Origin of the sequence: Brevibacillus sp. M2.1A, assembly GCF_013284355.2 — a bacterium.
In the GTDB taxonomy this organism is placed as follows: Bacteria; Bacillota; Bacilli; order Brevibacillales; family Brevibacillaceae; genus Brevibacillus.
This window is the reverse complement of record NZ_JABSUY020000001.1, coordinates 4,572,643-4,803,328: the sequence shown is the minus strand read 5'-3', so window position 1 is coordinate 4,803,328 and position 230,686 is coordinate 4,572,643. Positions and strand designations below refer to the sequence as shown.

The window sequence follows — 230,686 nt, the reverse complement described above, 5'->3', positions numbered from 1 at the left end:
GGGTATGGCGAATGGTGAAGCTGGATTCGTTTTTTTGGTTGTTGTTGTAGAGTATCTCCCAATTGGCAAAAATTAATAGTTGCCATAGGAGCTCTGATTTGTGAATGCGCCTTTCTTTTGGCATAATGGAAGAGGGCAGCTTGCTGGAAAAGTGGTGACATTCGTGGAAGGTGTAATGGGAACCTTTGGTGACTATATTTCGCAATATGGGTATGGCGCCTTGTTTGGATTGTTCTTTCTAGGAATTTTGGGAATGCCCTTGCCTGAAGAAACGCTGCTCGTTTTTTCCGGATTTCTTGTCTCAACGGGAAAATTGGATTATTGGCCTACTTTTTTCGTCTGCTTTCTCGGTTCTGTCACGGCGATGACGGTGGCATACTGGATCGGCAGAACATTAGGTTACGCTTTTCTCGAACGATATGGAAAACGATTGGGGATGGGCTATACCGTTTACAAAAAAACGGAAGAATGGTTTAATCGCGTCGGTAAATGGGCGCTTCCGTTAGGCTATTTCATCCCTGGTGTTCGCCAGTTTACGGCCTATTTTGCCGGGATCACGCGATTGCCATTTCCGACTTTCATCCTCTATACCTATTTGGGTGGGCTATTTTGGAGCTTGCTTTTCGTGACGCTGGGCTGGCAATTAGGAGAACGCTGGGATGAGCTGTTTGATTTGATTGCCCGTAACCTTGCGATCTTCTTTATCGCTTTGCTGGCATTGATCGCAGCCTGGTCGTATTTCAGGCACAAGGCAAATGTAAAAAAGCAATTACGGAGGGATCAGAATGAGTGAAGAAAACCGCAACGAAAATCTACTGCCTGTGGTTCACAAGCCAACCGAACTGGTTCCTGTAGTATTACCGGAAAAACATCAGCGATTTTATGATAAATTGCGTGAAAAAATCGAAGCGTTCATTAAAGACAAGGGAGTCAATGATTCTGTAGCCAACTTTATTTTGCTTGCACCAGATTTGTTTGTTCTCTTGGCCCGCCTTCTGCTGGACAAGCGCGTAGGTGTTCAATCAAAAGCGTTAGCGGGTGTAGCGGTTGCCTACTTCATTACGCCGATTGATTTTATTCCAGAGGTATTAGTCGGCGGATTCGGACTTCTGGACGACGTCATTCTGGCTGTTTATGCTTTGCGCAAGATTTTGGTGGATATCGATGAGTCGATTGTACGCGAGCATTGGAATGGCGAAGAAGACCTCTTGGCCGTCATTACGAAGGTGATTCGATCAGCGGATGATTTGGTCGGCAAAAAAATAGTGAAAAAGCTGGAAGAAACCCTGTTCCGAAAAAAATAAGCTAGGATGGGCAAATAGATGAAATATTTATTGGATTATCAAGAGGGAGAGCGTGTTGTCGCCTTTTGCCTGATCAAAAACAAGGAAGCGGGCGTAGCGAGTAATCAGAGTGAATACTTAAATCTGGAGCTGGGAGACCGCTCCGGTACGATCATGGCAAAGCTGTGGGATGTCAATGCAGAAATGAAGGAATGGATTAACGTCAAGTCTGTCGTGAAGATCGACGCTGCCGTCCAAATGTACCGTGGGAAAAAGCAACTAGTGATTCAACGGATCAGACCGGCTGCCGCTTCAGACGAAGTTCAGATGGAGTCGCTTATTCCGATCTCGCCCGTTCCAGTAGATGAACTGTGGACAAAGCTTACCCATGCAGTCGAAAGCCTGCGGAGTGCCACGCTCAAGGCCATTATTCAAGAAGCGTTGGCAACAGAGGAGATTCAGGATCGCCTTCGCCATTATCCGGCTGGCGTTCGTATGCACCACAACTATTATCACGGTTTGCTCGAGCATATCGTCTCTCTGTTGACAGCGGCACAGAGCCTCTTGCCACTGTATCCCCAAGTAGACAGGGATGTACTGATTGCGACTTGCATCTTGCACGATATTGGAAAACTGTACGAGCTATCTGATCCCATCGCTCCGGATTACACCACGCCAGGTCAGCTAATTGGTCACTTGGTCATGGGAGTCGAGATGGTAAGCGGCATTTGCCGCAAGCTCGATATTTCTTTAGGGGACGCGGAGGTTCTGCATTTGAAGCATTGCATTTTGAGTCATCATGGAGAGGTAGAGAACGGCTGGGGAAGTGCTGTATCCGGAAAAACGCCTACAGCTGTCATGTTCCATTACCTGGACCAGATCGACAGCAAAATGAACGCTTTGAGCCAAACACTAGCGGACATGCCGGAAGAAGAGGAATGGGCGTATGCTGGCGTGCTTAGACGAAAAGTCTGGCGCGGGTATTAATCCATGGAACAAAAAGCCAACTGCCAAGCAAAACGAAGCAGTTGGCTTTTTTTAGATAAATCAGAAACGTTTTTGCAGGAAGCTCGTCTTAACAGTAATGTCTTGTAATGAGGAGGTATTCCTATGAAAAAGCGAAACAGAGCTGCCATGCTTGTCTTGGCAGTCAGCATGGTCACGACACCAGTGGCACTTCTGCATCCGTTGTCTTCCTATGCGTATGATGGCAAATCGAGTCTGGAACCGATTGAGTTGCCAGAAGACATCGTCCACTTGTTAACAGAATTGAAAGAGGACTATGTGCCTCTCATGAAAGACCTTCATGTGGACTCATACGGAGGGACAAGCAACTCGGGGTATGTCATTAATCTTTCGGACCGAAGGAGTGTCATTACCACGAATACAACGCTCACTATCTCCACAAATGCAAAAGGAGATTTGACCAGTTTTGTCCTGTATGATGTGAATCGGGACAAAACAACCAAAATCAATCAAAAGGAAGCCTATCAAAAGGCTGTGGACTTTATCCGGAATTACATAACAGTTGATCATGTTATTTCCCCGCAAGCGATGCTTTCTTTCGATCGCGCATCTGAGCTGGATCATCTGGCCGTTGTCAGTGTCTACCCACAGTTGAACAATACATGGGTGGATAAAGAGACAGCGCGGGTCATGGTTGACGCAAAGGGTCAGGTTGTCCATTTTCAGCAAGAAAAGCTAAAGCTTCCAACTGCAGGAGAAGTAGCGGACCCAAGCAAGGCTGTACCGCTAGAGAAGGCAATGAAGGAGTGGCAAGACAAGGTATCCTTGGAATTGGTCTACGATGAGTCAGCGGGCAAGCTCGTTTACGTCCCTGACCAATTGCCAACAATAGATGCTCTGTCTGGTGAAGAAGTTCCATCTGTTTATAAAACAGCGAATAAGACGATGAAAATCAAAGGAACAGCAGACATGGGAGTCTGGCGAGATACGAAAAAAATGGAGCAGATGCTCGAAAAGGATTTTGGCCTGAAGCTGAATCAACGCACGTACAAAAATGTAAAAGCGGACAAAAAGTATAAAAACAGTGATATCGATCGCCATGAATGGAATGCGAATTCGTATCAAAGCGCGTGGATTACGCTCGACCGTAAAACAAAATCACCTATTGAATTCAAACTGGACGGTCCCGTAGAAAAGGAGCTTGAGAAGCCGCTCACGCATGATGAGGCAAAAAACATCGCCGTACAATTTGTGGAGAAATACTTATCGTCCAAAGAACAATCCTTCTTTGTAAAGGAGACGAGTCTTGTAGAAAATCTGCCAGGTTGGGCAGATCAAAATCTGGTGCGGCCGATCAGTAGCTTTGCTTTTCACCCTGAGATTGACGGTATCCCTACCAAGAGACCACTGTTCTACCTGGAAGTGGACGCAAAGAAGGGCAATGTAGTCCTTGCTCAAGTAAATGACCTGCCGTCCATGCCTGCTACCTTCAGTAAAGACGGTATTGTGAAGGGTGAGAAAGCAAAGGATGCGTATGTCAAAGAAGCAAATCTGCGCTTGGCTTACTGGTATCCGAAGGTAGGGACGCATTCTGCGAAACTGCCGCAGCTGGCCTATTTACCGACAGCCGATGCCAAGTCTCTGCAGATTGATGCTGCAACGGGTGCGGTGGAGGAAACCTGGCTGGAATGGAAAGCTACCCAATAACCAATACCCGATATGGTGTAGAAGCCACGTCGGGTTTTCCTTTTCATCATTATCGGAATTCATAAACACTTCAAGGCAGGTAGGATTTTTTTTCTTTTTGTAGAATAACTTCTTGATTCCCATTTGATTTGGCAAACAATGCCGATCACGAGAAGGAGAAAGTGCAATGAAACGGCCAACTTATACCCTACCAAGTATTGTAAAAAAGGTATTCCGGCCCGGTGAGCGCTCCCTTCCACGTACGGAGATCTGCTCCCGGATGGAAGCGAATGAGCTGAATGCTTTTTTGGATCTGGACTGCAAGACAATACTGGATAAAGTGTTGAACATGGAGCAGTCTCCAGTGCGAGTTGGAAGCTCAGAGGCGATCGTAGAGGTCACTCACCAGCCGCATCAAGTGTACGACTTGGCTCATCGCTATTTGCGCGATAGCCAAACACCAAAAAAGCTTGAGCAAATTGTCGCAGAGCTGCGTCGTCAAACGCAGTTTGGTTGGAATCAGATTCTTCGTATGCTGCAATTGGAACGCGATCCTCGCTTTGTGCAATATCAAGGCGACAGCAGATGGTTTTTGGCAGAGTGGACTTTGGGCAATGACCAAGTGTATGAGTTTTGCCGCGACAATGGCATTACGCAGGTTTCTGCTCGCACATTAGTCCATTTTCTGGAGCAGGAAGTAGGCATTGCTGCAGATGCTGCTTTTCTCCCAGCGCAAGATGACCGCTTCCGCATTGACGGTGATACCATGTACATCATTGCTCGTAGCGAAGATTCCAAGGAAGAGCAGGCGGCCCTCGAGGTTGCTGTTGCTGCCCCTTCTGTATCGATAGGAAACAGCGAGTCCGTCTCAGAAGAAATTGCATCGGAAGAACCAGCGAATCCCTTACACCAGGTGGAAGAACAACAAGAACGATTATTTACTAAGGAGGAAGCTACTATGTCTACCATTACCAACCAGCAAGTTCTCGAGGAAGTACAAAAACTGATGCAAGAAGCTATCAGTCGCTTGGAGACAAGAAACCAAGAAATGTCCCAAGAAGTTGTCGCTCATTTTCAACAAAGCAATATGCAAGCTATAGAAGTGCTCATGAAAGAGAAACATAAGCATGAGCAGATCGTACTTGGCATTCAACAGGTGCTAGCGACCAGTGAGCAACAATGAGTCAACTTGAGGCTACGATCCGGTTAGAGCAGAGATTTGCCATCCTGCGCGAGGTTATCGCGGGCTATCGGATTCGCCTTCAAGAAATGGAGAAGGAAGTGGTCGAGCTTTTTGCCACGAACCAACTCTCTGCTATTTCAGCATGCATGGGCGAGAAGCAGCGCATCGTCAGGTTGATGAATCGTCTGGAACAATTTATTGTCCAATGGGAAAGCAACAACACGGATGTGGGTATCGCACATGAACCAAAGCGAGAACACTTGAACACATGACGAGTAATGCGGTAAAATAGGGGGATTGTGCATGATTCCCCGCGCATGCCGCGTGGGATGGAAAGGAGATCCAAACCCTCTATGTCGGTAGGAAGAAACGAACTGTGCCCTTGTGGGAGCGGAAAAAAATACAAAAAATGCTGTGGGGTTGTTACTCCTATTACGGAGCTGCGTAGCCGCCACGAGCAAAAGCTGCAAAAAGAATACGCTGGCTGGGTCGAAAGACTGAATCATTTTGTCGGCGCAAACGTAACCAGTGAGACGATTCAAGAAGCACGCAATCGTTTTGCCGAAGAAGTAGGCTTGACCCAAGAGAGCGTCGCACGTCCTGAATGGGCTGCCCATTTCTTCAACTGGTGTGTATTGGACGTCAAAACAGGTGGAAGCACGCTGCTTGAGAACTATATCAAACAGCATGGACGTCGGATGGAGCCTGATCTTCGCCGTGCGTTTGCTGGATTGCACCTGAATGTTTATGAAATCGTGGAAGTGGAGCGTGATGTCATCACGGTTCAACACCCGATTTCGGAAGAAAAACACTATCTGCTTCGTGCCAATACGTTGAATGTTGTCCCTGGACAATTGATCGTAGGGCGCCTGCTGAATCTGGGTCTGCGTGATATGCTCTTCTCTGGCAGCATCATCTTGCAGCCACATGTCAAGGAAAGCCTGCTCGAGTGGTTACAACAGCATCCAGAAGTAGAAGCTGCGAAGACAGATACGGGCAAGAGAAGCTATACGACAGAGCTGTATCATTTCATCGTTCAATTTGGTGAAGCGGCAAGTGAGTCGGAAGCGCCGAAGCAAGAATCGCTTCTGCGTCGTACCTATGCTATGCCAAACCGTAAACAGCTATTGAAAGTAATCGAGTCGAATCCTTCATTTGAGCTGAAAAAACGGGATGGTGCTCGTGAGACATGGGTATATGCGACACGCAAGGAAGAGCATTTGTTCCCGAATTTAAAGGATGCCTTGCTGGAGCTATACGAAGTACAAGCAGAAGTGATTTTGCAGGATGACAGCCTGATTCTGGAAGGGTATGCACCGCAGTTGGACGAAGTCGCAGAGCTTTTGCTGCTGCTTGCATTTGAGAACGAAGAGGAGATCCGCGTTCTTACTTCAACGGGCTCTCGTTTATCCAAAGGAACTCTGTTTATCACGAGTCAGCCTACCTTGCCACCAAAAGTGTTGCAGTGGGCAGTCCAAACTTATTTTGCTGAAAAATGGCTGGTTACTTCCCATGAACAGCTCGATGATTTGGCTCCTCTCTTGGTTGCGGCTACTGAAAACGAGGAGCTGCATGAAAAACTCCACAAACTGATGGAGCAAATGGAACAGGATCATAAAGTTGGACAAGGATTGGCTCGCTTTATCCGAATGGACATGCTTCGTCCTCGTCTCTCGTTGTCAAATGACAGCCTGCATGTGCATAACCTGCTGCGCCGTCCGTTGATCGAGGGATTGCCGGAGAGTGTGTACACTGTACATCCTGACAGACTTGCGGACATCAATCGCTTCGTGCAAGAGATGACCGATGGCAAGTCGGAAGCAACCGTCAAAAAGTACGATGAGGTCATGAACAACTTCCGTTCATTCGTCAGAGGAGCGTTTGGCCCATCTTTCACATGGGAGCAGTTGCGCAGAGAGGACTTGGTATACTTCCTCGTCCACGACATTTTCACGCGCACGGACGTAACGACCAAAACGTTGGCAACTAATCTGATATCTGTTTTGACGGCGTTCTTCAAGTGGCTGGATAAGCAAGGACCATACACGCTTTATCCTGTCATGCAGCCACTGTTCGCCGAGTTGAAGGAAACATTGCCGGAATCCTATCGCTTGCGTGGTGTGCTGGAAAAAGAAGCGACTCAAAATCTTTACAGCAACACGGTGGCGCTCAAAAATATCACGGAAGAATCCTTGCTCGTGCAAGAGATCACTGCATCTGGTTGTACGGCAAAACGTGCGAATGGCGAGACAATCAAGCTGTCTATTGGCGTTGATTGGGGTACTATGCTGTCAGCAGATTGGATGATCCATGGCTTGTTCGGTCAAGGTGAGGATGGTACTTGGAGACTGTATGGTACGCCTGAAGTGTATCCGCCAGTCATTGCCCAAGTGCTGGGCGCACCAACAGGTGTATTGGTCTAGCTTCCCTAACATGAAGTAAACCCGAGGATGTGTGTCCTCGGGTTTTTGTTTTGACTTTTTATTGGTATAGATTAGTGAGCCCATTCGCGGAGTGTTTTGTCTTTCGGCAAGAAAAAGCCCATAAACCCGATCAACGGGAGGAACGAACATAACAGAATGACAAAGCTCAGACTGTAGAGATCGGCGAGATAGCCGAATACGAGAGCGCCCATGCCTCCCATTCCGAAGGCAAGTCCGATAATCAGCCCGGATACGGTACCGATTTTGCCAGGCAATAGCTCTTGGGCATATACGACCGTGACGGAGAAGCTGGAAAGCATGATAAAGCCGCTGATCACCAGTAATGGAAAGGCCCAAAAGCCGGAGACGTAAGGGGTCAGCAATGTCAGCGGCAGTGAACCGAGTGTGGAGAAGATGAGCAAATTCCTTTTTCCGAACCGGTCCGACAGCGGTCCACCAAAAAATGTCCCAATCGCTCCTGCGAAAAGAAAACCAAAAATGACAAGCTGTGCGTTGGCATAATCCATATCTTTCACATACATCAAATAAAACTGGTAAAAGCTTTGATAGCCAGCATTCATCCAGGAACGCACACTGACGATGACAATCAGGAGGCCGAGAGCAATCAGCCGCTTGTTTCGATTGGTATACGTGAGAGGTGCGGCAGTGGCCTTTTTCAAACGCTGTTGTCCACGATACCAGAGCGCAACATAGAGCAAGATGCCGCTAGCTAATAGCCCGGGCAGCAGAAACCAGGCAGCTCCTGTCTGTCCCAGGTTCGCAAAGACCAAGATCGTCATCAAGGGAGCGAGTGCTTGACCAGCATTTCCCCCAACTTGAAAAATAGATTGACCCAGCCCTCTGCGAGGACCAGATGCCAAGTGGGCGAAGCGTGAGGCTTCTGGGTGGAAGATGGCTGAACCAATTCCAACACAGGCGACTGCTGCGAGTACGAAATAGTAATTGCCAGAGAAAGCGAGTGCAAGCATCCCCAATCCCGATACGATCAACGCCAGAGGTGGCAATAAAGGGATCGATTTGCGATCGGAGAAGTAACCGACGAATGGTTGCAAAACAGATGAAGTAAGATTCATGACAAGCAAAATCATTCCGACTTGTGTAAACGTTAATGCTAGATTCTTCTCTACAATAGGAAGCAATGCAGGGATGACTGCTTGCAAGCTGTCGTTTAACAGATGCGCAATGCTAATGGCAAAGAGCATGCGATAGACAGTCGGTGCCGCAGTCCCTGCAGGTGTAGATTGAATGGGTGTCGATGAGGCACTCATGTCAGTTCATCCCAACCTTTCTTTCGTAACTTACTTTTTCATTTTTTTCAATGTAGCACGGATTCTACAGGACGTCATCCATGAATGCTGGGAATATGATGGTTGGATATAAAGGATTTGATCTGTCAGGAAGTTTTTAAAAAGGTAGGTAAAAAGGAAGACGCTGTCGAAAAAAGAGAGAAGCACAATGGACTAGACCATGAGCAGAAGGCTAGGGGGAATGCTGGAATGCTGGAAGGTATAACAGAATACTGGCTATGCGTGGGTGGAGCCAATGTTGACGTGCAGGGAGTCACTTCTGCCAGACTGTTGCCCGGAACAAGTAATCCGGGTGAAGTGCATCAAGCGGCAGGCGGCGTAGCTCGAAACGTGGCGGAAAATCTGGGATGGCTAGGAGAAGAAGTGCAGCTGTTTGCTTTGGTTGGAGAAGATGCAGATGGCGAGTGGTTAAGACAGGTCACAGCAAGTAGTGGAGTGGCTACCCATGGCATGTTGCGAATCGCAGGGAAATCGACTGGGCGCTACTTGGCTATTCGTGATCGTGATGGTGAATTGTACACGGCTGTTGCTGATATGGAACTAAATGAAGAGTGGCCAGCAGAGATTGTCCAGCAAGGTCTTAAGTGCTTGCCTCAGGCTGCAGGCTTGTTTCTTGATGCCAATCTTCCCGTCGAGGTTATGCGGGCATTTTTGGCGGAAGCGAGGAGACTCGACAAAAAGGTCATCGTAGACCCTGTTTCTGTGAAAAAAGCAGAAAAATGGAAAGGGTTACTTGAAGGCGTTCATATACTCGTCGCGAGCATTGATGAACTGGAAGTGTTAGGTGGCCAAACCCTTCATTCCTATAATGATGTAGAAGTATGCGCGAAAAAATTGGTGGCTGAAGGTATTCATCAGGTCATGGTCATTTGTGGGGAGGCAGGGCTGTGGCTGTGCACTGAACGGGAGAAAAAATGGCTTGCTGCCCCGGCTATGCCGATTCGAGAGTCTGCGGGAGATGCGTTTGCTGCCGGGATCATTTATGCGCAAAACAAAACGTTGTCCCTTGCAGAACAAGCAGCCTTCGGCGTTGCTCTGGCCGAAATGCGAACAAAAGGAAATGGACGATACGATATCGATGTCCTTTTGGCACGAAAAGATTACTATGCCGCTAAAGAAAGACAGTTCCTCGACAGGGAATGAAAATACATAGCTTGACGTACACTACCCGTTAGTTGGTACAGAGGAGGAGTGTATATCATGGAAAAGAAATCGAATGATGTGAACGGGAAACAAGAGAGCCATGTTCGACAGGGCGGAGATTCACACCGCTCCAAAAACAAACGTCCTGAAGGTCCTGTGCAGGGATTTAGTCAGGCACCACGCGGCTTGCAATAAGCCAAAAGTGATATGTGAAACTAAAGTCCCCCTTATCGACAAAAAGATGGGGGACTTTTCGTTTAAAGGAACATTTTTCTACAAATGCAGACAACGTTATGGTACAATACCTGAATCAGAGTATTGCCAACTGAAGAAAAAAGTGGTGCATATTGTCGAGTGGCACAATTCAAAATCGTGCCTCCCTTTACTTTGTCAAAAAGCGTGCGCGAACAAGGAGACTGATTCATATGCCAGATACTGTTGTGAAAACACGCGCTTCAGCTTCTCGAAAGAAACAGCCGAGCCGTAGTCGAAAAATACGTAAACTCGTGATATCCTTCACATTGATCACCTTGCTGCTGGTTGGTGGTGTGGCTGGAGCAATTTATTGGAAAATTGAAGACACTCTGACGGAAGTAACGAGCCCTACAAACAGTGGATTTACTTCGCCAGTATCCCAAAATGTCGATCCTGTTTACCACTCGGATAAGCCAATGTCGTTTGTATTGCTTGGTTCTGATTCCCGTCCTGAAACAGGTTCCATGAATACAGACGTAATGATCGTGGCAGTTGCTAACCCGAAGACGAAGAAAGTTACCATGGTATCGATTCCGCGGGACACACGCGTCAAGATCCCAGGCTATCGCGACTACCATAAGATCAATTCTGTCTATGCCAATGGCGAAGCAGAACGCAGGCAAGCAGAGCGCAATAACCAGACGGTTACCGAAGATGGTATTTCTTTAACAAAGAAAACGTTGAATGAAATACTGGGTATCCCAATTGAGCACTTTGTAGCCATTGATTTTGATGGTTTCAAAGCGGTCATTGATGAATTGGGTGGAGTAGAAGTCAATGTGGATCGCAGACTGGTATACGATGATCCAACTGACGATACACACATCAATCTCCAGCCAGGACTTCAAAAATTGAATGGCGAGCAAGCCCTTGGTTATGTACGACATCGTCATGACAACCGTGGAACGAAGTACTATTCCAGTGACTTCGACCGTAACCGCCGCCAACAAGAGGTCATCAAGGCTGTCGTGGACAAAGCGGCTTCTCTTGAAGGCTTGACGAAGATATTTAACGTTATGGACGTAGGTGCCAAGAATATACATACCGATCTTTCCAAAGATCAGATCAAAGGATTGGCCTACGATTTCAAAGGATTTAATTCCTCTACGGTCACTGCATTGGATAATGGGGCATATTGGCAGGGAGGATATACGTATCTCGAAAAAGAAAAGCTTGAGTCTGTTCGCGATTCCTTGCAGTCTGAGATGGGAGTGACCGGGAGTGCAGTAGCGTTTAACAATTCCCCGATACTCGGTTCTGGTGAAGCGGTTGCGACAAGCAACAAGAAGAGCGTTAAGAAGAAAACGACAGAATCAGCTGCGTCAACGTCAGCAAAACATAAAACGGAGGCTCCGAAAGAACAAGAGCCGACAAATTCAACAGGCAATCAAGATGGTACAGCAGATGAAGGCGCAATGCCGCCACCTGATGTCGTAAACCCAGAAGGGCAAGGTCAGTCGACAAATCAAGGTCAGGGAGCACAGACGCCTGCGACTGATCCAACACAAACTGTACCAGCAGGTAATAACGGCAACAACTCTACTCCACCGCCGGACATCCCGCCGTCCAATCAGGATGCTGGTCCTTCAACTACAGATGCTCCGAGCACGAATTCCTAACAAGTACGAAAGCACCCGTTCATCACGAGCGGGTGTTTTTTATTTGTCGATTCATATAAATTTTTAAAAATTCGTTTATGGAAAAGGTTTAGAAAACACCAATTTCGTGGTACAATAATAATATGCTGATAAGACAGATTAATCAGATAATTATTACTGACTGGAGGGATTTCTATGACGATTTTCTTGGTGAACCTGTTCTTGGTGATTGCTTTTGTATACCTGATCAGCCGCCAACAAAATGAAGAGTTTGTGTACGATGAAGATTTTTTCCTCCAGAATCCTTCAGCTTTGGAAGAATATCAGCAGATGCCGATTGATTTCCAGCACGCCTTTTTCCGCAAGCATAAAGAGTGGATTAAGGAAAAATATATGCGCGGAGAAAGCTACATTTTAGGCTACTGTCCAAACAAAGAAGTACGTCGTGCGTGGCTGTCAGAATTCATGAATCAAAAAAATATGAACAATACACCGACCCCTTCCTCGTGAAGGGGTTTTTCGCATCTGTAGAAGTCGTGCTATACTGCTACGAGAGGATATCGTGAAACAGGAGGAAAGAAGTACGTGCTACAATTTATGGTGGAAAAACTAAATCAACAGTTACATCTGCATGGAATGATCTCAGATATCGTTTTGCGCTCTGATCATTCTTTGTTGGAAGAATCGGAAGGGCAAGAGGTTCTGATCACATTTTCCGAGGCGGAGAACGAGAAGCAACCAACGGCTACCATTCATTTGTTTCCGCTTGCGGAAGAGGACAGCTGTGAAATTGAGGTGGAAATTGTCTATCCTTATAGCTTGCAAGATGAGGAGATTCAAAAATTATGGACGCAAGCAAAAAGCTTGGTAGCTGAGTGCTCACTGACAGAAAAGCGCCGCTTTGTGGAGTCTGGCATGCAGGCAGAAGCGAATGTCGTGCTGGATTATCACTTTATCGTGCAGATGCCGCAAACAGAAGCGGAGGATATGGCATTTACAGAAACCATCGCCAGGTTTTCCGGGGATTTGGGGATGCTCGTCAAACTCGGCACATAAGAAAATAGGTTGTACATAAGGAAAGCTCAGGCGTAATGTCCTGAGCTTTTTGCATGAAAGGCGAGTAAGGAGGAATATGAGGAGGAGAGAGAGAATCGTATAGATAATGAAAATGAATGAGCATTCACTCGTTGGGAGGCGTTTAACGTGGAACTTTCAAAAGTATGGGAACCGATTCAGATTGGTTCGATGACGTTGCCAAATCGGATTATGATGGGGTCCATGCACGTTGGATTTGAAAAGCTGCAGAATGGTGTAGCGCGGCTTGCTGCCTTTTACGCAGAGCGTGCAAATGGAGAGGCAGGTCTGATCGTGACTGGAGGGGCTGCCGTACATCCAGAAGGCGGCATGGGCGACGAGTATTGCAATGTATACCAAGACGAGGATATCGAGAAATTGCGCCTGATCACGAAAGAGGTTCATCAAGCCAATGGAAGAATTGCGTTGCAGCTGTTCCATGCCGGGCGTTATGCGTACAAGGAAGCGACAGGATTAGACCCGGTAGCCCCATCGCCATTGCAGGCGCCGATTAACCGTTGGAAGCCGAGAGAGTTACGCGCAGAGGAGATCGAATCTACGATCCAATGTTTTGCTGATGGTGCCGTCCGCGCCAAAAAAGCTGGTTTTGATGCCGTAGAAATCATGGGTTCGGAAGGATACTTGATCAATCAATTTTTGTCCCCTGTGACCAATAAGCGAGAAGATGAGTGGGGTGGGGACTTTTTACGCAGAGCACGTTTTGGCATTGAGGTGGCTAAGCGTGTCCGCCAAGCAGTGGGACCGGATTATCCGATCATCTACCGTATGTCGGGATTGGACTTGATGCCAGATAGTACGACGATGGAAGAGACATTGCAATTTGCCAAAATGCTGGAGGAGGCAGGTGTTGATGCTCTCAATATCGGAATTGGCTGGCATGAATCACAAGTACCGACGATTGGCATGATGGTGCCGCGTGGAGCATATGTATGGGTAGCCCAGCAAGTCAAGCAGGTCGTGAACATCCCGGTTATCGCCAGCAATCGAATCAGCGACGTACGTCAGGCTGAAAAGATTTTGTATGAAGAATGCAGTGATATGGTTTCGATGGCCCGTCCATTTTTAGCGGACCCGTATATCGTTCAGAAAAGCAAAGAAGGACGCTTTGATGAGGTAAATACATGTATTGCTTGCAATCAAGCTTGTCTCGACCATATTTTTGATGGGAAGGTAGCCTCCTGTCTGGTCAATCCTCTCGTCGGCAGAGAAGCAGAGTGGCAGTTGGTTCCGGCGGAAAACTGCAAGAAGGTAGCTGTAATCGGCGCGGGTCCTGCCGGCTTGGAGGCAGCTCGTGTGCTGGCTGAACGAGGGCACCAGGTGGTCATCATGGAGGCCAAAAAACAGATCGGTGGACAATTAAACTACGCCAAACAGGTGCCTGGTAAAGAGGAATTTAATGAAACGCTTCGCTATTATCAGACAGAGCTTGCGCGTCTTGGTGTCGAAATCAGGCTGGGAACACTGGCAGAGGCAGAAGCCTTGATCGAAGAGGGCTTTGCAGAAGTTGTGGTGGCAACGGGAGTCATTCCACGGCGTCCAGAGATTCCAGGTATGGAGCTCGGACATGTGAAGGGATATGATGCGGTATTTGAAAAGCGCGCCAAGGTAGGTAGACAAGTGGTCATCGTCGGTGCGGGAGGAATCGCGTGTGATTTGTCCCATTTGCTGATGCACGACGAAACGATCTCACCGAAGGCAGCGGAATACTTGCAGGAGTATCGAATACTGGATGGAAAAGCTGTACAGCAACTACAACAGCGAAAACGAAAAATCAGCATGCTGCGGCGTGGGAAGCATGTCGGATCGGGCTTGGGCAAGACGACGCGCTGGGCAGTTCTCGCCAACCTGAAGAAACGTGGCGTGGAGATGCTGACACAAATTGAATATAGCCGGATTGCAGAAGAAGGGGTATATTTTATTCAGAACGGCGAGGAACGCATGATACCCGCTGATACGGTCATTGTAGCGGCTGGAGCGACCTCCAACAATGCTCTATACCACGCATTGCTTGATCGGCTGCCTGTGCACCTCATAGGCGGGGCGAAAGAAGCGGGAGAGCTCGATGCCAAGCGAGCTATTTTGGAGGGTGCGACCGTCGGAAGAGCGATTTAAGGTGCTGAAAAGATTTTCTATTTCGAAAACAAGGCGAATCGGATATGATTAAGAAAAGTATGTCGTCTTTTTAGAAGTTTTGTCGAATCGCTTTTCAACCACCGCTAATTTTTGCAAAATGAAGTTATACTGTTCAAATTCATTTGATTGGGGGCTCTCGCCTTGATGAACCATAATGGCATTCTCTTAGGGAAACGTTACTTCCTGTACTCGTTAGCACCGTTAGTAGAGGTGGAGGGATGGACGTTTACGATAGCCCCGGGGTTTAAGTTGATCGCGGGCGGGAGTGCCAATCCATTACAGACATTAATCAGCGTTTACCGAGAGACTGAAAAGGTAGCGCAACTCGTGCTTCATCATAGACGAAGTGATTCAGATGTCACAGTGCAGGCTGTATCGAGTGATCTCCTGTTAGAAATCGCCCCGGCGACTAGAACTGTAAGTGTAGCAGAAAAGCTGTAGGCACCCTGAACGGGGTGCTTTTCGCTTTCGAACTTCAATCATCATTCCGAGCAATCGAGGAGGCGTCAGGATCATGGTAGGGAACGAGTGGCAGGTAGGTCAGTTTCAATTGTCTTGGCTGAGAGGGGGGCTCACGAAGCTGGATGGAGGCGCCATGTTTGGAGTGGTGCCCAAGCCGCTATGGAGCAAAAGATACCCATCGAATGATCTCAATCAAATCCCTTTGCGTGCCGACCCGATCCTGGTACAGGCTCATGGCAAGCGTATTTTGATTGAATCAGGTATAGGGAATGATCGGCTAACGGAAAAACAGAAGCGCAATTTTGGCTTGGAAGAAGAGTCTCGAGTGGTGGAATCCCTTGCCGCGAAAGGGTTGACTCCTGCCGATATTGATATTGTCATCATGACACATATGCACTACGATCATGCCAACGGACTTGTCTCTATTCGTGAAGGACAACTTGTCTCTACATTTCAAAAAGCCGTCATCTACGTACAGGAGCAGGAATGGGCGGAGATGAGAGAGCCGAATGTTCGCTCGAAAAATACATATTGGGAAGAAAACTGGCGTCCGATTGAGAATCAGGTGAAGACGTACGGAGCTTCGCACGAAGTTGTGCCAGGAATCACGCTTCATCATACAGGTGGTCACAGCCAGGGACATGCTATCGTCCGGATGGAGACAGAGGGGCAGGTGCTTTTGCATCTGGCGGACATCATGCCTACACACGCTCACCAAAATCCATTATGGGTGATGGCCTACGACGATTACCCGATGACCTCCATCTATGCAAAAGAAGAATGGATCATCAACGGGATCAAGCAAGGCGCTTGGTTCACGTTTTACCATGATAGCGTTTACCGTGCGGTGAAATGGAACGAACAGGGAGAAATAGTTGATCGTATCGAAGTTGTTTTATAAAAGGAGAGGCAAAGACCGTCAGCGCTTTCTGGCGGTCTTTTGCGTTGTCCAGGGTTAGCGTGTCCAACCTTATCGAATTTTTGATTACTCTCATAGAAAAGTTTCATAATCAAAAAATTTTGAATGCTCATTGACGAACGACCATTGCCTCTCTACAATGGGAACATCACAGAGCATCTGTTCTGGCAGAGGTGGGAGTACATAACAGTCGTGGGGAGAGAGAGAAAATGAGCTGGATCAAGATGCGTTTACAGGAGTTTCACCCGATCGTCTGGTCATTAGTCGTCGGGACCGTGTTCGTCCGGGCTGCCAGCTCGATGAGCATGCCGTTTTTGTTTTTATACTTGTCCAATCAAACAGATATGAGCTTGGCAATGATCGGATTGACGATTGGAGCAGGACCGCTCGCGGGTACAATCGGGGGGTTTATTGCGGGAGCATGGTCGGACAGAATCGGGCGCAGACGAGTCATGCTAGGTGCGTTGTACGTGTGGACGCTCGTGTTCGTCGGATTTGCGCTTAGTAAAGACCCGTGGATTCTGCTTTTGCTCAATATAGCAGGGGGACTCTGTCGATCCTTCTACGAACCGGTCTCACAGGCGCTGATGGCAGATGTAACGCCACAAGAGAAGAGGCTTCGTGTATTCGGTATCCGCTACATGGCGATTAATGTTGGGGTAGCGGTAGGGCCTATCGCAGGGGTAGTGCTTGCGAAAAGCTCTGTCGCTCTACCTTTCCTGGTGACTGCACTGATATATCTCATTTATGTGATTAGCTTGCAAGGATTATTGAACAAGTTCGGCATTAAGCAAATTGAAGGCCAAAAGAAAGAAGTTGTTACATTCGGCCGAGCATTCAGTGTGGTGGTGCAAGATAAAGCGTTTCGTTTGTACATGCTCGCCGGTGTTTTAGGAGCGATTGGCTACTCGCAAATGTCTTCTACGCTGGCCAAATTCGCAGAAATGACGGTCGTGAATGGAACAGAGCTGTTTGCCATCCTGATGACAGTCAATGCGATTGTCGTCGTTGTGATGCAGCTTCCGTTGACGACCTGGGCAGAAAAAAAGACGCCTCTCACCGCCATTTTGGTGGGAAACGCCATGTATGCAGTTGGTGACGTTGGGTATGCCTTTGCCAATTCGTGGCTGATATTCATTGTGGCAATGGTGTTTTTTACGATTGGCGAAATCCTTACATTTACCGCAGGAGACGTCCTGATCGACCGAATGGCCCCGGAGAATATGCGGGGCAGCTATTACGGTGCGAAAAGCTTCAGCAACCTCGGCCAGTTCATCGGTCCGTGGATGGGCGGATTGCTGTTGGCACATTACGGAGGTACGACCTTGTTCCTGGTGGTAGCAGCGACTTCGATGATGAGTAGTGCCTTCCAATGGGCGGGTGCTCGTGCTTTTGAGGCAACCCGGGGCAAATCCTTGAATGAAGCGAGGGTTGAATCACTCTAGGGCTTGCAAGATGCGATCAGCCATCCGTTTATAGCCTTCGGCATTTGGGTGGAAGTGGTCTGTATACAGGTAGTTTTGTTCCTTACGCAAGAATAAGTCGTAGGTCGGCACCACGAATACTTGCGGGTATCGTGAGGCGATTTGGGACGCCTGATTGTTCCAATCGAGCACGGGCCCGATGGTGTCGACGGATGCTTCCGTATTGCCAAAAGGGTTGTACAGGGAAGTGTAAACGATCGTCGCGGTCTTGTTAACGCTGCGAATTTGTTTGAGAATCTCTTCATAGTTGACTGCGAGCTTATTAAGAGCCGTGGTCACTTTTTCTTTTTCAATGGTATACAGCCCGCCTGTCTGCCTGAACAAGTCATTGCCGCCGATGGTAAAAAGAATCAGATCGGCTTCAGCGAGGAGCTTCTTCACTTGCTCCTGGGACATTTGCTTGAGCAGCTCAGATGATTCCTGTCCATTTATCGCGAGGTTTGTGAACGTAATCGACTGTCCCGATTTTTTCTCCAATGCTTGGCGAACGAGTCCGACATAGCCTTGGCCGTTTGCGTCTCCGGCACCGCGCGTGAGGGAATCCCCTAGAGCGACTACTTTGTGGACACCCTTTTCTGGCAAAGGAGAGGGTGGCTGCTCTTTTTGCGCAGGTGGGTTAGCTGTGGATGGGGCCAGCTGCTGCGGATTCATCGCCAGGACAAAACCTGTCGCAAATAAGAGAAAGGAGAGTAAAGACAAGAGACCTGCCGTGCGCCAAAGAAATTGGCCGGATGTGCGCATCGGGTATCCTCCTATTCGTTGTAAAGTGTATGGTCATGGTATAATGTGGATGGACATCTTATGACAGTGTACCATAAACAGAACGCCATCGTCAGTTGACGAGGGGAGACTCAGATAGGAGGGCGCACATTGGCCGAAACGGTCCTCTCAGTAAAAGGATTGCAAAAAGCGATTGGCAAAAAGCCGATCATTCATGATATTACGTTTGACGTTTTCGCCGGAGAGGTATTTGGATTTCTCGGACCGAATGGCGCAGGCAAAACGACCACGATCCGCATGCTCGTTGGATTGGCAAAAGCGGATGGGGGAGATATTCGCATCGGAGGCATCTCCCTTCAGGAACAGTTTCCGCAAGCGATTGCCCAGGTTGGTTGTATCGTCGAAAACCCGGAGCTGTACAAGTTTTTGACGGGCAGAGAAAATCTGGAGCAGTTTGCGAGAATGAGCGGTGGTATTACGCCTGAGCGTATTGAGGAAATTGTTCGCTTTGTTGATTTGGAACGGGCGATTGATGATAAGGTAAAAACGTACTCACTCGGAATGAGACAGCGCCTTGGGATAGCGCAGGCACTTTTGCACCGGCCGAAAATATTGATCCTGGACGAACCGACGAACGGTTTGGACCCGGCAGGAATTCGTGAGTTGCGTCAGTTTATTCGCAAGCTTGCCGAGGAGGAAGGGCTCGCTGTCTTTATTTCGAGCCATCTTCTCAGTGAAATCGAGATGATGTGCGACCGGGTGGCGATTATCAGCCAAGGAAAAGTCATCTCGGTTGGATTAGTCAAAGAACTGATGGAGCAGTTTGCTGATCAGGTCGATTGGACAATCCCGTCTTCTTATATACAAAAGGCCGAGCAGCTCTTGCGAAACCTACCAGCAGTGACAGAAGTGTGGGTGGTCAGTGAAGAGCGTCTGAAATCCCGCATGGATATTGAAAAAGTAAGCGAGGCTAACCAAGCGTTGGTCAATGGCGGCATACCTGTGATGGGAATTGCGACGAAGACGGTTACACTGGAAGACCTGTTCCTTACATTGACGGGAGGAGGGGGAAGTCATGGAGCAGAGCATGGTGGGGCTCGTACAGAATGAAACCATAAAATTGCTGCGCAGGCGCCGTTTTCTCGTTGTTGTGCTCATCTTGGCGATTCTGATTCCGATTTTTACATACGCACAGTACCGCTCGGTTGTCACTGCACAAGAACGAATGGGGACGACCGACTGGCGCCCGCTCTTAACCCAACAAATCGTCGATATGCAAAACAGGCTGGCATCAAGCCGTCTTCCAGAAGAGTGGAGAGATTTTATCAAGGTCCGGATCGCACAGCAGCAATATTATTTGGATCACGACATTAACCCGATGGCGCCAGGTGGACCTACTTTTGCCCGTGGCTTTATGGACCAAGCCATTTCGATGTTTTTGCCGATGATTATCGTTGTACTCGCAGTTGACCTCGTATCTTCTGAGTTTAGCGAGGGGACAGTCAAGCTGCTATTGACGCGGCCTGTACGGCGTTGGAAGGTGCTGACCAGCAAATACATCACCCTGTTGCTATTTACCTCTCTAACGGTTCTCACGACACTAATTCTCGCTTATTTGCTCTCTGGGGTCGTGTTTGGCTATTCGGGTTGGGACCTTCCTATTTTGACTGGCTTTGAAGTATCGGGAGGAGAACTGGAGACATCTGGGGCTTTCATGCTGCCACAATGGCAATTTTTGCTGATGCAGTATGGTCTAGGCTGGTTCGTCTGCGTCGTGGTTGCAACGGTAACACTTATGGTCTCTGTTTTGGTTCGGAGTGCGGCTGCGGGGATGGGAATTATGATGGCCGCGTTAATTAGCGGAACGATCCTGACGCAGATGGCATCCTCCTGGGAATCGTCCAAATACTTGTTCGTGGTTAATTTGCAGTTGACGGATTATCTCAATGGAACACTGCCTCCGATTAAGGGGATGACGTTGCCCTTCTCGTTGACCGTGTTGAGTGTATGGGCGATCGCAGCGCTGATCATTGCGTACGCAACCTTTATCCGAAGGGATGTCACATCCTAATTTGACCTTTTTCGTTACTTTATCGCAAGGCGGCTCGTCTTTATCATGACGAATGAAATAGACAGCGAGAGGAGAAAGGCGAAATAGAATGGATGTATTATGGAAAGCAGGCTCGGTGACACTATCTGGCATGTTTGAACTGTGGGCAGCGATCCCTGTAGGTTTTATGTTGCAGCTACCACCGATTCTGATCGGAATATTTAGTGCGGTGGGTGCGATTATCAGCGCAGGTGCTGTTATTTTTGTGGGAGGTTCGTTGCGCAACTGGCTTTTAAAGCGTGTAGAGAAACGGAGCAATCGTCAGGGGCGCATGTGGCAGATATGGGATAAATACGGAGTGGTTGGCCTTGGTCTCGCTTCGCCGCTCTTAACAGGAGCCCCGCTGGGTGCTGCTATCGGTATCTCGCTAGGAGCCCCTACGAAAAAGCTCATGCTGTGGATGTCGGTGGGCATTATTATCTGGAGTGCACTATTGACGGCAGGAGTGGCATTTGGTCTTTTGCAATTCATGGTACCAGAAACGAAATAGCTATACGCATGAAAACCGCCAATTTCTGGCGGTTTTTGTTCATGCAGTTCATAATGTGAGTCTGTAGACAATCTCTCCATCGTATACGTCGCCCGTTTCTTCAAAACCGGTTTGACTGTATAAATGTCTAGCACCTGCATTGTCCGGGCATACGGTCAGGTTGATAAATCTGCTCTGTGGGAAACGGTTCCGAACCGTATCCAGGATCGCTACGAGAGCCGCTCTGCCATATCCATTACCTTGGTACCGGTGATCGATCAAAAAACCGTTGAACCAGTAACACCAATCTGTTGAGGCGTCATAGGTAATCATGACAAACCCAACCATTTTATCAGCATCATACAAGCAAAATGGTTCATATTCGCAGTTGTCACCATCAGGTCGGATATGGACCTTCGCCAGTGAAACGGCAACAGACGGAACAAAGCGCTGCTGCTCATCTTGTACCTGCAAGCGTAATGCATCTTGCCAGTTATCTCTGGTTGTTGGCACCAGTCGAATACGAATGCTATTGATAAGTCTTCACCTCGATCCTCTGATAGCTTAAGCGTAACCGATTCCACCTGAAAAATCTTCCTTTTCCGCGTGGGTGTTTTTTCGTAAAATAAACCAAGGATACAAATAGAAAAGTTCCCGAAAGTGAGGTAACTGACATGGACGAGAAAAAAGAAGCGTTGGTCCCTGAATTGGAGGATCTAGTTCATAAATTTACAGAGCTGTTGACAGGAGAAGCGACCCCTGAGCGCGTAGAGATGGTGAAAATATGGTGCCTGTACACGACAATGGCAAAAGCAATGCCACCGCTGATTCAGCATTGGGGAAGCGAGCCTGAGCATATGGAAGCACGCAATCAAATTCGGGAAATCATCGAGCAGATCAAGCAGTGGAATCAGGAGAAAAATCAAAAGCATTAAAAGTAGGAAAAAACGCTGTCACTTTGCGAAAGAGGACAGCGTTTTTTTACTTCAATCGAATCTCTAACCAGCGTAGAGGTGGTCCAACTGAAAAATCATCCTCGATACAGATGATGCTTTCCGTTTGTAGTAGATTCTGTTTGCGGAAGACGGATCGAAGTGTACCGTAGGCAGATAGGCCGAAGCAGATGTGAAATTTGTCCATTTGTTAGCTCCTCAGAATTATCTTCCTTCAATATATCGTAAATTGGATTTGATCAAAAGACTGAACAGAAAAAAGACACGATCCTGAAAATCAAGTCGTGTCTTTTCTAATCATAGGGATCTTTTTACGGATTCCATGTGATATGTTTGGCAGCATCCATTAATTCATTTAAGGTGACACCATGTGCCGTCATGACTACATACAACGATTGGTTGTCGGATTGAGCGTTAAAATGAGCCGAGTGCTGGGCTGTTGATGCTTTTGAATCCGTTTGATCAAAAGAAACAGCAATAGCTTGCTCTCCGTTGACCGCGAACAACTGAGTAGCCGAGAAAGTACCTGGGATAGAGAGGCTGCGCTTGCCTTCAGTATTTCGCACAACATCTATGCGAATCCAGTCGTTGTTTCGCTTGTAATCTGAAGTTAAGCGAGTCACCTTCTGGCTGGTTTCGGATTCATATTGGACCGATACCGTACTCATCGAGAACCCATTCGGTGATTGCGACAGGGCTGGAACGGGCATATCTGATGCTTGTACAGCGGTGTTCAAATCTGTGAAGGAAGAGAGCGTAATGGGCTGCTTCGCTGCCGTTGGCAACGTTGGACCGACCAATGCGTTCTCAGTCGAACCGCCATCAGCTGTGTCTGGTTCCAATTGGGAAGCGATCCCAAATGTCGTAGGATTCTCAGCAGCAGCGCCATTGGCTTCCTTAGCGGCTATATGGTTACCCGTATTAGCTGACTCCGCTGGAACTTCTGATTTCGCTTTTGCCGCTTGATCAGCTGAGTTCCCCTGTAATCCGCGAGATGCCACGCTGTTCTGCCCGTCTTTATTGATCGTACGTGGCTCTGGTGTGGTTGCTTTTTCCTCAGGTTTCACCATTGCAATCGCATTGTTCGATTGGGCAGGTGAGGCAGGAGGTGTATCTTTTGCAGGCGCAGTCGGAGCGACTTGCGATTGTGTAGCCGCAGACTCTGGATTGCTTTCTGCTTTTTTCATCGCCGGACTATCAGCGGCTGCTGGTAGGGAAGCGATAGCAGGTGCTGGAGCTTGCGGTTCCGATTTTGATTCCGTTTCGTCGTATGCAATCGTGTTCCTGGTGTCTTTCATTCCGTTTTCTTGTATGGCAGCCATTTGAATATTACTTGGTGTCAGTTGTTGGTAACCGACGAAACCGACTGCGAGCAAGACTGCCGCTGCGCTAACCCAGGCGTATGAAGGGAAGCCTTTGGTCCAACGCTTGTTTGGCTTTGAAATCACTGTACTCGTTTGTTGTTCTGAAGATGCAGTAGCGGCGTGAGGGGGTACACCTTTTCCGGCGGTCTGGTAGATTGCTTGCATGATTCTGTCTTCCAGGTTCGCTTGAGGCAGTGGAACCTCCTTCAAGAACTGCACCTCCTCTTCTGTTGTCATTTGCGTTTCTATCCAAGCGATGCATTCGTCACAGGTTTCAATATGTGAGTATGAATCGCTATCTGTGTCATCTAGCCATGCTTTTCTAAATGCCTGGCAGTTCATGTACGAGCCCCCCTTCCTTGCGGGATAACAATTTTGCGAGTTCCTGACGAGCACGCAAGTAACGGACGCGAGCTGTAGATTCGGCGATGCCGAGGAGTGTAGCTATTTTTTCAAACGGATATTCGTGCGTACAGCGAAGGACGATCACTTCACGATAAGAATCTGACAGTAGAGCAAAGGCTTCCTGAATTTCTCGACGTTGCTCTTTTGTCATGAGCGATTCCTGAGGGGATTCGTCCCGTGTATTAGATGGCACATAGGCCAATTGTTCATCCGAGTCATGATACTTTCGGCGACGCAAGAAGTCGATGCTCTTATTTCGGGCAAGCGTATGTAACCAAGAAGAAAACTGGCTGTCCCCACGGAATGTGGACAATTTTTCATACGCTTTAACAAATACTTCTTGAGTGAGATCCTCTGCATCAGAGCGATTGTTTACCATTTTGTAAATGAAAACGTATATCATATGCTGATATCGCTGGATGAGGTCGCGATACGCTTCGATGTCGCCTTGAAGAATCCGCTGAATGATTTCGGCGTCGGATTGCATTGAATCTTTGGCCTCCCTTCCCTCTATGAGACGCTGGTTATTAGTAAACGTTTCAGACCAGCGTTTCGATTTCTATAATATCGTATGGATAGCCCTGTTCGACCAGAAAAAGCTGGCGATGGAGCGAAAACTCCTGTTCTCTCGTGTCTCGCGTTACCAATGTATAAAAATGGGCGGTGTTGTCGTCTGTTTTGGGCCTTAAGATACGTCCCAGGCGCTGTGCCTCTTCTTGTCTGGAACCATACGTCCCGGAAATTTGGATCGCGACGTTGGCGTCAGGCAAATCAACCGCAAAGTTGGCTACCTTGGATACGATCAGGCGTGTAATTTCCCCTTTTTTAAACTGCGTGTACAAAAGCTCGCGTTCTTTGTCCGGTACTTTTCCTGTAATGAGTGGCAGTTGAAGGGCCGTTGCCATTTGTTCAAGCTGATCGATATATTGCCCGATGATCAAAACGCGATCATGGGCGTGCCTCTCCAATAGCTCGCGGACGACCTCCAGTTTTTTTGGATTTTCCGCTGCAATGCGAAACTTTTGACGAGTGGATGCATGTGCATAGGCCTCTCGCCACTTCGGCTCAAAGGGGAGTCGAATTTCTCGGCAATGCGCCTCTGCGATCCAGCCTTGCTCTTCCATGACTTTCCACGGAACCTCGTACTTTTTTGGACCGATTAGCGTGAAAACATCTTCTTCCCGCCCGTCTTCCCGAACGAGAGTAGCAGTCAGCCCAAGTCTGCGAGTGGCTTGAATCCCAGAAGTTACACGAAAGATGGGTGCGGGCAACAAATGCACCTCATCGTAAATAATAAGCCCCCAGTCGCGCTCTGAAAAGAGTTTCAGATGAGGAAAATCATCTTCGGCGGTGGGGCGGTATGTAAGAATTTGATAAGTTGCCACAGTTATTGGCTTGACTTCTTTGTTGTCACCAGTGTATTCCCCGACCATATTTGGATCAAGTCCTGTTTTGTCCAAGAGCTCAGCGATCCACTGGCGAACCGATGTCGTATTCGTGGTCAAAATGAGGGTGGCTGTTTGCAATTGGCAAATGGCACCAAGTCCAATGACTGTTTTTCCTGCACCACAGGGCAGGACGAGAACGCCGCTTCCCCCGGTCACAGCGCCTCCGGAATAGAAGGCATCGACAGCTTCTTTTTGATAAGAACGCAAAGAGAATGCTTTGCCTCGAGATGTCGTTTCCCGCAAGCTGACTGCACAGGATTCGCCTTCTGTATAGCCCGCCAAATCTTGTATAGGAAACCCGAGCTTGATCAGCTCTTGTTTGATCAACCCGCGCGCATAGCTTTTGATGACAAATTCACTCTCAAAAAGAGCAGCGATTGATTGATAACTAGTCACCTCTGCTAAAAGAAGCGGGTCTTCACTCATTAATACGAGTTGATCACCAATGCGTTCCAAACGAAACAAGCCGTATTTTCGCATCGTATCTTCAATTTCTTTGACAATGGTTGGCGGGACACCGTATTTGCTGTAGTTGCCAAGCACGTCTGTTACCTCTTGTGATGTGAGACCGGATGCAGCCGCATTCCAAAGCGATAAAGGGGTAATCCGATAGGTATGGATGTATTCTGGGTTCTTGATTAGCTCAGTAAAACCGCTGATAGCTTGTCTGGCCTCGGAAAATAAAGGATGTTGCGTTTCCAACAATATCGTCCGATCGCTTTGAACGATCAAGGGCAGGTCTGGACGGTAGGACAATAGACTCACCTCGTTACAAAAGGCATAGGAATCAGCACTATGGTATCACAATCTCAAAAAGAAAGAAAAACGAACAGGTAACATTTTGGCTACGATGGGAAACAATATCCCAAAGCATGGATGGAAAGGATGGAGGGGAGCATGGCAATTTGGGGAAGCTTGTTTAATTTGATCTTGGTCATGATCCTCGTACTCCTGAACGGGTTCTTTGTTGCGACTGAATTCGCGATCGTAAAAGTAAGGGAGTCGCGCATTGCACAGCTCGCAGCGGAAGGAAACAAGCGCGCTGTCGACGTCGAGAGGGTCCTGCACAATTTGGATGCCTACCTCTCTGCGTGCCAACTTGGCATTACGCTTGCTTCATTAGGACTCGGTTGGCTAGGAGAGCCTGCTGTTGCGCATCTTCTGCATCCCGTTTTTCGATACTTCCATTTAAATGAAACGGTTGTTACCAGTATTTCCTTTATTATTGCTTTTTCGGTGATTACGTTTTTGCATATTGTACTGGGGGAACTGGCTCCGAAGACATTGGCTATTCAATACTCCGAAAAGGTGGTACTGGCAGTAGCGAAGCCGATCCAACTCTTTTACAAAATCATGTATCCCTTTATTCAAATGCTGAACTGGTCCGCGAGCCATTTTCTTGGGCTTTTTCATATATCTTTGGAGCCGCATCAGGAAGCACATACAGAAGAAGAGATACGCATTCTTGTCAATGAAAGTCATAAAAGCGGCTTGATTGATCAAACCGAGCTGATGCTGGTTGACAATATTTTTGATTTCTCGGAGACGATGGCAAGAGAAATCATGGTTCCGCGTACGGATATGGTTGTCCTGAACCTGCGCGATCCTTTTGACGAGAACGTGAAGCATGTCCAAAACGGACGTTTTACCCGTTATCCAGTAGTGGATGGTGACAAAGATCATGTTGTGGGGAGTTTGCACATCAAGGATATGCTGACAGGGCTTCTGGAAGGAGAGAGTCATGATCTTCAGACCTTCATGCGTCCGATTTTGACGGTACCGGAGACGATTTCGATCAGCCGATTGTTAACCATGCTGCAAAAACAACGAGGTCAAATGGCAATTATCATTGACGAGTATGGGGGCACTGCGGGCCTGGTGACCCTGGAAGATATAATGGAAGAAATTGTTGGTGACATTCAGGACGAGTTTGACGATGAACGCCCAGAGGTAGAACGAAGCGACGGCATGCTGTCATTGGACGGGCGTATGTTATTGGAAGAAGTGGGCGATTATCTGGACATCGAATTGGAGTCGAGCGATGTGGATACACTTGCTGGCTGGATTTACATGCAGATCGACCATCCGCCGCGCGTGGGAGATCGGGTAAAAGAGGGAAAGTACGAATTTGTCGTGGGAGAGGTCAACCATTACAGAATCACCAGGGTATATGTAAAGAAAGTCGGCAAAGCAGAGGAAGAAATCGGTTCCACGTAAGTGAGGAAAGGGGGCTTCTCAATGCGTAATATAATTGCTATAATGGGACACAAGTTGCATAGATGGCAATGAGCCTAATTACTTAGGGTGATTAGGAGCAGCAAAAGAGCAGAGACTAGAGGAGGAAGTACAGATGAGACGAGCAGTCAGTATGGTACTGACCGCATTGCTGGCGTTTTCTTTGGCAGCATGTGGTAACGAAACAGGTGGGAAAACAGAGACAGCGGCAACGACAGGCCAAGGGCAAACAGTGAAGCTGGGGCTGACGCAATTCGTGGAGCACCCTGCGCTGGATGCTATTCATAAAGGAATTTTGGATGGTCTGAAGGACGCTGGCTACGAAGAGGGCAAGAACTTGGAGGTAGACTCCCAGAACGCCCATGGTGACATGAACAATACAGTCTCGATCGCACAGAAGTATGCCGGAGATAAGAAGGATATTGTCGTAGCGATTGCGACGCCATCCGCACAGGCTGCAGCCAAGGCGATTGCTGACAAACCTGTTATTTTCAGTTCCGTAACAGACCCGATCTCGGCTCAACTGGTTGGCAGTCTGGAAAAACCAGACAAAAACGTGACCGGGACGTCCGATAAAGTATCGATGGAACAACAATTGAAGCTGGTGAAAACCTTCCTGCCTGAGCTGAAAAAGCTGGGCGTGATCTATACGACTTCCGAAATTAACTCAGAGGTACAGGTCAAAGAATTGGAAGACGCAGCGCAAAAAGAAGGCGTAGAAATCATCAAGGCAGGCATTTCGCAGTTATCCGAAGTGCAGCTTGCAGCTCAAAGTCTTGCTAGTAAAGCAGATGCCATTATTATCCCAATTGACAACACCGTCGTATCTTCTTTTGAAGCGGTACTGGGAGCAGCAGAGGAAAACAAAATTCCTGTATTTGCTTCTGATACCGATACAGTGAAACGTGGAGCGGTTGCTACTTACGGGATTGATTACTACCAAATCGGTAAACAAACAGGCGATATGGCTGCCCGTATCTTAAAAGGGCAGACGGTTGCTGATACTCCTGTAGAGATTTCGAAACAAGCTGATTTGTATATTAATGAAACAGCTGCTGCAAAGTTTGGGCTCACTATTTCTGAGGCACTCAAACAACAGGCGAAAGAAATCATCAAGTAAAAAGAGAGCGTCATGCTCTCTTTTTATTCTTTTAAAACCGTTTTATCCATGTTAAACTGTAAAAAAAAATTCACGAGGGGGAATTCACTAAATGTTCAAACAAAAGAAGAGTATTAAAATTTTTCAGAGTTTTTTATTTCCTTTATTGCTTTTGTCTGTTACCGCTTGTGGACAGCAAAGCACTACCCCTGCAAACAATTCTACACCCGCTCCTGCTACCACGACGGCGCCTGCTCCGTCTACTGAAACCAAGCAGTTGACAATTGGGATTGCCCAATTCGTTGAACACCCTGCTTTGGATGCAGCGAGAGAGGGCTTTATCAGCCAACTGGCTAAAAATGGTTACGAAAAAGACAAGCAAGTAAAAATCGATGTGCAATCCGCTCAAGCGAGCATGGATACAGCCATTCAGATTGCCCAAAAATTCGAGGCTGACAAAGTAGATTTGGTGTTGGCCATTGCGACTCCAACGGCACAGGCTGCTGCACAAACCAGCAAAGAGATTCCGATCCTGTTTACTGCGGTAACAGACCCGGTAGAAGCTGGTCTGGTAGCAGCGATGGACAAGCCGGGAGCAAACGTAACTGGTACATCGGATATGAATCCAGTTGAAGAGCAATTGAAGCTGATCAAAGAAATGAAAGCTGATGCGAAATCTGTTGGAATCATTTATAGTTCTGGCGAAGTCAACTCCAAAGTACAGGTAGATGCGGCAAAAGCAGTAGCCGGCAAGCTTGGTTTAGAGATTAAAGAAGCGGCGATTACGAGCGCGACAGAAGTGAAGCAAGCAGCTGAGTCCATGGTCGGCAAAGTAGATGCTTTCTACGTACCGACTGACAACATGGTCGTCTCTTCGATTGCAGCTGTTATCGGTGTCGCTGAAGCACAAAAAATTCCGGTCATCGCTGGTGAAGAAAACTCTGTGAAGAGCGGAGCGATTGCCACTTACGGGATCGACTACACAAAGCTGGGCGAGCAAACAGCTGATATGGCAACAAAAATCCTGAAGGGTGAAGCGAAGCCGGCTGATATGGCTGTTGAAGTGCAAGCAGACATGAAGCTCGTATTGAACAAGAAAGCGGCGGAAAAAATGGGTGTGACGATTCCGCAAGCCATGCTCGACCGTGCTGGACAAGTGATCGAGTAATAAATGCAGTAATTGGAGGATTTCTTCTATGAATCAACTGGCAATAATGGGAGCCATTGAGCAAGGTTTATTATTTGGTATCTTGGCTCTCGGTGTATATCTGACCTTCCGAGTCCTAAACGTTCCTGACTTGACCGTAGATGGTAGTTTTGCCTTGGGAGGCGCAATCGCAGCCAAATTCATTATCGATGGTACCAATCCGTTTTTGGCCACCCTGCTGGCTTTCATCGTAGGTGGTTTGGCAGGAGCTTTTACGGGCGTCTTGCATACCAAAGGAAAGATTAACGCACTTTTGGCGGGGATCTTGACGATGATTGCCTTGTACTCGATCAATTTGCGTGTCATGGGAAAAGCGAATTTGCCTCTTTTGCGGGAAGATACCTTGTTCACTTATGTGAAGGATATGGGCATTCCGAACCTGGCCGTAGGTGGAGTTACCTTGCTGACAGGTGTAGCAATCGTCTTTATCGTAGGTGTTCTGGTGTTGAAGCTCATCATTGACTGGTTCCTTCATACGGATATGGGTCTGGATTTGCGTGCGACAGGTGACAATTCGAAGATGATCCGCAGCTTTGGGGTAAACACGGATTCGACAACGATTATCGGTTTGGCTCTCTCCAATGGCTTGGTAGCGTTAGCTGGTGCGTGGGTAGCCCAATACCAAGGCTTTGCGGATGTAGGAATGGGGATCGGGATGATCGTTATCGGTCTCGCTTCCGTTATTGTCGGGGAAGTTTTGTTTGGCAGCTCTTCGATTTTCCGAGTGACGCTTGCTGTCATTCTCGGCTCGATTGTGTACCGCTTGGTCATTGCCCTTGCTCTGGATGCAGGACTCAATCCTTCTGACATGAAGCTGATTACTGCCCTGATTGTTATCATCGCCCTGACAGTACCTACTGTGGCAAAAGGCATCTGGAAAAAGCAAGCGGTACGCTCGGCAAGGGGAGGAAGCAGCGATGCTTAAAATTACAAACGTCAACAAAGTATTCAACGCAGGAACTGTGAATGAAAAGATCGCGCTTCGAAACGTCAATCTGCACGTTAAGAAGGGAGAGTTCATCACCGTTATTGGTAGTAATGGTGCCGGTAAATCGACGATGATGAACATGATCTCTGGTGGACTGACGCCAGATAACGGAAGCATTACGATTGACGGCAAAGATGTCACCCGCTTGGCAGAGCACCAACGCGCAGGTCTGATCGGCCGTGTGTTTCAGGACCCGATGGCAGGTACAGCGCCGAACATGACGATTGAGGAAAATTTGGCAATCGCATTGGGGCGGGGAAAACGTCGTACACTTGGATTTGGGGTGAATAACCAGAAGCGAGAGCTGTTCCGTGAGCAGCTCAAGCAGCTGGATCAGGGGCTGGAGAACCGTTTGAAGACCAAAGTTGGTTTTCTCTCAGGGGGACAGCGCCAAGCACTGAGCCTGTTGATGGCTACCTTCACGGAGCCAAAGATTTTGCTTCTCGATGAGCATACAGCAGCGCTTGACCCGAAACGGGCGCAGTTGATTGTAGATTTAACGGAAAAAATCGTGGAACGCCATAAACTGACGACAATTATGGTCACGCATAATATGGAACAAGCGTTGAACATGGGGAATCGCCTGTTGATGCTCCACGATGGGGGAATCATCCTCGACATTCCGGATGAGAAAAAACGGACGATGAAACCGCAGGATCTGCTTCGCGCATTCGAAACAGCCCGCGGTGGAGAAAGCTTCAGTGAAGATCGCTTCTTATTAACCTAATCGGATCGAATCAGCCTTCCTGTTCAAACGGGGAGGCTTTTTCGTTTGTGGAAAGATACACGTACATGAATCCAGCACCGATCAAGAGAATGCCTGCGACAATGGTGAAAAGGATCGTGCCGCCATAATGCAGCAAGACAAGGCTACCCAAGTACGGTCCGCACGTACGGGAAATGTCCCAGTGCGTTCCCGTAATCGCAAAGTACCGCCCGCGCATCGTAACAGGTGATATCCGGGTGACGAAGGCCATTAACTGAGTCAGACCAATACTTTCTCCGATGACGAGCAACACTTGCAAGGCGAGAAGGACAGGCACGTTGTCGATGAAGGCATAGCCCAAGGATACGATGAGAAAACAAATGTACGAGCCGCTAATCAACAGGCGAGCCGGCAAGTGCTGGGTCCATTTGACGAGCAAGTACTCGAACAGGAGCAGCAGGCCCCCTTTTACCGCAATGAGCAAAGCGAGAGTTTGCAAATAGTCTGGCAGCGTGTATTTGAGATGAAGCTGGAGATTTGTCTCGGTTTGGGCGTAAAACAAACTGATCGGCAAAGACAGCAGCATGATGGCAAGGGCTGGTCGATAAGCATGCCAGGAGCTGCGTGAACGTACGTCTGCTGCTTCTTCGACGTGAGCTTCTGGCAGCGGAGTTTGCGGGATTTTCCACCAGACGGCAAGAGCATAGATTAATAGTGAGATCGCAGTAAACAAAAATGCCATAGCAGGATCGTACTTATAAATGATGACTCCGACTAAAGGTCCCAATGCGGCCCCGATGCTGCTGGAAGTATTAAGAAGGGCAAAGGCACCGGCCATTTGTGCAGAGGAAATCGTATCAGCGAGATGTGCACGGCTGACAGGGATAAACAGGGAGCGGCCAGCGCCGTTGATGATGTACAGGATCGCAAAGCCCAGCATAGAGTCTGCCCAAGTCATTCCCAACATGGCGAAGCCTTGCAGGAAAAGGGCGAGTAGCATGATTGATTTTCGGCGATAGCGGTCCGTGATGCCACCAGCAAATAGCGTCAGCAAAATCTCGGAGAAGGGCTGCAAACCAATGACGAGCATGGTCATGGTGACAGAGCCGCCGATGTTCTCGCTCAAGTACAATACGAGAAACGGGGCGATCATGGCGCTGGATAGTGAGGTGAGCGTTTCGCCGAATAGACGGACCCAGAGGAGTATCGGATACGCAGCAAAGAATCGACTGAGAGCATGCGGAACGTGTGGCATAAGAAAATCCTTTCTTTCGGCTTTTTCCGGTTAGTTGGTGTTTTTAGAATTGTAAGGTGGCAAAGACTGGAGAAAAAGCGTACGATTAGGCGAATAGCTTTTTCATGTTTTATGGGCGAATTGGTGGTGGCAAGATGCAACTCGTTGAACAATACATCCGTTTATGTGCGGGGCGGCCTGATGAAACGATAAGGCGCCCGCATGACATATCGTTAGCTGAAGTTGCTTCGCTTTTATTTTGTACGTTGCGGAATGCGACACTGACTTTGAAAAAAATGCAAAGCCAGGGATGGGTAATCTGGCAACCGGGGAGAGGGCGAGGAAACCGATCTGTTTTGACATGCTTGCTCGCGCCCGAAGACCTGATCATGAGCGTAGCCAAAGAACTCGTGCAAAAAGGAGAGATTCGTGCTGCACGGGAGATGATCGACGAATATGGGGTAAATTTGCAAGCTTTGGGTGAAAATTTTTCACGATGGATGAATAGTCAGTTTGGACATCGTGTGAAGCGGGAAAAGGGAAGTAAGGGCAGAGTCGATACCTTGCGTTTGTTTTACAGTCGACCATTCGCAGGGCTTGATCCGATTCATATTCTCCTGCGCTCCGAGTCACATATGGTCAAGCAGCTGTTTGATTCTCTGGTCCAGTTTGATCCAGTCACGAGACGGATTGAACCCGCTATCGCTTTTTATTGGGAGGCTAGTGAGGAAGGAAAGCAGTGGACTTTTTACTTGCGAAAAGGTGTCTTATTCCATCATGGCCGACCACTTGTTGCCGATGATGTGCGCTTTTCGTTACTTCGTTTGATGGAGCATTCCTATAAACATCGTTGGCTAGCCGCTTCCATCGAATCGATTACCGTCAAAGATGACTACGTATTGACGATTTTTTTGCATATGCCAGATGAATTGTTTTTACAGGCACTGAGCAAGGAATATATGGCAATAGTCCCCTGTGATTACGTTCAGGAGATGGGGGAGCAATTTGCGCAAATGCCAGTAGGAACGGGGCCGTTTCGTGTAGTCCGCAACGATGATTCCATGCTCGTGCTAGAAGCGTTCACGCCTTATTTTGGGGGAAGGCCGTTCTTGGACCGAATCGAAATCTGGTGCGTACCTGGAATGGCAGTAGAAGCGCATGCAGATGAAAGCACGCTATCCGTAACGGCTTTGGATGAACATTGCGATAGGAGCTTTCTGGCATGGAGTGACGTTGGGAGATTGGAAGATTGTTTTCAATACGTCAGCTTGAACGGAGCAAAAAATGGTCCGCTGTCACATCGCGAATTTCGGAGTCTCATGGTCGCTATCATTTGTGGACAAGCTTTAAGACAAGAGCTACAGGGAACGAGGGAGCATGCAGTCATCTGGGGTAAAACCGATTCGTTCCAAGAAAAAAGAGAAGTGCCGGATTCACAGGAGTTGGCTCGTATTTTCAAAGAGAGCGGGTATCAGGGAGAGGCGCTGTCACTTTATACGTATCCAGACTCCGATCATATAGAAGATGCCCGGTGGATTCAGAAAACGTGCAAGGAATACGGAATTGCCATAGAGATCAGGTATGCATCCCCGGAGGAGCTTGCCTCGCCTTCGTTATTGCAAGAGGCCGATTTAGTTGTGGATAGTGCGAATGTAGATGAAAGGGCGGAGCTGTCGTTACGAGAATTTCTACACGCTGGTGCGTTGAGTATTTCTCATCATTTAGATCCGCGTGGAAAGGAAGAGATTGCGTATTGGATGAGTCGCATGTCGTGCGCCCGAACAGAACAAGACCGACAAGCTTGCGTAGACAGCATCATGCATACGCTTGCGGCTTGCAGTACGTTTGTCCCGCTGTATTCGAATCGGGTAGAAATGCTTGCCCATCCACGGTTATCTGGTGTAAGTCTGGATGCCTATGGCTGGATTGATTTCAGGGGCATTTTTGTTAGGGAATAGCATAAATTTGTCACATAATTATGTGAAACCGCTTTCGTTTTTCATCGTATTATCATATGTAGATATTTATTATGCTCATAAAGTTCTTTGAGGAGGAGCTATGCCGGTGTATACCAAAATCGAAAAGGACAAACACATTTTGTTTGCGTCCATTCGCTTGATGATCTGCGTCGGGCACGCCGACGGTTATATAGGAAATAAAGAAATGGATCGTATTCATGAAATCGTGAATTCGGAGCATTTTACATTGAAAGAACGACAAATTTTGATGGATGATATGGACTATCCGAAGCGTCCGGAGGTCATCGTGGAAGACCTGGTAGCCATGACCCAGGCTGAAAAGCTCGTTATGATGCGCAAGCTCTACCACATGGCATTGATCGATCGGAAGCTATCCCCGTCGGAGACAAAAGAGATTGCCCGCATCGCTTGCCTGATCGGAATCTCGGAGGAAAAGCAGCGTCAAGTAGAAGAGTGGATTCGCGAAGGGATTGTTTGGCGCGAACGATGGAAAGATATTGTAGAAGAATAGCCAGGGCCCCAATATGATTGGGGTCCTTTCGTTTTTGGGGGAAGCGTGGCGCAGCCTCGTTTTCTACAGTACAATAAGAAAAATAACGTCTCAGCAAGTGGCAACGCTATGGTTAAAGGAGGAGACCCTATTTTGCGGATCTTGGTTACGAATGATGATGGCATCGATGCTCTTGGTATCAAGCGGTTAGTAGAAGCTTTGCTCACTTTGGAGGGAGCGGAAGTCTATATAGTAGCACCGGTTGAAGAGAAAAGCGGGGTCGGACACGGAATCACTTATCGGAGTGCACTCTCGCCTCAACAGCGTGATTTTTACGGAATGCCGGTGAAAGCGTGGGCGGTCAATGGTAACCCTGCTGACTGTGTAAAAGCTGCTTACCATCTCTTGTTTGAACATGGGAAAAAGCCGGATATCGTATTCTCGGGGATTAACGTCGGGACCAATCTCGGACGTGATATTTATTACTCCGGTACGTGCAGCGGTGCCAGGGAGGCGGTAATCTTGGGTGTTCCTGGTGTTGCCCTTTCCTATGATAACTGGTTCGATCAAGACAACTACGGCGATGTAGTGGAGATGATTCGTCCGCTCGTAAAAGAATTCAGCGATCTTGCGGTCAAAGGGGAACTGGCGTCAGAGGTATTCTGGAATATCAATATCCCGCATGTGCCGCTGGCTGAGGTGAAAGGAATGGTTCCGGCCACCTTGTCCATGAACCACTATGAAGACAAATATAGCGAAGAAGCAGAAGGCTATTATTTGGCACGCGAGTATCCTCAAGTCATGCCACTGGCGGAGCCGCTGGACTATGATTTGCTCAAGCACGGTTATATTGCGATCACCCCTGTCCACATTGACGCGACAGATCGGACTCTCTTAAAACAAATGGACAATTGGGCATTGCTAAAAGACTGGGGAAAACAGGAGGAATAACGCATGAACGACGATTTTTTTCCTCCGCTAACCCCCGATGACACCCTGTGCTCTCTAGACGAGTCAACGCAGGGAGAGGTACTCGACCCCGTGGTTTATCACGATTTGTACAAGCTGGCAGAAGAAGAGGGTCTTCCTTACTTTGTCCGTCTTAGTGGCACTGGCGTAGTGGAGCTGTATTTGGTGTTCGAATCGGTGGATGCTTTCAGTGAGCAGACGAGAGATGCCGTTTCGCTCGAATTCAAGACGTATCAAAATAAACTGCTCGCGGTCATTTGGACACTTTCGGACCCGCTGAATCCGCTTGGTTTTCCCTTGACGTTCGACATAGCGCGTGCTGATGAGCGAAGCATGGCCTTGAGAATGATCGAGCAGCCGTATACTTCTTTACACTACTTGGCTTACGCGGATCGTAAACTTACCCATATCTATTCCGAGTCGGTTTCTTTTTCCCCAGCGGAAGTGGCTCGGACACGTGAGATGATTCAGGCGCTCTATGAGGGGACTCCCGATACACTCCCGGAAGAGGTGCAGGTGCGTGAGGAAGAGACTGAAAGCATCTCGGCGATGAGCTTGCCTGCATCCGTTTTTACGGAATCGGGGATGGCCTTCATATTGCGTTACAAGCACATGAGAGATGTCCATGGTGAAGAAGGGGCCCAGCATTTATTGATGAGTACTGTGCAGCAAGCAATATGGGTCATGCGCAGGCACGCCCGCAGCGAAGTCCGGGATACGTCCTTTACCGTATGGGCTGCGGAAGAGGGCGATTACGCAATGATCGTGCTGACGCCTAGTCTCTCGCATTTATTCGAGGTTGTTCACATGTCAGAGGATGAAGCGAATCCGTTCTCGCGCTTTTTGATGACCTTGCCGGAGTACGTGCAGACACAGGACGCTTCTCCCTTGCAGGTGGGCGCCTATCCACTGCTGCGTTATGAGAGCGGTCGCCTCTATCATTTGGAGCTGGATGAAGAGGTACAGGAGCATCTCGCGCAGGTGTTTTCGAAAGCGTTTCCAGGGATGCCTGTCCCTTACCTGTAATTGTTGTGAGATTGTGAAAAAAGACTCTCCCTGGAATTTTTTCGTCTTCGATGAAATATGGGTAAATAAGTCATTTTTCAACAAAGGATACGACAAGCGGGAATTCGAATTAGGTAAGACAGACATTCCATTGGGGAGAGGTGACGACGATGTACGCTGTTGAACCCAATTTGTTCCAGGCTGTTTCTGAATGCGCCCACCGTTTTCAAGGGGAGGTTGAGCAACTGGCACAACGTCATGCACTTACGATCGAAGGAGGGCTTCCTGCCTTGGAGCTGCAAGTACATCCGCAGTTTCAGGCTTTGCTCGAGTACAATCTGTGGGGAGAAGCCGGTTTAGTTGTTATCCATGGGAAATTACATAAGCGTGATCACGTTTGGACAGATTCGTTTTCTGTCATGATGAAGTTTTCCTTGACGTATGATCCGAGTATCGATATCGAAGGAAAGAAGCAGCGCATTGAAGAGTTTTTATACGGGGAAGGAGAGTACTTCTGGAATATCCCTCCCGCTGGCCATGTCGGTCATAGTGAACTGACCCTGCGCTTTACTTACCAGCCTGGAACGAACCGTCTTGCGGAATATGTCAGGAGTGTTTTGGGAATCGTAACCGGAAAGATGATGGCTGCCTAAAGCGGCATGAAAGACAAATGGCTCTCCGTCACAGGAGGGCTATTTTTTTCGAAGGAGGACAGAAATGCGTTTATTCATAGCATTGGATATTCCCGCTGAGGCTGCCGCTTATATTGCCGATGTTCAAAAACGGTTGAAGCAAGATGTGTCTGCGGACAGGTGGCAGTCCCTCGCTAATTTGCATCTGACTCTACATTTTCTTGGTGAAGTAGATGAGTTACTCGTCCCCGCTATCTGTGAGGATATGGATATCGTCAGCGCGATCATCCAGCCATTTACCCTGGGTGTTGGCAGCTTTGGGGTTTTTCCGAATGCCCTGCATCCACGTGTGCTTTGGCTGGGACTGCGCGGCCAACTTTCTCCTCTCAAACAGCTGCATTTATTGTTGGGCAGACGGTTTGAGTTGCACGAAGGCTTGTCCTACGATCGGAAGCGGTATCGGCCACATATTACGCTGGCACGTGGTCCGCATCGCAGTGGGGATGAGCTTGCCCTCCTGGATTGGAATGAACGCTATTTAGCGCAGGAGCCGCCACAATGGAAGGCAAGGCATTTCCATTTGTATCGTTCCGAGCTGTTGCGGGAGGGCGCGGTACATACGATTATCCACACGAGCACGTTTGATAAAGATCACAGCAAAAAACAAGCGTTGCCTGAATAGACTAAGAAGAAAGGATCAGGGAAGCCTTCCAGAAAGCGGTGGAAAACGGATGGGTGAGTTCACGACCGGCATTCTTTATCCACGCAAATACGAACCGAAAGTACTGATTGCCTTATCCAAGACAGAGCAGCCATATTTCCACAGAAACGTCAACAGCGACTGGAATGCATTTTTCCTGCAGGATGAGTGGCTGGAAACCTCCACGACGCTTGATTTTTTGCTGAGACTGTCCAAGCAATTCGTTCCCCTCCTCTGGTTTCATGACGCTGAGGACAACGGCTGGGGCTTTCGCTTGTTCGATGCAGGCTTCGAGGTTGCGTCAGCGACAATCAGCTACTCGCTCGATGTGGAAATGGCGGAAGCCGAGTTTGGCAGGCTTTATCCAGAAATTGACCTGCAGGAAGGAATTGTAGACAGCGAGGACGTTCGGCAAAAGTATGAAGACATACTGGAGAGGGTAGTGCGTTCGGAGTTGTATCGGCGAGAAGTAGGTAAAGGGATCACACGTATCAAGCCGCAGTCGTTTAGTCGGATCGTGGGTCCGAAGCAGATTCAGCAGTTACGTTCCCTTTTTGATTTGCAGTTGTTGACGAACGTCGATGACGACACAGGGGCTTCACTGTTGTACGACTCGGTTGACCTGTTCAAAGAAATTTTGGGAATCGAAGAGATGGTGTGGGTGAACTTTGCATATTTAGCTAGCGGAGGCAGAGAGTAGGATAGAACGAATAAAAAGAGCAAAAAGCCCAGTGCATCATCTGCGCACTGGGCTTTACACTGCCACTTACTTCTTTTTCCACTGTCCAAAAATTTCATCCACATCAAGCAGCATGATCAGCTTGTCGTTCATTCGGGCAATGCCTTGCAAATACTTGCCCTCTACACCAGCGATAATGGGTGGTGCAGGCTCGATCATGCTCTGCGGAATATTCATGACCTCAGAGACCGCATCCACGATAATTCCAATGTTCAAACCATCCATCTGCAAGTCAACAAAACGAGTATCATCTGTTTCTTCCATAGGTTCCAAATCAAACATTTTCCGCAAGTTGATGATCGGCAAGATCCGCCCACGCAGATCAATGACTCCTTCGACATAAAGTGGAGATTTTGGAAAACGTGTAATGGGCAGCGGCTTGATGATCTCACGTACGAGCGAAATCGACAGTCCGTAATATTCATTCCCCATTTTAAACAAAATCTGTTGTTCAACAGCAGCTTCTGCTTCCCAATCCGAACCGTTGCTTCTTTTCGTCATTTCCATGTGCATAATTCCTCCCCGAACCGCTTTCCATGTCTTTACCCATATTGTACCATGGACAAACCTACTCAGAACGTTTTTTTGTGGTAAGGCAAAGACTTAAAACAGACCGACAAGCATCAGGCTCGTCGGTCTGTCTTCTTGATTATGGTTCACGAAGGTCGTTCAAAGAGATTCCTTGCTCGAGCGCGAAATCAAAATCATCCACATCGTAAAATTGAACGGGCACGATATATTCCAATATCCGATCCTGATAATCAGGCTGGTCTGTGAGAAGCGGGGCCTCGAATTTCATGGCTGTCAACAATAGCTGTGTCTCTACGGGATCAAATATCTCCCCCCACATGGCGTTGTCCTCTACTTTTACGACCGTCAGGGTCACGCCGTTCGGAAAAGAAAAGGGAACCTTGGACCATGGGGCTATCAGTCCTTTTTCCATTCGTTTTCGGTTGAATGGATCGGCAAAAAATTGGCTCATTTCTTTCATAATCCGCCGGACATACTGATCATCAGCAGAGTAGGGCATGATAGGTTCAGGACTCTGGATAAATTCGTCCAATTCATAGATTGTCGACGCGGGTATCAGATATTCTACTGGTTGCGATGGGACCATCAACTCCCCGTAGATAGCCAACATGATCGCTTCTATAACGAATTGTTTCGACATTTCGACAACCCTCCTCGTTACCATCATACAAAAAATCAGGGGCACCGTACAAGGGTGGCGAGTAGGGCTCAAAAAGTTCAGGGAGGGTGCATCCTTTGTTTGAATCTGCTTTTTTTTCGTCGCTGCTACTCATCATTACCATTAACCTCGTATTAAGTGGAGATAATGCCGTGGTCATTGCCATCGCTTGCCGGAAGCTCCCTGTCGAACAACGAAAACAAGCCATTTTGTGGGGAACGTTTCTTGCTATCATCGTACGCGTAATCGCTACGATTCTTGCTGTTTATTTGCTGAAAATCCCGTATTTGTACCTGATTGGCGGAATCATTCTGCTATGGATCAGCTACAACCTGTTGCGCGAGGACGAGCGAGAGGAAGCAATCAACTCGAGTGAAGACTTGATCCAAGCGGTCAAGACGATTGTTGTGGCAGATGTGATGATGGGACTGGACAATGTACTCGCTATTGCAGGGGCAGCGCAAGGCGACGTCGTCCTCATCGTGCTGGGCCTCTTGATCAGTGTGCCTCTCATGGTTTTTGGTAGCCAGCTCATTTTAAAGGCAATGGAGCGCTTTGTATGGCTTGTTTATATTGGTTCAGGTGTCCTGGCAGTGACGGCGGCGAATATGATTCTCATGGAAAATACGATGCGTGAGTGGGTCGCAGGGATGAGTTGGCTCGAATATGTGATCAAAATTGGGTTGGTCGCTCTCGTTTTAGTTGCGGGGTATTTGCAACGTACGAAAACAACCCGTACCCACGCATGAAAAAACTGAGATGAATAATGAATCTCAGCCAGGCTGTCGAGAAAGTCGACAGCCATTTTTATTTCACTTAATTTTAAAGCGACACCGCGTTAATGTGTTATTATTTTTATAATATCATTTAACAGTAGGTGATAATTGTGCTTTCCTCCAATGATAAAAATCCACAAATGCATTACGAATTTGTATGCCTCGATGAATTGGTCCCGGAGGACCATTTATTAAGGGTAATTCAAAAGCATATAGATTTCTCCTTCATCCGAGAAAAAGTACGTCAATATTATTGCGAAGATAACGGTAGACCTTCCATTGATCCTATTGTGTTATTTAAAATGATTTTCATTGGATACCTTTACGGTATCCGCTCAGAGAGGCAGCTCGAAAAAGAAATTCAGACCAACATTGCCTATCGTTGGTTTCTTGGCCTTTCTTTAACAGATCGAGTTCCAGATCATACAACAATCAGTTGGAATCGTCGAACTCGTTTTAGAAATACAAATGTTTTTCAGGAGATTTTTGATGAAATTGTGCGCTTGGCTATTCAGAATCGAATGATCGGTGGACGTGTCTTGATAAGTGATTCCACGCATCTTAAAGCAAATGCGAATAAACGAAAATTTAAGAAGCATGTCATCGAGAAAACGAGTCGTGCCTACCTCAAAGATTTAGAGGCAGCAATTAATGAAGACCGTGAAGTACATGGAAAAAAGGATTAAAGCCTAGAGAGGGTGTGAAGGAAGAAAAGGAAATCAAGGTGAGCACCACTGATCCAGAAAGTGGCTACATGGTTCGAGACGGCAAGCCCGAAGGCTTTTTCTATCTTGATCACCGAACCGTCGATCATAAGTACAATATTATTACCGATGTACATGTGACTGCTGGCAATGTCCATGATTCCGTTCCTTACATAGATAGGCTGAATCTCCAAATCGAGAAGTTTGGTTTTAAGGATTCAATTGAAGCTGTTGCATTAGATGCAGGTTATCTAACTACTCCAATCTGCAAGGCACTTCACGATATAAATGTATTTGCTGTCATCGGTCATCGTGCCTTTACACCTGTTAAAGGTCTTTTTTCTAAATGGCGCTTTAAATATGATCTTGAGCTTGACGTGTACGTATGCCCTCAAAAACATAAGCTTACTTATTCGACTACCGATCGAAACGGATACAGGATATATAAGTCCGATAAAGAAACATGTAAAACTTGTCCGAGGCTTGCTGAGTGTACCCGATCTAAAAATCACCAAAAGGTGATAAGCAGGCACGTTTGGGAAGAGAGTAAGGAATGGGTTCGACAGAACCGTTTAAGTAAATCAGGGAAATATTTGTATAGATTAAGATACCAAACCATAGAGCGAAGCTTTGCAGATGCTAAAGAACTGCATGGGCTTCGCTATTGCAGGTTACGCGGACGAGAAAATGTCCAAGAGCAGGCATTGATGACAGCAACAGTTCAAAACATTAAAAAGATAGCACTACACCTAGCGAAGGCAAGTTAGGTGCAGGCTACCTCTTTTTCAGCACTTCGTGCTGGAACAATACCAAAAAGAAATCCCCCAAAAAGGGGGTTTCTCTTCAGTCTGACTGAGATGAATAATGAATCTCAGCTTTGTCGTGAGCCTATAAGGTTTTGACGATCGTTACGCTCATCCATTCTTTATCGTAGAGATCGATTTCATAGGTGGTGGCTACTTCAGATCCATCTTCATTGGTTAAAATACGGATCGTGGGCCGATTCACTGCCAATGGATTCACTTTGGAAACGACCCCGGTATGCCCTGTACTCAGCAATACAGTAGAGGCAATTGGATAAATCGCGACGTGCTGCAGGAATAGCTTGAGCAAGTCGAGGTCGAAATAGGTGTTTCCTGTAGCGAACAAGTACTCGGTAGCATCACTCGGCGAGTAGCTTTTCCGAAATGGACGCGGGGAAACCAAGGCATCGTAAACATCCGCGATTGCGACGATGCGTGCATACTCGTGAATATTTTTCTCACAGAGCTGACGAGGATATCCTGTTCCATTGTATCTCTCGTGGTGTTGCAGCGCACAGTGTGCGGAGACGACCGAGATATTATGTTGATTCCGCAAAATATGGAAGCCTTCTTCGGTATGGTATTGGACACGTTGGCGTTCTTCGGGGCTTAACTCGGTACGCATGGTCCAGAGCTCCTTAGGAACCTGTGTCATGCCGATGTCGAACAAAAGAGCACCAATGCCCAATTCCATCATCTGCTGCTGGTTGTAACCTTTGGCCATCCCTACCACACCAGACAGAACAGCGACATTGACAGCGTGGTGAAAAAGGTAACCATCCAAAACGTGAAGACTGGACAAGTTGACCAAGATGTCCTTGCGACTGCTCAAGTCTTGAAAGATTTCCCGAAAAACCTTTTGAAAACTGCTCCCGAAATCAGGTGCGGACGTACGGCGCTTGATCTGCGGCTGATCCATGAGGGTGGTCATCGTTTTGTACACGGCATCCACGGCTTCTTTACGCGTCTCATCGCGGATTACATCTTCCGGCATGATATCTTCAGTATGCTTGTCTTGAATGTAAAGGGTATCAATTCCCAATTGAACAAGGCGTTCAATGTAACGGGGAGTTAGTTGTACCCCGATCCCCAGCAGAACGTTCCCATTTTCTTGGAACACGCTCTTGGCAATGACATCGCCCGGCTTTACCGAAGTAATATGCAATTTTCTCACAACGAAAGCCCCAGTCCTTTTTTTGTGGAATGTAAATAGTCCTGATTTTCAGTCAGTTCATATAGTACCATTTTATCACAATAGAACATGGGGAGACTACCGCTGTCGAGGTTCTTCTTCTAATTGTCATTTTTTTCCGTATGAAGAAACACGATTATTGCTCGGCTGCGCGATCTGAACGTGTAAACCAGCGGAATGGATTGAGTGACCAGCGAGGCTCGTAGCGGACATAGCGCTCCTTGCGACGAGTCAGGCGTTGTTGCATAAGATCGAGTTCAAAAGTGACACGGCGCATTTCTAAGCGGAGGGACTCTTGCATTTCTTCAATGTCCGCAATCTTTTGCAGAATGGTCGATTGCATATGATTCATAGCGGAGAGCTGAGTGAGCTCCTGCTGAAATTGGACAAGTGTCTCGTGGACGGTCATTTCCACTTCTCGCATGCCCGTTCCCAGCTTGTTTGAGGCGCTGAGCGTAACGGCAGTTTCTTCCGCACCTGTGAGTTCTTCTTCCATGAGCATTTCCTCGGAGAGGCGTCCTTCTTCTATCAGTTGGCGCTGAATATCTTTTAACGAGCTGTTGCCGTTGTCTTTTCTTTCCTTTACTTCCTTGAGCAGTTCAAAGCCTGCTTCGCTGATCAAATAGTGACCCTGCGGATTTTTCAGACGTTCCTGAGCTGGTACGAACAAGTCCAGCCAGTTACGCAGTGTACGAACATGCACATCAAGGCGATCAGCTACCTCTTTTGAAGCCATCCAAACTTGTACATCCATCCCGAATCACTCCTTTTTTTCCTCTCGGTATTCCCGGTGGACTCATTATAGCACCAAAATTTTCCGGGTAAGAGAGAATCGACAAAGGTTCTAAAAACTAGTGATCTTTCGTCCGATTCGGACAGCTCGTCGTATTTTGTCAAATGTGGTTGCATGCTCATAATGACCGGGACAGGCGCGTAATATGGAAGGAGTAAGCATGTTTTTGCTCGTTGGGTGAGGAGAGGACCGGATGATGCAATCTGTTTTCTGGATTGTCCTTTTGACTGCTGCCTTGGCGAGCAGTATCGGGGGACTGCTGTTGTGCCTGCGTGCCTGGTCATCCGAGGCATTGTTTGCGATGATCAGTGCAGGGGCTGGGCTGCTGCTGGCGATTACGCTGCTAGATTTGATGCCACACGTCTTTTCTGACAAGAGCTTGTGGCTGATGCCATTTGTGCTCGTTGGCTTTGTGACACTTTTTGCCTTGGAATTAATCAGCAAGTCCAGCGGAGAGTTTGGCTCCACGGGAATGATTGGGGTCATGACGGGATTTTTATTACATGCATTTGTCGAAGGCGTCTCATTAGTCGCGAGCTTGCGGATGGATTCAGAAGTTGGTGTATCCGTGTTGGTAGCGATGCTGCTGCACAAAATTCCCGATGGTGTAACCATAGCCTCACTTTTGCTGGCGGCGACCAACTCGAGAAAGAAAGCATTTTGGGGGGCGACATCCCTCGGGATCGCGACGATTGCAGGAGCTCTCAGCTTTGGTTTTGCTGAGCGAATGTTTCCACCGAATTGGTCTGGCATTATGCTGGCCATGACGACGGGTATTTTTTTATATGTATCCGCTAGCCATCTCGTCCCTTATATCGGACAAACCAAAAAGGCACAGTACGGGGTTTATTTTGTTGGCGCGATGGCCGTGTATCTGATTTTGTCAGCTTTTTTACACGCGAATCACTTGCATGCATAAAAGGTCCCATTCCTAGCCAGTCTAGTCTGAAGGAAGGGAGTGTGGACTGACAGTATGAACCATCAAGAGCAAATGCAAACAGAAGATCACTTGCAGTTACTGACTGAATTCCCGGTCATGGGGACATCCTTGAATCCATTGCAGGAATCGTGGGCTTCCTCTGAAGCTCTATCAGCGCTAACTGATCAGGCTGGAAGTACCGATTAAATGTTTTTACACTGCCTCTCTCGTTTATTCACTCGTATCCGTGGACAAGATCGGTTATAATGCAGGGGAATAAGTTGGGAAAGGGGCAGATACATAATGAATACATTGTTGCAAGGAAAGAACATCGTCATCATGGGCGTAGCAAACCACCGCAGCATTGCCTGGGGAATTGCGCAATCCTTACATAACGCTGGAGCAAATCTGATTTTTACGTACCAAGGGGAGCGTCTGCGTGAAAACGTGGCGGCACTTACGGAAAAATTGGGAGTAGAGTCGTTGTTGGTAAACTGCGATGTCACGAAGGATGAGGATGTCGAAGCGGCATTTGCTGTGATCAAAGAAAAAGTGGGCGTAATTCATGGCCTGGCGCATTGCATCGCGTTTGCGAAAACGGAAGAGCTCGAAGGCGAGTATGTTAACACCTCCCGCGAAGGATACGCATTGGCACAAGACATTAGCGCATTCTCCCTCGTAGCAGTTGCTCGTGCTGCTCGTCCGTTGATGACAGAGGGCGGAAGCATCGTGACTTTGACTTACCTTGGCGGTGAGCGCGTGATTCAAAACTACAACGTAATGGGTGTAGCCAAAGCTGCGCTTGATGCATCTGTTCGTTACTTGGCAAACGACCTGGGCAAAGAGAACATTCGTATCAATGCGATCTCCGCTGGTCCTATCCGTACGCTTGCTGCAAAAGGAATCCGCAATTTCAACTCCGTACTGAAAGAAATTGAGGAAAAAGCGCCATTGCGCCGCACGATTGACCAATCGGAAGTAGGCGACACTGCTCTCTTCTTGTTCAGCAATCTCTCCCGAGGAATCACGGGTGAAATTCTGCACGTCGATGCTGGCTACAGCATTATGGGCGGCTAACCAGAAGTCAAATTCCCGAAAAAGAATAGCAGGCCCTGCTTTCTCGCATACTATACCCAAAATGCGTGAAAGGGGGCCTGTTTTTTATGTTTCCATTGATTACGAACATGGAAGAGTTTTTGATTTATATGGGCGGCGGCTTTCAGTACTTACCTGCCCATCTCGGCGATGAAGCGGGAGGTACGGGTCTTTCGTCCGAATCGCTCCCGGGGGATACCGATACACAAGCTGTGACGGGCCCGGGTAATCGCGACGTATAGGAGACGGCGTTCTTCTTCGAGCGCACCCGAGCTGCCTTTACGCAGCTCGTCCAATGTGTACTCATGAGGAAGGGCGCCTTCTACCAGATCGGGCAAGAAAACGTGGTCGTATTCAAGGCCTTTTGCCCGATGGATGCTTAAAACATGAACAGCTTCGTCCGGGAGTGGCCGCATCGTGCGCCACTCTTTTTCTTGTCGCGCCATTTGATCGATATAAGCCAAAAAATCGCTGATCGTCGCATGGCGCTTGGAAGCTGCCAGTATTTGCTGCAGCTCGTCGCTCCAACGTTCCCGGCCATCTTCCCGGTCTTTCGCTCGTTTTTTTAGATAGTCGCGCAGTTTGCCATCCTCATAGATGAGCTCAAGCGCCTGAGCGGGTGGAACATCTTTGCACGCGGTGAGAATCTCGTTGATTTGCTGCATGTGCTTGCGCTGATACGGTTTGAGCTGTGCCAAATGCGGAAGAACGTGCAAAATCGGCTTGTCCTCGATGATGGCTTGGCTGCGCAAGGCATTCCACATTTCGGCTGAGATGTAGAGGGTCGACAATATTTCTTTTAGCGCATCGGTGTCATCCGGGTTTAACGCGAGCCGCAAATAATTCAGCGACCAGCGAACCGTCTGGCGTTGGTAAAAAGAATCTTCCTCTTGTGTGTAATGAAAAGGAATCCCTGCTTCGCTCAGGCGCTCCAAAATGGGGCGTGCCGATTCATTGGTACGGTATAAGATGGCGCATTCACCCAAAATGGCACCCTGCTCGCGACGATGGATAATTTCATCGACGATCCGGGAAGCTTGTTCTTCTTCGTCCTCTGGCTCGAATAAATACGTGTCGCCTTCCTCGCGATGAAAGGACTGGCATTCCTTTGCCCAACGCTCCCGATTGTGACCGATCAGCGAGTAGCCAAGACTGACGATCGAGGAATGGGAACGGTAGTTGACCTCGAGCGTAAATGTCGATGCCTGCGGAAAGTCTTTGGTGAAGCCCAAGATGTACTGCGGATCACTGCCGCGAAACCCGTAAATGGACTGGTCGTCATCCCCGATGACGCACAAATTGTTTTGTGGAGCAGCTAATAGCTTGACCGTCTCATACTGGATGCGATTGATATCCTGAAACTCATCGACCATCACATAGGTAATGCGTTCCTGATAACGGCGCAGGAGACCTGAATCATCGCGCAGCATTTCATAGCAGCCAATGAGCATATCGTCAAAGTCAAACCATTGATGTTTTTTCTTTGTGGCCTCATATAGAGGATATAGCTGGATCGCCCGCTTTTCTGCATCGTTGGTTGCTTCCCGGTACGCGACCTCCTGGGGGAGGATGTATTCGTTTTTCCAACGGCTGATAATGCCGAGTGCTTCGGTGATCTCTGTTTCTTTTAACGTTGCAAGCTCGTCTTGACCGAGCAGTGCGCCTGTCTCGCGCATCAACCGCCATTTTTGCCAATCCTTTTTCAAAAGGCGTTGCTGATCCCAGCGTTCTGGCTGGTGATGCAAGAGCATTCGGTAAAAGATGCTGTGGAACGTACCGGCAATCAGCTCACGTGCTTGTCCAGCGGGTAGCTGCCGGGCAATGCGCTGGCGGATTTCATCGGCGGCTTTGGTTGTAAAGGTCACAACCATGATTTGATTCGGCTTTACGCCCAACTCTGAGATCAAGTGAGTCGTGCGAGCAGTCATGACGCGCGTCTTGCCACTTCCTGCTCCAGCGAGGATGAGAAAAGGCCCCTCGGTAGCGTGCACCGCTTGCTGTTGTCCCGGGTGCAGCGATTGATCACGCATTTGCTCAGCCATGTGAGAGATGGTCTTCTTCGGCATCAAGCGTTTGCGGAATACCGGTGGCTTCGGAGCTGGCGGGGGAGGCGTCGTGCTCGAGCCAATCGTTCTCTTTTTCGGAAGGCGAAAGGAGCCGATGGTTGTTGTATTTGCTTCGTCTTCGTCTATGGATGCCTCGCTGTGCTCCTTGGTTGAGAAAGCGAGTGGTTCTTTCAAGTTATCATCGCTGTGATCCTTTTCGGCCGTAGCAGTCAAGACAGCCTGAAAGGCAGTGGCAGCCGTCTCATTAATCGCTTGCAGCGAATCGAGAGGAGCAGGACCATTTTCCGTCAGAAGCGGGCACTCTGCTCCCTCAGGATGGAAGAAATGCGGCTCAAAGCTGATGCCAGCATGAAGGCGAAGCGCTGATGCACAGGCTGGACAGCGTACCTTGTCCTGCCGGGCAGCCATGCGCCAAAACGGTATGCGGTTGTAGTTCTCAGGTAGCAACAGGATGGGTTTGTTGTCTAGTAAAGCGTAGTTCATCATGACACCTCGGAAACAAGAAGTGCCCCCTGTCGGCAGGGGACACTTGCCATTATGGTTGTTGTATTCGATTAGGAGTGCAGCGACACCATATCCTCAGGAAGAGCGGACGAATCTTCTGCTCCCAAATACGTGATGCTCACCCGTGTAATGCGATGGTTTTCCAGTTCACTAATCGTAAAAAGATAGCCTTGGAATGTGACGGTTTTGCCTTTCGCGACCTCTTCATTTAACTGGCTATAGAGCCATCCGGCAATGGTGTCGACTTCGTCGGAAACGACTTCAATCGATATGTAATCATTCAGTTCTGTCAAGAGAGTTTTGCCGGAAACCGAGAGCGTATTGCTAGAGCTTTCTTCAATTTCAGGGCGCTCATTTTCATCGAACTCATCCTGAATATCACCGACGATTTCCTCCAAAATGTCCTCCATCGTTAACAACCCTGCTGTACCTCCGTATTCGTCAATCACGATGGCAAGCTGGGAACGGCGTTTTTGCATTAAGCGCAAGACGTGGCTAATTTCCATGGACTCGGGCACCGTCAATAATGGGCGGAGAAAATCAGTTAACTCTGCCTTTCCGGTCGTCAGTGCAGAGAGGTAAAAATCAGAGATGTGCACAAAGCCAATCAGCCTGTCCTTATCCTCATGAGCGACGGGAAAGCGCGAATGGCGAGACTCTCTCATAATTTCGAGGTTTTCATCAAAAGTGTTGTCGTCGTAGAGGCAAATCATATCAATGCGTGGGATCATAATTTCCCGGGCAAGACGTTCGGAAAACACGAAGACATTGTCGACGAGAGCCATCTCGGTCTGGTCAATGTGACCACTTTTATGACTCTGGTTCATGAGGAGGCGGATTTCCTCTTCGGTATGAGCAGATTCGTTTTCGGTGGCGGGCTCGATTCCAAGGCGTCTGATCAGTAAATTGGCTGCTCCGTTTAAAAACCAGATGAGCGGATAACTCAGCTTGTAGAAAAACATGAGCGGTGCGGCTGTCCAGAGGGAAGTGGCCTCTGCTTTTTGGATCGCCAAAGATTTAGGAGCAAGCTCTCCGAAGACGATATGTAAAAATGTGATGATAGCAAAAGCGATCGCAAGTGAGGTCGGACCGACCAAATAAGATGGGAAATGAAAAAATGCCATGACGGGCTCGACGTAATGGGCGACGGCAGGTTCACCAACCCAGCCTAAACCTAGCGAAGCCAGCGTAATCCCGAGCTGGCAGGCGGACAGATAGGCATCGAGCTCTTGTGTGACTTTTTGCGCGTAGCGGGCACTTTTGTTATTGCCTTCGCTGACGAGCTGGGTCAGACGAGTTTGGCGAACTTTTACCAACGAGAATTCTGCTGCGACGAAGAAGCCGTTCAGAAGAACCAAAAAAACCACAAGCAGCAGATTCAGCGTAATCTCCCCTATCGGACTCTCCAAGCACACCTCCGCCTCCCGCAGTGCGAAAGGTGGAGCACTCACCTCCGATACGATAATGGTATTGTACATGTACGACCAAAAAGAGATAAATATTCAATCGAAAACCTGCAATGGAATACTATTCATGAGCCGTGCCACAGGTTTTCTTGTTACTCGTAAGTATACCAATAGGTCAACCGAACAGTCAAAACGTTCCGATTTGAACGAGCGCATTCTGAGGCAATGCTTGGACATACCTGCTTCTTTTCGATCATAAACATAAACGAGCACGGTCCGAGGAGGAGAGCGACATGTACTGGCTGCAAAAAAGTGTAGCGATTCTCACAGGAAGCGTGCTTCTAGGCATTGGAGTCAATCTGTTTTTGGTTCCGCATCGCCTAATGGAAGGGGGCATGATCGGGATCGGTTTGTTGGCGACATATTACATGCAGATGCCGACGGGGTTGGTAATGATTTTGATAAGCATCCCTGTGTATGTCATCGTCTTTTTTTATGATCGCCGATTGTTTTTTCACAGCTTTCACGGCATGCTAATTTCTGCCTTCTTTATAGATATTCTCTCGGACATGCGTGGTTGGAATCTATGGTCAACTTCCTTTTCCGCAATTACTGGCGGTGTCTTAATCGGAATGGGTGTCGGCTTGATGCTTGCCTACGAGACGAATACGGGCGGGACAGACCTGCTCGCGCAATTTCTTGCCAGACGATACAAGCTGCGCGTTGCTTTGCTGATTTTTTTCATCGATGGGCTGATCGTACTTTGTTCTACGCAAACGATCGGGATGGAAAGAATGATTTTCTCTTTGCTGACAATCGTCGCAGTTGCGGCAACTACACATATGTTCAGTGGGCTCGGGCGACCTTTGCCACCGTATACCATCATTGGCCCGCTTATTTCGCGCAAAATGGATGATCACTCCTCACGACTCTATGTAATCACTGGCACGACATTTAGGAACAGGGGAGGGGAAGGCGATATTTTGGAGAAAATAAATAGGAAAAGGATGAAATGAGGGACTGTTTTGTCTGGACAAGCATTTCAAATGATAACGGAGCGTGTCGGCTATTTTCCCGGTCATGTTAACATAGGACTTGTCATTGGTGAGCGTGGAGCGATCCTGATTGATTCTGGTCTGGATACCCAAAGCGCCAAAAAAATCAAAAAAGGACTGGACGCTATCGCCCAGCCCTTGTGTGCAATCATTCAAACGCACTCTCATGCCGACCATTTCGGTGGCAACGCCTACTTGCTCGGATGCTGGCCCGAAGCAAGGGTCTATGCGCCACCTCTGGAAGAGGCGATCATTCGGAATCCGATACTTGAGCCCATTTACTTGAACATGGGTGCAGCCCCACTTGCGGATCTCCAAAACAAGTTTTTGCTGGCGCAGCCTTCTCGGGTGGACCACCTCCTTCCACTGGATGAAGGGATCGAGATAGATGGCGTACCTTTCTTTATCCTTTCTCTGCCGGGGCATAGCTGGCAACAGGTTGGCGTCGTCTGTGACGAGATTTGCTTCGCTGCCGACAGTTATTTAGGCGAAGAGGTTTTGGAAAAGCACAAGCTGCCGTTTCTTGTAGATGCGCATGAGACCTTACTCAGTCTTCATAAACTGCTTGCAACCAACTACAAGGGATACTTGCCTGGGCACGGAGCATATATCACCACCTCTCATGATGCCGTGAATAAAAATATTGCTTGGCATGAGCGGATTTTCTCGGTGATCTGCGACATTTTCGTAGAGGAGAGAACACCAGAAGAAGCGTTAGCTCTCCTGTGTGAGCGTTTACACATTTCCATAGAAAATGCTTCGAGTTATGTCCTGTTTCGGACAGCGTTTATGGGTTACTTGGTCGGGCTGCAGAAAACAAAGAGGGTGGTATACCGGTTTGAACAAAATCGGTGGTTGTGGAGAACTGTTCAGGATGGAGCCGAGGGAGCAGAAAGGTAATCGGCGATTTCTGCTAGCTTATGTTCTGCAGCTTCGCGGACGGCCTTGGGAATGAAAAATACTTCTTCGGATGAGGTGTTCATATAGAACTTTGCTTCCAAATACGGATGACCCAGTTTGACATTCAGTTCCCCTTTTCCGGTCGTTGTGCTGGTGTAGTTCGTAGGGATGCGCAAAAAATACGCGCTGCTGCTGGCGGAGTCGTACATGACGACATCGTACGTGGGCATACTGTCCCCGCCTGATCGATGAAAGCCTTGTTGCCGCAGCATTTTGTCAACATAAGAGAGTGGCTGAACGACACCGGTAAGGGTCTTGTTTTTTAACCGCATGGACATCCTCCTCGGTTCAACCATTGGGAATCGAAGCTTAGTCTCATACTATGTACGGCAATGCCGATTCAGACTTGTAGAATAAAGAAAAGAAGGAGTGGACGAGGATGGAACTTAAGGCAGATTTACATACCCATACAAAAGCGTCAGACGGTACCTGCGAGCCTGCGGAAAACGTACGTTTGGCGAAGGAGGCAGGACTTGCTGCACTGGCGATCACGGATCACGACACGGTAGCGGGGATACCAGAAGCAATGGAGGCAGCCCGCGCAATCGGCGTGGAAATCATTCCGGGAGTGGAAGTGAGCTCCGTAGGGAAGGGGCAGGATATTCACGTTCTTGGCTATTTTGTCCCGTATGAAGACCCGGCTTTTGAAGAGCGACTCTTCCGTTTGCGAGAGACAAGACATGAGCGTAACCAACTGCTGATCGCAAGGCTGCAGGAGCTCGGCATCGACATTTCATTGGAAAAGGTATACCGCCGCAAGCAGGGCACGGACAAAAACATCGGGCGACCGCATATTGCAGAAGAACTGATTGAGCTGGGTGTCGTTTCAACGATCGCAGAGGCCTTCGATAAGTACTTGGGCAAAGGGGGAGCGGCTTATGTCAATCCTCCACGTATTACCCCGCAGGAAGCGATCACGCTGATCCAAGAGGCCGGCGGAGTGGCGGTGCTGGCTCATCCAGGTCTGTATGACGATGATGAGCTGGTCGAAGAGTTGATTGTATTCGGATTGGACGGGATTGAAGTCAATCACCCTGACAACGATGAGGTTCAAAAATTGCGCTACAGCAAGTGGGCAGCGCAATACGGACTTGTTGTAACGGGCGGTTCTGATTTCCATGGCTGGCGTGGAGAGGAGCCGTTTCATGCGATGCTCGGCTCTCATACGGCAACGATGGATGCTGTTGAACGGCTACGTGCGATTGCGGCGAAGCGGAAGGTGTAATTCATCCATACGAAACAGAAGCGACCCTCTTCTTTTTTATGGGAAGAGGGTTTTTTGTGAGCTTAAAACAATGCGAGCAAAAAGGATATCCCTAACCACAAGCATAAAGGGGTATACAATGCCGTATCTTGACGGGCAAACTTCGTATTTTTTACTTTTTTAAAAAAGCCAATATAGGTAAAGTCTCCCACAGCGCGTAGGACAAATACAGCGGCACAGGCAATGCATCCCCATTGAATCAAAGAAGGGGCTAATACAGGCGGGAGGTAACCGCTTTGGGCGAGCAAAATGTAAGCGGCACAAGCCAGCAAGCAGGCTACGACGATCGTTCCGCCTTTCCCGGGGGAAAAAGTCCGGCGTGAATGATCGGCTGTTGTGGGAATGACGGAATCAGTCCCCCATTTTCCTCCAAATGCCCAATAGAAATGCAGCAAGGACACGATGACTAAGAAGATAGCAGATGAGATGGTGAAAACATGCGTCATGGGAAGGCCTCCTATGATTCGTAAGGTTTTTTTCGAAAGATACGCATTCGTATGTTTTTGGGTGAAAAAATCCCTGCGCAAGACAATCTGTCAGGCAGGAAGCGGGTATTCAAATCCAATTCATAAAATGATCCAAGGGTACGGACATATCAAAAGGCGCTTCCAGCTCTCGGCGCACGAGCCAACCAATATAGAGGAGATACGCGAGTTGAGCACGTGCCGTTGCATCGGCCGGAGCCAGCCCTTTTTTCTCATACAAGGAGGTAACGAAGCCGATCCTGCGCTGCTCGATTTCCACGAGACGCTTGGATAGGGGCGGATGCTGTTTCGCCCAGTTGTAGATGGCGGCCTCTATTTTTCGCTCGCTGCTAAAAACGCTCGACAACAGCTGTTCCAACGACATGTTGTCTGAGTGTGGCGCTCGAATGATTCGCTCCGTCGCATGCTCCTGCCAATAATCGATCATGGAGTCCAGAAGCGCTTGACGATCTGGAAAGTGATGATAAAAGCTACCCTTGCTGATCTTCAGTTTTCTGGCGAGGGGTTCCACGCGAACAGCGTCAATGCCTGCTTCAGCCAACATATCGAGCCCTGCCCGAATCCAATCTTCACGTACGTATTGCATGGCTCACCTCACAAGATACGGCGTCGTATGTTTCTGAGTTCATGTTATTCCACCTGGTGAGAAGTGTCAAGAATCATTGAATTTTGTATTGACATTCACACTAGTGTAAAGCTTTAGAATCGCAATCAAGAGCAACAGACCTTGTATGCAGCTCTTGATCATCTCGCTTGAGAAAAATAAAAGGAATGGAGTGTCAGATCGATGAAAACAACATCAATTCCCGCGTCTGTAACAGTTATTGGCCTTGGCCATATGGGAGTAGCACTCGCGGATGCTTTTCTAAAAGGCGGTCATCCAACGACTGTCTGGAACCGCTCAGCAGATAGAGCCAAAGGTCTAGTCGAGAAGGGGGCAGTGCTGGCGGGCAGTGTAGATGAGGCAATCTCGGCAAGCAACTTGGTTGTTGTTTGCTTATCGACCTACAAAGTCATGCATGATCTACTAGAGCCCTTGAAAAATGAATTATCAGACCGTGTCATCGTCAACCTCACCACCGGAACCCCGGAGGACGCACGCAAGACAGCCAAGTGGGTAAGCGAACGCGGTGGGCAATATCTCGATGGAGCGATCATGGCTATCCCTCAAATGATTGGACTGCCCGAAACACTCATTTTCTACGGTGGGTCGAAGGCTCTATTTGAAGCATATGAACCGACATTGAAACTGTTGGGAGGTAACGCTGCCTATCTCGGTGAAGACTATGGAGTTCCGTTGATCTATGATTTGTCGCTGCTTACCATGATGTATGGGGCTTGGTATGGCTCTATGCATGCACATGCCCTATTAAGTACGGCAAACATAACAGGAACAGAGTTCCTTCCATACGCAACCAACTGGGTAAATCACTTGATTGCGCCGCTCTTGACAGACCCGGTTGCCGCACGTGCCCGTGATGAAGGAAACTTCACGACCGATGTGTCCAATTTGAATACGAACAAACTAGGACTTGAACACATCATCCATGCCAGCCAGGAACAGGGAATCCCCGTTGATTGGTTGATGCCATTGCTAGAATTGGCCACACAGAAAGTAGCAGAGGGCTACGGTGCTGACTCTTTGGATCGCGTGATTGAGGCCATCCGGAAACCGCTGGTGAAATAATTTTTTTCTCTGGTGCCAATGAAAAACAACCTCGCTTCGCATGATGATCAGCGCGAAAACGAGGTTGTTTTTCCAAATGAGGGAATGGAGCTGCACGCAGTTTCTGTTATTCGCGAATGGATTTGACCATCGCAATATGCTCGATACCTGCATCGTCAAATAAGTCGCCAAAAGGCTCATAGCCGAGCTTTTCATAAAACCGTTGGGCTTGCGTCTGTGCGTTCAGTTTCAGGCTGTCATACCCGTGTTGTTTAGCCAGCGCTTCCATCTCAAGCATGATTTGGCGGCCCAGCCCGGTACCGCGTTCTGTTTTGGCAACCGCCACCCGTTCAATTTTTCCCACGCCTGGTGCGTAGGTGCGGATACGGCTTGCGCCCACTGGCTTTCCATCGCGGTAGGTCACAAAATGAATCGTCTCGCCATCCAGTGTGTCATGCTCATCGATTTCCAACTCTTCCGGTACTTCCTGTTCCTCGATGAAAACGACACGGCGTACAGACAGGGCATCCGCCAATTCTTGTTCAGTGGTGACTCTTTGGATCTGGTAGGTTTGCAGGTTCATCGATATTCGTCCTTTGTTAGAAAATATCCCTCCCTACGATTATTCGCAGGGAGGGTTGGTGGTTAAGGAAAGGGTGTTTATTTTTTGAGAAGGAAAGTCTGGTAAACGCTCCAGATGCCATCCTCGAGCTGATAAATCAAGTGGAAGCGATCAATTTCGCTGTTCAGGTCAATTTTTGCCATACTCAGTTGGCCGGTTACATCCCGCAGCTCATCGTCGGACAGGTCGCGCCCGATGGTCAGATGCGGTACGTATGCGTAGGTTTCTTTTTCATTCACACACTGATTGGCAATCTTTTGATGCAACTCGTTAAATGGTTCCTTGTTTTGCACAGCCAAATAGATCACGTTGGTGGTAGGGTGGAAAGAAGATACCCGATGGAAATGAGCCGAAAAGCTGTCGGTAGAGGAGGCAACCTGCTCCAGATGGCTCACAAGCTCAGGCAGCTTGGCTTCGTCCAGCTCAAAGGCTTCCTTCAAACGAATATATGGAGGAACCAAAGCATAGCCCGGGTCATAACGTTTCCGGTAAGAGTTGGCTACTTCTTGCACCTTGCTAGATGGGAATATTACGATACTGTACATCATCAGAACCACTCCTCCTTACTATCTATCATGCTCTACAAGATCTTATTTTAACAGAAAATTCTTCATTTGTGTAATGTTAAGCGTGGGTCCGTATATTCCTTGCGACAAAGGAAAGACTGTGTAGTGCAAGGAGGTGCCGCACTGCATGCATACGGCTATGATGATCACATTCATTTTTCTCGTCCTGCTTCTATTGTCTGTGCTGACCTTCACGATCTTGACTGCGATACGAAAAGGAGAGTTCGAAGATGCTCTCGTATCGACGATTAAGGATGAAGGTCCGCAAGAAGAACAGCCACGGTAAGTTTACCCGTAAAGCGTCTTTAGCATACGCGGTAGATTGCGCTGCCAGTGGCCCCACGTATGGTCACCCTCAAACGTTTCATAAACGAGGGTGGCTTTTTTCGTGCCCAAAATCTCGCGCAGCTCTTCATTGGCCGCAAGAAGATTCAATGTGCCGCGCCCTGTGCTTACTGCCGTTTCCTCCGTCCCGATCTCCAAATAAATGGTCTGCGGTACGGAAAAGTCAGTGTCAGCTACCAAGCGATTTAGCTTTGCGTCCATGGCAATCGACTGGCAGGCAACTTGTCCAAACGTATGTGGATAGTTGAGCGCCGTGAACAGAGAGACAACTCCGCCCAAAGATTCGCCAAGAAGTGTTCGTGCGTTGCCCAAAGGATGTGTGGAGTAATGCGTATCGACATAGCTCACGACTTCTTCGGCGAGGAAGCGACGGTAGGCCATGTGCTCCTTGCCATCCGGATGATAACGGTCGTTCCGTTTGCTTTTCTCGACAGGGAGAAAGACAGCGATGATATCAGGCAATTCTTTGTCCCCATTCAATTGATCCAGCAAAGAAGCCATTCTGCCCATTGCCAAGTAATCTTCTCCATCTTGTACGAAGAGGACTGGATACGAGTAGAGTGGCGAGTAGCGTTGGGGTGTGTAGACAATCAGCTTTTCCGGCGTCCCCAAATGCCGGCTTTCCAAGATGATTTCCTCAAGGGCCACTGCGGTGTCCTCCTTATTGGGATATTCCTGTTCATTATTATACAGGAGCGAGCGGGCGTGCCCAAGAGTTTGGGTGCAGAGTCAGGCTTTGGGCGAAAGATTGTCGCAATTTGGTCAGCGTGTGATACTATGGTAGGAAACGACTTCACTCGATTTGTGGAAGGGGTTGTCTCTTATATGAAGAAGCAAGTACACAGCATCGAAGTCAGAAACGCTGCTCTCGCACGTTTGGCAGAACGCGGAGTGACGGTGGATGATATCGCAGAAATCGTCTATCTCATGCAATCGCCTTACCATCCAGATCTCACGATGGCGCAGTGCATCGAGAGCGTGAACGCGGTCTTGGAAAAAAGGGAAATGCAGCACGCCATCCTGGTTGGCGTTGAGTTGGATACGTTAGCAGAGAAGGGCCTCTTGTCTGAGCCGCTTCAATCCATTATCGCGTCAGATGAAGGACTGTTCGGATGCGACGAAACATTGGCGCTAGGCTCCGTATTTGGATATGGAAGTATCGCAGTTACCACCTTTGGACATTTGGATAAGCACAAGGTCGGGGTGATTAAAAGACTGGATACCAAGTCGGCAGAGGGACGCGTTCACACATTTTTGGACGACCTCGTGGCGAGTGTGGCAGCCAATGCATCTAGCCGCATGGCGCATCGGATGAGAGATGAGCAGGAGGCGGACTTGGTACGAAGCGAGGCGTTGAAGCAACAGGAAGCCGAGTTGCGTGTCGAGGAGAAAGGGAAAGGTACGGAGCAGGCGGGGTAGGTTAGGTTTGGGATGATGGAGTTTGTTTCAATCGTTACCTAATTATCTTGTTTCTTTTTGTAACCTTTCTTGGATTGCCTTAAGTCTGTCAGGAGCCAATTCTTCACCGGTGGAGCTTAAGTGCCTTGATGCAGTCATGTATGATGCGATGCCATCATGCAAGGAATCCCATGTTTTGGTAGGGGATGTGGGCAGCAGCGGTGGGGAATGGCTTTTTACAGGTAAAAACAAGCCTGATTTCACTGGGTTTCTTAGTGTTCTTTTGGTACGAGTGAAAATTTTTACAAGAAATTATTCATTTCCTCTTGAAATCCATTTTACGATGCTGTATAGTAATAAATGTGATCGACGTCCGATACGATTCGGGCCCTTAGCTCAGTTGGTCAGAGCGGTCGGCTCATAACCGATTGGTCGTAGGTTCGAGTCCTACAGGGCCCACCATTAAACGATCACACATATATCCCATGATCCGGTAGCTCAGTTGGGAGAGCACCATCTTGACAGGGTGGGGGTCGCTGGTTCGAACCCAGTCCGGATCACCATAATATAAACGCTAGAACCCTTGAGAAATCAAGGGTTTTTCTTATGTTTATAACGACCCTACTAGTTCCCTTTTTTACGATCAAGAGCAAATTGGTGCCGAAGTGGTGCCCTTTATTCGACTAAAGATTTTTTGGTGTCATTTGGTGCCGAAAAGAACATTTCCCCGAAAGCATCCGCTGTTTCCTTTTGCATGTGTGGTGTAATGTGCGAGTAGCGATCCAGCATCTTCACACTTGACCATCCCATACGCTCCGCTATGCGTTTATTGTTCTCTCGCATTTTCAAAGCATAACGACATGAGTATGACGTAGATCGTGAAATCGAATTCTTTTCAGTCCTGCTTTTTCAGTAAGGCGATGAATGGTTAGTAATTACTTCTGATTTATGAAAAAGTTTGAAGCATAGATTAGACCGCCTACGGGTGGTCTTTTCTTTGAAAGAGATTTGCATTCTTAGTTAGGTGTGCCATGTGTACAAGTGAATTCAGGTTCTATCAGGTTTCCGTCTTGTCAGCTTTATGCGCAGTTGAAGTGTCTGCCTTTGGCCAGGCAGTTGTAAATTTGGCCTACGTCTGTGGCAATCAGATTGAAATCGCAAAACGACACACAATTACACCGAAGGACGGGTTTGGTGATTGCAGGATCACCTGCGATGTTTATAGATGCTCTGCCGATCCAAAGGCTTGCGTTCCTACGTGTGTCGGGAAATCGTAATGCAGTGGAGGAAACAAAACAGCCTACTCCTTGTTTGATAGGCTGTCTTCGAAATTCATAGTAGTATATAACGTTCTTAAGCTGTCTTGCATTTTATCGTGAGTCCAATCATATGAAAAAAACTCATCATATCAATCTTTTTGGGATATCCACCAAGATGTATCTGCTTGCCATTGAGTATTTGCTATTAATTTCGATAACTTGTACGAAAAGTTAGGCTATCGTTTTATCATGGAACGCTCCAAGTATCTACGTGCAATTATCTTGTCAAAGACTGGTCATTATCAGGAAGCAATACCATTGCTCAGGGAGTGTGTAGGGGAAGCGACAAAGAACAATCTAATCCATAGAGTCAACGACCTAATAGAAGCATTGCTTTACGTTAATGACGTAAACTCCATCGAACAAGTTATCAACACAGAGGAACATAACTTCTCTTTTGATTTTAATAATGCTTACAACTTTTCAGGAATAGGGAATTATTACAAAAACAAAGGAGCCTTCCTTGTTAGTCGCGGTCATTTCAATGAGGGCATGGATGCTTATCTACAAAGTATTGTGTATTACGGAAAAATCAATCGAATCGAAGAAATAATGTCTTGGGCTGTTGAGATCAACATGCATCATTGTGAATTAAAAAAAGATATGGATTTGGAACTTCTGAAAAAATTGAATGAAGTATATAATATGGTTAAATTCGGTAAAAGAAATGAGGGGTAACATATGAGGAAGTTTTTAGCTGTCCTTTCAAGAATTTCACTGGTAATAGCTTGCTTTCTAGTTGTTGTTTCCACTGGTGCAAATAGCATGTCGCTCCCTAAAAAACCTCCTATTATTATGTATAGCGATAACCCACAAGGATAGATACGATAAACACAATAAAGCTCATAACAATTCCTAGCAATCAGCAGGCCTCATGTGTCTGTTTTCTTTTTGTTTACAAAGAAAAAAGACAAATCTTAACGATCTGTCTTCTCCCCTTGTTCTGAGGTATCCCCCCACATGATAACTATCCGGAACGCATTTCTGTAGACCGACTCCGACAGCCTTTTCCAATAGTGTGAATCTCCCAAAACTTTTTTTGCTGGCATACTCCGTTCAACGTTGAATAAAGGAGCGTCAAATTTGACACTCCCCTCAATTTTGAGGGCAGCAGCGAGGGATTCCATTACACAGTCACCTTGTTAAGAAAAGTTAAGGTTCACGTGCGTATTAGCAGTTGTTAGTATTCACGTGTGTATAACCGTGTGGATGCCCAAATAAGTGAGGCGCAATTACTTGGGAGGTTGCGGCTGTGGGTCCTTCTGACAGGGTAGGCCCTATGCGGGTCGAGCGAGCCCCGAAATCTCGCTAGATTTATTTTCGAAAAATTACTTTCGCTTTTGCTTAACCTGATCCCAGAGATGAGATTTTCAAATTTTTGCATCATCAGATGACCTGAAAATCGGATCACTACAATACGAGCTTAAAACGAAAGTGAGGTGAAAAATTTGGCGAAACCAAAGGCGAAAACTGATCAGCTGCAACAAAGGAAATTTCCAAGTCAAAATTGGCTTTAATAGTTGGTAAATCACCGCAATGGATACGCCAATTGACTAGAGATAATCGGTACGTAAAAAAGATGGTAAATGGGAAGGGCGAAACCCACAGGCGAATGCAAAGGCCCTAAAGTCTGGCGGTTATGCATCTGACCCGGACTATCCAGGAAAGTTGGTCAGCCTGAGCGAGAAGTATGAGTTGCGCTAGTATGATATTGATAAGTCTGACAACTCTGTGGATAAAGAACAACCAGAATTAAAGCTGGAGGACTGGAAACGTGAATCAGGATTGAAGGCAATTGACAGTCTTGCTTGCAAAGGTCTACTGAATGATCCAGATAAATGGAAAAAGCGATTGACCGACGATCCAGTAGGAGTCCTAAACGAATTGCCCTGGCTCATGTTTACAATGTTGGACCGAGTAACAGAAAAAGCAACGAAGTAAAAGCGATAGCCCTCCTTCGGATTCAGAGTCCGGGGAGGGCTTTTTTATTTGAACAACATTATGATCTATCGACAGACCTCTTCATAAACCAGCTTGAACGAGGTAGCTCCATTTTGGTTACCATATATCATTTAAAAACATTTTTTGCATATAGCCCTATCGAGTCACGTTTAGAAAAGGAAAGAGACCTGGGTCCATAGGTGGTTCCTACATTAGGCCAGCCCCGTAATCGGGCTACAGACTGATGATAAGTATATATTGGTTTGTTACATTTTATGGGTAAGAAATTTAGCCTGAGGGAGAGTAAGCATGTGAAAACTGTATGGCGAATCAGTATTTATCTCATCGTTTTTGTTGTCTTAGTAGGAGGTGCAGGCACACTCGGGTTCGTCAATACAATGAATGAGGTAATGTCGGTTTACGATAAAGCCGCACCTGCATTGACGAATGTGCAGGTACCGAAATATGACGCAAACAAACCGACAGTGGCAGTGTTACTGGCGAATGAATCAACAGAAGTGTTCGATTTTCTCGTCCCATACGAGATGTTTGCGATGACGGAAGCTTACAATGTATACGGCGTTGCACCCGATCGTGAAATAAAATCACTAACCGGCGGACTCGATGTCGTTCCGCATTATTCGTTTGACGAAATGGATGCGATGCTCGGCAAAAGCCCGGACATTATCGTCATACCGTTTATGCCGATTCTAGATGAGAAAAAATATACGCCTGTCCGCGAATGGATTCAGAAGCACGCAAGCGACAAGACTTTATTGCTTTCCATTTGCAATGGGGCAGAAAACCTGGCTGATACCGGCTTACTTAACGGCAAATCTGCCGCGACGCATTGGGGAGACATCGACCGACTCATTAAACAATATCCGAAAGTCCAGTGGGTGAAAGATCTGCGCTACGTCCCACAAGGCAATATCATATCTTCTGCGGGTCTGACATCGGGAATTGACGCTACACTATATGTCATCTCACAGCAGTTGGGTGAGGAGGCGGCGGAGAAAGTAGCGGTAGAGATGAACTATCCATCTTACGATTACGTGAAAAAACCGCAAATGGAACCGTTCACTGCCGGGCTCAGCGATATAACGTTCATACTTAACAACGCTTATCAATGGAACAAAGTAAAAGCGGGCGTTCTGCTGTATAACGGCGTTGATGAACTAGATTTGTCCGCCGCATTCGATACGTACGCTGCTTCTGGCACGACTTCGACGTTGACTGTTTCCGGTGCAAACGAACCGATCGTAACGAAGCATGGCCTTAACTTAGTCGCGCGCTATCAGATAAAAAACGTGCCGAAACTAGCGAAAATGATTGTCGTCGGTGCCGATGCCGAATCAGCCGCCGCCAAAGACATCAACCAATGGAACGAAAGCGGCAACAGCGCGGAACTACTGTACTTACATCGCGAAGCAATGGATCGGTTTGCAATGGATCCTGCATTCGAGGATTTGGCCAAGCAGGAGGATATTGGGACGGCGAAATTTGCTGCAAAGCGGCTCGAATATCGCGCCACCGATCATCTGAAGCTAGAAGGTAGAACCTTCTCTTTTGAAGCGTTTGGCGTACCAATTTTGCTCGGCATCCTATCCTTGATCGTTGCTTTTTTCATCGATCAGCGCTTCTTCCGCAGGAAAAAAGATATAAGCGCATCAAGGTAGTGACATTCTATCCGACTTGAAGGTGGCCGATCAAGGGTGCTGGCTGAAAGAATAGACTGTTTTCTACGCCCCTCCATCTGTCCGATGAAAAAATGATTGATACTGGTGTTGTTGATCTAGTGATTTCTTAACCATAACTGCTCGTTAGTTGGATAACTTGCCGTCAGATTTTTGCATGGAGCAACAACCATTTCAACTAATGCGGAAGCCCTCCCTTGGACAATAATCCTGGGAGGGCTATTTTATTTTGCAATGGACGTTTGATGGGAATTTGGATCAAGAGGCACAAGCAAAAATACAGGGTAAGCTGCAAGGATTAGTTGGACAGTGATAAAGTAAACCGTTTTTTATATTTTTAGTTATTAAATCATCGGATTTTTAGCTGGATTGTTGAAATGAAAGGCTGCTCTTATGGTAATGAGAGGCCGGAAAGCAGGAGGAGATATTAGGGATTGCAATCACAATAGAACAATGATTTGAAAATTCCGTGAAATTAAAAAATCCTCATCATTATGAGAATTGGCAGGTGTAGTTTCTTTTATTTTTAGTTCTTTAAGATCACAGCAATACCAAGAAAAATTCATCTTGATATTGACTGAAGCTAGTCATGGTGTGGTAAAAATCTGGATGGTACTTTCTTTGGCTTTCGTTGCAATAGAACGGGTTTCACCGCTCTATTTGAACCATTACCGCCAAAGAACTACTGCTAATGCCAGTGCAGTGTTCAAAGTCGATTGTAACGTGCAGCAGACAGCCAACAGAACAATGTGCTTGTTCAGCATGAGTACACCCCCTTTGTCATTGTCGGTGACTCATTTTCCAATCTATAACATTCTGTAAATAATGTCAATTTCACACAACAATAATTGAAAAGAACGGGGGCAAAACGGTGTACAAAACTTTTCATGCTTCGGTAATGTCTCTATTAGGGGTAGCATCATTGCCTCACAAAAGTAAAAAAGAGCCGTAGCTTACACGGCTCCAATAATTATTTTCCTATGGACCACCTACACCTGTATCTGAAGCCCAGACAGGATACCAACCTTGATTCAAGTCCGTTGTGTTATACAGAACTAAATTTCCATCATCTTGCATAATCAGAATGTCGCCTCTAAGGTTTGCAGGTGGTTTACCTTGATAATGGATATTGCTCCATGCAGCGTTATCTGAGTACCAAGCTGGATCACCATTCGCACGGCTCAAAACGAGTTTTCCGCTATAATAATCAATTTTGAGATAGTGGTTCCCCCATTTGTCGTTTGTTTGCTTGGTCCATAAGAGGGTTTCTGGTCTGGGAAATCTCTTCCATAATTCAAGGTTTCCTCTCCATATTTGGATGTAGTAAGTATTGTTACTTGACTGTAGCAAACAACCATTACAAAGTTGTTCACCAACCTTAATACGGTCAGACCCAAAAGCAAATGCTGCAGAAGTGAAATGGAGTTGTAGCATGAAAACCGCAAATAATAGCAAAATAATCTTTTTCATAGATAACCTCCTATTAGATTTATTTTGCAGATTATACTAAATTTTACCATACTTCCAATAAAAAATGGGCAATTTTCAAAAAGTTATCAAATCACTCGATTTGTTAAATGAGAATTAAGAAAAGGGTAGATGGTGTAGGTGAACGATAAGCTGATCGAAAAAGTTTGTGAAAAATGTCCAGCTGCTCAATGGGGTAAAAAACAATCTGTAGTGTCTACAACCTCCACGTTGGTAAGATCGAAGCATGCCCGGAGTGGGACAATTACATTATAGAGAGTCAAGGGTTGCTTGATCGGAGCGGGCAGCTCGGTTTTATCAATCTCGAGCCAGCGCTTGAAGTAGTGCAGAAAGTCGAAGAAGAAATCAAGGATTATCATTGGATGGTCAAAGAGGTAGAACGTCTGAAGAAGGAAATTGATAAGGCGATTGCCTCAAATCCAGCGATTCAACAGAAATTGGTTGCTACTTATGGTGATGCAGCCGGTATGCCGAGCGGGAAAGGCTTACGCCTGTCCACCTTGACTATTCCGGAAGAACGGTATGAAAAGCGAATCGAGCGAATGAAAAGCTTTGAAGAGAAGGTGCGGCAAATAAACGATTTTGCAAATAATCTTGAGGATAACAAGTACAGAACAGTCCTTGAATGTATGATGGACGGGATGCGTATGAACAGCATTGCCCGACATGTAGGAGTTTCCCGACAAAGAATAAATGAGATGAAGCGGGATATCGTTAACCGATTAGCAAAGGAGCTGTACAGTGAGGAATTGTTAGGTTCCTGAAAGGTTGGCGGAATGACGTTTTTAAAGAAGAGCAGATGCATATATACTCAGGTAATCTATGATGAAGAAGCCCTCGGGAATGAACCGAGTGGCTTTTTGTGGTTCTAAAAACCTATGGTTATAATGGTGTGTTTGTTACTTTGTGTCTATTGTTAGTGTGCGTTCCACATCCGATACTTCATTACGTGGGCATTATTTCCTTTTTATATATAGATTGGATATCGGATGTATCGATCAACATGAGAATCTCCCATCTGTATAGAAACCTTTACAGAGAGGAGGAGACTGTTTGCCCAATATTGAAGGTATCAATATCCAGCAGTCAAGTGCTGAACGCAAGAGCTACGTGGTTGTGGGAGCCATTTTATCATGCAGCAGCGGAAGTAAACAGAGTCGGCTGAAAATGCCGTTCAGCCATGGTGTTTTTGTAAAAGGAAAGCCGCAAATGAACATCATGGATTTTGTTCCCAACGTAAATATCATGCCATTCGGAAAGTGCAGCAGCTTACAAAATCCCACAGTCGCTTCTGCCACAGCAGCCAACAATGGTGTACTTAAACCAATGCCGTGCACACCTCTGACAACAATGCCATGGATAGATGGAAAAGCGGACAAAATGGTCGGTGGTCATCCGGCATTGCTTAATAAATCAACAAATATGTGTTTCTATTGTGGGCAGATTAAGATTGAAGATGACGGGCAGGATTTGGGTGGTGTGACGATAGGGAATCAGTCGTCGGCAAATAGCGGGCCGTCAGCTACCGGCTTTGGACAAGGACCAGCTTGCGAAAAGCCGCAGGAAAAGCCTAGCATGTGGGATAATTTCGTCAAAGGAATCTCGATGTTGGGAGACGTTCCTGCTGCGATGCAAAAAGCGGCAAGTGAGTTGCCAGGGGCTTTGGAGAAAGCTGCTAATGATTTGCCAAAAGGTTTGAAAAAGGCAGCGGAGGATTTACCAAAGGGTATTGAAGTGTTTGTAAAGGAAGGCTTTATCGAGCCAATGCAAGAAGATTTGGATACGTTGCGGGATGAGGATATCAATCTCGAAGATGCACTTGCAATCAGCGGGCTTGCCGTACATGCACTGACGTTGGGGAGAAGTAAAAATGTTAAGGATATAGTGAATGCGTTAAAGAAGGGAAAGAAGGGGACGGGCAAAGCCCCTGTTCCTACAAAACCCGGTGGGGGAAGCAATCCCAAAGATTTTGTCAATCCACATTCTGAAAAGCACCTGTATGACCCAAGTAGACCCTCTACCCCTAATAGGTCACAATATGGGAAAGATGTTGATGTAGAGAAATTAAGGCTAGAAACAATGACTAATTCGGATAAGGCATTTTCAAACTGGCCAAATCCAAATAATCCGAATCCAAACCGGATCACCAAGTATTATAAAGAATTTGACGGAAACATCAGTACACCTGATACTCCAACGGGAAGTCACAGAGTTTTTGAACATCTAGATGATCCTACCAGAAGTTCACATTTCCCTTATGTGCCAAGAAATAAAGAGTGAGTGGGTGAGAGAAAGTGAGATTATTGTTGTATCATGCTTATTTACCTGAAAATCACGCACATTTTGTTTCGGAAGAACAAGTCATGCAAGAAGGAATACAATACTTTACAAAGTCTAATAATCGTTATAGTAACGGTGGTAGAGTACAAAATGAAAAGACTGAAAGTTTGAGACCTTTTGGTATCCCGGATTGGGTTAATTTTAAAGAAGCTATAGGTGTTGATATATCTAATCGCTTTTTTAAGTCGTTTTGTTTTCCTATGTTTACGGATAAAATTCTCGTATTTGATAGTGAGATATCTATTTCTATCTATGACCAAGCGTTCTACGATGATTTCAAGGATTTTGATGAAGAAGCCTTGAACTTTGACACGGGAGAAAGCATTGAGCATTGGATTAAGTTGTATTGGGATAGCATGATGACACTTCAAGAATACTTGCTAAAAAGACCTTATCCAAAACCAGAGATATTAGTGTTTGAGTCAATACCTAAAGAGATTATTCGAGTGTGTGAAGAAAAATCGTAAACTGTGCGTATTTGGCTTGGTAGGGCTACCCAGTGCCGAATGAGTCCTTCATCTTACAATCCCTAACATAACCTTTGTTCTTCATGAAGAGCACTTAATTATGATGATTTGAAGGTTGACGCTCTATAAGAAGGCTACACACGATGAATAAGCCGCTCGGGTAAATAACCGGGCGGTTTTTGTTTTGGGTTCACTAATGTTTGAAGGAGTTAGAGCTTTAGGAGCAGGTTTATACGTTCTGTTCAGGTTTCGAGGAGACAATGCTGTCCCTAAGGTCGTAAAAACGCCAATGTTATCATCTTGATAATTTGTACCTCAAGCACTTCTTTACTTCAAAACTCATACTTCTAAGCTCAATGACACTCGAACGCTCTAAAATGTCAAATCTGGTAAATTAAAGAAGGAATCTGTCGTTTCTAGTAGAATATAACCCTCATATAAGTAATTGAGGTGAAAAAGTTCCATGCTGTTTGTCCTATTTTCAACATTGGAATACCTTGCAATATTTGCTCTTATGACTACGCTATTTAGGTTCGGTTTTTTTGTGCATATCAATCGGATTCTCTTTGTGAGTCTGGTATTAATGCTTTTCTCGTTTGGGCTGCGACAATTTACGCCATATGGAGACTATGCAACCATAGCTCAAGTCGTCATAATCTTTGGGGCATTAATCCTGGTATGGAACGTGAATTGGGGACATGCTGCCTTAATGACTATTATAACAGCAGGAATCTACTTGGGGATTCAGATGATGGAAGTGTTCTTCCTGACCGTCATAGGAACCTTAGAGACAATTGAAGCTTTAGAGGATCGAACCATCAACACGGGGTTCATATTCCAGACAATCTCCGCACTTCTTACCTTTGCATTATGCTATGGACTTAGGAAATTTGGACTGCAATTTACATTTGTCAGAGACGGAGCGCCTTTCTTTATTTACCATAGAATCAACATGGTGATTTTGTCACTGATCATTGTAACAGGTGTATTGATAACGGTCTTGTTTAAATTAGCAAGTACATATGGAATTGCTTCCTTAGTGTGGATTTTCTTTGGGATGGCAATCGGAATCACGATACTGGCATGGCTGGCTATAAAAAGGGATGGGGAATATGATTGAAACTCTTGCTGAAAGAATAGCCATACAACTAAAGTCGATCAATCCACATGAAACAAAGTCAGTCCCTACCATGAAATTTGGGCTAATCCTCATCATAAACATGCTGCTCATCATTACGATTAGCCTCATCATTTCACTCGTGGTAGGGACCTTTCAGGGAACATTACTCACATTGGCCGGATTTTTGATACTACGTCAATTTTCAGGAGGATTTCACTATTCATCGTCTGTATACTGCACCATGACAAGTATAGTGGGAGCTGTATTCATCCCTCTTATTCCTCTACCTAATGATTTTGTCACCCCGATTATTATCATCACATTAGTCCTGGTAGCACTTTTTGCTCCGCAAGATATGGAAATGCAATCACGACTATTCAAACAGAATCAGACTGTACTCCTCAAGATCATCTCAATTACCATCGTTAGTTCATTATTTTTCATAGAAAGCGAGACACTGGTTAAAACCTTTTTTGTGCAAGCACTGACGCTAATTCCACTGAAAGGAGGTGGAAAAGATGAGAAATAAAGCGATGATGTTCGTAGCGAAGCATGTTTCAGCAATTGCTTCATTCGTTGCGGTACTGGCAGTAACTACAGCATCCTTTGGATTCGTGGGGAAACCTGAAATTCCAGAAGAATTAAAGAAATAAGGAGCAATGAGCGACACAGACCATTTCCCACTCGACTTCAATCGAACGGGGAAAAATGGTTGCCCCATTTGTAAATTTTAACTTTATAAACGGATCATTCATGTATGATTGTATGGTACTTATAGACTGCTTCTTTCAGAGCGTTACAATTTATCTCACCCCCTTGGTAGACAAGGGGGTTTCTTGTTTTTTGAGCCTATTTCCTTAGCGTCGACAACTTTGTTTTATGAATCAGTAATGAATGTAAGCGGACTGTCTCTTAGTGGAAAAAGCGACTTTTGAGACAGCCCCTTACTATTTTTACATACGCCTAACGCTTAGAAAGTGAGAATTTAGCTGTAAAATTCATTTTCTTCATATAGGAAGAATTCGCTCCAGCTTGAAATTGTACAGAAATATTGCCGTCTTTTTCTACTTGGAAGACGCGTCCGTACGGTGAATTAGCAGGGTATGTACCAATCACTTGATTATCCGCATCAAAGACTGTATAAGAGATCGGGAATCCTGAATTGTTTACAAATATCGTCAGTTCTTCTCCCTTTTTAAGCGAAAAAGATTCTTTTTGCGTCACTTCGTATGAACTCAGAGAATAGTATTTCGTAACCTCTTGCATGTCTAAAGCCGTTGTTGCTGCGCTAGCTTTTGAGACTTCCAATCCTGGCAAATATCCACCAGTAAGTACTGCAATACCTAATGCCCCTGCTAAAATAGCTTTTTTCATAATCGTAATGCCTCCTTTTTTGCTCATTCAAGAGCGAAAGTAAATATTTGGAAATTATAACCATTATAGTCTTGTTGAAAATGATTATCAATAAGTTTTTTAAGAGATTACTCTCCGGCGTGGATAAACAGGGCATAAAAAAAGAGAGTGATTCAATGGAATCAACATCCCCCTAAAAACGGCACACACATCCCTGTATCCGGACAAAAACCCTCATTCTCCACGCACAGCCTCTCCGTAAACCCGGGCTCCTCCTGCGCCAGAAACTTAAAATAACAAACAATTTCATGATTCCTTACTGCTAAACTATTCAACTGAAAATCCAACAAATACTTCCGATCCACATGCTGGTAGTACAATCCTTTTTTCGTAAACGGAGGAGGGTACACCTTGGAAGGCAAAGTCGGAATAATATCATGAACATTCACGATCCGAATACTGTTCGCTACAGTCTCATTAAACCGGGAAGCAAAGACAGGATCTCCGACACGAGGGCTCCCATACGTATACACAAAAGGTCGCGTAAACCTCGTATTCACGGCAATATCCAAGCCAGCAAGTACGGCCAAACCTCCCCCTAAACTGTGCCCCGCAACAAATAGTCTTTTCGATCTAGAGAGCTTGCTCAACTCCCGAATTAATTCATCTCGTGCGGATTGATAAATGCAAGTAAACCCGCGGTGGGTCTTTCCTGCCTTTCTGACAAAACCATAGGGGACTTGATACAAATCTTGATCAGACTCATTGTCGTTAAACGTGCGTGTTCCCCGAAAAGCAACCACGATACTATCTGATGACTCGGCTACAAAACCAAATACCTCTGGCTCCGGCGTCTCAACCCCAGCCAATGCTCGAATCGTCAAGCGCTGAAGGTACCCTTTTGGCAAGACAAGAGAATCTGCTTCAAAAAGCTGATAGGCCTGATGGACCATGGCCGCAAGTAAAATCGCATCTTTGCTGTTATATATACGATCGATCATTCATGTGTCTCCCTTTCTAGGTTTCAAGGTTGTGAAAGCTAGCATTTCCCTTGAAACGGAATACACGTATCGGTATCGGGACAAAACCCCGGATTTTCCACACAGAGCGTTTGGGCGTAATCAGGGTCAAACTGAGTGAGGCTTTGGAAATAGCAGGCGATACTATCGTTGCGAGGTGTATTATTCAGTTGAAACGAGATCGGAAACTTGTTTTTTACATGTTGATAGTAGATGCCTTCCTGGGTAAAAGGAGGCGGATACTTTTGATCGGGGAAGGTAGGGAAAGAGTCGTGAATATTGACAATCCGCAGACTATTTGGAACGACTTTATTGAAGCGAGAAGCGAAGTGGGGGTCACCAATACGCGGACTGCCATAGGTATAAACGATTGGGTGTCTAAACTGCGTGTTTACCGCAATATCTAAAGCTGCCAGTACAGCCAGTGCGCCACCGTAGTTGTGGCCAGTAATAAACAGCTTTTTTGATGCAGAAAACTGATTTATTTTTCTGAGTAACCGATCTCGTGTTGACTGATACAGGCATGTAAATCCACGTGAGGTTTTCCCTGCCTCTGTAACAAAAGGATAGGGAATTTGTAGGATGTCATAGGCTGCCAAAAGGTCTGCCGGATATGCTGCGTACCCTCTGAAGGCAATGATGATTTCATCTTTTGATTCGGCCACAAAACCATACATATGTTCAGTTGGATTCTCTACGTCAGCCGAAGCTCGAATGGTGTAACGGAGTTGAAAACCTTTGGGTAAGATAAGCTCCCCTTCAAAATATAGTAGATAAGTCTGATAGCAGATGGCTGCAAGGAAAATGGCAGCCTGACTAGTAAACATGTTGTCTTCGTCCGAGAAAACCATGTAGACAAATTCCTTTCCAAACAAGAATAAGGAACTAACACTTTTGATGGATCGTACATCGAACGTTTGTCTGCCCCTCCCGATTGAAAGCAGGGCAATCTTATTCGAATGACTCCTACCATGAGCCTATGTTTTTACGATGGAATGCGTGCTTGTATAAGGAAAATATATGACTGCTTGTCGGACAGGAGGGGAGGTTACAATGTCGAACAATAAAGTGATGAGGAAGAAAAAGGAAAAGGAAAAGGGCGCGTACGCGACGCACCCCATTACAAAGGTTTTGAAAGAATTTCAATTCCCACATCAATTGTTTTCTCTACTCCCATGAAGGATAAAAATATTTTAGCCCTGTTTTTGTGCTTGTCCACTTTTTTGATAATGCCTTCCAGTCCTTTGAGGGGGCCAGACTCTACGATCACTTTTGAATTTTCTACATAAACTTTTGAATAATCGACAACCTCACCGTTCCCCATGAGTTGGAGTATCGGGGTGATTTCTTTTTCGTCAATGCTCGAATAATAAGCGCCCTGATCTTGCGAATAGTAACTACCGTTATTGACCAAACGCAAGCTTCTAGGAATTTTTTTGATTTTGTGGAACATTTCGTTAGTCATTTCAGTCTTAATAAGTACATATCCAGGAAAAATATTCTTTAGGACATTATACACAATGCCTGACTTTTTCTCAGGAACCAATCTCTTCGGCACAACGGACTTTAAAGACTGCTCATTAAAATAGAGTTTGAGGTACTTTTGAACGACTTCTTCTTTACCGGATTCTACAAAGATGGCATACCATTTCAAGATGAGCAATCCTTTCATTATGAAGTAGATTCGTAAGTATTTGGAGTGCTTACTGCTTTCTCAAAAATAGGAATGATTGAGTAGATGAATTCTCAAATTTTGTGGTATTATACTAAATATATCCAATTCTTTCGCGTTATGCAATAAATGCGGTTGTTGTAACATTCTGTATAAATAGAAAGAATCAGCTACATAAGCTTCTTTTCGAAAGTAAAATCTCTTAGGGAATTTAATCGATGTTTCGGCACGTTAAAGGAACGAGGGAGGTCATACGGAGAAACGGTAGTGTGTAATTATTTACCCACGAACCGGGGAAGCTCTGCCCTTTGGCATAGTCGTAGAACGAGAGAAGGCGGAGATTGGATTGCATGTGTTCCCACAGATTTTTACGAAAGAATTCGTTATAAAAAGTACAGATAAAGAGTTTCGTGCCAGTTTGTGCATGGGCTACTTTTCTCTTCCCGTAGATTTTTTGAAAATAGTAAAATTCTTGCACCCCAAAGAATTCGAGTACTATTTTCGTCTGGAATTTGAGCGGAGAGTAAAAAGCTACCTGACAGGGAGATATGTCGCCAAAAGAGCCATTTCGTTTTTGACTGGAGAAGACAGCTTAGATCGCATATGTATTGAACAGGGCATTTTTCATCACCCTGTTGCAAGCCTGCCGAATACAACCAATGTCCAAGTGAGTATCACCCACTGTGATGATTTTGCCGCTGCCATTGCTTTTTCGGAGGAACTACCGATGGGGATTGATATGGAGAGAATTAGCGTTGATAGAAATAAAGTTCTGGAGACGCAAATGACTGTGAAAGAGAGCAGCTTGTTGTCATCCTTGCCTTATTCCTATGAAACGACCCTCACTCTTTTTTGGACGGTCAAGGAAGCGTTATCCAAAGTTTTGAAGACTGGCTTAACAACTTCTTTTCATATCTATGAAATAAGCCAAGTAGAGGTAAGGGATGAGGTTGTGTTTAGTCTTTTTGACAACTTTCCACAATACCGTACTGCCTCCTATATTCTTGGTGACTATGTATGTTCGATCACCTATCCGAAAAAAACGGAGTGGAGTGTTGCTGTAGTAAAGGATCTACTTCAGGAGATAGAACAATCCATGACAAATCGCTTATGAATTCCCCATTAGCGGTCAATTGACCAGGCTGTGGGGAGTTTTCTTTATAAAAACCTTTTATAAAAACAAGGGGTGCATCATACATGGAAAAGCCTTTGGTGTTTATGTTTTCTGGACAGGGGTCTCAGTACTACCAAATGGGAAAAGACCTTTTTGATCAAAATCCGGTATTTCGCAAATGGATGCTTCGGTTAGATGAAAAGGTACATACCCTGATCGGGGAGTCTGTCCTTGCCCAGTTATATGATGACACGAAACGACGAGATGACCTATTTGATCGCACCCTTTATACGCATCCCGCCATTTTTATGGTGGAATACGCTCTGGCCCAGGTTCTCATGGAAAGCGGAATAAAGCCCGACTATTGTCTGGGGAGCAGCTTGGGGGAGTTTGCGGCGGCGGCTGTGTGTGGGATCATGCCCGTGGAAGAATTGCTGCAACTCGTGGTTGAACAAGCCACCCTTTACGAAACGTATTGTCAGAAAGGGAGTATGCTTGCGATTCTCCACAATCCCGATTTGTATGACCAAGAGCCGCTCTTGCATCGAAATAGCGAGTTGGTAGCGGTAAATTTTCATTCGCATTTTGTCATTGCCGGAAGCAGTCATCAGCTACAACGCATGGAGGATTATGTCAAAGGCAAAGGGATTATTTGTCAACGACTACCCGTATCTTACGCTTTTCACTCCTCTTACATCGATCCGGCTGAGCCACATTATCGGGAGGTATTGAAACAGAAATCATTTGGAATTCCCCAGCTTCCCTTCGTATCGTGTGTTCATGGTGAAATTATGAAGGAACTACCAGTTGACTACTTTTGGCAAGTGGTGCGAAAGCCAATGCAGCTTCCAAAAGCTGTCCAAGAGCTGGAGAAACAGCAAAGCTACATCTATTTGGATTTGGGGCCAGCAGGAAACTTGAGTAATTTTACAAAGCGAAATCTGCGGCAAGATTCACAGTCAGAATGCTACTCGATTATCACGCCATTTAAAAAGGATAGCGAAAATGTAGAGCGCATCAAGCAGTTATTCTCAAAGAAAAGTTTGAAAACAAATAGAAAGGATGGCAGAAAAATGACCACATATGTTTTCCCAGGGCAGGGCTCCCAAATAAAAGGAATGGGGGGCTCTCTTTTTGATGAGTTCCCAGAAATAACGGCCAAAGCTGATCAGATATTAGGTTATTCCATCAAAGAACTATGTCTGCATGATCGGGACAAACAATTAGGTAAAACGCAATTTACCCAGCCTGCTCTGTACGTGGTAAATGCGCTTAGCTATCTGAAAAAAGTGAAGGAAACCGGGAAAAAACCTGACTATGTGGCGGGGCACAGCTTGGGTGAGTACAACGCGCTTTTTGCATCAGGGGTATTTGATTTTGAGACAGGACTGCATTTGGTGAAAAGAAGAGGCGAGTTGATGAGTCAGGCCGTCGGTGGAGGGATGGCGGCTGTGATCGGGTTTACTTTGGAGCAAGTGGAACGCGTATTACATGAAAATAATCTGACCAGCATCGATATTGCCAATCACAATTCTCCCTCCCAATTTGTGATTGCAGGTCGGAAAGAAGATATCGACCGGGCCAACCCCATTTTTCAGGAAGCGGGCGTAAAAGTATACATACCGCTAAAGGTGAGCGGAGCATTCCATTCCCGTTACATGAGTGATGCGAAGCAGAGCTTCGAGAACTATTTGAATCAGTTCGCGTTTTCCAGTATGACCATTCCTGTGATTTCCAATGTTCATGCAAGACCCTATAAGCAGAACGATGTGAAACGGAATTTGGTTGAACAAATTACACACCCAGTGAAGTGGAATGACACCATTCGATATCTCCTGGCCGTGGGGGAAAACGAAATAGAAGAAGTCGGCCCTGGTACTGTGTTGACCAAGTTGGTTACTACGATCCGAAATGAAGCAGAGCCGCTGATCATAGACGTGGAAGAAGAGCAGGAAAACATGGAACAAGAGGCAAAGCCGGTTGCTATCACTGTACAGGCGGAAGAGATATCGAACAACGTGGAGCAGCCAAAAGGGATTACCGCTTCTTCGCTGGGAAATCAGCAATTTAAACAGGACTACAATCTGAAATATCCCTACCTGGCAGGAGCGATGTACAAGGGAATTTCATCGGAAAAGCTGGTCATAAAAATGGGGAAAGCCGGGATGATGGGCTTCTTCGGAAGCGGTGGCTTGGAGCTGGATAGAATCGAGCGAGCCATCCAACAGATTCAACGTGAACTACAGCAAGGGGAGCCATACGGGATGAATTTGTTGCATCATCCAAGTGATCCATCCATGGAAGAAAGAATCGTTGATCTGTATCTTGCCTATCAAGTGAGGGTGATTGAAGCATCTGCGTTTATGGCGATTACCCCTGCGTTGATCATCTATCGAGCTAAAGGATTAAGACGAGGGATGAACGGGCAAGTGGAGGCGGCAAACAAGATTTTTGCCAAGGTATCTCAGCCTGAGGTAGCGGAAGCCTTTTTAAGTCCTGCACCTGAGTACTTGATAGAAAAATTAGTGCAAGAACTAAAGCTTACAAGGGCAGAAGCGAGTCTGTTACGAGAAGTTCCGATGGCGGATGAGTTAACGGTGGAGGCAGATTCAGGAGGGAATACTGATCACGGCGTAGCTTCTGCTTTGATGCCTGCAATGATCAGGCTCCGAGATAACCTCATGCAAAAGTACGGATACCGTAAGCCGATCAGAATCGGGGCTGCAGGTGGGATTGGAACTCCTGAGGCTGCTGCGGTCGCTTTTATGCTTGGGGCAGATTATATTGTCACAGGTTCGATTAACCAGTGCACAGTAGAGGCGGCGACCAGCGAGTCGGTGAAGGATGCATTGCAGTTGGCCAATGTTCAAGACACTGAGTATGCCCCAGCGGGTGAGATGTTTGAAATGGGAGCCAAAATTCAGGTGTTGAAAAAAGGCTTATTTTTTCCAGCGAGAGCGAACAAATTGCACGACCTTTATCGTCAATACAACTCGCTTGATGAAATCGATGAGAAAACCAAGCAGCAGCTTCAGGAAAAGTATTTTAAACGCAGCTTTGAAGAAGTGTATGAACAAATAAAAACGACTTGCCCGCCTCAGGAACTGAAAAGAGCGGAACGAACGCCTAAATACAAGATGGCGCTACTTTTCAAATGGTATTTTAACCGCTGTTTTGACTGGGCTTTGGATGGGGCCGAAAGCTATAAAGTAGATTATCAGATTTACTGCGGTCCTGCGTTAGGTTCTTTTAATCAATGGGTGAAGGGAACCGCTGTTGAAAGCTGGAGAGCTCGTCATGTTGATCAAATCGGTGAAATGCTGATCAAGGAGACAGCCAACCTTTTGAATCAGCGTATCTACGCCTTAACAGGTTCGAGCAAGTAAAGAAGGAATGACTCTCAAATAAGAAAGGAACGGCGAAAATGAATTTGGAACTAGTAGAATACCATCCTGAGGGCGTTTCTAGCGAAGCGCCTCTTCTTTTTGTGCATGGAGCATGTCATGGAGCATGGTGTTGGGAAAAAAACTTCCTTCCTTATTTTGCGAACAAAGGCTTTTCTTCCTATGCGCTGAGCTTTCGTGGGCACGGTGAAAGTGACGGCTTTGACCATCTTCATACCTACACCCTACAGGATTACACGGATGATGTTCTTGAAGTGATAGGTCGTCTAAAAAACAAGCCAGTCCTAATCGGGCACTCCATGGGCGGAGGAATTGTGCAGAAGATCTTGCACCAGTATCCAGATATAATCTCGGGTACCGTACTCGTTGCCTCGATTCCTCCACATGGCGGGATGCGTGACCTATTCCGATTGATGTTCAAAAATTTTAAAGAAGCTATGCAGTTGTTTACATATAACGAAAAAAGAGATGCCTCGCTGCTTGCCAATGTCTTTTTTTCCAAGGAGCTGCCGATGGAAAAAAAGGACGAGTGGGTGAAGCTCTTGCAGCCAGAATCACTGAAAGCAAGAACTGAGATGAATGGAAAAATTGTTCCAAAAACCATCAGTGCGAAAGCTCCGATGCTGGTTATCGGCTCCAAGCAGGATCGGATGATTTCTGAGAAAACAACGCGCCGAATTGGCAAAGCATACGGAATCGAGCCTGTTCTTTTCCCAAATATCAGTCATGATATGATGCTTGATCCTGAATGGGAAGCTGTTGCGGGCGAGATTTTGGCTTTTTTAAACGAATCGATATCTGAACAGCGGAGGTAGGGAATAACATGGAAGGTTCTTATCAAATCGCAAACATTGCAACGAATGTTGAGGTAGAAATAGAACGCTTGAAATCGCAGGTGGAGCTGTTCTGGGATAAGGAGCTGAAGCATTATATCGAGTTTGGTCTGACAGATGGGATGTCGGTCATAGAGCTGGGCTCGGGCCCGGGATTCGTGATGGAAAAGGTCATGCAGGCGTTTCCGAATGGCAGAGTGACGGGATTGGAGATCGATCCTCTTCTCGTTGATTATTCCCAAAACTATTTGACAAAAACGCAATCGGATCGATTTGAGATTGTCGCGGGATCGATTATGGAAACGGGCTTACCCAGCGATTCCTATGATTTTGCCATTACGCGACTTGTATTGGAGCATTTGCCCGACCCGGTTGGTGCGGTTCGTGAAGTAGCGAGGTTGTTAAAGCCAGGTGGCAAAGCGGTATTCATCGACAATGATTTCGAGATGCATATCATGACCACCCCACATGTACCAGAATTGCGAGAACTATATGATGCCTACTGTGCGGCACGCTATGCGGAAGGTGGCAACCCGAAAATCGGTCGTGAACTGCCAACGGTGCTAAAACAAGGCGGACTCGGAAAAATAGATTTCGAAGTCATTTGCGCTCACAGTGAGCTTCTCGGGTACGAAATGTTTCTAAAGTCGGAGGGTGTAGGCATACCTGTGCAGTTGGTGCGTGACGGTTATTTGTCCAGTAAGGCGCTGGGCAAGCTATCTGTGGCATGGCGAAACATGCTGAATACGGAAGGTCATTCCATTCTCAGACAGCTGTACATGGCTGTTGGTGAGAAAACGGTGTAGAAGAAAGGGGGGAGTCGAGTATGAAGGTACTTTTTCATTCATTACATGATGTGGAAACCATAGTGAAAGAAGTAATGACCGACTTGTTAAAAGATACGACGAATCCCTTGGATTTCGATAAAAGTTTTGTGGAATTGGGTATCAGCTCGGTATTGTCAGTAGAAATGGTAGAGATGATGAATAGGAAGCTAGGCATTGACTTGGGGATTGAGGTCGTTTTTGATCATGAGAATACCAAGCTGCTAGCCGCGCATATTTTCGAAAAATATCAGCCAGCAAGTCGTACCCAGTCCGATAACGGTTCATCAACGATTGCGAGCAAGATAGGTAAAATCATTGCTCACCTATTGGATACACCTGTGGAAGCCTTGAATTTCGATAAAAGCTTCATCGAGCTCGGCATCCATTCTGTATTAGCGGTCGAATTAATAGAAGCAATCAATGCTGACTTGGGGATCAATCTTGGCGTAGAAGCTATTTTTGATTATACAGAGGTGGGTGAGCTGGCGGAATATATCTCTCTGCAATTTGCAACCGAGATGGCAGCAGACGAGAGCCAAATCCTGCCTACTGTTTTCGCAAACGAAATTCGTCACTCCGATATCGCGATTATCGGTATAGCTGGCAGATTTGCTGGCTCGGATTCGGTTGAAGAGTTTTGGGAGCATCTTGCGTCCGGAGACAGTTGTATTGAGGAAATAACGCGCAGTGGCTGGGAAGCAGATCAATATTACGGCGGTCTTCTCAAGGACATTGATCAATTTGATGCATCCTTTTTCAATATTACCCCTGATGAAGCAAAAAGTATGGACCCTCAACAACGGTTGTTCCTGCAAGAGTCCTATAAAGCTTTTGAAGATAGCGGATACTCGGTTGAACAGTTATCGGGGAGAAAAGTAGGTGTGTTTGTCGGGGGACGCCAATCAGACTACAAAGAAAAATCCATGTTGGCCGAAGGTGTCTCTTCACAAACGATGCTAGGCAATGAAATGTCGATGCTAGGGGCAAGACTCTCCTATTTTTTCAATCTCAAAGGCCCCAGTCTTGCTGTTGATACAGCTTGTTCCTCTGCTTTGGTAGCCATTCATTTGGCTTGCGACAGTCTTCGCAGGGGAGAAACCGAAATGGCTCTTGCAGGCGGCGTGGCGATTCACAGCTCCCCTGAATTTTTTGTGATGTCCTCCCAAATGGGGGTGGTCTCACCGGATGGAACATGCAACACCTTTGATAATGCTGCAAATGGCATGGTGTTTGGAGAAGGCGTTGGAGCGGTCGTACTGAAACCAGCTGCGAAATCAGTGGAAGATGGCGACCATATTTATGCAATCATCAAAGGCTCAACGGTGAATCAGACAGGAAAGTCAAACGGGATTACCGCACCCAGCATGCTTGCCCAAAAAGAATTGATTGTGGATGCCTATGAAAATGCAGGGGTTGATCCGGAGACGATCAGTTATATCGAAACGCATGGGACTGGAACGCAGCTGGGTGACCCTATTGAAGTGAAGGCGTTAATTGAAGCATTTCGTTCTTTTACGGATAAAGCACAGTTTTGCGCGATTGGGTCACATAAGCCCAACATCGGTCATGCCACGATGACATCGGGACTGGCGAGTCTGTTTAAAGTCGTCATGGCGATGAAATATAAAAAGATCGCTCCGACGATCAGCGTCAAAGAAGTCAATAAACATATCAAATTGAGCGGAAGTCCCTTTTTCATCAATACCGAGCTCATGGAATGGAATACCAGTGATGCCACTCCGCGAAGAGCAGGTGTGAGCGCTCTAGGATCGAACGGAACCAATTGTCATCTGATTCTGGAAGAAGCGCCGACGGTACAGCCGCAATCAAGCAATCAGCAAGCAGGAGCTTATTACTTGTTCCCGTTTTCAGCGAAGAGCGAGTCAGCTCTCACGCAAAAACTGGATGAAATGTCCCGGTGGTTAGCAAAAGAAGCGGGACGTTTTCACGAACAAGATATTTCCTATACCTTATTCACAGGAAGAAGTCATTTTTCGCACCGTTGCATGTTTATTGCCAAGGACGCAGAGGAATTACGGCAAAAAATCACGGAAGTAAAAGAAACGGGAACAGCTGCTGATTATTTTGTCCAGGATGAAACGGATTCTGTGCGGCTAGATGCGAGCTTGAAAGAGTTCGGAGAAAAGTTAATGGCTGAAGTAGCAGAGAACCGTTCGCTAACCAACCAGTCAAGGAAAGAAATGCTGTCCACGCTTGCCGATTTATTTGTAAAAGGATACAAACTGGATTGGAGTTCCTTCTATAACAACGGCAAATACACCCGAGTGCCTTTGCCCGCCTATCCTTTTAGAGGGGAACGCTATTGGCTGCCCAAAACAGAGCGACCGTATCGCTTGCCCAATACCCATCCCGAATTGTGGAAGGAGATGGACAAGCTTCTCGCCAAGCTGTTATGGGCGCAAATGCAGTCGATCGGGTGGTTTACTGCCAAGAGTGTGAATGTCGCCGACCTCAAGGCAAAAACAGGTTTCCCTCCGCGTTATGAAAAATGGATGGAAGAAAGTATAGCGATGTTAACTCGTCACGGCTATCTCGATGGCTATGATGGAGAGCAATGCCTGGTGGTCGATCCGACTTTGATCGAGGTAGACGCAGTATGGGAAGAATGGGATCGACGTAAGGTGGCATGGCGAGAAGATGCCAATCTGGAAGTGCGGATAAGATTGCTGGAAGCTACGATGAAATCTCTCCCGCACATTGTTACAGGCAAGCGACTTGCTACAGATGTCATGTTTCCGGGTTCGTCAATGGAATTGGTTCAACATATTTATAAAAATAACCCGGTGGCAGATCACTACAATGAAGTGCTCGCGGAAACAGTCGCAACCTATGTGGAAGAACGGGTGAAAAAAGAACCCTCTGCAAAAATTCACATCCTAGAGATTGGTGCGGGGACGGGTGGAACGAGCACCTTTGTTTTTGAAAAGCTGAAGCCTTATCAGGAGTTTATCGAAGAATATTGCTATACGGACATCTCCAAAGCATTTTTGATGTTCGCACAAAAGGAATATGGACCGCATGTTCCGTATCTGACCTATCAAATTTTTAATGTGGAAGCGCCTTTTGCGGAGCAAGGAGTACGAGAGGGCTATTACGATCTGGTGATTGCGGCGAATGTGTTGCATGCCACCAAAGATATTCGCAGAACCTTGCGCCATACCAAAGCGGTTTTACGAGAAAACGGATTGGTTCTTTTAAATGAGATTAGCAGTAATTCCTTGTTCCTTCATCTGACCTTTGGTCTTTTGGAGGGATGGTGGCTGTCTGAAGATACAGATGTACGTATTCCTGGTTCTCCTGCCTTAACCCCGGCATGTTGGCAAACGGTACTGGAAAAGGAAGGATTTCACACGATCTCTTTTCCAGCTCGGGAAGCGCATGATCTGGGACAACAGATCGTCATTGGAAAAAGCGATGGCGTCCTTCACCCTGGTGTTCGTGTCGGAGCGACTGTTTCGCCTATCGCGCGCGAGACTGAACAGCAGGCAAAACCAGAAGGAAAAGTCTCTTCGCAGCCAGCGCCGCAATACATTCCAAGCGAGTCTGTGGTGACCGAGCAGACGGTGACGGATTATGTGAAGGATATGATTATTGAAAAGCTGGTTACCGCATTGGAAGTCGATGTCGATTCGATCGATGTGGACGAGCCTTTCAGAGATTATGGATTGGATTCGATTCTTGGCGTTCGATTGGTGCAAGAGATCAATCAAGCGTTGGTGATTGAAATTGAGACGACGATTCTTTTTGATTACAGTACGGTAAATCAACTTACAGGTTATATTTTGTCAGAGTACAATGAGGTCATTGCTCGAGCGTTAGGGCAGAAGATCAGTCTATCCGAGCAGAGGGAAGAGTCCGTCTCTGCTATTCAGACCGAGCCATTCATTCAAGCAGCTCCAATGCTTTCAGCGGAAACAGGGAGCATGTCAGAAAAAGCTTCGTATCTCACTGAACCCATTGCCATTATTGGGATGAGCGGTACGTTTGCCTCCGCTGGCAACGCTGACGACTTATGGGAGCACTTGGTGAACGGTTCGGATTTACTTACGAAAGTGAGACGCTGGGATTTATCGGCGTACGGCCTGGACGACGCGGAAGGCTATCAATACGGCGGACTTGTTGAAAATATTGATTTGTTTGATCCGCTGTTTTTCAACATATCCGGTCTGGAAGCTGACTATATGGACCCGCAGCAACGCTTCTTTTTGGAGGAATCCTGGAAAGCGTTGGAGGATGCTGGCTATGCGGGTCAAGGGGTGCAAGGAATCCAATGCGGCGTCTACGCAGGATGCGCCAAAGGTGATTACGACCGTCTCGTGGGAGAGAATCCTCCTGCCCAAGCCTTCTGGGGTAATATGGAGTCCATTGTGCCAGCTCGGGTTGCTTATCATCTGGACTTGCAGGGACCTGCCGTCACGATTGATACCGCTTGCTCCAGCTCGTTGGTGGCGATTCATATGGCGTGTCAAGCCTTGCGGACAGGTGAGGTCGACATGGCATTGGCAGGTGGTGTCTTCATTCAATCAACGCCAGGATTCTATTTGTCTGCCAAGCGGGCAGGTATGCTGTCACCGACGGGACGCTGCCATACGTTTGATGAGCGGGCTGATGGTTTTGCAACGGGGGAAGGCGCTGGTGTCGTTGTACTGAAACGTCTGTCGGAAGCGATGGCTTGCGGTGACCATATTTACGGTGTCATTCGAGGCTCGGGTATCAATCAGGATGGGACGACGAATGGGATTACTGCGCCGAGTGCGAAATCTCAGGAGCGCTTGGAACGCAAAGTCTACGATACATTTGACATCAATCCTGAGCAAATTACGATGGTCGAGGCTCATGGAACAGGAACCAAGCTGGGAGATCCGATTGAGTATCAAGCGCTCACTCGCGCTTTTCGGGCCTATACGGATAAAGAAGGATTTTGTGCGATTGGATCGATCAAGACGAATATTGGTCATACACAGATCGCAGCAGGCGTTGCAGGGGTCATCAAAATCCTTTTGTCATTGAAACACAAACAAATCGCACCATCCCTGCATTTTGAAACAGGGAACGCAAACATTACGTTTGATGGCAGCCCGTTTTATGTCAATACAAGCCTGAAGGAATGGTCGGTGGAGCCGCAAGTCAAACGTTGTGCGGCGATCAGTTCCTTTGGAGCCAGCGGTACAAATGCGCATATGGTAATCGAAGAGGCGCCTCAAGTAGAGCGGATTCACGCGAAAAGGCCGGGCTATTTGCTTGTGCTGTCGGCGCGCACTTTTGAGCAGCTACGCCAGCAGGTTGTCCAATTGCTTTCCTTTTGTGAAAAAGCACCGGAGACGGATTGTGGAAATATCAGCTATACGCTGCTAGTAGGAAGAAAGCATTTCCATCACCGCTTTTCTTGCATTGCTCAAAATACCGCTGAGCTAGTCCAGCTTTTGAAAAAGTGGTTGGAAACAGGAAGAGCATCTCAGGTTTTTGTTTCCGAATTAAATGAAAAAGATCATCGTGAACAAACCGCCTTGAAACGTTATGGAAATCAAAGCATCGAGAATCTGCATGTGGCGAGTCAGGCGAGCGAATATTTGGAGCAGCTATCTGTGATCGCGGAATTGTTTGTGCAGGGATATAGATTAGACTATGACAAGCTGTTTGCGAACGATCAGTATTCTCGTATTCCACTTCCTACGTATCCTTTTGCCAAGGAACGGCATTGGGTACTGGAGAGTGAAGCAAAAGCAAATGCAAGGGGAGCGGCAACTATCATCACAGCGTCCGTGATCCATCCCATGCTACATCAGAACACTTCTACTTTCTCCGAGCAACGGTTTAGCTCCACCTTCACGGGAGAAGAGTTTTTCTTGGCAGATCACGTAGTCAAAGGGCAGCGGGTGTTGCCGGGAGTTGCCTATCTGGAGATGGCAAGAAGCGCGATGGAGCACGCAATAGGAGAAAACATCCATGGGGACACGGCGATTAACCTACACAATGTCGTATGGGCTCGTCCAATCGTTGTAGGCGATCAGCCTGTTCGGGTACATACGGGACTCGTACTCGAAGAAGACGGTGAGGTATCCTACCAAATTTATAGCGAGGCAGAGAGCAGTGATGCCGAGATCGTGGTACACAGTCAAGGAAATGCTGTGCTTGCTCCGCGCTCGGAGTTGCCCATGCTTGATTTGCCCATTTTGCAAGAGCAGTGCGGCGAGCAGGTGATTTCATCCGAGGAATTCTATGAGTTCTTCAGAGCGATTCAAATTGATTATGGACGCGGACATAAAGGAATAGACAAGGTATATGTCGGGCGTGGACAAGTCTTGGCAAAGCTGGTATTACCGTTATCGGTCACCGGGTCAGAGGAGCAGTTTGTTTTGCATCCAAGTTTGATGGATTCAGCTTTGCAGGCGTCTGTAGAGTTGACGCTCTCTTCCCGCCACGTGATGTCGTCCGACAGTATGGCAAAACGCAAGCCAGTGATGCCTTTTGCCCTGGAGGAGATTGAAATCATCAGCCCGTGCACAACCGAGATGTGGGCATACGTACGCTACAGTGACGGCAGCCAAGCAGGGGATAAGGTAGAAAAATATGATATAGACCTATGTGACGACAGTGGAGCGATTTGTGTACGGATGAAGGGATTCACATCCCGGGTACTGGAAAGAGAGATCCAAACCGATCTTACAGCAATAAAGGCGCCGGTTGAAACCTCCAGCGAATCGCTGATTGGAACTATGCTGCTCAGTCCTGTTTGGGAAGAGGTTGTAGTGAACCGTGGTTCGGAAACGCCACTTGCAACTGATCGTATTCTGATTGTTTGTGCGGATGACGAGAACCGAAGCCTTGTTCAACAACGCTATCCTCAGGCAGCTGTTATGGAGATTACGCCCGCGGAAAGTATAGATGAATTAGCGATAAAGCTGGAGCAGGTTGGTTCGATTGATCATATCATCTGGATTGCTCCATGGATTGATTTGGAGTACCTGGCAGAAGAGGCCCTGATCATCGAGCAGGAGCGCGGTGTATTTCATGTGTTTCGCTTGCTGAAAGCGCTGCTCAAGCTGGGCTACGATACCAAGGAGCTAGGATGGAGTCTCGTAACCTTCCAGACGCAACCGATTCATCAAAACGATGTGGTCAACCCTATTCATGCCAGTCTTTACGGATTAGTCGGTTCGATGGCAAAAGAATACACCAACTGGCGTATTCGACTTGTTGATCTGGAAGCGGATCGTGCTTGGCCAATGGAGGAGGTTTTCACACTTCCGCCAGATGCCGAGGGGAATGCAACGGTTTATCGCGGAGGGAAATGGTATCGTCAGGAATTGATTCCACTACGTCAACCGCAATGGGAACAGGCCTCTTACAGGCAGGGTGGTGTCTATGTTGTGATTGGAGGTGCTGGCGGTATTGGCGAAGTCTGGAGCGAATACATGATCAGCACGTATCAAGCGCAAATCATCTGGATAGGACGCCGAGAAAAGAATGCAGAGATCCAAGCCAAAGTGGATCGACTTGCCAAGCTCGGACCTGCTCCTGTCTATATTGCGGCGGACGCCACGAATCGCAAGTCCTTGTATTTTGCTTATGAAGAGATCAAAAAGCGATACAAACAAGTGAACGGAGTCATTCACTCCGCAATTGTCCTGCTAGATAAAAGTCTCGCGAATATGGACGAAGAGCGCTTCCGTGCCGGACTTTCGGCCAAGGTAGATGTTAGCGTGCGGATTGCTCAAGTATTTGATCGGGAGCCGTTGGATTTTGTGATGTTCTTCTCATCGATCAATTCATTTACCAAGTCGCCTGGACAAAGCAATTATGCGTCAGGTTGTACGTTTAAAGATATATTCGCGCACCAGCTTTCGTTGCATAGCCTCAGTGCAGTGAAGGTGATGAATTGGGGATACTGGGCGAACGTAGGCATTGTTGCCACCAAAGATTATCAGGAGAGGATGGCACAGGCAGGACTAGGCTCTATTGAACCTCGTGAAGCAATGACGGCTTTGGAAAGCCTGCTTGCTGGACCGATGAATCAAGTCGCGTTGGTGAAAATCACGAAATCACAGGCCATGCTTACGATAAATCCGGATAAATCCATTTACATCTATCCAGAAAAACTGGTATCCCACATCGAACGTGTAAAGAATGATATGCCCAAACTGGAGTTTTCGTCTCAACGCAGACAATCTGAAATGGAGGCTTATAAATGAATACAATGGATAAGCTTCTCAGTGAACTACTCTATGGTCAATTACAGTCAATCGGGCTGTTCACGGTAAAAAACCAGACAATAGCAGAATGCAAAGCCAAATTGCATGACAGGTACGGCAAATGGCTGGAAGAAAGTATAGCCGTTCTCGTGCAACATAAGTATCTTGCGTACGATGGAGAGTCACTCCTCGCAAACGATACCACCCCTATTCATCTCGATTCAGCATGGAAAAAATGGGAACAAGAAAAAACAGCATGGCTCAACGATCCGAATAGTAAAGCTCAGGTGATTCTCGTAGAGGCGACCATGCGCGTACTGCCAGAGATTTTGTTAGGAAAGATTCCAGCTACAGAGATCATGTTCCCGAATTCCTCGATGGAACTGGTGGAAGGGATCTATAAACACAATGAAGTGGCGGACTACTTTAACGAAGTTCTCGCCAATACGATTGTTACCTATGTGAAGCAGCGTTTGGAGCAAGATGCTTCCGCCCGGATTCGAATTTTGGAAATCGGGGCAGGTACAGGTGGAACCAGTGCGATCGTACTGCCAAGGCTAAAACCCTTTCAGAAACATATCGAGGAATATTGTTATACCGATATTTCGCAAGCCTTTTTACTTCACGCCGAAAAAGAATATGGAGCCGAAAATCCATATCTCACATATCGGATTTTTAACGTGGAAAAGCCTGTTGAGGAACAGGGGATCGCTGCGGACTCCTATGATCTGGTGATTGCCACAAACGTATTGCATGCGACGAAAAATATTGGTCAAACCTTGCTACACGCCAAAACAACGTTACAGAAAAATGGCTTGCTGATTCTGAATGAGTTAACGAGCAATACCTTGTTTGCTCACTTGACGTTTGGTTTGCTGGATGGCTGGTGGCGCTATGATGATCCAGAATGGCGTATTCCCGGCTGCCCTCTGTTAACAGTGGAAACATGGCAAAAGGTGTTGAAAAAGGCAGGGTATCGATCTGTTTTCTTGCCAGCAGAAGAGCATCTGGATTTATGCCAGCAGATTATTGTGGCAGAAAGCGATGGGGTGATTCGTCGCAGTAGCCAACCGAGGCAGTCGGCGGGAACAGTTGCGTATTCGCCTGCAAAAAAGCAAGCCTCAAATTTGAAGGCGAAGCCACTCAAAAAACAAGTGCCAGTACGCACAACACCAGCGAAAAAGTCAGGTGGAGTCACGGAGGAATGGCTTCGCGAAAAAAGCACGACTTATATCAAAAAGTTAATTAGCGAAACGCTCAGAATTCCGACCCAACAGATTAAATCATCGGCACCATTAGAGCAATATGGAATTGATTCGATTCTGGTTGTGCAATTGACCAATTCGCTTCGTAAAGATTTTGCGAATATGAGCAGTACGATATTTTTCGAGTATCAGACGATTGATGCCTTGGTAGAGTATCTCATAGAGACGCAAAAGGAAGCGTTGCTCAAGGTAACAGGAGTAGAAGCACAAGAAGCAATTGACGAAGCGTACCCGAACGAGCTAGAGAATGAGGGTATGACCGACTCTGCTTCAACTGCGTACACCAATCTTCCTGTGAGAAAAACGAGACGCTTTTTATCCGTTCACGAACAAGCGAGCAAGGAATCCATTACGCATTCATCTGTAGTGCGGGATGTGGCGATCATCGGACTTTCCGGGCGTTATCCCCAGGCGAAAAATGTGGATGAATTCTGGAATCGTTTAAAAGAGGGGAAAAACTGCATTTCTGAAATTCCTAAGGATCGCTGGGATTGGAAGAGCTATTTTGACGAAGAAAAAGGCAAACAGGATTCGATGTATACAAAATGGGGCGGATTTATCGAGGATATGGATAAATTCGATCCCTTATTTTTTCAAATCTCTCCCAAAGAAGCCGAGGAGATGGACCCGCAAGAACGGTTATTTTTACAAGAAGCCTATGCGAGTATTGAAGACGCTGGATATACGCCTGCAACTCTGTGTGAAAGCAGAAAAGTAGGCGTTTTTGTCGGCGTGATGAATGGCAATTATCCGACGGGAGCCACTTATTGGTCGATCGCGAATCGTCTCTCTTATCTATTAAACTTCCAAGGTCCAAGTGTGGCGGTCGATACCGCTTGCTCCGCTTCTCTTACAGCGATTCATTTCGCCTTGGAAAGCTTGTATAGCGGAACAAGCGAGTGTGCAATCGCAGGGGGAGTCAATCTCATTGTCGATCCTGTCCACTATATGAAATTGTCAGCCTTGACGATGCTCTCTCCTTCGAATCAATGCAAGTCCTTCGGCGATCAGGCGGACGGCTTTGTGGATGGAGAGGGTGTGGGCGCAATCGTCTTGAAGCCTTTGGATAAGGCGATTGCCGATGGCGACCATATTTACGGAGTCATCAAAGGAAGCATGATGAATGCCGGTGGGAAAACGAATGGCTATACCGTCCCGAATCCGCAGGCGCAGGCGCAGTTAGTGGCAGATGCCTTGCAACGTGCCAAGGTACATGCAAGAACGGTCAGTTATCTGGAAGCACACGGAACAGGAACGGAGCTGGGTGACCCGATCGAGGTTGCTGGACTTACTCGCGCCTTTGAAAAAGACACCCAGGACAAGCAGTTCTGCGCATTGGGATCGGCGAAATCGAATATCGGACATTGTGAGAGTGCGGCAGGGATTGCTGGCGTAACGAAAATATTGTTGCAGCTAAAGCACGGGCAATTAGTGCCATCCTTGCATTCCAGCACGCTCAATCCGAATATTGATTTCAGCAAGACTCCGTTTGTGGTTCAGCAAGAGTTGGCGGAATGGAAACGACCGATTGTTGAGATTAATGGCACAACCAATGAATACCCGCGAATTGCAGGGATTTCCTCGTTTGGTGCAGGAGGAAGCAATGCCCATGTGATTATTGAAGAATATATTCCGGAAGAGCAACAGCGATCCAGCTTGAAAATCACACCCCAGAACCCGGCTATTTTTGTTTTGTCAGCAAAGAATGCGGAAAGGCTGTATGAAAAAGCACAGCAGTTGTTAGCTTTTATCCAGAAACACGGATTAACCGATGCGGACTTAGCCGACATGGCGTACACGCTTCAGGTAGGACGTGTAGCTATGGAAGAGCGTATTGCTGTCATCGCAGGTTCTGTGAAGGAGTTACAACAAAAACTAACAGCCTATGTAGATGGGCAAGAGCATATTGGTGATTTGTACCGTGGTCAGATAAACCGAAATCAGGAAATGCTGGATATTTTGACGTCCGATGATGAATTGGAAGAAACGATTGCGAGATGGATGGAACGCGGTAAATACAGCAAGCTTCTCGACCTGTGGGTGAAGGGCTTATCGATCGATTGGAACAAGCTTTATCAGGAAGAGCAACCGAGACGTATCAGTTTGCCGACGTATCCTTTTGCCAAGGAACCTTATTGGATCGAAGCCAAGTCTCCTGGTAACAGCAGCGCAGGGGTGGGGGCGATTCATCCTTTCTTGCACCAGAATACATCGGATTTCATGGAGCAGCGGTTTAGTTCCACGTTTACGGGACAGGAGTTTTTCCTGAGTGACCATGTCATCAAGGGTCAACGTATCTTGCCAAGTGCGGCTTATCTGGAGATGGCACGAGCAGCCATACAGGTGGCGGCGGGAGGTCTTGATTCGGAGCAAAAACAGGAAGGACTTCGTTTTAAAAATGTGGTCTGGACGCAACCTTTGGCTGTTGGTTCAGAGCCTGTTCAGGCTCATATCGAACTCTATCCTGAGGCGAATGGTGAAATTGTTTTTGAAATTTACAGTGAGAGCAAGGAAGATCAAAATCAAACGGTAGAGACTGTACACAGTCAAGGGAGTGCCGTGTTGTGCCCCGTTCCAGATATTCCTCCATTCGATCTCAACGCACTGCGGGAACAGTGCAACCTAAACATACTCAGCGCGGAACAATGCTATGAGGTTTTCAAAAAGATGGGAGTCGACTATGGGCTTGCACATCGTGGGATCGAGCAAATTTTGATCGGTCAGGGGCAGGTGTTGGCGAAGCTGTCTCTGCCTTCTTCCGTTGCGAAAACTCAAGGACAATTTGGTCTGCATCCGAGTTTGATCGACGCAGCTCTACAGGCGTCGCTTGGCTTGATGATGGCAACCAGTGATTTTTCGCTCATACTTCCCTTTGCTCTTGAGGAATTGGAGATCGTCGGTGCTTGCTCCGCTTCCATGTGGGCACTCATTCGCTACAGGGAGGGCAGTAAAGCTGGAGATAAAGTGGAGAAGTTTGATATCGACTTGTGCGACGAGAACGGGAATGTCCGGGTGCGGATGAAGGGCTTTTCTACGCGCAAGATCGCAAATGAATCTGTTAAATCAGAAGGAGAAGCGCCAAAAGCTTCCGTTTCTTTTGCAGAGGAGAAGGCCGTAGATTCCACCTCACTGATGGAACAGGCAACCCATTATTTTAAAAAGCTGCTTTCCTCCGTCATCAAATTGCCAGTTGCTAAAATGGAAGCAGACGCCTCGTTGGAAAAATACGGTGTCGACTCCATTGTGGCTATGCAGATGACCAAGGAGTTGGAAAAGCAATTTGGTTCGTTACCCAAAACGCTATTTTTTGAATACCAAACGATAAAAGAGTTAACAGGGTACTTCCTTGAAAACTATCGTGAAAGCCTGATGCGCACACTGGGGATGGGGGAAAATGCGGAAGCCCCTCTCACGCTCGCGCAAGAGCCAGAAGCAACGATTGCGGATGAGAGGACAGTACAGCAGCCAGGGCGTAGGAACAAAAAGCGCAAGTCTCAACGGTTTGCGTCCCTTCGTATGGAAACCCAACGACAAAATGGAGCGTTGGACATTGCCATTATTGGTGTTTCTGGACGCTATCCGCAAGCGTCGAATATACATGATTTTTGGAAAAATCTGCGCGACGGCAAGGATTGTATTACCGAAATCCCAAAAGACCGTTGGGATCACAGTCTCTACTTTGATGAGACGAAGGACAAGATCGGTAAAGCGTATTCCAAATGGGGCGGCTTCATAGATGGTGTCGATCAGTTTGATCCGCTGTTCTTCCATATTTCCCCACGGGAAGCAGAGCTGATGGACCCACAGGAGCGGTTATTTTTACAGTGTGTCTATGAAACGATAGAGGATGCAGGGTATACGCGCGAAACGCTGGGCAAGCTCGAAGGCTTAGGGGGGAATGTAGGTGTTTACGTAGGCGTTATGTACGAGGAATACCAGCTCTATGCGTCCGCTGAACAGGCGTTGGGCAGAGCGCTTACGATTGCGGGAAGTCCGGCTTCCATCGCGAACCGCGTCTCCTATTTTTGCAATTTCCACGGTCCGAGCATGGCGGTCGATACGATGTGCTCGTCTTCGTTGACGGGGATTCATTTAGCTTGTCACAGTTTACAGCGCGGCGAATGTGAGGTTGCGATCGCAGGTGGTGTGAATGTTTCTATTCATCCAAACAAATATTTGTATTTGTCGCAGGGCAAGTTCGCCTCCAGCAAAGGACGATGCGAAAGCTTTGGAGAAGGTGGCGACGGATATGTACCTGGCGAAGGAGTCGGAGCCGTATTGCTCAAACCACTGGCAAAAGCAATCGCCGATGGAGACCACATCTATGGCGTGATAAAAGGAAGCGCCATTAATCATGGTGGAAAAACAAACGGCTATACGGTTCCCAATCCTCATTCTCAATCAAGGGTGATTCGCCGAGCTTTTGAAGAAGCAGGCATTCATCCGAGAACAGTCAGCTATATAGAGGCACACGGTACTGGGACTTCATTGGGAGACCCCATTGAAATTGCCGGATTGACGAAGACTTTTCAGGAATACACAAAGGAGAATCAGTTCTGCGCGATTGGTTCGGCCAAGTCAAATATCGGGCATGGTGAGAGTGCGGCAGGGATAGCAGGGTTGACCAAGATATTGCTGCAAATGAAATACAAGAAGCTAGTCCCATCCCTCCATTCCAGCACACTTAACCCAAACATTGATTTCAGCAAGACTCCATTTGTGGTGCAGCAAGAGCTGACGGAATGGAAGCGTCCCGTGATTGAAATCAACGGGGTAACGAGAGAATATCCAAGGATTGCGGGGATATCCTCCTTTGGCGCTGGAGGAGCAAATGCTCATCTCGTAATCGAAGAATACAGGGAAGAGGAACAACGCCCACCAATCAGCATCTCGGCAAAAAATCCAGCAGTCATCGTATTGTCAGCGAAGAATAAAGACCGTCTTCGGGAGCAGGTGCAACGATTGTTGTCTGCTATTCGGGAGCAAGTGCTGACGGACGACGATCTAGCAGAGATTGCCTACACGCTCCAAGTAGGACGTGAAGCGATGGAAGAGCGGTTCGCTGTGATCGTCAAGTCGATCTCCGAGCTTGAAGCGAAGCTAATGTTTTATTTGGAAGACGAGGATGACAGACAAGACCTGTTCACGGGTCAGGTAAAGCGGAATAAAGAAACGATGGATGTTTTTGCCGCAGATGAGGATTTACAACAGGCAATCGATACATGGATCACTAAAGGGAAATATGCAAAGATTTTGCAGATGTGGGTACAGGGACTGATTTTTGACTGGAACAAGCTCTACGGGGATACGAAGCCTCGTCGAATCAGCTTACCTGCTTATCCTTTTGCAAGAGAGCGCTATTGGCTGCCAAAGGTGGAGTCACAAGCCATTGGTTATATCGGGGCAGGAGCGCTGGGTACCCTTCATCCCATGCTGCATGAAAATACGTCTACACTTTCGGAACAACGGCACAGCTCGACGTTTACAGGTCAGGAGTTTTTCCTTAGAGATCATGTCGTGAAGGGGCAAAAAGTATTGCCAGGGGTAGCTTATCTGGAGATGGCACGAGTGGCTGTGGATTTGGCAACAGGTGTCCGACCTGATAACCAGTCGGCGATTCAATTGAAAAATATCGTGTGGGCGAAACCAGTTATCGTGGAAGATGCGCCGATCCAAGTACACACGGGACTATACCCGGAAGAGAACGGTGAAATCGCTTTTGAAATCTACAGCGAGCCAAGAGAAGCCGAGGAGAATCTAGTAGTACATAGCCAGGGAAGAGCAGTACTACGATCAGCTATGGAGGCGCCAGCGCTCGACCTTTCTGCCATTCAAGCACAGTGCACAGAGAGTAGTTACAGCTTTAGCCAATGCTACGAAACATTTCAAGGGATAGGACTGGCATACGGTCCATCACACCAGGGGATTGAGGAGCTGTTTATCGGGAAAGAACAAGTGCTGGCGAAGCTGGCCTTGCCTTCTTCTGTTACGGATACAGCAGGAAAATTTGTCCTCCATCCGAGTATAATGGACGCCGCATTACAGGCATCGCTTGGTTTCATGATGGGCACTTCCGACCTTCAGCCATCCCTGCCTTTTGCCTTGGAGCAATTGAACATTTACAGTGCTTCTACAACCGCTGTATGGGCGTTGGTTCGCTACAGTGACGGCAGTGCAGTTACGCAAAAAGTACAGAAGCTCGACATTGATTTATGTGATGAGCAAGGCAAGGTTTGTGTAAGTATGAAGGGATTCACAACAAGGATGCTCGAAGGTGAAAAAGCTGCCGGAGGTGCAAAAAGCAAAGGTACAGGTGAAGCAGGCAAAATCACAAGTACGCTGATGTTGCAGCCTGCTTGGATCGAAAAAGCCATTCCTAAGGAAGCCAATGCTCCTGAATATGAACAGCATGTGGTGATGCTTTGCGAACCAGGGAAGATTTCTGGAGAAAGCCTTTCATCTCAGATAAACAGTGCAAGAGTCCTCGTGCTGCAATCCGATCAGCAAGGCATAGCGGAAAGATTCCAAGCGTATGCAGTTGAAGCGTTTGAAGAAATAAAAGCCCTTCTTCAAGCAAAACCAAAGGGGAAGGTGCTGATACAGATTGTGGTTCCTCTCCGATCGGAACAACGATTGTTCGCTGGATTAGCTGGTCTTTTGAAAACGGCACAGATCGAAAACCCAAAAGTAATCGGACAATTGATCGAAATCGATTCGACAGAAGATTCAGCGGGATTGGCGGAGAAGCTGAAAGCAAACAGCCTTTGCCCTGCAGATTGCCAGATTCGCTATCAGTTAGAGAAAAGATTTATTGCGGGATGGAGTGAAGCTGCGGCCGCACAGCATAAAGCAAGCATGCCGTGGAAAGACAACGGGATATATTTGATCACGGGCGGAGCAGGTGGCTTGGGACTTATTTTTGCCAAAGAAATGGCGGAGCAAGCTCGTGGCATCACCTTGATTTTGACGGGACGCTCTGCGCTGACTGCACAAAAGCAAGCAAAGCTGCGCAAGCTTGGGGACAACGGGGCAAGAATCGAATATCGCCAAGTGGATGTATCGCAGAAACAGGCCGTAGAGGATTTGATCCAAAGCATTCAAACAGAGTTTGGCGATCTTCACGGGATCATTCACGGTGCGGGTGTGACTCGTGACAGCTTTATCCTGAAGAAAACGAAAGAAGAGGTACAAGCCGTTCTCGCGCCAAAGGTTGCGGGACTCCTTCATTTAGACGAAGCGACGAAGGGACTGAATCTGGATTTCTTTGTGCTCTTTTCTTCAGCAGCTGGAAGCTTGGGCAATATGGGCCAAGCAGATTACGCGACGGCCAACGCCTTTATGGATAACTTCTCCGCTTACCGCAACGAACAGATCCAGCAAGGAGAACGGCAGGGTCAGACCCTCTCCATCAATTGGCCTCTGTGGAAAGAGGGCGGAATGCAGGTAGACGCAGAGACAGAAAAGAGATTGTGGGACGACCTGGGCATGGTGGCTATGCAGACGGCTTCGGGTATCGACTGCTTGTATCGGGGGGTAGCTTCTGGACAAGATCAGCTGATGGTCATGGAAGGTGACCATGTACGGATGAAGCAAAGGCTGATGGGAGCAACGGAAACCTCCGTGATCTCAACAGCTCATTCGGACAGCTTGCAAAGCGAGGTCCAAGCGTCGTTGCTGAAAATGGTCGCTGATTTGCTCAAGGTTGAGAAAGAGGATATAGAAATCCACGCTGAGCTCAATGAATACGGCTTTGACCAGATAAAGCTAACCGAATTTACAAACAAGCTGAATCAAGCCTATGAGCTTGAACTGACTCCCTCTGTATTGGTTGAGTACCCGACGCTTTTTGCTATCTCGCAACACTTGATGGATGCCTACACTGATCGGTTCATCCGACAGTTCCAACGAGCAAAGAGTGCAAGCACCTCCGCAAAAACGGAGAAAGAACAGCCTGTTTCCATTGGGCAACAAGATGTGCTTCGGGCAAAAGTAAGGGAGTATTTGAAAAAGGAAATTTCTGCTGTTATCAAGCTCCCCGCATATAAAATCGATGAGGATGCTTCGTTGGAGAAATACGGAATCGATTCGGTTATGGCGATGCAATTGACCAACCAATTGGAAAAAGCATTCGGATCGCTGTCGAAAACATTACTCTATGAATACCAAAACATAGAGGATTTGACAGACTATCTTTTTGCCCATCACCGGGACAAAATTATTGGAATCATGGGGGCTGGGAAAACCGCAGAGACAGGTGCAGTAGAAAATGTTTCTCATGTACTGCCTGCTGCTGACTCCATAACAGACCATCGCCATCGTTTCTCACGGTTTGTTACGCGTGAGCAGGCAAATAAACAAGCAACATCTGACCGAGACATTGCCATTATTGGTGTTTCGGGTCGCTATCCGAAGGCTTCCCATATACAAGAGTTCTGGAACAATTTGCGGGAAGGCAAGGATTGCATTACAGAAATTCCGCAGGAACGCTGGGACCACAGCTTGTATTTTGACGGAGATAAAAACAGCCCAGGAAAAGCATACAGCAAATGGGGCGGCTTCATTGACGGTGTCGATCAATTTGATCCGCTGTTCTTCCATATTTCTCCGCGGGAAGCGGAAATGATGGACCCTCAAGAACGCCTTTTCCTGGAAACCGTGTGGAATCTGCTCGAAGAGGCAGGATACACACGAGAAGTATTACAACGTCAATATGAGAATCGAGTCGGCGTCTATGTAGGTGCAATGTATCAGCCCTATCACGCATTTGATACGGATATGGAAAAGGGTTCGATCATTTCTCTGTCTTCCTATCATTCGATTGCCAACCGGGTCTCTTACTTCTTTAATCTGCAAGGTCCAAGCATGGCGATTGATACAGCGTGTTCTTCATCTGCCATTGCCATTTATCATGCCTGCGAGAGCTTGATGAAGGGAGAAAGCTCGCTCGCAATCGCGGGTGGCGTGAATGTATCGATCCATCCCAAGAAATACCTGGGCTTAAGTCAGGCACAAATGATCGGAAGCCACGCGGACAGCAGAAGCTTTGGCGATGGAGACGGATATTTGCCAGCAGAAGGCGTAGGCGCTGTACTATTAAAGCCGTTAGCCAAAGCGATAGAAGATGGAGATTCCATCTTAGCCGTCATCAAATCAGTCGCTACTAATCATGGCGGACGTACCAATGGGTTTTCCGTGCCTAATCCCAACGCACAAGCCCAATTGATCGAAGAAAATTTTGCTAGAGCGGGTATCGACCCACGAACGATCAGTTATGTGGAAGCCGCCGCAAATGGCTCGCTGCTGGGAGATCCGATTGAGTTGAAGGCGTTAACGAATGCTTTTTCAAAGCAGACGGACGATGTCCAGTTTTGTGCGATTGGTTCGGTGAAATCAAATATCGGTCACGCCGAGGCAGCTTCTGGGATTTCCCAGCTGACCAAGGTGATTTTGCAGCTACAGCATCAGGAGTTGGTTCCCTCTATAAAAGCGGAGCCGTTGAACCCGCATGTCCATTTTGCAGAAACGCCTTTTTATCTGCAAAAAGATCGACAAAAGTGGGAGCGACCCGTAGTGAGAATCAATGGGGAAGAACGAGAGGTTCCGCGCAGGGCGACAATTAGTTCGTTTGGAGCAGGAGGGTCAAATGCTCATTTGATTCTCGAAGAATATATTCCACCACAGACAGAGATGAAATCCATTTCATCTGCCGCCTCACCTCAGATCGTGGTTTTCTCGGCAAAAAATGCTGACCGATTGCGTGCTGTTGCCAAGCAGATGCTTGCTTTTGCCCAGCAGCAAGCGTTTTCCTTGGCGGACTTTGCCTATACGCTCCAAGTGAAACGAGAAGCCATGGAATGCAGGCTGGCTATGGTGGTTCAGGATCAAGATGAACTGATTCATGGATTACAGGCGTATTTGGAAACGGTCGAACAAGGCAGCGAGCCAACTGCATCGATTCCTATCTATACAGGGGATCTCGAAGAAGACCTTGCAGGAGTGAGAAATCTTCTTTCAGGCAAGGTAGGAGATACGGTGTTGCAGGTTCTTTTAGCAGAAAATAATCTGGACAAGCTTGCCCTTCATTGGACGCAGGGAGGTAAAATTCCTTGGGAATCCTTGCATCCACAAGAGCGTCGCATGCTATCTCTGCCTACCTATCCTTTTGCCAGAGAACGCTATTGGCTATCCTCTTCCGAGGGTGAGCAGCAGCAGCTCGGAACTGAAACGATCAATCAGCCTATGGAAAAAGCGACGTTAGCGATTGATATCAACCCGGACAGCCCAACGGAGGAAAACATCCTGCGGGATATGGCACAATTTCTCTCGCGGGAATTACACCTTTCGGAAGGGCAAATCAAGCCAAACAAATATTTCTTGGACTATGGCATAGATTCGATCATGGTTACCAAGCTGATTCGTCATTTAGAGCAGCGCTGGAACATCAAGATCAGAGGGCGGGAAGTGCTGGAGAACCCGACGATGAAGTCCTTGGCTCATCTACTTGCGATAAAAATAAAAGAGTGGAGTCATAAAGAGATTGCTTCCACTACAGATTTCGAAACATCGTCTCAGGATAGCGGTGAACCGACGGAGAATCTCGCAGTCGATATGCTGCTGCAAAAATTCAAAGATGGCCTGCTAAGCTTGGAAGAGATCGAACAGTTAATCGACAAAGGAGGGATGATATGATGCGACGGGAAATCCTCATGGCTTACAAAGAAGGTAAGCTGTCTGCTGCGGAAGTGCAAGAGAAGCTTCTGGAGCTGGAAACCCCATCGTTTACAAGTCCTCTGTCCGTCGGGCAGCAAGGATTGTGGATGTTGCAAAAAATGTCTCCTACAATGAGTGCTTATAATGTTCCGTTATGCTTTTGCATCCGCCAGAAATGGGACGTAGCCTTATTGAAACAGGCTTGCCACCTTGTAAGTAAACAGCATCCGATTTTACAGAGTTCGATTATGGAAAAGGATGGTGTTCCGTATCTGCTTCAACGACCGGAGCAATCGCTAGCCATTGAGCAGGAGGACATCTCCAGCTTAACGTCTCAGGAAGTATTGCCTTATCTCAGGCAAAAAGTAAAAGAACCCTTTTCTTTGGAAAAGGGTTCTTTACTCCGCATTCATCTATTGTCGCGTTCGGAAGAAGAGCATTATGTCCTGATTACAGTCCATCATATAATCTTTGACGGACATTCCTCCTTGCTATTCCTACAAGATTTGGTCCAAGCCTATATCGAGCTGGTTGAAGGAAAACAGTCGAAAGTAACACAAAATTCAACCGTCTACGCTGACTTCGTAAAATGGGAACAGGACATGATGGCAAGCGAGGAGGGTGGGGAACATCGTGCTTACTGGCTGGAGCAATTGTCAGGGACACTTCCGCAGCTGGAGCTCCCTGCCGATCGCCCGCGTTCTTCTGCACCAAGCTTTGAGGGGCAGGTTTTTACGCATGTATTTTCACGAGAATGGAGTCAGCAGGTGAAGCAGCTCTCCAAGCATTACCGTATGAACCCATCTGTTCTCTTGTTAGGGATTTTTAAAGCCTTATTGTATCGCTATACAGGTCAAACAGATGTGATTGTCGGCATGCCGACGATGGGACGTCCAGAAGAGAGATTCGATTCTTTGATCGGTTATTTTGTCAATATGATCCCCATTCGCAGTCAGATAACGGGGGATAAGTCTTTCTCCCAGTTCATTCGGGAATTGCAGCTTACGCTGATTGACGGGATGGATCACGCTGTCTATCCTTTTCCAGCGATGGTTCGCGAGGCAAATATTCCTCGACTTCATGGAAGTTCACCCGTTTTCGATATCATCTTTACGTACCAAAATTTTCTGCAATCGCAAAACCTGCAGCGATTTTATGATAAATGTCAAAACAAGCTTGCCATCGAATTGATTGAGGGTGTTCATCAAGAGGGGGAGTATGAATTTGAGTTAGAGGTGTTTGAGCAGGAAGCTGAGTTTGTGTTGAATCTGAAATACAATCCGCATGTATTTGATCAAGCAATGATTCAACGGATGGCAGACCATTATCAGAATATCGCAAACGAAGTCATCAAAAATCCTGACATCGCTTTGGATGAGATATCACTTATCTCTACTGAAGAACGAAACATGCTGCTCGTTGAGTGGAATGAGACTGACGCGGCATTCCCACAGGCTTTATGCATCCATGATTTGTTCGAGAAGCGAGTTCAGCAAACGCCAAATGCCGTGGCTGTTGTTTATGAGAACCAGTCATTGACCTACCGTGAACTGGATGAGCGGGTAACCAAGCTGGCGATCTATTTGCAGGCCGAGGGCGCAGGTCCTGAAGCAACAGTGGGAATTTGTGTCGAACGTTCTTTGGAAATGGTCATCGGCATTTTAGGCATTCTGAAAGCTGGCGCAGCTTATGTTCCATTGGACCCAACTTATTCCACAGAGCGGTTGGCATACATGCTGGAAGATAGCAAGAGCATTTTGTTGCTTACCCAGGCTCGCCTTCTGGAACAGTTATCTTCAGCCGCAGGAGAAAATACGAAATGCATCGTGTTAGACAGAGATTGGGAAGAAGTTGAGCAGACAGCCCAGCGACAAAAAACGCTTAACCGGGTAGTAAACCCAACCAATCTTGCTTATGTGATTTATACATCTGGAAGCACAGGGAAACCCAAAGGGGTCATGGTGAGTCATGAAAGTATCATCAACACCCTCTTTTTCCTTGAATCCCGTTATCCGGTTATGGAGAACGATGTTTATCTGCTGAAAACCAACTATGTGTTTGATGTTTCGTTGTCCGAGCTGTTTGGTTGGTTCATCGGTAGAGGGCATCTGGTCATTCTCCCGCCACATGGGGAGAAGTCTCCAGAGATGTTAGCGGAATCGATCGTGAAGCATCGGGTGACTCATGTCAATTTTGTTCCAGCGATGCTGAATGTCTTCGTCAACGGTGTTGCAGCGAATCAGCCATTCCTGCAGCATTGTCCGCTAAAATATGTGATGGTTGCAGGCGAAGCCTTTCCAAAAGAGCTGGTGAAAAGGACGGTTGCCACTTTTCAAAAGGCGAAGATCGAAAATATTTACGGACCAACGGAAGCCTCTATTTATGCGGCATGGTTCTCCTGCTCTGAAAATGAACTGGTCAGCAGCAATACACCGATTGGTAGACCTGTCGCAAATACGCAACTCTACATCGTAGATCGCCATATGAATCCCGTGCCGGTCGGTGTATCAGGAGAGCTTTGTATTGCAGGAAAAGGTTTGGCTCGCGGGTATTTGAATCGCCCAGAGCTGACCGCAGAGAAGTTTGTAGATAACCCGTTTACACCGGGAACCAAGTTGTACAAAACAGGTGATTTAACACGTTGGCTCCCTGATGGAACGATTGAGTATTTAGGCCGAATCGATCATCAAGTAAAAATTAGAGGCTTTCGAATTGAATTGGGTGAGATCGAGAGCCAATTAATGGCTCATCCACAGATCCAAAGCGTTGTCGTGTTGGTGAAAGAAGAGGGCGATCACAAACGGTTGGTTGCTTATTATGTTCCGAAAGCAGGTGCCAACCATGAACAGCTTGAGCCCTCAAAATTACGGGAGTATTTGAGAAGGAATTTGCCAGAGTATATGCTTCCGGCATTTTTTGTTTCCATGGATAAAATCCCGTTAACTGCTAATGGAAAAGTGGATCGCACAGAGCTGCTGAGTCAAAAGCTGGTAGTTACACAGGCGAAGAAGCAGGGTCTCCCGCAATCTGATATTGAACAAAGGACTTTGAAAATTTGGCAGGATGTCCTGAATGTTGAGGGGATCAGTACAGAAGATGGCTTTTTCGATGTGGGCGGAGACTCGATTCTCGCTACCATGGTTGTTGCCAAAATGACAGAAGAGTTTCAGTGCGATCTAAATGTGACCACTCTGTTTAAGTACGTCAATATTCGAGAGATTAGCGAATATATCGCAGCAAAGAAAGAGAAGGAATTAGATGAGCAAACGGATTTTGTCAATCCGAACCAGGAAACGGCGCATAGCGTAGCACAGGTGGAGGAGACTTATCCTGAATACTATGAGGATAGCATCGCGATTATTGGAATCTCCTGCCACTTCCCGGGAGCGAAAAATCATAGGGAGTTTTGGGAGAATTTACGAAACGGCGTAGAAAGTGTACGTTTCTTTTCTGATGAGGAGATCGATCAATTACATCTGCCTGATGAATACTTACAGAACCCGAACTTTATCCCGGTACAGTCCACCATAGAAGGAAAGGATCATTTCGATCCAGGATTTTTTCACCTATCAGCCAGAGACGCAGAATTTATGGACCCGCAATTTCGACTGTTATTGACCCATTCATGGAAAGCGTTGGAGGATGCAGGGTATACAACGAAGCAGGTACCGCAGACGGGTGTATTTATGTCGGCGAGCAATAGTTATTATCAAGCGCTCTTGCCGCATTTCACCAAGGAATCACCGAATGTCATGAAAGATCCCAATGAATATGTCTCGTGGGTTTTGGCGCAAGGTGGAACGATTCCCACGATGATTTCTCATAAAATGGGGCTAAAGGGGCCGAGCTTTGCCGTCCATTCCAATTGTTCCTCCTCATTGGTTGGCTTGCATCTGGCTTATCGCAGCCTGCAATCGGGAGAATCAAAAGTGGCTTTGGTAGGCGGCGCAACTATTTTCCCTACGACTTATACAGGGTATGTCTATCAAGCTGGATTGAACTTTTCCAGTGATGGTCACTGCAAGACGTTCGACGCGTCGGCAGACGGCATGATCGGTGGAGAAGGAGTCGGCGTGGTTGTTCTCAAAAAAGCTTCCGATGCGATCAAGGACGGCGATCACATATATGCCCTCATGAGAGGAATTCGCATTAACAATGACGGGGCAGATAAAGTCGGCTTTTATGCGCCAAGTATAAAAGGTCAGGCTGAGGTGATTCAGCAAGTATTAGATGACACCAAGGTTCATCCTGAAACGATTAGCTATATCGAAGCGCATGGGACGGGCACTTATTTAGGCGATCCGATAGAATTCGCGGCGCTCAATGAAGTGTATACCCAATACACATCCAATAAACAGTACTGCGGACTTGGCTCGGTGAAAACCAATATTGGCCATCTCGATACAGCCGCAGGGTTAGCAGGCTGCATTAAAGTAGCGCTGAGCTTATACCATAATGAAATTCCTCCGTCGTTAAACTATGAAAAGCCGAATCCGAATATCAATTTGGATCAATCGCCGTTTTATGTCGTTGACACGCTCAAAAAGTGGGAGGATGCGCCTGTTCCCCACAGAGCGGCGTTAAGTTCATTTGGTCTTGGCGGGACGAATGCTCATGCGATTTTTGAACAATGGAAGGTTGAGACAGAAGCTAAGCGCGTCAGCGTGAGTGATGATAACAACCATCGCGTTTATTTCGTGCCATTATCAGCCAAAAACGATGATCGTGTTCAAGCGTATGCCCAGCAGCTCGTTGATTTTCTTAGAGGGAATCAGGAGCGAGTCCATCTAGCAGATTTGGCCTATACTCTCCAAGTAGGAAGAGAAGCAATGGAGAGCAGGGCTATTTTTATTGTCAAAAATACAGCGGAACTCATTCAAAAGCTGAGTGACTTTTTGCATGGAGAGGAACAAATAGCGGGTAGCTTTAGAGGAAACGTAAAACAAGCAAGCCATGAAGTCTCCCGATTGAAAAAGAATGGGACGAATCGTGAGCTGATTACCAAGCTGTTTGCAGAAGGCAAAGGAGAAAAAGCAGCCGAGCTGTGGAGCAAGGGTCTGGATATCGAGTGGGAAGTCCTGTACAACGATGCAAAGCCGCGTCGTATCAGCCTTCCAACCTATCCATTCGCTGAGGAGTCCTATGGGGTTCCTGAGAATGTGTTCAAAGAGTCGGGAGTGGCTAGTGTCCAGATTTCGCCAATCCCTTCAACAACTCCAAAGACAGAAACGCTTCTTCTCCAACCGTGCTGGAACGAACAGGAGATCAGTCAAAAAGCTGGTTCACCTGCTTTTGCAGAGCATCTTGTGATCCTTTGTGAATGGGCAGAGGAATTCCAACAGCGTATCGAATCCGAAATGAACGGAGTGCGTTGCCTGGTCTTACAACCACAATCACAGCAGGAAAGTATCGCAGAACGGTTCCAAACCTACACCGTCCACGTATTCACGGAAATCCAGCGAATCCTTGCCAGTAAACCAAAGGGAAAAGTCCTGATTCAGCTTGTTGTGCCTGCCAAAGAGGATCAGCAATGCTTCTCCGCCCTCTCTGGTTTGCTGAAAACGGCGCACTTGGAGAATCCCAAGCTGATTGGACAGCTCATTGAAGTGCAAGCAGAGGACAAACCAGCAGAACTGGTCCATAAGCTCCAACAAAACAGCAACGATGAGAAAAGTAAGCACATTCGTTATCAGGATGGCAAGCGATGGGTGAGCGGCTGGACAGAAATGAAAGCTTCTGGGCAAGCGGAGCATGTCTGGAAAGATGATGGGGTTTATCTGATTACGGGCGGTGCGGGCGGATTAGGCTTGATTTTTGCCAAGGAAATCACCCAGCAAACGAAGGGAGCGACAGTAATTATCACGGGTCGTTCTTCTTTGGATGAAGAAAAGACAGCCTTATGCAATGAATGGAAGACACTGGGAGCCAATATTCAATATCGTCGGGCTGATATCACACAAAAGCAGGCGGTAGAAGACTTATTCCAAGCCATCAAGCAAGAGTTTGGCAGTCTCACAGGCATTATTCATAGTGCGGGAGTCATTCGCGACAGTTTTATCATGAGAAAAACAGCGGATGAACTGGAACAAGTGCTGGCGCCAAAAGTTACTGGACTGATGCATCTCGATGAGGCAAGCAAGGATATGGCACTTGACTTCTTTATTCTCTTCTCCTCTGGCGTGGGATGCTTTGGTAATGCGGGGCAAGCTGATTACGCTGCTGCCAATGCCTTTATGGATCAATACGCCAAGTATCGTCATGGTTTGGTGAAAGCAGGCGAACGACAAGGTCAAACACTCTGCATCAACTGGCCGCTGTGGAAAGAGGGCGGTATGCGTGTTGATGAAGCGACAGAGAAGATCATGGAGGGTAGGGGCATGATCGCGATGCCGACTGCAAGCGGCATACAGGCGCTGTATCAAGGGGTGGCTTCCGGCACTGTGCAGATGCTGGTTATCGAAGGCAATCTGCCAACACTCAAGGATCAGTTGCTTGGTACTTCTGTCGTGTCACAGCTCGATTCCACACCGGTGCACGATGCGAAGCTGTCAGTCGATGCAGGCGTGTTAAAAGAGAAAACGCTCTATCAGCTAAAGGTGATGTTCGGACAAGAGACCAGACTGGGAGCAGGTAAAATCGCTGTCGATGAACCGTTCGAGACATACGGAATCGATTCGATTATGGTGATCCAGCTGAATAAAAAGCTGGGGGATGTTTTTAGCGAATTGTCCAAGACCATTTTGTATGAATATCAGACTCTTGACACCCTTGCAGATTATCTCGTCGCTGATCATAGGCAGGAATGCATGAAGTGGACGGGGCTTGATCGTCAGGGTGCGGCCAATCGCGGAACTTCAACACCACTGGTGCGTAACGAACGTGATACAGCCAGCCATGAACCGATTCGCAGTACAGCCGTGCAATCAGGAAAGCAGATAGCGCGGGAGCCGATTGCCATTATCGGCATGAGCGGACGTTATCCAAAAGCGCGATCACTGAACGAGTATTGGGAGAATCTGAAGTCTGGAAAGGATTGCATTACAGAAATTCCGGAAGAGCGCTGGTCACTGGATGACTTTTTCGAGCCTGATCCAGACAAAGCTGTGGCAGAAGGAAAAAGCTACGGCAAATGGGGCGGCTTTGTAGACGGATTCGCTGAATTCGACCCGCTCTTTTTCAATATGTCTCCGTGGGAAGCGATGCATTTCGATCCGCAAGAACGGTTATTTATGGAGTCTTGCTGGGAAGTGCTGGAGGATGCTGGCTATACGAGACAACAGCTTGCGGAAAAGTACAATCGACGGGTTGGAGTGTTTGGAGGGATTACCAAAACAGGGTTCAGCTTGTATGGACCTGATTTATGGAAGCAGGGTGAATTGATTTACCCGCACACCTCGTTTAGCTCACTGACGAATCGTGTTTCCTATTTCCTCAACCTCCAAGGTCCGAGTATGCCGATTGATACGATGTGCTCCGCTTCGCTTACGGCGATTCATGAAGCATGCGAGCATCTGTATAACGGGGATTGTGAACTGGCGATTGCCGGCGGAGTCAACCTGTATCTGCATCCTTCCAGCTATGTCTTTTTGTCAGCGCTGCATATGCTTTCCGTAGATGGACAATGCAAAAGCTTTGGGCAAGGCGGAAACGGTTTTGTACCGGGAGAAGGAGTAGGTACAGTACTGCTCAAACCACTGTCAAAAGCAATTGCGGATGGCGACCATATCTACGGATTGATTCGTGGTACCAGCGTGAATCACGGCGGAAAAACCAATGGCTATACCGTACCGAATCCAACTGCTCAAGGAGAGCTGATTCGCCAGGCGCTGGATAAGGCAGGTGTTCATGCCAAAACCGTTAGCTATATCGAAGCGCACGGAACAGGCACGGAGCTGGGTGATCCGATTGAAATTACGGGTCTCATCCAGGCCTTCCGCAAGGATACGCAGGATACAGGATTTTGTGCGATTGGCTCCGTTAAATCCAATATTGGTCACTTGGAAGCGGCGGCTGGAATCGCAGGAGTGGCAAAAATTTTGCTGCAAATGAAGCATCAACAGCTGGTTCCAAGCCTGCATGCGCAAGAGTTGAATCCGAATATTCCGTTTTCGAAAACACCTTTTGTCGTTCAGCAGGACTTGGCTGAATGGAAGCGGCCGCTTATTGAAGTGAACGGCGAAAAGAGAGAATTCCCGCGAATTGCCGGGATTTCTTCTTTTGGTGCAGGTGGGTCCAATGCACATGTTGTGATTGAGGAATATATTCCTGCGGTCAAGGAACGCCCGACGATCACGGTCAGTCCGCAAAATCCGGCGATCATCGTCCTGTCGGCGAAGAATAAGGAGCGTCTCGTTGAACAAGTGCAGAGACTGTTAGCGTCGATTGAGGAGCAAGCATTTACAGATGTGGACCTTGCTGATATTGCGTATACGCTCCAAGTGGGACGCGAGGCGATGGAAGAACGCCTAGCCCTGATGGCGAGTTCGCTTTCAGAGATGGTAGAGAAGTTGCAAAGCTTTCTTGCAGGTGATGACAGCATTGCCGACCTCTATCGTGGTCAGGTAAAGCGCAGCAGAGAAACAACAGACATCTTCGCAGGCGATGAGGAATTACAAGAAGCAATTGAGAAATGGATGCAACGCAAAAAATTCTCCAAGCTTCTCGATTTCTGGGTGAAGGGCTTGAATATGGACTGGAATAAGCTCTATGACGAAATCAAGCCTCGTCGGATCAGCTTGCCTGCCTATCCTTTTGCCAGAGAGAATTACTGGCTGCCCAAACCGAAGACACAGCCGTCCACTCACATAAAAGGTGCGCCTGGTCTGACTGCTTCCCTGCATCCTTTGCTGCATCAAAATACTTCAGATCTCCGTGAGCAAAGATTCAGCTCTACTTTTGATGGTCAGGAATTCTTTTTATCGGATCATGTTGTAAAAGGAAAGAGAATCCTGCCTGGGGTTGCTTATCTTGAGATGGCTCGAGCTGCTGCGGATCTAGCAGCAGGAGCGTTGGAAGACGAGCAATACGTGATGGAGCTGAAAAATGTAGTATGGGCGCAACCGATTGTGGTGGAAGATACGCCTGTTGAGGTACACATCGGCATCTATCCTGAGGATAACGGCGACCTTCGCTATGAAATATACAGCGAACCGCAGGACGAACAGGCCGAATCGGTGGTACACAGTCAAGGGGGTGTGGTGTTTGCAGGGATCACTGCTGTACCCACGCATAATCTCGATGCGATCAAAGCCCAATGCAGTTATCGCACGCTTCATGCAAGTGAGTGTTATGACGCCTTTCAAACAATGGGACTTGTCTATGGGCCAGCTCAGCAAGGAATTGAGCATGTGTACGTGGGAGAGGGGCAAGTATTGGCCAAGCTAGCCATGCCTTCCAAAGTTGCCGAGACGCAAGGAGAATTCGTCTTGCATCCGAGCATGCTGGATTCGGCCTTACAATCCTCTATCGGATTATTGCTTGGCACAGGCGATACAGCGAATCTGAAGCCAATCCTGCCTTTTGCACTGGAGAAGCTGAGCATTTTTAGCCAGACTTCCTCACGGATGTGGGTATGGATTCGACAGGCTAGCGCCAATAGCTCGGGAGACAAGGTACAGAAAGTGGATATTGATTTGTGTGACGATCAAGGAACGGTTTGCGTACGTATGCAAGGCTTCTCGGCACGAGTGCTGGAAGGCGAAGTAGCGACGATGGATTCCAAAGGCAAGCTCGGAGCACTGCTGGTTCATCCAGAGTGGAAGGAACTAGCGGTTGCGAGCAAGGCCGAAGCCCCTGACTATACACAGCGAGTCGTGATGATGGTAGAACCGGATCACGATTCTTGGAACAATCTCCAGGCCAGCTTGAATGGCGTTCGTTGCATTCCTTTGCGATCCACGCAAAAAGGCGTTGCCGAGCGTTTCATTGATTATACGACGCAGGTAGTTGAGGAAATTCAAGGGATTTTCAAGCAAAAAGTACGCGGCAAGGTATTGGTTCAGATTGTCGTTCCCTTGCAAGCGGAGCTACCGTCTTTCACCGCTTTCTCTGGTTTGCTGAAAACGGCAAACTTGGAGAATCCCAGCCTGATTGGACAGGTAATCGAGATAGAATCGGGCGACGACGAATTCGGGATCGCCGAAAAAATAAAGGAGAATGTACGCTGCCCATTGGATGTTCAGATTCGATATCAATCTGGAAAGCGATATGTAGCTGAGTGGGTAGAACTCGATGCTCCACAAGAGACGAGCATTCCGTGGAAACACGGTGGGGTTTATCTCATCACTGGCGGGGCAGGCGGACTGGGTTATATTTTTGCCAACGAAATTGTACAGAAGGTTCAACAGGCGAATTTCATTCTGACAGGACGTTCCCCATTGGATCAAGAGAAGCAAGGCAAACTCCAGGAATTGAAAGAATCGGGAGCAAGTGTTGAATACCGCCAAGTTGATGTGACGCAGAAACAGGAAATGGCAGAGTTGATCCGCACGATTCAACAGGACTATGGTCGACTACATGGCATTATTCATAGTGCTGGCGTGCTTCGTGACAGCTATATCCTCAGGAAAAACAGGGAGGAGGTCCAAACAGTTCTCCATCCGAAGGTTACGGGTCTCATCAATCTGGATGAAGCCAGCAAAGATGTAGAGCTGGATTTCCTGGTGCTGTTTTCCTCGGTGGCTGGCAGCTTGGGGAATATCGGTCAAGCTGACTATGCGTGCGCCAACGCATTTATGGACGGATTTGCCCACTATCGTAATGGTTTGGTTGCGTTACAGCAACGTCACGGACAGACGTTGTCCATGAATTGGCCATTGTGGAAAGAGGGCGGAATGCAGGCTGGCGCAGAGGCCGGTGACATGCTGGAGCATAGCAGGGGAGTAGTCGCTATGCAGACTTCGACGGGTATTGGAGCTATGTACCAAGGCTTAGCCTCTGGAAAAGCTCAGGTCATGGTGATGGAAGGCGATCTGGCGAAGCTCAAGCAAACACTGGTTTTGCAAACACCAGTCAACGGTTCTCAATCGAAGCATGCTCCTGTCCGATTGGAAACTTCGGAAGCAGCGGATACGAGCAATCTGTTGCAAAAAGTGGAATTTGCTTTGATGCAAACCGTGTCGGATCTGCTGCAGGTTCCTACCATGGATATTGATGTCAGAGTGGAGCTGTCTGAACTCGGATTTAATCAGGTTCTACTGACTGAATTCGCCAACAAGCTTAATCAGCAATATCACATTGGGCTGATTCCTAATGTATTCGTGGAGTGTCCGACGCTACAGCAGCTTGCGTCCTATTTACTTGAAGAATTTGAAGAGATGCTGGTAAAACAGATGCAGCCAGTGGCATCGATCACACCAACCAGGGAAGAGAAAAAAGAAAAACAAGCGACCGCTACTGTAGAACAAAATGTGCTCCGTGAGAAAGCGACTCATTTTGTGAAAAAGGAATTTGCCGAGGTGCTGCAACTTCCCGTGAATCGAATCGAAGAAGATGCCTCGATGGAGACATACGGAATTGATTCGATTCTATCCATGAAATTAACCAACCAATTAGAGAAAAGCTTTGGCTCGCTGCCGAAAACGTTATTTTTTGAGTATCAAACGATTCACGAATTAATTGGTTATTTCTTGGACTCCTATCGAGACAAATTCATTGAAATCTTGGGCCTTACAGAACAGCAGGAAACAGTTGTTACCCGAGAAACAGCATCCGTGACAAAAGAAGAGAACACGTCGAAAAGGCAAAGGAACAGCCAGCGCGGAAGCAGTCGCAAAGGCTCGCGGTTCATTTCGACACAGAAGGAAACCCAACCAGCCAAAGGAGCTTTGGATGTTGCGATCATTGGGGTTTCTGGACGTTATCCGAAAGCGCGGAATACGCAAGAGTTTTGGAACAATTTGCGCGATGGCAAGGATTGCATTACGGAGATCCCCAAAGACCGCTGGAACCACAGTTTGTATTTTGATGAGGATAAGAACAAACGGGGGAAAACCTATAGCAAATGGGGCGGATTCATCGATGGTGTTGATCAATTCGATCCGCTGTTCTTCAATATTTCGCCCCTGGAAGCAGAAATCATGGACCCGCAGGAACGTTTATTCCTGGAGTGTGTGTATGAAACCTTAGAGGATGCAGGCTATACCCGCGAATCTCTCGGATCGTCTAAAGGGTTCGGACTTGGCGGTAATGTCGGTGTTTATGTGGGCATCATGTATGAAGAGTATCAACTGTATGGTGCACAAGAAACCTTGATGGGCAGACCAATGGCCCTTGGTGGAAGCTTCTCATCTGTAGCGAACCGTGTTTCTTATTTCTTTAATTTCCATGGTCCTAGCGTAGCTGTTGATACCATGTGTTCCTCCTCGCTAACGGGCATTCATTTTGCCTGCCAAAGCTTGCTACGCGGTGAATGCGAGGTTGCAATTGCGGGTGGTGTCAATGTTTCCATTCACCCGAATAAATATTTGATGCTCGGACAGGGAAAATTTGCTTCCAGCAAGGGACGATGCGAAAGCTTTGGACTTGGCGGCGACGGCTATGTGCCTGGAGAAGGTGTCGGAGCGGTACTGCTTAAGCCTTTGGCGAAAGCAATTGCCGACGGAGATCAAATTTACGGTGTGATAAAAGGAAGCGCCATTAACCATGGCGGCAAAACAAATGGCTATACCGTACCTAATCCGAATGCACAAGCGAGTGTAATTGGGCGTGCCTTGAAGGAGGCAGGAATTGATCCACGAACGATTAGTTATTTGGAAGCGCACGGTACAGGTACTTCTTTAGGAGATCCAATAGAGATCGCAGGTTTGACCAAAGCCTTCCAGGCGTACACAACTGACAAGCAGTTTTGCTCCATCGGATCAGCGAAATCCAATATCGGGCATTGTGAGAGTGCAGCCGGAATTGCCGGGATCACGAAGATCCTGCTGCAGCTCAAACACGGACAACTAGCACCATCCTTGCATGCCGAGGTGCTAAACCCGAATATTGATTTCAGCGCAACTCCGTTTGTCGTCCAGCAAGAGCTGGCGGAATGGAAACGTCCTGTCATTGACGGTCAGGAGTTTCCAAGACGCTCCGGTGTGAGCAGCTTTGGGGCGGGTGGCTCGAATGCTCATATCGTTTTGGAAGAATACATTCCAGACCATGAGAAACGTCCAGCGATCCATGTAAGTCACGCAAATCCAGCGATCATTCTCCTGTCAGCAAAGAACGAAAGCCAGCTCCACGAACAGGCACTGCGTTTATTAGCTGCGATCAAGGATCAGTCCATTTCTGACCTGGATTTAGCAGATACTGCTTACACGCTTCAAATTGGGCGAGAAGCCATGGAAGAACGCCTGGCTGTGATGGCCGGCTCCGTTCAAGAGCTTCAGGAAAAGCTGACGCAATTTGTAGATGGACAGGAAAGCATCACAGATGTATTCCGAGGACAGGTGAAAGGTAACAAAAAGACAATCGCCGTGTTTGAAGCGGATGAAGATTTGCAAAAGGCAATTGATGCTTGGATAAGCAAAAGAAAATACGCCAAGCTGCTTGATCTGTGGGTCAGCGGAGGCGTGGTTGATTGGCACAAGCTCTACGGTGAGAAGAAACCTCGTCGCATTAGCTTGCCTACGTATCCGTTTGCAAGAGAACGTTATTGGATTCCACAGATGGATACGCAATTTGCGCGCGAAGTGGCAGCCACATCAGAAGGGACGCTCTTCCTTCACCCATTGCTCCAGAAAAACACGTCTGAATTGTTGGAACAGCGGTATAGTTCTACCTTCCGTGGACAGGAATTTTTCTTGGCAGATCATGTAGTGAATGGACAGCAGCTCTTACCGGGTGTTGCTTATCTCGAAATGGCACGCGCGGCAATCGATCAGTCAGCGGGAGCCTTAAAAGCGGGACAGAATGGCTTGACGCTCAAAAATATGGTGTGGGCCAAGCCAATTGCTGTCGATGATCAGCCTGTCGATGTTCACATTGGTCTTCAACTGGAAGACAGTGGAGAGATTGGCTATCGCATCTATAGTGAGCATACAGGAAATGTAGCAGAAGAAATTGTGCACAGTCAGGGAAGTGCCGTATTCCATACGGTTGCCGAGACGCCCGCGCTTGATCTCGCTATGCTACAAGACGCGTGTAGCCATAGCATTTTGAGTGGCAGCCAATGCTATGAATTTTATAAAGCAATGGGAATGCAGTATGGTCCAGCGCTGCAAGGAATTGTGGAAGTGCACAAAGGCACGGATCGGGTGTTGGCAAAGCTGTCTTTACCTTTCGCTGTTTTGGGGACAGAAGAACAGTTTGTGCTGCACCCCAGTATGATGGATTCGGCTTTGCAGGCGGCGATTGGCTTATTTATAGGGGCTGATGACAAGAGTCTCACTAACAATTTCGATACGCTCAAGCCAATCTTGCCTTTTGCGCTGGATGAGCTGGAAATCTTCAGTCCATGCACGCGACAGATGTGGGCGTATATTCGCTACAGCGATGGCAGCAACGCTTCTGATCATGTACAGAAGCTGGATATTGACTTATGTGACGAGCAGGGAAATGTTCTTGTCAGAATGAAGCGCTTTTCGTCTCGCAAGTTGGATGGTAAAGCGGCAGACTTCGAAGCTACAGAGGGCCAAGGAATGTTGATGGTGCATCCTTGCTGGAAGGAACAAGCAGTTCTTCAGGAAACGGAGACTCCTGCCTATGCACAGCATATCGTGATGATGGTGGAAGGTTTTGCAGCGTCGCTTGCAAGTATTTCAGCACAGATGAACGAAGTGCGCTTGATTCCTTTGCAATCCCAACAGGAGGACATTGCCGACAGGTTCGAGGCCTATGCTTCCCAAGTATTTTTGGAAATCCAAAGCCTCTTCCAACTAAAGATACTTGGCAAAGTGTTAGTGCAGGTCGTCGTTCCCGACAAAGCGGAACAATCATACGTAAGCGGACTTTCTGGCTTGCTGAAAACAGCGCAGCAGGAGAATCCTAATCTAATCGGCCAATTCATTGAAATAAACCCAGGTGAACATGCGGCAGAAATCGCAAGCAAGCTGCAAGAGAATGCGTGCCATCCTATGGATGACCGAATTCGCTATCAAGAGGGTAAACGTTATGTACTGGGCTGGTGTGAAACCAAGCCATTGCATGATGAGGTCACTATTCCGTGGAAAGATCAAGGAACCTATTTGATTACGGGTGGAGCAGGCGGTTTAGGGTTGATTTTTGCAAGGGAAATCGCGAATCAAGCGAAACGGGCAACCTTAATTCTCACAGGACGTTCTCCTCTGCGTGAAGATAAACAAGCGATGCTTCATGAATGGGAAAAATCAGGTGCAAGGGTTGTCTACCGCCAAGTTGATGTGACGGACAAGCAGGAAGTAATCCAGCTCATCCAAAGTATTCAACAGGAATTCGGAGGTCTTCACGGCATCATCCATAGCGCGGGTGTCGTTCGAGACAACTTCATCCTCAAGAAAACGACAGAAGAATGGGACCAAGTGGTAGCGCCAAAAGTGGCCGGTCTTACGAATTTGGATGAGGCAAGTAAAGATCAGCCTCTCGATTTCTTCGTCCTCTTTTCTTCGATAGCAGGAAGTGCAGGAAATAGTGGTCAGGCAGACTATGCTTGCGCGAATGCCTTTATGGACGGCTATGCGAAAGATCGGAATGAACGGGTGCAGGCAAAGCAACGTCAGGGTCAAACAGTCTCTATCAACTGGCCGCTCTGGAAAGAGGGCGGGATGCAAGTAGATGAAGCAGTTGAGGAGATGGTGAAACAAAGGCTCGGAATGATCGCCTTGCACACCGCGACGGGCATTCGCGCTTTTTATGAAGCCGTAGCTTCTCGAAAAGATCAGGTGATGGTCATGGAAGGAGATTTACAACGCCTCCACGCAGCGGTGGTGGGAAGACAGAAGACAACAGAACAAGAAGTCAAAGCTTCAACCGTCATACAACCAGCGAGTCATCATTTGCCAAAGGAAAAAGCGATCTATTACTTCAAAAAGCTGGTCTCTTCCGTGATCAAGCTGCCAATAGACCGCATCGAAGCAGATGCCTTGCTGGAAAAGTACGGAATTGACTCGATTATGGTCATGCAATTAACAAACGAATTAGAAAAAACGTTTGGTTCGCTGTCGAAAACACTCTTTTTCGAATATCAAACCATCGAAGAAATTGCAAAATACTTCCTGGCAGCGCACCGGGATCAAATGATGAGTATCCTTGGGATGGATGAGAAAGAAGCACCGACGGCATCCCCTGTGAAAAGGTCGAGCGTTGCTCAGACGATGGTTGCTGCAACGGCAAAACCGATCATCCACAATCGCAGGAGCAGGGGAAACGTGTTGAAGGAAACGACGAGTGAAACCAAACCAGCAAATGACGCCTTAGACATTGCGATTATTGGGGTCTCCGGTCGTTATCCGAAAGCTAGAAATATGAGCGAGTTCTGGCGTAACCTGCGCGATGGCAAGGATTGTGTCACAGAAATTCCCGAAGAGCGCTGGGATCACAGCCTGTTCTTTGATGCAGATAAGAAAAAGCAAGGAAAAACCTACAGCAAGTGGGGAGGTTTCCTGGACGGTGTTGATCAATTTGACCCGTTATTTTTCAATATCACACCAAGAGAGGCTGAAATCATGGACCCCCAAGAGCGTTTGTTCCTGGAGTGCGTCTATGAAACGTTAGAGGATGCAGGGTATACGCGTGAATCGCTCGGCGGGACACCTGGCATGGGTCTAGGCGGTAATGTCGGGGTTTACGTCGGAGTCATGTACGAAGAATACCAGCTCTATGGAGCCCAGGAAACGATGCTCGGTAGACCGATGGCGCTGGCAGGAAGTCCAGCCTCCATTGCGAATCGGGTTTCTTATTTCTGCAACTTCCATGGACCTAGCATGGCGGTCGATACGATGTGTTCCTCTTCCCTGACAACCATTCATTTGGCTTGCCAAAGCCTACAGCAAGGGGAATGTGAGGCTGCTATCGCAGGTGGTGTCAACATTTCCATTCACCCCAACAAATACTTGATGCTTGGACAAGGCAAATTCGCATCCAGCAAGGGACGATGCGAAAGCTTTGGAATCGGCGGCGACGGGTATGTACCTGGCGAGGGGGTGGGAGCAGTCCTGCTTAAACCTCTGGCGAAAGCGATTGCCGATGGAGATCAAATTTATGGTGTGATAAAAGGAACCGCCGTTAACCACGGAGGAAAAACGAATGGATACAATGTGCCTAGCCCGAATGCCCAAGCTCGGGTTATTGGACGTGCTTTTCAAAAAGCCGGAATCGATCCACGGACGATCAGCTATCTGGAAGCACATGGTACGGGTACCTCTCTGGGTGATCCAATTGAAATTACGGGCCTAACGAAGGCTTTCCAAGTGTACACAAATGATAAACAGTTTTGTGCCATTGGATCGGCGAAGTCCAACATCGGGCATTGTGAGAGTGCGGCGGGAATCGCTGGGGTGACGAAGGTCTTATTGCAACTTAAGCATGAACAATTAGCACCATCCCTGCATGCTGAAGTACTCAACCCGAATATAGATTTCAGCGTGACGCCGTTTGTTGTTCAGCAAGAGCTGGCGGAGTGGAAACGCCCTGTCATTGACGGACGGGAAGCTCCACGCCGCGCTGGTGTGAGCAGTTTTGGTGCGGGCGGATCGAATGCCCATGTCGTGATTGAAGAATACATTCCAAAAACGGAAGAGCAGGCTACCATAATGGCAAGTCCGCAAAATCCTGCCTTGATTCTCCTGTCGGCCAAGAATGAAGATCAGCTTCAACAACGGGTACAACGACTGCTCGAATACATTGCAGAACAGGGATTGTCTGATGCGGATTTAGCTGAAATGGCCTATACCCTTCAAGTGGGACGAGAACCGATGGAGGAACGTTTGGCTGTGATTGCGGGCTCGATGATGGAGCTTGAAGAGAAATTGAAGCAATTCATAGGAAGACAGAAGGACATTGAAGACCTTTACCACGGACAGGTAAAACGTCATAAAGACACCTTGGCAATCTTTGCAGCCGATGATGATATGCCGCAAATGATTGATTCCTGGATGAACAAAGGAAAATACAGCAAATTGCTGGACGTTTGGGTGAAAGGGCTAAACATTGACTGGAGCAGCTTGTATGGGGAGAGAAAGCCTCGGCGGATTAGTCTTCCAACCTATCCGTTTAGCCGAGAAGCTTATTGGGTGCCTGGTGGACATACGTCATTTACAGGTGCAGCATCCCGATCCACATATGAGCAGATTGCGGTTCAGCCAGACATGCGCATTTTGAAAAAGCAATGGAAGGCTTGCCCAGCGATGCCAACCAAAACAGCTCATCGAACGATTGGTATTTTCACAACGGATGAAACGAAGCATTTGGCGATTCAACTGTCCAACCATTTCGCCAAGTGTGAAATTCTGGAACTGAACGAGCTCGAATCACGATTCCACCAGGATGAGACGGAGTGGAAAAACTATGATGGCATTATCGATTTGATCGGTTGTGGGCGTCAGCATCCCGATTCGCTGGCTTGGATTCCATGGCTGCAACAACTCATTGAGAATGGTCATAAGGAAGGCTTGACGCTATTGGGTGTGACGAAAGGCTTGGAATCCTTCCAGAATGACTCTGTCAATTTGACGGGGGCCTCACGTGTTGGGGTATACCGCATGCTGCAAAGTGAATACAAGCATCTGCAATCACGTCATGTGGATTTGGAGCCATTGGCTGATGGAGAAGAACTTGCGCAACAGATTGCAGCAGAGTTTCTTATCGATGCTCAGGAAACAGAGGTTTGCTATCGAGCGGGTGAGCGTTATAGGGCTTATCTTCAGGAAGAGAGGGTAGCAGACAGTCAGGAGCCAGCGTTTGTTTTCCCTGAGAACCATGTTCTGTTGATCACAGGCGGCACCCGAGGGCTTGGATATCTATGCGCCAAACATTTTGTAGAGCGTCATGGTGTCAAAAAACTGGTGCTCACAGGGAGAGAAAGTCTGCCGCCACGCGAGCAATGGGGAGCCAATGAGACGCAAAGCACTTCCGCAGCAAAGAAAATTCGGGCGGTACAAGCTTTGGAAAAGCAAGGCGTACAGGTTGAAGTCCTCTCTGTATCCTTAACCGATGAAGAGGCTTGGCAACAGCATTTGCGCGAGTTGAAACAGACGATGGGGCCGATTGGCGGGGTGATTCATTGCGCTGGTTTTAGCGATGATCAAAATCCTGCGTTTATTCGGAAATCGACGGATGGAATTCAGCAGGTATTACAACCGAAAGTGGCTGGACTGCATACGCTATACGAACTCTGCAAGGACGAGCCTTTACAGTTCTTCGTTCTCTTTTCATCTGCTTCGGCAATCATTCCATCCTTGGCAGCGGGGCAGAGTGATTACGTGTTAGCCAATGCCTATATGGATTATTTTGCAACGGCACATGCGGATTTTTGCCCGATCGTCAGCATTCAGTGGCCGAGCTGGAAGGAAACCGGGATCGGTGCAGTTACGACCAAAGCCTATCAACAAACAGGACTCGTACACATCACTGACGAGCAAGGACTGCGATTACTGGATCATATTCTTTTGGGGAAAATTGGTCCTGTAGTGTTCCCGGCAGCCATTAACGAGGAACTGTGGGAACCCCAGCAATTGATGCAACACAAAAAGCAAGAAGCTCCTGTTGTGAACCTGTCGCCTCATCGTCCACCAGCAGGCAAGCCGACGCAAAGCTCAGTGGGTCTTGAGAAGACAGCACAAACAAGACTGATTGAGCTGTTTGCGAAGGAGCTGAAAATAGATCCTGCCAGATTGGAAATAGACAAAGAGTTTCCAGACTACGGGATCGATTCGGTGTTACTGGCTCAAGTGATGAATGAGATCATTAAATGGTTGGGCAAGGACTTGGACCCGACGATTTTATATGAATATCCCACCATCGAAACACTTGCAGAATGGCTAACCAGCAATCACGGCGATTGCATCTCTGACGAACTGACGCTGACTTCTCCTGAAATGAGCGACCATCCGAAGAGTCAGCCTATCCGCAGGGAAACTAAGAAAAGCCAGATGGTGAGTAGTCAGGCTCCCCCATATAATCAGGAAAATCCGTCTGACATCGCAGTAGTGGGGCTCTCTTGCCGTTTTCCGGGTGCTCGTAACGTGGATGAATATTGGAAGTTGTTAGCGGAGGGCCGTTCAGCCATTGGGGCTGTGCCAAAGGAACGCTGGGGGTATGAAAATTCCTATCATGCAGGACTTCTGGACAACATAACTGCTTTTGATCCTTCTTACTTCCTGATTGCAAAAGAAGATGCCAAGGCCATGGACCCGCAAGCCTTATTGGTAATGGAGGAAAGTCTTCACCTATGGCATCAGGCAGGATACACAGCGAAAGACATCAAGGGAAGGGCGGTAGGCGTCTACATCGGGGCAAGAAGTAATCACCGCCCAAGTGAAGATCGTCTTCATCAAACACAAAATCCGATTATGACCGTGGGACAAAACTATTTGGCCACAAATATTTCCCAGTACTTCGATCTTAGAGGACCGAGTATGGTCATCGATACCGCATGCTCTTCGGCGCTGGTCGGGATGAATATGGCGATTCATTCCCTTCGCAGTGGAGAGATTGAGGCTGCTATCGTCGGCGGGGTAAACGTATTAAACGGTGATGAAGCGCATCGGATGTTCCACCAAAGAGGGATTTTAAGCGAAGAGCCAGCCTTCCATATTTTTGATAGGCGTGCGGGCGGCCTCGTATTGGGAGAAGGCGTAGGAATGGTTCTATTGAAGACCGTGGAACAAGCACTGGCTGATGGTGATGAAATACATGCCGTCATCAAGGGAGTAGCGGTCAACAATGATGGACGAACGGCAGGTCCTGCCACCCCCAATTTGCAAGCCCAAAAAGAAGTTATGCAGACGGCACTGGCGAAAGCTGGCGTGAATCCGGAACAAATCAGCTATATAGAAGCGAATGGTTCTGGTTCAGAGGTTACCGATTTACTTGAACTCAAAGCCATTCAGTCTGTCTATCGCTCATCTCATATGACCGCTTGCGGATTAGGATCGATCAAGCCAAACATCGGTCATCCATTATGTGCAGAAGGGATTGCCAGCTTGATAAAAGTCGTGCTGATGCTCAAACACCAACAGTTGGTTCCGTTCTTGTCAGGGCAAGAGCCGATGACCCATTTCCATATGGAGTCAACGCCGTTTTATTTTCAACGACAGCTTTCTGAATGGAACGATTCGCCCAGAATAGCAGCGATTAATTGTTTTGCAGATGGGGGAACGAACGCCAACGTCGTTTTACAATCCTGGGAGGAGGCAGTCTCACGTCCGAACAAACGACATTCGATTGCACCTCCGACGTTAAACCGATTTGACGTTTACCGTGAAGAGGCAGGGCGTCCAACAAAAACACTGACATATGTGAGTCAGAAACCTAACCATACGACCAGTATTTGGAAGCGACAAATAGTGGAGGGATAAACGTGCATGATCAGTTTCTCTTAACGATCAACCATCCAATCCTCAAAAATCATAAAGCGCACGGTCAGGAACTGTTGCCCGGATTAGCCCATATTGATCTGTTGTATCAAATGTTTCGGGAAAATGGTCATGATTACCGCGAGCTTGAGCTTCGCAATCTAACGATCTATCATCCGATCATGGTGGGACAGGATTATGATGTCATGCTGAGCATTCAGTGCACGCAAGGAAAAGCAGGGCAGTGGCAGATTCGGATGGAGGGTCAGACACAGCGCAACGGCATATTAGACTTGGAGAAAAAGCTGTATGTCACTGCTGAAATGCATCAAAGTGCCTCTGCGCAGTTCGATGAGACGCTGGATCTTGCCATGCTAGAGCAAGCGGCAAACAAAAAGATCAATCTTCATGACGTATATGAGCAATGCCGTCGTCAGGAATTGGTCCATACAGGTTTTATGAAGGCAGAAGGAACGATTTACGAAACAGATTCTACGGCGGTAATGGATATTTCACTCGGTAAACATGCCCTTCCCAGTGCGGAAGGGTTCATGTTTCACCCGACCTTGATCGATGGGTCTGCGATCGGCTCGATGGTATTGTTCACTTCGGTTATACAAGGAGAGCAACGGCTATTTTTGCCGCTTTTTTATGAATCTTTTCGTGCTTCCGCCCTATTGCAGCAGCATTGCTTTGCCAGAGTACAAACTTCATCCATCCAAAGAAAAAATGAACTGATGTATATGACGATGGAGTTCTTTGATCGTTCAGGCAAAAAAATTGCGCATTTGCAAAATTTTGCAGGCAAGCTCGTTCGTGATCCTGGCCTGATCCATTCCAATAAAAACGAAGTACCTCCGCTTCGAGCCGAGCTCCAACCATCGAAGCAACCGGTGTCTCTTTCGAAAGGACCCGTTCATGAGGCGAATGAATCGCAATCTGTCGTCGTAAGTAAAGCACAAACTTTTTTACAACAACTGCTGGCAGAGCGTTTACAAGTTCCGGCTGCGTTGATTGATACGCAGATTGGTTACTATGAAATGGGGTTGAACTCACCAGGCTTGTTGGAAGTGGTGAAGGCTGTCGAAGCGAAAGTAGGAGTGTCTTTGGCTCCTACTTTATTGTTTGAGTATACGAATATCGCTGAGTTGGCCGCCTATCTGGCCGAGAATCATGCTTCCGTATTCAGTGGGCTTGATTTGACGAAACAGGAAGGCAGGCAAGAGTTGCCGCAACCTGCAAAAGTTGGAGCTTCATCAGCAACCTCTGAGAATCACGCAGCGATTCCCAATGAAGAAATTGCAATCATCGGGATGGCAGGTCGCTATCCAGAGGCAAGAAATCTCCATGAATTCTGGATGAATTTAAAAGAAGGCAAAGACTGCATCAAAGAAGTCCCGAAATCTCGCTGGGATTGGCAGCAGTTTGGAGAACTCAAATCCCCTTCTGGGAAGCAAATGTCCAAATGGGGAGGGTTTATTGAAGACCCCGATTGCTTTGATTCTCCCTTTTTCAGAATATCGCCGCGGGAAGCAGAAACGATGGACCCCCAGGAGCGTTTGTTTTTGGAAACATGCTGGGAAGCGATGGAAGATGCAGGCTATACGCCGAAGACGATTGTTCCGCCTCGGGGGAGCAGTAACAGGCGGCAGGTTGGTGTCTTTGTTGGCGTGATGCACAAGGATTATTCCCTCATCGGAGCGGAAGCGATGTCGCGGGGCGAAATGTTCCCGTTGTCCTTGAACTATGCGCCGATTGCCAATCGCGTTTCTTATTTCTGCAATTTTCATGGTCCGAGTATGGCGATTGACACCGTTTGCTCCTCCTCGCTGACGGCTGTTCATTTGGCGTTGGAGAGCATCAAGCGAGGAGAATGTGAGGTAGCATTGGCGGGTGGGGTCAATTTATCCTTGCATCCCGGCAAATACTTGTCATACGGCATGATGGATATGCATTCGAGTGATGGTTATTGTCATACCTTTGGCAAGGATGGCGACGGGTATGTTTCTGGAGAAGGCGTCGGTACGGTCGTATTAAAGCCATTGCGCAAAGCGATTGAGGATGGCGATCATATTTATGCCGTGGTAAAAGGAAGCAGTGTAAACCACGTCGGATCGGTGAGCGGGCCTTCTGTGCCAAGCCCTGTTGCTCAGGCAGAGGTCATTACAGCATGCCTGGAAAAGAGCGGTGTAGACGCGAGAACGATCAGTTATGTGGAAGCGCACGGGACCGGAACCTCTTTAGGAGATCCGATTGAAATTCAAGGATTGGTGAAAGCGTTTCGTCAATATACAGAGGATCAGCAGTTTTGTTCCATAGGCTCAGTGAAGTCAAATATCGGACACGCTGAATCTGCCGCAGGTATCAGCGGGTTGCAAAAAGCTGTTCTTCAGCTCTACCATAAAACGCTCGTTGCTTCCTTACATGCCAAGGAAGTGAATCCGTTTATTGATTTTGCGCAATCTCCTTTTTATGTACAGCAGCGGACAGAAGAATGGAAATCAGTGATCATGGAAAATGGTCAAGAAGTGTCCGTTCCGAGACGAGCAGGGGTAAGTTCGTTTGGCGCTTCGGGGTCCAATGCCCATCTAATTTTGGAAGAGTATATCCCAGTTGAAACAAAGTCGAAAGCGCAAGCCATTGCCCATAAAAATCACCCAGTAATGATTCCGCTATCTGCCAAGAATAAGGAACGATTGCAAGTCTATGCGCAAAAAGTAGCGGACTTTCTAAAAAGGGCATCATCTGGCAATCACCCTCAACCAAGTGAGGAAGAGAAGCGAAAACAGCTTCAAGAAATGCTGGAGAAGAAGCTTCGCAGAATGTTATCCACTATTATTCATGTGGCAGAAAGCAGCATCGAGGTCGAACAAGAGTGGCATGAATACGGAGTGGACCTCGTTCAAATCACACAGCTCAAGCAAAAACTGCAAGAGGAGCTGCATATTCAGCTTGATTTCAAGGAATTCGATCAAGGCAGCTCCATTGCTTCTGTTATCGCTTCTCTCATGGATAGCCATCGAGACGAGATAGAAGTGGAAATTCCGTCTTTTGCTGATCGAGAGACGCGAATCGATCTGGAAAATGTGGCGTATACCTTGCAAGTTGGACGAGAAGCGATGAAAGAACGAGTAGCCTTTGTCGTCGAGGATATACCCGAGCTGATCGGAAAATTGGAAGCTTTTTCGCGAGGCGAGAATACGATCGATCATTGTTGGATAGGGAGCTTGAAGCCGAACAACGACCAAGACTCTCAACAGCTTATCCAAAGCTGGATTGCAGAAGGCGACATCAGAAAAATAGCTGAATGTTGGGTGACAGGCTATGAAATGGACTGGGAACAGCTATACCAGAATAACAAACCTAGACGTGTGCCCTTGCCGACGTACCCATTTGCAAAGAATCGTTATTGGATTCCAGAGAGCAAAAGTAAATCGGTGAGCCGCAAGACAGCAGCTCCATTTATGAGCGAAACTGCCATTCATCCACTTTTGCAGCGGAATACTTCTGATTTTTCTGAACAAAAGTTCAGTTCCACCTTTACAGGTCAGGAGTTTTTCTTATCAGATCATGTCGTGAAGAATCAGAGAATTTTGCCGGGAGTCGCCTATCTGGAAATGGCGAGAGCAGCAGCAGAGCAAGCAACGGCTGCCTTGACTGAAGAACCAGCCCAGATTCAACTCAAAAACGTGGTTTGGACACGGCCAATTGTTGTGGGTGACCAACCTGCACAGATACATATCGGTCTTGTTCCCGAAGAGAATGGTGAGATTACTTTTGAAATCTATAGCGAGTTGGAGGCGATGGATGCAGAACCCGTCGTACACAGTCAGGGCAGCGTCATGCTTCATGTTGTTGCTGAGAAACATGCGTTGAATTTGCCATCCTTACAAGCAGAGTGCAATCAACGAGCGTTTTCATCCGAACAATGCTACAGCATTTTTCATGCAATAGGGATGGATTATGGTTCGGCTCATCAAGGAATTGACGCCTTGTATGTAGGGGAGGGTCAAGTTTTAGCCAAGTTATCCTTGCCAGCCACCGTCTCCGAGATGGAAAACCCTTTTGTCCTGCATCCAAGCTTAATGGATTCGGCTTTGCAGGCATCGATCGGGCTCATGATGGTTGGGGAAGAGACCCCATCAGCGGATGGTCATTCGAGCCGAAAGCCGTCCTTGCCTTTTGCCATGGAGGAAGTGGAAATCTACGGCAAGTGCACATCCTCGATGTGGGCGTACGTTCGTTACAGTGCCATCAGCAGCGCAGACGACAAAGTGCAGAAGCTGGATATTGATTTATGCGATGAAAAAGGAACGGTTTGTGTACGAATAAAGGGATATTCCATGCGAGTGCTGGAGGACGGGAAGCAAGCGAGCCATGTTTCTTCGAAAAGCGCTTCTTCCGCAACTTCTCTGGAGCCTCCTGTGGGGAATCTCATGCTGTCTGCTGTGTGGGATGTGACTCCTGTTGAGAAGGGACAGCTTTTCCCCACTGCTGATGAGCAGGTTGTCATTGTGGGCGGAAATGAAGAGAATAGGATCGCCATTCAACAATACTATCCACGAGCAAAAGTATTGTCCATTCAGGCTGAGAATACGATGGAGGAAATCGTATACCGACTGGAAGAGCTTGGTTCCATCGATCATCTGGTGTGGATCGCTCCTTTTGATGCGATAGACTCCTTGGCGGATCATCGATTAATCGCGGGGCAAGATCAGGGAGTGATTCTATGCTTCCGAACGATTAAAGCCTTGCTTCACTTGGGATATGGAAGTAAGGAGTTGGGGTGGAGTGTCATCACGGTTCAAGCCCAGCCTATATGCCATACAGATGTTGTGAATCCTTGCCACGCCAGTATTCATGGATTAATTGGTTCGATGGCGAAGGAATATCCAAACTGGAAGATTCGACTCATGGATGTAGAGGCCGAATCTGAATGGCCGCTGGATGATATGTTGAGGCTGCCAAGAGATCGTCAGGGTCGTCCGTGGGTTTATCGTCAAGGTGAATGGTATCGTCAGCAGTTGCTCACCGTCGATCATCCTCCGATTGATCAGACACGATTGAAGCAGAGTGGTATTTATGTGGTGATTGGCGGTGCTGGTGGCATCGGCGAAGCATGGACCGAATATATGATACGTACCTATCAAGCTCAGATCATATGGATTGGTCGCCGTCAAAAAAATGAAGAGATTCAAGCCAAGATAGATAGACTTGCCGCTTTTGGACCAGCACCAGACTATATAGCAGCGGATGCAACGCAGCAGGACGCTTTGCAACAAGCTTATGAACAGATCAAGCAAACGTATCAACGGATTGACGGAGTTGTTCATTCTGCCATGGTCTTGGTGGAGGAAAGCTTGGAAAACATGCAAGAGGAAGGTTTCCGAGCAGTGCTTTCGTCTAAGGTGGATGTGAGTGTGAACATCGCTTTGGTGTTTGAGAAGGAGCCGTTGGATTTTGTCTTGTTCTTTTCATCACTCATGGCAGTTACGAAAGCTCCGAAGCAAAGCAACTACGCGGCTGGTTGTACCTTTAAAGATGCCTATGCTCATCAATTGACTCAAGCATGGCCATATGCGGTGAAACTGATCAATTGGGGATATTGGAGCAGTGGGCAAGTAGAAGATACTCATCAGGAGATGGTAGAAACCTATCGTCGTTTGGAGCAAATCGGCATTGGGCTGATTCAGCCGCAAGAAGCAATGCAAGCCATAGAGACACTTCTCGCAGGAGCCATGGATCAAATTGCTTTCATGAAGATCACGAAGCCTGTTGTCATTGAAGGGATGAAGGTAGAGGAATGGGTGGATATTCACTCTGCAATATACCCGTCCACGCTACAGCTGTCTGCCCATGAAAATGAGGGGCTTGCTGATGTAGTGGCTGCCTTTATCAAGGAGAGATTGAAGCATGACCAATCAGCGGGAATACGGATTCTCGAACTTGGAGCAGGTACAGAGTCTACGAGTTCCTTCCTTTCACAAAAATTACATGCCTATCAATCTTTTGTGAGCTTCGAAGCTTTTGATCCAGAAGCGGCGTTAAGTGAACAAGGATTGGATGCTGGTGAGTACGACCTGATTATCACAGCGAATAACCTGCACACCGCTCAACAAATTCGCCAAACCCTGCGTAACTGCAAGAATCTCTTAAAAAGGAATGGTCTGCTTCTAGTAAAAGAGATGATGGAGGAAAACGTACGTAAAGACCTCACAGAAGGTCTTACACTACCTCTGGAAGGTTGGCAGAAAGGATTGAGAGATGAGGGCTACCGAGTTGTCTCCTATCCACAGTTGATAATTGCGGAAAGTGACGGCGTTGTCCGCAAGTCCAAACAACAGCAGAAATCAATGGGGACCTCAGCCTCTTCTTTACCAACTCCTTCAAATGCAGACAGAGGAACAAGCACGGAGGCAATGCTTCGGGAGAAAAGCGTAGCCTATTTCAAGCAATTGGTCGGAGAAACACTGAAAATTCCATTTGACCAGATCGATTCTTCTGCCGCCCTGGAGGAGTATGGCATTGATTCGATTATGATTGTGCAAATGACAAATGTCCTACGGAAAAAAATGCATCAGATCAGCACGACCCTCTTTTTTGAATATCAAACGATTGATGCGCTGGTCGAGCATTTCATGACAACACAAGCGGATGATTTACTAGCATTAGTAGGAATGGAAGAACAAGAACCTGTTCAAATGCAACTAACCAACTCAGCAGCTTCTGGAAAGACAACCCAAGAGCAAGCTGGCTCGACATTTCGAAAGGCAAAGTCTCGCCGATTCCTGCATGTTCCTGATCCAGAAGCGGAAAAAACAACAGCGCCGTCCAGACAGGATGTGGCGATCATTGGTCTTGCAGGACGTTATCCGCAAGCGGGGGATGTCTGGGAGTTTTGGACTCGGCTGAAAGAAGGGAAGAATTGCATCACGGAAGTGCCGAAGGATCGTTGGAATTGGCAAGAATTTTTCAGCGAAGAAAAAGGGAAAAGAGGATACATGTACACCAAATGGGGCGGTTTCATCGAGGATATCGATAAATTCGACCCGCTCTTTTTCCAAATTTCGCCTAACGAAGCAGAGCAGATGGACCCGCAGGAGCGCCTATTTTTACAAACGGCATACGCCAGTATGGAAGATGCGGGCTACACTCCTGCCACTTTGGGAGAAAGCAGAAAAATTGGTGTGTTTGTTGGTGTCATGAATGGAAATTACCCAGCAGGAACGAGCTACTGGTCGATTGCGAATCGAGTTTCCTACCTGTTCAATTTCCAAGGACCGAGTCTAGCAGTGGATACGGCGTGCTCCTCTTCTTTGACGGCGATTCATTTGGCATTGGAAAGCTTGTACAGCGGTACAAGTGAATGTGCCATCGCTGGCGGGGTCAATTTAATTGTCGATCCGTTTCACTATATCCGACTGTCTGGAGCGACGATGCTTTCTGCTGGTGACCGCTGCAAGTCGTTTGGCGATCAAGCGGACGGTTTTGTAGATGGAGAAGGTGTGGGAGCTATCGTATTGAAGCCTCTGCAAAAGGCGATTGCCGACGGAGACCACATATACGGCGTCATCAAGGGAAGCATGCTCAATGCAGGCGGCAAAACGAATGGATACACCGTTCCCAACCCCATCGCACAGTCGCAGGTAATCCACGAGGCATTACAGCGAGCGGGAGTGGATGCTCGTGCCGTCAGCTACATCGAAGCGCACGGTACAGGTACCGCTTTGGGCGACCCAATCGAGATTGCGGGACTGACTCGTGCATTCGGACAACACACGAAAGACAAGCAATTCTGCGCGATTGGCTCGGCCAAGTCAAACATCGGACATACGGAGAGTGCCGCAGGAATTGCGGGATTGACCAAAATATTGCTTCAAATGAAGTACGGTCAAATCGCACCATCCTTGCACGCTGAGGTCATGAATCCAAACATTGATTTCAGTGATACACCATTTGCGGTTCAGCAAAAGCTGGCAGAGTGGCAAAGACCAATCATTGAAATCAACGGAGTAACCAAGGAATATCCGAGAATCGCTGGGCTATCGTCGTTTGGGGCGGGAGGAGCCAATGTCCATATTGTCATCGAAGAGTATCGCGAAAAAGATAGACAGCCAGAGAATAGCTCGCAGCCACAGCATCCAAAAGTGATCGTGCTCTCTGCAAAAAACGAAGAGAGACTGTTGGCTCAAGTGAATCGATTATTGAAGGCCATCAAGGAAGAATCATTCACTGATGCCCATTTGGCTGATATCGCTTTTACGCTTCAGGTAGGACGGGAAGCGCTGGAGGAACGCTTGGCTGTCCTCGTCAGATCAGTTGATGAGCTTGCGGAAAAACTAACGCATTTTGCAGAAGGTGAAGAGAACATTGCCAAGCTGTATCGTGGGCGAGTGAAACGCAACCACGACACGGTAGCCCTTTTTGCTGATGAAGATATGAAACAAACAGTGGAGACATGGATTGCCAAAGGGAAATTCGCAAAACTGATGAACCTTTGGGTCAAGGGCGTCTCTTTTGATTGGAATAAGCTATATAGCGAAGATAAACCGCGGCGCGTCAGCTTGCCTACTTATCCTTTTGCCAGGGAGCGTTATTGGATAGACGTTGAGAAGCCAAAGGCAGCAGGTATGAACGAATCATCTTCGGTTAGAGGGGATATCCTCCATCCATTGCTTCACAAGAACACTTCTGACCTCTATGAGCTGAGATATAGTTCCATCTTCACAGGGCAGGAGCCGTTCTTGGCTGACCATCTTGGAAACGGGCAGCGCTTCTTTCCACTCACTGCTTATCTGGAAATGGCACGGGCGGCAGTGAAGCAGGCAGCGGGAGATAGAGAGGGGACTTTTTCTGGAATCCGAATGTCTCATGTTGTCACAGATCAACCGCTATTGGTGGGCGAGGATTTGGTTCAGGTACACCTGGGGATCCATCCAGAGGATACTGGAGAGCTTTCCTATGAAATCTACAGCAAATCAAATGAAGATGATACCGAGTCTGTGGTACACAGCCAAGGTATGGTCGAATTCACTTCGTTCGTTGAAGCACCAATTTTGGATCTACCTGCCTTGCAAGCCGAGAGCAGTGAGATGCTTACTGTCCGACAATGCTGCGAGCTGTTAAAAGAACGTGGAATGGCTGATCATCCGAGTTTTGAAGGGATTGAAGAGGTATACAGGGCGCGGGAACAAGTTCTGGTAAAACTCTCCTTGCCCTCGATTGCCATGGAAACAGCAGGACAATTCGTTCTCCATCCTAGCCTGCTGGAGTCTCTATTGCAGTCATCTCGTTATCTCGTTACGGAGGCTACAACATCTGGCAGCATCAGCTTCATCCGACCTGATGGTTCTTTTGTCCTTGAAGAGCTGGAGATTTACGAGAATCATCCTGCTGCGCTGTATGCTCTCATTCGATACAGTGATGATGCCAAAGTGGAGAATAAAAAAATAGATATCGATCTATGTGATGAGGCAGGCAGAATAGGCGTGAGGATGAGAGGCTTTTCAATGGGGAGTGAAAAACGAGGTGCGACGGTGAGGGAGACTCAGGAAACAGTGACTCAGGAAACAGTGACTCAGGAAACAGTGACTTCCGCTCCCGCACTGATGGGAACCACGATGCTCACTCCAGTATGGAACGCCGTGTCTGTAGAAAATGGGGAAGTCATTCCATCAATGAGTGATCAAGTAGTCATCGTTTGCGCCGAAGAAAAGGACAGAAGTCTCCTTCAACATCATTACCCTCAAGCTACTGTTTTACCGCTTCAGTCAGATGATTCTATTGAGGTCATCGCAAGTAAGCTGGAAGAGCAGGGTGTGGTCGATCACATCATGTGGGTTGCTCCCGATAGCTGTGTGAAATCCGTAAAAGAGGAGTCCGTGATGAACGAGCAGGAGCGGGGCGTTATTCAAGTTTTCCGCTTGATCAAGGCTTTGCTTGCGCTGGGGTATCAGACGAGAGACTTGGGCTGGACGATCATTACTGTCCAGGCACAGGCTATCTACCAAAAAGAGAAAGTCCATCCAACGCATGCCAGCATCCACGGATTGATCGGGTCGATGGCGAAGGAATATCCGAACTGGAAGGTAAGACTCGTCGATTTGGAGGCGCATGCCGAGTGGCCGCTCCATGATATTTTTACTTTGCCTGCCGATGCTCAAGGAAACGCTTGGGCATACCGTGGACACACGTGGTATCGCCAACAGTTGATGCCGGTGCAGAGACCTTTCACGAAGCAAACCGTCTACCGGCAACATGGCGTCTATGTTGTGATTGGAGGCGCGGGCGGTATTGGACAGGCGTGGAGCGAATACATGATCCGAACCTATCAAGCCCAGGTGATTTGGATCGGTCGTCGCATGAAAGATGAGTCGATTCAGAACAAAATAAATCAACTTGCTGCCCTGGGACCTGCACCACTCTACATCGAAGCTGATGCTACGGATCGCGAGTCGCTGCAATCTGCTTATGAGGAGATCAAAAAGCAACATGGCAAGATTAACGGGGTGATTCATTCCGCCATTGTCCTCCTGGATAGAAGTCTGGCGAATATGGACGAGACGACCTTCCGAGCCGGACTGGTACCAAAAGTAGAGATAAGTGTGCGGATGAGCCAAGTGTTTGGCGAGGAGCCATTGGATTTCGTCCTGTTTTTCTCCTCGATTAACTCGTTTACGAAATCGCCTGGACAAAGCAATTATGCTGCCGGCTGCGCCTTCAAAGATGCTTTCGCTCATCAGCTTGCCAAGGAATGGACATGCGCGGTGAAAGTAATGAACTGGGGATACTGGGGCAGTGTTGGAATCGTTGCGTCCAAGGGCTATCAGGAACGAATGGAACAGATCGGCATTGGCTCGATTGAACCTTCAGAAGGGATGGAGGCATTGGAAGCCTTGCTAACAGGTCCCATGAATCAATTGGCGCTGATGAAAACGACCAAGCCACTCGAGATGGAAGGAATCAATACACAGGAATCGGTTACAGTCGTTTCAACCAAAATTTCCTCCAGCATGGCAAGCATTAAAAACAAATTAAAAGTAAAAGAGATGCCCAAAGCAGCCTATTTTGCATCAGAAGCAGGTACGGGCACGGACAGCTTGTTTGAGAACGTACAAGCAACGATCATTCAGCTCGCCTCTCAAATCCTGAAGGTAGAGAGCGAAGAAATCGATATGGATAGTGAACTAAAAGAATACGGATTCGACCCAGTCAAGCTCACGGAGTTTTCTACCAAAATCAGTCAGACGTACAAGCTTGATCTGACACCTGCTGCGATGATGGACTATCCAACGCTTAAACACATTACTGAATTTCTAGTCAATGCCACTCAGAAATTTCAACCAGCAAGAGAACAGGACAAACCGGTTCTATACGTGTAAGCCGAAGGAGTGCCTAGTATGAACAAAATGGACGAGCTTCTCTTAAAGTTACTGTGGGGTCAAATGCAGTCGCTTGGCTGCTTTGCAGAAAAGAATCAGACGCTCAGCGATCTCAAAAGAAAAAGCGGCCTGCTTGACTTATATGACATGTGGCTCGAAGAAACGGCTTCTGTTTTAGCCCGGAATGATTATCTCGTTTACGATAGCGAAACATCTACCGTGATCGATACTGCGCCCATTTCCAGTACGGCTGTTTGGCAGGAATGGGAACAAGAAAAAGGAGTCTGGCTAAAAAATTCGGATACGCATGCGCAAGTCAAGTTAGTCGAAGCAACCATGCGTGTTTTACCGCAAATTCTCACTGGAAAAGTGAGGGCTACAGAGGTCATCTTTCCCAATTCATCGATGGAATTAGTCGAAAAGGTATACAAAAATAACAAAGTTTCCGACTACTTCAATGAAGTGCTCGCGGATACAGTGGTTGCTTTTGTAGAGGAACGGCTCAACCAGGATTCTGCGGCCCGAATTCGCATTCTTGAGATTGGTGCAGGTACGGGAGGAACCAGTGCCGTCGTTTTCCAAAAGGTAAAGGCGTATGAAAAGCATATCCAGGAATATTGCTATACAGACCTCTCCAAAGCCTTTTTCATGCATGCAGAAAAAGAGTATGGCCCAAGCAATCCGTATTTGACCTATCAGATTTTTAACGTAGAAGACGCTGTGACTGGACAAGGAATTGATTTGGGCGGATATGATATCGTCATTGCCGCAAATGTCCTGCACGCCACCAAAAACATTCGCCAAACCGTGCGTAACGCGAAAGCCGTTCTAAAGAAGAACGGCTTGCTTTTGCTAAATGAAATGAGTAAAAACACCCTCTTCCTCCATCTTACCTTTGGTTTGCTGGAGGGCTGGTGGCTGTACGAAGACCCAGAGCTGCGCCTTTCAGGCTGCCCTGGGTTATCTTCGGCAACGTGGCAGAGAGTATTGGAGGAAGAAGGATTTCAGTCGGTCTTTTTCCCAACAGAAGAGGCGCACGCGATGGGACAGCAGATTATTGTGACCGAAAGTGACGGCGTGATCCGCCAACAGCAAATAAAACAACCGCCTAAACCTAAGACGAGCGTAAATGCTGAACAGCCAAAAGCCAAGAGAGTGGAAATACCTTTCGCTCCTGAAGGAAGGGCAAGCAAAGATGTCCTGCGCGAAAAAAGTACGGAATACATCAAACAGCTGATCGCTGAAACACTGAAGATGCCGAGTAACCGAATGGATGCTTCTGAGCCTTTAGAGGCGTACGGTATGGATTCCATTTTATCTGTTCAACTGATCAATCAATTTCGGAAAATTTTCGGCGAAACCATCAGCGGTACTTTGTTTTTTGAATATCAGACAGTAGATGACTTAGTCGAGCATTTACTCGAGACACAAAGAGAAGCACTGATTTCGCTCACAGAATTAGATGATTACAAGCAGGAGCCAAATCAAACGGAAGATCAGGTTGAGCTTGCCCCATTGCCGAAAACCGGAGAGAAACGAAACCCTAGAAAAACAAGATCCTTTGCGCCAGCTGTTCGTTCGCAAAGGACGGCGTCCAAGCCTGCGTCCTCCGGTAAAATAGCGATTATCGGCATGAGTGGGCGTTTTGCTCAAGCTAACAACCTGGAAGAGTTTTGGGAGAACTTAATTCAGGGTAAAAAGTCTATCTCAGAAATTCCAGCTAAGCGTTGGGATTGGACAGCGTATTATCATCCAAATCGGGAGGATGCCATTTCCCAAGGAAAAAGCTATAGCAAATGGGGTGCCTTCTTAGAGGAATTTGATCAGTTCGATCCGTTATTTTTTCATATGACTCCGCGAGAAGCAGAAAATATAGACCCCCAGGAGCGCCTTTATTTAGAAGAGTGTTGGAAGGCATTAGAAGATGCAGGCTATGCCTCGTCGAAGATGTCTGCGGAGCTGCGGAAGCGAACAGGGGTTTTTGGTGGCATTACGAAACAAGGATTTCATTTGTATAGCACGGAAACCACCCAGCACTTTCCGACAACCTCGTATTCGTCGATGGTAAATCGGGTTTCGTACTACCTAAACTTACAGGGGCCGAGTATGCCGATCGATACGATGTGTTCCTCAGCTCTCGTAGCGATTCATGAAGCATGTGAATACATCCGAAACGGGAAGGGAAGCATGGCGATTGCTGGTGGAGTGAATCTGTACACCCATCCGCTTACCTACTTCGGTCTGACTGTGGGACAGCTCATTTCGCATACTTCTGACAGTGCTGCCTTTGGGAAAGGTGGAATAGGTTTTGTGCCAGGCGAGGGAGTAGGTGCTGTTGTTCTCAAGGATTACGATCAGGCTGTGCGGGACCTGGACCATATTTATGCGGTGATACGCGGAACCGCTGTCAACCATAAGGGCAAAGCCAATAGCTATATGACACCAAGCCCCAATCCTATTGCAGATGTGATGGAAGAGGCGTTGGAAGAAAGCGGACTGGACCCTCGATCCATTAGTTATCTGGAAGCTTCCGCCTATGGATCAGACATAGTCGATGCCGTCGAAATGACAGCAGTGACGAAAGCTTATCACAACCGTCAAGGAGCAGAAGGGGACTATCGACTCGGTTCGGTCAAGCCGAATATCGGGCATTGTGAATCGGCTTCCGGCATGTCGCAGCTAATGAAAGTGATTTTGTCCTTGCAGCATCAGACGCTGGTTCCAACCCTGATTCCTGACGAATTGAATCCGAATATTCATTTTGATCAACTCCCCTTTCAATTGCAGCGAGAGGTATCAGAATGGAAGCAGATCACAGTAGATGGGCAAACAGTCCCCCGACGAGCAGGCATTACCAGCTTTGGCGGCGGTGGAGTGAATGCCCATCTTATCGTGGAGGAATACAACCGCACTCCATCATCAAGGAGAGTAAACGATTCAGAACCTGCGCTGTTTGTCTTTTCGGCCAAGAATAAAGAGAGATTGCAAGCTTACATTCATCGCTGGATTGCTTATTTACATAAGAACAGGCATATGGATGTTGCGAATACAGCCTATACTCTTCAAATCGGAAGAGAAGAAATGCCTTGCCGTTTGGCAGTTATCACCCATAATCAAACAGTGCTTTTAAAGCAACTGGAACGCTGGTTGGAACACCAAGAAGAGACGGAACATTGCTTTTTTGGCGATCTCAAGGAAAACAAAGAATTGATGGCAGACCGGGTTACGCTGGCAATCGAATCAAAAGATGTAGGGGAACTGGCAACATTATGGGTTCTAGGCAATCCCATCCCTTGGCAGAAGCTGCATGAAGGGAAGGCGTTATCCCGAGTAGCTAAGCTCCCAACCTATCCATTTAAGAGGAGAACGTGCTGGATAGAACGCAATCAAACGAATCGTACTAGGAGGGAGACGAGCATGACATCCGCTCATCCAGAATTCGAAAACAAAGCCGTTGAAATTTACACATATAGCGCCAACAGCAGCGAAGCGGAGTTTTCGGAGGATTACCTGACCGTATGTCCATTTGAAAGGAAGATTCCAGGCTTTTCAATGAGCCGTGTCATTTTGAACCCGGAAAAATACCCGTTGGAAAGAGAAATGGTGAGAGAGAAGCAAGTAGAGATGCGCCAGGTACTTTTTTGCAAAGAAAATTTCTCTCGTGTGAAAAAAGTATTGGACTTCGGATGCGGTCACGGGACAGATGTGATTCAAATAGCAGAGCTTTATCCACATATCGAAACCCACGGATTTACGATTACCAAGGCGCAAGCAGAGCTTGGCAATCAACGAATCGCGCAGAAGAATCTGGGGGCTCGTGCGAAAATTTTCAACAAAGACAGCTCCAAGGATGCCTTTCCCGACCTTTACGATATTATCGTCGGGATTGAAGTGAGCTTCCATATTCGAAATAAACAGGGACTATTTCACAATATCTCTTCTGCACTCAACGAAGAGGGAACCGTTCTGTTGATCGATTACATAGCCAATACGCGAGGACCGATCGTAGACCAGAACGTAGAAGTCAGCATTCCCACCGTGCAGGAATGGATTGAGCTTTTGGCGGAGCATCAGTTAGTGATCGATGAAATCATCGACGTATCACCGCAGATTGCTAACGCCTTGCATGATCCTGACGTGGAACAGTACATCAAGCATCTGCCTAAAGCCGTTCAAGATTTGTATATCAACACAGTAAATCAATCCATCTCTCTCGAACGAGGGTGGATCAGCTATTGTTTGTTTAAGCTGAAAAAGGCTCCGCATCTTGCGTACCCGAAGCGTTGTGAATGGAATGCCAGCAAAATATCGAAGAAAAGACCGTATCCAGAAGCATTAGCGGAAATGGTAAACAGCGGTTATATTCCTTATCCGAAACAGCAAACGAGAACTCTCCCGAATCCGAATCAGTATGATCACAGCTTTCCTTGGAATAGAGAAACCATCAAAGAATCCTTGGTGGAGGCTTTTGCCACCGTTTTAGGACTTCAATCTGAAGAATTGGATGAAGTAGTAACCTTGAAGGATATGGGAATTGGCTCTCTTAACGCCGTTGCCTTATCCGAAATGATTAATAGCAAATTTAATCTGAAATTACCGACCAGCGTTGTGTTTGAACACGATACATTAGATTCATTGGCAGGCTATATTGCTAGTCATTTACAGCAAGGCGAGCCTAGCCAGCTCCGTTCAAGTAAACCATTCGCGTCGGATGCTCAAAATCAATCAGCTTCATCTGATTATTCTGAATCAAAACATAATTTGTCGGCAGATCAGTCTATTCCAGATCGGACAAAAATCAAGACGGGCCTGATTGAGGCTTTTTCTGCCGTTTTAGGCTTGAGACAAGAAGAGCTGGAAGAAGTGGAAACTCTAAAGGATTTGGGGATCGGCTCTCTCAATGCCGTTCAATTATCCGAAGCTATCAATAGCCAGTTTCATCTGAAACTACCGACCAGTGTTGTGTTTGAACATAATACCCTGGAAGCATTGGCGAGCTACATCGCGACGCATTTACCAGAGCACCAATCAGCGCAGACAATCAGACAATTTGAAGAGAAGCCTGTATATACAAAGAGAGTCCCAACCCGAAATATTGCCTTCGAGCCGGCTAAAGCAGCTTCCAATGATATTGCGATCATTGGGATTTCCTGCCGCACAGCAGGTGCTCAGGGGCAGGATGAATTCTGGGAGCTCGTCAGTCACGGCAAAGATTGCATCAAAGAAGTGACCAACCCAGACTGGCGCGCCTTTTTCAAAGAAAATGGGCTCGTTGATATTCCGATTAAATACGGGGCGATGGAGGATATTGAATATTTTGATCCGGCGTTTTTCAAAATTTCTCCTACCGAAGCCCAATCGATGGATGTCACGCAGCGCATCCTTTTGCAAGAAAGCTATCAAGCGTTAGAGGACGCAGGTTACACCCCGTCCATGCTGAGAGGACAACCCGTTGGAACTATCATTGGCGCGATGGCGGGAATGACAGTAGAACAAGATTTCTCTCATTTTGGCATGCTCGGATCGGATACGAGTATACTTGCTTCGCGCATCGCCTATTTCCTTGACCTGAAAGGACCAGCATTGGCTGTGAATACTGCTTGCTCATCCTCATTGGTTGCGATCGATATTGCTTGCCAAAAGCTAAAGACGGAAGAAGTCAATCTGGCTATCGCAGGGGGAATTACGATTTACTCCCACCCTGCTCCGTTTATCTCGATGAGTAACGCAAGAATGCTTTCTCCTACAGGGGAGTGCCGCCCGTTTGACAATGGTGCGAATGGGATTGTCGTTGGGGATGGCGTTGGCGTCGTGATCTTAAAAAGATTGCAAGATGCATTACGGGATAACGACAGCATCTATGGTGTCATCCGTGGCAGTGGAACCAATCAGGATGGACGGACATTGGGCATTACCGTACCTAGCTTCCAAGCACAAAGCGACCTGCAAAAATCCATTTACGCGAAAAAACAGATTGATGTGGAAGACATTCAATATATCGAGGCACACGGAACGGCGACAAAATTAGGGGACCCTGTAGAGATTCATGCACTGAGTGAATCATTCCGCCACTTCACGCCAAAGAAACGATTCTGCGCAATTGGTTCTTTGAAAGCCAATATCGGTCATACCACAGCGGCGGCTGGGGTGTTGAGTGTCATCAAGGTTTTACTCAGCATGAAAAACAGGAAGATGGCCCCTTCCATCCATTTTGTCAAAGAGAATGAACACATTGATTTTGAAAACAGCCCTGTTTATGTGAATACCAAGCTGCAAGACTGGCAGACCAATTCCAAAGGCTCTCGATTGGCTGCGGTCAGCTCTTTTGGCTTCAGCGGCACCAATGCTCATCTGGTAATTGAAGAGTTTGATCGATCAAAGGTAAGATCCGTTGCTCCTGTTGAAGGTCAAGAGATAGCGACGGGAGTCTTCGTGCTGTCAGCTGAATCACGTGAGCAATTAGTGGCCTATGCCAAGAAAACAAAGGTATTTGTAGAGAAGCATCCTGAGGTGAAACTGGCGGATTTCCTTTATACCTATCAGACTGCAAGGGAATCCATGGCACATCGAGTAGCAATCGTAGTTCACAGCAAAGATCAGCTCATTGCGCTGCTGGAGCAATTCATACAAGGGAATGGGACAAAAACGGCTGATCTGTTTATCGGAGAAATAAACAAAACGGGTGGAATCAAGATCGGCGATACAGAAGAGGGAAGGGATTTTATCCGCAATCTTGCTCTGAACAAGAAAATCAAAAAGCTGGCGGAGCTATGGGTTCATGGTAATGAAATAGAGTGGGAAGCGCTCTATCCAAAAGGAATGGTGAGCCGTCTATCAGGTCTTCCGAGCTATCCTTTTGCCAAGGAACGCTATCGTTTACCCAAAGTTGTCGTAGGAAATCGAACCCATCAAGAAGCTGCTGCCACCTCCGAACTGACAGCAGAAAAACACGAACACAGAGCAGCAGACATAGCCAACTCAACTGAGGTAACTCGTGTTCAAGCGGAAGAAGCTGATGGGAGGGAGGCAGAAATCCAAAACTCGGGTATCCATCATGATGTCATACATGCTGAAGATGACGATACACCACGTAACGAACTTGTGAGAAAAATTGCTGCAGCTTGGGAAGAGGTACTTGGCGTGAAAAAGGTTGACATCCACAAAAACTTCCAAGACCTCGGCGGCGATTCAATCATGGCCACTCAGATTATTTCCAGATTGAAAAATAGCTTCCCGGTAGATTTGAATCTGGACAATCTCTTTTCGGCGCCAACTGTTGCAGGAATGGCGGAGCTAATTGAAGAGGAACTGATTGCTGTTATTGATGAACTTCCAGAAGAGGCAATTTTGGAGCTATTAAGCTGATGAATTCATCTCGTAAGTACGGCAGCAGAATCAACAGGTAGGAAGGAGCAATCCGATGATTAATGATAAGGAATCAGCTAAATCAAGAGATGAGATACTTGCCGAGAGCAGGTCAAAGCTTTCCGAGAAGAAACTGGCCTTGCTGGAAAAGCTGAAAGGCTCAAAACTGGAGACGAAAAAGACGGGAATTCCGCGCCGTTCAAGAGAGGGCTTCGTGCCCCTCTCTTTTGCCCAGCAGAGACTATGGTTTTTAGACCAGTTGGTACCAAACAGTCCTGCCTATAATGTGGTTGCGGCCTTCCATCTGTCGGGTGAGCTTCACACAGACATCATGGAGCGGTGCGTTAATGAGATTGTGAAGCGCCATGAAGCACTGCGAACCACCTTTCAAGTCGCAAACGGAGAGCCGTATCAGCTCATTGCTCCTGCCTTGCAAATTCCTTTTCCCCTTGTCGATCTTACTGGATATCCCGAGGCGGAGAGAGAAGATGAGTTTCGCCGACTCGCGAAAGAGGAAAGCATGTATGTTTTCGATCTAACCAAAGGACCCTTGCTGCGTGTTACTTTATTCAAACTCGGCGAGGATTTGAATATCTTACTTTTGAACGTTCACCATATCATCATAGACGGATGGTCAGTCGGGGTTTTCTTCAGAGAGATGGTTTTGCTTTATCAGGCATATCTCGCGGGCAAGCCTTCCCCATTGCCTGAGCTTCCGATCCAGTATGCGGATTTTTCCATCTGGCAACGGGAGTGGCTTCAAGGAGAAGTGCTGGAGAAACAGCTTTCTTACTGGAGAGAAACCCTTGGAAAAGAAAGCAGCGCGTTAGAGCTGCCAGTAGACCGTACACGACCTCCCATCCAAACGTTTCAAGGAGGAAGCCTAAAACTACAGATTCCCTCTTCCCTTTCCCATGCCATAAAAGCGCTGAGCGAGCAAGAAAATGCCACGCTGTATATGGTCATGATCACCGCGTTAAAGATATTGTTGCACCGTTACAGCGGGCAAAATGATATCCGGGTGGGAGTGCCCGTAGCGAACCGTAACCGAGTGGAAATAGAGAATTTGGTCGGCTTTTTTGTAAATACGTTGGTTCTCAAAACGGATGTTTCCGGCAATCAAAGCTTTAGAGAACTGCTGTCACGTGTGAGAGATACGGCGAACAGCGCATACAGACATCAAGATGTACCGTTTGAACGATTGGTGGATGAATTACAGCCTGAGCGTAATATGAGTCAAAATCCACTATTTGAAGTCTGCTTTGTGTTGCAGAACTTTCCTATGCCGAAAAAATCGGACATGTCTGCATTAGGCTTTTCCTTGGTCAAATTTGAAGAGTTCCGTAACAACACTTCCAAGTTTGATCTCTGGATTCAAGTTGTAGAAAAAGGAGATATCCTTGACCTCGACGTTGAGTTCAATTCCGATATTTTTAATGAATCGACAATTAGTCGTCTACTGGAGAGCTTTACAATCGTACTGGCAGGTATTGTCGCGGATCCGAACCAGCCGATTGCTGATCTGCCGATTTTGACCGCGGCTGAAGAGCAAAAGTTGTTGGTTGAATGGAACGATACGAAGACGTACTACCCAGAGCAACATATGTGTCTTCATGAAATAATCGAAGCGCAGGCTGTCAAAACTCCAGATGCGCCAGCCGTTATTTTTGAAGAGGAGCAACTCACTTACCGTGAATTGGATCAACGGGCGAATCAACTGGCGAACTATCTCCAGAAACAGGGTGTACGAGCGGAAACGCTTGTGGGCATTTATATGGAGCGCTCCTTTGAAATGGTTATTGGGCTGTTAGGTATCCTCAAAGCAGGCGGTGCCTACGTTCCCCTAGATCCGAGCTATCCGCAAGATCGGGTGGCTTTTATGATCACGGATGCGAATCCTTCCTTCCTCTTGACCGCGGAAGGGCTGAAGAACACGCTGCCTGAATACGGTGGACAACTCATTTGCCTCGATTCAGATTGGGAGACAATCAACCTGGAGAACCATGTGGCGCCCGCAATCGAAGTCAACAGCGACAATTTGGCGTACATGATTTACACCTCAGGCTCTACAGGCAAGCCAAAAGGTGCGATGAACACTCATCGCGGTATCGTCAACCGACTTTTGTGGATGCAGGAACAATATCAGCTAAATGAAACCGACCGGGTCATGCAAAAGACGCCTTTCAGCTTTGATGTGTCGGTATGGGAATTTTTCTGGCCGTTAATGACGGGCGCCTGCATGGTAGTAGCTCGTCCAGAAGGTCACAAAGATACGACCTACCTGGCACGACTGATCAAAAAAGAGAAAATTACCACCATGCACTTTGTCCCTTCGATGCTGCAAGTGTTCCTTGAGGAGTCGGAAATTAGCGGCTGCGATACGCTACGACGAGTCATTTGCAGTGGGGAAGCCTTATCTTATTCAACGCAGGAGCGCTTTTTCGAATGTCTCGATGCGGAGTTGCACAACCTGTATGGTCCTACAGAAGCGGCGATTGATGTCACGTACTGGGCGTGTCAAAAAGGAAGCAAGCTTAGATCAGTGCCGATTGGACGCCCTGTGGCAAACACCCAAATCTATCTGTTAGACGAGCACCTGAATCCTGTTCCCGTCGGTGTTGCCGGTGAGCTGCACATTGGTGGCGTGCAACTGGCTCGCGGATACTATAACCGCCCTGAGCTGACAGAAGAGAAATTCATCCCTGATCCGTTCAGCAACGTAGAGGGAGCGCGCCTTTATAAAACAGGTGACTTGGCCCGTTACATGCCGGATGGAACGATCGAGTATCTGGGGCGCATTGATTTTATGGTCAAACTAAGAGGGTTCCGTATCGAGCTGGGTGAGATTGAAGCTGTACTAGATGAACATCCACATGTACAAAAAGCGGCAGTGATCGTTCATGAATCCGAGCAGCGACCAGGGCATAAGCAGTTGGTATCTTATATCGTGCCAGATTCTCAGTCCAAGGAAAAATTGAAAGTGGCAACAGAAGAAGCACTTCCTGCGGAACAGGTATCTGAATGGCAGGATGTCTTTGATAAAGCCTATGATGATGAAAATAAATATGAAGCCGATTTCAACATTACCAGCTGGAACAGCAGTTATACGGGTCAACCCCTTTTAGCGGAAGAAATGCGTGAATGGGTCCATTCGACGGTGGATCGTATCCTTGCCTTGCAACCGAAAAAGGTACTCGAGATCGGGTGCGGTACAGGGCTGTTGCTATCTCGAATTGCGCCTCATTGTGAACAGTATTGGGGTACGGATTTTTCTTCGATGGCTTTGGATTATATTACTGCGAATCTGATCAACCAAAGAGAGGATTTATCCAATGTCACACTGCGTAAGAGCTATGCGGATGATTTTAGTGGACTAAAGGGACAGAAGTTCGATGTGATCGTGCTCAACTCTGTCGTGCAGTATTTCCCGGATGCGAACTACCTGTTGGATGTGCTGAAAAAGGCCATACATGCCATGAATGACAAAGGAGCAATCTTTGTCGGTGATGTTCGTAATCTTTCTTTACTGCAAACCTTCCTCACTGAGGTTGAGATGGAAAAGTCACCGGCGACATTGACCACCGATCAATTGAAACGCCGCGTACAAAAGCGAATGAGACAAGAGCAGGAGCTGGTTATCGATCCTGCCTTTTTCTATGCGCTTCAAGATCAGTTGCATCAAATCAGCCATGTAGAAATCAAGCTGAAGCGCGGAAGTCATCATAATGAATTAACTCGCTATCGCTATGATGTGATTCTTCATCTCGGCAAAAAAGTGCAGACAATCGAAGACTTTGCATGGCTGGATTGGCATGAGGAGGGATTCCGAAATATTGATGGACTTCGTCAAATCATGACCAAATATAAACCGCAAATCTTAGGACTTACGAAAATCCCGAATTCGCGGTTGGACAGGGCGAATCGATACCAGTCATTACTTGCTGACCCAGATGCTCTCAAAACGGTGGAAGAGCTGAGAACAGATCAGAACCATCCTAGCACTGGAATAGACCCGGAGGAGCTTTGGAGGTTGGGTGCTGAGCTTCGATACCGTGTAGATATCGCTTGGATGGGCGATTGCGGGGATGGCAGCTATGAAGCTGTGCTCCGACCTGAGCATTTACTAGAAAAAAGACAGCGTAACACAGTGGTCACCGCGTGGCATCGTCCAGCGAGAAACTACCAACCGATCGAAACGTATGCGAACGATCCTTTGACAGACAGAGTTGCTCGCCAGTTCATTCCAGAGCTGCGCAGTTATTTACGGGATAAGCTGCCAGATTACATGGTTCCGTCTATCTTTGAGTTTATCAAGGAAATGCCCGTGAACATGAATGGTAAATTGGACCGCAAAGCGCTTCCTGCGCCGCTTATGGAAGTGCCAGAAATGGAAGGGGATTTTGAACCGCCAACGACGGAGACGGAAAAAATTCTTGCCGATGTCTGGGCTGAAATATTGGGCTTGGATAAGGTTGGCATACATAATAACTTCTTCGGATTGGGCGGGGACTCCATTCATACCATTCGAGTGGTTGCGAGAGCAAAACAACTCGGTTTGGAAATGACTCCACAGCAGATTTTCCAATTCCAAACCATAGCTGAACTGGCAGAGGTTGTAGGTGGGGGTTCCACTCAAAGTGCGAAGCGAACGGCAACAGCAGTAAAGTTACCCACTCTTGATAAGCATCAGTTGGATCGGATAAAAGCAGACAACCCATACATGGAGGATGTTTATCCGCTGACGATCATGCAAGAAAATATGCTCTATCGATACAAACATCATCCAGAACCCGGTTTGAATGTGGTTCATCATGCTTTTCGCATAGAGGGCGGCCCTTTCCATGTAGCTGCTTTCGAGCATGCATGGCAGCATCTCATCCAACAATTCCCTGCCTTGCGAACCTCCTTCATCTGGGAAGAGCTGGATGAACCGATGCAGATCGTTCATGAGAAAGTGGATATCCACATCAAGCAGGAAGATTGGCGGGACATTCCGGAAGAAAATCAACACGAAAAATTGCAATCCTATATTCAAAAGCTAAGACAACAAGGATTTGAGATGGGCAAAGCACCACATGCGCATCTTGCTCTTATTCAAGTAGGAGAGGATGTCTACTACTTTATTTATGTCTTCAATCTGATGTTGCAGGATGGTTGGAGCTATACGTTGATCGTTAAAAGACTATTCGAATATTATCAAGCGTTTTCCCAAGGGAAGGCGATTGATATTGTGCCTGTATATCCGTATCGGGATTATGTTGCGCTACAAAAACAGCAGGACTTAACGGATGCGGAGCTGTTTTGGAAGAAGAATCTGAAAGGAATGACCAGCTCCACGCTTGAATGGGCACAAGCGAGTAAGAAGAATATGTCTGCTGAGGAGCCTCCCTATTCTCAAGAAAGGTTCATTGTATCGCCAGAAGTCTCCTCGGCGCTGTTATCCTTGTCCAAGAAGTATCATCTGACGCCATATACATTGGTACAGGGGGCTTGGGCATTGCTGCTCCATCATTACAGCGGCAAGGAAGATGTTGTATTTGGTACGATCTTCTCCGGCCGCAGCATAGCGATGATGGAGGTCGAACATTCTGTCGGACTTTTCTTCAATATTTTGCCCATTCGCGTGAGCGTTGAGCAAAACATGAGGTTCTTGTCTTGGCTACAAAACATGCAGTCGAAAGTGGTAGAGACGAGTCAATACGAGTACACTCCGCTGAAAAAAATATACGAGTGGTGCGATATTCCACGAGATCGGCTTTTATTTGACAGCTATCTGGTAAGCGAACAGCTTCCTGATTTCTCTTCTGTCTTTAGAGGATTTAATGATGTCCTCGGCGCTACCATCTATGATTCGGTTGCGCAGACGGAGCATCCATTACGAGTGGAAATCCTTTTCTATGAACAAGTTTTGGTTCTGCATATCAACTACTATCGACGTTTCTTCAACGATAAGGAAATTAGCAGGATGCTGCAGCACTTGAATACTCTTTTAGAAGGATTGGTAGCAAACCCAGAGCAAAAGGTAAATGAGTTAGTCAATGCGATAACGCATCATCCCCAACACTAAATTTGCGAACAAGAGGAGAGGTTACTATGTGTGGAATTGTGGGATGGCTTGATTGGGATGACGATTTGACATCCCAGCATGCTATTTTGCACAAAATGGCTCAAGCGATCCAACATCGTGGGCCAGATGAAGAGGGGTATTGGTTGTCTCCTCGGGCAGCGATTGCGCATCGGCGCCTGATCGTGATCGACCCGGAAGGCGGCAAGCAACCCATGATCTACCGAGAAGGAGATCAGACGTGTGTCTTATCGTTTAATGGCGAAATCTATAATTACTTGGACCTGCGCCGCCAGTTAGAGCTGCTTGGGCACTCCTTTCAAACCAATTCTGACACGGAAGTATTACTGCACGCTTTTTTGGAATGGAGAGAGGAATGTGTCCGTCATCTCAATGGAATTTTTGCATTCGCCATTTGGGACGAAAAAAATCATCGCTTGTTTTTAGCACGTGATCACTTGGGTGTAAAACCATTATTTTATTGTCAACGAGGGAGCTCGTTCTTGTTCGGTTCTGAACTGAAAGCCTTGCTCGCCCATCCAAAAGTAAAGCCTGAGGTAGAAGCGGATGGGTTAGCGGATATTATCGGACTCGGTCCGGCGAGAACGCCTGGATTTGGCATTTTCCGCAATGTAAGGGAGGTGCGAGCTGGACATTGTGTAACAGTCACGAAGGATCAAATCAGAACAAGGCCATACTGGAAACTGGCGAGCAAGGTGCATACCGATGATATGGAGACAACGACAGAAACGATACGCGGTCTGTTACAAGACACGGTACAACGTCAGTTAATCTCTGACCTGCCATTGGTTAGTATGCTGTCTGGGGGCTTGGACTCTAGTGGCTTGGTTGCTTTAGCCGCTGAGGAGCTCCGTAAAAAAGGGAAAACGTTGCAAACCTATTCGGTAGATTTTGTTGACAATGATCAGCATTTTGAAGAAGGTTTGCTGCACATTAGTTTGGATGCGCCATGGGCAAAATCAGTCTCAGAGCATGTACAAACCAAGCATCAAGAGATTACCTTCAACGCCCAAGATCTGATTACTCATTTTCATATGCCATTGAGAGCGCGTGATCTCCCAGGATTAGGGGAGACGGATACCTCGCTCTATTTGTTCTGCCGGGAAATGAAGAAAAAAGCGACCGTCTCGCTATCAGGTGAATCGGCAGACGAAGTATTTAACGGGTACCCTTGGTTTCAGAAGGAGAAATTCTTGAACTCAGGGAAATTCCCTTGGATGGAGCATGACGGGTGGAGCTCATTTTTAAATGAAGAAGCCATCGAAAAGATTCGCCCACAAGAATATCTTCGCAGGCGGTATGAAGAAGGGATTGCAGAGGTACACCCTTTGGAAGGGGAGACAGCTTTGGAAGCTCAACAGCGCAAAATGTCGTACCTCTTTATCACGCGTTTTCTTCCGTTGCTATTGGATCGCAAGGATCGAATGAGCATGTATACGGGGTTTGAAGTACGTGTTCCCTATTGTGATTACCGTCTGGTTGAATATTTGTGGAATGTCCCATGGAAAGTAAAAAATATTGATCAAATCGAAAAAGGCTTGCTTCGCAGAGCGTACAAAGGATATTTGCCGCAGGAAGTATTGTATCGCAACAAAAGCGCATATCCGATGACCTATCATCCGGAGTATTACCATGCGATTCTGGACCATATGAAACAAATTCTAGCCAATCCTAATTCGCCTCTATTACCTTTAATTAATAAGTCTGTAATCCAATTTGTACTGGATGGAAAAGCACCTATGAATCTCTCTCAATCAACGAAGCTGATCGAATATCTCGTCCAGATAAACATGTGGTTAGAGGAATACAAGGTATCAATTCGATAGAATCTCTGGGATTTGCTGATAAAAAGGACAGTCAGGATATTTTTTCCTGACTGTTTTTCTTTCAAAAATTGTAGGTAAAGGGGTGTTTCGTAAATGAATGTCAGTGAGGTAAATCAGAACATGGCAATCCCAAACCGACTGCCTGCAAACGGAAGTGACAGGTTTAATTACATGGTCAGCTATCTTTCTGATTGCCAGCTTCAAATGGTGTTGGAAATGGACGGACAGGTGAATCAACAGCGATTGCTTCAAGCGATGGAGGCAAGCACCATTGCGGAACCTATCATTGGTTGCCGCTTTATAAAAGATTCAGTCCGCCCCTATTGGGAGCGACGCAGCGATTTGGCGTCAAGCGGTTGGTGTTCCTTGCAACTTCTCGGTGAGTCCGATTCCACAGAGAAAGCCATACAGGAGTGGCTGTCGAGCCCAATAGACATCGATGCTGATGCGATGGTCAAAATTCGCATTTTGCGGACCTCGACCAAAGATATCGTTTGCATCAAACTGAATCATCTATGCAGTGATGGTGCAGGGTTGATCGAATATGTTCACTTGTTAGCTTCGCTTTATAGTGAGCTAGCCAAAGACCCGCGCTACGTTCCCAAGCCAAACCTTGAGGGGAGGGATCAGAGTCGTTTGTTCAAGGAAATGGGTATCCCAAATGGCGGGACGCCGCAAGCTCCCGAACCGCAGGGGCCAACACTTCCTTTTACGCCTGGAGAACCAGCGAAAAGGAGACAAGCCATTCGCAGAATACCGGGCGAAGAGTGGCTGGAGCTGGCGCAAGGATTTAAACAAAAAGGGTTCACGGTAAATGATGTGGTACTGGCTGCCTACATGCGAGCTTTATATCAACAGATGGAAAATGTTCCGGATGAGCAGGTCAAAGTCATGGTGACTGTAAATGTAAGAAAATTCTTACCCAAGGGCAAGGCAGACGCTATTTACAACTTGTCTGGAGTTGTTCATGCCACAATGAATCAAGCAACAGGGACATTTGCAGATAAGGTAGAAGAAGTGGCGGAATTCATGAAGAGTCAACGTGATAATAAAGACATTCTGCACGATGCGGTAAACACGTTTGCCTTTGTGGAAAATTTAGAGTTCCATCACACCTTGAAGATCATACAGGATGTAAGAAAACAACTTGTAGCAGATGGTAATAGTACACCAATACTATCAAATTTTGGTATGATTAGTATGAGTCAGCTATCATTCGATGATGTGAAAGTCGCAGGTGCATATATCGTATCACCAGCCTATTACGCACCAGGACTGATGCTTGGAGTCAGTACCTATCAAGATTGCATAACCCTCAATATTTCCTTCTTTGAATCGAACACAGACGTTGGGCTAATAGAAAAACTCCTCGATACCATGATAGAGGATATCAAATCATACAGACAGTAGCCAGCTTGCAGCACATACCCATCCATATAAATAAGGAGTGAATGAAATGAATAAAGTAGTATTCCCCAATGAAATATCAGGTGCGGAGAATCTGCAACAACAGTTTGAACCCTATGGCTGGTATGCAGAAATGAGAAAAAATAGCCCGGTACATTATGATGAAAAGCAACAGGTTTGGAACGTATTTCTGTATGCGGATGTCGAGCGCGTGCTGACCGATTATCACCTCTTTTCAAGCGATACAGGCAAACGAATTGCTGGTTCCCTCGCATTGAAAGAAAAGGGCATCACAGAGATGGACCCGCCTGATCATGGAAAAAGGAGAGCTCTCTATACAAAAGCCTTTTCAACCCGAACACTTCAGGAGTGGGAGCCGCGCATTCAAGAAATTTCACGTCATCTATTAGAGGAAGTAAAAGAAAAGCAAAGCATCAGAATTTTAGGTGATCTCGCAACCCCGATGCCAGTGATTGTCATTGCCGATTTGCTCGGTGTACCGTCTAGCGATTGGATGCTGTTCAAACAATGGTCAGATGTTCTCATCGCTTCCGGGACACGCGAAACGTATGAGGATATTAACCTCAAAAAGGAAGAAATCATGAAGGAAATGGCTGTTTATCTCTCTCCGATCATTCAAGAAAAAAGAGAGAACCCGACAAAAGATTTCCTTTCCGACTTAACGCAAACAGAATATAAAGGCCAAAAGCTATCTGACCCTGAGATTATTGATATTGCAATCAGTTTGCTGCTTGCCGGAAATGTAACGACAAGTACGCTCTTGTTCAGTGTTTTCTACTGCTTTTTACTGGATCGACCAGGCGTTTATCGTGAATTAAGGGAGAATCCGCAACTGGTAGATCAAGCGATCGAGGAAGTATTGCGCTTCCGTCCGCCAGCACAGGTTTTGATGCGCAAGGTGCAAGAAGACACGGATATGTTTGGAAGTCTGATGAAAAAAGGCGAGATCGTCATGGCATGGCTCGGTTCTGCCAATCGTGATGAACATACCTTTGCACAGGGAGATCAATTCGATATCCATCGACCTAATAGCAACAAGCACTTAACCTTCGGAAAAGGCTGCCATTTCTGCTTGGGAGCACCACTATCCAGACTGGAAGCAAAGGTGATGCTAACAGAAATGCTCAAGTGCTATTCTGACATCTCAATCGGTGGATTTGAGAACGATCTGATCCTCAATGTGACGAGAGCCTAATCATATTTTCTGATCAAGCAGTTGAGCAGGAAGGTTATTCCTGTTTGACTGCTTTTTTTATTTCGGGAAATGAGAGAGAGGTTATACGAAGAAAAAATAAAAAAGGAAGGAAAAGAGAATTCCTTACTTTTCAAAACTTATCTTTCCGAATCACCAAATAAACGATCAACCCGATAATGGGAAAAAACAATAATGCAATCAGCACGATGATGGAGAACTCCTTGCTATTCCCACGTCTCCTCGCATCACGGTATGCCCAAATACTGATGACGATATTAATCACGTTTAAAAATAAGATGAGAAGGATCGGGAGGAACACAAAAAAGGTTGATGAAGCATCGCCTACTTGAATCAAAGGATCACCTGCTTTTGAATATTTACAAGACTTTCCCAATTATATATAAAGAAGTGGGAATTGTGTAATGGTTTGACTCACCATGTAAAAGTATTTGGAAAAGATGGCATGAAGTATTTCTATCATCTTTTTGATCCCTCTACATATCCAAGGACAAGATGGAGCAGAAGCTGTATGCAAGCGAGGAGAGAGTATTCGCTATGTTTTGGAAGGAAACTTTCCCCGAACCTCCTCCAGAAAAGCCTGCACAGCCGGGGCCAAATAACGATTTTTCAAGTACGCCAAATAAACCGTCCGCTCCAACGCAGGCGAATCAATCGTTTTCCGAACGAGTGAAGCATCTGTTGATCCAGACAAATAGTTCTCAGGAATAATCGTTACCCCCAAATTCTCCCTCACTAACGTCAATGCAGTTTCAAAGCGCTCAATCTCAAATTTGATTTGCGGGTCGACTTGTTCAAACGAAAAGGCCGTTAAAATATCCTCCCTTGTCTGAAATCCCTCTGTACTAATGATGAATGGCTCATTAGCCAAGTCTTTTAATCGAACGGATTCCTTTTCTGCCAGCGCATGATCCTTGTGCAGCACCAGCATTAAGCGCTCATCATACAGAGCAATGGATTCAATATCTTCTTCATTGATGAATTGGTTGGTTATGAGCAAATGCGTATGATACTTCCGCAGTGATTCCTTTACAGCTTTCCCGCTCAGAACCTCGATTAGCTTGATGTTAATCGAGGGAAAACGCCCCTGATATCCGCGAATGACTTTTGGAATCCAATGCTTTACGGACTCTATGATGCCGATGATAAGATCGCCGCTCCCGGTTAGCTTTACTTCTTCCATCTCTTTTTTTAGCATGTTCATTTGGGAAAGAAGCAGCAATGCTTTCTGGTACAAGATTTTACCAGCATCCGTCAATTCCATTTTTCTCGTGTTTCTCTCGAGCAGTGGAGAGCCGACTTCTTGCTCCAGATTTTTGATCGCGTTACTTAAGGAAGGCTGCGAAATATGCAGTTTTTGTGCGGCTTTGGAGTAGCTCAACTGATCACAAACTGTCACAAAATAGTGCAAATGTTTGATATCCAACTGGGGCACCTACCCTTATTTATAGCATAAAGCTATCAATTTATTTGAATTATATATTAGAAATAATAAGTTTGTCATTATATAATCAATAAACAAAAGGTTCAGAAAGGATGAATAGCTTGCCAAAGAATGTATCAGCAGATTTGTGGACCGGCCGGACTGACCATACGGAGAGAAGAAGCAGTTTTCGCTACCATCAGATTGTAGAAATAACGGACTTGGATACATTGCAAGCTGCCGAGGATCGCACAGTCGCTATCATTGGGTTTGAATGTGAAGAGGGAGTGAGGCGCAATCAAGGAAGATTAGGTGCAGCCAAGGCTCCAAACGCAATTCGGCAAGCGCTTGCAAGCCTTCCTTGGAAGGTGGAGGAAGGGAAACGTATTGTAGATGTGGGGAATGTTGTTTGTCCAAACGAAGAGCTGGAAGCAGCTCAGGAAGAATTGGGGAACGCCGTCTCTGCAATCTTTTCCAAAGCCATGACGCCCATTATTTTAGGCGGAGGCCATGAGACATTGTATGGACATTACGCCGGTGTCCGCAAGCATATTGGAAAAGAGGCTTCCCTGGGCATTATCAATATTGACGCTCATTTCGATTTGCGTTCCTATGAAGTTCAGCCTTCATCTGGGACGATGTTTCGGCAAATACTAGAGCATGACAAAAATAGCAGCTATTTTGTGTTGGGGATTCAGCGCTATGGCAATACGCAAGAGCTATTTGATAAAGCAGATGAGCTCGGTGTGAGCTATGTGTATGAAGAAGAGATGACAGACGCGCGAATGGATGAAATTAGTTTATCTGTAAGCGAATTCATTGAAAAACACGATCATGTCATGCTGACGCTATGTACAGATGTTTTAAACGCAGCCTTTGCACCGGGAGTAAGTGCGCCATCTCCTTTCGGCTTAACACCAATGGTTGTTCGCACTTTGATCCGTGCCGTTGCCACTCATAAGAAAACGCTTTCTTTTGATATTTGTGAAGTGAATCCGGTTTTAGATGAAAACGGAAGAACCGTAAAGCTAGGTGCTTACTTGACGAATGAAGCCATCATGGGATTACTAGAGAACAACTAAGGGGAGACAACTATGACGTTAGCACTTAATCAAGTAACGACGATTTTTCTCGCAGTAGCACTTCTCGTATTAGGTACTTTCCTCGTAAAAAAGGCTAGTTTCTTGCAAAAGTTTTGCATCCCGGCACCAGTGGTTGGGGGCTTGTTGTTCGCTATTATTGCAACAGCTTTGAAAGCGACCGGAATTTTACAAATTACATTGGATACTTCCTTGCAAAGCTTGTTCATGCTTACGTTTTTTACTACTGTTGGATTGGGAGCGAGCTTTAAGCTGATCAAGCTTGGCGGGAAGCTGCTCGTTATTTACTGGATCGCCTGTGGATTTCTGGCTCTGGCACAAAACGTAATCGGTGTGTCACTAGCTTCCGTGTTCGGTATTCATCCATTGATCGGGATGATGGCAGGAGCTGTCTCCATGGAAGGTGGACATGGAGCAGCTGGTGCTTTTGGACAAACGCTTGAGGACATGGGCATTCAATCTGCGTTGGCGATTGGGATCGCAGCAGCTACCTTTGGTCTCGTAGCAGGGGGCTTGGTTGGCGGACCGACTGTGAAATATTTAATTGCCAAATACGATCTGAAGCCGACGGAAACGGAAGAAGTAGTAGAGACAGTAGAAGAAAAAGGACAACCGATTCACTCGAATACCTTCTTCATCCAAGTCCTGCTGATTACATTCTGTATGGCATTGGGAACGTATTTGGGAGAGCTGTTCTCGACTGCAACCGGATTTGTTCTGCCGGGTTATGTGGGAGCGATGTTTGTAGCGGTGATTGTCCGTAACATCGTAGATAAGCTCAATCCAAAAGCAATCGACATGAAGAGCATCAACCTGATCAGTGATGTGACGCTCGGAATCTTCCTGTCCATGGCACTGATGAGCATCAAGCTGTGGGAAGTTGCCGACCTAGCGCTTCCAATGCTCGTGATCGTATTTGTTCAAGTAGTATTCATCGTTTTGTTCGGGATTTTCGTCCTGTTCCGTTTGCTTGGCAAAAACTACGATGCCGCAGTTATGGTCGCAGGCTTTACAGGCCATGGTCTGGGCGCTACTCCAAACGCAATGGCGAATATGGCGGCCGTAACGGGAAGATTTGGTCCTTCGCGAAAAGCATACTTGGTCGTTCCGATCGTTGGTGCCTTCCTGATTGATGTGTTCGCGATGCCGATCATTATTACCACGATTAATTTGTTTAAATAAAGACGATTTAAAATCCCTTCATGCTGAGATAGTCACGCTGAAGGGATTTTTTGTGCTTATCTTCACTTTGCGGTGCTTTCTGTCGCTTGTATTTTTACAAAAAATAGAAAGAAAAGGGAGTAATTTCTTGACTGTTCGCATCCTGTTCGTATATATTTGTATAAGAACACACGTTCTTGTTTTTGCTTAGACGATTCCACTTCAATACACAAGTTTGGCGTGGAGATGGGGAATTCAGGCTTGGTAAGAGACAGCTGGAAGGGGATGAAAAGGGTCATCACTCTGAGGGGAAATTAGGGGCATAGATCCAGAGACAAAGTTTGCACAAGTAGAAGCTGATAAAAAATATTTAGTGTTTTTTGCGAAAATTGTAACGTATTGTCATTTTTTGCGTATTAACTGACAGAAACAACCAAAAATCAGAAAATGTGGAGGGAAGTAGAATGAGAGAACTTCATGCTGATGTGGTGATTATTGGGGGAGGCACTGGTGGCTGCGCAGCAGCACTGGCAGCAGCGAAATCAGGAAAATCAGTCATTATGACGGAGGAAACCGATTGGATTGGCGGTCAATTTACGAGTCAGGCGGTACCTCCAGATGAGCATCCATGGATCGAACAGTTTGGTTGCACGCGCAGCTATCGCACATTCCGTGACAGCGTGCGTGACTATTATCGCAACCATTACCCAATGACGGCAGAAGCACGCGTCATTCCGAATCTTGACCCTGGTAACGGTTCCGTAAGTCGCCTTTGCCACGAACCAAAAGTAGCACTGGCTGTTTTTTATCAGATGCTTGCTCCGTACATTAACAGTGGTAGACTTACTATTCTGACTAATCATAAGCTGCATGCCGTTCGCATGGATGGCGATAATGTCTTGTCGATCACGGTCGAAGATAAGAAGCATCATGATTTTCATGAATTGGTAGCACCTTATTTCTTGGACGCGACAGAATGTGGAGATGTTCTCCCGCAAGCCGGCGTCGAATATGTGCTTGGCGCTGAATCAGTTGATCAAACGGGAGAGCCAAATGCTGTTGTCGGACCGCCGCAGCCAAATGATATTCAGGCGTTTACGTATGTCTTTGCCATGGACTATTTGGAGGGAGAAGATCATACAATTGCCAAACCGGAAACGTATGACTTCTGGAGAAACTACAAAGCAGATTTTTGGCCGGACAAGCTGCTCAGCTGGACAGGTTCCAACCCGCGAAATACTGCTGAATCTGTAAGATATGAGCTGTTCCCGGGTACTAAATATTTTCCGCTCTTTACGTATCGTCAGGTTGCTGATCCGAAAAACTTCCAAACCGGTTTGTACAAGAGTGGTGTATCGCTCGTTAACTGGCCGCAAAATGATTACTGGTTGGGCTCGATCATCGATGTGCCAGAGGAAGAGCGTCAGCGTCACCTTTACGGTGGTAAACAGCTGAGTCTCTCCCTTCTGTATTGGATGCAAACAGAGGCTCCTCGCCCAGATGGTGGACAAGGGTATCCAGGCCTGCGACTGCGCAAGGATGTAGTAGGAACAGAGGATGGGCTGGCGATGTATCCGTATATTCGTGAATCCCGCCGGATCAAAGCCGAATTCACCGTATTGGAGCAGCATGTGAGTGCATTTGTCCGCAAAACAGGCAAAGCAGAGGCTTTCGAAGATTCCGTTGGAGTCGGTAGTTACCGAATCGATCTACATCCGAGTACAGCGAACCGCAATTACGTCGATGTGTCTACCTATCCGTTCCAAATTCCGTTGGGCAGCTTAATCCCTGTGCGTGTAAATAACCTGCTGCCAGCGGGCAAAAATCTTGGGGTTACGCATATTACAAATGGATGCTTCCGTCTCCACCCAGTAGAGTGGAACGTTGGTGAAGTAGCTGGTTATTTGACAGCTTATTGCTTGCAATATGGCTTGACTCCTCGCGCTGTTCGAAACACTCCTGATGAGCTGAAAAAGTTCCAAGCGTTCTTGTACGCGGAAGGCGTAGAGTACTTCTGGCCAACGATGTACGCAGTGTAAGAAGTTAGACGATTTGGTTGCCTGAGTTCGGCATGTCACTGAACTCAGGCTTTTTCATGGAGAGTAAGATTTCCTCCACCGTTTCCTGAGGTGCCTGCTCGGAAGAATCGATCCACATGCCGAGCTTTGGTGTCTCGGTTTGCAAGATTTTATTGAGGTGGGAAATCGTCCAAGCACCATACCCTGTTTTGGAACGGGAAGCTTCTCTCTCTTCAATTGCTTTTTCGCTTGGCGAGAGTACTACAACATACAACGGACGGTTCCGAATCATTTCAACAAATTCGCCCAAAAAGGGGCCGATCACAACATCCTGTACAACGACATTAAATCCTGCTTCAAAAAAAGTGTCTGCTGTAGAGGCTGCTATTTTGTAGCGCAACCGCAACTGTCGAATGGCTTCTTCTGACGGTTCAGGCATGTACTCCTCTCTGCCATTTACAATCATTCGTCGGAACGAATCACCACGCAGATGGACGCCTCGATTCAGCTTTTCAGCAAGTAACTGAGCTACCGTTGATTTTCCAGAAGCCATAACCCCGGTAACGAGAAAGATACATCTGTCTGGAACATGAAGATTGGCATTCTCTTGCAACATCTTTATCCCACCTTACTTTATCAGGATAGATCCTATTTTTTTGCACGGAAAGTAATGATAAGCAGCGTTGACAACGAAATGATGATATCTGCATGGTGTTCTTTTTTTACCAAAACATAACATATTTGTCTTAGAAGAACAATGACACATGGAGGTGCCAAGGTATGGTGAACCTGATCAAAATCAGGGCGAGTGTATTTATCCCCCTGTCATGGACGGAACCAAGAACTGATTCGCAAACAGGAAAAATCATTCAATTCGAAGGCGATTCGCGTGAATTTACCCCGCATGCAGTTAACGCCATGCGTTCCAGAGTGGAGCAAGAGGTTGTCGTAGACTTTATGAAAAAAGAAATTTTCACCTATCAGAACACGGGAATCACAACAGAGAAGATCACGAATCCTGATGGCTCGATTCAGCTGAGAAAGGGAAAAGCGAGTACGGACGGCATTTTGTGCAGGAATATGATATGGAAATCGGATGATGAAGTGAGCTTTGAAATGAGCGCAAGTGCGAGCAATCCCCTGAATGAGCATGCGCCTCCGGTTGACTACTTATTATCAGTTACGGCGAAAAAGGATGGTCTTGTACAGATCGAAGGAGCGCATGATGGCTTCCCTTGTTTTGAGTTTTATAAGCAAGCGGATTTTGGACCGTTTGAAACGATTCATACCCATGATTTCCGCGAAACAGGTGATACTCCGGCAGCCATGGCTGGAGAGATGGAATATCACTTTCGTAAGATGCTGTAGTACGAACGCATTAACACTCTGCTATCCTCCACCAGTAGAACAGAGTTGTCACGACAACTATATGGATCAAGGCATCGTCAAAAAGAGCAACGCACAAGCAGATTCAGCAATTCGAGACATTGCTTCTTTCTATCATAAACTATATCATGAACTAGATTATGGAAGGGAATGAGGCAACCAAAATGTCCCGTCCTACGTTTGTGAGGAGGTTCTTATCGTGAGTAGCCCGACGATGTTCGATCAATTCCCTGTCATCGAAACAGACAGATTGATCCTGCGACAACCTGATCAACAAGACATAGAAGATATTTTTGAAGTGTTGTCACATGAAGATGTGGCGAGATATGTAGGAATAGCGAGATTTCAATCGATTGCAGATGCTGAAAATGAACTTCGATGGTACCGAGACTTATTTGAACAAAAACAGGGACTCAGGTGGGCGGTCACGGATCGTTTCACTGGAAAATTTCTTGGTAGCTGCGGCTATAAACATTATCATGCTGGACATAACAAAGCGGAGATTGGGTATGATCTGAATTTTTCGTGGTGGAATAAGGGGATCATGTCGGAAGCACTGCGGCCCATTATCGCGTACGGGTTTACGCATATGCATCTAAACAGAATAGAAGCAGATGCAGATACACGAAATACGGCATCTATCCATTTGCTCCAAAAATTTGGCTTTCAGGTGGAAGGAATCCATCGAGAAACGGAATTTGAAAATGGGATGTACATTGATCTTGTGAAGCTGGCGCTGCTTCGAAAAGAATATGAGTGGAATTCGTAAAAGAATCATAATCGACAAACGGCGGGGAATGTACGGAATATTTTATCGTACAGAACCCCGCTTATTTTCTGCCCACCTCTACAGCCACGCGCACAGCAGACTCAATCGCCCCCTGAATCCAGCCGTGATATTCATTCGAGATATGCTCCCCCGCAAAATAAATTTTTCCTTCAGGCGCACCAATGTGGGAAGCAAATTCCGTCTCCTGCAACGGTTTGAACAAGGCAAAGGCACCAGCAGCATGGGGCTGCAATGCCCAATTATGTGCGACCCCCGTAACGAATGTATTGTACACCTGCTCTCCATGAATATCAGCCAGATGCTTTACTGCTTGCATCACTTGAACTTCTTTCGGCATGCTGAGCCAAGGAAGGTCGTCATCTTCCCATGTGTAACTGACCAATACGACACCCCCGGGCCGATCAAATCCGTGATTGGGGAAGTAGGAGAGGCGAATAGGTGAATCCGTTACTGTTTGTCCGCTCCTTATTCCTTGTGCTTCCCAGAAGCGCTGAGAAAACTGAACGCCTATTTTGGATGAAGAAACATAGTGGAGTTGACGAATGGCTTTCCATTTTTGATAGGAAAACAGGTCGTACGGTTCGACCTGAACAAACTGCAAGACAGTAAAAGGGATGGTAATAATCGCGATATCGCCGGTCATCTGAAACATTTCGTCTGTGTCGGTACGAACGCCAGAAATGGTCATTTGATTCCCCGTCTTGACGATTCGCGTCATTTTATGCCGGAGATATATATTGTCTTGTAATTGTGGGAGAAATGCCTGTGGTAGCTGATCAAATCCCCCTGCTATTTCGTAAAAGCGTGTAGAAGGATCGAACAGGATGAAGTCTCGTAAAATTTCGGGAAAGGCGAGCTCAGGGAAACCCTCGAAGCCAGTCATGACCTTGATCATATCGATAGCGGGGGAGGATAAGGAAGGACCAACAGGATTGAAGCGCAAGAACTGGTCCATGGAAAATCGATCGTATTTTTTGACGATGATGGGCCAGTTCGTTGCTGGATTGAGATTGATGAAGTCGATGACAGGCTTAATGGCTTGCCCGGCTAATTCATTGAAAGTACGGCCTTTTTCATGTGGGGCTACAGGGAACCGGAGGATGTCAGGATTGCGTTCATAGATCCAGCGTCTTGTTTTGATGCCATTTACGGAGAGGATATCGTTGGGAGAGTTGTTGATAAACGGATGAAGGGGCAGAGCGAATTTCGTCACGTATGCCAGGGTAAGTTCGTGCGTGTGAGGAATACGCATGGCCCCGGCATCCAGATAATGGCCATGGGTAAATGGAGAGCGCAATGTGTACACTCTGCCCCCTATCCGGTTTGCTGCTTCCAAAATCGTTACGTTGTGTCCCGCTGCTTTTAGCAACGAGGCAGAAACAAGACCAGCCATCCCAGCCCCGACGATGATGATATGGAGGGGGGAGTGGGTTTTGGGGAGACCATTGCGAATAATGGACAGCATGTCAGGTTGTGTTAAGGAGAGGGAGGGATTATCCATCGATTGTCTCCTTTCCATTATTTTCCGGTACTATGATCCTATTCCATAGATGACTCAGGTATGCGTTGTGCAAGCCGGTTATACAGGACTCTACCATTTTCATCCAAGAAATGATAGGATGAGAAAAGGGGAACAAATGATCGGAGGGGTTCGCATGTTACCAACGAATGTTATCTAGAAACCAACCACAGGTGTAGGATATGAGCATTTGAGCATACGGGAGGGCTCGAACAGAATCCACGTAAATAGCATGGTGATCGGAAGGCTGGATGACGCTAGTATAACCAGAATCCAATATGAAATGGTCCTGGATTCAAATTGGGTCACACGTGAGGTTTCACTGGCAATCATGGGCGAAGAAGGAGCTTTGCATCTCTCATCGGATGGCAAGGGAAACTGGACGAATGAGGTGGGTGAGCCCATTCCTGAGCTCTTTGGCTGTATCGATATCGATATTTCTTGTACACCTTTCACAAATACACTGCCAATCCGCCGTTTATCGTATTCTCCATGGGAACCACAGTCTATTCAAGTAGTCTATTTCTTGGCCCATGAGCTGACGTATAGACAAGTGCAGCAGCAATATACGCTGTTAGAAAGCAATGGGGACTCTTCTGTCTATCGATACCAGGCTGGAACATTCGTGGAGAACATCACTGTTGATACAAATGGGTTGGTCCTGAACTATCCAGACCTGTTTATTCGTGAGCAGGAAGAAGGAGTGATTGTTCTGCATGGCTGAAAGGTTTATGGCGGGTATAGTGGCGAGTTTTTTATTTACATTTGCAACTGCCCTTCTGTATTTTCAGGATCGATTCTCGGTTCTTCCCGTCGCGATGCTTACGTTCCCGACGGTGTTTATGTTAGGGATTCCGCAATCTATCATCATTGATTGGGTCATGAAGCGAATGCCATTGAACAAGAGAAGGCACCTTCTCATACTGGAAGCAATGCTGTACGTCGTAGCTGGAATCATCGCAACGATGATGCTTTTTTTCATCGTTATGCATACCTTAACGCTGCTTCTCAAGTTTTATGTCCTGGGCGTAGCGGCATCTGTGCTTTATTTTGTTTGTCTGCGCTTCTTTAGGCGTAAAAAGAAAGTCCTGCATGAAGCGTAAGGAAAAGGAGTGAGTGCCATGAATGAATGGGTACAAGTCGTGTCAGGAAATATTTTGGAAGCTACAGAAAATATCATCGTGCAGCAGGTCAACTGCATGGGTGTGATGGGGGCAGGTCTTGCCAAGCAAATTAGGGCCAACTATCCAAGTGTTTATACGGAGTACAAGCGTCATTGCGAGCAGTATGCAGATGCACGAGGCGACCTCCTTGGACAAGTGCTACTTTGCCAGGTCGGGGAAGGGAAGTACATTGCCAACCTTTTTGCACAGCTCGGTTATGGAAAAAAAGGAATCTACACGAAATATGACATGCTGCAAAAAGGGTTGGAAGAAGTTCTCTCCCTCGCGAAAAAAGAAAATCTGACCATCGCCATTCCATACGGGATCGGCTGCGGATTAGCAGGCGGGGATTGGGATGTGGTGAGGAAACAGCTTGACGATATTTTTACTGGTTATGGTGTGAAGCTGTACAAATTCGAAGCGGATTGACGGCAGAGGATCACATGCGCTATAGTGAAAGGAACCATATCTAGGGAGAGATGTTGATGTCGGCGGTCGTTCTTAACTAAAGCAATTCCATACAAAAGGTCTTGATTCACCATTCGAAATTTTGCCCTGTAGCAAAGTTTCTTTGTGCTGGGTGATAATCGGCCTTGGAATTAGTTAAGAACAACGGATATCATACAATGCCTTAGGTGAAAACCCTATCATTGCGCCCAAAATCCGTGCTGTGTTCAGCGCGGTTTTTTATTTGGTTGCGTTTTGTTTAGGTATACCAAAAAAAGGGCGGAGAATGACATTTGTTCATTCTTCGCCCTTTTTTATTTTTCATAAAAAGGAGAAATCAGTCATGAATGAAAAAGCATTACAGCGTCTCGAATACGACAAGATCAAAGAAAAGGTAATGGAATACGCCTTATCGTACGCAGGGAAAAAGCATGTAGAACAAATGATGCCAATGGACTCTGTCAAAGTAGTGCGTAGTAAGCTGGACGAAACAGCTGAAGCCAAGAACATCCTGCAAAATGGAGCTAGTGTACCAATTCCCGCGCTGGAAGGGATGGAGAAGATCCTTTCTCTTCTAGGGACGGGATATGTATTTGGCGTAAACGATTTTACGAATCTGTACTTGTTCCTAACGAGTTGCTCACAACTCATGAAGTACATGGCAACAAAAGCACAATTGGCGCCACGCGTAAGCACCTATGCAGCATCGATGTACGACGCTACAAAATTGAGGAACGAAATCGAACAGTGCATCCGTCATGGGCAAGTTGTCGATTCCGCCAGCAAAGACTTGTTGAAGGTGCGCAAACGAATTGTCGTATTTGAAGATCGCCTGAAAAGGCAATTGGATTCGATCATGAACAAATATCGTTCGATCATGCAAGAAAATGTGATTAGTACACGCAATGGACGCTATGTCATCCCTATCAAAAAAGAACATCGCAAGCAAGTGGCAGGCAGTGTCTTAGATGAGTCGGCGAGCGGTCAAACCGTCTATATGGAACCGACGGAGATCAGCGCCGTACAGTTTGAGCTGACAGCACTCAAGGCAGAGGAAGAACGCGAGGTAACAAAAGTACTGATGCAATTATCCGCGTTCGCAGAAGAATATACCCATGAACTCACCGCGAATGTCGAGATCGTTGGAATGTATGACTTCCTTTTCGCAAAAGCGAAGTACGCATTGGCAATCGGAGGCGCGAACGTCGAGCTAAACGAAAAAGGAATCCTCGATGTCAAGGAAGCACGGCATCCGCTACTCGGTCCGAAAATGGTGCCACTGCATTTGAAAATTGGCCGAGAGTACAAATCGCTTATTATTACAGGTCCCAATACAGGCGGGAAAACATTGACCCTAAAAACCATTGGGCTGTTAACCATGATGGTTCAGTCAGGTTTGCTAGTACCAGTACAGGAAGGCAGTCGTTTCTCCATTTTCCGCAACATCGCTGTAGATATTGGGGATGGGCAGAGTATCGAGCAAGCGTTAAGCACGTTTTCGGCGCATATTCATAATGTCTTGGAAATCTTGAAGATTACCGACGCCTCGACCCTTGTTCTAATTGATGAGATGGCTACGGGTACAGATCCAGGAGAAGGGGTCGCTTTATCGATTGCGATTTTGGAGGAGCTGCACCGAAGAGGAGCGACGGTAATCGTGAATACACATTTTAACGAAATCAAAAATTTTGCCTCCGCAACTGCCGGGTTCCAAAATGCACGAATGGAATTTGACGAGGAGACCTTGCAGCCACTGTATCGCTTGCGAATCGGAGAAGCTGGCCAGAGCTACGCATTCCTGATCGCACTGAAGCTGGGTATCCCGTCTGAGATGATTCAGCGTTCTCGGGAAATTACTCGGAATGGATTCATGACTACGACTGCCGCTAATGAGAGGCTGGAACAATACCAAGACGTCGAGCAGGAAGAGTATGAGGCTCCAGGCTATGTGGAGTCACGGATAATAGAAAAGCCGGAAGAAGTGGTAGTGGCAGTAGAAGAGGAAACGCGTGAGCAACTTTCCCAGGAGATTTCCGAAAAAGCAGCAGATACCCCAGCCACGCCAAAGCGTGACAAACCATTTGCTGTTGGCGATAGTGTATTCATCTCCTATTTGGGGAGAACCGGCATCGTGTTTGCTGCGGAGGACTCCAAAGGTATCGTTGGCGTCATGATTCAAAATCAGAAATATAAAATCAACAAAAAGCGCCTCGTCTTGCATATTGAGGGCAAAGAGCTGTATCCGGCCGATTATGACATGGACATCGTTTTTGAGACAAAAGAGAACCGAAAGAAACGTAAAATGATGAGTCGCAAGCATGTCGAAGGATTATCGATCGAGACGAAGCGGGAGGAGTGACGAGTACAGGCAAAAAGCCGATTTCTCTATGAGAGAATCGGCTTTTTGGTGTTGAAGTTGCTGAAAAGAGCGAATCGGCTATTTGGTTGTATGGCTGGCCGTCATTTGTTTACTAACAAGCACCATCATGATTGCCAATAGCAAGAAGTAGATTGGCATGGTGACCAGCGAGCCGTTATGAAAATAGCTCATGCCACTCGTGATGAGACTGACGATGAGGTAGTAAATCAAACCAAAAATAGCGCCAGCAGTTCCGAGCACATCGCTGTAGTGGACAAGAGCTAAACTCAGGCAGTTTGGAATCATGATCCCAATCCCTAGCAAAAGGGTAAAGATAGAGATTACCATGATCGCCATCGAAACAACGGACGGGCTCACTCCATACAAAGTGAAACTTGTGAGGCATACTGCTCCTAACGTTGTCACCAGTGAGCCGATCAGGATAATGTTCTCAGCGGGGTATTTGGTTAGTTGTTTTTTCGAGAGCATGGCCCCGATCACAGAAGCCAAAGCTACGAAAATCCCCAAGAACCCAAACACACCAGGCGTCATGCCGAAAAACGCAATGAAAATAAATGGCGCTTCGGCATAGTAACTGAACAACATGCCATTTGTCGCCCCAATTAAGAAGCCAAAAGCCCAAATCCTTTTGTCCGTAAAAAGGCGTTTGGCTACAGCCAGCGTGTTTATCTTTGAAGCGGTAAATGTTTTGGTCTCAGGCAACGATACAAACGCGTAAGCAAAAATCGCTACGCTCATCGCAATTAGTGTGAAGAAAACAGCCTGGTATCCAAACGATTGATCCACCCAACCACCGATTAAGGGGCCAATTGCAGGCGTAAAAGCGAGAGCAGCTGAAATCTGAGCAAAAACAGCATGACGCTTGGTGGTATCGGTACTCTCTCGTAAAATGGTTTGGGTTACCACCGATCCTGCACTCGCACCGAAAGCTTGAATGAACCGGCTCCATAACAACCAGTCAGCTGAAACGGAGAGGTAGCAACCCAAGCTGCCCAGACCGTAAACGAAAATTCCCCAGAGCATGGCAGGGCGTCGGCCGGTAGCGTCAGAGAGTCTTCCCCAACAAAATACGCCAAAGGCAAAACCGAGGAAGTAAATACTGAGTGTCAGCTGGATCGTATTGTTACTGGCATGAAGACTATTGGCGATATCAGGTAACGAAGGTGTGTAGATCGTTTCACTAATTTGCGGAAAACCCACCAGAATGATCAACAGTAGCAAAGATGGTGTTGAGATTTTTGTATTCACTTGTACATTCCCCCTACATTCCGAAAATCTCAAACAGCGCAGGAGGGAGATTACGGGATTGGGGGTTTACATTTGATTAGTCTGGAAAATGAAAGCATATTGTCACCTTACATAAGTAATAGGGGGAAATTTTTCACTAGAATAGCATTCGTTTGCAATCGGTGACAAGTCATTTTCGTCTGGTGATTTACTCACACTTTTCTCTTTTTCCTCGATGTAGGGCTGTACGGAAGCTGCTTCCACAGCCGCAGGTTGCAATCGCATTCGGGTTTTGGATCGTAAACCCACCCATCATTCCTGTCTCTTTATAATCGATTTCGACGCCATCGACATACGGATAACTTTCCGGATTGACGACCAACTTCACGCCATCCATTTCGATTGTGGAGTCGCCCTCTTGATAAGTATCATCAAAACCGAGCGCGTAGGTCATTCCGGAACACCCGCCGTCCTTCACGCCAAAACGAATGAAGAGAGGAGAGCTTTCTTGTTCAAGCATATTTTGAATGCGAGTGACAGCAGCTTGGCTGATTTGAATCATCGTGAGACCTCCCTTTTTTATGTTTACAGTTCACCTACGATCACAACTTCAGGAACAAGCTGAATGCCAGATTGGCTGTGAACTTTTTCCTGAATCTGTCTCATGAGTGTCCATACATCAAGTGCAGTGGCATTGCCGGTATTCATAATAAAATTGGCGTGTTTGCTCGATACTTCCGCGCCTCCGTACCGCATACCTTTTAGGCCAGCATCTTCGATGAGCTTTGCCGCAAAATGGCCCGGTGGATTTCTGAATACACTGCCCGCACAGTCGAACGGCAGAGGCTGTGTTTTTAAACGTTTTTCTTTATATTGGTTCCATTGGAGCTTGATGCTTTCGCTATCGCGCAAAGTCAGTTCAAAAATCGCTTCCGTGATGATGACATCAGCATCTTGCAAGGAAGAGTGGCGATAAGAAAAATCCAAATCTACAACACGCAAGGAGCGAATGGCTCCGGTTTGTGTGATCACTTCAGCTGAATGGAAAATGTCTGATATATCCGATCCGTTGGCGCCTGCATTCATATACACAGCTCCGCCGACAGACCCGGGTATTCCACCTGCGAACTCCAAGCCACTGAGTCTGTGCTTGTTTGCCAATGCTGCAAGCTTGATTAAGGAGTAGCCGGCCCCTGCGTAAATCTGATTGCCCACGATTCGGGCATAGTCCAAAGCCTTGTTTAATTTAATGACCGCGCCACGATACCCCTTGTCTGTGATCAAAAGGTTGGAACCCTTTCCCATCACCATCCATGGGACATGATGTTCATTCAGTATTTGTAGGACCATGATCAGTTGAGATTTACTGCTCGGTATAATCAGTAAATCCGCAGGTCCGCCAATTCTCCAGGTAGTATGTGCCGCCAAAGGCTCCTGATAAGTCACTTCGACCTGTCGTTCACGGAGAAGGGAGAATACAGCTTTCATCCTTTTCACCTATCCTTCTTGGAAAAAAACACCGTGCACTACAATCATAGTATAGGCACTAATTTATATATATTCAACTAAAATGTTTAATAAATTGCAGTTGCGTAACCTTTGTGATGAACAAAGAGGGTCACTTTATAAACATGTTTGTTGAATTAGTTATACAAAGGACATATACTGTGAGCGTATCGTTCTTTTCCAATAAAGGGGCGAAGAGAAAATGGAGAGATATAAACACCTGTCAACACGTGAATACATTCTATTGTTGCTGAAAAGAGAAGGGGAACTCAGCACAAAGGATTTACAAAACAGGCTGGAACTCACAAAGGTAGCTGTCAGCAGGCAAATGATCTACTTGGAAAAAGACGGTTTTGTTGTGTGCAGAGTAGGTCGTCAAAAAGCAGGCAGACCGATGCATTACTACTCGTTGACACAGCAAGGCAACGAACAATTTCCGAATGATTACGGGCAATTGGCCGTGGATTTGATGGAGCATATCGTGCTGGCAGACGGGGAAGACCGAGTGGATCAATTTTTCGCAAGACAACAAGAAAAGATGATCCAGAAATACGAGGGACAGATGGAAGGAAAAGCGCTATCTGAAAAGGTGGCAGAGATGGCGCGCATCCAAGATGACAATGGATTTATGGCGAGATGGGAGCAGGTCAGTGATGAGGAATATGTGATCACGCAGCACAATTGTCCTTATTTTAAAGTAGCAGATCGGTATCAGATGATTTGTGCAAGAGAGCTTAATTGTTACCGAGCGTTACTGCAGACGAGCGTAGAACGGACGGAATGCGTGGCAATCGGCGGAAAGAGATGTGTCTATCAGATCCGATCTACGTAATCGTAGCTGTAAGCACCCATCACGGCAGATGAAAGGACAAATGGGAGGGGACGAAAATCATGACCAACTCGAATCCATGGGATGCTGACTGGGACGTATCCGAACCATTGGCACGTGCACTCATTTTCCGTCAGTTTCCGCGGCTATCTTCCATGCCCATTAAGCTGATTGGCTGTGGGTGGGATAACGTGGTCTTTCGAGTGGGGGACGAATATGTCTTCCGTTTTCCGAGGCGGAATGTCGCTGTTGCGTTGATCAAGAAGGAAGGGGTGCTGCTGCCAATGCTTGCGGCATTCCTGACGATCCCGTATCCGAAGCCGGTTTTTTATGGGGAACCAACCAACGACTATCCATTCCCTTTCTTGGGGTACACGTATGTGCCTGGAACGTTTCCAAAAGGCTTGACCGACGAGCAGCGTGCTTCATCAGCAGTGGCACTTGCAACGTTTTTAAAACGCTTGCACGCGTTTCCGTCCCAGCGTGCCCGGGAGAACGGCATCGAGCATGATCACAGGAACCTCCTGGACATTGCACAGAGAAAAGAAAAGATGCAGACGTTTTTGTCTACCTTAGCTGTACATATTCCTGCAGAGGATCGGGATGCGATCGAAAATTATTTAGGACAAGTCGTGATCGACCGATTAAGTCCACGTGAAGTGCTGCTGCACGGAGACTTGCATGTTAAAAATATGCTGGTAGATGAAGCCGGGCAGATATCAGGCATCATTGACTGGGGTGATCTCAATGTAGGTCACCCAGGAGCGGATGTAAATGTGGCGTACAGTTTTTTACCGCCACAAGCCCGTCAATCGTTTTTCCATACGTATGGAGAAGTGGATGAAGAGACAAAAATATTGGCGAGAATGATGGCGGTGTACATTCCGATGCTGCTCTGGATGCAAGCCATTGATCACAATGATGAGATAGTAGCAGAGGAAGCAAGAATGACGATACGGCGAGCACTCGCTGGCGAATAGGGTATCTGTAAAATGATTCGGGGGACAAGCTGCTAAGGCTCATCCCCCGAATTTCTTATCCGATTCCTAACTCTTCCATTTTTCGATAAAGGGTGCTTCGCGCAATACCTAGCTTTTTGGCAGCGGCGCTGATGGACGGAGCTTGTGTGATGGCTTGCTGGATCGTCTGTCGCTCTAATTCGCGCAATAATGGCAAAGGTTCCCCGGATGCTTCTTGCAGCCCATACTGCTGCTGCCATTCGCTCGGGAGATGGTGAGAGGTGACCCACGAATCACCAAACGCATGTAAAAATGCCCGTTCCACGATATTGCGCAGCTCACGAATATTTCCGGGCCATGAATGCTGCTTTAAGATCGCCAGGGCAGATTCACAGATATCGGTCGGACCGCCAGCATATTGGGTATGTAGCTGCTGGAGGAACTCGTGAGCCAAGGTTGCAATGTCTTCCTTGCGTTCGCGCAGAGGAGGGATGCGTATTTGCAGGACATTGAGCCTGTAGTAAAGGTCTGCGCGAAACTGCCCATTTTGTACCTGTTCTTCTATAGAACGATTGGTGGCTGCGATAATCCGAATGTCCAATGGCTTTTCTTCATGAGAGCCCAATCTCGTCACTTTGCGCTCTTCGAGGACGCGTAGCAAAAGCACTTGAAGCTCCAAACTCATTTCCCCGATTTCATCGAGAAATAGCGTTCCTCCATTTGCTGCTTCGAATTTTCCTGGTTGTCCTCCTTTTTTTGCTCCCGTAAAAGCTCCTTCTGTATATCCAAATAGCTCACTGGCGATCAGTTCGCGTGGAAGTGCTGCGATATTGACCGCAAGAAAAGGGCCGTCTTTTCTCGAACTGGAGGAGTGGATGGCACGTGCCAGGACTTCTTTGCCACAGCCTGTTTCTCCGAGCAATAACGTATTCGATAGCGATTTTGCAGCAATACGTGCTGTATGTAGTTGAGCTTGATAGAGGGGGCTATTCGTATGAATCTCTGAAAAAGAATCGCTGCTAGTAGTCTTTGAAAAGGTTGACATACTTGGGCGAATAAGAAAAAGGCGATACCACGTCTTCTCACCCAGATCGAGTTCTTCTAAATACCAATTGGTTAAGCGTTCTTGTTCCCATTCCGCCTCGAGCACAAGGCCTTCAACTAACGAAAATCGTTCTTGTGCCCGCTTGTTAGCAAAAAGTACGATGCGCTCGTCACTGAGTGCGATGAGGTATTCTTGGCTGTTTTCCGCCCATGCGAAAAGAAGACTCTTCCAATTGGGAACAGAATGAGAGGGATGCCTGAGTGCTGGAATCACATGATTCGTTTGAAGGGCAGAAGAATGTCGCGTAGTGGAATGAGATAGCGGAAAAAGCGGCAAAGAGCCATTTTGTAGCAAATGGATTAGCGCATCCCTAATCAGAGAAAATTCATAGGATGAAAGATTCGCGGAGGCCTGTAATTGCTGATAGAGAGAGTGAAAGACAGCATGAGGGATCGCGCGATGATGGGAACGCTCGGTTACGGAGGAAGAATCGAAAGACGAGAGTAGCATGCCGGCTTCAAAAATCGTTCTCGCACCCTTTCTTGTTATAGTTTGTTTGTTCGATCGTGGGACAGGTGTCCGACAAGGAAGCAGGGAAACAAACGACACACAATGACGAAAGCGATACAAGAGAGGTGGGACATTTCCGGGTCAAGGGCAGATCAACTGCATGACCTGTTTTGCGACAAGCACTTTCTATTAAGTATACAGGAGAAAGTAGCCAAAAGAATCGGTATTATCAAATTTTTATTAGGTCCAGCAAGCATTGGCATGTCATTTGCTTCTTTTTGTGAATGTAGGGCATACGCATTTTGAACAAGTGAGGGGGAAGCAGCATGCCAGAAGTTTTATTTCGAGTTGATTTGAACAAACCGATGGAGGAGCAGGATACACCTGGTCACAACAGATGGCATCCAGACATTCCAGCAACCGTTTCCGTGAATCCAGGAGCTGTTTTCCGCATGGAATGTAAGGACTGGACGGACGGGCAGATCGCGAATAACGATGACCCTTCCGACATTCGGGATGTCAATCTCAATCGCGTCCATGTGCTTAGTGGACCTGTCTGGGTGAATGGAGCAGAGCCAGGCGACCTCTTGGTTGTCGATATTCTCGATATCGGGGCACTCCCTCAATCGGAATGGGGTTTTAACGGGATTTTCGCCAAAGAAAACGGCGGGAGCTTCCTCGTCGATCATTATTCGCAAGCAGCCAAGTCGATCTGGGACTTCCACGGCATTTACACCACTTCTCGTCATTTGCCAGGAGTCAAATTTGCTGGGATTCTTCATCCAGGCTTGATTGGTACCGCACCTTCCCACCAACTGTTGGATCGCTGGAACCGAAGAGAGAGCGACCTCGTAGCGACAAATCCTGAAAGAATGCCGCCACTCGCGAATTTGCCGACCCCGCACAGTGCCGTGTTGGGAAGTCTAAAGGGAGCCGAGTTTGATCGGATTGCTAGAGAAGCGGCCCGGACTGTCCCCCCTCGCGAGCACGGCGGAAACTGCGATATTAAAAACTTGTCCAAAGGCACTCGCATTTACTTTCCGGTTTATGTAAATGGAGCGAAGCTGTCCATGGGCGATTTGCATTTTTCACAAGGAGACGGAGAAGTGACCTTCTGCGGCGGTATTGAAATGGCTGGTTGGCTGGATCTTCATGTGGACGTCATCAAGGGCGGGATGGCCAAGTATAACATCGTGAACAACCCTGTATTCAAACCGGGTCCAGTAGAGCCTCGCTATACCGAATACCTCGTTTTCGAAGGAATTTCAGTCCACGAGACGACAGGGCAGCAGATGTACATGGATGCGCATGTTGCCTACCGCAATGCATGCCTGAATGCCATCGAATATTTGAAAACAGCGATGGGTTTCACAGGGGAGCAGGCGTACATGCTGCTGGGAACGGCACCGGTGGAAGGAAGAATTGCGGGAATCGTCGATATTCCAAACGCATGCTGCACCTTGTCTATCCCGACAAGCATTTTTGATCGAGATATCTTGCCGAAGTAGCCAAGAAAAAGAACGCGAAAGAGGGAGCCAAATACGATGCCGAGATATGATTACATGTGCGAGGAATGTGGTCCATTTGTACAATGGCTGAAGATGAGCGAGCTTACAGATAGCATTGCGTGCCCCAATTGCCGGCTACCGTCAAAGCGTTTGTATGCCGCACCAGGATTGATCATGACACCGCAAGCGCTGCGACAACGTGTTGAGCGTGGCGTGGAACCAAAAGTGGTACGGAAGCATTCGCATTCCCATGAAGGAGGAGGGTGCAGCCATAACCACGGTAGCCAGACACAGCGGGGACATTCTCACAGTCGTGGGGGCAAACGCCCTTGGATGGTAGGGCACTAAACGCCCCTTTGCCATGCTATTACCGCAGATATCCGCCGTTGTTGATGTCAAAAGTCGCTCCGGTGTAGTGTTTGGACTTCTCCGATAACAGGAAAACGACGGTATCTGCCACGTCCGCTGGCATTACAGGGCTGTCGATGAGGCCGTGAGCGAGATATTCTGCCCGACGCCATTCTGGAATGGTGTCCATCATCGGTGTAGCAACCATAGTGGGTGCTACCGCATTGACCCGGATGTAGGGAGCGAAGTTCATTGCGCAGCTTTTCGTCAAGCCGAGAATTGCCGCCTTCGAGGTTCCATAGACTGCATCCGAGCTGCCCTCGATTCCGGATACAGAGGACAGGTTGACGATCGTTCCTCGTTTTTGGGCAGGAAAAAGGAGTTTTCCGAACATCTGTGAGAAATAAATGCAACCTTTTACATTAATCGCGAGCACTTTTTCAATTGTGTCGAGGTCGTAGTCCAGAATGTTTTTCGCCAGGTAAATGCCTGCGTTATTGACGAGACTGGTACAATCCGCATGCTCTGCCTCGATATGCGCAAAAAAAGCCGCGACCTCTTCATATTTGCTAACATCCACACAATACGTATGTAGTCTTTCTGCTTGATCCATCTCTTCTTCCAGTGCCAGCAAAGCTTCCTGATTGAGGTCACACGCGATGACAGCGGCCCCTTCTTGCAAGCAGTGCATCACTACGGCTTTCCCGATCCCAGAAGCTGCTCCTGTTACGATTACTTTTTGATTGCTCAGCATACCTGTACCTCTTTCTGTTTGTGTTTTAGTAGAAACAAAGGTAGAAAATATGAGATGCTTTGTTAAAATATACGATCATTTAGAAATATTTGTCTACAAAGAGTGTCATGAGAATAGCTTAAGTGGAAAGAGAAAACGTCGAGTGGTCATCTTGATGATCGTTTGGCGTTTTTTTGCTTTTTCTCACTCGAGTGCAATTGCGGTTTTGCCAAGTCTCTCGTACAATTGGTGAGAATCGTTATCAATTGATGCATCATGATTCAAGAGGAGTTATTTATGGGAAAAACAGACATATTTAGTGATCCGAATGTCATCACTGTCAATGATGTTCAAGTTTTGTCCATTTCAAAAGAATGGAAGCTTGTAGAAGCGAGAGAGAGAAGCGAACAAATCATCATTTTGGTCATAGAGGGCAGGGCGTCGTTTCGGTTGGATAAGACAGGAGGGATGCTTAACCAGGGAGATTGCATGGTCATATCTCCAGAGGATATGCAGGAAGGGCTCGCCCTCTTGCCCATTACGGAGAACCTCTATGTTTGTTACGTGGCGCTTTTTGCTGCTCATGCCAGAAAAGAAAGGGATGGGTGGCTCATAAACGAAGTGATGCTACCAATCCAGGGGAAGCACCATATTGAAACTATATCCTTAATTCACCATCACATCGAACAATTGCATCTGGCATGGCGAAAAGATCGCTTCGATCAGGCAACCATGCAGATTCTTTTTCTGAAGCTATGGCAAGCTATTATGGCTGGAATCACGCTGCAAGAGAAAAAAACAGATCGTCAACAACTTCTTCAAGGGATCGCTGAGCATATGGAGCAGCATTGTGAGGAGACTTTTCAGATCGAGGAGATGGCTCGCTACTCAGGAATGACGCCGACCCTTTTCTATCAGCAGTTTAAGGAGTACACCTCGCTCACCCCCTTGCAATTCATCAATCGGAAACGAATGGAGAAGGCTTGTCAGCTTCTGGTGACGCAGGACGTGATGATTCCTGAGGTAGCTAGTGAAGTGGGCTATCGGGATGTGTACTATTTCAGTCGGATGTTTAAAAAGATCGTTGGCGTGCCCCCTTATCGCTTCAAGAAATCGTTACAAAAGAAAATCGCCGTACTCCATCCAGCAATCATCGGTGATCTGCTCGCATTGGGGATTTCGATCCAACATCTGATCCCTGTTTGGGAAAAGCATCGGCAAAAGAGGCCGTACTCCCAGATGGAAGCAGCCACACTGGAATTTGACTTGTACCGTCTGCATCAGATGGAGCCAGATTTGATTGTCGGAACAGATCAGGTTGCCCCTTGGCTTGAACAATTGGAAACCATTGCACCGACCTGGCTCATTCCCTTTAAAACAACGACTTGGCGAGATCATTTGCAGCAGGTAGCTGCCATGCTAGGAATTACAGAGGTGGCGACCAGTTGGCTCTATTATTATGATCTGAAAGCAGCTGCGGCTCGCGAGCGTATCCGCAAAAAAATTGGAAATGAAACCGTTATGGCAGTGAGGGCGTGGGATTGTGGAGCCCGTATATTTGGTGCGAAAAGGCGGAAAATTTCCGATATTTTATACGGTGACCTACAGGTAAGACCTCCAGTGGGAACAGATTATTTTGCCTTTCTGGATATCGCGAGCCTGGATGAGCTTCAAGATTTTCAGGCTGATCATATTCTGCTTTTCGACGAAAGGAAAATTCGAACGGATGTACGCAAGCATCGATTAAAAGGAAATGTACATCGAGCTGGGGTATATCCTTGGCTGCATTATTCCGCCCTCGGCCATGAGCAATCCATATCAGAGGCGCTCACGCATCTTGCAGAGTCACAGGAATGTACAAAAAAGGAATCAGGTTCTTCAATTTTCTTGCGCCCACAAGTTTGTGATAATGATTGAGAATGAGTATCACTATTGTTGGAGGGAACGAGATGGAGCCGTCAATGTATCCGATTGCACAAGCGATCCGAGACCGCAGAACCATAAAGAAATTCAAGCCAGACCTGATTCCACTGGAATTGATTCGTGAGTTGCTGGATGTAGCTGTCTGGGCGCCTAACCACGGACTACGTGAGCCTTGGCGATTCGTCCTTTATATGGAGGAAGGGAAGCGGGTAGTTGTCGATGCCATTCTTCAAAACGCCATGAAAAAAAGAGATCCGGAATTGCTTTTACGCGTCCCGGCCTATCTTTTGGTTATCGTAAATGAAGACTCTCGGCAAAGAGAACGGGAAGAGGATTATGCGGCAGCCTGCACGTTGATTCAAAACTTTCAGCTCGCGGCGTGGGAGCGGGGCTTGGGCGTCGTTTGGAAAACGGAACCGTTCACGTATCAAGCAGGATTTTTGCAAGCGGTAGGGGTACGTGCGGAGGAAAAACTCGTAGGAATGCTTCAGCTTGGCTTTCCGGAGGTCATCCCGGAAGCACGAGCGAGAACGGCTGCAAATGACAAGCTGACCGTGATTCATTCGAACGTTGCTCTGGAGGATAAGAAGGGAAATGTCACTGTCACAGCCGATCACTAAAAATGCTTCGTTTCGAACCAGGCCGTGGATGGCCACGGTGTTGATTGTTGCAGGGATTTGCGCCATTCTTTTCGGACTAGGTTCATCCATTATCACTGGAGTGGCGAATATCTCTTTTGCTACCGTTTGGAATTCGATTTTTCATTATGATTCTAGCAACGAGCACCATGTTATTATTCAAACACTGCGAATGCCGCGTGCCTTGGCAGGAGCGCTGGTGGGAGCCGCTTTTGCCGTAGCGGGAGCCATCATGCAAGGGGTTACGAAAAATCCGATTGCGGATACGGGCTTGATGGGCATTAATGCAGGGGCTGGATTCGTACTTGTACTCGTTTTTGCTTTTGCCCCAGGACTCCCTTTTGAGTCTATTATTCTCTTTTCTTTTATCGGAGCGGGTCTGGGGGTAGGGCTTGTTTATGGTCTGGCCTATTTTTCCAAAAACGGTTTGACCCCCTTGCGGCTCGCGTTGGCAGGGGCAGTCGTCAGCTCAATCATATCAGGGATTAGTCAGGCGATTTCTCTCCTCTTTCAGATCAACTACGATCTGGCATTCTGGTCAGCAGGGGGGATCTCTACGGCGGAGTGGTTTCAAGTATCCGTCATGATGCCGTGGATTGTCGGAGGAATCGTTGTGGCCATGATCCTATCTCGCTCCATTACTATTTTAAGTTTGGGAGAAGAGATCGCAGCGGGACTCGGACAAAAGACAAGGCTGGTGAAGGGGGTGTCGGCGGCTGTCGTCATGGTGCTGGCGGGTGCTTCTGTCTCGACAGTTGGCGGTGTTGGGTTTGTCGGTCTTGTTGTCCCACATATCGTCCGTTTTCTGGTCGGGGTTGATTACCGCTGGATTATTCCATGCTCGGCAGTCATGGGAGCTGTTTTGGTTGTTTTTGCAGACATCGGAGCCAAAATGATAGCGATGCCCTACGAGACACCGCTTGGCGCCATTATCGCTGTTATCGGGGTCCCCTTCTTCCTGTACCTGGCACGTAAGGAAAGGAGGGAGTGGTAGTGGACATCGATCAATTTTCCCAAAAAAGAAAAAGCCGTAGTGTCCGACTGATCCTTCTTTTCGCAGTGCTTTTGCTTGTCGGTTTTGTCCTGAGCTTGAACACGGGACCGTACAGTATTGGGCCCTTCGAGGTGTTGCAGACGTTGCTGGGGGAGGGTTCGAAAAAGCAGAGTCTCGTGTTGTTTGAGCTGAGGCTTCCTCGGATGGTGATTGCGGTCATGATTGGAGCGGGGCTTGCTATATCGGGAGCGATCCTGCAAGGAATCTCTCGCAATGGCCTGTCTGACCCTGGCATTCTTGGAATCAGTTCTGGTGCTGGACTGGCCGTATTGTTGTTCGTCTCTTTATATCCCGCAACGAATATGGCCCCGCCTTTTTTGATGCCGTTTCTCGCACTCATCGGTGCCACCGCCACAGCAGCCATAATCTATACGCTGGCATACAAGAAAGGGCACGGCATATCTCCTACCCGTCTCTTGCTTACAGGGATTGCAGTAGGGGCGGGACTTAGCGCCATCAGCATTATTTTGACACTTCAGTTGAATCCGCGAAACCTCGAGTTTGTCGTCACTTGGCAGATGGGATCGTTGTGGGGTTCCAATTGGAAGTTCGTGCTGGCGCTTATGCCGTGGATGGTGATCCTGCTGCCGTACGTGTATCGGAAGGCTAATGTACTAAACCTGCTCAGTATGAATGAACAAATTGCAGCAAGTCTGGGCGTATCTCTTCAACGGGAGCGACTGGCCTTGATGGCGGGGGCGGTTGGATTGGCTGCGTCGAGTGTAGCGACAGGTGGAGGCATAGGCTTTATCGGTTTGCTTGGCCCGCATATCGCGCGCAGATTGGTCGGACCACAGCATCAATACATGCTGCCCATTACCGCGCTCGTCGGTTCCTTGCTCGTGTTGACCGGAGATACGATAGGGCGAAGCATTATGCCGGCTACAGAAGTACCGGCGGGTATTGTCATTTCCCTCATTGGGGGGCCTTATTTTCTGTATTTGTTGATCCGAACAAAAGGGTAAATCATGTTTGAAATCAGGAGATGAATAAAAGGAGTTCAAATGATATGAAAAAGAAATTATCAGGCATTTTGTCCGTAATCTTAGCCACAGCCGTCGTGGCGGGGTGCGGAGCAGGACAGGCGACTACAGACACAAACACTGCCAATAAAGCGCAAGCGGTTGAGGCAGTAGCATCACAACCCGATACAAAAGGGGCTGGGGAGCCTGTATATCCTCGAACCATCAAGCATACGATGGGGGAAGTCACATTGGAGAAAAAGCCGGAGCGTGTCGCTTCTGTCGATATCATGGGAACAGATTACTTCCTCGTGCTAGATTTTGCTCCGATTGTATCGGAAGGCTTTGAGTCGACGAAAAGCAAGTCACCCATTTTTGCGAAGTATGCGGAAGGTAAAACGGTAAAGGATCTGGGTGGAAAAACGAATTTGGAGACTTTGCTGGAGATGGACCCAGAGGTTATTGTCATGACTAGCACCGGAAAAGGCTCCAGATTTGAGGAATTCAACAAAATGGCTAATTCCATTGTCATTGATTTCTCAGTGGATGTCCCCACTCGCCTCATGAAAATCGCTGAAGTAATTGGTAAAGAAGAAAAGGCGAAGCAAGTTTTGTCCGATTTTAATAAGCTGAAAAGCGAAGCAAAAGCAGCAGCAGACAAGCATAAAGGAGAAACGGCGCTATTCCTCGTTTCTAATGGTAAGGATTTTACGGTAATGCATCCCAAAAACTTCCCGATTTATTATAAGGAAGTGGGATTAACACCGATAACCGGATTGCCAGAGGACGGCAAGATTGGAGGGCGTATCGGAATCGAGGCGTTGAGTGAGCTTGCTCCCGATCATATCTTTATTGCGGAGAACCGCCGTTCAGCAAAAGCAGAGGAGCCAGAAGGGTTGATTCATATCTGGAAGGATCATCCTGTCTGGAAAAACCTCCAAGCAGTGAAAAACAACCAGGTCTACACGATGGATACACTCGCAGGCGATACGTTCTTCCTGGGAGAAATCGCTGGATTGGAAGCCATTAAGAACAATCTCGGAAAATAGAAATTTACTGCTGCTCATTCTGAGAATATTTCCATACAAGCGCTTTTTGTTCCAGAGCTTTTGCAAGTGAATCTTTCCCTTTTACATAACCGCCAGAATCATAGGGGAATCGTTTGGCCAGCTCTGCCTTCGCATCGCCGTAATGTTTGGCTTCATCAGGATGAGCACGCAAGTAGTCGCGAAAAGCCAGATGGCGGTCAATAGCTGGATGCACTGAAGCACTCTACAAGATTAGTAGAGTGCCTTTTTTCATTTCCGATTGCCTGATTCCGTATTGGCAGAGGAGATAGCTTGTGTTGCTTGTGCTGCCAATTGAATACGTGCTGGGTTTTTCACTTCCAAAGTCATAACGGACATGACAACCGTATGCATAGTGACGAAAAAATAGATTCAAAAAAAGATGTTTTTCAAAAGTGGTGATTCCACGGAAAAATCGTTTCTCCTTCTCATGTAAGAAAAAATAGAAAGTAATTAGAAACGATATGTATTACACTGCCATTCACGCTCTCTTTCGTATGTCATCGAGTCGACTGTTGTCCTCTCGATTGCTTTCATTATACGGAAAAAAGCGGAAAGTACGCAAAAGCGCGAATGGTTCATTTGCGTCGATTTAAAGCCAGTATGGTTCGTTTTTGCCAGTAGAAAACACGCGCTCTTTTTGTTAATCGCTGTGGCTCCCTGGCAATTATGAATGCTGTGAGAGGTCTCTTCTATTTTCTCATCAATTTCTAATCTCTCTCTTTTTTTTCCTTCATCTGTCCTTTTTATGATAAAGGAGATCAAACAAACCCAGTCGAAAAAAGGAGCGAGATCATATGAAAAAAGTAGTCATGACCATGGTAGGAGCACTGATTGTAGGGAGCCTTGGCGTAACAGCCTTTGCACATAGCAACCAATCCTACAGTGTACCGCAAAAGAACACTTCTGCCGTGTACCTGCAAATCGACGATGATGTGAAACACAACTGGGCGAAGCTCGTGCGCATCACGCCTGAAAAAGCACTGAAAAAAGTTCGGGATGTACAGCCTGGTACCATTATCGAATGGAAGCTGGACGAAGAGGACGGTTTCCTCGTATACAAAGCAGAGATCAGAAACAAGCAGCAAGAGATTGATGTGTACGTCGACGCGATGACTGGCGATGTGTGGCAAACAGTTGACCACGATGACGACAATGATCATGACGACGACAACGACGATCAGTGGGAAAAACAACCAGTGAAAATCAGTGTAGAACAAGCGAAAAAAATCGCGCTGGCTAAAGTGAACGGCACCATCAAATCCATGAAGCTGGATGATGATGATAACCACTATGTGTATGAAGTGGAAGTGAAAACGGCTAAAGGACAGGAAGTCGATTTGGAGATTTCCGCTACAACAGGCGCTGTATTGGATGTAGACTGGGACGATTAATCTAGGCAGCTATCCTTCTCAACCGACCCTCAATAAACAGAGGGCCGGTTTTTTTGTGCAAGTGCCTCTAAAAATTCCATTGCTTCTTGAGCCGTAGGTATCTTTCGGACATTCTCTTCGGCAAACTTCTGAGCTTGTGGATAGTTCGTGGAAGCGATTTGTTTTGCAGCAGCCTCTACGTCATAGGGTGTAAAGCGATGCTCGTAGCTGTCACCATCAAGAAGTAACCAATATGCCCCTGGTTTGTTGGCAAACGGCATGCCCACACTTCCTGCATTGAGGATAAGCAGATCGCCAAGGCGATGTTCAAATTGGACATGCGTATGACCGCAGATGACGATTCGTTGCAGCGTCCGCTCAAAGTAAGTGGCCACAACTGTATCAGGAGTGAGTGGGGTGAAAATATCTTCATCATTGGTGGGAATGGCATGGCAGAAAAGTACGTCCTCATAATTCTCGCGTGTTAACGTGTAGGTAAGAGGGAGCTGCGACAGAAAGTCACGATGAGAGCGGCTCAATTGCTCCGCAACCCATGACGTGATTTCCCGCACAGAATCGGACATTTCCAAGGCCTGAGCCTCACCGTCAAAAGTGAGGAGTACTTCACGATCGCCATTACCACGAATGAATTGCACAGGTGTCTCCAATTGGAAGAGTATTTCAAGTGTTTGGACGGGCATTGGGCCTGAGATGGTGTCTCCCCCGATGACAATAAGATCAGGCTTCACAACTTCGAGTTCTGCCAATGTTGCATGTAGGGCAGGTACATTCCCGTGAATGTCATATAAAGCTGCCACTCTCATTTTATTTCGCCTCCCATTCATTACGGATTGTTCTTCAAAACCTTATTTCCAACGACCGAGTTTGAACCTATAATGTATCTTGGGCATATCCGCTAAGCTGTGGTATAATTTGGAAGCCAAATTACGATTAAGGAGTATGGATGATGGAAAAAAAACTAATCTTCGGTCATAAAAATCCAGACACAGATTCCATTTGTTCAGCACTTGTGTATGCTGACTTGAAAACAAAACTGGGCGCAAATGTAGAGCCTGTACGCCTGGGTGTAATCAGCAGCGAAACGGCATTTGTGTTGAATTACTTCCAAGTAAAAGAACCGCGTCTCGTAGAGACAGTGGCGAATGAAGTTAATGAAGTGATCCTTGTAGACCACAACGAGCGCCAACAAAGCGCGAATGACATTGAGCAAGTGCAAGTGGTAGAAGTCATTGACCATCACCGTATTGCGAACTTTGAGACGAGCAATCCTCTCTACTTCCGTGCCGAGCCGGTTGGATGCACGACTACCATTTTGAAGAAAATGTACAAAGAAAACGGCGTAGACATTCCAAAAGAGATGGCGGGCTTGATGCTTTCTGCTATCATTTCGGATACGTTGCTGTTGAAATCCCCAACGTGCACGGAGCAAGATGTAGCGGCTGCTCATGAGCTGGCTGAAATCGCGGGTGTCAATCTGGAAGCATACGGCCTGGAAATGCTCAAAGCGGGGGCAGACCTGAGCGACAAAACAATCGCACAATTGCTCACATTGGATGCAAAAGAGTTCCAAATGGGCAATGCGAAAGTAGAAATCGCACAAGTTAATGCAGTGGATGTCAATGATGTACTTGCACGCCAAAGCGAACTGGAAGCAGCTATGAACGCAAACATCGCTGAAAAAGGTTTGGACCTGTTTGTATTTGTCGTAACGGATATCTTGAATAACGATTCTGTTGCAATTGCACTCGGCAGTGCAACACAAGCAGTAGAAAAAGCATACCAAGTAACATTGGTGGACAACAAAGCTGTTCTGAAGGGCGTTGTCTCCCGCAAGAAGCAAATCGTACCGGTATTGACTGATACATTCCAAGCTCTGTAAAAAAGAAAGATGGCTGCCATGCACACGATGCGGGCAGCCATTTTTTATCTTTACATGCCTTGGGTAGGGTTGTTATGCATCTGGAACAAGGTTTGCTGGGCATAAGCATCATCAGTGTAATGGGTGATGGCATGTTTATCTCTCGCTTTAAGACTGAGCAGCCCTGTTAATCCCCATCCGGCACCGACTATAGCTACAATGAAGCCGATGATATAGAGCATCGAAGTCCCCCCTTGTATGGCTTTACCTATATTTTAGCAAATAATGAAAATGAAGTAACGCCAATTTTTTGTGAAAATGTATTTGACATTGACGGTCCGTAAATGTGTACGATCAATTTGTCAGGAGGAATGAACATGGAATATACGGTGCAAAAGCTAGGACTCCTGGCGGGTGTCAGCACCCGGACGCTCCGATACTATGATGAAATTGACCTTCTCAAGCCGGCGAGAATCAATTCGTCAGGGTATCGCATTTACGGACAGCAAGAGGTTGATCGATTGCAGCAAATCCTTTTTTACCGCGAGCTGGGGGTGAGCTTGGAGGAAATCAAGGAGATCCTGGATTCACCAACCTTTGATGCTGACCGGGCACTGCTGGAGCACCGCGAGAAGCTCCTGGAAAGGCGAGCGCAATTGGATGCGTTAATCGCCAATGTCGATTTGACATTAGCACAAAGAGAGGGGACCAAAACGATGAGTGACAAACAAAAATTTGAAGGCTTCAAGCAAAAGTTGATTGACGACAACGAGGCGCAATACGGAGAAGAAATTCGTGCAAAATATGGAAGTGACCGAATCGAAAAATCGAATCAGAAGGTCAAAGGCATGACAGAAGAACAATATGCCGCGCTGGAGAAATTGAACGCAGAGCTGCACGAGACGTTGGCGCAGGCTTTTTCGACAGGTGATCCTGCTCATGAATTAGCGCAAAAAGCAGCAGATCTTCACCGTCAATGGCTGAGTTTTTATTGGGACAGCTACAGTAAGGAAGCCCACGCAGGTGTGGCCCAGATGTATGTTGATGACCCGCGCTTCACGGCTTACTATGACAAGGAGCAGCCAGGTGTAGCCGAGTTTCTCCGCGATGCAGTGGCCATTTATACCAGCAAGTGAGGTGTCAAAAAAAGAAGCTGCGAGCAGGGCAGCTTCTTTTTGTTTTACGCTTTGTTATCCCCACCTGCTGCGGGGAAAAGCTTTTGTCCCAAGGGTGTTGGCAAGCCATCCATGCTTACTACGTTGTATTCCTTTTGATAATCAAGCAGCTCCTGCTCGTCTTTAGCCAAAGTCCATTTCTGAAGGGTTTCGCGTTCTTTTGAATAGGAATAGAAGGGGATAGCCCAGCCGCAAGAAGTCTTTACTTCCTGTATGTTTACGGTAATGATTTGACGAGCACCAGGCAGAAGCGGGAAGTCATTTACGAGCTCATCCCAGCGAGGTGTATCTGGGAGAATAACCGTTCCTTTGCCGAATAGGCGCATGATGAGAGGTGGGCCTTCAAATGCACAGAACATGATCGTAATCCTGCCATTTTCCTGTAGATGTGCACTGGTCTCGTTTCCACTTCCAGTCAGGTCCAAATAGGCGACCTCATTTGGGGATATTATGCGAAAAGAATCGTACCCTTTCGGTGAAAGATTCACGTGACCATCTGTGTCCATTGGAGCAGAGGCAACAAAGAACACCCGTTGCTTCTTGATAAACTTCTCATGCTCAGGTCGTAACTCGGAAAAAAGCTGACCCATTTTTGCACCCCTCCAAGTAATGGAATTTTTTTACTGCCCTTATATTACGATAAAAATATGAAGATTTTGTGTTGTTTTTCACCAGCGCCTCCCAAATAGGTGATAAAGTGTAAATATTCTCGCAACAAAATGATTTTTGAAAAGGAGGAGCATTTACATGCAATCATCACAGCCTATTTACTTAGGGGAGCGCATTCATTTGATAGACGGTTTCGATATGGGCTGGCCAGAGCGTACGGGGACTTATGTCATCGCTGAAGAAGAACTGACTTTGGTCGAAACAGGACCAAGCCCCTCAGTCCCATACATCAAGGCCGGTCTCGCCAAGCTCGGTTATACGCCGGAACAAGTAAAATACATCATTGTGACACATATTCATTTGGATCATGCAGGAGGAGTAGGACTGTTTTTGAAGGATTGTCCAAACGCAAAGGTCGTCGTCCACCCGAAAGGTGCACGTCATCTCGTAGATCCGAGCCGACTGATCGCAGGGGCGAGAGCGGTTTATCACGATGATTTTGATCGATTGTTCGATCCGATCGTGGCAGTTCCCGAGGAGAGGCTTTTGATTCGCGGCGACGGGGATACACTGAAGATCGGAGAAAATTGCGTGTTAGAGTTTCTGGATTCGCCGGGACATGCCAATCATCATTTCAGCATCTACGATCCCGTAAGCCGCGGCATGTTCACAGGGGATACGGCAGGTGTACTTTATCCACAGCTTCAAAAGGATGGCATACACCTCGTGCTGCCATCTACTTCGCCGAATCAGTTTGACCCAGATGCCATGTTAGCGTCTCTAAGCCGTTTTGAAGCGCGCAAGCTAAATCGCATTTACTTTGGTCATTTTGGGATGTCTGAGCAGGTAGATGATGTGTACCGTCAAATACGTGAGTGGCTCCCCGTGTTTGTGGAGGAAGGAGAGTCAGCGATTGCTGCTGGACAAACCTATGAAGAACTGTCTCGTACGCTGTTGGAACGAATCTCGGATCATCTACAGTCACAAGGCATCAGTGGTGACCACGACGTTTTCGAAGTACTCAAGCTCGATTTGCAAGTATGCTCCATGGGCATTCTGGATTATTTGCACAAACGAGAATAATAGCCTGTGAAAAGCTTTACATTTGCCTGAACCTTTTGTTCAGGCGTTTTTCATTTTTAGTTAGGCAAGAAAGTATTGGCTTACGTGTTTGTCATTCTTTTTTCATCCAAGGAATGCTATGATGTAGGATGAATCATGGACTGTGACAATTTCAAACGTAACAGCAAATAGGTGCCTCGTCTTTTAAAAAAAGATCGGGTGAAAAGGGAAGTCGGTGAAAATCCGACGCGGTCCCGCCACTGTAAATCGGCTCGTTCCTCAGCCGTAAGCCAGGAGACCTGCCTGTTTGTTTTCGTGCCTGTTGCCTTCGCGGAAAGGATCGGCCTATTTCAGGAAGCAGACCATCCTGTCTGTTTGCCCTGAGGTGCCGACCCTTTGATTTCCGAATGGAAGCAAGGGTCGCTTTTTTTATTGGAAGGTACAGTCAATCAGACATGACGAAAGGAAGTTCTACATATGAAACGTTCATTGCGATTCATGATCCCACTACTGGTAGCGGCGAGCCTCGCGGGTTGTGCGGGTAATGATAACAGCCAGCCAGCACCAGGTGGACAAACAGGTGCACCGCAGACAACACCGCAAGAGAGCGCGGCCGAGCAGCCTGCAAAACAAACAACGTATCCATTGACAGTCACGGATGCGACTGGAAAAGAAGTAACCTTTGCAAAAGCTCCTGAGCGAATCGTCTCAACATCACCTGCCGAGACAGAGATATTGTTCGCATTAGGCTTGGAAGATCGGATCGTAGCTGTCTCAGACTATGACGATTATCCAGAAGCGGCGAAGGCAAAGCCGAAAATTGGCGGCGTCGTCAAACCGAATGAAGAAGCCATTCTCGCTCAAACGCCGGATATGGTCGTTGGTGGGATTTCGATGGAGAAGCCAGTGGCTGACAAGCTAAAATCTCTCGGAATGCCCGTCTACATTACTCATCCGACAAAGATGGATGACATCCTTAACAATGTTTTAACAATGGGAGTTATCACGAATACACAGGAACAAGCCGAAAAAGTCGTCGCGCAAATGAAGAAAGACATCGCGTACGTTCAAGATGCAGTGAAAAATGTAAAACCGGAACAGAAGAAAAAGGTATACCTGGAATTCTCTCCAGGCTGGACAGTCGGAAAAGGCGAATTCATGGACGAACTCATCACACTGGCTGGAGCGACAAATATTGCTTCTGACACCCAGGGCTGGAATCCGATCAGTGAAGAAAAGATTTTGCAAAACGACCCAGACGTCATTTTGTATGCGAGCGGAATTACCGATGAAAAGACCGGCGTCAAGCTGGAGGATATGATCGCGAATCGCAATGGTTGGGATAAAATGAAGGCGATTCGTGAAAAACAAATCTTTGGCATGGACCAAAATATTTTGTCCCGTCCTGGTCCGCGCATTACACAAGGCTTGATCGAAGTAGCCAAGGCGATTTACCCTGACTTGGTGAAATAAAATGAAGAAACGATTGTTCATATGGGGAGGAGTCAGTTGTCTCGTCCTTCTGGCATCAATAGTCATCAGCATCTCGATGGGGGCGGCACAACTCCCGATCTCACAAGTATGGCTCATCCTGCTCCAGCAGATCCCGGGCTTCTCTGACTGGATTGCCGTAACGTGGCCAGAGTCATCTGAGCAAATTGTCATGAAGGTTCGTTTTCCACGCGTTGTATTGGCTGTCTTGATTGGGGCTTGCTTGTCGCTTGCGGGAGCGGGCTTTCAGGGAGTTTTGCGCAATCCGCTCGCCGATCCGTTTACGATGGGCGTGGCATCAGGTTCTGCTGTCGGAGCAGCCTTTTTGATCCTGTTTGGCTTGCAAATCAGCTTTTTGGGTGCATGGAGCACGCCTGTCGTCGCATTTCTTACAGGACTGCTCAGTCTATGGATCGTACTCGGACTCGCGAACACGCAAGGAAAGCTCCAAACAGAGACCCTGATTTTGTCTGGAGTTGTGGTGCAGGCTTTTCTCGGCTCGCTCGTTTCCTTTATGGTTTCGCTATCCGATCAGACGGTGAATGAGATCGTGTTCTGGCTGATGGGCAGCCTGTCATTTCGGGGCTGGGCCTTTACGTACGTCTTGATTCCGTACTTGGTCATAGGTGGAATGGTGCTGGTGAGCTATGCGCGTTCCTTGAACCTTTTTGCATTGGGCGAGCGGCAGGCTGCGCATCTTGGCGTCCATGTGGATCGAACAAAGATGGTGGTTCTGGTCGTCTCGACTCTTTTGACGGCAGCGGCGGTTTCTATCGCGGGAATTATCGGGTTCGTTGGCCTGGTGGTACCGCACCTCGTCCGTATGCTGGTTGGTCCTGACCACCGTATTTTGCTGCCGATGGCTGCGATCTGCGGTGGCATCTATGTGCTGTGGGCCGACACTCTCGCCAGAATGCTGCTAAGTCCCACAGAAATCCCGCTCGGTGTCGTGACAGCATTTCTGGGAGCACCGTTTTTCGCTTATTTATTGAAGCAAAATAAACGCTTTAGGAAGAGGTAACGTAAGCTTATGATCAATGTGCGCAGCTTGCAGAAATCGTATCAGGATACGCCAGTTTTGCACGGAATCGATTTTTGCGTGGACAAGGGAGAATTTTTTGGCATCATCGGGCCCAATGGAAGCGGTAAATCCACCTTGCTGAAAATGATTTCAGGAGTCATCAAGGCGGATGCCGGAGACATTTTGCTTCAGGAGAAAAAGCTTCTTTCCTATCCACGCAAAGAGCTTGCCAAAATACTGGCTGTTTTGGAGCAAGAGGGTCTGCCGCCAGTCGGCTTTCGTGTCCGAGAGGTGTTGGAGATGGGACGCTTTCCTTACCAAAATTGGCTGGGCGAAGAAAAGCAGGATGTCGCATCGCTCATTGATGAAATCGTCCAGATGCTCGGTCTTGAACATTTGGAAGAGCGCACACTGGATCAGTTGAGCGGTGGGGAAAAGCAGCGCGTGGCTTTGGGGAAGGCATTGATCCAGCGACCACAGGTGCTATTGCTGGATGAACCCACGACTTACCTCGATATCGGGTATCAGATTCAACTGATGGACATTGTGCGAAAATGGCAAAAGACGACGCGGGTGACGGTCATTGCTGTGCTGCACGATTTGAATCTGGCCTCCTTATACTGCGATCGTATCCTAATGCTGCATAAAGGAAAGCAGATAAGCGTTGGCACACCAAAAGACATCTTGCAAAGTGACAGAATAGAGGCTGTATACGGAACCAGACCGATTGTCATGGAGCATCCTGTTCATCATTTGCCGCAAATTATTTTGCAATCGCAAGTGTAAGGAGACAGAAGCATGATTGTACTGATTACAGGTGGAGCACGCAGCGGAAAAAGCACGTTTGCCGAAAAATACGCAGCTCATTTGGGCTCCTCGGGTGTTTACATCGCGACTGCACAAATCACTGATGAGGAAATGGAAGAGCGGATCTTGTACCATCGCGACCGCCGTTTGCAATCCAACTTTCCTTGGCAAACGATTGAGGAGCCGTACGCATTGACAGAATGGCTTGCAAAGTTGGGAGCACAAAAGGACATACAAGAACAGCAGACGGTGATTTTGGTTGATTGCTTGATCCTTTGGCTGTCCAATTGGCTGTTGTATAAAGGAGAGGAACAGCCATTTGAGAAAGTGCTCCAGCAGGTTGATGTGCTGGTAAACCAGTTAAAAGACTACCCCGGTACCGTTTTGCTGGTGACAAATGAAGTAGGCGACGGGCTCGTCCCGCAACATCCGTTGGGCCGTATGTTTCGTGACTTGGCAGGGTTGATGAATCAACGTGTGGCAACTGTTGCCGATCAAGTTTTTCTTGTCACAGCAGGGATTCCGGTGGAACTAAAAGGACAAGCTTTCCAATTTTAGCTCGGTGAAAAGACGGTTTCGAGTCGTCTTTTCACCTTTTTTGTGATATAATACAAGAAAAGCCATGGAAGGGATCAGGATACCATGCGTCCCCATAGGACGATCTGGAAACGTTTTGACCTCTCCTACATCTAGCTTCGTAGTAGTCGCTCGTCACTGAAGACGACCAATCTACTACGAAAGCGGGGCCCTTTGTATGAGTAGCGACTTATACTTGCGATGTTCCTCGGTAGTCGGTTGGTCGTCTGTGCCTAAACCGACAAAAATGCGAGGAAACCATGATGAGGAGAGCGCTGCAGTTATCTAAGCGTTACAGTATGATTTTGTTTGGAGCTTGTTTACTTGCTTTTGCGTATTATCACATTAACTTTCAGAACCATTTGTCTGAAGGTGGGTTTGTTGGCTTGGGGTTACTGGCGAAATACGCCTTTGACTTGTCGCCAGCGATGGTGATGCTTTTACTGGATATTCCACTGTTTTTGGTTGCCTGGTTAGTTAGAGGCCGCCAGTTCATTTGGGACACCATTTTTGCATCACTTGCTTTTACCATGTTTTACGATTTGTTTGAACGATTTTCACCGATTGTCATGGATATGAGCAGAATGATGCCGCTGGCGTCTGTCTTGTCCGGTGTATTGACCGGGCTGGGTACCGGATTGGTTCTGCGCTATGGAGCTGCGACAGGTGGAGACGATATTTTCTCCCTGTTGATCAGTAAGTACACGGGATTGTCCATTGGTACGGTCTTTCTTTTACTGGACGTTATTGTGCTTTGCATGTCGTTCTGGTTCGTACCGATGAAAGAGATGATGTATACCATTTTGGCCGTTGTCATTTCCAGCCAAGTCATCACCTGGACCGTCAATCATGGTGCAGGAATGGAGGTCATGGAAGAGGAGCACGGGCATGGAAGCGTCTCGATGACCCACCGGTAATGAGTAGATATTCAGTTGAAAAACATGCCTATACAAAAGCAAGCAAAAGGCCAAGTCGGTTTTCATGTCGACTTGGCCTTTTGAACGTTAATGACCGTTTTTGTACATAATATCCTGCTTTCCTAGTGGATACTAACCAACACAGATACTCTCGAAGGAAAGGACCTGCCATGAGCGATCCGTTTTTTAGCAACTACAAAGCATTCGTCGTCATACCAGCGGATGAGAAGCAAATGGGACCGGAGCCTTTTAACCCGAAGGATTACGCCAGCCATTTCATCCTGACCTTTTCATTGTACGATGCGGTTATTTCCTCTTGGAGGGAAGCGACAAAGTATAAAGTGCAAGCAAAAAAGGGTCTGTTAAATGTGATCGATGGTTTCAATGCCAAACGCCGTGGTACAGCCCGTCTGCATTTGCTGGAAATGGAAGAAGACCAGGCGTATTTCGTCCTGGCCTTGTCGTTGAAAATTCAAAAAGACAATGAGAAAGCGGTCATGGAGACGATCACCAATCTGCTGGACAAGGATTTTGCAACCGACTTGTTGATCGGAGAGACCTGGTATCAGATCATTGGCCCCAAAGGGAAATTCGAGCGGAAGCTGTTCTCCTACAGCGTCCAGCCTTACGATTATCGACCGAAGTAATCCGCTAGAGCTTCCGTAATCGCCTGCGCAGCTTTGTCTTGATAGGACGACGTACGGACGATTCCTTCATCCTTTGGATTCGATAAGAACCCAAGCTCAATTAAGACGGATGGATCATCGTTTTCGCGCAGAACGTGATAGTTGCCGAATGAAATGCCATTGCTTCTTAAACCGATGCCACCTGCCAAGCGAGACTCAATCGCTCGAGCTAATGGCTCATCTTTGCCTTGCGAATAATAAAACGTGAGGGTACCGCTATTTGGCTTCACAGAAGAGTTGTAGTGAATGCTAATGAAGGCATCCGCTCCCTTTGATTCACTAAAAGCGACACGCTGCGCTAGCGAAGGCTTTTCTGTGTCACTTGTCCTCGTCATGAAGACTTGCGCTCCCCGTTGTCGCAGTTTACTGGCGAGCAGCATGGACGTTTTGTAATTCAACGTTTTTTCCATGCTATTCCACTTCGTTCCCTGTGTCCCGACATCGGAACCACCATGTCCCGGGTCGATGACGATGATTTTTCCTTTTAAGCCTGGCGATTTGGTGCTTTTGGACACCGGGGCGTTGGCTTTGGCATCGCCAATATATGTCGCAGACACCCAGCCTGTCTGTCCATTGGAAGTTCTCGCCTGGATCCAGTCTCCTTGCTTTTTCAAAATATCTACACGGGTTCCTCTGGGCAACGAAAGGACAATCTCATGGCTCGTGCTTGGCCCTTTGCGCATTCGAAGCGAATCGGCCAAAACCGTGCCTTGCTGGCTTTTGGTAGTCGCCGTATTGGCTGGTGAAGAAGCTGACCTCGCACTCGTTACTGCTCCTTTTTGCAAGTAATACCCCGCTACCCAGCCTACCTTTTGATTATATTTAATTTTTGCCCAACCATATGCTTCATCCGTAATGGTCACGACGGCTCCTTGCGGCACGGTAGCGACAACGGAAGCATTGAGGGCTGGTTCACTGCGAACGTTCAGAGAGGTTGCGACCACCTTTGCCTGGATGACACTTGCTGCTTGCGCCGGCTCCGTAAGAAACGGCCACGACAGACTAAGCCATAGCCCACATATGAGAGACGCTTTTTTACATGTTGTTTTCATCATTTCTACCTCTGACTTGGATTAGCTACTATCTCACCTGAATTATCATAAGGGAAATGCAGGAAATCGAATAGGGTATGATTTCCTGATTTTTTGGGACAATCAATGTGGAGTTTCGGTATATCTTGCCAAGGCGTTCGTTGCCGACTCTGCCATTCGCTTTTTGAGTTGATTGTTTTCTACTACTTTTACACGCAGGCCGAGAAAACGAATGCGCGATAAAATAAACTCCTGCTCGTCAGATAGAAAGTGCAGGGTGATTGTATACACCTGTGATTCTGGGTCAAAAGCGACCGCTTTGTCAAAGCAGGAAAAGGCGTACAATATGCGCTGGAGCTCAGTGTTGTAACGAGGGATGATCACGATTTTTGCCATCTGCTTGCGCTGCTGGATCTGTTCCGAGATAGTCGGCAAAAAACTGTCATACCATCCATCTTCTATGTAAAGCTCATCGACGGAGCGAATGAGATGCAGCGGAGTCGTGATCAGTCGATTGGAAGACATGTTCAACCAGATCAGGTACCAGGCCTTCTTGGCAAGTGAATATTCCAGCTTGTAGGGAACCCCACGTTGATTGCGAAAAACCGGGCCTTTGTTCGTGGCTGCGGTTATTTTTATGTGATTCTTGCCGAGAATGATTCGCCGCAGGGTTCGCACGAGTGGGCTCCAGAGCTGCTTGGCCTGAGTTTGCGCTTTTTCCACGAACCGTTCTTGTTCGGTCCATTTATTATCAGGCAGATGTGTCAAACGGTGAAGCTTTTCGAGTGTAGCGGGCTCGAAAATTTCTGCCGCAGATGGATTCTCCAGCATCAGGGCGAGCCACGCTTTTTCGTGTGAGGTTATCGGATAAACACCCGCTTCATCCAGCCGTGTCACCAGTTGGTAATTATGTATCTTATCAAACAGATTCATAGTAGGCGAGCAGCTCCTCCCATTCTTTTTGGAATTGCATGCGAAGAAACAGCGGTTCAAGAACTTCGACGCTTGAACCGAAGCTGCGAATCCACGGTGTAATTTCCATCGTGCTGTTTACGTTTATCTCGTACACAAAGCTCTCCCGTGATTCTTCTGTCACAATCCCCCATTGCCCCTGTGCCTCCACTCGCTCTTGGATAAAGGAATGAGGCGTGTCGCGAGGCTGAAAAAAGCGCAGGCGTACGGTTACGAGTTTTCCTGTATCAATTAGCCAACTGTTGGCAATACGCTCATCCGCACTTGCTTGCAAGGAAGAGAAGATTTCCGGCGTAACCGATTTGCCTGTTACGAGCTTGGTCATACCTTCCACGCGGTATTTGCGCAGCGGACCATTGCCGCATCCTTGGGCCAGCAAGTACCATCTGCCGTATTGATGATCAAAAATAACCCGGAGTGGAATGACTTTTTGATGTCGCCCGGATGTGTCTCGTTGGAAAGCCGGATTCGTATTTTGGGAATCGTAAAACTTCCGGCGTTTGGGTGTGTAGTAGTGAAATTCAACGATTTTTCGCTGACGAATGGCTTCGGTGAGAAGCAAAGCTTGATATTCATCGAGAATGCGTGAGACGAAATGATATTTGTACAAAAACGTAGATGCATCGGTTAGCTTCAAGCGATGTTTGAGATAACGCTTCACTTTTTCTTGCAGAAGATAACCAGGGACGGCCGGAAGTTGTGTATTGGCCATGAAGTCGATGAAATCATACAGATCCAACAACTCGTCGTCCGTCAGCGAGTCCAGTAGCTCACCGTCGAATTGATAGATGTAGGGCCTGACCTCACTCACATTTTTTATCACGCCAATTTCTTCGAGGTATTTCATGTCCTGACGAATCGTTTTTTCATCGGGCTCTGTATCCACAAACGTATCCAGCAAATCTTTAATGGAAAGAGGCTGTTGCTTGAGCTTTTCCAAGATGTGCGACAGTCGTTCTACTTCCGAATCCTTCAATGATTTCGCATGGTACAAAAACATCAAGAAATTGTCCGTCACCTCAAAATAGTTGTAACGAAGCTGTGCATAATACTCTTTTTTCTCCTCATCCCCGACATGCTGATAAAAGGTCGATTGGATGTCCTTCAGCTTTTTTAGCGTTTTATCAAGCGTATGTACGGAAATCCCGAGCCGCTCGGCTAACTGTTGCCGATTGTAGGCACCAGCGGTCAAAAACAGGAGACGGAGCAATTGCAGCTCTTTGTCAAAGCTTTCGCGTGCCATTTTACATTCATCCTTATACATTCGTCATTTATTTCCAAATTAGTCCTCATATTACGAAGAGGCTGAAGAGAAGTCAATGAGAAAAAGAGATTCGTAATACTTTTACCATGTTCAAATCAGACGCGCGGATGGAAAATAAGGGTATGAAAAACAGCGCACGCTGTGAGAGACAGGAGAATTGGATAATGAAAACAATTTTGCATGGAAACAACCATCGTGAAGTGAAGCTGGAGCATGGAGATGTGCACGTTTTTGCGAATGACGAAGTCTTTTCGAGCTTCGGTGAACGCGTATATCAAATGGCAGACAATAATTTGCGGATTCCGCGAAATGTTTATTTTTCGTATACCCCCGATGCGCATGTAGGCGTTGGGACCTGCATTGGGACGACAGCCGTTTGGAATCTTGCCGATGGATTTGTCTCGCCTTCCATCGTCGGATCAGACATTGGATGTGGAATGCGTGTACATCTGACTCCGTTGCATCGAGATGACCTCAAAGACAAGAGCCTAAAACGTGCATTGATCGAAGCGATCGAAGCGTACGTCCCGACAAACGAGCGGGGTCATACGCATTTTACGGATATTCGCTTGGAGGAAGTGGTGAAGCATGGTTTAAAAGGGCTGCCGAGCAACTATATTCCGGATACAGAAGCAGCACCCGACACTTTAAGCCGTTCTTTCTCGCATGTGGAAAAGTACACATTTGAATTCGACCATTCCTTCCTGGAGCAAATACCGCAAAAATCTTGGAGTCGTGCGTGGGGCCAGTTGGGGACATTGGGGGGCGGTAACCACTTTATTGAAATCCAGCATATCGAGATCGCGGAGGAGAACAGGGAGATTGCCAAAGCGTGGGGACTGTTCGACGGCCAGGTCGTCATCATGATTCATTCCGGTTCGCGTGCGTGGGGGGCTATGCTCGGGCGGGATTATACCAAAAGCTTCAAGGAAGCCATGTACAAATGGGGGATTCATAATCCTGAGCCGAGCCTGGTATATGCTCCGATCCAAAGCGAGGAAGGGCAACAGTATTTGAATTTGATGTACTCCGCGCTGAACTTTGCAGTAACGAATCGGCATATGATCGGATTTTCAGTAGAGCAGGCGTTTCGGGATGTTTTTGGTAGTGAGATGCGTACACCTGTCCTGTATGATCTGATGCATAATTACGCCTTGAAAGAATTCCATCGCAACACACCGATGCTCGTCCACCGCAAAGGAGCGACGAAGGCGTTGCCAGCAGGCCATTTCCAAAATCCGAAGGCTTATCGCGAAACCGGACATCCAGCTTTGATCCCCGGTTCTATGGGAACATCGTCCTATATCATGGTTGGATCGGAGGCCGGTGCGAAAAACTTTTATTCGATCTGTCATGGTGCTGGGCGTGTTCGTTCCCGCAAAGCAACCAAGGAGCTCGTGACCATCGATCAATTTGAGCAGGCAATGCGCGTGGGACAGGAAGACGAGATCATGGTGAATCACCGTTCGCTTGCTTCCATCCTTGATGAATGCCCGCAAGCCTATAAAGATGTGGATCAAATCATCGATTCGGTTGTGGGAGCAAATCTTGCATCTGTCGTAGCAAAATGTAACCCTCTTATTGCCATAAAAGGAGTATAATGAAGAGTGGCTTCCTGAAAATTTTGAGGGAGCCACCTTTTGCAATTTAACTTACACTAAATTACAGAAGTTAAATTGTGAACAAATTGCTGAGAAGTTTCAAAAAATAGGTTCGAATGTAACATAAATTGCATCGCTTCCTCAACCGATACCAAAAGAGAGACAAAATAGGGGAGATAGGGGAACAGATATGCCTACATACTATTACTTCACCTGCCTAAAATGCCGAACCCGGGGGGGAGTTTTCGGCGAACAGGCCTGGGGCTGGGGAAACTTTGACATGATCGAGTCCTTCAAATACCTGGCTCACCACATCCGTACATGCGGAGAAGATTCGATTCGCGTGATTTCTGAGGATGTAGATGATTATGTAGATCAGCTACACGGAGAGTACAACACCTTTCTTGAGCAAACGAAGCATATATTTCCGCATTCCAAAGATTGGGAGTTCCTTGATCGATGGAAAACACTAAAGGTAGAAGAAATGAAGCTAAAATGGGTCGAGGAAAACCGGATCATGCATCCGGATGATCGGATGAAAATATGCGGAGTCCTTGATGCCGTGGATATCTTGAAAGAAGGGGCGGGAAGAGTCTCCTTCAGTGCCAGCGTGACGGATGAGGATGGGAAAGTGTGGAAAATTGTAGCTAACATGCACGAATTACCCATCTTAAAGCAAGCGTATATCATTATTGGCGTCATGCAAGAGCATTCTATATTAGGAGAAGTCATCGAGGTATACAAGATGATTCCACGATTCGCTGTTCAAGAGGAAAGGGGTAACGATCATGATTCTGGAGACAATCGGGCAATTACTAATTAAAGTGCGCGAGGAAAATCCACTCGTTCATAACATAACGAACGTAGTTGTCACGAACTTTACAGCGAACGGTTTGTTAGCTCTTGGTGCGTCACCTGTCATGGCGTACGCCAAACAAGAGGTGGCAGACATGGCAAGGATAGCCGGAGCTCTTGTATTGAATATAGGGACGTTGAATGAGCATGAGATCGAAGCGATGTTGATCGCAGGAAAATCCGCGAACCAGCATGGCGTGCCTGTTTTGTTTGATCCGGTGGGAGCGGGAGCAACATCGTATCGAACCGAGACAAGTCAACGTCTTGCGCAGGAACTCAACCTAGCCTTCATTAGAGGAAATGCTGCCGAGATTGCCAATGTCGTAGGTGAGCGCTGGGAGATTAAAGGTGTAGATGCGAAGGAAGCAGGCGGAGATGTCGAGAACCTAGCGAGAGCAGCAGCGAAAAAGCTAGGAACAATCGTAGCGATTACGGGCAAGGTCGACGTGATTTCGGACGGAGAAACGACTTATTCGATCCATAATGGTCATCCCATCTTAACGAAGGTGACCGGAACAGGCTGTTTGTTAACGTCTGTTATGGGAGCGTTTGCAGCCATTGCAAATGACAAGCTGATCGGAGGAGCTGCGGCATTGGTATGCTACGGTGTTGCTGCTCAGTTGGCAGCCGAGAAAGCAGCAGTAGTAGGGCCAGGAAGTTTCCAAATCGAATTTTTGAATGCCTTGTATAACTTGACCACAGACGATGTTCGCCGTTTTGGATATATCGAAAAAAGGGAATAAAAATTCCCCTTTAAAAAAGGGGAGGAAAATGACCGTAGAACGATTAAGCTAGATATGTTAGACAGTAGCTGTAATTTCGCAGTGAATAAGACAGCAGCTTCTTCTGGTGCTCTGAAAGTGCTAGGAATATAAATTCAACGTGATCATCATCGTATGGACGGACATAAAAACGGGAAATACCATGACAAATAATTTCTCTCTTTAACGTCAGCGCCACACTGGCGTCTGTTCGTATGTGCAATTCCACGCTGTGTACCCTCCTTGGACATTCAATAGAGTACCAAAAAAATACAAGGAAAAACAAGGGAATTATGTCTGATTCATGTCCAAGTTGTTACCGTTTTTTGGATGAAAACTGACAAGGAGAACGATTCAGAAAAAACTAGCGTGGATTGCTGGGAAAGCACCCTGTTCGAGAGAAAAAATTCGAGATGAGTCCGGCCATTCTCCCTTTTTCCGTTGAGGTATTTACTTTATTTCGAAGGCACCGTACGAGCTCCTGATCACAGTGACAAGAAAAATAGCCGTGCTTTTGATAGCAATAATCATGCCTCTTGCAGCATCTGTCGACATCATCAATCGGCGCAGCCGGCCCGGAGCATCCAGGCCCGCACCAGTTTCCGTACAAACAGGGGAAGCCTACTGAACGGCGCTTTCTTTTTGACAACTGACATCACTCCGTCTTGTAAAGGAATACTACTTGTATCATATTGAACCGGAAGTGAAGTTGCTTTAGGCAATCTCCCTTTTTTCGTAAACTTTCAAAATATCACTTGAAATCATGTTGTGAATATGATAGATTAATTCTTGCCGAAGCGAACGCTTGCAGGCTCGATGGATGGATGTCCGAGCGGCCGAAGGAGCACGATTGGAAATCGTGTAGGCGGTGTCGAACCGTCTCGTGGGTTCAAATCCCACTCCATCCGCCATGATACTTGGCCCGTTGGTGAAGCGGTTTAACACAGCAGCCTTTCACGCTGTCATACAGGGGTTCGAATCCCCTACGGGTCACCTAGCAAAACGCCCCCAATGAAATAGCGGGGGATTGTGGAGGCTTAGCTCAGCTGGGAGAGCATCTGCCTTACAAGCAGAGGGTCGGCGGTTCGATCCCGTCAGCCTCCACCATTTTATATGCGGTCGTGGCGGAATTGGCAGACGCGCTAGATTCAGGTTCTAGTGGTGGCAACACCGTGGAGGTTCAAGTCCTCTCGACCGCACCAAGCAAACCCTATATATGGCGGTCGTGGCGAAGGGGTTAACGCACCGGATTGTGGCTCCGGCACTCGTGGGTTCAAGTCCCATCGATCGCCCCATCTATTTATGTTCAAAATGTAAAATGAAATAGCCCAGCGGTGGCTCCTGTAAAGGAACTGTCGCTGGGCTTTCTTTGTATTTGTTTACGAGTGATCGACAGGCTGATAAAAGTGAAGGCGATTGCCAAAAGGATCGGTCACGCTCACTTCACGCGTTTCCCACGGCGTCTCCTCTAAATCAGGACAAGCGTACTTGTATCCTTGACGCAACAGGGACTGATGGAAAAGCTCAATGTTTTCCACCTGTACGCGAATCGCTGAGCCAGGACAAGCATCTCCGTGATGCTCGGATAGATGAATCGTGCACGATGGAGAGGAAATTTGCATGTATAAAGGAAAATGATCCTCGTAACGATGCTCCCAATCAATCTGAAATCCTAGAAAATCCACATAAAACTCTCTTGCCTTCTCAACGTCAAACATGCGAAAAATTGGCGTTATAGTCTGAGTCATTTGCCTAGAAACCTCCGGATTGTATTGAGGGAGGCGAGGTGCATCCCTTCGTGAAAAATCGTTCGTACTAGCACTTGCGCAATCGTATGCATGCCGGATTCTGTTGCGGGAAACTCTTCGTCTAATCGATCCTTGTAAGCAGCCTGTATCTTCTGAGGTTGTTCTTGTAATAAGGAAACGAGCGTTTCGAGATTCGGCGGCGGTGTTTTCCAGTCAGCAGGCTTGGTCCCGAAGTTAAACCATTCCTTGAAGCCAGGGGGGAGCGGGATCGTTTCTTTTGTAAGGTGCGCGATCCATAAATACTGATCGAGATAAATGTGCCCCAGATTCCACAAGATATTGTTGGAGAAACCATCAGGAATGATGTTCGCATCTTCATTTGTCAAACCATCGATTGCTTTTAACGTCTCCTGTCGATAATCCTCTAGTTGCTGGAATAACACCGAATGCCGCTTTTCCATACCTTTCCCCCTTTGAGTGGCAGTCTTCGCAAATAAATTCGAGGCAGAGAATCTACCTTCCTTCTATATGAAGGGGGTGTACCAAAAAAAGCGTGCAGAACAGCTCGTCTGCACGCTTTTTGTATGCGGTTTATAGAAAACGGCGCTACATTCTTTCCTGCTCGAGGGTGTGAGAAGGGGAGAATAGTTTCCGCCACTTTACTTGCGGTACACAAATGGCAGCCAGGATCATGAATACGCCACCCCATTGAGGGAGAGAGACAGTCTCTTGAAGCACGAAGCTCGACAAGAGCACGACTGTGGGCAGCTCGACTGCACTTAAAATGGTAGCCAGTCCATTGCCGATCCGCGGCACACCGACAGCCAAACAGAAGATCGGGATGACCGAACCGAAGATCGCAACCAAAAGACCGAGCGGCAGTAAACCTTGCAGAAGCTGACCATTTACCAAGAAAGTCGGCGGATAAACGATCGAGAGCATCAGGGCTGCCATACTAATCGAAATCGCGCTTCGCAAGTATGGATCCATTCCAGGGAGAATTCGCCCGCTGAAGAAAATAACCAGGGCAAAGGTCGCGCCAGACATCAGACCGAAGATCAAACCAACCATGTCTACGCTCTGAATACCGCTTTCGCCTAGTCCGCTTGCAAGAACAGTCCCTGCTCCAAGCATAACCAGAGACACCCATTTTTCAGCGGTCGGCCATTTTCGATCTACAATCGCCTCTAGCAAGACACCGATCCAGGTAAACTGAAAGAGGAGAACAATTGCGAGTGAAGCAGAAACCCGGCTAACAGCCTGATGGTAAAAAAGACTGGTTGAGGCCATCATCAGGCTGGCTGGTGCCAAAAGCAACAAATACGTAAACGAAAAGCGCTGCTTCGAGAAAAGGATGGCCATGACCGTCATAATCAAGCCGCCAAAAATCAATTGACTCCCACTCATTTCAAATGGCGTAAAGCCGAGGTGAAAGGCATGCTTCATGAAGATCGAGAGGACACCGTAGCTGCACGCACCGAGTAAAACTAAAAAGATAGATCGCCAGTATGTCATAAGTAAAAGTTCCTTTCGTATGACTAAACTCGGAAGAATAATGACTATTGTACTACAGGTATAAAAGTGGTACAATAAAATTTTTGTGCATGCTTTACTATGCTACTGAGGTAACTAGCTAGCTACGTGCATTGGTAATATGGTAACGGATGAAAGTGTAAAGAACGCGCTATTCTACGTGAGAATACATAGCTGTTTTTTCGTATTTCCGTTACACTATTTCATAGATAATAAGTTCAAAAGTTGTCTATAGAGAAAGAGAAGGCGAAACACATGGAGGAGCTAGGATGAGACAGGGGATTATTTATGCAATTGTGGCGTATTTGGCTTGGGGTTTACTCCCGCTCTATTGGAAGCTGTTTCAGGCAATGGGGGCATGGGAGATACTCGCTCATCGAATCGTCTGGTCGATTATTTTTGTTGCAATCATTATCCAGGTAACGAAACGCTGGCGCAGTATGTGGAGAGCGGTTACTGGTTTTAAAATGCTCGGAGCATTAGCGATATGTTCACTGTTAATCAGCGCAAACTGGCTCATTTTTATCTGGGCAGTGAATAACGATCAAGTCATGCAAACGAGTCTTGGTTACTACATGAATCCTCTCATCACCGTACTGCTTGGAGTCCTTTTCTTAAAAGAAAAAATGCATGCTGGGCAATGGCTCGCGCTTATACTCGCGGCTTTCGGAGTCATGTTCATCACCTTCGAGTACGGTGAGATTCCATGGGTCTCTCTATCACTTGCTTTGACCTTTGCTTTTTACAGCTTGGCGAAGAAGCTCGTCCGAATGGAGGCGATGATCGGACTGGCGTGGGAGACGTTGTTTGTGGCCCCTATTGCTTTCGGTTATCTGTTGATGCTACAGGTCAATGGGACGGAGACGATGACATCCTTAGCGTGGTGGCAACTTTTATTGCTGACGCTTGCGGGGGTAGCTACTGCCATGCCGCTCTACTGGTTCGCCCAAGCAACGACTAGACTCCCGCTTTCCGTTGTGGGCTTCATTCAATACTTGGCACCTACGATATCGCTCTTATCAGCTGTATTCTTATTCGGTGAGCCTTTCACCCAAACACATCTCATTAGCTTTGGACTCATCTGGTCTGCGCTTATTGTATTTACGGTGTCTTCCGTACGCATGAAACGAAAAGCTGCCCCAATCAATCCCGAGGTCGCTATCAAAAAACAAGCGTAATCATAAGAAAACTCCTGACCCGCCGAGAAAGACTCGGATTTGGTCAGGAGTTTTTGTTTACCAAGACGTAATTAGCAAATCGCTTCGCCGTGCTTTTTCATGCGGTACGCACCGTGATTAGTAGGTCCCACATATTTATTGAGCGCAAACGAGTGGCGAATCGCTTCGGTAATAAATTCTTTGGCAACAGCTACTGCGTTGTGTACAGAGCTTCCTTTTGCCAATTCCGCACAGATTGCAGCGGAGAACGTGCAGCCGGCACCATGAGTAAAGCTCGTATCAAAGCGCTCTGATTCCATTACCTCAATCGTTTTCCCGTCATAGAAAACATCTACGGCATTCCCGCTTTGAAGCTTGCTGCCACCTTTTACAACGACATAAGAGGTGCCGAAGTCGTGGATGCGCTTCGCCGCTTCCTTCATGTCATCGACACTTTTCAATGCGCCCATTTGGCTGAGAATACCTGCTTCGAACAGGTTAGGAGTAGCAACTGTCGCGTGCGGGAGCAAGACTTCACGCAGGCTGACTGCAATTTCTGGATGGAGTGCTTCATCTGCACCCTTACAGATCATCACAGGGTCCACGACAACATTTTTCAAATCGTATTCTTTTATTTTACGGGTAGCGAGGTCAACCAGTTCAGTGGTTCCGAGCATCCCTGTTTTTACAGCATCTACGCCAATTCCTGCGAGTACGGTTTCGATTTGTTTTTCCAGAATCGCAACATCGATCGGAAACACTTCGTGGAACCATTCGTTATGTGGATCTTGGGCTACGATAACGGTGAGGGCGGTCATCCCGAAAACACCAAGCTCCTGAAACGTTTTGAGGTCTGCTTGCTGACCAGCTCCGCCGCTGGTGTCGGAACCTGCAATGGTGAGTGCTTTCTTCATGGTCATTTGTGATTATCTCCCTTTGTATACCGCTGCACAATCGAAGCGGATCTGTACTGTCATGCACTGTAATGCCTCTCTCTCTATTAAAGAGGAAGAAATCGGTGCTGTCAATAATATCCCCAAAATATAAAAACCGCCTCCCGTAGCGGGCAAGCGGTTTATGTATGTGTGCATTTATGCTTGAGAAGCAGCGTGGTGAAAAGAGAAGCTGATGGTAGTGGACATGGACTTGGAACGCTTGGTTGCAAGCTGTTTGGCTTGCTTTGCTGCCTCAAACATACTGGGTGCCTTGATGATTTCAACCCATCTGCGTGTTGCTGTTTCAAATAAAAAGCGATAGATAGTCATCTTCTTCGACCCTCCATGGTTTGTTGACATCTACATTGTAATACTAATACGTAGCCGGCTGCAAAAGGTTACATAGCTGTTACATATTTTTGAAGAAAGTATGGTTGTTTACGTAAATCGTAAAATGTTTCCGAAAGAAGCGTTACGTTTTGCGAAATGTTACGTCTTTAGTATGTGATGTTTACGAAAGTTTCCATTTTGAAAGAACGAATGAGGTGCGACAAACGATGGTCAATTCAACAGGAGAGCTGACGGTGACAGGGGTCAATCACAGCTACGGAACGGGAAAAATCAAAGTGCCCGTGCTGTATGATATCAACCTTCATATCAACAAGGGAGAATTCGTGGCCCTGTGTGGCTCATCGGGTTCTGGCAAATCTACGCTCTTGAATTTGCTTGCAGGTTTGACCAAGCCGGAGGAAGGGAGTGTCATGGTTAGCGGAGCAGAGATTTCCAGCTACAGCGAAAACGAACTATGCCTGTTTCGCCGTAAAAATATGGGTTTTATCTTTCAGTCATACAATCTGCTTCCGAATCTGACAGCGTTGGAAAACGTAGAGCTTCCACTGATTTTTGCAGGCGAAAGCAAGAAGAAACGTCGGGAGAAAGCAACAGAAATCCTACACCGCGTGGGGCTGGAAGGTCGTATCGACCACAGACCCAATGAGCTTAGTGGTGGACAGCAGCAGCGTGTCAGTATTGCCAGAGCACTCGTCAATCAGCCTGGCATTATCTTGGCGGATGAGCCGACGGGGAACCTGGATTCGAAGACAGAACAAGAGATTCTCCTATTAATGAGAGAAATGAACAAGGAAAATGGGACTACGTTCATCATCGTTACCCATGAGCAGGAAGTAGCGGAACAGTCCGACCGCGTCATTTATCTCCAGGACGGACGGGTTGTACAAAAAAGGACAAGACCAGCGTAGGCGAGGGTATGAGGTGAACAAACAGTGAAGGTAATGGATTCTTTTCGCATTGTCTGGAGGAATCTGTGGCGAATGAAGCTGCGGACAGCCCTCACATCGGTTGGTGTCATGATCGGGACGGCTGCAATCGTCGCAATGATGGCGCTTAGTTTAGGGCTTAAGGAAAGTGCGGTAAAAAGCTTGGAGAACTTCGGGAACTTGACAGAGATGGACGTCGAGCCATTGCGTTGGTACGAGGAAAATGGTGAATGGATCGATGTTCCAGAGGATAAGGTCAAGAAGCTGAATATGCAAGCGGTGCAGGAATTAAAAAAGATTCCTGGCATTCAGGCGGTTATGCCGATAAAAGAATTACGAGAGCAAGCGAAGCTTAAGGTAGGTAGACGAGAAGGCTACGTCCAGCTTATTGGGGTGGATGTGAATGAGTCGGCTGCCTATCGCAAAAATGACATTGAAAAAGGAACCTATCTGACAGGGGCGCCCCAAGAGATAGTGGTTGCTTTCGATGTATCCAGAGAATTGCGCGACGTAGAAAAGGAAAAGCGCGAGGAACGGCGAAGAAAGGCCGGAGCTGGACGGCATGAAATGTCTCAGATGCCACCTCCTGATATAGGGGGCGGAGAAGCACTGACCTTCAATCTCGTAGACAGAGCAGGGACTCTCATCTTGTCGCGCGAATATCGCATCGACGATGAACCAAAATACGAGAAAAAAGAATTGCGTGTAAAGGTTGTCGGTCAATTAAAGAAATCGGAAGAACGTAACTCGTCAGCCGCGGTTTATGTACCGATTAATGTTGTGAAAGAGCTAAATGAGTGGGTCACGCGCAGTCGAGGTGACGAAGTCGAAGAGGGAGCATCTCGCCGTTCACGCGATAAAGCCAAAAAGGAAACCTTTGAATTTGACAGAATTACTGTCAAGGTAGAATCTCGTGAAAAGGTCGAGGGTGTAGTCAAAGCGTTGAAGGAAAAGGGCTTTGAAGTATGGTCGCCTGCACGTGAGCTGGAAACCATCAATAACTTCTTCTTCGTGATTCAGATGGTCCTCGGAGGAATTGCTGCAATCTCCTTGCTCGTCGCAACCATTGGAATCGTCAATACGATGATCATGTCGATTTTAGAGCGAACCAAAGAGATTGGTATCATGAAAGTAATCGGGGCCACTGTGTTGAATATTCGTTGGCTGTTCTTAATGGAGTCAGGCTTTATTGGCTTAATTGGTGGACTGGCTGGTCTCGGAATGGCGTGGGGAGCGGTTGAGCTCGTGAATTACTTTGGAGCGTCTGGCGGTCTCTTGGATAGTCTCAACATGGGCTACGGCGGCGGTGGTGATCCAGAGGCTGAGCCAACAAAATTGGCAGTGATTCCGGGTTGGCTGGCACTCTTTGCGATTGGCTTCTCCTTTATTATTGGGGTGTTGGCGGGAATCTTCCCGGCGATCCGCGCGTCTCGTTTAAGTGCGCTGCAAGCGATTCGATCTGAATAAGTGATGAAATGTGAGGAACGTAAGATGAACAAGAAAAAATGGATCATTATCGCCACGGTCGTGGCCGTTCTTGGAGGAGGCAGCTATTACGGCTACTCATACTTCAAGGGCGAAGAGGTTACAGAAGAAAAGCCGGAAGAAAAACCGAACTTCCCGACAGCGGTCGTGGAACGAGGTGACGTCAAGAAGACAATCAACTCAGCAGGTACAGTGGAAGCGAAGGCCCGTGAGGAAGTCAAGCCAGAGCTCAGCGGCAAGGTGCAACGTGTGCTAGTGAAAGAAGGGCAGTCCGTAAAAAAAGGCGATGTTTTGTTCACGATAGACAGCTCGGATGCACAACTGGAAATTCAAAAGCTGGAGCTGGACATTTTAAAGGCGAAAAAAGAGCTAAATGAAATTAAGCAAAAGAAAGACAAGATCACGGCTACAAAAGAAGGAAAAGTGGTTGAGGTCCTTGTAGAAGAAGGACAAGATGTAAGACCGGAACAGGTGGTAGTCAAGCTGGCTAATACCGACTATTTGAAAATTATTGGGCAATTTACCTCCTATGAGTCTGAACGATTCAGTGTAGGACAAAAAGTGAAGGTATTCATTCCGACTTCCATGTATTTTGTGGATGGTGTTGTCACAGAAGTGGATAGAATAGGTGAAAAAGTAGAAGGTGCTGGCGGAATTCACAATGTCGAGGTATTGGTCAAGAAGCCTGGGGCCATTTACGTCGGAGACAAGGGTGAGGTACAGTACACGGATGATAAGGGCCTCTTATACGTAAGCCGAAATCAGAAAGAATTCCAGCTGCCGGATGAAATAGAAATCTTGGCTGGTACGTACGGGAAAATCGGCAAGATCGACGTCAAAAAGGACGATGTAGTCAAAGTAGGGCAACAACTGTTCAAGATGGATATGGAAGCGTCCGGTATGGAGCTGATGGAAAAAGAACTGGCGCTAAAAAGTTCCTTATTGAACATGGAGCAGAAAAAGCGTGAAATTGCGAAGAACCAAGTAACGGCGCCAATTAGCGGTGTAATCACCAAGCTGGGCGTAAAAGAAGGCGAAGCGCCAGGATCAGAGCCTGCAGCCATTATTATGGACACGTCTTCTGTTTACTTTATGGCAGCCGTTGGAGAGCTTGATATCCCCGCGATTAAAATCGGACAAAATGTCGATGTTTATGTGTATGCATTCGGTACCGAGCCGTTTAAAGGCAAAGTCGTAGAGCTCCCGAAAGAAGGGAAAAAAGAAGACAAGGAAGTTCGTTTCGCGGTAAAAGTGGAATTGCTAGACAAGGCTGATTTTAAGCATGGAATGACGGGAGACAACGATATTATCGTCGCCCAAGCACAGAATGTCCTGCGCTTGCCAAGCAATGCAGTTGAAATTCTGGGACCAGGTCAGGGAACGGTAATGGTGAAAGATCCGAGCACCGGAGATCCAATGCCGAAAGACGTAGAAATCGGGATTGAAGGATATGATTTTATTGAAATCAAAGGCGGCTTGAATGAGGGAGAAGAGGTTCTGGTGACCAACTCCGAAGGCATGTAAAAGCCAATTGAATTCGTGTTTATGCGACAGCCCCGTTGCCACTGGCCATTAGACCTAAGCAAACGGGGCTGTTTTTTACACGCATTCCCTTTTCAACGGCTTGAACGCAATTGTAACGCTACGGACATTAGCGACGTCAAACTATGTAAAGGATGGGAAATTGTACAGTCATTTTCCTTTGCAAATTGATCAGCAACAGGGGCCATGGAGAGCTGTGCCACTGCAATAGGTTGGTCTGGAAACGTTTGGCGGAGCTGATACAGGGCGTCTTTTATGGCTTCTCTGTAAGCTTCTTGCTTGTTTTCCATGAGCAGGGCAAAAGCATTTTCGACGAGAGACACTTGTATCTCTGGATGAAGGTTCTGAGAATGGGCGTGTTTCACGAGACGCTCCATCGTAGGTTGAACAGTAGCGGGATTGGAGAACAGCAGAACTTGTAGCTCAGTATGCCGTGCAAGCTCATGAAAAAAAGGTCCATCGATTGTGAAGAGTGGAACAGTGGCAGTTGCTTCATCTTCTGGTGTTACCAGTGCGGCATACTGCGTGCATGTGATCACGATTGCATCGACCCCGCAGTTTCGCATCCAGTTTAGTTGCTCACGTAATTTGGCATGCGATTGTTCCTTGGTATGGACAGAGGTTCCTTCATTCTGCAGGAGTAAACCTGGATCAACAAAATGAATGAGCTCTACGTCAAAGGCTGCGAACGCATCTGATAAGAGGGAAATATTCGAATAATGTCCATGGAGACAGCCAATACGGGTCATTGTGCAGTTCCCCCATGTAGAGTATCCTTCTCTGATTTCTTATGGGCAATGAGGCGAATACGCTTGTAATCGAGCACCCAGTGTCCCTCTTGAAACAGAGCAGGACGCAGTAAGTCAGTGACTTCGCTACATACTTGCTGAATTTCATTTGAGGACAGTCCCGCGAAAAAAGGACTGCAAAAAGAATTCAGCCAATGTGACAGCCCCAGGTCTCCATCAGCCATGACTGTCGGGCGATCAAAATGGGAGGCAAGTACGACGTGGAATCCTTGCTTTTCCAAAAGTGTCGTGTACTCTCCTATGCTGGGAAAATACCAAGGCGAGCGCTCGTCGGCAGATATTCCTCTTCGTGCTAAAACAGTCCGTAATGCCTTGGTGATTTGTCCGCAATTTCCCTGCCCTCCAAATTCAGCGACAAAGCGTCCACCGGGAGCTAGAGCCAACCAAATGGTTTCAATGACTTCGGCAGGACGTTTCATCCAGTGGAGTGCGGCATTAGAAAAGACAGCGTCGTAGCTGACATCTGTACGATACGTATGTGCATCGGCTACTTCAAAGGCAAACTGCGGATATTTTTGACGAGCAGCCTCAATCATGGCGGCAGAAAAGTCGATTCCTGTCACATTAACTCCTGCAAGCGATAGTTGAGCACATAGGTCCCCTGTTCCACAGCCTAAGTCAAGAATGTTTTCTCCAGAAGCCGGCTGTAGCCAGTCCACTAAACCTTTGCCGTATTCAGAAACGAAATTCATTTTGGCGTCGTATAGCCCGGCATTCCATTGATTGGTTTGAACCATCCGAATCCCTCCCTTTCATCCATTTTTACCAACTGGGGGGATATAAGTCAAATCTATATAAATTATAAACTGAATAGTTTTTAACTATACCGATGGCGCAAAAAGCTCTGTGATTGTAAAGGATATTTCGCTGTTTTTGTCGAATGATCACAGTTGAAAAATTGAAAGGAAGAAATAGGAGGACAATTCGTGAAAAAATGGGTTGTAAAAGCACTTCTAGTGTGTTTGGCAACGGGCACCTTTTTGTCAGGTGTGTCAGTACTGCCAGCCATGGGGGCCGGGGCAACAGCATCCATGAAAAAAAACAGCCAAGTATCTAAGCCACTCCGGCAGCAGCCTGTTCACGATATGGTTATCTTTAACGATTATCAGGTTGCAGGATTGGATTCAAATGGTTGGAACTGGGTGAAGAATGATGAGTTTATTCTTCCTCCCGAGACACCACTTGATATTGACGTGATACAGACCACTTATGGAACTGGCACTAACCTCAATCGGAAGCAAGTTTTATTGGATGGCGTAGAGTTATCGGAGTATCAAGCCGAAACTACCTCCCCACAGACCTCTTTCAAATGGCAAGTGCCTCGGTTTACCATTCCAGCACAAAAGCTATCTGCCGGCTCGCATACCTTGACCTTTATTGTGACGGATGCCAAAGGGAAGAGCAGCACGTTGCATGTGCGATTTCTGGTAGAGGCCCAAAATTACCCGAGCATATTTAATGGGGAAAAGGCTGAGGGAGAACCAGTACCAAGCGGCGGACAAACGGCGATTTTTGGAATGATGGGTTCACACGACTTTACTAGTTCTGTACCGGGCACTTGGAAATTAACAAATAAGTCCACGAATACAGAAATGAGGTCTGTTCAAGAAACCATATTTTCGACGGGGACATTGTTGACGGGGCAGTACGAGCTCCTCTTTGTTCCTGATGATACTACCATGTCACCTTGGATGACGATGATTCAAGTAGGCGTTGCAGAGCTGTACATGGGGACAGATGCAAGTGGTCAAAAGCTCACGCAAGATCAGAAAATAACAGCTCCAGCAGCACCAGGGAAGGTTCCATTGTATTCGCCAATCCCAGGAAGATGGTCGGTGAACGGAACCGGACAAACCTTGACAGACGCGCAGCACTTTGAGGTGGACATTCCTGAGAGACTGGCCGGAATCACAATCGCTGTTACCTTTGAGCCTGTTTCGGGGCAAAAAGAGACATCGTCTATGTGGGGCGATACTTCGGCGACAACGGTTCAAATACAAATACCAGGTGCACCTAATGCCTGCGGCCCTGCTAATGGAAATGTCACGATGGATGTGTTGATGCAGCAGAACGAACAATCAACACCGACGGTAGAAAAGATGAACCTGTATTCCTCTGATAATACAATCAAGCTGTATCAGAATCCTGTTCATGTGATCTGGCTGGCAACTGCTGCCGAACACATCAAATATGGAAGTGAAGCGGATGATGATGAAGGGCCGGGTGTATGGGCGATCGATAATGTCATTGCCGACGAGAGCAAATTGAGCTGGGATCACACGGCATTGCTGTTGTCCGGTTACAAACCAGGTCGCTACAAAGTCAACTACTATAGCAAAAGAGACCCGTCGCAGGTATGGTGCGGCTACGTTCAAGTGATAGAAGATTCGCCTCCAATCAAGTCGTATCCGTCATGTGAGCCGGATGATACAGGTGTAACTCCGCCAAGTTCGCCACTTCTTCTTCGAAGCGAGAGCGGAAAGGAATACCGGGACGGACAAAAGATTACCGTGAATGCAGGCGATAATCTCGAAGAATGGGAAGACTTAAGACTGATCGCTACTCATGCTGAGCTTGTCGGATCCAAAAAGATCAGGGATAAGAGCGAAAAGAAGTCCTACTATATGCCGAAATTTGAATGGAAACATGGAGAAATTGGTATTGGTGCCAATCGGAAGCACAGTAACGGTACCATTTCCTCAGAAAATCGGATCGAGATCTTTTTCGGGGAAGAAGAAATCGCCAGCATCAAGCCAAGCAAAGGTGATGGCGACGATGGTGAGGGACTTGAATCACTGAATTTGAAAAGGTATATCGATACGGATAAGCCTGGGGAATACAAGATCAAGGTAACGAATACGCTCACCAATAAAACCTGCACAGTTATCAACTCCAAAAGAAAGCACACCAAGAAAACCGATGAAAATGAGCGTAATGAAACATTGACGATGACAATTGAAGTAAAGTAGGTAGGAAGACCCCCTTGCAATTTGGCATGGGGGTTTTCGACTACAAGGGGAGGAAGTCCTGTGACAAATGAGCAGAAGGCAATCCTAGAAAAGTTCGGCTTTCGGATCGAAGGAGAGCAAGTGAAACATTTGAAGCTGGGGATCGTAAGACATAAAAGAGAGTTCGTCTGTCACGCCACGTCAGAAGAGTTGCGGGACTATATCAAGTCCGTCTTGCGCAACCAATGTCAGTGGAAGCGAGGAGAATCTGAGTGAGCAGCCAGGGAGGTTATTGGTGTTGAAGGAGTCTAGGGAGACATTGGTTACGGCATTACACGAAGTGGAGGCTTGGGAGAAGGACCAGAACGACTTGTGGTTCTGGGAAAAGCTTGGCAGACTTCCTTTTGTTTTGTTGGATCGGATTACGCCTGCATTCGTTCAGGAGAAGCTGGGAAAAGCCGTAGATGAAATGGCAGCCTTTCTTGAAACAGGTGGAACTTATTTGGTGCAGGATGAACCGATATACAAGCGGTTTGGCAAACGATTAGAGGGACAGGGCACTTCTGTTATTGGCAAGGAGGAGATAGCCGCTGTTCCGCTTACGATCATGAATGAAGTCGCCATGGAGTTGAAGGATTCACGTGCGAATTTTGCCACGGTACAAGGTGCGACGACTGGCTTCGGGGGGATATTTACCCTTGCGATCGATATCCCGTTATTGATGGGGACATCCCTAAAAGTTTTACAAGAGATGGCGCTTGCCTATGGCTATCGACCGGAAGAGAAGAAGGAGCGGCTGTTTGTCGTCAAATGCCTGCAGTTTGCTTCATCGGACATCGTAGGGAAAAAAGCGATACTCGCTGAGCTCTCCCGCTTTGATGACCCAACTGCCCAGAGAGAGGTAATGGCGCAATTGCAGGGATGGCGTGAAGTCGTGGTAACGTACACAGAAAACTTTGGGTGGAAAAAGTTATTTCAAATGGTGCCCATTGCGGGTATTTTGTTCGGGGCGTATTTGAATCGCTCAACCGTACAGGATGTCGCCGAAGCGGGGATGATGCTGTACCGCAAACGGCGCATCCTGGAGCGGCTGCGCGATAGCGAAAAGAGTGGGGAGATTACAAAGACCACTCTTCAGCAGTAAGAGCGTAGATAAGATGGTCCTCCCATACGCCGTTAATTTGTAAATAGCGTAACGAAAGGCCTTCCTGGCGAAAACGGTTTTTTTCCAAGACACGAATGGAGGCTTGGTTGCGAGGCATTACAGCCGCTTGTACCCTGTGTAGCCCAGCATCCGTGAAAGCAAAGCGAAGGGCAAGATTTACGGCTAATGTCGTATAGCCTTTGCCATTGCACGCCTGATCCATGAAGTAACCAATCGTTGCATTTTGCCATGCGCCGCGTGCGACATTTGACAACGCAATACGTCCAATCATCTTTCCGGATTCCCGGGAGAATACGCCGAAAGCATAGGCCGTGCCACGTTCAAAATCATTCTGCGCTTGTGAAATCTGTTCTTGCTGTACTGGGAGGGTCAGAAATGAAGCGGGGCGGATCGGTTCAAATGGTTGGAGAAAGTCATGATTGCGCAGCCGAAGCTCTAGGAGCTCGGCTGCGTCTTGTTGGTGGAGAGGCCGTAAGAGAATCTCGTCCGTATGTAGTGTCATGAGATCAATCCTCCTGAAAAAGTTGGATTGATAGTATAGCATGTGCCAGACTATTTGGGAAACACCGATTATCCGAGCAATTCAGCAAACGATACCCCAAATGCTTTGCAAGTTTCCACTTCTTTTGCAGTAGGAGAAAGCTCGATTTTCAATCCTTCCATTGGTGTTTCTGCTCCCCGTTCGCTCGCCTTTTTCAGCAAAATATCAACTGCTGCACCGACATGCTCATAAGCGGAGTCGCAAGAGCCAAAAGCAACAACCTTTTTCCCGCTAAGGTCAATATCGTCCATTTCCTCATAAAAATCCATGCATTCATCTGGGAGTTCGCCGTCGCCCCATGTGTAGGCGCCAAGCAAGATTCCGTCGTAAGCCTCGAGTTCTTTTGCGTTTGCATCCATCACTTCTTTTATCTCCAGCTCAGCACCAGTGGAACGAATACCTTCTGCAATTGCTTCAGCAATTTCCTGTGTATTCCCTGTCATGCTCGCGTAAACCATCAAAATGCTCATAAAACGTAAACCCTCCAATTGGATAATGAGTATCATTCTCAATAAATAAAATAATGAAAATGAGAATCGTTGTCAATAATTTTTTTCTTATTGCCACGTTTCATTGATTTTGGTAGAGTTAAATAAAATTATAATAATGTACTCTAAATAGAGGTGCGCCGAAGAAGAGTAAGTCTTTTCGCAATCTGCCAGGGGGCAGGAGAAGGAAGAAAGGCTAAAGCGCCGAAGCTTATGCTATGCCCCTACGTAGCACAGGCTGGGGTGTCTCATGAAAAATGAACATCCTGTCACAAGGGACCTTACGTCTTTTTGTGGAGCGCTATTTATGATTTGCTTATGTAGCATCAAGAGCAATGAGATAGCGAATGCACTCATTGCTTTTTTTGATTTACCATGCTGTTATTTTGAGGAGGATGTAACAATGAATATGATGGATGCCAACGAAATTATCGCGTTTATCCAAAAAAGCGAAAAGAAAACACCCGTGAAAGTATATGTGAAAGGGAACCTGGAGGGAATCGACTTCGGTGCGAGCTCCAAAGCGTTCATTACTGGTCCTACTGGTGTTGTTTTTGGTGAGTGGAAAGAGATTGAGCCAGTGCTCGCTGCTAACGCAGACAAAATTGAAGATTATGTAGTAGAGAGTGACCGTCGCAACTCCGCCATTCCATTGCTGGATACAAAAGGGATTCAAGCGCGTATTGAGCCAGGCGCAATTATCCGTGACCAAGTGACAATTGGTAACAACGCGGTCATTATGATGGGTGCTTCCATTAACATCGGTGCAGTTATCGGTGAAGGTACAATGATCGACATGAATGTTGTAGTAGGTGGACGTGGAACTATCGGGAAAAACTGCCACATCGGTGCGGGATCGGTTATCGCGGGCGTTATCGAGCCGCCGTCTGCACAGCCAGTTGTTGTCGAAGATGATGTTGTCATCGGAGCAAATGCAGTCATTCTGGAAGGTGTACGCGTAGGAAAAGGTGCTGTCGTTGCAGCAGGTGCTGTCGTCATTGAAGATGTACCTCCATACGTAGTAGTTGCGGGAACGCCTGCACGTGTGATCAAGCAAATTGATGAAAAAACTCGTTCCAAGACAGAGATCAAGCAGGAGCTACGTCAGCTGTAAGGGAGAGAGTGCACATGGACTGGCGTTCGCTCGATGAACAATATATCGTCTCCTCTTACAAAAGACTTCCGATTGCCATAGACAAAGGCGAAGGAAATTACTTGTACGATACGAACGGGAAGAGTTATCTCGACTTGTTTACCGGACTCGCGGTAAACGTTTTGGGGCATTCTCATCCGCGCATTGTACAGGCTCTGCGTGAGCAGGGAGAGCGCTTCTTGCATATTTCCAATGTATTTTTAAACAAGCCGGCTATTCGTTTAGCCGAGCGTTTGGTTGCGAACAGCATCAGCGGTAAGGTGTTTTTCACCAACTCTGGTGCAGAGGCCACAGAGTCTGCCATCAAGCTGATTCACAAATGGACAAAAAACGAGGGAGCTGGTCGTGAAGGCATCGTTGTCTTGCGCAACAGCTTTCATGGGCGAACACTCGGAGCAGTGCGTCTGACGAGGCAGGCTCACGTCTATCAAGACTTTCCTCAGCCAGCTTTTCCTGTTTATGAATTGGATGTGGAGGACACGGCAGGATTGCGAGCGATTTGCCAGGAAGCAAGACCCGCTGCGGTCCTCATGGAGCCAGTATTGGGTTCTGGCGGTGTCGTACCGTTATCCGAAGCGTTCTTGCGAGAGGTAGCTGCGATCTGTGAGCAAGAAGGTATGCTCTTTGTCATGGACGAGATCCAGACAGGAATGGGCAGAACAGGAAAGCTCTTTGCTTATGAGCATGCAGGCGTAACGCCAGACCTTATCCTTTTTGCCAAAGGTATAGGGGGAGGGCTTCCCCTCGGCGGTGTCATCGCTGGTCCAAAGCTGATGAATCAGTTCAAACCAGGGGATCACGGAACGACATTCGCACCATCGCCACTGTCTGCTGCCCTGGGGAATGTCGTGTTGGACGAATTGCTTGATCCAGCCTTCATCGCTCACGTAGAAGAAGTGATTGCGTACCTGTGGTCGGGTTTGGAAGCGTTGCGAACGCGCCTTCCGGATCAGCTGCAATCCCTGCGCGGAAAAGGCTTGATGGTTGGAATTCCGCTCTCTTCCACCCCGGAAGAGGTAAGCCACTTGCAGCAAGCATTGCTTGACGAAGGAATTCTCGTTGACGTGACGCAGAAAACGATTGTTCGTCTGCTTCCGCCATTGACGTTGACCAAAGCCGATGTGGACCGTTTCCTTGCCGTGTTTGAGGAGCAATTAACAGCAAGAACAAGTACGAAAAAGGAGGCGTAGACCATGACGACTTCCTTGTTTACACAAATTCGCCGAGACCTGCACCAAATACCGGAGCCAGGCTTCGCTGAAGTGAAGACGCAACAATACTTGCTTGATTATTTGAAAAAGCTGCCTCAGGAGCGAATCGAGATCAAAACGTGGCGGACAGGCATTTTGGTCAAGCTGGCAGGAACAGAGCCAAAACGATTAATTGCCTGGCGGACGGATATGGATGGCCTGCCGATCGTAGAGGAAACGTCCTATCCGTTTCGATCGCTTCATGAAGGATACATGCATGCTTGCGGGCATGACATGCATATGGCAATTGCTCTTGGCCTCCTGACGCATTTTACCGAGCATCCGATCGCAGATGATTTGTTGTTTCTCTTTCAGCCGGCAGAAGAAGGCCCTGGCGGTGCTGAACCGATGATGGAAAGTGAAGAGTTTGCAGACTGGCGACCGGACTGCATTTTTGCCCTGCATATCGCGCCGGAATATCCAGTTGGTCATATTGCGACGAAGCCAGGAATTTTGTTTGCCAATACTTCTGAGTTGTACATTGATTTGGTTGGCAAAGGGGGGCATGCAGCCTTCCCCCACAAGGCGAATGACATGGTGGTTGCAGGAAGCCATCTTGTGACTCAGCTTCAATCGATTATTTCGCGCAATATCGATCCATTGGATTCGGCCGTCATAACGATTGGCAAGCTGGAGAGCGGGACGAAGCAGAACATCATCGCGGAGAAGTCCAGGCTAGAAGGGACCATCCGAACCTTTTCGATGGAATCGATGGCACTCGTCAAAAGCCGCATTGAATCTCTCGTAAAGGGAGTGGAAATAGGCTTTGATTGCCAGGCAACGATTGATTACGGTGTTGGCTACTGCCAGGTTTACAACGAGGAGCAGCTAACGACAGACTTCATGCAATGGGTACAGGACCAATGTGAAGAGGTAACTCTCATTACCTGCAAGGAAGCCATGACCGGAGAAGACTTCGGTTACTTTTTGAAAGAAATCCCCGGCTTTTTGTTCTGGCTGGGTGTGCAAACGCCGTACGGCTTGCACCATTCCAAAATTGAGCCGAACGAAGACGCGATCGAGGTTGCCGTTCGACTGGTCTCCCGGTATTTTACATGGCTTTCGCAACAGGAGTAGCAGGTGTCAGGAACAAAAAAAGAGTGGCTGGATAGCCGCTCTTTTTTCTGTGTCCTTCCCGCCCGTATTCTGGTCAAGGGTAAGAAGTAGTTACTAACATCTCTGTGTATAAGTCTTTCTTCCTAAGGTTTTTGTGCTTGTGGATAATGTGGATATTGTTGAAAAAACTTATCAGGGCAGCACAACTATTTCCTTTTCCAAACGTATAAACTAGGGAGAAGAAATTCCGGAAAAACAAGCGCTGCCGCGCACACATACAGGAGGATTATTGACATGAAAAAAGCATGGTTGTCGGCTTTGTTGGCGTTGACTGTAGCAGCAGGGGTGGGGAGCACTACTGCGCTTGGAGAGGGTGCGATGCGCGTATTCTTCGGCGCAGAAACCGTTGCGAGTGAAATGCCAGCATCCAAGGCCGAATCGGTTGAATCAATAGTGAACAAGCTCGGTGGTTTCGCCGATTACGATCAGCAATCTGGCAAATTGCAAGTGATTAAGCCAAACGTAAATATTATTGTGGTCGAAGGGATTCAGCAGACCCGCAATAAAAATGTTGTTTTCAGCAACCCTGTCAAAGGATACAGCGACAAAAATGTGCCTCGTACGTTTAACGTATTCGTAGAGGTTGATGACGCGCCTGTAGCCAAAGACCTGCGCATGCAACTTGTGTTGGTCGGACCGGACGGCAAAGAAGTGTCCAAAGGGAAAGAATGGAAATACTCCACGCAAAATGCAAACAGCTTCTATTTTTCAGAGCCTTTTGTATCTACGAAACTCGAAGCATACGGCACTTATAAAGTACAAGTTCAAATGAAATCCGAGAAATTCACTTCTTATGTAACCGTCGGAGAAAATACATTTACAGTTGGCCGCTAAAAATTATGGCTTGGATGCGTTTCCACTTTGCATGTCCCCGTGCTATAATATACGGAAAAGCCAATATACTTGGTGATAGCAAGTACATGAAAGAAAGGAACGATGGGAGCGAATGGAGACAAATCCCCCGCGATCGTCCACAGATGTAGAAGGCCCGAGTATACGCATTGCCTGGAAAGATGAGCAATCCATTCAGGCAGAGTGGAGCATGACGAAGGAGTTTGAGCAAGAAATAGAGCGAAAGTTTGCTATTCCGTTTGCTGAACTGCCTTTTGTCCTACGCCTTTTTGATGTGACGTACCGCAAAGAGATCCGAAATGATGGCACTGACCTTTACACTGATTTTGATATCAACCACCGTTCTTCCGAATGGATTTTGTACGGAGTGACGCAAGGATTGGAATATTGCGTCGATCTGGGAATTCGGATGGTGGACGGAAGGTTTTATTCGCTGTCCAGGTCTCAAATGATTTGATCAACGTGCTCGAGCAACGTTACGACTGCGGCAATGCATTTTTATACGGAACAGCCCCATTACCCACGATATTTGCTAGTGGAAATGGGGCTTTTGATTGTTTTATGGACTCACGGCTTCTCTCGCTGTTTGTCCAGCAGTCGCAGGGCAACCGCTAAAACAGCCCATACTGGCATTGGTTCATCTAACTTATCTAGCCATTCATGGGATGTCAGCAAGCCCTCCTGTAGCGCACGATTGCCCAGATCCAGTTTCCAGGGAGGTAACGATTGTGGATCTTCTGGAACGAATTGATCGTACTGGGTCAAGTTGTACGTCTGAATGAGGCGCGTCAGTTTTTCAGCATACGCAGGATCAGTAGCGTAGCCGGCTTCTTCTAAGGCTTGCGCGGCTTGTGCGGGAGTTGTGGCTGCCAGCACGTTTTTATAAGCGGGCTTACGTAAAAATTGGGCATGGTCTTCCATGGATTGCTGGTAATTTTCATAAGCGCGGAACTGGGAAGTACGTATAACGGTCTTTCCGTTTTCCACCTCTTTGCTTTCGATGGTGACAGAGCCTGCAGGTCCCACTCCCTTTATTCCAAAGAGGTTGTACGAGGATGTTCCAGTGGCAGGGTCAACAGGTACTTTTTCACCCCAACCAGATTCGAGTATGGCTTGCGCTATGATAATGGAGGGGAAGAGACGATCGTTCAAATAAGTCTTCCTGGCATGGTTAGCAACCAACTGAATAAAGGCTTGCGCATCCATAAGCTCACCTCTTTCCTCTCTTTGTTATTCGTATGAAAAAATAGGCCTGAACATGAAAAACAGTCGAAATTTCTCGACTGTTTTTCCATCTTTCTTTATGGTTTTCGAGGTTGGAAATATTGAATGCGCTTGTTGAAGAGGTGGAGCTCTGCTTTATAATCACGTGCCAAGAATCGACAGTACTCATTTGCCTTGTTTTTATCGCCATGCGTCGCAGATTCAGGGAGGGACACTTGTATGTAGTGCTTTTCGGAACCGTTTTCATTTTTGCTCCCGACTCCAACAACGATGGCTTTGTACATATTAGGGTCTTTTCCTTTGAGAAGGAACCATGATTCCTTTCCTTCCGGGCGTTCTTCTAGGGTGTAGGGGAAAGCGGCGTCAGCATAGGTCCAGCCCAACTGCTTTCCTGTTTTTGTTGTCATGTCAACGTATCGCGTAAACTTGGCTTTCACGTCGTCAATACTTGCAGATGCTGCGGTAGAACCATCAACGAAATAGATGTAGGCCGATTGAAGTTTCACGACTGCACTCACTCCTAGTACCGGTATTCTGTGCGTTTAGTGTAGCATTGTCTTCCACTCTTTGGCAATGAGGCAGTTGGCGACCAAAAACAATTGCGTGTTTTTTCTGAAAAGTGTAAAATATATATCATATTTATATGCCGTTAGATGAACGATAAAGGATCATGGAGGAATATACGCATGCAGGAGGCCTCAATTAGACATGTATTCGAAGCTTTAAACACCATGCGCGCCATCGATGTGGTGAACAAAGAAGACTGGGAGCGGGCAGCGAAGGAAGCCGAATTGGATTCTTCCGTACAGTTAAACATTCTCTGGATCATCTACTGTTATGAAGGTGTACGCGTCACACAAATTGCAGATTGGACCTTCTGGCATCCCTCTTCGATTGTCATTCATATCAAGAAATTAATGGAGAAAGGCATGGTGACCATCGAAAAGTCGGAGTTGGATGGGCGGGTGGTTCACGTATACCCGACTGAAAAAGGAAAAGAAGTATTGGAAGCCAGTCGAAGAAGTGTACCAGATATTTTTAGATTGACGTATGCATTGGAGAAAATGGAGGAACGATACAGTACAGCAGTAGTTGAACTGTTCTTTGAATGCCTTTCCTTTGTCGCGCAATCGTTGCATGGTGCCGAAAAAGTAAGATGGATTCAAGAAGGGGAAGACAGGGTCATTAACCCAACGCGTCTGGTAAATGATGCTGTTTGGGTGGCAAAAACGTGATTTTTCGCTTATACTAGTGAATAATCCGAATATTTCACGAAATTCGGAGGCCAAAATACTGTTGAGGAGGGATTGCTGATGGAGCACTACGACCACTTATACGACGTTTCGGAGAATGCTAATGTACGTTTTCTCGGTTTTATTTCAGAGGGAACACGATACGACTTTGGCATGGTATTTACACACAAGTTTTATGGGAAGCCGTTGGTGATCTGTATGCAGACAGGGCAATCGACTCTTCTCAGTTCTGAAGATGCGGTGAATCCAGGATACCTGCAAAAAATTTTCAGGCTGGATTCAGAGAACGAGGCCGTCGCGCTTGCTGAGTTTTTCCAGGAACATTTACCATCCATTCCATTTGAAGAAAATCAGTATTAGGTAACGAGCAGAAGTTTATCTTCTGCTCGTTTTAGTTTTTTTCGTAAAATACGGCCTTCCGTTTTTAGTATAATCGAAAGAAATCAAGCAGTAGGAGGAACAGGGAGAATGGGTGTACATAAATGGTCGGCCAAAGATTCTCAGGGAGCGATTGTTCTCGTCCATGGAACGGGAGAGCATCATGGGCGTTATGGGCATGTAGCGGCTTATTTTAATCAGGCAGGTTGGGATGTATATGCGGAAGATTTGCCGGGATGGGGGCGCTCTCCTGGGAGACGGGGGCATATTCAATCATTCGAAGACTATTTGTCCCGTGTACGTGAGTGGACGAGTACCGCTCTTGCCGATGCGTCAGGAGAGAAGCCTGTATGTTTAATGGGGCATAGTCTGGGTGGTCTCATTGCGACTCGCTTTATTCAGACGGATGAGCGGAGCAAAGAGTTGGCAGGGTTAATTCTCACCTCTCCATGCTTGAAGCTCAAACTGACTGTTCCGGCGTGGAAGGAGAAATTGGCGCAGTTTCTCGATCGGGTCTGGCCAACACTTGTCATGCCGAATGGAATCACTCCCGACATGGTATCCCGTGACGAAGCGGTTCAGGCTGCTTATCAGAACGATCCGCTCAATTATTCCAAGGTAAGTGTCAGATGGTTCACGGAATTGAATCGCTCTATGGAAAAGGCGTGGGCGGAAAGAAGTCAAATCAAGCATCCTGTCCTTGTTTTGCAAGCTGGTGCTGATTCATTGGTAGATGCGGATGCAGTGGAACAGTTTACAGCGGGTCTTTCAGACAGACAGACGTTTGAACGATTCGCGGGCTTGCGACACGAAATTTTGAATGAGCCTGAAAAGGAAGAAGTCTTGCAAAAAATCGTGAGCTGGTTGAATGACAATATATCGAATTAATGTGACATACTAATTATCAACAAATGCATCTTGACTCCTAATGACGTAGCATATTAAGATGAATGTAACATAACATTTGTGGAAATATGTGAATCAATTGAATGCGGAGGGGACATAGATGGGAACTATCGTATGTCAGACTTGCGGAACCATCATCGAGCATTTTGAATGTAATTCAGTAAAAACACTTTATGCGGTGTGCAACTGTGACTGCCGACCTGGGGAAAGACAGGAAAAAGAATAAAAAATAGTCAACGGGCCTATGTTGAGGCCTGTTTTTTTTGACAACCTTTTCCGTATGGAGGATAATGGAGAAGTGTGAAAATCGTTGTAAAAGGAGGAATTGTTTCATGAAGCGAAAACCGATGCAGGGAATGCTGGCCGCTGCACTTTTGGTCACATCTCTGTGGAGCGGGACACCGGCGCTTGCCTACAGTATTGGTGATGAAGAAAAAATCGACGCAAGCAAGCCTGAAATTTCCGGAGCCGGTTACGACATTTCCAAAAAATATGCCGTGTGGATGGTTGAAGGGGAAGAAACTGTAACCCTCTACAATCTCGATAAAGGTACGCAAACACAAATTGGCGACAAGGAATCTGAAAAGACGAATCCAAAAGTCGATGGTGATTATGTCGTGTGGATCGACTCCCGTGACGGAGGTTCTGAAGTCTACTTGTATGACATCGCGAAGGAAAAAGAAACCCGTTTGTCAGACGGGTCAGCATCTGTCGATGGTGTGGAGATCGGGGATAAAAACGTTGTCTGGACAGATAACGGGGATGTTTATCTGTACAAAATTTCTACAGGCGATACAGAGGTCGTATCTGCGAGTGGAAAAGCAAGCAACCCGGTTGTAAGCGACGCTTATGTCGCATGGGAAGATGAACGTGATGGCAACAGCGATATTTACTATTACGATATCAAAGCCAAAGAAGAAAAGGCGGCTGTCGTCCAAAAAGGCGATCAAGGGCGTCCTACTCTTTCCACGAATAAAATTTTGTATGAGAATCGCTCCTATAATCAAATTTACGTGCATACCATCAGCAATGGCAGAAACAAAGAATTGACGAACGGTTCGAACGACAAAGAATTTGTACATACGTACAAAGACGATTATGTGTATGCTGATGGTAATGATCTGATCTATCGTACCGTTGATAAATCGTCCAAAAAGAAGATTGACTCCAACCTTTATGGAAATGTAGGGCCGAGAATTTTTGGCGACTACGTTTTGTATGCGAAAAAGGACAGTAATAAAAAGCTCCAGCTTCACCTGTATGATCTGGACGAAAAAGAGCAAGTTCCGCTGGGTAATGTAGGTGGTGATCCTATTGATCCAGCTGGTCACGATCGTTATGTCGCATATGTATCAAAGTCTAAGAATAACAATGCTATCGTTCTTTACGATATGGTAAAAGGAACGAGCAAAGCCATCAGTAGTTCAGATCACGATGCAGCTCGTCCTGTCGTAAGTTCTCGTTATGTTGTTTGGTATGATCAGCGGGAAGACGCACTCTTCTCCTACGATATTCGTAAAGGCGTCCAAACCCAGATCACAAACGAAGATGATGACCAGAAGCCGAGTGAAAAGTTTTATGAAGTCGACGGAGAACATCTATTGTGGGTCAATGTCGATCGCAGAGCGGAAGTGATCATCACAAATCTGTCCACTGGAAAGCATACTGAGGTATCAAGGCTGAAAGATGAACCGTTAAGCGTTGATATTTATCAGGACTATGCAACCTGGGTAGTCCAAGAAGGCAAAAAGAATGCAACGATCGTTCTCTACGATATCGAGGGAGATAGAGAAAGAGAAATTCGTAAAAACGTAAAAGTGGAGAAAGCAGAGATTGGCGATGATTTCGTAGTTTGGAGCGAAGATACTGGCAATTCCAAAACAGGTTGGGATTTGTATTATTACAACATCGACCGCCAAAAAGTCAATCCGCTGCTACGTTATACGGAAGGTGACCAAAAAAATCCACAGGCTTCACGAAATATGATTTTATTCGAAGACAATCGTCTGTCCGGAAAAGGCAAGCAGTTCTACTTTGAGCTGTATGATTTCGAAGAGGGGGCATTTAGCGATATCGAGTGGGATGATGATGCGGAAATGGAAAGCCCGCGCATGGGTGGAAATCGCATTGTCTGGATAGATGATCGCGACAAAGCTCCTTACGTCTACACATTGGCGTTCGCTCCGGGTGACGATGATGACGACGAAGATGATGAGGAAGACGAGGACTGATTCTGAATAAATCGAGTCAGGTTCCATGAGAGAAAAACAGACGAAAGAATTTCTTTCGTCTGTTTTTATTTATGTCCGGCATAAATACGGCTTCAAAAGTACGAGTGCTACGAGAAACAAAATGACGGCAACATAAGCGGGCAGAAGATGAATAAAATCAACATAGCCAACAGTAAAATGTATGCCAATGCCAGAAACGAAGCCCGGAATGCCTGCTAAAAACAATGTCCACCAAATCCACGCTTCTCCTCGCCTGATACCCCAAAGGCTAATCAGCAAGACAGCCAAGCCATTCGAAACTAATGCCCCGCCAAAGCCAGCACGGTCATGAGCGATAACCGGAATTAATCGCTCATTGTAAGACTGCAAGGTATCGGCAGACACGCAGAGAAAGACGAGGTCGGAAGGAACGAAGACACCCGTGACGCCGATGATCGAAATGATGATACCAGCCCCTGTCAAACCAAATCCGATGATGACAAACAGCAATTGTCCCCATAGAGCCATTCGCCAATCCTGATCGTTGTGAAGCTGTGGCGGTAGGCGCGTCAAATGAACGGTTGCTGGAGTTCGTAATGCGAGCAAAAACAAGGGAAACAACATGAGCGCTAAAATCGCGTGCACGTAATCAAAGTACCCGTATCCAATAAATAAAAAGAAGCTGGAAAACCCAACGGAGCCGGAGACGAGCAAGATGGTCCGCGTCCAGTGAATATCTTTGCGCAGGCCATGGTAAGCTAGTTGGCTATACAAAATTCCTATGGATATCATCGTTCCTGCCAGACTAATCCGATCATGGGACATGAAAGAGAGAATTTGCGGATTTAAGAGCGTGAGCTGGTCGGCTGACATCCCGAGAAAGCGTACGTCGTAGGGGAGAACGACAGTTGTTGCGGCGACCAGCCAAGCAAGTGCCCCACCGATCATCATGCCCACGCCCAACAAGATCCCCCATACCCATGAAGGAAATAAAAAAGCAGGTCGCTTTTCTTGAGGAGGATCAGCTTCTGGTTGTGTTTGCAAGATGGCTTCGTTAATTCGTTTTGGCAAGCCGGGTCCAGAATAGACCAAGCCGCTATGCAACTGCACAAAATCGGCACCCGCTGCAAGAAAGGTCAGAGCATCTTGTGGTTCCAGAATCCCGCCTGATCCAATGATAAGGGCATCTGACCACTGTTCCCGTGCCCAGGAGACAAATTTGACGGCTTGCTCGTGTGAACTCCTCCCCGTGGTATAAACAGTGTTGTTCGCACATGGTGAATCTTCCTGAATAATGCCTCCAGCGACAACTAGACCGTTGAGTCCTGCTTCTTTTGCCGAGGTAAGAATCGGGAGCGCTTCCCGTTCAGCAAGGCTCGGAGGGATCGCTAGCAAGAGGGGGAGATCCGTTTGGTTACGCAAACAGGAAAAATGCTCCTTCCACGCTGTGTGGCTCCATTCTGGCTGTCCTATATTCGCCCGCGTGTCAATCGTGAAAAACGAGCAAAAACGCTCCAATTTGTCGATCAGCTCCTGAAGCTCTTCCGTGGCTTCTCTCAGGCCGACTTTTGGTTGGCAGGCCAATCTGACTCCGATCGGAATTTTAATGCCAGAAGCCCCCTCCAAGCGCCTCTGAAGGGTGTGTATCCCATTATTTACCAAAAGACAGGGGTAGTGGATATTCATTGCGGCAATGTCACGTTGAATGGTGCCGCGGGAATCAATCGGTTCTTTGGACACAGGTCCCAGCTCGAGAAATCCGAAACCGAATTTGGACAGCGCTTGAATGGCAATGCATTCCGGGTCCAACCCGGCACCCAACCCGACTGGAGTAGGGAACGTGACTGGGCCAATTGTTCTGGAGAGATGTGAGGGAGGCTCCATATGTCCCATCCATTCAATGATGAACGGACCACCCGGAATTTTGGCCAATGTACCAATTGACTGCAAGGTAATCGACCGGGCTCGTTCGGGTGGCATGAGAAAGAGAAGTGGCCGAAACAACGTTTGATACGACCAGTCTGGCATGGCACGATCGCCTACTTTCCTGATTTTTCCCATTTCCATCTTATCTCAAAATGTTTGCATAAAAAATAAAAAAGCTGCTCTCTCGAGAAAGAGGGCAGCTATGTTTCGTTTCGGATCGCTTAGCCAGAAATGGCGGTTTGTCTTTTTACGACTTTGATCGTTTTCAGTGTCTCATCTTCAGGACCTTGTACGGGTAATCCGACCCGAATGTTTTCCTGAATGTACGCGATATTTTCCTCGGTGATTACTTCCCCGGGAAGGAAGATCGGGATGCCTGGAGGATACACCATGATAAACTCGGTGATGACTCGACCTGCTGCTTCCGCCAACGGAATTGTCTCTGTTTCTGCATAGAAAGCTTCGCGTGGGGTGGTGGACAGCATAGGGATATTCGGCAGTGAGATCGTCGGCTTGTCTTCTGCTTGTACGTGCGAAAATTCAACGGACAAATCACGCAAGCCATTTACCAGCGCACGGATGGATTCTTCCGTATCTCCGGCAGTAACGAAGCAGAGGATGTTGTACAGATCGCTCATCTCTACCTCAATGTTGTACTTGTCACGCAGCCAGTTCTCGACTTCCCATCCAGTGATTCCGAGATCGCGTACGTGGATGAGGAGCTTGGTTGGGTCCATTGCAAAAGTCGCAGGCTTTCCAAGAATCTCCTTGCCAACGCAGTAGATGCGCGGGATTTCGTTAATCATATCCCGGGCTTTTGCTGCCAGTTCCATCGCTTGATCAGCGAGCATTTTTCCATTGAGGGCCAAATGCTGACGGGCCATATCCAACGACGCGAGGAAGATGTAAGAAGTCGAGGTCGTCGTGAGCATACTCATGACTGTTTTCACCCGATCGACATCGACGAGCCCTTCCCGTACATTCAAGATCGACGTTTGAGTCAAAGAGCCACCCAGCTTGTGTACGCTGGTCGCTGCCATGTCGGCACCAGCTTGCATGGCCGAAATTGGCAGTTCCTCGTGGAAATGAATATGCACACCATGAGCTTCGTCGACCAATACAGGAATTTCATAGTTATGGGCAGCCCGCACGATTTCACGCAGGTCACCTGCAATACCGAAGTACGTCGGGTTAATCACCAACAAGGCAGCAGCATCAGGATGGGCTTCCAGTGCTTTTTGCACGGCCTTCACTGTGATCCCGTGAGAAATACCCAGACGCTCGTCCATGGCAGGGTGAATAAAGATTGGGACTGCTCCTGCGAAAATAATCGCCGACATAATCGATTTGTGTACGTTACGCGGTACGATAATTTTGTCGCCAGGACTGCAGGTCGCCATAATCATCGCCATGATGGCACCGCTTGTACCTTGCACGGAAAAGAATGTATGGTCAGCGCCGAATGCCTCGGCTGCCAAATCTTGTGCTTCTTTAATCATTGCCTTCGGGTGATGCAAGTCATCCAATGGCGCAATGTTGATGAGGTCTATCGAAAGAGCGTTGTCCCCGATGAACTCGCGAAATGCCGGATGCATACCCATACCCTTCTTATGGCCCGGAATGTGAAATTGAATCGGGTTCCGGTTGGCGTGCTCCAACAACCCGCTGAACAAAGGAGTTTTCATTTGTCTCACTACGATCGCCTCACTTTACTAATCAAGAATAATAAGGGGAAAAACAAACAAATTGAGTATAGCAAAATAGGGGGGGAAAGCAAGCGAATTTTTATTCAGGTTTACGTGTGGCGGCAGGAGTTTGGCCTGTAAGCCGAGAAGGACATTTACACGGGGTGATAAAAGGATGAAAACGAGAGTAACGGAGCTACTTCAAATAACATATCCAGTAGTTCAAGGTGGCTTGGCATATTTGGCTTACGCAGACTTGGCTGCGGCTGTGTCAAATGCGGGGGGACTCGGTCAAATTACGGCTATGTCCTTGCCATCGGCGGGTGCACTGCGGGAGGAGATTCGCAAGGTTCGTACAATGACGGATAAACCATTTGGTGTGAATTATGCAATTGGTCAACACGGACGGCCGTATGAAGAAATGCTGGATGTGGCGATTGAAGAAGGAGTGGCGGCTGTTTCGGTGACAGGAGGCAATCCAGAGCCGCTGCTGCGAAGACTCGATGGTCATCCCATCAAAAAGCTCGTCTTGGTTGCGTCTGCCCGCCAAGCACAAAAAGCAGAATCGATTGGTGCGGATGCAGTGATGGCTGTTGGTCAAGAAGGTGGGGGGCACCTGGGACGAGATGATATCGGGACGTTTGTTTTGATTCCGCGTGTGGTGGATTCCGTGAAAATTCCGGTATTGGCTAGCGGTGGCATCGGTGATGGTCGGGGAATTTTGGCAGCGCTTGCACTCGGTGCAGAAGGTGTGGAGATGGGAACGCGATTTATTGCGACGCAAGAGTGTGTCCATGCCCATTCGGCCTATAAAGAGGCGTTGGTTGCTGGGACGGAGCACGATACCGCTGTTATCAAGCGCACATTGGGGGCACCTGCGAGGGTCGTTCGCACACCAGGCTCTGATCATATTCTACAAATGGAGAAAGAAGGGGCAGGCTACGAGCAGTTAAAGAGCTTCATCAGTGGAGAGAACAACTGCACCTTTATTTATGAGGGCGACAGCCAGCGCGGCTTTGGTTGGGCTGGTCAGGTTATCGGATTGATTGACGATGTACCAAGTGTCCAACAATTGTTTGACCGCATGTTTGGCGATGTGAGCAAGTCGTTGGATCGACTGCGGTCTTTTTCCTAAAACAAAAGAACAGGCCTGCGTTTTTCAAATGAAAGCGGACCTGTTCTTTTGCATATAACTTAAATAAAGAAAGCGGGAGGCGGTCTATCCACGAGAATTTCCTAATGTATAGAGCTTACTCAACACGCCAAATGTTTCTTCGAGACGACTCACCAATGCTTCTCCGTCTGCCAGAATTGGATCATGACGGTCAATGGTAATTCCGCAGAGCAACTCCGCTTTTTTTACCTGTGCAAGCCTGTCCACCAACTTTTTCACGCCAGCGGTGCCCAATTCTTTTTGAGACGTACTTGCTGGTTGCATATGATCTGGGGACCAGTGAAAGTGCTCCGGAACCATCGCAATGACCTCATCCAGATGCTTGTTAAACGCATGGCTGATGATCTCTTTGGAAGGAGACTCGTAAATTACCGCGTACCAAACGAACAAATGTGTTCCCCACAAGCCAATTTGAAAGTGCGGATGTTTTTTGTAACCGCGTTTATCATTAGCCCAGGCAACCCACGTATCAGCTGGTGGGTTCACCGTACGGCGTGCATGTTTTGCTATGTGCGTAAACATTTCATCCCCGGTTGCTACGGAGAGAAAGGGCGCAAAGTGTTGGCTGAGTACTTCGAATTTGGGACGGATATTGGTTTTGATTGCGTCCATTCGGGCATCCAGTCCATCGATGGCAAAAACATCAAAATCTTCTTGACGAAAACCTGGAAACGTTGGCATGTAACAAACACCTCTTTTAAGCATCATCGAACCCCACTGGAAAGAAAAGGGCGATCGTCCCCGTCAAGGGAGCTTGGAATCCTCCATATGATATCATACCATCCAGGAAAAAAATACATGCCGAGTTTATGAATAGCAAAACCAAAGTCTGAATAATATGATATACCACTCACTCCCTTACGGCAAAAACGATATCTGAGTATTCTGTCAACGGGAGGGGCCTGTAGAAGATGAATCTCGGCATGGAGTTGGAGTATTTTCATTTGGCAGTTTGGTTTGACCGCAAAACATTGCACGCGATGGTGCAGGCCCTGGTGGAAGCAGGGGTGAGCGTCACGTGGAAAGAATCTCCCGAGCAGTTTCACCTCCTCGTGAACACCACAGATGGCCGATCCGACTGGAAAATGCAGCGTTTAAACGGGTCCTATAAGCTGCACATTGCAGGCATTCCTGTCAATGATTCTCGGGTGGCACTGGTACTGTACCACTTCGTAGAGCGGGCGAAAGGGCATGCCATGATCAAGGTCACTTTTGAAGAGTGCGTCTTGCTGAAGCAAATCCAGTACGGAGAAGTTATCAGAATAGTGGAATTAAAAGGAGCTGAGAAAAAAGTGATCTATGAAAAATTTTGCAATGTAACGATGGATCAGGTAATTGCCGCGATGAAACGACGTGACTCGGAAGAACGCATCCCGGTGCTGCGTCTGGAGTTGGATTATGAACTGGCGACGTTGTATGACGCGATGCAAGCCAAAGACCAAAGTCAAATGAAGCAGTCCACGGAGCGATTAAAGCAGCTTCGTCGGGAAATGTTGCTTTTGGAAGCGTAGGCAGACTGGAGGATAGCCAAAGGACGATGAGTTTGACACAAACGAATACGGAATGAAAAAGCGACATCTCAAACAAATGAGGGTGTCGCTTTTTTTGATGGAAAAGTCGCTAATGTAGTAATTGTTGTTTTTATGAAAGACTTGTTTGAATGGGAGGCTCGACGGTTGTACAATAAAGAAGGTTTTTAACAGCATATTTACGAACGCGCCGGAAAGGAAGAAAAGTTTTGGAAGCATTCCTATCACAAATCCCCAATGTAGCGATCCTGCTTTTAGCCGTCATCGCATTGACACTGATCCTGTTATGGATCGTGATTATGCAGTCTGTCCGGATCAATCGATTGAGGAAATCGATCAACCGGATTATGACAGGGACGGGAGGAGCCAATCTCGAGGAAGGCTTGCACAGACTGCTGGATCAGGTAGAGGAAATGAGAAAGCAGCATAGCGATCAGCAATTTGCCATCAATCGTCTGTCACAACGAATGGCAGCGCAATGCGGCAAAGTAGCGATTATCCGCTACAATGCCTTCGGGGATGTCGGCAGTGATCTTAGCTTTTCGCTGGCGGTAACAGATGACGCTGGGAACGGCGTGGTGATCACCAGCATTTTTGGACGAGAAGAATCTCGCGTGTACGCCAAGCCGCTTGAGCAGGGAACATCGAGCTACCATTTGTCTGAAGAAGAACAGGCTGCGATCAAAAAAGCGATGACCTCAACCGCAGGGATATAAGTGGCTCTGAATTTCAATGAAACAGCAAGCATTTGAATGAATCAGGGAGTTCTTTTCATTTCCCTGCTTCTGATTGCGGATATTCCGGTTTTTTGCTAAAATTCATCGTCATTTTGCTCAAGACTTTTTAGGGCACCTGAGGTATAATAAAGATGTCAAAAATGGCTTTTTTGCGAAAAACAAAAAGTAGGTGATCCGCCTTCATTACCCAAATCGATTTTCGATGCGGAGGGCAAGGCCAGGTTCTACAGCGTTCTTTTGTTGATACTTAGCGTATCTCCTCTGTTTTGGATAACTGTTCGGTCATACTCGACCCATGCAAACCAAAAGAATTGAGGAGATATTTATGGCACAGCGTTTAGCAACTAATTACGCCAAGGCCTATTTCACGGTGAATGAAGAAGAGCTGAACCAGTTCGTTTCGCTTTTCACCAATGAACACATTTCAGTCCAAGTCAAAGTGTGTGACAATGGCGATCGTGACGTAATCTTGAATGACAAGACCGGAGAAATTCAATTGAATTTCTGTCGGGTTGGCAGCCGCTACTCATGCGACAGCTCGTATCTAATTCGAGATCGGCAGCTGGCAAATGCTATGAGAAAAGCAATGAAAGCGTTCCGAGGCTATGGAATTGTCCACCGGATTTATGACGGCTTCACAATGGTGTATCACTACGATCAAGGATCGGTTGTGAGCATTCAGGAGCTAACCGGAGACGAAGAAGTGTCCATCTTTGAAAATAACTCTCTGCACATGGCCAATGAGCTGGAGGCTTTGTTCCAGCAGGATGGCAGCGAGCAGGAGATTGAGTCCTTACGTCAAGAGACGGACCGATGGCTGGATTTGCGTAATTGGGCAAAGAGAACTGCCCCAGAAAAACTTCCAGCAATTGATGTTCGATTAGCAACGTTATCGCGACGTCTATTTGAATTAGAAGTTTAGTGAAAGAAGGGTGCCTGATGCGCCCTTTTTTATTGGATCACATAGCGAATAACAAAAAGCGGGTTTCCTCCTAACAAGAGGTCCCGCTTTTACTATTTGCCCTTCACTTAGCGCAATTGTAATGGCTTGCTCATATTGTACCAAATGGCTCCAGCATGGTCTGAGCTGGAAACACCGTTGTTGAGGTATCCATGAC

171 protein-coding genes, 7 tRNA genes, 2 pseudogenes and 2 riboswitches (1 of these 182 cut by a window edge) are annotated in these 230,686 nt (G+C 47.1%); of the genes and pseudogenes, 124 read left to right on the top strand and 56 right to left on the bottom strand.

Annotated elements, in window-relative coordinates; genetic code table 11:
• Window positions 1–175: 175 nt before the first annotated feature.
• The 7 genes from HP567_RS22865 (at window position 176) to HP567_RS22835 (ending at window position 7,541) form a co-directional block, all read left to right on the top strand.
• Window positions 176–793, top strand: coding sequence for a DedA family protein (locus HP567_RS22865; protein ID WP_217367340.1), 618 nt, complete (start codon window positions 176–178; stop codon window positions 791–793).
• Complete coding sequence (locus HP567_RS22860) at window positions 786–1,304, top strand: YkvA family protein (RefSeq protein WP_173612272.1); 519 nt, start codon at window positions 786–788, stop codon at window positions 1,302–1,304. The genes HP567_RS22865 and HP567_RS22860 overlap by 8 nt, the downstream gene beginning before the upstream one ends.
• Before the next feature lie 18 nt (window positions 1,305–1,322).
• On the top strand, window positions 1,323–2,270 hold the full coding sequence (locus HP567_RS22855) for a 3'-5' exoribonuclease YhaM family protein (protein WP_173612273.1): 948 nt from the start codon (window positions 1,323–1,325) through the stop codon (window positions 2,268–2,270).
• Between the two features lie 123 nt (window positions 2,271–2,393).
• Window positions 2,394–3,956 (top strand): YcdB/YcdC domain-containing protein, encoded by a 1,563-nt coding sequence (locus HP567_RS22850; RefSeq protein ID WP_173612274.1) that lies wholly within the window; start codon window positions 2,394–2,396, stop codon window positions 3,954–3,956.
• A 166-nt stretch (window positions 3,957–4,122) separates the two neighbouring features.
• The gene (locus tag HP567_RS22845) at window positions 4,123–5,118 is read left to right on the top strand and encodes a hypothetical protein (RefSeq protein ID WP_173612275.1); all 996 of its coding nucleotides are present in this window, start codon (window positions 4,123–4,125) and stop codon (window positions 5,116–5,118) included.
• Window positions 5,115–5,390, top strand: a complete 276-nt coding sequence (locus HP567_RS22840; protein ID WP_173612276.1) for a hypothetical protein — start codon at window positions 5,115–5,117, stop codon at window positions 5,388–5,390. The genes HP567_RS22845 and HP567_RS22840 overlap by 4 nt, the downstream gene beginning before the upstream one ends.
• An 81-nt stretch (window positions 5,391–5,471) precedes the next feature.
• The gene (locus HP567_RS22835; protein WP_173612277.1) at window positions 5,472–7,541 is read left to right on the top strand and encodes a YecA family protein; all 2,070 of its coding nucleotides are present in this window, start codon (window positions 5,472–5,474) and stop codon (window positions 7,539–7,541) included.
• Window positions 7,542–7,612: 71 nt separating this feature from the next.
• Here the strand turns inward: HP567_RS22835 and HP567_RS22830 are convergent, their stop codons facing one another.
• Window positions 7,613–8,830 carry an MFS transporter gene (locus HP567_RS22830; RefSeq protein WP_173612278.1) on the bottom strand — a complete coding sequence of 406 codons (1,218 nt, stop codon included), beginning with the start codon at window positions 8,828–8,830 and terminating at the stop codon, window positions 7,613–7,615.
• 228 nt (window positions 8,831–9,058) lie between these two features.
• Here HP567_RS22830 and HP567_RS22825 point away from each other — a divergent pair, with 228 nt between their 5' ends.
• From HP567_RS22825 to HP567_RS22785, 9 genes are all read left to right on the top strand, one after another.
• Entirely contained in the window at window positions 9,059–10,012 is a 954-nt protein-coding gene (locus HP567_RS22825) for a carbohydrate kinase family protein (protein WP_173612279.1), read from the top strand.
• Window positions 10,013–10,069: 57 nt separating this feature from the next.
• On the top strand, window positions 10,070–10,207 hold the full coding sequence (locus HP567_RS22820) for a hypothetical protein (RefSeq protein WP_007717021.1): 138 nt from the start codon (window positions 10,070–10,072) through the stop codon (window positions 10,205–10,207).
• Window positions 10,208–10,437: 230 nt separating this feature from the next.
• Window positions 10,438–11,886, top strand: a complete 1,449-nt coding sequence (locus tag HP567_RS22815) for an LCP family protein (protein ID WP_173612280.1) — start codon at window positions 10,438–10,440, stop codon at window positions 11,884–11,886.
• Window positions 11,887–12,060: 174 nt separating this feature from the next.
• On the top strand, window positions 12,061–12,375 hold the full coding sequence (locus HP567_RS22810) for a hypothetical protein (protein WP_007717017.1): 315 nt from the start codon (window positions 12,061–12,063) through the stop codon (window positions 12,373–12,375).
• A gap of 75 nt (window positions 12,376–12,450) precedes the next feature.
• The gene (locus tag HP567_RS22805; RefSeq protein ID WP_173612281.1) at window positions 12,451–12,921 is read left to right on the top strand and encodes a hypothetical protein; all 471 of its coding nucleotides are present in this window, start codon (window positions 12,451–12,453) and stop codon (window positions 12,919–12,921) included.
• Between the two features lie 147 nt (window positions 12,922–13,068).
• A complete protein-coding gene (locus HP567_RS22800; RefSeq protein ID WP_173612282.1) occupies window positions 13,069–15,072 on the top strand; it encodes an oxidoreductase in 2,004 nt (667 codons plus the stop codon).
• 165 nt (window positions 15,073–15,237) lie between these two features.
• Complete coding sequence (locus HP567_RS22795; RefSeq protein WP_173612308.1) at window positions 15,238–15,534, top strand: hypothetical protein; 297 nt, start codon at window positions 15,238–15,240, stop codon at window positions 15,532–15,534.
• Window positions 15,535–15,607: 73 nt separating this feature from the next.
• Complete coding sequence (locus tag HP567_RS22790; protein WP_173612283.1) at window positions 15,608–16,456, top strand: YtnP family quorum-quenching lactonase; 849 nt, start codon at window positions 15,608–15,610, stop codon at window positions 16,454–16,456.
• 227 nt (window positions 16,457–16,683) lie between these two features.
• Window positions 16,684–17,919: an MDR family MFS transporter gene (locus HP567_RS22785; protein WP_173612284.1), complete on the top strand. Its 1,236-nt coding sequence runs from the start codon at window positions 16,684–16,686 to the stop codon at window positions 17,917–17,919.
• Here the strand turns inward: HP567_RS22785 and HP567_RS22780 are convergent.
• Window positions 17,911–18,699 carry a GDSL-type esterase/lipase family protein gene (locus HP567_RS22780; protein ID WP_173612285.1) on the bottom strand — a complete coding sequence of 263 codons (789 nt, stop codon included), beginning with the start codon at window positions 18,697–18,699 and terminating at the stop codon, window positions 17,911–17,913. The two genes, HP567_RS22785 and HP567_RS22780, sit on opposite strands and share 9 nt — an antisense overlap.
• Before the next feature lie 129 nt (window positions 18,700–18,828).
• On the opposite strand from HP567_RS22780, the gene HP567_RS22775 reads away from it, so the two are divergent.
• The 3 genes from HP567_RS22775 to HP567_RS22765 all read left to right on the top strand — a co-directional run bounded on the left by HP567_RS22775 (window position 18,829) and on the right by HP567_RS22765 (window position 21,278).
• Window positions 18,829–19,788 (top strand): ABC transporter ATP-binding protein, encoded by a 960-nt coding sequence (locus HP567_RS22775; RefSeq protein WP_173612286.1) that lies wholly within the window; start codon window positions 18,829–18,831, stop codon window positions 19,786–19,788.
• Window positions 19,754–20,749: an ABC transporter permease gene (locus HP567_RS22770; RefSeq protein WP_088908637.1), complete on the top strand. Its 996-nt coding sequence runs from the start codon at window positions 19,754–19,756 to the stop codon at window positions 20,747–20,749. The genes HP567_RS22775 and HP567_RS22770 overlap by 35 nt, the downstream gene beginning before the upstream one ends.
• An 88-nt stretch (window positions 20,750–20,837) precedes the next feature.
• The gene (locus HP567_RS22765) at window positions 20,838–21,278 is read left to right on the top strand and encodes a small multi-drug export protein (RefSeq protein WP_173612287.1); all 441 of its coding nucleotides are present in this window, start codon (window positions 20,838–20,840) and stop codon (window positions 21,276–21,278) included.
• A 48-nt stretch (window positions 21,279–21,326) separates the two neighbouring features.
• Here HP567_RS22765 and HP567_RS22760 read toward each other — a convergent pair whose 3' ends face one another.
• Window positions 21,327–21,785, bottom strand: a complete 459-nt coding sequence (locus tag HP567_RS22760) for a GNAT family N-acetyltransferase (RefSeq protein WP_173612309.1) — start codon at window positions 21,783–21,785, stop codon at window positions 21,327–21,329.
• Window positions 21,786–21,931: 146 nt separating this feature from the next.
• Here HP567_RS22760 and HP567_RS22755 point away from each other — a divergent pair, with 146 nt between their 5' ends.
• On the top strand, window positions 21,932–22,192 hold the full coding sequence (locus HP567_RS22755) for a DUF2573 family protein (RefSeq protein WP_047068533.1): 261 nt from the start codon (window positions 21,932–21,934) through the stop codon (window positions 22,190–22,192).
• Window positions 22,193–22,238: 46 nt separating this feature from the next.
• On the opposite strand, the gene HP567_RS22750 is transcribed toward HP567_RS22755, so the two are convergent.
• From HP567_RS22750 to HP567_RS22735, 4 genes are all read right to left on the bottom strand, one after another.
• A complete protein-coding gene (locus HP567_RS22750) occupies window positions 22,239–22,397 on the bottom strand; it encodes a DUF1835 domain-containing protein (protein WP_173612288.1) in 159 nt (52 codons plus the stop codon).
• Between the two features lie 124 nt (window positions 22,398–22,521).
• Window positions 22,522–23,916: a hypothetical protein gene (locus tag HP567_RS22745; protein ID WP_173612289.1), complete on the bottom strand. Its 1,395-nt coding sequence runs from the start codon at window positions 23,914–23,916 to the stop codon at window positions 22,522–22,524.
• Window positions 23,897–24,466, bottom strand: coding sequence for an RNA polymerase sigma factor (locus tag HP567_RS22740; RefSeq protein WP_007716978.1), 570 nt, complete (start codon window positions 24,464–24,466; stop codon window positions 23,897–23,899). The genes HP567_RS22745 and HP567_RS22740 overlap by 20 nt, the downstream gene beginning before the upstream one ends.
• A gap of 52 nt (window positions 24,467–24,518) precedes the next feature.
• Window positions 24,519–26,183 carry a DNA repair helicase XPB gene (locus HP567_RS22735; protein ID WP_217367338.1) on the bottom strand — a complete coding sequence of 555 codons (1,665 nt, stop codon included), beginning with the start codon at window positions 26,181–26,183 and terminating at the stop codon, window positions 24,519–24,521.
• Between the two features lie 141 nt (window positions 26,184–26,324).
• Here HP567_RS22735 and HP567_RS22730 point away from each other — a divergent pair, with 141 nt between their 5' ends.
• From HP567_RS22730 to HP567_RS22710, 5 genes are all read left to right on the top strand, one after another.
• A complete protein-coding gene (locus tag HP567_RS22730) occupies window positions 26,325–27,644 on the top strand; it encodes a hemolysin family protein (RefSeq protein WP_173612291.1) in 1,320 nt (439 codons plus the stop codon).
• Between the two features lie 133 nt (window positions 27,645–27,777).
• The gene (locus HP567_RS22725; RefSeq protein WP_173612292.1) at window positions 27,778–28,782 is read left to right on the top strand and encodes an ABC transporter substrate-binding protein; all 1,005 of its coding nucleotides are present in this window, start codon (window positions 27,778–27,780) and stop codon (window positions 28,780–28,782) included.
• A 91-nt stretch (window positions 28,783–28,873) separates the two neighbouring features.
• Window positions 28,874–29,929 carry an ABC transporter substrate-binding protein gene (locus tag HP567_RS22720; protein WP_173612293.1) on the top strand — a complete coding sequence of 352 codons (1,056 nt, stop codon included), beginning with the start codon at window positions 28,874–28,876 and terminating at the stop codon, window positions 29,927–29,929.
• Between the two features lie 28 nt (window positions 29,930–29,957).
• Window positions 29,958–30,893, top strand: a complete 936-nt coding sequence (locus HP567_RS22715; protein ID WP_173612294.1) for an ABC transporter permease — start codon at window positions 29,958–29,960, stop codon at window positions 30,891–30,893.
• A complete protein-coding gene (locus HP567_RS22710) occupies window positions 30,886–31,683 on the top strand; it encodes an ABC transporter ATP-binding protein (protein WP_173612295.1) in 798 nt (265 codons plus the stop codon). Before HP567_RS22715 ends, HP567_RS22710 begins: the two co-directional genes overlap by 8 nt.
• Before the next feature lie 10 nt (window positions 31,684–31,693).
• On the opposite strand, the gene HP567_RS22705 is transcribed toward HP567_RS22710, so the two are convergent.
• Window positions 31,694–32,917, bottom strand: a complete 1,224-nt coding sequence (locus HP567_RS22705; RefSeq protein WP_173612296.1) for an MDR family MFS transporter — start codon at window positions 32,915–32,917, stop codon at window positions 31,694–31,696.
• Between the two features lie 134 nt (window positions 32,918–33,051).
• Here HP567_RS22705 and HP567_RS22700 point away from each other — a divergent pair, with 134 nt between their 5' ends.
• From HP567_RS22700 to HP567_RS22670, 7 genes are all read left to right on the top strand, one after another.
• A complete protein-coding gene (locus HP567_RS22700) occupies window positions 33,052–34,854 on the top strand; it encodes an SgrR family transcriptional regulator (protein ID WP_173612297.1) in 1,803 nt (600 codons plus the stop codon).
• A 100-nt stretch (window positions 34,855–34,954) separates the two neighbouring features.
• Window positions 34,955–35,386: a DUF533 domain-containing protein gene (locus tag HP567_RS22695; protein WP_173612298.1), complete on the top strand. Its 432-nt coding sequence runs from the start codon at window positions 34,955–34,957 to the stop codon at window positions 35,384–35,386.
• Between the two features lie 108 nt (window positions 35,387–35,494).
• Complete coding sequence (gene surE, locus HP567_RS22690; RefSeq protein ID WP_173612299.1) at window positions 35,495–36,316, top strand: 5'/3'-nucleotidase SurE; 822 nt, start codon at window positions 35,495–35,497, stop codon at window positions 36,314–36,316.
• A gap of 3 nt (window positions 36,317–36,319) precedes the next feature.
• A complete protein-coding gene (locus HP567_RS22685; protein WP_173612300.1) occupies window positions 36,320–37,360 on the top strand; it encodes a hypothetical protein in 1,041 nt (346 codons plus the stop codon).
• 149 nt (window positions 37,361–37,509) lie between these two features.
• Window positions 37,510–37,992 carry a hypothetical protein gene (locus HP567_RS22680; protein WP_173612301.1) on the top strand — a complete coding sequence of 161 codons (483 nt, stop codon included), beginning with the start codon at window positions 37,510–37,512 and terminating at the stop codon, window positions 37,990–37,992.
• A gap of 64 nt (window positions 37,993–38,056) precedes the next feature.
• Window positions 38,057–38,653 carry an RNA 2',3'-cyclic phosphodiesterase gene (gene thpR / locus HP567_RS22675; protein WP_173612302.1) on the top strand — a complete coding sequence of 199 codons (597 nt, stop codon included), beginning with the start codon at window positions 38,057–38,059 and terminating at the stop codon, window positions 38,651–38,653.
• A 49-nt stretch (window positions 38,654–38,702) separates the two neighbouring features.
• On the top strand, window positions 38,703–39,371 hold the full coding sequence (locus HP567_RS22670) for a hypothetical protein (RefSeq protein WP_173612303.1): 669 nt from the start codon (window positions 38,703–38,705) through the stop codon (window positions 39,369–39,371).
• A 66-nt stretch (window positions 39,372–39,437) separates the two neighbouring features.
• Here the strand turns inward: HP567_RS22670 and HP567_RS22665 are convergent, their stop codons facing one another.
• Both HP567_RS22665 and HP567_RS22660 read right to left on the bottom strand, forming a co-directional pair.
• The gene (locus HP567_RS22665) at window positions 39,438–39,917 is read right to left on the bottom strand and encodes a chemotaxis protein CheW (protein ID WP_173612304.1); all 480 of its coding nucleotides are present in this window, start codon (window positions 39,915–39,917) and stop codon (window positions 39,438–39,440) included.
• Window positions 39,918–40,059: 142 nt separating this feature from the next.
• Complete coding sequence (locus HP567_RS22660; protein WP_015892281.1) at window positions 40,060–40,581, bottom strand: hypothetical protein; 522 nt, start codon at window positions 40,579–40,581, stop codon at window positions 40,060–40,062.
• An 86-nt stretch (window positions 40,582–40,667) separates the two neighbouring features.
• On the opposite strand from HP567_RS22660, the gene HP567_RS22655 reads away from it, so the two are divergent.
• Both HP567_RS22655 and HP567_RS22650 read left to right on the top strand, forming a co-directional pair.
• Window positions 40,668–41,348, top strand: coding sequence for a TerC family protein (locus HP567_RS22655; protein ID WP_173612305.1), 681 nt, complete (start codon window positions 40,668–40,670; stop codon window positions 41,346–41,348).
• A gap of 167 nt (window positions 41,349–41,515) precedes the next feature.
• Window positions 41,516–42,846 (top strand): IS1182 family transposase gene (locus tag HP567_RS22650; protein ID WP_221867259.1). Its coding sequence is split into 2 segments (ribosomal slippage): window positions 41,516–42,056 and window positions 42,056–42,846, totalling 1,332 coding nucleotides; the frame shifts between segments, so codons are not numbered across the junction.
• A 121-nt stretch (window positions 42,847–42,967) separates the two neighbouring features.
• Here the strand turns inward: HP567_RS22650 and HP567_RS22645 are convergent.
• Window positions 42,968–44,056, bottom strand: coding sequence for an HD-GYP domain-containing protein (locus HP567_RS22645; protein ID WP_173608349.1), 1,089 nt, complete (start codon window positions 44,054–44,056; stop codon window positions 42,968–42,970).
• 154 nt (window positions 44,057–44,210) lie between these two features.
• Complete coding sequence (locus HP567_RS22640; protein ID WP_173608348.1) at window positions 44,211–44,828, bottom strand: MerR family transcriptional regulator; 618 nt, start codon at window positions 44,826–44,828, stop codon at window positions 44,211–44,213.
• A gap of 232 nt (window positions 44,829–45,060) precedes the next feature.
• Here HP567_RS22640 and HP567_RS22635 point away from each other — a divergent pair, with 232 nt between their 5' ends.
• From HP567_RS22635 to fabI, 3 genes are all read left to right on the top strand, one after another.
• Window positions 45,061–45,786, top strand: a complete 726-nt coding sequence (locus HP567_RS22635; protein ID WP_173608347.1) for a ZIP family metal transporter — start codon at window positions 45,061–45,063, stop codon at window positions 45,784–45,786.
• Window positions 45,787–45,840: 54 nt separating this feature from the next.
• On the top strand, window positions 45,841–45,993 hold the full coding sequence (locus tag HP567_RS22630; protein ID WP_173608346.1) for a hypothetical protein: 153 nt from the start codon (window positions 45,841–45,843) through the stop codon (window positions 45,991–45,993).
• Between the two features lie 96 nt (window positions 45,994–46,089).
• Window positions 46,090–46,863, top strand: a complete 774-nt coding sequence (fabI, locus tag HP567_RS22625; protein ID WP_016742464.1) for an enoyl-ACP reductase FabI — start codon at window positions 46,090–46,092, stop codon at window positions 46,861–46,863.
• Window positions 46,864–47,012: 149 nt separating this feature from the next.
• Here the strand turns inward: fabI and HP567_RS22620 are convergent, their stop codons facing one another.
• Together HP567_RS22620 and HP567_RS22615 are read right to left on the bottom strand one after the other, a co-directional pair.
• Window positions 47,013–49,430 (bottom strand): UvrD-helicase domain-containing protein, encoded by a 2,418-nt coding sequence (locus HP567_RS22620; RefSeq protein ID WP_173608392.1) that lies wholly within the window; start codon window positions 49,428–49,430, stop codon window positions 47,013–47,015.
• 71 nt (window positions 49,431–49,501) lie between these two features.
• Window positions 49,502–50,866, bottom strand: coding sequence for a hemolysin family protein (locus HP567_RS22615; RefSeq protein ID WP_173608345.1), 1,365 nt, complete (start codon window positions 50,864–50,866; stop codon window positions 49,502–49,504).
• A 284-nt stretch (window positions 50,867–51,150) separates the two neighbouring features.
• Here HP567_RS22615 and HP567_RS22610 point away from each other — a divergent pair, with 284 nt between their 5' ends.
• On the top strand, window positions 51,151–51,873 hold the full coding sequence (locus HP567_RS22610) for a YitT family protein (RefSeq protein WP_173608344.1): 723 nt from the start codon (window positions 51,151–51,153) through the stop codon (window positions 51,871–51,873).
• Window positions 51,874–51,882: 9 nt separating this feature from the next.
• A complete protein-coding gene (locus tag HP567_RS22605; protein WP_173608343.1) occupies window positions 51,883–52,812 on the top strand; it encodes an MBL fold metallo-hydrolase in 930 nt (309 codons plus the stop codon).
• On the opposite strand, the gene HP567_RS22600 is transcribed toward HP567_RS22605, so the two are convergent.
• Window positions 52,782–53,144, bottom strand: a complete 363-nt coding sequence (locus tag HP567_RS22600) for a hypothetical protein (RefSeq protein WP_047068510.1) — start codon at window positions 53,142–53,144, stop codon at window positions 52,782–52,784. The two genes, HP567_RS22605 and HP567_RS22600, sit on opposite strands and share 31 nt — an antisense overlap.
• Window positions 53,145–53,251: 107 nt before the next feature.
• Here HP567_RS22600 and HP567_RS22595 point away from each other — a divergent pair, with 107 nt between their 5' ends.
• Window positions 53,252–54,097: a PHP domain-containing protein gene (locus tag HP567_RS22595; RefSeq protein ID WP_173608342.1), complete on the top strand. Its 846-nt coding sequence runs from the start codon at window positions 53,252–53,254 to the stop codon at window positions 54,095–54,097.
• Window positions 54,098–54,159: 62 nt separating this feature from the next.
• Here the strand turns inward: HP567_RS22595 and HP567_RS22590 are convergent, their stop codons facing one another.
• A complete protein-coding gene (locus tag HP567_RS22590; protein WP_173608341.1) occupies window positions 54,160–54,582 on the bottom strand; it encodes a DUF3995 domain-containing protein in 423 nt (140 codons plus the stop codon).
• Window positions 54,583–54,691: 109 nt separating this feature from the next.
• Complete coding sequence (locus tag HP567_RS22585; protein ID WP_173608340.1) at window positions 54,692–55,207, bottom strand: TetR/AcrR family transcriptional regulator; 516 nt, start codon at window positions 55,205–55,207, stop codon at window positions 54,692–54,694.
• A 201-nt stretch (window positions 55,208–55,408) separates the two neighbouring features.
• Between HP567_RS22585 and HP567_RS22580 the strand changes: the two genes are divergently transcribed.
• A complete protein-coding gene (locus tag HP567_RS22580) occupies window positions 55,409–56,308 on the top strand; it encodes an NAD(P)-dependent oxidoreductase (RefSeq protein ID WP_173608339.1) in 900 nt (299 codons plus the stop codon).
• Between the two features lie 106 nt (window positions 56,309–56,414).
• Here HP567_RS22580 and HP567_RS22575 read toward each other — a convergent pair whose 3' ends face one another.
• Window positions 56,415–56,870 carry a GNAT family N-acetyltransferase gene (locus tag HP567_RS22575; protein ID WP_173608338.1) on the bottom strand — a complete coding sequence of 152 codons (456 nt, stop codon included), beginning with the start codon at window positions 56,868–56,870 and terminating at the stop codon, window positions 56,415–56,417.
• Between the two features lie 77 nt (window positions 56,871–56,947).
• Window positions 56,948–57,457: a YjcG family protein gene (locus HP567_RS22570; RefSeq protein WP_173608337.1), complete on the bottom strand. Its 510-nt coding sequence runs from the start codon at window positions 57,455–57,457 to the stop codon at window positions 56,948–56,950.
• 145 nt (window positions 57,458–57,602) lie between these two features.
• On the opposite strand from HP567_RS22570, the gene HP567_RS22565 reads away from it, so the two are divergent.
• Entirely contained in the window at window positions 57,603–57,761 is a 159-nt protein-coding gene (locus HP567_RS22565; protein ID WP_173608336.1) for a hypothetical protein, read from the top strand.
• A 2-nt stretch (window positions 57,762–57,763) separates the two neighbouring features.
• Here HP567_RS22565 and HP567_RS22560 read toward each other — a convergent pair whose 3' ends face one another.
• Window positions 57,764–58,468, bottom strand: coding sequence for an alpha/beta hydrolase (locus tag HP567_RS22560; RefSeq protein WP_173608335.1), 705 nt, complete (start codon window positions 58,466–58,468; stop codon window positions 57,764–57,766).
• A gap of 177 nt (window positions 58,469–58,645) precedes the next feature.
• Here HP567_RS22560 and HP567_RS22555 point away from each other — a divergent pair, with 177 nt between their 5' ends.
• The 6 genes from HP567_RS22555 (at window position 58,646) to HP567_RS22530 (ending at window position 64,157) form a co-directional block, all read left to right on the top strand.
• On the top strand, window positions 58,646–59,239 hold the full coding sequence (locus tag HP567_RS22555; protein ID WP_173608391.1) for a phosphatidylglycerophosphatase A family protein: 594 nt from the start codon (window positions 58,646–58,648) through the stop codon (window positions 59,237–59,239).
• Between the two features lie 364 nt (window positions 59,240–59,603).
• A tRNA-Ile gene (locus HP567_RS22550) sits at window positions 59,604–59,680 on the top strand.
• 25 nt (window positions 59,681–59,705) lie between these two features.
• Window positions 59,706–59,781, top strand: a tRNA-Val gene (locus HP567_RS22545).
• A 945-nt stretch (window positions 59,782–60,726) separates the two neighbouring features.
• Window positions 60,727–61,215 carry a hypothetical protein gene (locus tag HP567_RS22540; protein WP_173608334.1) on the top strand — a complete coding sequence of 163 codons (489 nt, stop codon included), beginning with the start codon at window positions 60,727–60,729 and terminating at the stop codon, window positions 61,213–61,215.
• Window positions 61,216–62,268: 1,053 nt separating this feature from the next.
• Entirely contained in the window at window positions 62,269–62,478 is a 210-nt protein-coding gene (locus HP567_RS22535; protein ID WP_173608333.1) for a hypothetical protein, read from the top strand.
• Between the two features lie 311 nt (window positions 62,479–62,789).
• On the top strand, window positions 62,790–64,157 hold the full coding sequence (locus HP567_RS22530) for a DJ-1/PfpI family protein (protein ID WP_173608332.1): 1,368 nt from the start codon (window positions 62,790–62,792) through the stop codon (window positions 64,155–64,157).
• A gap of 996 nt (window positions 64,158–65,153) precedes the next feature.
• Here HP567_RS22530 and HP567_RS22525 read toward each other — a convergent pair.
• Window positions 65,154–65,645, bottom strand: a complete 492-nt coding sequence (locus HP567_RS22525) for a hypothetical protein (protein ID WP_173608331.1) — start codon at window positions 65,643–65,645, stop codon at window positions 65,154–65,156.
• A gap of 284 nt (window positions 65,646–65,929) precedes the next feature.
• Between HP567_RS22525 and HP567_RS22520 the strand changes: the two genes are divergently transcribed.
• From HP567_RS22520 to HP567_RS22495, 6 genes and pseudogenes are all read left to right on the top strand, one after another.
• The gene (locus HP567_RS22520; protein WP_229088097.1) at window positions 65,930–66,427 is read left to right on the top strand and encodes a hypothetical protein; all 498 of its coding nucleotides are present in this window, start codon (window positions 65,930–65,932) and stop codon (window positions 66,425–66,427) included.
• Window positions 66,428–66,716: 289 nt separating this feature from the next.
• Window positions 66,717–67,133: pseudogene (locus HP567_RS22515) on the top strand (DUF4280 domain-containing protein); the annotation flags it as partial.
• 824 nt (window positions 67,134–67,957) lie between these two features.
• Window positions 67,958–68,470: a DNA polymerase III gene (locus HP567_RS22510; protein WP_173608330.1), complete on the top strand. Its 513-nt coding sequence runs from the start codon at window positions 67,958–67,960 to the stop codon at window positions 68,468–68,470.
• A gap of 463 nt (window positions 68,471–68,933) precedes the next feature.
• A complete protein-coding gene (locus HP567_RS22505) occupies window positions 68,934–69,590 on the top strand; it encodes a hypothetical protein (protein WP_173608329.1) in 657 nt (218 codons plus the stop codon).
• On the top strand, window positions 69,583–70,119 hold the full coding sequence (locus HP567_RS22500; RefSeq protein ID WP_173608328.1) for an accessory gene regulator ArgB-like protein: 537 nt from the start codon (window positions 69,583–69,585) through the stop codon (window positions 70,117–70,119). Before HP567_RS22505 ends, HP567_RS22500 begins: the two co-directional genes overlap by 8 nt.
• Window positions 70,109–70,243, top strand: a complete 135-nt coding sequence (locus HP567_RS22495) for a cyclic lactone autoinducer peptide (protein WP_173608327.1) — start codon at window positions 70,109–70,111, stop codon at window positions 70,241–70,243. The genes HP567_RS22500 and HP567_RS22495 overlap by 11 nt, the downstream gene beginning before the upstream one ends.
• 310 nt (window positions 70,244–70,553) lie before the next feature.
• Here the strand turns inward: HP567_RS22495 and HP567_RS22490 are convergent, their stop codons facing one another.
• The 4 genes from HP567_RS22490 to loaP form a co-directional block, all read right to left on the bottom strand.
• On the bottom strand, window positions 70,554–70,964 hold the full coding sequence (locus HP567_RS22490) for a hypothetical protein (protein ID WP_173608326.1): 411 nt from the start codon (window positions 70,962–70,964) through the stop codon (window positions 70,554–70,556).
• 161 nt (window positions 70,965–71,125) lie between these two features.
• Window positions 71,126–71,944, bottom strand: a complete 819-nt coding sequence (locus HP567_RS22485) for a lipase family protein (RefSeq protein ID WP_173608325.1) — start codon at window positions 71,942–71,944, stop codon at window positions 71,126–71,128.
• Window positions 71,945–71,982: 38 nt separating this feature from the next.
• A complete protein-coding gene (locus tag HP567_RS22480) occupies window positions 71,983–72,813 on the bottom strand; it encodes a lipase family protein (protein WP_173608324.1) in 831 nt (276 codons plus the stop codon).
• 269 nt (window positions 72,814–73,082) lie between these two features.
• Entirely contained in the window at window positions 73,083–73,616 is a 534-nt protein-coding gene (gene loaP / locus HP567_RS22475) for an antiterminator LoaP (protein ID WP_173608323.1), read from the bottom strand.
• Between the two features lie 370 nt (window positions 73,617–73,986).
• Between loaP and HP567_RS22470 the strand changes: the two genes are divergently transcribed.
• From HP567_RS22470 to HP567_RS22410, 13 genes are all read left to right on the top strand, one after another.
• Entirely contained in the window at window positions 73,987–74,748 is a 762-nt protein-coding gene (locus tag HP567_RS22470) for a 4'-phosphopantetheinyl transferase superfamily protein (RefSeq protein ID WP_229088096.1), read from the top strand.
• An 83-nt stretch (window positions 74,749–74,831) separates the two neighbouring features.
• On the top strand, window positions 74,832–78,134 hold the full coding sequence (gene fabD / locus HP567_RS22465) for an ACP S-malonyltransferase (protein WP_173608322.1): 3,303 nt from the start codon (window positions 74,832–74,834) through the stop codon (window positions 78,132–78,134).
• Window positions 78,135–78,172: 38 nt separating this feature from the next.
• Window positions 78,173–78,967, top strand: coding sequence for an alpha/beta hydrolase (locus tag HP567_RS22460; protein WP_173608321.1), 795 nt, complete (start codon window positions 78,173–78,175; stop codon window positions 78,965–78,967).
• Between the two features lie 8 nt (window positions 78,968–78,975).
• Window positions 78,976–79,791, top strand: a complete 816-nt coding sequence (locus tag HP567_RS22455) for a methyltransferase domain-containing protein (protein WP_173608320.1) — start codon at window positions 78,976–78,978, stop codon at window positions 79,789–79,791.
• Window positions 79,792–79,811: 20 nt separating this feature from the next.
• Complete coding sequence (locus HP567_RS22450) at window positions 79,812–88,025, top strand: SDR family NAD(P)-dependent oxidoreductase (protein WP_173608319.1); 8,214 nt, start codon at window positions 79,812–79,814, stop codon at window positions 88,023–88,025.
• Window positions 88,022–99,979, top strand: coding sequence for an SDR family NAD(P)-dependent oxidoreductase (locus tag HP567_RS22445; RefSeq protein WP_173608318.1), 11,958 nt, complete (start codon window positions 88,022–88,024; stop codon window positions 99,977–99,979). The genes HP567_RS22450 and HP567_RS22445 overlap by 4 nt, the downstream gene beginning before the upstream one ends.
• The gene (locus tag HP567_RS22440; protein WP_173608317.1) at window positions 99,976–121,476 is read left to right on the top strand and encodes a non-ribosomal peptide synthetase; all 21,501 of its coding nucleotides are present in this window, start codon (window positions 99,976–99,978) and stop codon (window positions 121,474–121,476) included. Before HP567_RS22445 ends, HP567_RS22440 begins: the two co-directional genes overlap by 4 nt.
• Before the next feature lie 2 nt (window positions 121,477–121,478).
• Window positions 121,479–132,854, top strand: a complete 11,376-nt coding sequence (locus HP567_RS22435; protein WP_173608316.1) for an SDR family NAD(P)-dependent oxidoreductase — start codon at window positions 121,479–121,481, stop codon at window positions 132,852–132,854.
• A gap of 18 nt (window positions 132,855–132,872) precedes the next feature.
• The gene (locus HP567_RS22430) at window positions 132,873–140,219 is read left to right on the top strand and encodes a beta-ketoacyl synthase N-terminal-like domain-containing protein (protein ID WP_173608315.1); all 7,347 of its coding nucleotides are present in this window, start codon (window positions 132,873–132,875) and stop codon (window positions 140,217–140,219) included.
• Window positions 140,220–140,274: 55 nt separating this feature from the next.
• Window positions 140,275–146,286 (top strand): non-ribosomal peptide synthetase, encoded by a 6,012-nt coding sequence (locus tag HP567_RS22425; protein WP_173608314.1) that lies wholly within the window; start codon window positions 140,275–140,277, stop codon window positions 146,284–146,286.
• Window positions 146,287–146,312: 26 nt separating this feature from the next.
• Window positions 146,313–148,130, top strand: coding sequence for an asparagine synthase (glutamine-hydrolyzing) (asnB, locus tag HP567_RS22420; protein WP_173608313.1), 1,818 nt, complete (start codon window positions 146,313–146,315; stop codon window positions 148,128–148,130).
• Window positions 148,131–148,223: 93 nt separating this feature from the next.
• Window positions 148,224–149,540, top strand: coding sequence for a condensation domain-containing protein (locus HP567_RS22415; protein WP_173608312.1), 1,317 nt, complete (start codon window positions 148,224–148,226; stop codon window positions 149,538–149,540).
• A 46-nt stretch (window positions 149,541–149,586) separates the two neighbouring features.
• On the top strand, window positions 149,587–150,753 hold the full coding sequence (locus tag HP567_RS22410) for a cytochrome P450 (RefSeq protein ID WP_173608311.1): 1,167 nt from the start codon (window positions 149,587–149,589) through the stop codon (window positions 150,751–150,753).
• A gap of 130 nt (window positions 150,754–150,883) precedes the next feature.
• Here the strand turns inward: HP567_RS22410 and HP567_RS22405 are convergent, their stop codons facing one another.
• Complete coding sequence (locus tag HP567_RS22405) at window positions 150,884–151,108, bottom strand: PLDc N-terminal domain-containing protein (RefSeq protein WP_173608310.1); 225 nt, start codon at window positions 151,106–151,108, stop codon at window positions 150,884–150,886.
• Window positions 151,109–151,306: 198 nt separating this feature from the next.
• Window positions 151,307–152,197, bottom strand: coding sequence for a LysR family transcriptional regulator (locus tag HP567_RS22400; protein ID WP_173608309.1), 891 nt, complete (start codon window positions 152,195–152,197; stop codon window positions 151,307–151,309).
• A gap of 110 nt (window positions 152,198–152,307) precedes the next feature.
• Between HP567_RS22400 and hutG the strand changes: the two genes are divergently transcribed.
• The 3 genes from hutG (at window position 152,308) to HP567_RS22385 (ending at window position 156,494) form a co-directional block, all read left to right on the top strand.
• The gene (gene hutG / locus HP567_RS22395; protein ID WP_173608308.1) at window positions 152,308–153,276 is read left to right on the top strand and encodes a formimidoylglutamase; all 969 of its coding nucleotides are present in this window, start codon (window positions 152,308–152,310) and stop codon (window positions 153,274–153,276) included.
• A gap of 12 nt (window positions 153,277–153,288) precedes the next feature.
• Window positions 153,289–154,476 carry a sodium/glutamate symporter gene (gene gltS, locus HP567_RS22390; protein ID WP_047068478.1) on the top strand — a complete coding sequence of 396 codons (1,188 nt, stop codon included), beginning with the start codon at window positions 153,289–153,291 and terminating at the stop codon, window positions 154,474–154,476.
• 443 nt (window positions 154,477–154,919) lie between these two features.
• On the top strand, window positions 154,920–156,494 hold the full coding sequence (locus HP567_RS22385) for an FAD-dependent oxidoreductase (RefSeq protein ID WP_173608307.1): 1,575 nt from the start codon (window positions 154,920–154,922) through the stop codon (window positions 156,492–156,494).
• Window positions 156,495–156,498: 4 nt separating this feature from the next.
• Here the strand turns inward: HP567_RS22385 and HP567_RS22380 are convergent, their stop codons facing one another.
• Window positions 156,499–157,089, bottom strand: coding sequence for an AAA family ATPase (locus tag HP567_RS22380; RefSeq protein ID WP_173608306.1), 591 nt, complete (start codon window positions 157,087–157,089; stop codon window positions 156,499–156,501).
• 164 nt (window positions 157,090–157,253) lie between these two features.
• Between HP567_RS22380 and HP567_RS22375 the strand changes: the two genes are divergently transcribed.
• Together HP567_RS22375 and HP567_RS22370 are read left to right on the top strand one after the other, a co-directional pair.
• The gene (locus HP567_RS22375; RefSeq protein ID WP_173608305.1) at window positions 157,254–157,841 is read left to right on the top strand and encodes a DUF3238 domain-containing protein; all 588 of its coding nucleotides are present in this window, start codon (window positions 157,254–157,256) and stop codon (window positions 157,839–157,841) included.
• Between the two features lie 217 nt (window positions 157,842–158,058).
• Window positions 158,059–158,628: a GNAT family N-acetyltransferase gene (locus tag HP567_RS22370; RefSeq protein ID WP_173608304.1), complete on the top strand. Its 570-nt coding sequence runs from the start codon at window positions 158,059–158,061 to the stop codon at window positions 158,626–158,628.
• A gap of 61 nt (window positions 158,629–158,689) precedes the next feature.
• Here HP567_RS22370 and HP567_RS22365 read toward each other — a convergent pair whose 3' ends face one another.
• Window positions 158,690–160,150 (bottom strand): flavin monoamine oxidase family protein, encoded by a 1,461-nt coding sequence (locus HP567_RS22365; protein WP_173608303.1) that lies wholly within the window; start codon window positions 160,148–160,150, stop codon window positions 158,690–158,692.
• A 154-nt stretch (window positions 160,151–160,304) separates the two neighbouring features.
• Here HP567_RS22365 and HP567_RS22360 point away from each other — a divergent pair.
• The 4 genes and pseudogenes from HP567_RS22360 (at window position 160,305) to HP567_RS22345 (ending at window position 164,137) form a co-directional block, all read left to right on the top strand.
• A pseudogene (locus tag HP567_RS22360) lies at window positions 160,305–160,892 on the top strand (putative glycolipid-binding domain-containing protein).
• Window positions 160,885–161,271 carry a hypothetical protein gene (locus tag HP567_RS22355; RefSeq protein ID WP_173608302.1) on the top strand — a complete coding sequence of 129 codons (387 nt, stop codon included), beginning with the start codon at window positions 160,885–160,887 and terminating at the stop codon, window positions 161,269–161,271. Before HP567_RS22360 ends, HP567_RS22355 begins: the two are co-directional and overlap by 8 nt.
• An 18-nt stretch (window positions 161,272–161,289) precedes the next feature.
• Window positions 161,290–161,760: a macro domain-containing protein gene (locus tag HP567_RS22350; protein WP_173608301.1), complete on the top strand. Its 471-nt coding sequence runs from the start codon at window positions 161,290–161,292 to the stop codon at window positions 161,758–161,760.
• 361 nt (window positions 161,761–162,121) lie between these two features.
• Complete coding sequence (locus HP567_RS22345; RefSeq protein WP_173608300.1) at window positions 162,122–164,137, top strand: endonuclease MutS2; 2,016 nt, start codon at window positions 162,122–162,124, stop codon at window positions 164,135–164,137.
• A 78-nt stretch (window positions 164,138–164,215) separates the two neighbouring features.
• Here HP567_RS22345 and HP567_RS22340 read toward each other — a convergent pair whose 3' ends face one another.
• The 3 genes from HP567_RS22340 to murB form a co-directional block, all read right to left on the bottom strand.
• A complete protein-coding gene (locus tag HP567_RS22340) occupies window positions 164,216–165,406 on the bottom strand; it encodes a multidrug effflux MFS transporter (RefSeq protein WP_173608299.1) in 1,191 nt (396 codons plus the stop codon).
• Window positions 165,407–165,593: 187 nt separating this feature from the next.
• Window positions 165,594–165,947: a HesB/IscA family protein gene (locus HP567_RS22335; protein ID WP_173608298.1), complete on the bottom strand. Its 354-nt coding sequence runs from the start codon at window positions 165,945–165,947 to the stop codon at window positions 165,594–165,596.
• A 23-nt stretch (window positions 165,948–165,970) separates the two neighbouring features.
• A complete protein-coding gene (gene murB / locus HP567_RS22330) occupies window positions 165,971–166,873 on the bottom strand; it encodes a UDP-N-acetylmuramate dehydrogenase (RefSeq protein WP_173608297.1) in 903 nt (300 codons plus the stop codon).
• A gap of 220 nt (window positions 166,874–167,093) precedes the next feature.
• On the opposite strand from murB, the gene HP567_RS22325 reads away from it, so the two are divergent.
• Both HP567_RS22325 and HP567_RS22320 read left to right on the top strand, forming a co-directional pair.
• Window positions 167,094–167,723 carry a helix-turn-helix transcriptional regulator gene (locus tag HP567_RS22325; protein ID WP_173608296.1) on the top strand — a complete coding sequence of 210 codons (630 nt, stop codon included), beginning with the start codon at window positions 167,094–167,096 and terminating at the stop codon, window positions 167,721–167,723.
• 59 nt (window positions 167,724–167,782) lie between these two features.
• Window positions 167,783–168,700, top strand: a complete 918-nt coding sequence (locus tag HP567_RS22320) for a phosphotransferase (protein WP_173608295.1) — start codon at window positions 167,783–167,785, stop codon at window positions 168,698–168,700.
• A 55-nt stretch (window positions 168,701–168,755) separates the two neighbouring features.
• On the opposite strand, the gene HP567_RS22315 is transcribed toward HP567_RS22320, so the two are convergent.
• Window positions 168,756–170,078 carry a sigma-54 interaction domain-containing protein gene (locus tag HP567_RS22315; protein WP_173608294.1) on the bottom strand — a complete coding sequence of 441 codons (1,323 nt, stop codon included), beginning with the start codon at window positions 170,076–170,078 and terminating at the stop codon, window positions 168,756–168,758.
• A gap of 482 nt (window positions 170,079–170,560) precedes the next feature.
• Here HP567_RS22315 and fmdA point away from each other — a divergent pair, with 482 nt between their 5' ends.
• Both fmdA and HP567_RS22305 read left to right on the top strand, forming a co-directional pair.
• A complete protein-coding gene (fmdA, locus tag HP567_RS22310; protein WP_173608293.1) occupies window positions 170,561–171,742 on the top strand; it encodes a formamidase in 1,182 nt (393 codons plus the stop codon).
• A 36-nt stretch (window positions 171,743–171,778) separates the two neighbouring features.
• Entirely contained in the window at window positions 171,779–172,090 is a 312-nt protein-coding gene (locus HP567_RS22305) for an FmdB family zinc ribbon protein (RefSeq protein WP_173608292.1), read from the top strand.
• Window positions 172,091–172,109: 19 nt separating this feature from the next.
• On the opposite strand, the gene HP567_RS22300 is transcribed toward HP567_RS22305, so the two are convergent.
• On the bottom strand, window positions 172,110–172,844 hold the full coding sequence (locus HP567_RS22300) for an SDR family NAD(P)-dependent oxidoreductase (protein WP_173608291.1): 735 nt from the start codon (window positions 172,842–172,844) through the stop codon (window positions 172,110–172,112).
• Window positions 172,845–173,120: 276 nt separating this feature from the next.
• On the opposite strand from HP567_RS22300, the gene HP567_RS22295 reads away from it, so the two are divergent.
• From HP567_RS22295 to HP567_RS22275, 5 genes are read left to right on the top strand one after another with little or no spacing between them, the layout of a single operon-like run.
• Window positions 173,121–174,740: an AraC family transcriptional regulator gene (locus HP567_RS22295; protein WP_173608290.1), complete on the top strand. Its 1,620-nt coding sequence runs from the start codon at window positions 173,121–173,123 to the stop codon at window positions 174,738–174,740.
• Window positions 174,741–174,772: 32 nt separating this feature from the next.
• Window positions 174,773–175,366: a nitroreductase family protein gene (locus HP567_RS22290; protein ID WP_173608289.1), complete on the top strand. Its 594-nt coding sequence runs from the start codon at window positions 174,773–174,775 to the stop codon at window positions 175,364–175,366.
• Entirely contained in the window at window positions 175,341–176,378 is a 1,038-nt protein-coding gene (locus HP567_RS22285; protein WP_173608288.1) for a FecCD family ABC transporter permease, read from the top strand. The genes HP567_RS22290 and HP567_RS22285 overlap by 26 nt, the downstream gene beginning before the upstream one ends.
• Window positions 176,378–177,403: a FecCD family ABC transporter permease gene (locus HP567_RS22280; protein WP_173608287.1), complete on the top strand. Its 1,026-nt coding sequence runs from the start codon at window positions 176,378–176,380 to the stop codon at window positions 177,401–177,403. The genes HP567_RS22285 and HP567_RS22280 overlap by 1 nt, the downstream gene beginning before the upstream one ends.
• Before the next feature lie 44 nt (window positions 177,404–177,447).
• Window positions 177,448–178,449 carry an ABC transporter substrate-binding protein gene (locus tag HP567_RS22275; RefSeq protein ID WP_173608286.1) on the top strand — a complete coding sequence of 334 codons (1,002 nt, stop codon included), beginning with the start codon at window positions 177,448–177,450 and terminating at the stop codon, window positions 178,447–178,449.
• Window positions 178,450–178,453: 4 nt separating this feature from the next.
• Here HP567_RS22275 and HP567_RS22270 read toward each other — a convergent pair whose 3' ends face one another.
• On the bottom strand, window positions 178,454–178,663 hold the full coding sequence (locus HP567_RS22270; protein WP_173608285.1) for a GrpB family protein: 210 nt from the start codon (window positions 178,661–178,663) through the stop codon (window positions 178,454–178,456).
• 601 nt (window positions 178,664–179,264) lie between these two features.
• Between HP567_RS22270 and HP567_RS22265 the strand changes: the two genes are divergently transcribed.
• The gene (locus HP567_RS22265; RefSeq protein WP_173608284.1) at window positions 179,265–179,861 is read left to right on the top strand and encodes a PepSY domain-containing protein; all 597 of its coding nucleotides are present in this window, start codon (window positions 179,265–179,267) and stop codon (window positions 179,859–179,861) included.
• A 29-nt stretch (window positions 179,862–179,890) separates the two neighbouring features.
• On the opposite strand, the gene HP567_RS22260 is transcribed toward HP567_RS22265, so the two are convergent.
• Complete coding sequence (locus tag HP567_RS22260) at window positions 179,891–180,664, bottom strand: metallophosphoesterase family protein (RefSeq protein ID WP_173608283.1); 774 nt, start codon at window positions 180,662–180,664, stop codon at window positions 179,891–179,893.
• A 143-nt stretch (window positions 180,665–180,807) separates the two neighbouring features.
• Here HP567_RS22260 and HP567_RS22255 point away from each other — a divergent pair, with 143 nt between their 5' ends.
• Window positions 180,808–181,740, top strand: coding sequence for a manganese-dependent inorganic pyrophosphatase (locus tag HP567_RS22255; RefSeq protein ID WP_173608389.1), 933 nt, complete (start codon window positions 180,808–180,810; stop codon window positions 181,738–181,740).
• 50 nt (window positions 181,741–181,790) lie between these two features.
• On the opposite strand, the gene HP567_RS22250 is transcribed toward HP567_RS22255, so the two are convergent.
• The gene (locus HP567_RS22250) at window positions 181,791–181,961 is read right to left on the bottom strand and encodes a hypothetical protein (RefSeq protein ID WP_016738742.1); all 171 of its coding nucleotides are present in this window, start codon (window positions 181,959–181,961) and stop codon (window positions 181,791–181,793) included.
• A 135-nt stretch (window positions 181,962–182,096) separates the two neighbouring features.
• Between HP567_RS22250 and HP567_RS22245 the strand changes: the two genes are divergently transcribed.
• A complete protein-coding gene (locus HP567_RS22245) occupies window positions 182,097–182,855 on the top strand; it encodes a MerR family transcriptional regulator (protein ID WP_173608282.1) in 759 nt (252 codons plus the stop codon).
• Window positions 182,856–182,899: 44 nt separating this feature from the next.
• Here HP567_RS22245 and HP567_RS22240 read toward each other — a convergent pair whose 3' ends face one another.
• A complete protein-coding gene (locus HP567_RS22240; protein ID WP_173608281.1) occupies window positions 182,900–183,484 on the bottom strand; it encodes a pyridoxamine 5'-phosphate oxidase family protein in 585 nt (194 codons plus the stop codon).
• A 157-nt stretch (window positions 183,485–183,641) separates the two neighbouring features.
• Here HP567_RS22240 and HP567_RS22235 point away from each other — a divergent pair, with 157 nt between their 5' ends.
• The 7 genes from HP567_RS22235 (at window position 183,642) to HP567_RS22205 (ending at window position 190,024) form a co-directional block, all read left to right on the top strand.
• On the top strand, window positions 183,642–184,586 hold the full coding sequence (locus HP567_RS22235) for an MBL fold metallo-hydrolase (RefSeq protein ID WP_173608280.1): 945 nt from the start codon (window positions 183,642–183,644) through the stop codon (window positions 184,584–184,586).
• A 152-nt stretch (window positions 184,587–184,738) separates the two neighbouring features.
• Window positions 184,739–184,886: riboswitch (cobalamin riboswitch) on the top strand.
• Window positions 184,887–185,042: 156 nt separating this feature from the next.
• Window positions 185,043–186,038: an ABC transporter substrate-binding protein gene (locus tag HP567_RS22230; protein WP_173608279.1), complete on the top strand. Its 996-nt coding sequence runs from the start codon at window positions 185,043–185,045 to the stop codon at window positions 186,036–186,038.
• A gap of 1 nt (window position 186,039) precedes the next feature.
• The gene (locus HP567_RS22225) at window positions 186,040–187,077 is read left to right on the top strand and encodes a FecCD family ABC transporter permease (protein ID WP_173608278.1); all 1,038 of its coding nucleotides are present in this window, start codon (window positions 186,040–186,042) and stop codon (window positions 187,075–187,077) included.
• A 9-nt stretch (window positions 187,078–187,086) separates the two neighbouring features.
• Entirely contained in the window at window positions 187,087–187,863 is a 777-nt protein-coding gene (locus HP567_RS22220) for an ABC transporter ATP-binding protein (protein ID WP_173608277.1), read from the top strand.
• 12 nt (window positions 187,864–187,875) lie between these two features.
• Window positions 187,876–188,442, top strand: coding sequence for a bifunctional adenosylcobinamide kinase/adenosylcobinamide-phosphate guanylyltransferase (gene cobU, locus HP567_RS22215; protein ID WP_173608276.1), 567 nt, complete (start codon window positions 187,876–187,878; stop codon window positions 188,440–188,442).
• Window positions 188,443–188,720: 278 nt separating this feature from the next.
• Window positions 188,721–189,377 (top strand): YitT family protein, encoded by a 657-nt coding sequence (locus HP567_RS22210; RefSeq protein WP_173608275.1) that lies wholly within the window; start codon window positions 188,721–188,723, stop codon window positions 189,375–189,377.
• Window positions 189,378–189,547: 170 nt separating this feature from the next.
• On the top strand, window positions 189,548–190,024 hold the full coding sequence (locus HP567_RS22205) for a hypothetical protein (protein WP_173608274.1): 477 nt from the start codon (window positions 189,548–189,550) through the stop codon (window positions 190,022–190,024).
• Here the strand turns inward: HP567_RS22205 and HP567_RS22200 are convergent.
• From HP567_RS22200 to HP567_RS22190, 3 genes are all read right to left on the bottom strand, one after another.
• Complete coding sequence (locus HP567_RS22200; protein ID WP_173608388.1) at window positions 190,009–191,115, bottom strand: N-acetylmuramoyl-L-alanine amidase; 1,107 nt, start codon at window positions 191,113–191,115, stop codon at window positions 190,009–190,011. The genes HP567_RS22205 and HP567_RS22200 overlap by 16 nt on opposite strands.
• 102 nt (window positions 191,116–191,217) lie before the next feature.
• On the bottom strand, window positions 191,218–192,027 hold the full coding sequence (locus tag HP567_RS22195) for a WYL domain-containing protein (protein WP_173608273.1): 810 nt from the start codon (window positions 192,025–192,027) through the stop codon (window positions 191,218–191,220).
• On the bottom strand, window positions 192,014–193,309 hold the full coding sequence (locus tag HP567_RS22190; RefSeq protein ID WP_173608272.1) for a helix-turn-helix transcriptional regulator: 1,296 nt from the start codon (window positions 193,307–193,309) through the stop codon (window positions 192,014–192,016). The genes HP567_RS22195 and HP567_RS22190 overlap by 14 nt, the downstream gene beginning before the upstream one ends.
• 185 nt (window positions 193,310–193,494) lie before the next feature.
• Between HP567_RS22190 and HP567_RS22185 the strand changes: the two genes are divergently transcribed.
• The 8 genes from HP567_RS22185 to HP567_RS22145 all read left to right on the top strand — a co-directional run bounded on the left by HP567_RS22185 (window position 193,495) and on the right by HP567_RS22145 (window position 197,842).
• Window positions 193,495–194,931 carry an RtcB family protein gene (locus HP567_RS22185; RefSeq protein WP_173608271.1) on the top strand — a complete coding sequence of 479 codons (1,437 nt, stop codon included), beginning with the start codon at window positions 193,495–193,497 and terminating at the stop codon, window positions 194,929–194,931.
• Window positions 194,932–195,211: 280 nt separating this feature from the next.
• On the top strand, window positions 195,212–195,754 hold the full coding sequence (locus tag HP567_RS22180) for a hypothetical protein (protein ID WP_229088094.1): 543 nt from the start codon (window positions 195,212–195,214) through the stop codon (window positions 195,752–195,754).
• Window positions 195,720–196,529 carry a hydroxyethylthiazole kinase gene (gene thiM, locus HP567_RS22175; RefSeq protein WP_173608269.1) on the top strand — a complete coding sequence of 270 codons (810 nt, stop codon included), beginning with the start codon at window positions 195,720–195,722 and terminating at the stop codon, window positions 196,527–196,529. The genes HP567_RS22180 and thiM overlap by 35 nt, the downstream gene beginning before the upstream one ends.
• An 836-nt stretch (window positions 196,530–197,365) precedes the next feature.
• Window positions 197,366–197,458 (top strand) — tRNA-Ser (locus HP567_RS22165).
• Between the two features lie 8 nt (window positions 197,459–197,466).
• A tRNA-Glu gene (locus HP567_RS22160) sits at window positions 197,467–197,540 on the top strand.
• Window positions 197,541–197,578: 38 nt separating this feature from the next.
• Window positions 197,579–197,654: transfer RNA gene (locus HP567_RS22155), tRNA-Val, on the top strand.
• An 8-nt stretch (window positions 197,655–197,662) separates the two neighbouring features.
• Window positions 197,663–197,749: transfer RNA gene (locus HP567_RS22150), tRNA-Leu, on the top strand.
• Between the two features lie 17 nt (window positions 197,750–197,766).
• Window positions 197,767–197,842, top strand: a tRNA-His gene (locus HP567_RS22145).
• Window positions 197,843–197,926: 84 nt separating this feature from the next.
• On the opposite strand, the gene HP567_RS22140 is transcribed toward HP567_RS22145, so the two are convergent.
• From HP567_RS22140 to HP567_RS22130, 3 genes are all read right to left on the bottom strand, one after another.
• The gene (locus tag HP567_RS22140; RefSeq protein WP_173608268.1) at window positions 197,927–198,295 is read right to left on the bottom strand and encodes a glyoxalase superfamily protein; all 369 of its coding nucleotides are present in this window, start codon (window positions 198,293–198,295) and stop codon (window positions 197,927–197,929) included.
• The gene (locus HP567_RS22135; RefSeq protein ID WP_173608267.1) at window positions 198,292–198,756 is read right to left on the bottom strand and encodes a DinB family protein; all 465 of its coding nucleotides are present in this window, start codon (window positions 198,754–198,756) and stop codon (window positions 198,292–198,294) included. The genes HP567_RS22140 and HP567_RS22135 overlap by 4 nt, the downstream gene beginning before the upstream one ends.
• A gap of 145 nt (window positions 198,757–198,901) precedes the next feature.
• Window positions 198,902–199,810 (bottom strand): EamA family transporter, encoded by a 909-nt coding sequence (locus tag HP567_RS22130; protein WP_173608266.1) that lies wholly within the window; start codon window positions 199,808–199,810, stop codon window positions 198,902–198,904.
• A 287-nt stretch (window positions 199,811–200,097) separates the two neighbouring features.
• Between HP567_RS22130 and rarD the strand changes: the two genes are divergently transcribed.
• Window positions 200,098–201,006: an EamA family transporter RarD gene (gene rarD, locus HP567_RS22125; RefSeq protein WP_173608265.1), complete on the top strand. Its 909-nt coding sequence runs from the start codon at window positions 200,098–200,100 to the stop codon at window positions 201,004–201,006.
• 71 nt (window positions 201,007–201,077) lie between these two features.
• On the opposite strand, the gene pdxK is transcribed toward rarD, so the two are convergent.
• Window positions 201,078–201,905, bottom strand: a complete 828-nt coding sequence (gene pdxK, locus HP567_RS22120; protein WP_173608264.1) for a pyridoxine/pyridoxal/pyridoxamine kinase — start codon at window positions 201,903–201,905, stop codon at window positions 201,078–201,080.
• A gap of 171 nt (window positions 201,906–202,076) precedes the next feature.
• On the bottom strand, window positions 202,077–202,250 hold the full coding sequence (locus HP567_RS22115; protein WP_007723176.1) for a hypothetical protein: 174 nt from the start codon (window positions 202,248–202,250) through the stop codon (window positions 202,077–202,079).
• Between the two features lie 227 nt (window positions 202,251–202,477).
• Here HP567_RS22115 and HP567_RS22110 point away from each other — a divergent pair, with 227 nt between their 5' ends.
• Genes HP567_RS22110 through HP567_RS22100 form a run of 3 tightly spaced genes read left to right on the top strand, consistent with a single transcriptional unit; the run spans window position 202,478 to window position 206,206 of the window.
• Window positions 202,478–203,179: an ABC transporter ATP-binding protein gene (locus HP567_RS22110; RefSeq protein WP_173608263.1), complete on the top strand. Its 702-nt coding sequence runs from the start codon at window positions 202,478–202,480 to the stop codon at window positions 203,177–203,179.
• A 24-nt stretch (window positions 203,180–203,203) separates the two neighbouring features.
• The gene (locus tag HP567_RS22105; protein ID WP_173608262.1) at window positions 203,204–204,664 is read left to right on the top strand and encodes an ABC transporter permease; all 1,461 of its coding nucleotides are present in this window, start codon (window positions 203,204–203,206) and stop codon (window positions 204,662–204,664) included.
• 24 nt (window positions 204,665–204,688) lie between these two features.
• Complete coding sequence (locus tag HP567_RS22100) at window positions 204,689–206,206, top strand: efflux RND transporter periplasmic adaptor subunit (RefSeq protein WP_173608261.1); 1,518 nt, start codon at window positions 204,689–204,691, stop codon at window positions 206,204–206,206.
• Between the two features lie 92 nt (window positions 206,207–206,298).
• Here HP567_RS22100 and HP567_RS22095 read toward each other — a convergent pair whose 3' ends face one another.
• The gene (locus HP567_RS22095; protein ID WP_173608260.1) at window positions 206,299–206,973 is read right to left on the bottom strand and encodes a hypothetical protein; all 675 of its coding nucleotides are present in this window, start codon (window positions 206,971–206,973) and stop codon (window positions 206,299–206,301) included.
• Window positions 206,970–207,770 (bottom strand): class I SAM-dependent methyltransferase, encoded by an 801-nt coding sequence (locus tag HP567_RS22090; protein ID WP_173608259.1) that lies wholly within the window; start codon window positions 207,768–207,770, stop codon window positions 206,970–206,972. Before HP567_RS22090 ends, HP567_RS22095 begins: the two co-directional genes overlap by 4 nt.
• A gap of 189 nt (window positions 207,771–207,959) precedes the next feature.
• Here HP567_RS22090 and HP567_RS22085 point away from each other — a divergent pair, with 189 nt between their 5' ends.
• Genes HP567_RS22085 through HP567_RS22075 form a run of 3 tightly spaced genes read left to right on the top strand, consistent with a single transcriptional unit; the run spans window position 207,960 to window position 211,125 of the window.
• Window positions 207,960–210,002, top strand: a complete 2,043-nt coding sequence (locus tag HP567_RS22085; RefSeq protein ID WP_173608258.1) for a hypothetical protein — start codon at window positions 207,960–207,962, stop codon at window positions 210,000–210,002.
• A 60-nt stretch (window positions 210,003–210,062) separates the two neighbouring features.
• Window positions 210,063–210,257 (top strand): hypothetical protein, encoded by a 195-nt coding sequence (locus HP567_RS22080; protein ID WP_229088093.1) that lies wholly within the window; start codon window positions 210,063–210,065, stop codon window positions 210,255–210,257.
• Between the two features lie 22 nt (window positions 210,258–210,279).
• A complete protein-coding gene (locus HP567_RS22075) occupies window positions 210,280–211,125 on the top strand; it encodes an EcsC family protein (RefSeq protein WP_173608256.1) in 846 nt (281 codons plus the stop codon).
• Here the strand turns inward: HP567_RS22075 and HP567_RS22070 are convergent.
• A complete protein-coding gene (locus tag HP567_RS22070; protein WP_173608255.1) occupies window positions 211,100–211,648 on the bottom strand; it encodes a GNAT family N-acetyltransferase in 549 nt (182 codons plus the stop codon). The two genes, HP567_RS22075 and HP567_RS22070, sit on opposite strands and share 26 nt — an antisense overlap.
• A 68-nt stretch (window positions 211,649–211,716) precedes the next feature.
• Window positions 211,717–212,157 carry a flavodoxin gene (locus HP567_RS22065; RefSeq protein WP_173608254.1) on the bottom strand — a complete coding sequence of 147 codons (441 nt, stop codon included), beginning with the start codon at window positions 212,155–212,157 and terminating at the stop codon, window positions 211,717–211,719.
• A 140-nt stretch (window positions 212,158–212,297) separates the two neighbouring features.
• Window positions 212,298–212,487, top strand: a riboswitch (Lysine riboswitch).
• Between the two features lie 91 nt (window positions 212,488–212,578).
• Between HP567_RS22065 and dapD the strand changes: the two genes are divergently transcribed.
• From dapD to HP567_RS22040, 5 genes are all read left to right on the top strand, one after another.
• Window positions 212,579–213,289 (top strand): 2,3,4,5-tetrahydropyridine-2,6-dicarboxylate N-acetyltransferase, encoded by a 711-nt coding sequence (gene dapD / locus HP567_RS22060; protein ID WP_007723196.1) that lies wholly within the window; start codon window positions 212,579–212,581, stop codon window positions 213,287–213,289.
• Between the two features lie 14 nt (window positions 213,290–213,303).
• A complete protein-coding gene (locus HP567_RS22055) occupies window positions 213,304–214,518 on the top strand; it encodes an aspartate aminotransferase family protein (protein WP_173608253.1) in 1,215 nt (404 codons plus the stop codon).
• A gap of 3 nt (window positions 214,519–214,521) precedes the next feature.
• Complete coding sequence (locus HP567_RS22050; RefSeq protein WP_173608252.1) at window positions 214,522–215,655, top strand: N-acetyldiaminopimelate deacetylase; 1,134 nt, start codon at window positions 214,522–214,524, stop codon at window positions 215,653–215,655.
• A gap of 273 nt (window positions 215,656–215,928) precedes the next feature.
• Window positions 215,929–216,528 carry a hypothetical protein gene (locus HP567_RS22045; RefSeq protein ID WP_048033807.1) on the top strand — a complete coding sequence of 200 codons (600 nt, stop codon included), beginning with the start codon at window positions 215,929–215,931 and terminating at the stop codon, window positions 216,526–216,528.
• Window positions 216,529–216,640: 112 nt separating this feature from the next.
• Window positions 216,641–217,003, top strand: coding sequence for a DUF4912 domain-containing protein (locus tag HP567_RS22040; RefSeq protein WP_007723202.1), 363 nt, complete (start codon window positions 216,641–216,643; stop codon window positions 217,001–217,003).
• Between the two features lie 110 nt (window positions 217,004–217,113).
• Here HP567_RS22040 and HP567_RS22035 read toward each other — a convergent pair whose 3' ends face one another.
• Window positions 217,114–217,752, bottom strand: a complete 639-nt coding sequence (locus HP567_RS22035) for a glycoside hydrolase family 73 protein (RefSeq protein WP_173608251.1) — start codon at window positions 217,750–217,752, stop codon at window positions 217,114–217,116.
• 95 nt (window positions 217,753–217,847) lie between these two features.
• The gene (locus HP567_RS22030) at window positions 217,848–218,276 is read right to left on the bottom strand and encodes a DUF1885 family protein (RefSeq protein ID WP_173608250.1); all 429 of its coding nucleotides are present in this window, start codon (window positions 218,274–218,276) and stop codon (window positions 217,848–217,850) included.
• A 180-nt stretch (window positions 218,277–218,456) separates the two neighbouring features.
• Between HP567_RS22030 and HP567_RS22025 the strand changes: the two genes are divergently transcribed.
• The 5 genes from HP567_RS22025 to HP567_RS22005 all read left to right on the top strand — a co-directional run bounded on the left by HP567_RS22025 (window position 218,457) and on the right by HP567_RS22005 (window position 222,538).
• Window positions 218,457–219,005 (top strand): MarR family winged helix-turn-helix transcriptional regulator, encoded by a 549-nt coding sequence (locus tag HP567_RS22025; RefSeq protein WP_007723208.1) that lies wholly within the window; start codon window positions 218,457–218,459, stop codon window positions 219,003–219,005.
• Window positions 219,006–219,083: 78 nt separating this feature from the next.
• On the top strand, window positions 219,084–219,383 hold the full coding sequence (locus tag HP567_RS22020; RefSeq protein ID WP_015892160.1) for a DUF3055 domain-containing protein: 300 nt from the start codon (window positions 219,084–219,086) through the stop codon (window positions 219,381–219,383).
• 108 nt (window positions 219,384–219,491) lie between these two features.
• The gene (locus tag HP567_RS22015) at window positions 219,492–220,289 is read left to right on the top strand and encodes an alpha/beta hydrolase (protein WP_173608249.1); all 798 of its coding nucleotides are present in this window, start codon (window positions 219,492–219,494) and stop codon (window positions 220,287–220,289) included.
• Between the two features lie 118 nt (window positions 220,290–220,407).
• On the top strand, window positions 220,408–220,533 hold the full coding sequence (locus HP567_RS22010) for a GapA-binding peptide SR1P (RefSeq protein ID WP_007723214.1): 126 nt from the start codon (window positions 220,408–220,410) through the stop codon (window positions 220,531–220,533).
• A gap of 106 nt (window positions 220,534–220,639) precedes the next feature.
• Window positions 220,640–222,538, top strand: a complete 1,899-nt coding sequence (locus HP567_RS22005) for a hypothetical protein (protein WP_173608248.1) — start codon at window positions 220,640–220,642, stop codon at window positions 222,536–222,538.
• Window positions 222,539–222,607: 69 nt separating this feature from the next.
• Here HP567_RS22005 and HP567_RS22000 read toward each other — a convergent pair whose 3' ends face one another.
• Both HP567_RS22000 and HP567_RS21995 read right to left on the bottom strand, forming a co-directional pair.
• Window positions 222,608–224,578, bottom strand: coding sequence for a dihydroorotate dehydrogenase (locus tag HP567_RS22000; protein WP_229088091.1), 1,971 nt, complete (start codon window positions 224,576–224,578; stop codon window positions 222,608–222,610).
• A gap of 86 nt (window positions 224,579–224,664) precedes the next feature.
• Window positions 224,665–226,137: an aminotransferase class I/II-fold pyridoxal phosphate-dependent enzyme gene (locus HP567_RS21995; RefSeq protein WP_173608247.1), complete on the bottom strand. Its 1,473-nt coding sequence runs from the start codon at window positions 226,135–226,137 to the stop codon at window positions 224,665–224,667.
• 121 nt (window positions 226,138–226,258) lie between these two features.
• Between HP567_RS21995 and HP567_RS21990 the strand changes: the two genes are divergently transcribed.
• A complete protein-coding gene (locus HP567_RS21990) occupies window positions 226,259–227,263 on the top strand; it encodes an NAD(P)H-dependent flavin oxidoreductase (RefSeq protein ID WP_396021479.1) in 1,005 nt (334 codons plus the stop codon).
• A gap of 84 nt (window positions 227,264–227,347) precedes the next feature.
• Here the strand turns inward: HP567_RS21990 and HP567_RS21985 are convergent, their stop codons facing one another.
• Window positions 227,348–227,983, bottom strand: coding sequence for a YktB family protein (locus tag HP567_RS21985; protein ID WP_173608245.1), 636 nt, complete (start codon window positions 227,981–227,983; stop codon window positions 227,348–227,350).
• A 230-nt stretch (window positions 227,984–228,213) separates the two neighbouring features.
• Here HP567_RS21985 and HP567_RS21980 point away from each other — a divergent pair, with 230 nt between their 5' ends.
• The 3 genes from HP567_RS21980 to HP567_RS21970 all read left to right on the top strand — a co-directional run bounded on the left by HP567_RS21980 (window position 228,214) and on the right by HP567_RS21970 (window position 230,490).
• A complete protein-coding gene (locus HP567_RS21980) occupies window positions 228,214–228,813 on the top strand; it encodes a hypothetical protein (RefSeq protein ID WP_048033797.1) in 600 nt (199 codons plus the stop codon).
• A 227-nt stretch (window positions 228,814–229,040) separates the two neighbouring features.
• The gene (locus HP567_RS21975) at window positions 229,041–229,547 is read left to right on the top strand and encodes a DUF4446 family protein (RefSeq protein ID WP_173608244.1); all 507 of its coding nucleotides are present in this window, start codon (window positions 229,041–229,043) and stop codon (window positions 229,545–229,547) included.
• Window positions 229,548–229,893: 346 nt separating this feature from the next.
• Window positions 229,894–230,490: a hypothetical protein gene (locus tag HP567_RS21970; RefSeq protein ID WP_173608243.1), complete on the top strand. Its 597-nt coding sequence runs from the start codon at window positions 229,894–229,896 to the stop codon at window positions 230,488–230,490.
• A 107-nt stretch (window positions 230,491–230,597) separates the two neighbouring features.
• Here HP567_RS21970 and HP567_RS21965 read toward each other — a convergent pair whose 3' ends face one another.
• On the bottom strand, window positions 230,598–230,686 hold the final stretch of the coding sequence (locus HP567_RS21965; RefSeq protein WP_173608242.1) for a GNAT family N-acetyltransferase. The gene runs 406 nt beyond the window's last position; 89 of the gene's 495 nt are visible here — the last part of the coding sequence; its start codon lies beyond the right edge, outside the window; its stop codon occupies window positions 230,598–230,600.

What these genes read in the sequence shown, in the direction of transcription:
- HP567_RS22740 (WP_007716978.1), bottom strand. Translation starts at nt 24,466, where the DNA reads ATGCAATCCGACGCCGAAATCATTCAGCGGATTCTTCAAGGCGACATC.
- HP567_RS22290 (WP_173608289.1), top strand. Translation starts at nt 174,773, where the DNA reads ATGGAGCCGTCAATGTATCCGATTGCACAAGCGATCCGAGACCGCAGA.
- HP567_RS22090 (WP_173608259.1), bottom strand. Translation starts at nt 207,770, where the DNA reads ATGGTTCAAACCAATCAATGGAATGCCGGGCTATACGACGCCAAAATG.
- fabD (WP_173608322.1), top strand. Translation starts at nt 74,832, where the DNA reads ATGGAAAAGCCTTTGGTGTTTATGTTTTCTGGACAGGGGTCTCAGTAC.
- HP567_RS22635 (WP_173608347.1), top strand. Translation starts at nt 45,061, where the DNA reads ATGATGCAATCTGTTTTCTGGATTGTCCTTTTGACTGCTGCCTTGGCG.
- HP567_RS22785 (WP_173612284.1), top strand. Translation starts at nt 16,684, where the DNA reads ATGAGCTGGATCAAGATGCGTTTACAGGAGTTTCACCCGATCGTCTGG.
- HP567_RS22820 (WP_007717021.1), top strand. Translation starts at nt 10,070, where the DNA reads ATGGAAAAGAAATCGAATGATGTGAACGGGAAACAAGAGAGCCATGTT.
- HP567_RS22485 (WP_173608325.1), bottom strand. Translation starts at nt 71,944, where the DNA reads ATGATCGATCGTATATATAACAGCAAAGATGCGATTTTACTTGCGGCC.
- HP567_RS22020 (WP_015892160.1), top strand. Translation starts at nt 219,084, where the DNA reads ATGGAGCACTACGACCACTTATACGACGTTTCGGAGAATGCTAATGTA.
- HP567_RS22745 (WP_173612289.1), bottom strand. Translation starts at nt 23,916, where the DNA reads ATGAACTGCCAGGCATTTAGAAAAGCATGGCTAGATGACACAGATAGC.
- HP567_RS22830 (WP_173612278.1), bottom strand. Translation starts at nt 8,830, where the DNA reads ATGAGTGCCTCATCGACACCCATTCAATCTACACCTGCAGGGACTGCG.
- HP567_RS22135 (WP_173608267.1), bottom strand. Translation starts at nt 198,756, where the DNA reads ATGGAAAAGCGGCATTCGGTGTTATTCCAGCAACTAGAGGATTATCGA.
- asnB (WP_173608313.1), top strand. Translation starts at nt 146,313, where the DNA reads ATGTGTGGAATTGTGGGATGGCTTGATTGGGATGACGATTTGACATCC.
- HP567_RS22790 (WP_173612283.1), top strand. Translation starts at nt 15,608, where the DNA reads ATGGTAGGGAACGAGTGGCAGGTAGGTCAGTTTCAATTGTCTTGGCTG.
- HP567_RS22580 (WP_173608339.1), top strand. Translation starts at nt 55,409, where the DNA reads ATGAAAACAACATCAATTCCCGCGTCTGTAACAGTTATTGGCCTTGGC.
- HP567_RS22845 (WP_173612275.1), top strand. Translation starts at nt 4,123, where the DNA reads ATGAAACGGCCAACTTATACCCTACCAAGTATTGTAAAAAAGGTATTC.
- HP567_RS22320 (WP_173608295.1), top strand. Translation starts at nt 167,783, where the DNA reads ATGACCAACTCGAATCCATGGGATGCTGACTGGGACGTATCCGAACCA.
- HP567_RS22505 (WP_173608329.1), top strand. Translation starts at nt 68,934, where the DNA reads ATGCTGTTTGTCCTATTTTCAACATTGGAATACCTTGCAATATTTGCT.
- HP567_RS22630 (WP_173608346.1), top strand. Translation starts at nt 45,841, where the DNA reads ATGAACCATCAAGAGCAAATGCAAACAGAAGATCACTTGCAGTTACTG.
- HP567_RS21980 (WP_048033797.1), top strand. Translation starts at nt 228,214, where the DNA reads ATGAATCTCGGCATGGAGTTGGAGTATTTTCATTTGGCAGTTTGGTTT.
- HP567_RS22815 (WP_173612280.1), top strand. Translation starts at nt 10,438, where the DNA reads ATGCCAGATACTGTTGTGAAAACACGCGCTTCAGCTTCTCGAAAGAAA.
- HP567_RS22100 (WP_173608261.1), top strand. Translation starts at nt 204,689, where the DNA reads ATGAACAAGAAAAAATGGATCATTATCGCCACGGTCGTGGCCGTTCTT.
- HP567_RS22050 (WP_173608252.1), top strand. Translation starts at nt 214,522, where the DNA reads ATGACGACTTCCTTGTTTACACAAATTCGCCGAGACCTGCACCAAATA.
- HP567_RS22185 (WP_173608271.1), top strand. Translation starts at nt 193,495, where the DNA reads ATGAAAACAATTTTGCATGGAAACAACCATCGTGAAGTGAAGCTGGAG.
- HP567_RS21970 (WP_173608243.1), top strand. Translation starts at nt 229,894, where the DNA reads ATGGCACAGCGTTTAGCAACTAATTACGCCAAGGCCTATTTCACGGTG.
- HP567_RS22610 (WP_173608344.1), top strand. Translation starts at nt 51,151, where the DNA reads ATGTACTGGCTGCAAAAAAGTGTAGCGATTCTCACAGGAAGCGTGCTT.
- HP567_RS22730 (WP_173612291.1), top strand. Translation starts at nt 26,325, where the DNA reads ATGGCAATTTGGGGAAGCTTGTTTAATTTGATCTTGGTCATGATCCTC.
- HP567_RS22035 (WP_173608251.1), bottom strand. Translation starts at nt 217,752, where the DNA reads ATGGATGCGCAAGCCTTTATTCAGTTGGTTGCTAACCATGCCAGGAAG.
- HP567_RS22665 (WP_173612304.1), bottom strand. Translation starts at nt 39,917, where the DNA reads ATGGAAATGACGAAAAGAAGCAACGGTTCGGATTGGGAAGCAGAAGCT.
- HP567_RS22300 (WP_173608291.1), bottom strand. Translation starts at nt 172,844, where the DNA reads ATGCTGAGCAATCAAAAAGTAATCGTAACAGGAGCAGCTTCTGGGATC.
- HP567_RS22005 (WP_173608248.1), top strand. Translation starts at nt 220,640, where the DNA reads ATGAAGCGAAAACCGATGCAGGGAATGCTGGCCGCTGCACTTTTGGTC.
- HP567_RS22780 (WP_173612285.1), bottom strand. Translation starts at nt 18,699, where the DNA reads ATGCGCACATCCGGCCAATTTCTTTGGCGCACGGCAGGTCTCTTGTCT.
- HP567_RS21985 (WP_173608245.1), bottom strand. Translation starts at nt 227,983, where the DNA reads ATGCCAACGTTTCCAGGTTTTCGTCAAGAAGATTTTGATGTTTTTGCC.
- HP567_RS22440 (WP_173608317.1), top strand. Translation starts at nt 99,976, where the DNA reads ATGATGCGACGGGAAATCCTCATGGCTTACAAAGAAGGTAAGCTGTCT.
- HP567_RS22095 (WP_173608260.1), bottom strand. Translation starts at nt 206,973, where the DNA reads ATGACCCGTATTGGCTGTCTCCATGGACATTATTCGAATATTTCCCTC.
- HP567_RS22715 (WP_173612294.1), top strand. Translation starts at nt 29,958, where the DNA reads ATGAATCAACTGGCAATAATGGGAGCCATTGAGCAAGGTTTATTATTT.
- thiM (WP_173608269.1), top strand. Translation starts at nt 195,720, where the DNA reads ATGATTCTGGAGACAATCGGGCAATTACTAATTAAAGTGCGCGAGGAA.
- HP567_RS22190 (WP_173608272.1), bottom strand. Translation starts at nt 193,309, where the DNA reads ATGGCACGCGAAAGCTTTGACAAAGAGCTGCAATTGCTCCGTCTCCTG.
- dapD (WP_007723196.1), top strand. Translation starts at nt 212,579, where the DNA reads ATGAATATGATGGATGCCAACGAAATTATCGCGTTTATCCAAAAAAGC.
- HP567_RS22285 (WP_173608288.1), top strand. Translation starts at nt 175,341, where the DNA reads ATGTCACTGTCACAGCCGATCACTAAAAATGCTTCGTTTCGAACCAGG.
- HP567_RS22295 (WP_173608290.1), top strand. Translation starts at nt 173,121, where the DNA reads ATGGGAAAAACAGACATATTTAGTGATCCGAATGTCATCACTGTCAAT.
- HP567_RS22205 (WP_173608274.1), top strand. Translation starts at nt 189,548, where the DNA reads ATGAGCGATCCGTTTTTTAGCAACTACAAAGCATTCGTCGTCATACCA.
- HP567_RS22640 (WP_173608348.1), bottom strand. Translation starts at nt 44,828, where the DNA reads ATGGATGTACAAGTTTGGATGGCTTCAAAAGAGGTAGCTGATCGCCTT.
- HP567_RS22490 (WP_173608326.1), bottom strand. Translation starts at nt 70,964, where the DNA reads ATGAAAAAAGCTATTTTAGCAGGGGCATTAGGTATTGCAGTACTTACT.
- HP567_RS22325 (WP_173608296.1), top strand. Translation starts at nt 167,094, where the DNA reads ATGGAGAGATATAAACACCTGTCAACACGTGAATACATTCTATTGTTG.
- HP567_RS22235 (WP_173608280.1), top strand. Translation starts at nt 183,642, where the DNA reads ATGCAATCATCACAGCCTATTTACTTAGGGGAGCGCATTCATTTGATA.
- HP567_RS22600 (WP_047068510.1), bottom strand. Translation starts at nt 53,144, where the DNA reads ATGCGGTTAAAAAACAAGACCCTTACCGGTGTCGTTCAGCCACTCTCT.
- gltS (WP_047068478.1), top strand. Translation starts at nt 153,289, where the DNA reads ATGACGTTAGCACTTAATCAAGTAACGACGATTTTTCTCGCAGTAGCA.
- HP567_RS22255 (WP_173608389.1), top strand. Translation starts at nt 180,808, where the DNA reads ATGGAAAAAAAACTAATCTTCGGTCATAAAAATCCAGACACAGATTCC.
- HP567_RS22755 (WP_047068533.1), top strand. Translation starts at nt 21,932, where the DNA reads ATGGACGAGAAAAAAGAAGCGTTGGTCCCTGAATTGGAGGATCTAGTT.
- HP567_RS22040 (WP_007723202.1), top strand. Translation starts at nt 216,641, where the DNA reads ATGGAGACAAATCCCCCGCGATCGTCCACAGATGTAGAAGGCCCGAGT.
- HP567_RS22670 (WP_173612303.1), top strand. Translation starts at nt 38,703, where the DNA reads ATGGGTGAGTTCACGACCGGCATTCTTTATCCACGCAAATACGAACCG.
- HP567_RS22500 (WP_173608328.1), top strand. Translation starts at nt 69,583, where the DNA reads ATGATTGAAACTCTTGCTGAAAGAATAGCCATACAACTAAAGTCGATC.
- HP567_RS22415 (WP_173608312.1), top strand. Translation starts at nt 148,224, where the DNA reads ATGAATGTCAGTGAGGTAAATCAGAACATGGCAATCCCAAACCGACTG.
- HP567_RS22265 (WP_173608284.1), top strand. Translation starts at nt 179,265, where the DNA reads ATGAAAAAAGTAGTCATGACCATGGTAGGAGCACTGATTGTAGGGAGC.
- HP567_RS22865 (WP_217367340.1), top strand. Translation starts at nt 176, where the DNA reads ATGGGAACCTTTGGTGACTATATTTCGCAATATGGGTATGGCGCCTTG.
- HP567_RS22115 (WP_007723176.1), bottom strand. Translation starts at nt 202,250, where the DNA reads ATGACTATCTATCGCTTTTTATTTGAAACAGCAACACGCAGATGGGTT.
- HP567_RS22220 (WP_173608277.1), top strand. Translation starts at nt 187,087, where the DNA reads ATGATCAATGTGCGCAGCTTGCAGAAATCGTATCAGGATACGCCAGTT.
- HP567_RS22130 (WP_173608266.1), bottom strand. Translation starts at nt 199,810, where the DNA reads ATGACATACTGGCGATCTATCTTTTTAGTTTTACTCGGTGCGTGCAGC.
- thpR (WP_173612302.1), top strand. Translation starts at nt 38,057, where the DNA reads ATGCGTTTATTCATAGCATTGGATATTCCCGCTGAGGCTGCCGCTTAT.
- HP567_RS22230 (WP_173608279.1), top strand. Translation starts at nt 185,043, where the DNA reads ATGAAACGTTCATTGCGATTCATGATCCCACTACTGGTAGCGGCGAGC.
- HP567_RS22240 (WP_173608281.1), bottom strand. Translation starts at nt 183,484, where the DNA reads ATGGGTCAGCTTTTTTCCGAGTTACGACCTGAGCATGAGAAGTTTATC.
- HP567_RS22055 (WP_173608253.1), top strand. Translation starts at nt 213,304, where the DNA reads ATGGACTGGCGTTCGCTCGATGAACAATATATCGTCTCCTCTTACAAA.
- HP567_RS22015 (WP_173608249.1), top strand. Translation starts at nt 219,492, where the DNA reads ATGGGTGTACATAAATGGTCGGCCAAAGATTCTCAGGGAGCGATTGTT.
- HP567_RS22110 (WP_173608263.1), top strand. Translation starts at nt 202,478, where the DNA reads ATGGTCAATTCAACAGGAGAGCTGACGGTGACAGGGGTCAATCACAGC.
- HP567_RS22525 (WP_173608331.1), bottom strand. Translation starts at nt 65,645, where the DNA reads ATGAAAAAGATTATTTTGCTATTATTTGCGGTTTTCATGCTACAACTC.
- HP567_RS22455 (WP_173608320.1), top strand. Translation starts at nt 78,976, where the DNA reads ATGGAAGGTTCTTATCAAATCGCAAACATTGCAACGAATGTTGAGGTA.
- HP567_RS22770 (WP_088908637.1), top strand. Translation starts at nt 19,754, where the DNA reads ATGGAGCAGAGCATGGTGGGGCTCGTACAGAATGAAACCATAAAATTG.
- HP567_RS22660 (WP_015892281.1), bottom strand. Translation starts at nt 40,581, where the DNA reads ATGTCGAAACAATTCGTTATAGAAGCGATCATGTTGGCTATCTACGGG.
- HP567_RS22380 (WP_173608306.1), bottom strand. Translation starts at nt 157,089, where the DNA reads ATGTTGCAAGAGAATGCCAATCTTCATGTTCCAGACAGATGTATCTTT.
- HP567_RS22250 (WP_016738742.1), bottom strand. Translation starts at nt 181,961, where the DNA reads ATGCTCTATATCATCGGCTTCATTGTAGCTATAGTCGGTGCCGGATGG.
- HP567_RS22335 (WP_173608298.1), bottom strand. Translation starts at nt 165,947, where the DNA reads ATGATTCAAATCAGCCAAGCTGCTGTCACTCGCATTCAAAATATGCTT.
- HP567_RS22200 (WP_173608388.1), bottom strand. Translation starts at nt 191,115, where the DNA reads ATGAAAACAACATGTAAAAAAGCGTCTCTCATATGTGGGCTATGGCTT.
- fabI (WP_016742464.1), top strand. Translation starts at nt 46,090, where the DNA reads ATGAATACATTGTTGCAAGGAAAGAACATCGTCATCATGGGCGTAGCA.
- HP567_RS22025 (WP_007723208.1), top strand. Translation starts at nt 218,457, where the DNA reads ATGCAGGAGGCCTCAATTAGACATGTATTCGAAGCTTTAAACACCATG.
- surE (WP_173612299.1), top strand. Translation starts at nt 35,495, where the DNA reads ATGGTTAAAGGAGGAGACCCTATTTTGCGGATCTTGGTTACGAATGAT.
- HP567_RS22565 (WP_173608336.1), top strand. Translation starts at nt 57,603, where the DNA reads ATGCATACGGCTATGATGATCACATTCATTTTTCTCGTCCTGCTTCTA.
- HP567_RS22430 (WP_173608315.1), top strand. Translation starts at nt 132,873, where the DNA reads ATGAACAAAATGGACGAGCTTCTCTTAAAGTTACTGTGGGGTCAAATG.
- HP567_RS22000 (WP_229088091.1), bottom strand. Translation starts at nt 224,578, where the DNA reads ATGGGAAAAATCAGGAAAGTAGGCGATCGTGCCATGCCAGACTGGTCG.
- HP567_RS22385 (WP_173608307.1), top strand. Translation starts at nt 154,920, where the DNA reads ATGAGAGAACTTCATGCTGATGTGGTGATTATTGGGGGAGGCACTGGT.
- HP567_RS22590 (WP_173608341.1), bottom strand. Translation starts at nt 54,582, where the DNA reads ATGACGCATGTTTTCACCATCTCATCTGCTATCTTCTTAGTCATCGTG.
- HP567_RS22010 (WP_007723214.1), top strand. Translation starts at nt 220,408, where the DNA reads ATGGGAACTATCGTATGTCAGACTTGCGGAACCATCATCGAGCATTTT.
- cobU (WP_173608276.1), top strand. Translation starts at nt 187,876, where the DNA reads ATGATTGTACTGATTACAGGTGGAGCACGCAGCGGAAAAAGCACGTTT.
- HP567_RS22445 (WP_173608318.1), top strand. Translation starts at nt 88,022, where the DNA reads ATGAATACAATGGATAAGCTTCTCAGTGAACTACTCTATGGTCAATTA.
- HP567_RS22180 (WP_229088094.1), top strand. Translation starts at nt 195,212, where the DNA reads ATGATCGAGTCCTTCAAATACCTGGCTCACCACATCCGTACATGCGGA.
- HP567_RS22720 (WP_173612293.1), top strand. Translation starts at nt 28,874, where the DNA reads ATGTTCAAACAAAAGAAGAGTATTAAAATTTTTCAGAGTTTTTTATTT.
- HP567_RS22585 (WP_173608340.1), bottom strand. Translation starts at nt 55,207, where the DNA reads ATGCAATACGTACGTGAAGATTGGATTCGGGCAGGGCTCGATATGTTG.
- HP567_RS22620 (WP_173608392.1), bottom strand. Translation starts at nt 49,430, where the DNA reads ATGAACTACGCTTTACTAGACAACAAACCCATCCTGTTGCTACCTGAG.
- HP567_RS22045 (WP_048033807.1), top strand. Translation starts at nt 215,929, where the DNA reads ATGAAAAAAGCATGGTTGTCGGCTTTGTTGGCGTTGACTGTAGCAGCA.
- HP567_RS22555 (WP_173608391.1), top strand. Translation starts at nt 58,646, where the DNA reads ATGAAGAAGCAAGTACACAGCATCGAAGTCAGAAACGCTGCTCTCGCA.
- HP567_RS22305 (WP_173608292.1), top strand. Translation starts at nt 171,779, where the DNA reads ATGCCGAGATATGATTACATGTGCGAGGAATGTGGTCCATTTGTACAA.
- HP567_RS22810 (WP_007717017.1), top strand. Translation starts at nt 12,061, where the DNA reads ATGACGATTTTCTTGGTGAACCTGTTCTTGGTGATTGCTTTTGTATAC.
- HP567_RS22225 (WP_173608278.1), top strand. Translation starts at nt 186,040, where the DNA reads ATGAAGAAACGATTGTTCATATGGGGAGGAGTCAGTTGTCTCGTCCTT.
- HP567_RS22365 (WP_173608303.1), bottom strand. Translation starts at nt 160,150, where the DNA reads ATGGATAATCCCTCCCTCTCCTTAACACAACCTGACATGCTGTCCATT.
- rarD (WP_173608265.1), top strand. Translation starts at nt 200,098, where the DNA reads ATGAGACAGGGGATTATTTATGCAATTGTGGCGTATTTGGCTTGGGGT.
- HP567_RS22750 (WP_173612288.1), bottom strand. Translation starts at nt 22,397, where the DNA reads ATGGACAAATTTCACATCTGCTTCGGCCTATCTGCCTACGGTACACTT.
- HP567_RS22860 (WP_173612272.1), top strand. Translation starts at nt 786, where the DNA reads ATGAGTGAAGAAAACCGCAACGAAAATCTACTGCCTGTGGTTCACAAG.
- HP567_RS22450 (WP_173608319.1), top strand. Translation starts at nt 79,812, where the DNA reads ATGAAGGTACTTTTTCATTCATTACATGATGTGGAAACCATAGTGAAA.
- HP567_RS22210 (WP_173608275.1), top strand. Translation starts at nt 188,721, where the DNA reads ATGATGAGGAGAGCGCTGCAGTTATCTAAGCGTTACAGTATGATTTTG.
- HP567_RS22825 (WP_173612279.1), top strand. Translation starts at nt 9,059, where the DNA reads ATGCTGGAAGGTATAACAGAATACTGGCTATGCGTGGGTGGAGCCAAT.
- HP567_RS22260 (WP_173608283.1), bottom strand. Translation starts at nt 180,664, where the DNA reads ATGAGAGTGGCAGCTTTATATGACATTCACGGGAATGTACCTGCCCTA.
- HP567_RS22495 (WP_173608327.1), top strand. Translation starts at nt 70,109, where the DNA reads ATGAGAAATAAAGCGATGATGTTCGTAGCGAAGCATGTTTCAGCAATT.
- HP567_RS22375 (WP_173608305.1), top strand. Translation starts at nt 157,254, where the DNA reads ATGGTGAACCTGATCAAAATCAGGGCGAGTGTATTTATCCCCCTGTCA.
- HP567_RS22070 (WP_173608255.1), bottom strand. Translation starts at nt 211,648, where the DNA reads ATGACACTACATACGGACGAGATTCTCTTACGGCCTCTCCACCAACAA.
- murB (WP_173608297.1), bottom strand. Translation starts at nt 166,873, where the DNA reads ATGAAAGCTGTATTCTCCCTTCTCCGTGAACGACAGGTCGAAGTGACT.
- HP567_RS22140 (WP_173608268.1), bottom strand. Translation starts at nt 198,295, where the DNA reads ATGACTCAGACTATAACGCCAATTTTTCGCATGTTTGACGTTGAGAAG.
- HP567_RS22685 (WP_173612300.1), top strand. Translation starts at nt 36,320, where the DNA reads ATGAACGACGATTTTTTTCCTCCGCTAACCCCCGATGACACCCTGTGC.
- HP567_RS22410 (WP_173608311.1), top strand. Translation starts at nt 149,587, where the DNA reads ATGAATAAAGTAGTATTCCCCAATGAAATATCAGGTGCGGAGAATCTG.
- HP567_RS22195 (WP_173608273.1), bottom strand. Translation starts at nt 192,027, where the DNA reads ATGAATCTGTTTGATAAGATACATAATTACCAACTGGTGACACGGCTG.
- HP567_RS22425 (WP_173608314.1), top strand. Translation starts at nt 140,275, where the DNA reads ATGATTAATGATAAGGAATCAGCTAAATCAAGAGATGAGATACTTGCC.
- HP567_RS22680 (WP_173612301.1), top strand. Translation starts at nt 37,510, where the DNA reads ATGTACGCTGTTGAACCCAATTTGTTCCAGGCTGTTTCTGAATGCGCC.
- HP567_RS22350 (WP_173608301.1), top strand. Translation starts at nt 161,290, where the DNA reads ATGAATGAATGGGTACAAGTCGTGTCAGGAAATATTTTGGAAGCTACA.
- HP567_RS22595 (WP_173608342.1), top strand. Translation starts at nt 53,252, where the DNA reads ATGGAACTTAAGGCAGATTTACATACCCATACAAAAGCGTCAGACGGT.
- HP567_RS22835 (WP_173612277.1), top strand. Translation starts at nt 5,472, where the DNA reads ATGTCGGTAGGAAGAAACGAACTGTGCCCTTGTGGGAGCGGAAAAAAA.
- HP567_RS22355 (WP_173608302.1), top strand. Translation starts at nt 160,885, where the DNA reads ATGGCTGAAAGGTTTATGGCGGGTATAGTGGCGAGTTTTTTATTTACA.
- HP567_RS22575 (WP_173608338.1), bottom strand. Translation starts at nt 56,870, where the DNA reads ATGAACCTGCAAACCTACCAGATCCAAAGAGTCACCACTGAACAAGAA.
- HP567_RS22840 (WP_173612276.1), top strand. Translation starts at nt 5,115, where the DNA reads ATGAGTCAACTTGAGGCTACGATCCGGTTAGAGCAGAGATTTGCCATC.
- hutG (WP_173608308.1), top strand. Translation starts at nt 152,308, where the DNA reads ATGAATAGCTTGCCAAAGAATGTATCAGCAGATTTGTGGACCGGCCGG.
- HP567_RS22570 (WP_173608337.1), bottom strand. Translation starts at nt 57,457, where the DNA reads ATGATGTACAGTATCGTAATATTCCCATCTAGCAAGGTGCAAGAAGTA.
- HP567_RS22765 (WP_173612287.1), top strand. Translation starts at nt 20,838, where the DNA reads ATGGATGTATTATGGAAAGCAGGCTCGGTGACACTATCTGGCATGTTT.
- HP567_RS22540 (WP_173608334.1), top strand. Translation starts at nt 60,727, where the DNA reads ATGGAACGCTCCAAGTATCTACGTGCAATTATCTTGTCAAAGACTGGT.
- fmdA (WP_173608293.1), top strand. Translation starts at nt 170,561, where the DNA reads ATGCCAGAAGTTTTATTTCGAGTTGATTTGAACAAACCGATGGAGGAG.
- HP567_RS22275 (WP_173608286.1), top strand. Translation starts at nt 177,448, where the DNA reads ATGAAAAAGAAATTATCAGGCATTTTGTCCGTAATCTTAGCCACAGCC.
- pdxK (WP_173608264.1), bottom strand. Translation starts at nt 201,905, where the DNA reads ATGACCATGAAGAAAGCACTCACCATTGCAGGTTCCGACACCAGCGGC.
- HP567_RS22700 (WP_173612297.1), top strand. Translation starts at nt 33,052, where the DNA reads ATGCAACTCGTTGAACAATACATCCGTTTATGTGCGGGGCGGCCTGAT.
- HP567_RS22855 (WP_173612273.1), top strand. Translation starts at nt 1,323, where the DNA reads ATGAAATATTTATTGGATTATCAAGAGGGAGAGCGTGTTGTCGCCTTT.
- HP567_RS22710 (WP_173612295.1), top strand. Translation starts at nt 30,886, where the DNA reads ATGCTTAAAATTACAAACGTCAACAAAGTATTCAACGCAGGAACTGTG.
- HP567_RS22065 (WP_173608254.1), bottom strand. Translation starts at nt 212,157, where the DNA reads ATGAGCATTTTGATGGTTTACGCGAGCATGACAGGGAATACACAGGAA.
- HP567_RS22850 (WP_173612274.1), top strand. Translation starts at nt 2,394, where the DNA reads ATGAAAAAGCGAAACAGAGCTGCCATGCTTGTCTTGGCAGTCAGCATG.
- HP567_RS22245 (WP_173608282.1), top strand. Translation starts at nt 182,097, where the DNA reads ATGGAATATACGGTGCAAAAGCTAGGACTCCTGGCGGGTGTCAGCACC.
- HP567_RS22725 (WP_173612292.1), top strand. Translation starts at nt 27,778, where the DNA reads ATGAGACGAGCAGTCAGTATGGTACTGACCGCATTGCTGGCGTTTTCT.
- HP567_RS22345 (WP_173608300.1), top strand. Translation starts at nt 162,122, where the DNA reads ATGAATGAAAAAGCATTACAGCGTCTCGAATACGACAAGATCAAAGAA.
- HP567_RS22795 (WP_173612308.1), top strand. Translation starts at nt 15,238, where the DNA reads ATGAACCATAATGGCATTCTCTTAGGGAAACGTTACTTCCTGTACTCG.
- HP567_RS22480 (WP_173608324.1), bottom strand. Translation starts at nt 72,813, where the DNA reads ATGGTTTTCTCGGACGAAGACAACATGTTTACTAGTCAGGCTGCCATT.
- HP567_RS22705 (WP_173612296.1), bottom strand. Translation starts at nt 32,917, where the DNA reads ATGCCACACGTTCCGCATGCTCTCAGTCGATTCTTTGCTGCGTATCCG.
- HP567_RS22460 (WP_173608321.1), top strand. Translation starts at nt 78,173, where the DNA reads ATGAATTTGGAACTAGTAGAATACCATCCTGAGGGCGTTTCTAGCGAA.
- HP567_RS22695 (WP_173612298.1), top strand. Translation starts at nt 34,955, where the DNA reads ATGCCGGTGTATACCAAAATCGAAAAGGACAAACACATTTTGTTTGCG.